This is a genomic window from Ruegeria sp. CDSC081 (assembly GCF_059610485.1).
The window spans coordinates 343,878-532,378 of sequence record NZ_JBXWNS010000002.1; the positions used below are offsets into that span (position 1 = coordinate 343,878).

Below are 188,501 nucleotides of genomic sequence, written 5' to 3' on the forward strand. Positions count from 1 at the left end.
GTCACCAGTTTGCCCGCTTGGACGTGCAGATCGATGCTGTCGACGGCCACCACATCCTTGCCGAACACTTTCGAAACACCGTCGAAACGAACAGGCGCGGCCTTACTTGCTATAGTCGTTTCGGTCATGTCGTTTTCTCTGTCCCGAGTTGTGTACGTCGCCCGATCTGAACACGGCCCACGAGGATTTGTAACATCCCGACTGCCGCCAACATCACGAAGATCAGCGTTGTGGAATATGCGATTGCAAGACCGTAATCGTTGTTTTCGACCCGACCGATAATGTAGCTGGTAGCCATGTCATACTCTGCTGAAACAAGAAATATCACCGCCGAAATCGCCGTCATGGCCCGGACAAAACTGTAAACCAGCGCAGCTAGGATAGCGGGCCGTAAAAGAGGAAGAATTACCCGCCTGAAAGTCTGCCAGGAATTTGCACCGAGCGTCAGCGAAGACTCGTCAAGCGACTTGTCTAATTGTGACATAGACGCAATACCCGCGCGAACCCCAACCGGCATATTGCGGAAGATAAAGCTGACCACAAGGATAACGCCCGTGCCAGTGATCTCGATCGGCGGCACGTTGAATGCCAGGATATAGCTGACGCCAATAACCGTGCCGGGAATAGCGAAAGAGAGCATCGTGCCAAACTCAAACGCATTCTTTCCCGCAAAACTTTGCCGTGTCAGCAGATAGGCAGTGACCAACCCCACGGCGGCCGTCAACGGTGCGGCAATGGCAGCAATGGTGATTGTGGTCCAGAAACTGTCCCAGGCGGCTCCGGTCCAGCGAATACCTTCTTCTTCGAAGCGAACCGAAAAGGCTGTGACGTAGTGCTTGAACGTCAGCGAGTTATCGACGCCCCACAGTTCGACGATACTTCCATAGATGATCATCCCGTAAACCACGGCAGTGAAAACTGCCCAGGCAATTGCGATGCCCAGAACCGGTATGGCAAGGCCGCGCGGCATCAAGGGGTGCACACCCGCGTCGCCCTTGCCGGAAACGGTGGTATAACTCTTTTTCCCCAGCCACGCGCGCTGCGCATAGAAGGCGGAAAGTGTGAAGAACAAGAGCACCATGGCCAGAACAGCAGCACGGCCCTGATCGTACTGCGCTCCGACGATGGCGAAGAAAATCTCGGTCGACAGCACATCGAAATTCCCGCCCAAAACAAGCGGGTTGCCAAAATCGGCCATGGATTCGATGAACCCAAGCAGGAAGGCATTGGCCAGGCCGGGACGCATCAGAGGCAGGGATACGGTTTTGAATGTTTGCCAACGATTTGCCCGCAGAGTTTGGGCAGCCTCTTCCATCGAAGGTGACACCCCTTCGACCACCCCGATCAAAACCAGAAAGGCGATCGGCGTAAATGCCAGAGTCTGAGCGATTAGCACCCCGGGCATGCCATAAAGCCAGCGCGTAGGCTGCACGCCAAAGATCTCGGCAACGAATTTGGTGACCGAACCGGAAAGCCCAAACAGCAAGATCAGTGCAAGACCAATCACGAAGGGCGGTGTGATAATCGGCAAAACTGTCAGCGCGCGCATCCCGCGTTTAAAACGAAAACCTGACCGTGTGACGACAAGCGCGAAACAAAGGCCAAGCGCGGTTGTGATGAAGCCCACAAGAACTGCAAGAAACAGAGAGTTCCACGCGGCCCCACATTTGGCACCGGCAAAACAGCCCAATCCCCAAAGTCGGTCATCAAAGAATTTCGAGGCAAATACCGAAACTGAATAGGCACCATCTTCGGTAACGAAGGCGGCAAACAACATCTTCGCAATTGGAAAGAAAACGAAAATTGTAACAATGGTGATTACGCCGCCAATTGCGCTGACGACGAAAACGTCGCCGTTGATGGCACCGCGCGCCGCAATACCCTGAGTTAAAAGGAACAGGAACGCAGTGGCGCAGATCATCGCGCCGTATCCCATGCCGAACTGGCGGATCTTCGGCTCTCCGAACAGCGCCTTCATCCAGTCGAAATTGAACCCGCGAATGCCAATTGAGAACCCTTGCGCAATCAGCCAGCCAAAACCCAAGGCACCAGCCAAAATCAGGATACGTGCGTATTGTGGATCGGACTTCGGTTTGCCGAGTATCAACAAAGGCAAGGTAAGCGGGACCAAAAGCGGCGTAAGCCACAGCTTTTCGCCCTGTCCGATCAGGAAAGCGGCGGGCGCATAATCTTCATCGAACGGATATCCATCGACCAGCCATACGAATGACCAAATGCCATCCTCCACCATGAACCATGGCAGCAGACAGAAACCGACCCACCCGGCAACAATCCAGAAGATCAGAACCGGGTGGTTCGTTTTTGGTGTGGTGTCAGTCACTTACTGAGGCAGTACTGAGACCTCTTCGTCCCATTTCTGCAAGAGACGCTTGCGTTCGTCAGACGAGCCGTACTTTTTGAAGTCATAGTCAATAAGCTTGATCTGGCTCATGTCAGGTGCGCTTTCAGAGGTCTCCGAATTTTTGTTGGACGGAACCTGGAAGGCGTTAACCTCAAGCGCAAGGTTCTGGGCCTCGGGGCTGAGAGCCCAGTCATAGAACTTTTTGGCTTCTTCTTCATTTCGAGCGCCATCAATGATCGACATCGAGCCGATCTCATAGCCTGTGCCCTCGCATGGGGCCACGACCTTGACCGGAAAACCTGATACGGCCTGCTTGACCGCATCATGCATGAAGACGATACCGATGGTGTTCTCACCCCGACCGGCGGCCTTGATTGGGGCTGAACCCGACTTGGTGTATTGGTTGATATTCGAATGTAGGCCCTTCATGAACTCAAAGCCGTCGTCTTCGCCAAATATCTGAACCATCGAGGCAAGCGTCGTATAAGCGGTGCCCGAGGAATTCGGGTTCGCCATTTGCACGTGCCCTTTATACTCGGGCTTCAGCAAGTCTTTCCAACATGCGGGCTCGGGCAAGCTGTTCGCGGCCAAGAGGTCGGAGTTATAGCCGTAGCCGAGTGCGCCTGAATAAATTCCGATGGTCTTGTTTCCTGCACTTTCAGCCTGCGAGATCGCCCAGTCGTGAAGCTGGTCACGCATCGGCGACACGTACTCCATCGTCAAGCCTTCTTCGGCGGCTTGCAAATGGGGATCACCGGTACCGCCCCACCATACATCGCCTTTAGGGTTAGAACTTTCCGCGCGAATTTGTGCAAACGTCTCGCCCGAGGACTTGCGGGTCATATTGACGTCTATACCGGTGGCATCCTCGAAACTGCGCGCCATGAGTTGACACCAATCTTCCTGTGCCGAGCAGTAAAACGTCAGCTTCTCAGCTTGGGCCGCAGTTAGCGAAGCCGCAAATGCTATCAGCGATCCCGCCAGCGTCGTCGTCAGATTTTTCAATTTCTTTCCTCCCCTATGTGTCGTGCCGAAATTCCCAGCGCGATACTCGTCAATTCGTCGTTAGTGGCGGTCGCTCTAAGTCGCTAGTTGATCTAATTGCGTTGGCCAGATCAACATCCGACCAGCCTCCCAATGACAGAAGCAATCTCAACACTGTACTGTTGGTTCTGCAAGAAAATTCAACGAGCATTGGTTTTCTGCACCGGTGGGTTTTGAACCGCCAAGCCTGTTTACAGCACCAAGTTTGAGTATCGGGAGCGTATTTTGATGCCGCATTGTTTAGGGTCAGGACTCATAACCAATAGATGACGGTTGCTGCGAGAGCGATTGCTGAGAGGAAGACCTTTGGACATCGGTCATAGCGGGTTGCGCCCCGCCGCCAGTCTTTCAATCTGCCGAACATGATCTCGATGCGATTGCGCCGTTTGTACCGGCGCTTGTCATAGCGCACGGCTTTGGCACGCGACTTTCTATCAGGGATACATGGCCGTATACCCTTATTTTGCAGGGCTTTTCCGAACCAATCAGCATCATAGCCGCGATCACCAAGCAGCCATTCGACGCTCGGCAGGCTGCTCAATAGTGCCTTCGCACCAATGTAATCGCTGACCTGTCCAGCCGTTACAAAGAAGCTAATGGGGCGTCCCTGACTGTCGCAGACAGCATGCAGCTTGGTGTTCAAACCGCCTTTGGTCCGTCCAATCAGGCGTCCACGCCCCCCTTTTTGACGCCCATGCTGGTCGCAGTCCGGTGGGCCTTCAAATAGGTGGCGTCGATCATGACAGTCTTTTCTTCGCCGTGCTCGGTGGCCAATCCCATTATGATCCGGGCAAAAATACCTTTCTCACTCCATCGCTTCCAGCGGTTGTACAGCGTCTTATGCGGTCCATACTCTTTGGGTGCATCTCGCCAGCGTAAACCGTTGCGGTTGATGAAGATAATACCACTCAGCACGCGTCGATCATCGACACGTGGCTTGCCATGTGACTTTGGAAAGTAGGGCTCGAAACGTGCCATCTGCACGTCATTTAGCCAATAAAGATCTCTCATGTCACCGCTTGATTTTCCACCCGTGAATCATGCAGAGCGGTGAAAATCAATGGGTCCTGACCCTAAGTCGCCGGTTGCTGCCCAGCAGAATTGCCATGTAGTTGAACGACGAAGCTTGCCTTCGAGAGGCTAGATCAAGTGGCGCCGACACTCGCTTGTCGAAGCAGGAACCTTTGAATTTTGCCGCTGGGTGTCTTTGGCAGTTCTCTAACGAATTCGATAAGCCGAGGATAGGCGTGTGCAGAAAGGCGCTGTTTGACATAATCCTTCAGCACTGCAGCCAACGCCTCATTACCTTCTGTGCCTTCCGCCAGTACGACCACCGCTTTCACTATTTCGGTCCGTTCCTTGTCCGGCACGCCTACAACTGCCGCCTCCGTCACAGAAGGGTGTTCAATCAGAGCGCTTTCAACGTCAAACGGTCCGATGCGATACCCCGAAGAGGTGATGACGTCGTCGTTCCGCCCTACGAAAGTGATACATCCGTGTTCGTCCCGCTCCACCGTGTCCCCGGTAAGATAGTATCCGTTCTCGATCGATTTGTCGCCCTTGTTCAGGTAGCCGCTAAAAAACAAGAGAGGTGAATCCGCGATGTTGACGGCCAATTGACCAGGCTCATTGAAATCGGCGATGCTGCCATCATCGGCCAGAACCTCGACCCTGTATCCCGGCATAACAAAGCCGGCCGATCCCGGACGAACCGGATGTTCGAGCCCGTGATGATTATTCACCAGCATACCCGTTTCGGTCTGCCCATAGTGATCTTTGATCGGCGCATTCAGTTCGGTCTCGAACCAGCGGATGACTTCGGGGTTTAGCGGCTCGCCTGCGCTGCTGATGCACCGGATCTGATCGCGCAGCTGTGCCGCGCGCTCGGTTCCGGCGGCGATGATTAGTCGAAACGCAGTAGGCGCGCCTGCAAAGTTAGTCACATTCAATCTCGAAATCACGTCATATGTACTGTCCACTGTGAATGGTCCCTCGACCAGAGTGGTTGCATGACCCAACAGTAGCGGGCCGATCAACGCATAGTATAGACCATAGGCCCAGCCCGGATCGGCAATGTTCCAGAAAACATCCTCATGCCGCAGACCGATCCCTTCGACCATGTAAGATCTAAAGGCAGGCAGCGCCTTTAGGGGCACGGGAACTCCTTTTGCGGGACCTGTAGTTCCAGATGTCGCCATCATGAACATCAGGTCATCGCCGTTCCGCAATACCGGGACGAACTCAGGCGATTGCGAGGCCATTGCCCGGCGGAAATCAATGTCTCCCCCAACTACCCCTTGTTGCGTATCCACAATCATCGCGACAGGCGGGCAACCTTCCACTCCGCTGAGTTTTTCGCGGTTCGCGGCGTCGGTCACAACCAGCTTCGCCCCGCTCATGGTCAAACGGTCTTGAATGGCCTTGGGCCCAAAGGCTGTAAACAAAGGTTGATAGGCCGCACCGGCCCGGAGGGCGCCTAGAACAACTGTCACAAGATCCGGGGTGCGCGGCAACAGACCCGCCACGATGTCGCCGGGTTGGATGCCTTGTTCCTTAAGCAAATTGGCAAAACGCGCAGCTTCGTCGCGCAACTGCTTAAAGTCGCGGGTCTCATGGTGCCCGTCCAATGCAATCCAGTTCAAAGCCATGGGATTGCCCTGCAAATGGGCGTCACAGCATTCTACACATGCATTGATCCCGCCGCTGAAATTGCCGAGAAAGACAGACTTTGCGAGGTCCAGATCAAAGCCCTCCACCGCTATGGAGTATTCTGAGGAAGTCCCAGAGTCAGAATTCGATTCCATCAAAACGTATTCCTCCAAATGCAGCCCGTAATTACCTTGCACTCAAATAGGTCGAATTTCCACGTTGGAGATTACGCGAACATCAGCGCGCCACGAGTGGTCTATTGGTCCCGAACCAAGGCTCGATTTGGCCCGAGACGGTAGGGCAACGGTCCAATGCGTGGCAGATGAAATGGGAGTGAGCCGACGCTCGTTACAGAGATACCTAAACGCGCCAGGATTCACATTTTCGGGGATACGCGACCAGGCTGTAAATCATGCAGCATTGCTAGTGCAAATGGTCTAGGTCAGGGCAGGCTCGTTCGACCATCGGAACTTTGCCTCTCAGCGAATTTCATCGAACTGGTCATTGAAGGCCGCGCTGGAATGCGAATATTGAGCCGCGCATTTTCTGCGGTTGGTTTGAACAATTAGAATGGCGGTCAATCCTGACGTCAATTTGAGAAAACGCGGGAGCATTCTCGCTACACGGAGCAACGATAAATCAACTACTTGCCTGCGAGTTGGAATTTAAGAGCGCACCATGCAAAACGTGGTAGTTCACGAAGATTCTACCCTCGTAACGGTTTTTCCTGATCTTGCTCAGACGGTACGTGTTGCGATTTTTAAATGATCATTTTAATATACTCCGATGGGTAGACCAAGATCATATTCACGCGAAGCTGTAGTTGAAAAAGCCATGGGTGTTTTTTGGCAAAACGGCTACAAAGCTGCATCGATAAGTGACGTTGTCCGCGAAACCGGGCTGAACACGGCCAGCATGTACAAGGAGTTTGGAGACAAGGAAGGATTGTTCTCAGCAGCTTTGGATCATTACCGCGATCATGTTATCGGACCGCGCTATCGTATTTTGATCGACAACCCTAACTTAGAAGGCGTCGAAATGTTTCTCCGAAACGTTTTTTTGGGGGCCGCCAAGTCGGAATACAAGGGCTGCCTGATGATGAACCACCTTGCACAAAAGCATGTGATAAGTCCTGAAGCCGCAAAGCAAGTGGGCGCGTTCTGCGCAGAAGTCGAGTCATTGGTTGAAACTGCTCTTCGTAATGCCCAGGCGGATGGAGATATCGGGGCGGAGAAGGACACGGCGCAGCTTGCGAGCTTTGTGGTTTTTTGCGTTCACGGGACCGTCTTGTATGGGCGGCACGACGAAAAAAAGCATGCGATACCAAACTTTTACGACTTGATCATGAGGGAAATTCGCGAGTGAATTTCATCCCTTATTTATTTTAAAATTGATTTTTTAAAATAAATGTTCTAAAACTATCCCATCCAGCCGGAATTGAAGGCAACGACGTGCTGGACGTAGTGAAACAGGGATAGGAGAAACACGATGAGTATTTCCGAAACGGCTATGGCCTTCTTTGATGCATGCGAAACAGGCAAAGGCTGGAACGTCTGCAAGTCATACTGTCAGGACGGTGCCGCTTTTACATGTGAAGCCGACGCATTGGCCGATATCTCGACAATCGAAGGTTATACAGCTTGGACCGCCGGAATTTTGACCCCAATCCCAGATGGCAATTACGACATCACCTCATTCTCGACTGATCACGAACGGAACATCGTAACGGCCACAGCAGTATTCAGAGGCAAACAATCCGGTGAAGGTGGACCAGTTCCTGCCACCGGCAAAGAAATCGCAACCAACTATGCCTACGTTATGGAATTTGAAGGTGATAAGATCGCCCGAATGACCAAAATCTGGAATGATGGGCACTCTCTAAAACAACTCGGATGGGCGTAGTGACGTCGCTATAGCGGCGGCGCCATTTAGGGGCTGTTCTGCGAGAACTTGGTAACCACTTCGGGCTCTCACCGGCAACTTTGCGTCTGAGTTCCAGCCTACATACCATGATGACCGTCTATGGCGCATTTGGACCCAAAGTGGTTTTAAACCCTTTGTAGGTCAAAATAACCGCGCCAAACACTCTTTTGGGGAGCGTGCCATGTCAACACAAACTGGATATCTGTTGATCGCCGACATTTCCGGCTACACACAATTTTTGACCACTTCGGAAATGGATCACGCTAATCCGATTTTGCATTCCTTGCTGGGCGTTCTGATCGAACAGGTGGGTGATCCGCTCCATTTCTGGAAAACCGAAGGCGATGCCGTTCTGGCATATTCGACGCGGCAGGATTTCCCCTCCGGCGAGACCTTCCTGACCATCTGCGAGAATCTCTACAACGCATTTGCTCTTCGTCGGCAGGACATAATTGCCAACACAACCTGTACCTGCAACGCGTGTGCCAATGTCGGAGGGCTGGATTTGAAGGTTATCACCCATCATGGCCAGTTCGAAGAAATGCAACTTGGCCCGGTAAAAGACTTTTCCGGCGCCGACGTTGTTCTGGTCCACCGAATGGCCAAGACGAACGTTGTTGAAGCCACCGGTGTACGCAGTTACGCGCTGTTTAGCGAGGCCGCTGCAAACGCCATGGATATCAAAGGCATAGTGGAACCGTTTTCACAGGACATCGAACATTTTGGCGAGGTTTCGATGAAGGTCTACGATTTGGCTAAATCTTGGGAACGTTTGCGTGCCAACCGCGAACGCCATTTCTTGACCAAGGAAGACGGAGTTTGGACGTTCCTCCATCATTTCGATGCCCCAATTGCAGTTGTCTGGGAGGCGTTGGTCGCGCCGGAACTAAAGCTGAAATGGATGAACCGTGTACAGGAAATCACCGTCGACAGCCCACAAGGGCGTCTCGGCAATGGGTCGGGCTATCATTGCTCTCACGAATTGGCGGACTTTTTCTATCGCATCACTGATTGGGAACCGTTCGATTATTTCTCGACCTGCATCCAGGATCCGGCGCGCACTGGAGTAAGCCTGCCCGAGACATATCAGCTGACGCAAACGAACTCTGGCACCGACTTGCGATACACAATGGGTCAAGCGACGGATGCCGAGGGCAATAGGTCGGAAATCTCAGAACAGGAGGTTTCAGCGTTCCTGGCAGAATTCTGGGCCGCATCGTTCTCTGATCTGGACGAACAACTCAAGGCCTCGAAGTAAGAGCGCTTTGTTGGGACGGCTTACATTGCGTCGGCAACCGCGAAATGCTGCTCTCTGTGATGTGTATGATGTCTGACGCCATCGCCTACCGAACATTGGAGCAACAGTAACGTTTTCCCATGGCCTGCTTCCCACGATCAATCCAACGACCCTACCCGTCATAAACTCAGGGACAACATTTCACTCAGGGATTTCCACGGTTCCTACTATGTGGGTTCGCCTCAAAGGTAGTGCTTGGTACATCGACACAATGTCCGTCGTGGCTATGCCCTCGCCAGTCATTCCATCATAGCGCCCGGTTCCGACGATAATTTCCCAAGAGTTAGCCGCGCCTTTTTCACCTGCTTTCCAACGCATCGTGAAAGTGTCTTCGCCCTCACCAAAAATGCATATTCCGGAGATTGAGTTGGTCCCATCTTGGTAACCGAACCCCGATCCAAGGCATCGAGCAAGCCCGCCGTCAACAGGACCTTCGATAACTTCAAATCCTCCTTTGTTGTCGGCGATGTGGAAAATATGATCACCAAGGTCAAAGTTTTCCTGAGAAAGCGGATAGAAATTATTAAGCTCGATGCGTCGCTCCTCGGCACTGGTCGCAGTACTAGTAGCGGCCAAGACCGAGATCAAAATTAGGTTCTTCATTAAGGCCTCCTAAGGCTCCATTCACCTTAAGAGTTTTAGTGACATTAGCAAACGACGGGCATGTAAATTACGGCTATTCATGAGCGCCCGCTCGTCTCGACCCGCCTGTATGTGCGGATTGTCCGGGAATGGGTGAAGCCCATGGACCTTGAGGCGAGCACCAACGGAACGCATTCTAAGAGGTGAACCAAGGTTACTCAGATCTGCGGAAACATTGACAATCTGCGCAATAAGCGACTTCTGCCTGGACATACAAAATTGGATAGGACGGTACGGTATCCTGGCCTAGAGTTGGAGGACACATTGGCCATCGCGGAAGCTTTTGAAATTTAGAGCCACAGGGTCGTTTTCCTAGACGGCCCAAAGCTGCCATTCATCGGGTCAGGCCACGCCGCAACGCAGCTTCATCAAACCGGCCATTCGCTGCGCGGGCGAGATCCGTGCGTTGTGATAGGTAAGCACCGCGGACGAAGGGGGCTTTCGCATTATCTCGGACAACGACGCCAGGCAGCCCTAAAAACAATCAAGGGATCTATCACGACCGGCCGCCAGAGCGGCGGCGACCTTGACCGACGCCTTCCGGCACAGCCGCGCGCCAAGCTGAGGTGCCCTTGCAGCGGGAACAGATGCGCTCGCCAAAACCTTCACTCCAGAAAGAGGATTTGCAGCGCAAGCAGAACCGTTCCTTGGGCGCATCTGCAAGCGCACGCTTTGGCGGTTCCGAGACGATGAATTCCTTCTTCTTTTGCATCAGTTCCTCGCGTATCGTTGATTCAGGCATTCGCTTCTTCAACCTCATTCGGGCATAGGCGAAGTGGACTGTTGGCATGGCATCCCTTCATTTTCGGCGTTCTGAATTTCAGAGCTGTCCTGCGAAAAAACTTGCGGGGTATCGTCTTTGGAACTTTGGTCAACGAGATCGATATTCTCCCGTGTTGTCCGCGATCCCGAGTAAAGATGGCGCAATTGGGCCTCGGATACCCCGTCGGCCTGCATCACAAGCTGCACCATTGGGTCTGCCAGCATTTCTTCCAGAAAAACATCAGACAGCTCTCTTCCTGAAAGCTTGTCCTTCGCGCGGGCATTGTCGAGATCAATCAATGAAACGGTTAGGCTCCGGGTTAATCCCGGATGGGAAAAGCGTGGATGCAGGTGGACAACAACCGAAGCCTTCCAAGCTTCCGGGTTTTGGTGATCCGGAGGCGAGGCGAGTTCGGTCTCGATTTCATACTCGCCGGCGGGGAGCGTTTCTGCGAAACCGGGCACTGTGAATGGCCCGTCGAAAACTGCGATGGTCTTGCTGAATTGGTCATCCATTGCGGTGGTCCTTTCGATTAAGGGCCAGGTAGGGCTCGTCAGCCCGCTCCGGCGCGACTCTCGGGATTTTTCGAGATTGGCTGAACCGGCCTTTGCCGCCCTGATTGTCGGTTTCCTTATTCGACGGTTCAGCAGGACGGCAGACCTAATAGCCAGGTCATTGAAAGACTTGATCCCAATCGATTTCGGATTTTCCACTGAGACCTCGGTGCGTCGGTCAGACCCGAAAATTCGCACGTAGCCTATCAGTATATGGGGTTTGAAGTGCCGATTTACTACGGCGCGTTGCCAAGCAAATCAGCACACGAGGCTCGGTATCGGACCAAGGAGCGCTATTTGAGAAGTTACAACAACTTCAAATTTAGGCAGGCTTCGCTATCCCCGTTAGTTTTGGCAAGTTTTCCTTGCATAATCGAATTCTCGCGACATCCGGCGCGTTTGTTTCCCCAATAAGAGCGCTGTAGTTCATGCCTATTTTCATTTCGGACCTGACGGGCCCGGTTGGTTTGGCTGAGCCGGTGTGATCGCTTGTTGCGCTGCGATAGATTGTACCTGAGGGAAATTTCAGACTGCTTGCATCGGTATCCCGCTTTCTAACATCAAGGGTCGAACAGGTTCCATGGTCACTTTCCAGTTGCAATCTAAGCATCCCACTGACCGTAGCAAACCAGTGTAAATTGATGAGGGCGGCATTAACGCAATCATACTAAGATGCATCAAGGTTCAGTCCTTCAATGCACGCTTTGGCGAGATCGCGGTTCGGGGAATCGGAACCAGGCATGGTCGCCCAACCCGCATCCATCACGGCGTCGCGTCGCTTGTACGACGTGGCAGCCTGGATCGTCGCGAGCTTTGCTAAACGCTGATTATCCGTGCGGGACATGTCGTGGCAAATTGGCACGAGCGCCGCGATCACCTGGTCCCGCGCCATTTCGCTTGCCAACTTGTTCGCGCTTCCGCCGGTCATCCAGCCGCCCCAAGAGAATCCAACGACGCCGACAAACACCGCGCCGAGCAGTGCGCCATACATACCGGGTTTCAGCCATTCAGGATTGGTCATATCAAGTCCTCCAGCGGAGAAAGCGCCGCTTCGCTATGTTGAATTGTTTCACAACGGACCTAGTCGCAGGCAATGGCGTGCTCCAGATCCTTTTGTGTTGTCATGTGCATCGTTGTTTGACCGACATGACTCCCTCGACCCCTGACCATTAAGTAGGTCGCAGTGCGTCGGTAAGCCTCAAAGCTGAGGCCCTGCAGCAACTCCTCCTCGAAGAGAATTTCATACGCGCCAGCCGGAAACACGATGTCGCTGTTTCCCAACCTGAAGGCATTGGTGAACGTCACCTTTGACCTGATCGAACGCGTGAGCATCCCATATCTCCGTTGAATTGATCGCTGGATTTCCGGTACCGACCATGGTCGGCCGCATCAGTCCAGATGCCCCGTCAAGTCACAGCACTTAGGGCTATATTATTCCCAACCCATGGGCTTTATGCTGATCGAAGTTAGCACCCATCAGGTTCTTTACTGTCAGGATGTGAGCAACAGCCTCACCCCCAACAACCGGGGCTTGAAGGTGGCGCATTCAGGTAGATGCAAGTCTGTGCGCCTTGCAGCAATCAAGCAATATTGAATGCGGTATCCAACGCGTTGGTCGGTATCTTTGTCCCAACGATTTTTGTCGAGCGCCGCTCCCCTAGTCCGAAAGGAAAAATCATGTCTGTATCAGATGTTCTTCGCCCGGATGGCTCCGACTACGACCCTTTCCTGCTTGCAGAAGTGGGTGAAGACAAAACCGGTGCAACAGTCACGGTTTTGTCAGCCCTTGCGCGTCTCGGGCTCGAGCCTTGGACCGAGGCTCGTGAGCTTGCACTTCTGGGCCGCGATGCAGCGCATGCCCGGCTGAAAGCACATCTTTCAACAGTCAGGGATGTACCCACGCTTGATCATGCGAGCGGCAGTGTGGCGACAAAGTTGGTGGCCTTGTTACCTAAGCGCGTGTCGCATCGCGTTTCGAAATTGCCTGAGACAATAAAGTATACCGGCCCCCGGATCCCGATCTATTGGATGCTAATTTCACTCATGGGCGCTCTGATACTTGCGCGGATCTTTTATCTGGCTCAAGCGGGCTAACCTGCGTCAGTACGAAGGCGCTCCGAAACCCGTTAGGTAACATGTGTCCGCTGTGTATTTGGTTGGCATTTTTTTTGAGTATCTGAGGGGCGCGGGGAACATGGAGTTCCCCAAAAGAGCTGTATGAGTCTCGTGCTTCTTATTCTCGGACCGTCCAGGAAAGGACATTCCAATGAATGATGAAGACCAGAGTCAGGAAAACCACACCGTCAAACACATGGCCTCCGTCAAGGCCGCCTGGGACCAAGCGCCTGAAGGCCCCAAAAAGGCGACGGCATTGAAACACTATCAGGCCGCTGAAAGTGCCCATGAAGCCGAAAATGACGAAGAGGCTCACAAGAAACTCAAGGAAGCCAGTCGGGCGCTGATGTAACGTCACCCGTTGGAGATGTAAGCAGGATCGTCCAAAACCAGATTGTGGGACCCAATCAGGCCAGAAGTGGCCGCTTCTGATCCAGATACGCTGGATCGAAATCCGCCAGTTTAACCAGACCCTCATAGTTATTGAACGTCACAAACCCATCCCGAAATGTAACCAACTCGTCCTCCCTGAGTTTGCGCAGGACGCGGTTGACGTGAATGGCGCTCAATCCCAGTGCATCGGCAAGATGGTACTGTGTGAGCGGGCAGGCATAACCTTTCTTGCTGCCCATCCCTACAAGCGACAGCCTGACTCCTAGTTCCAGTAGGAAATGTGCCATGCGCGCATCCGCATCACGCCGTCCAAGCCCGACAAGATGTTCGACAACCATCGCTTCGTCGCGTGACACGGCCCATAAAATTGCAGTGGCCAGCCGAGGTGTCTCTGCGAAGGTTTGCAAAAGATCACTCACCAGAACCTCGGCGGCTTCGATATCAACAATCGGCTCAATGCCATGGTCTGACGTGTGCAACAAAACGCTGCGCAGCCCAAGGAAATCCCCTGGAATCTGGAAATCGACGATTTGGCGTGATCCGTCAGGCTGAATCTTATATGAAACAACCCAGCCAGCGGCGAGGATATAGGCAGCCTGTTCCGATTGTCCCTGATGAACAAGATCTCGGCCAGCCTCAAAGGTTCTCCTCCGCTGGTGCAATTGTTCCAAAACGGCCAGTTCCGCCTCTGCCAAGGCAACAAATGCCGAGAGTTTCTGTGTTAGCGGGCTGGTGTTGGTGTTCATCGTTGGATTTCCCCGAGCCTGCAAAGACTCTACGAAGAATTTGGTATTGAGGCTACTTTCGATCAGTCCAAAATACCAAAACTCATGTGACAATAGAAAAACCATCACCACCTCGCCTGGTCACGAATCCAATGACTTTAAAAGGAATGACCCCAATGTCAGACCACCAAGATCCCGCAGGCATGGCTGCACTCTCGATCTGCGAGGCTCTTCTACTTGCCTTGAACGATCTCAATCTTCTTCAGGAACGTGAGATCGTCGGGGTTTTGCGCGATGCTGCCGTGACCCACGAGTGTGCCAATGGTTCGGAATTAGAGCTAGAAACCCATTCGGCAGTCGCCAAATTGATCAACGAGATTATTATCAGCGGTAACTTTTCGCGCCGATCTTAGATCACGCGGCCGGGTACTTGGACGTCCTGTTGTTCGTGTTTCTACCGACGATGCTCCTCGCTGCAATTGCCGGCATGTGGTTCTTTCACATGCAACACCAGTTCGAAAAAACCAGTTGGCAGCGGGAGCATGATTGGAACGTTCAGAATGCGGCGCTTGAAGGTAGTTCAAACTAAGCACTGCCCGGAATGCTGAGCTAGATCACCGGGAAAGTCTGAGTTCACCATGTTCATAATCTGGCCAGCCGTATCCCGTTCTATCGTCTTCTCGAGGTCCTTCGAGGTCATGACGTCCTTGCCAACACCCGGCGCAACACTCTCCGCGATAGCTTGCGCTTCACAAGCCTCGCGCTCTGGGAGGAATCCTAACGCATCGTTATAGTGAGTTATGAATCAATCCGGGTATAGATCAGAAACTTCAGAAACCAAATTGCGAAGCATGCCAAAAGCGGCGCTCCAATGGCCTTCGGACACCATGGGCCGGAGTTGCGGCTATTGCCCATGTCTCCATCCCTTCCTGACGACGGGAATCCTGCACGCACCGCCTTGGTTGCAATCTTCGTCTTGCGACAATGGAAATTACTTTTTCTTACTCCCTATCTTGACCGGCTTCTGACCCTTTGAGAAATCGGCCGTCGCCACGATTTTTTCCTTTGCTTTCTTTGGTTTTTTAACTTCGCGGTTGCCGCGCCTCTTGTCACCTTTTGACATCTGAGTTCCTTTCAGTTTGGATTCTCTCAATACGTTTGCATGTCACAGACCAACCGACTGCATTGTGGTGGTCCCGTAGTTGGGTCAAAAGACCTGCGTCACGCCCTCAAGGATCCCAAATCTGACGCAGTTCCAGACCTGTAGGGTTATTGTGCGACCATCGCCTCGGTTGTGATCAGAAGGCTTGCAATCGACGCCGCATCTTCCAGAGCAACCCGGACAACTTTGGTGGGGTCAATGATCCCCGCTTTCAACATGTCGACATAAGTTTCCGTTTGAGCGTCGAACCCGAAGGATGGGTTTTCGCTTTCGATGATCTTTGCCGCGACGACCGATCCGTCCACGCCGGCATTTTCGACAATCTGGCGCAGCGGTGCCTGGATTGATCGCCGGACGATCCTGATGCCGGCATCCTGGTCGGAGTTGGCACCTTTAAGGGTCGCAAGCGCTTTGTCTGAATGGAGCAGCGCAACACCACCGCCTGGAACAACACCTTCCTGAACCGCTGCGCGAGTGGCGTTCAACGCGTCGTCAACCCGGTCTTTGCGTTCCGTAACCTCAATCTCCGTGGCCCCTCCGACCCGGATGATGGCGACCCCGCCTGCCAGTTTAGCAAGACGATTCTGCAGCTTTTCCCGTTCGTAGTCGGACGTCGTATCTTCGATTTGGGAGCGAATCCGGGCGACCCGTGAAGAGATTGCTGATTTGTCGCCCGCGCCATCAATGACGGTCGTATCGTCCTTGGAGATGACGACTTTTTTTGCGGCACCGAGCATGCCCAGCGTGACGGTTTCAAGCTTGGTCCCCAAATCGGTCGAGATCACTTGGCCACCCGTCAGGATCGCGAGATCCTCCAGCATCTCCCTGCGGCTATCCCCAAACCCAGGCGCCTTCACGGCGGCTACTTTCAATCCGCCTCGAAGCTTGTTGACCACAAGCATGGCCAGCGCATCGCCCTCCACGTCCTCGGCAAGAACCAGAAGCTGCTTTTCGGCTTCCATGACTGCTTCGAGCAACGGCACCATGTCGGCAAGAGACGACAACTTGCTCTCGTGGAACAGGATAACGCAGTCTTCCAGCTCTACGCACATCTTGACCACATTTGTTATGAAATATGGGCTAAGGTAACCGCGATCGAAATTCATACCTTCGACCACTTCGGTTTCGGTCTCCAATCCCTTGCTCTCTTCAACCGTGATTACGCCTTCAATGCCGACCGCAGCCATCGCATGGGCGATCTGACGGCCAATCGCTACATCTCCGTTGGCGGAAATAGCCCCTACCTTCGCAATTTCAGCACTGTCGCCAACCGGTCGGGACAGGTCCTTGATCTTTGCGACGACGACCCGGACGGCTTGTTCAATACCTCGCTTCAGATCCATCGGATTCATGCCAGCGGAAACGGCCTTCATCCCTTCCTTGACGATTGCCTGAGCCAGAACGGTAGCAGTGGTTGTGCCATCGCCAGCCTCTTCGTTGGTGCGGGACGCGACTTCCTTCACCATCTGGGCTCCCATGTTTTCAAAGTGATCCGGAAGCTCGAATTCTTTGGCAACAGTAACGCCATCCTTGGTGATACGCGGGGCACCGTGGGATCTGTCCAAAATGACGTTACGACCTTTGGGACCAAGAGTTATCCTGACGGTGTTCGCCAGCATGTTGATCCCTGTTAGGATTCGGTTGCGCGCATCAGCACTGAATTTGACGTCATTGGCGGACATGTCGGGAACTCCCTGAGACAAGGATTGGATGATGGTCTGCAGCGTCGGAAAAGACCGACTGGTCCATGGTCTTTTCGTCTTCGTCGAAAAGGCGACGTCGAGTGAATGGCCTCGAAGCACTCCTTTTTAAGGTTTGCCGAGCAGAACAGCACTGGACGGAGGCGTGCTGATCGAGTGAGTTTCATTCGGGCGGGAGCGGTGGCGATTTCTTTTTCGGGTCCACTTCAAAGGTCGGGAGCCAAACCACTACCGCGCGGTGTCACAAACATCGAACCGTGTTTTTGGTGACTATGATCGCGTTAATCAAGTCAGCAACGGCCTGATGGCATTTTGTTTCCAATCCTATTGTTGGAGCGTTTTCGTGAGCCGTCGCCGCGGCGCGTAATACCCTCGCGACATGGCGTTCCGGAAGCAATTTTTTGATTATTCAAGGAGAGCGACGGTGCCTCGCTGGTCGAGAGTGCCGCCATTCCTGCAAACTCTGTTGGGTCAGACATCATGGGCGGTTCCTGTTGCGTGAATTCATCAGGATCAGAATTGGGCCCGATGAATTCAAACATCGTTGCAGAATTTTCTGCATGTTGGACTGATTGAAAGCAGCTTCACGGCGAATTTTCTTATGAAATTTTCATCGCACTTAGAGTACTCAATAAAAACAAGCGAAAACAGGCCTCTCATTCGAAAACTATCTGCAATCGTCGCTCTTTCGGGTGCTGAACGGTTGTTTGCAAACTTTTAAAACGGCCAGAGTTAGCGACATGCTGGACACATTTGTCCAGCGATCACAGCAAACAACCGAAAGCCCGAAGTTGTAGCGCTAGAGAACTGCTTCATTCAGATCATATGGACGACTTCGATGCCATCCGGCTTAGCGGGTGCGGATGCGAAGGATCCGAACACACACATGCGCGGAACACACAGATATGTTTAGTCCATGCGGCAGGAATTCAGCGCAGGGCGCTTTTTCGATTATGCTCGCGCGGCGATCATCGGCGAGTATTTGGGAACATACCTAATCAATGTGGCATGATCTACGCGCATGACCGACTGCTCTGCGGGCTAAGCGGACATAATATGCTCCTTCAACTTGTGCCATCGCCATGGAGTGTAGTCTAATCTTGGGAGCATTGGAGGATGTCACATTGTGGGTGTCGTTGCTTGACCGCCTTTTGACCAAGATCATCCAGGAAGGTGAGCTTGCGGTGACTTGGCCGGATGGGCGTTGTAGCACCTATGGCCGCGGAAAAGGACCCAGTTCAGCCATAACCCTCCACGACAAAGCGCTTCCGCGCAAATTGGTAATGAACGGCGATCTCGCCTTGGGCGAAGCCTATATGGATGAGACTCTAACAATTTCGCAAAACGATTTACGCGGCTTTGTTTCGCTAATTGTGCGCAATGCAAACAACTATGGTGGTGGGCGTTACGGCACGTCGGTTACAGGGCTGCGCAAGTCACTTAGACGTATCGCACAGTATAATCCCGTTCATATCGCGCGCAGAAATGTCGAACATCATTATGACCTTTCCGCTGATCTCTATGAACTTTTTCTCGACCAGGACCTTCAATATACCTGCGCCTTTTTCTCAGACCCGGGGCAAAGCATCGAAGAGGCCCAGGTAGCAAAGAAGGTGCACATAGCCAAGAAGCTCTTAATCGAACCAGGAATGACAGTGATGGATATCGGCTGTGGTTGGGGCGGCATGTCAATTACCTTGGCGCGAGACTATGGAGCGAAGGTGGTTGGTGTGACCTTGTCCAAAGTGCAGTTGGAATATGCAAAAAGAAGAGCCGAAGCGGCAGGTGTCGGGAATATGGTCGAATTCCGCCTGATCGACTATCGGGACGTCAACGAAGAATTTGATCGTATCGTTGTGGTCGGAATGATGGAGCACGTTGGTCGGCCCCAATATCCAACTTTCTTTCGCAAGCTGCGTGAGAATCTGAAACCGGATGGCGTCGCATTGGTGCATACAATCGGTCGATCCACCCCACCCGGTCGAACGTCACCATGGATTCACAAATACATTTTTCCCGGCGGATATGCACCATCAATGTCCGAAGCCATGAAGGAGATTGAAAAGCAGGACTTGGTGACCACAGATGTTGAAGTCTGGCGCGGCCACTACGCGCGAACGCTTCAATGTTGGCAGGAAAAGTTCGAGGCCAATCTGGAATCGATCCGCGACCTCTACGATGATCGGTTTCTGCGAATGTGGCGATACTATCTGATCGTATCCGAGATGGCCTTTTCGGAACAGGGCTTGGTTGTATTTCAGTTTCAGTTAAGCCGAGGTCAGATGGTTGTGCCTGTAACCAGGGATTATCTGTGCAAAACGTCTAATCACTCGGGTTGACGGTCGTGGGAGTCAGCTGTTCAAAGATACGGCGAAGGAGCCGGTGCGGGCATCGAGAACAATAGAACTTAACGTGAAAACATCGAGAAAAAAGGGTTCCGCTTTGGGCTTAGATCGGTCATCGACAGGCAGTACAACTTCACCTTTCTCAGACAAAACCTGACTGTCGCGCACCGGCCCACACCGGACCTTCGCCCCTGCCATTAACGCAGCGGTGCGGCATCCACAGAGCGGACCTTCAGTCGTAGCGCAGCATTGTCGGGTCGTTACCTTGTAAGCCAGACCCTATTTGACTCTAACCGGTGCTCTTTATCGTCTACAACAGGTGAGCGGGCGGCCATCGGAACAGGCTTTTTTCATATTCGGTAATTGATTTTGAAAGCCACTGTATGAACAGTTTTGCCACTGGCCGAACCGGACCAGACAGCGTGACAAGGTAATAGCCGATCCGTGGTATTGGATCATCAAACAGCGCCACGAGTTGTCCTGACTTCAACTCGTCAGAGACAAAGGCCGGTACTGTCGCCCCGATACCGTCACCTCGGCGGATGCCATCCAACAGCATGTTGCCCGGCATGCGGATCACTTTCCGTTCCGCTTCGGGCGGGATGCCAGCCTTTTCCAGCCACAGATCAAACTCGACCGACGCCTGTTCCTGAAGAAGTGTGAAATCAAGCAATTCTACAGGGTTTTTGAGCACCCTGTTTCCGATCAGTTCGCGGGACGCGACGACCGTCAGACAACCAGGTAGCAGTATCTGCGAGACAAGCCCTGGCCAGCGACCTGTTCCGTATCGGATCGCCATATCAATTCCGCCCGGCTTGAGATCGACAGCCTGGATCGTTGAATCGATCCTCAATTCGATATTGGGGAATTCATCAATGAACGTCGACAGCCGCGCCATGAGGAACGCGCTTGAAAACATCGGAGTCGCGCTGACCACCAACGGTCGAACCGACTCTGCACTTGTCACCCTCTCGGTCACAGAGGCCATTTCAGCGAAGGCTTCAAGCAAACCAGCCGACAGGAATTCGCCTTGCGATGTCAGAGAAATACCGTGCCGGGTACGAGTGATAAGCCGGGTGCCGAGTTGTTGTTCTAGCCCGCGGATTTGCTGGCTGACTGCGGAATGGGTCACGTTCAGTGCCTCTGCCGCCCGGGTCAGATTTTGAAACTCGGCGGCGGCGGCGAAAGCTCTGAGAGATGTCAACGAGGGAAGCGTGCGCCAATCCATAAGTTAGACCATCTAACAATATAGAAAAATATACAACTATGTCATCTCCCCATGCCGGCGCATGCTGGTGCTGGAACTCATTGGCGGACACAGGAGGCTAAGATCATGAAACTTGCTGTATTGGGACTGGGCAACATGGGGTCAGCGCTGGCGCATTGCCTGCTCAAGTCAGGTCACGATGTCAGCGTTTGGAACCGCACGCCGGAAAAGGCAGAGGTTTTCGCTGAGGTTGGCGCCACCATCTGCTCCTCACCGAATGATGCCATCGCGGCGTCTGATTTTGTCATCATTTGTATCAAGAGCCACACGGAAACAGTTGAACTAGTCAACGGGCTGAGTGTTTCGCTAGAGGGTAAGACTATCTGCGACATGAGCACCGGCGAAACCTTGGATGCCGATAGACTGGTCGCCATCCTGGAGAAACAGGGGGCTGGCTACATGCTTGGCATGATCAATGCCTACCCTTCTGGCATTGGCGGTGACGAAACCACAATCCTGACGGTCGGCAGTGCCGGAACCTGGGACCGTTATGGCAGCGTCATCGGAAACTTGGGTGGAAAGTCCGCCCATGTTGGAGAGAAGCCAGCGGCGCTTGCCGCGCTCTTCGCCGGCCTCTTCACGGTTCGGCAGGGGTTTATGTTCGGAATGATATACGGTGCACTTGTTTGTCAGAAAGCGGGCATCCCGATGCAAGTTTATGCCGACCAACTTCCTGCCACGATCAAATTGGTCAAGGACTACCATGATCTCTTTGCCAGAACCGTTCCGACCGAGGATTACGACAATGCAGAAGCCTCTCTGAAGGTTTACGCGATGGCGCAAGAGGATGCGTTGAAGACCTATCTCTCACTTAATGCTCCCGCTGATTTCATCCGGTTGATGCATGACCGAACCAAGACGGCTTGGGACGATGGCCATGGCGACAGACAGCTGACCTCACTGGTCCAGCATATGACCGATGCCTGATGCAAAAAGGCTCTCCGCCCATTGCAGACGTTCTGCAGCTACCACGATCTACCGAACGGCACTCCGAAAGCGGGCATTCGGCCCTGTGCAGCATTTCAGCGGGTTTCGTTCAGCTAATTATGCATTTTTTGTTTAAAAACTCAGCTCTGTAGCAAAGCGACTTGAATCGTCTCATCCCAGCCAAGATACAACACATCCCGATCGCGTATTACCGGGCGCGCCATCACCTTGGGTTGGGCTGAAATCTGTGCCTCTACTTCCGAATTTTTTAGCCAGTCATTAAGCGCTCGGTAATCGTTCGATTTTCGGTCCACCAGCAAGTCCCCGAATTCTGCAATCAGCTCAGCCAGCTCCGCTTCGGTCAGAGGTTCCGCCCTGACATCGCGGAAAGTAACTTCCTTGCCTTCTGCCTCCAACGCCTTTCGGGCCTTCTGGCAAATCGCGCAGGTGTTCAATCCATAGATCATCATGTCGCGGTCTCTTTTGCGGCCATCTCGCAACCTCACGCATCAACCCCTCCAACGCAACCATTTGATCTGGCATAGCTGCCCACATGTATCCCACGCTACGAACATTGTTCGTCGTTCCTTGAGGTTTCTGGATCAACCCATTCCAGTAAATCGCCTGACAATCGAGATACTGCGTTGCGGCCCTTCGAACCGGGCGTGGCAGTCATAGCCACCAGACTTTGGCCAATTTGCGCATTCCTGTCTTAGGGTTATTCCTCTTGGTGAGCTGAATCGCTACGATTGTAGATGAGGCAACAAGCAGGATAACGCGATGCACAGTGCAATCTTCTTACCCGTAGCGGCAATGTTCCTGGGGGCCACAATATACGCTGCACCAGCAACGGCTGCCTCACTCGGACGATACGAGGTTTTTGGCGTCGAAGACGGTGACATGCTGAAAATGCGTGGTGGACCCGGAACAGGCTACAATGTGATTGTTGGTCTGCCAAATGGAACCGCCTTACGTGTTCACAGTTGCGAGCAAACCGGTGGCACTCGTTGGTGCCGCGTTTCTTTGGTGCGTGCGCGTGGGCTCAAAGGGTATGTCTCCTGGGCATATTTGCGAAAAATTTGATACAATGGAGATCAGCATTGCCATGTTAACAGCGACCATGAAATGTCGATGGAAATTGCCCTTTCTGTTCAATTGGCATCGTTCAACATGGGCTTAGGTTCTGGACCTATTAATTTGGTTGCCGTCATCCCGCCTGCGTGATTCATACCCGTGAGTTTCAGGGGTATAACATGAGCAATCTATTCTGGTTGACTGACGAGCAGATGGCGCGGCTTCAGCCTTACTTTCCAAAGAGCCATGGTAAGCCGAGGGTTGATGATCGGCGCGTTTTGAGTGGAATTATCTTCATCAATCGCAATGGGTTACGCTGGTCCGATGCGCCGCGCGAATATGGGTCGCCAAAGACACTGTACAATCGCTGGAAACGATGGAGCGATATGGGTGTGTTCGCTCGGATCATGAACGGGTTGGCTGCGCAGGGAACCGATCATAAGACCATCAAGATTGACGCAACATACCTCAAAGCGCACCGCACGGCTTCCAGCCTGCGGTTGAAAAAGGGGGGCGTGGCAGGCTGATAGGGCGCACCAAGGGTGGTATGAATACGAAACTGCACGCTGTTACTGACAGTCTGGGACGCCCTATCCGTTTTTTCATATCCGCTGGGCAGGTGAGCGATTACACGGGCGCCAGGGCTCTGGTGAACAGTCTGCCATCGGCTGACTGGCTGCTGGGAGATCGAGGCTATGACGCCGACTGGTTCCGCGAAGCCCTTAATGACAGGGGAATAAAGCCCTGTATCCCAGGTCGAAAGTCACGCGACAAGCCCGTCCGATACGACAAGCGCCGCTACAAACGACGCAACCGCATTGAGATCATGTTCGGACGCCTGAAGGATTGGCGGCGCGTCGCCACCCGATATGACAGATGCCCAAAGGTATTCCTCTCGGCCATCGCTCTCGCTGCTACAGTCCTATTCTGGCTGTAAATCAATGAGTCTGGAGCCTAATCGTACGTTCCCAACCAAGTTTTCTTTTGGCTCGACCACATTTACTTGCTTCGGAACTTAGTCGGTGTCATTCCGGTTTGACCTCGGAAAAAGCGAGTGAAATGGGACTTGTCGGAATAGCCGAGCATCAGACCAATCTCCGCAATTGTCATCTTGTCTTCTTTGAGGTGCTCTTTGGCGACATCGACACGCAGCCGTTTGATTTCACGGGGTAGCGTTGTGCCTTGTTGTTGAAGCGCTTTCAGAAACCGTTCCGGTTGTATTCCCAGCATTCCAGCCACCATCTCAGGTCCCAAATCGGTTTCATCTAGTTTGTCGCGTAAGACAGAGCGCAAAGCTGCCACCACGGTTACTTCTTCCTCTTGTTGAGGTGAAGCTATGGGCTTGGCAGAGCCCTCAGAGACATGGTGCAAAAACAACCATCCCACAGGAAAACTAATTTGCATTCCGGGATCAGTCCCAAGGCCAACCTCGATCCCTTTGTAGTCGATAGGCAGCCCATTGATGTATCTGCTTTCCCATCGCACACGCGAAGAATCCCAAGAATCTCCGACGACGGTCTGCAATAGGCGTACATAGATTGCGGCACCAAAACCGGTCACCTGAATGGGTGGGACAGTTGGTTCCTGTTGCCTCTCGATACGATAAGTCGCCTTGTCTGCTTCAATCACAAGGCTGTGCCGCACAGAATTGGACTCCTGCGGTACGAGCCCAACAAAGCGGGTAAAAAACTCGAATAACGTTTTCGTAGATTGCAAGGCTTGAGAGAAGGGCGGCCATCCTTGTAGGTCAAACGCCTCCCCTACATTCAGTCCTAGATATCGATCCCCTGATACTTCTGAGAAGGCATTCACCAAACCGTAGACCAGCTCTGAGTGAACGAAGACGGATGGGTCCGACAGCAGTTCGGCTTTCAATCCGACTTGGTCCAATGCTGGTTGCGGATTGATCTTGCGTTCGGTGAGATATTGCAAAAACGGAGCGGCTAAGGAGAGGCGAATAAAGCCCTCGCTATGCTCTTGAGAGGTGGAGTTGAAAGGCAAGCTCGTCACCCTTGTGATGATTGGTCGATTTATTCAGTGGCCATTTTTACGATCACATTCGAACATGCCAATTCAAAAGTGGCAACCGAGGCAAAGTTTTCCGGGCTACAGTTGGCAAAACATGAATATGAAGGGAGTACTTATGTCCGGTCTACGAATGTCGCTTTGCTCGACGGTAATTGTCGCTGCAGGTCTTTCTTTTTCAGCGTCCGCGCAGGCTCAAGATCAAGAAGAACCCCAAACGTTGTTTACCAACGTGCACATCTTCGATGGCGTGAATGAACAGCGTATCGAGAATGCCAGCGTATTGGTCGAGGGCAACCTGATTAAGTCCGTATCAACCGATGCGATCGATGCCCCCAATGCTACGGTCATCGACGGAGAAGGGCGGACGCTGACCCCGGGCTTCATTGAAAATCATGCACATCTGATGCTGCCCGGGCCCACATTGCCGGCAATGGAAGCCAACAGCACTTGGGAAGATCTTGCCATTCACGGCACTCAAATGGCTGAGATGTACTTCATGCAAGGTTTTACCACCGTAAGAGATGCGGGTGGCGCTAATGGAGGTCTTCGGCGCGCAATAGACTCCGGTACCATTGCCGGGCCGCGTTTCTATCCCGCGGCTGCCTTCCTAAGTACGCGTGGTGGTCATGCTGATTTCGCCAACTTTACAGCACCTGTTGGCCAGTCTTCAAATTTCAGCCGCCTGAATATGGCCCAAGAAGTCGACAGTGTCTCCGAAATGTACAAGTTTGCTCGTAACAACTTCCGGATGGGAGCAACACAACTGAAGTACATGCAATCAGGCGGTGTAGTTTCAGTGTTTGACCCGTGGCAGTTGTTGGCTGGATCGACGGCAGAGTTAGAAGCGGCCGTGCAGGTTGCCAACGAATACGAAAGCTACGTCATGGCCCATTCCTACCGCAAGGAAACGATCATGGCGGCACTGAATGCTGGTGTGCGATCAATTGAACACGGGTTCATGTTTGATTGTGAAATATCAGCGCTGATGGAAGAGAAAGGAGCCTACATCACAACCAATCTCACGGCATTTGATCCAAATCTCTTCGATATTCCTGCCATTCGAGATGTCCCAGCCAGCTTACGAAAGGCACAGTCCGCTACGCAGGCTTTCGGCGACTACATAAAAAACATGAATGAGTGTCCAGCTAAAAGAGGGTTTCACACGGATTGCGTCGGTTCTGTAGCAGCTTGCAATATTCAAATTGCCTATGAAAAGCATCTCAATAATGAGTTCTTTGGCTCCCACGCCTCTTTGGTCGCAATGACATCTACTGGCGGTGAAATCGCTGCTTTGTCCGGGCCGTTCATGAACCCCTATCCCGAAGGCAAACTGGGTGTGATCGAGGAAGGCGCCTATGCAGACATCCTGCTGATCGATGGTAACCCACTAGAAGACTTCTCGGTTGTTGGCACGGGTGATCAGTGGTTTGGTGCCGATCCGAGGCCGGAAAGCCCTGAAACGATCCGGCTGATCATGAAGGACGGTGTGATATACAAAAATACACTGAATTGACCCCAAAACTCGACCGGAGAGTATTCATGTTCCTTTGGTTTCGTTCCGTCTTGCTCGCGGGTTTGGTCTGTTACGGTCATTCTGCCATGGCAACGCCAGGAGCAGCGCTGGACTGGGCAGACCTCCCGGACCCATCTGTGCAGGTCTTTGAGGATCCCTATCGGGACCTCAGCCCCGAACAGTTCGACGACGTCCTATTCGTTGTGCGGATGCGTGGCAGGCTGCAGCAAGACACTGGCAGCGCGGAAGAAAGATTGAAATGGCAGGAGCTTCTGACCGAGACCGAGGATGCCTTGGCGGGAGTTGGCGTTGATGTCGATTGGCTGCTCGATCAAAGAGAGCTTGTGAAAGAACGGCGAAGAAAGGCAGGAACAAACGGAAATCCGCAATTCGACGGTCAAACAATAACAATCGCGGGCTTTGCCATCCCGGGCCCGAGCGATCCAGACGCGCGATCTGTGGCGTATCTAGTGCCAGAACGAGGAATGTGTAGCCACATGCCCCCGCCCCAACCCAATCAAATGATTCGCGTGCGGTTGAATGGCGACTGGACGCCCAGCTATTTCCACGAACCCGTTCGGCTGACGGGCACGCTGACTATCGATCCCACTGTTCAGAATATGATGGTTGTGGACGGCCTCATACCTATGAGTGCGACATTCCAGTTGGAGACGGAACGTGTCGAAACTCTGGAAACCGAAGCAGACAGGCTGGAATGGAAGCAGCGTGCCGCTGATCGTATCCGAGCGGCGGGCAATCGCAAGACCGGCGGGGCAAAGGCGTCTGAATGATAAGACTTCTCGTTGTCGTACTGAGTATTGTCTCAGCCGGCGCGGCGTCGGCTCAAGGTCTGTCCGGGCCCTCTTCGGTCGAAGCTGATCTTGAGCCCGGAGATGGACTGACCGATCCACAATATCGTTCCGATTTTCCGCGCAATACCGCACCGGGTTGGTTTCAGTGGAAAGACCGACTGGCGGAGAATGGGTTTCGGTTCAACATTGATTACTTGGCATTGGGCCAAACCACGAACGCGGATCTGGGGGAGGGCGAAGCTGCCAGCGGAATTGCGCGGTTCTATGGCAGTTGGCAGGCGACTGAACAGGGGTCTTTGACATTCAAGATCGAAGACCGGCACAACTATACCGATGTTGCCCCACAGTTTCTTGGTCTGGATGGTGGAGCTCTTTCGATCACGGGAACAGCCTTCAACGATAATGGTTTGCTATTGACCAACCTGTTCTGGACCCAAAGGGCCGAGAACGGTTCGTGGACGCTGCAAGTCGGCCAGATTGATGTAACGGACTTTGTGGATATTTATGGGTTGGTAAGCCCATACAGTGGTTTCCAAAACCTGTCTTTCAATACCAACCCGACAATCAACGCACCCAACCAAGGCCTTGGCATTGCAGGCGGGATAAAGCTGAGCAAGAACCTCTACGCTGTCGCGAGCGTCTCAGACGCAAACGCCGACCCGTCTGATCCAAACTTTGATGTGTTTAGCGACGGCAATCTCTTCAAATCACTCGAACTTGGTTACACCTCTGACTTTGATCGCATTTACTTCGACAATATCCATCTGACCCTCTGGCATGCGGATGCGGCTGACGATGGTAGCCGTCCAGAAGATTACGGCGCCGCGTTCTCAGCAGCATGGTTTATTGACAATAAGTGGATGCCGTTCTTCCGGGCAGGGGCCTCAAAAGGGGCAGCAGCACTCTATGATCGGTCCGTTTCTGCGGGTATTGGCTACTACGGTCGCAATACCGATTTGGCCGGGTTGGGTCTGAACTGGGCCGAGGCAAGAGGCATAGATGGCGATCAGTTCACACTCGAAGCATTCTACCGTTTTTCAATCGCACCCGGACTGCAGATCACGCCATCACTGCAGTTCATTTCTGACCCGCTTCTAAATCCCGATCAGGACCGGATTACCCTGTTCGGTCTAAGAACCCGGATCGTTTTCTAATGCGGGGTGAATGCAATAGGTAAGTGGCAGTGCCAAAGGGCGACTAAGGGAGATCAACAGGACTTTGCAAAGCCCGCTTTCTGCGCGTTGCCACCGTTAGCGCGGACTGCAGCACCCGGTAGCTTTGGGCTCTCCCGGCACCTTCGCCGCGAGATCCATGAACGACCGTTTCGCGATGGAGCGCCTTTCGCGGCGCGGCGCACGAACTGGCAAGACGCGGACAAAGCCCGCTTTCGCTGCGGCTGCGCCAATGACGGCTATAGGAACCGGCGTTGGTCAAGAACAATCGCGTTCCCAAGCGACAGTGGCGCATGAATTTCGGCCTGCTGTCATAGTTGAAAGTGAATATGATCGTCGTGCCGTGCCGCTCTGCACCCTTGAAACCTAATACGCGGGTGGGCGACACGCAGCGACTGAACAAGGTGCGGTTCTATGAAGGTTTTTCCGACGCGTTCGTCGTTTGATAGAATTCGCAAGACTGTAGCTGTGCGTGCTCCATCGAGCTCATAATCGCGCCAAAGTGGTTGAATAAGACCAAAGTCCCATCTGAGAGTTGGCCATCTTGGCGTGCAATCGGTCGGGCCGGGTTCGAACGCAAAATACCCTATCGGTGATCGAGTTGCACCGGGCAGATAACCTGTTTCGTCGCGGTAAAATAACGCAAGATCAACCTTGTCGCCATCGTCATGAGATAGATGCGGCAGCAAAGGAAACCCATTGAGAAATGGGAAATTAGCGTCGAGCACCAGCGTTTCTGTGCCGGGATACTGTCGATCCAGTTCTTCGGCGGCCTCAATAAGTACGTCTCTCAGTTCCGGGGCCACGTAGTTACGATTGAGCGCACAATACATCCAGCTTTGCACCTGAAGCGAGCCGTTATCGAAGCAATTCAATGCTACTCGGCCAAAGTTTGGTGCAATCCAGATCGCCGCTGTCGTCAAAGCTGCGTAGGCCAGAAGGAACGAGATTATTCTATTGCGGAAGAGAAGCGCGATTAGCCACGCTAGCCCTCCAATTTGGGTAAAAATGGTGAGAAACAGAACTACACAAAAATTGGCAATGAAACGCAGCATGCGACGAATATGCCACCTCGCTCAAGTCACAACAACCGCATGAAAAACCCGCGACACTAATCCCTTGCCAAGGCCCCTTTTTCTTACTCACGATTTTCGCGCCATTCTGACCGAGCGGACGTTCGTGCGCAACGCAGCATCCGGTACATTGGGCTCTGAGCGGCCATCGGGGCTAGCGCAGCATTTTTTGGGTCCAGCCCCAGATTGCGCCGATGAGGACGGCCCAAACCAGCCGTTCATCGCGAGATAAGTTGCCGCATTGCAGCTTCCCCAAAGCGGAAGTTGATCGATTGCGCAGCATTTCCAACATTAACGTACACTCATCGGACAAAACGAACTCGTGCAAGCGCAGCTTCAACTATTGCCACGCGACCTTACTTGCTCCGGGTTCGGCGCTTTTGCACCTGTTAATCGCCACCACTTCGGCGCTTCGCAACGTCTGACAGACCCCGGGCCAGCAGGTCGAATACGATCCGGATACGACGGCTGGTCTGTAACTCCCGATGGGTGACCAGCCAGATTGGAAACTCAAGCGAAGGGAAATCCGGCAAGACCTTCTCTATGCCAGATTCAGCCTCGCCCAACGTTTCGGGCTGCATAGAGACGCCGTAGCCCGCTTTCACCAATTCCCATGCGACGACACCGCTCTCGCTCGACATCACGAAGCTCTCTGCGCGAACGGGCACGCCCATGTTGTGCAGTGGGGCCATTAGCCTCTCGGGGTCGGCATTGCCGACGAAATCGAGTGCAGCCACATCGCGCGGTGTCCGTGGGCGGCTTGCACGATCGAGATAGTCGGTCGCGGCATAGAGAGTGGCGCGAAAGTCGCCCAAGTGCCGTGCGATCAGGTCCGGCTGATCTGGGCGGACGTGGCGTATCGCGATGTCTGCCTCGCGCTGCGTCAAATTCTGCATCTCACTCGACGCGAGAATGCGGACGCGGATGCCCGGCGCCATCTGTCTCAGCGGCTTGAGCACGCCCGGCAGGATCGCTGCTGACAAGAGGTCCGTTCCCGTGACCGTGACCTCTCCGGTGACATCCTGAGATTTACCGTCGGCCACCATCGAGATGAGCGTCGCAGCCTCGCCCATCGTGCGCATGTGATCAATCAGGTCGCGCCCTGCTTCCGTCAAGGTAAGACCACGGACGCTGCGTTCTACCAACGTGACGCCAAGTGCCTCCTCCAACGCACCGATCTGCCGCCCTATCGTCGGCTGCGTTGTCTTCAGCACGCGCGCCGCGCCGCTGAACGAGCCTTCCTCCGCTGTCGCGAGGAAGGCGCGTACCTGGTTCCAATCGAAGGAAACGGCCTGCCAGTTCATTCATGAGCGTATAGCAGGTGGACGAATTTAAGCAATCGACCTTTTATGAGCGCATGGATGATACCGGATGCGAAACGAGATCGGCCCGGTCTCTGCAATCGAAAGCGACACAATGCATTCCGCAGTTTCTTACGACTGGCGCATCCGCGCCGCTTCAAACCTGAAGTGCAACGCGCAAAGGAAACCGACATGACTGCCCAAGCCTTCTGGGACCGGCATGCGCCCAAGTACGCCAAGAAACCTATTGCCGATGTCACCGCCTACGAAGAAAAGCTGGAATGCGTCACTGCGCTTCTTCGATCGACCGATCGCGTTCTTGAAATCGGCTGCGGCACAGGCGGCACAGCCAGGAAGATCGCGCCTGTCGTCGCTCATGTGACCGCAACCGACCTCTCTGCCGAGATGATCCGGATCGCCCGGTCACGATCAGGTGGCGATGCCGCGGGAACACCAGAATTTCTTCAGGCGGAGGCGGCGCAACACATTCCTAGCCAACCGTTCGACGCCATTTGCGCGTTCAGCTTGCTTCACCTGGTGGACGACATACCCACCGTACTGGATGCAGCATTCCACCAAATGAAACCCGGCGGTCACTTCATATCAAAGACGGTTTGTCTGAAGGACGCGCCGCGCTGGATGCGAGCCATGGTTCGCGTGCTCATGGCCGCGCGGATCGCGCCTAATGTGATCATCTTGAGTCGCGCTGAATTGACCCGACACCTGATCCGCGCCGGGTTCGAAATCGAGCAGACGCGGTACTTCGGAAAGAACCGACTGAGCCCCTTTATCGTCGCGCGCAAGCCCGCCTGAGGCAGACCGACGCCTTATTCTGAGAGACCGAAGCATGCACTTTATCAGCCGTCGCGAATGGGCGTTCCTTGCCCTCGTGTTCCTCTACTCTTTCATTCCGGCAGTCGTAGGGCTGGTCCGGCTTCCGGAACTTCTCGGCGCTCGGGCGATCATCCCGCCGAACCCGCGTGCGGTGTTCGATCCCCTCCCGATCACATTGCATATCCTCGGCAGTTCAGTTTTCTGCCTTGTGGGGGCTGTGCAATTCCTGCCGAGCCTGAGGCGCTACCGCTCGGCCCTGCACAGGACCCTCGGGCGGATTGTGGCGGCAGCGGGATGCATCAGCGCACTAACCGGGCTCTGGATGACCGTGTTCTACGCATTTCCCGATGCCCTGCAGGGACCAGTACTTTACGGGGCAAGGGTCACGCTCGGCCTCGCGATGGTCACCCTCATCGCATGGGCCATCGTCGCGATCCGGTCGCGAAACGTCGCCGCGCACCGCGCCGCGATGCTGCGCGCCTATGCCATCGGCCAAGGGGCCTCAACGCAAACCGCGCTCTTTCTGGTCGCAATGGCCCTCTTTGACACCGAACTGCAGGGGTTTTCGCGAGACCTCCTGATGGTTGGGGCGTGGGCCATCAACCTTGCGATTGCGGAACTCCTTATCCGCCGCGCCTTTGCAACGCGCACATCCGGCGCGGTGATCTGAACCCGGTCGTGCTCTCGACCTGATACCGGCAAACTCCAGAAACACAAAAAGAAGACACCAAAATGAGACGGCTCGATCCCCGTATTCTTCTGTCGGCCCTGTGGCTGTTCATACTGCTCAACATCATCTTTCGCGATATTCACCAGTTTGTCCTCGCGTCCCATATCGAGATGCTGCTGACAGGCCATTACAACGGCATCGAGATCACCGAAGGGCTGATGCTTTTGGGCGGTTTCCTCGTCCAAGTGCCGATTGCGATGGTGCTCTTTTCGCTCCTGCTAACCCGCAGGATTGGTCGCCCTGTCACCTTTCTTGCAGCGATCGTCACAACCGGTACGCTCCTTTCCTCGGCCCCCACCGACATGGATGACACCTTCCACCTCGTCATCGAGATCGTGGCTCTAATCGCAATTCTCTGGACCGCATGGACGTGGCCCGAGAACGAACACACCGCGCCGCAATCCGACGCAAGTTCTCCGTAAAAAACGTGCGCGCACCGCGGACACGATGAATGAATAATAGGACCAAATAGATGTTGGAAGAAACGCCTTTAGACGATGCGTTTGATCTTTATGACAAGCTCGCACCTCGCTACGACAAACTTCATCATCGCTGGCTGCGTCATGCAGGCGGCGAGGCGCAGGCCGCCCTGGAAGGTCTGGTGCGTGCACTTGCGACGCCGAATTCGAGGCTTTTGGATGCTGGCTGCGGCACCGGCAACCTGGCACGTAGACTGATCGCGGAGGGCATGCCGCCGAATTTGATGACCCTTCTCGACCCGTCCGCAGCGATGCTTGCACGCTGCGCCGACATTCCTGTGCCGAAGATACAAGGACGGTTGGAGTTCCTGCCGTTTGAAGATGGCACGTTCGATCTTGTGACGTGTGCTTGGGCTTTGGAAACCGTCCCCGATCCCCACCTGGCTTTGAGTGAGCTTTGCAGGGTTGTTCGAGCCGGCGGCGCGCTTTGTCTCGCGTTTTGCGCGGATGAGCCTGCCCGTGGTCTTGCCGGCAGCCTCATGCGCCAGGCGCTTTTGTTTCGCGGGACCGGCCGATTTATGTCCCGCTCCCGATTGATGCAGGCAATCGAGCGTTTCGAAAATTTTGAAGTGCGGGCAATTCCGAGCCATGGTCCGGCCTCGACCTTACTTGCTAGGCGGTCTGGCGCAGCAACCCAGGGGTCTTTGTAGCCGGGCTTAAAGTTGAAAATGACGACCACAGAATTACGGAGATCAAGCATGATCGGATATGTTACCCTCGGAACCAACAACTTCGAGGCCGCGCTGAAATTCTACGACGCCTTGTTTTCGAGCGTGGGCGCAAACCGTCTTTGGAAACACGGCGATATGGCCGCATGGGGCCGCTCAAGGGCCGAGCCTGCGTTATGCCTTGCTTGTCCATTCAATGGGGCACCGGCAAGCGTTGGAAACGGGGTGATGGTCGCTTTGAAAATGACCAACAGAAAAGCCGCCGATACGCTTCACGCCAAGTGCCTCGAACTTGGCGGAACAGATGAGGGACCCCCCGGCACAAGCGGAGATCATGGTTTCTACGGAGGGTATTTCCGGGATCTGGATGGCAACAAACTGAATGCGTATGTCCCAGCGTGACAGCAGGCAAAGAGTTGGCTGTTGAAATATCGCGTCCAGCGGACAATGAGAGACGAGCACATCGAAAGACGCCGCAATGAGATCTGAAATAAAATTCGTCCGATTGTCGGAAATCGACCCAACCGAAATCTTAGCGCACATGTCCGACCCTCGTGTCGCCGAGCATATGCCGCTTCTGAGATTTACTTGGAATGCCGAGACAGTGGCGCGGTTTGTCGCCAAAAAGGAAGAGTGTTGGCACCGTGACGGACTTGGACATTGGGCATTCTTGTCCGATGACCGATATGTCGGCTGGGGTGGATTTCAAAAAGAAGGAGCCGAGTGGGATTTCGGACTGGTCTTGCGGCCCGACACGTTTGGCCTCGGGCCGCGCATCTCGCGAAAGGCGATCGACTTTGCAATTTCCGATGAACGCATCCCGTATGTGACCTTTCTTTTACCACCGTCACGCACGAACCTGCGGGCACTCGACAGACTTGGTGCTTGGCGGGTTGGCGAAGTCGACTATGACGGGGCGACCTTCCTCAAATTTCAACTTGCGACAGAGTGACAGCATTGTCCGATTTCTGGTACATCGCCAGCTCCAGAGTGTGTTGTAACTCGCGGCCCAAAGCTGACTTTCGCAAGTAGATCCGCCTCTGCATTGTCGTATCCCCAAAGCAGGCGTTGGTCGATGTCGCAACGTCTCGGATACGAAAAATCGTTAAATTGGCAACAACAGCTGCAGTCTTGGTTTAGTGAACAAATCTCAATTGGGAGTTATTTTTCTTTAGCAGCCCAAATGGCACCCCGACGAATAATCTCGGTAACCTGAGGGTGTTTCAAGTCGTCCAATTCATGCCCGATTGAGCAATAAAACACACGGCCGTTATCCCAGCGGCGCTTCCAGACCACCGGTATGACCGTTCCTTCGATCCACCACAGATGGTCACCTGAGAAGGTCGTCGTTGCCAATACCTCGTTGGAAGGATCGACCAGCATATAGTATTGCTCGGTTGTTAGTCGAAAACTCTTGATCCCATTGACGATCGGGTCATCCGGTTTGCAGATAGTAACATCATAATCAATGTAGTCCTCACGCGGCTGCAGGTTGTCTGGCCACCCTGGGGGGTGGGCGACGAACTGGCCGCCGATCAGGAAATGATAGGTCGGGCGGTCGCGGAATGCATCGCCCATATGGCCGTGCCATCCGGCCAGCCCGCACCCATCACCGATCAACTTCAAAAGCCCATCTTCCTGCGGTTTGGTCATGTTCCCGTATTTGTCTTTGTGACCCGACCGGGCCGAAGACCAGATTGGTGTGATCAGATCCAGATCAGCCAGCTCGTCTGGGTTCTCCAGCGGTTCCAGCGTGTCGTAGACATCGACTTCGAACCCGTTTTCCTTCAATAGCGCTTCGTACCAATCGCTGAATTGCGTGGGGGCATGGCCTTCCCATCCACCAACAAATAGTGCGGCTTTCATTCGGGTTTTCCTCGCATGTAGTTGAAGATGGACGCCATGTCGCGGATATCGAAGCCCTGCGCTTCGGCGTCTTTCAAAACCTGAAAGGTGATCTCGGACTGCGGCATCGGTACGCCGACTTGCTCAGCTAGATCCAATGCCAGACCGACATCCTTACGCGCCAGGGCGACCGTAAAGGTCACGTCCTGGTTTGTTTCGTCCAGGTAAATCGGGCGGCGAAATTTCAGCATTGGCGCAGCAGCGGCTGAGTTTTCGATCACGTCGAATGCGCGTTCGGTCGCGATACCTGCATTCTCGGCCAGACAGAGCGCCTCTGAGACTGTCTGATTCATCCCGTGGATCAGCAAATTCACGGCCAGCTTCATGGCGGCACCCGCGCCGACCTGATCCAGCCAAATGGTCTTGCGCCCCATTGCATCAAAGAGCGGAGACAGCAGCGCGCCGGCAGAAGCGTCAGCGCCAGCCATGATCAAAAGTGAGGCCTCTTCGGCGGCGTTGGTGGCCCCGGAAACCGGCGCGTCAATAAAGCGTTTTCCTGCCGCCTCGGCGGCCTCGGCGATCTCTGCGACCAAGGCAGGGCTCATGGTGCCCATCTCGACCAGGACCGGTGCGCCCGAAGCGGTGATCAGCCCGTCATCCCCAAAGTATACGGCCCGGGCGGCTGTATCGTCGGCCAGCATGGATATTACGACCCCAGAAAGGCCCGACAACTCTGCCGGAGTGGCCGCAATGCGACCGCCAACGGTTTGGACAAAGGCTTGTGCTGGACCCTTGCTGCGGTTCCAGACAGTCAGGTCATGACCCGCTTGGGCGCAATTTGCCGCCATCCTCCGCCCCATGCGTCCCAGTCCTGCAAAACCAACCTTCATCACGCGACCTGCGGCGAGCCGGTATCAGCAAGGCCCGAGATCGCGCGCACCAGACTGTCTTCGGTTACTGCCTCAGAAGTGAATTCTTGCGTGATTTGCCCCTGGAACATGGCGTAGATCCGATCCGAAACATGAAGGACTTCCGGCATTTCTGAACTGATCACAATCACCGCATAACCCTGCGCGGCAAGGTCGCGGATCAGGTTGTGAATCTCGGCTTTGCTACCGACGTCAATGCCGCGTGTCGGCTCGTCAACGATTAGGACATTGGGATGCATGGACAGCCATTTGCCAATTACGATCTTTTGCTGATTGCCCCCTGATAAATTGCCTACAAGCTGCTTCCACCCCGGGGTTCTGATATCCAGACGATCACGGTATTGGTCAAATATCGCGATTTCGGCCCCTTCGGCCACAAATGGCCCCGCCTTCAAATCATCCACTTGCGGCAGAGACATGTTATCCCGGCAGTTCATGCCCAGCACCAATCCCTGACCTTTACGATCTTCGGGAACCAGTGAAATGCCCTTCTCAATCGCATCCGAAGGCGTTTGAATGCGTATCTCCTGACCATCAATCAAGATTTGCCCAGCAGACGGATCGCGCAGACCAAACAGGGTTTCGGCGATCTCGGTGCGGCCCGCTCCGACGAGGCCATAAAACCCGACAACTTCCCCGCGTCGGATCTGAAAACTCACGTTTCGATAAAGGTCGCCGCAACTCAGATCGCGCACTTCCAGGGCCACGTCCCCAAGTTCGTGGTGCGAAACGTTGCGGGACAGGTCCAGCTTACGCCCGATCATCATTTGGGTGACGGCTTCTTCATCTGTGTCAGCAGTGATCGCGGTACCGGTATGTTGCCCATCGCGCAGAACGCTGACCCGGTCTGTGATCCGGAAAATTTCCTCCATCCGATGGGAGATATATATGATGCCCACATTCCGTGCTTTGAGGTCCGCGATCACCTCGAACAGCACGTCTTTTTCGGTGTCGGTCAGTGACGCGGTGGGTTCGTCGAATATCACAACCTTTGCATCAACCGTCAGGGCGCGGGCAATTTCGACCATTTGCTTGTTCGCAATCGACAGCTCGCCGACAAGGGTTTTCGGCGTGAACCCGACCTTTAGCCGATCCAGAATTTTCGCGGTATTGGCATAGAGCGCCTCCCAATCGACCCGCCCGTAAGATTTGCGAGGCAGCTCTCCCAGATACACATTCTCGGCCACGGACAGTTCATCTGCGAGGCTGAGTTCTTGATGAATGAATACAACACCCATGGCCTTAGCCTCCAATGGGGACGCCATGATCGTAGGTGTTTCCGCAATCAGGATCTGGCCGTCGTCTGGTTGATAAATGCCCCCCAGAACTTTCATCAGCGTTGACTTTCCAGCGCCGTTTTCACCCATCAGCGCATGGACTTCGCCCGGCATGACCGCAAATGAGACCCCATCAAGCGCACGAACCCCGGGGAAGGTTTTCACGATCCCCTCAAGACGCAGGGCCGGTGTGTGTTCGGTCATATCTTCAACTCCTCGGCACCTTTGCGGTTTAGCTGCTTATCCAGATACAGCACCGCAATCAGGATGAGGCCGATCACCAAATTGACGGTCGACGTATCGGCCCCGATATGGCCAAGTCCTTTGCGCAACAGCTGGATTGCCAACACGCCGCCAAAGGTCGACACAACAGACCCCGCTCCGCCCGTTAGCTTGGTGCCACCCAGGACAACAGCCGTGATGATCCACAGCTCGTACAGCTCGCCGTCATTTGGATTGACCGACCCGCTTTCGGAATAGAACACAACAGCTGACAGGGCCGCCAAAAACCCGATGATCATGAAATTGATCATCATATGGGCTCCGACCCGGATACCCGCATTCACCGCCGCTTCGCGGTTGTCGCCGATGGCATAAGCGTTGCGCCCGTGGATGGTGCGGGTCATGATGAACCAGATCACCAAGGTCACGGCCAGCAGGAACCACGTGGCGGTGTGCAGGCCAAGAAACTGGGCCTCGGCAAAATCGACCAATGTCCAGTTCAGCTGACTTGTCGGTTGCTCGCCGTTGTACATGAAAACCAAGCCGCGATAGCCAAGCATCGAACCCAAGGTCACGATGAATGCATCTACCCCGGTCTTCCAGACGATCACACCGTTGATGGCGCCCAGAACAATCCCGGTAAGCAAGGCTAGACACCACGAGATTGGGATAACCCAATCGCCTAAACCTGCGAATACCGGCCAGGTCAGACTGTCCAGCAGGACGATGGCACATAGTGCAAAGGTTGCCCCGACGCTGAGGTCAATATTGCCGTTAATCATGACGATGGTCATACCCATCGCAATGATCCCAATTGGGGCGGATTGTTTGAACAGCAACAGCATGTTGTCGAGATCCATGAAGGCCTTGTCGCTGAGCGACATGAATTCACCCGCGATGCTGAAAAAGATCAGCTCGAACAGGATAAAACCCCATATGGCGCCGCGCTTCAGGAAAGTGCTCAGAGTACCAGCTTGCATGTATCCGTTTCCCTTACGCGATCGGTGACCAAAGCTTGCCGCGTTTGGCCGCAATATCGAGCCAGACTGCCAGAATGATGATCACCCAGGTCACGACGTATTGGACGTAGAATTGAAGACCGACGAGCAACAGCCCGTTCTGGATAAACCCAAGCATCAGGACTCCGATGACGGTCTTGAAGATTGTTCCGGACCCGCCCAACAAAGATGCCCCGCCAAGGATCACTGCCGCCAGCACCTCAAGCTCTAGCCCTTGCCCCACAGTGTTCTGGCTGCCCATTGAACGGCTTGCCTGAATAAGGCCAGCTGTCGCCACACAAAATGACGAAGCGAGGTAGCAGGCGAACACGACCCGCGCCCGACGGATGCCTGAAAAGGTCGCGGCAACGCCATTGCCGCCCACAGCATAGACCTTGCGGCCAAAGGGCGTTTTGGCCAGGACAATTCCCAAGAAGGAAGCAAGCAATACGAATAGCAGAATTGGCACAGGAATTCCCAGCGCATCGCCTTGACCAAACACGCTGAACCAGGTCCCTTCCTTATCGGCGATATCCATGTTTTTGCCGCCGGAATACGTGAGCGTCAGCCCATGGATGGCGGACAACATACCAAGCGTCACAATCAAAGAATTCAGCTTGAGGTAACCGACAAGAAACCCGATCAGCGCCCCTAGGCACATCGTCATGGCAAACATTGAAGGGATCGCCAGGGCTGGCCCGATCTTGTCGTGAAGATCCAGCACAACAATGGTCGAGAAAGACATCATCGAGCCAACCGACAGATCAAGATTGCCGCTGATCACAACGAAGGTCACACCCAGCGCCATCACGCCCAGAATGGCAGAAGAACGGATGACGCCCATGATGTTGTCTGGGTCCAGAAACCTTGGGTTCGCCAACGTAAATCCGATGATAAACACTGCGAAGGCCACAAGAATGCCCTGCCGGGCCAATATGCCTCCGATGTCGGATTTCCTTAGTTGCACCATCCCGTTCTCCCTGTCTCCGTCATGCCGGAGCGTATTCTTGCGCCTGCAGCGCACGCGGTTGTCAAACCAGCGTCATTCCACCATCGATCATCACGATCTGGCCGGTCATGTAGTCACTGTCTGATGACGCAAGGAAGGTCGTCGTTCCGGTGATATCCTCGGGCTGCGCAACACGTCCGCGCAATATCTCTGCCGAAAACTCTTCCATTGCCTGCCCTGGCCGTTCGGCTGCCCCGATCTCCATCAGGTCGCGATCGACCTCATCCCACATTTCCGTCGCGACCACACCCGGCGCAAATCCCGTCACCGTGATACCATGCTTTGCCAAATCCCGAGCACCAGACTGGGTCAGCGAAACAACAGCCCATTTCGAGGCACAATAGGGTGCCACATTGTCAAACCCTTGCCGACTGGCAATGGAGGCGGTGTTGATGATCTTTCCAGCGGTGCCCTGCGCAATCATTTGCCGCGCGGCCTCTTGTATACCGATCATGCATCCCAACCCGTTTACTCCCATGATGAATTGCCAGTTCTCATCTGTCACATCGAGGAAATTCATCGGCTTGTTGACACCGGCGTTGTTGAATTTCACATCCAGTTTTCCAAACAATCCCACGGTGTGATCAATCATCGCGCGGACCTGCTGGCGGTCGGTCACGTCGACCGCAGCATGAGTGACCTGGCCACCATGACGTTTGGCGCGATGCTGGTTCTCGGCGGCGACCTCGGCCACCTTGTCTGCGTTTATGTCGGCAAAGCAGACATCTGCGCCTTCTTCCAACAGCGCCTCACCGATGGCGCGTCCGATACCTTGAGCTGCCCCTGTGACAATACAGGAACGTCCAGAGACCCGCCCCATGGGTTCCTCCCTATTCTCTTAAAGTGACAAAAATGCGCAGAGCCCACCGGGGCTCCACGCATCTGGGGAGAGACTTTAGAATACGGGCTTGGTATAATCGCCCATGTTGTCCTGAGTGATCTTCGGCGTGTCGAAGTAGTTCAGGAATGGCAATTCCTTGCCATCAAGCGTTTCTATTGCTGTCTTTAACGCGGCCTCGGCATCGTCAACAGGCGACTGGTAGATAGATCCCCAGTATTCGCCACGGCCCATTGCCTCATACCCGACGGCAAAGTTGGTCGCGCCGACAAAGATAATGCCTTCGCGACCTGCCGCATTTGCTGCGTTCAGTGCACCAACACCCATGTTGTCATCACCGGAATAGACGCCATCAATATCATCGTACTTTACAAGGAAGGCTTCCATGACTTTCTGGGATTTCTCACGATTCCAGTCGCCCGGCTGCGTTTCCACCAGCGTTACATTGGGGCAGACTTCCGGCAGGCGGTCATCAAAGCCCTTTTGGCGCTCGATGGCCGTTGTGTATCCGGGCTGACCTGAGATCTGAACGACGCGCGCCTCATTCTCGATGCCCATATCCTTGAACTTGTCGCATATGATTTCTGCGGAACGCGAACCCTGTGTGATGTTGTCAGGCCCCGAGAAGGATGAGACGAACGGAAAGCCAGCTTCGGCGATGTTTGAATTGGTGACGATGACAGGAATACCGGCTTTGTGGGCCTTGCGCACCGCAGGGATCACGGCCTCGCCATTGGTTGGCCAGATAATGATGGCGTCGACTTCCTGTTGGATCAGGTCTTCCATTTGGGCGATCTGACGCGCAACGTCGCCGCCCGCGTCCAAGACAACGACATTAACATCGCTGTTTGCTTCGGCTGCGGCAATAAAGGCTTTTTCGTAAGTGGTCTGGTAGCTGTCGACGCCTACATTGTTCTGCGTAATGCCAATGGTCTTTGTCTCGGCCAGTGCGGCCCCGCCGAAGGCAGTCAGGGTCAGGGCGGTGGTCGCAACAAGAGTTTTGCGGATATTCATTCGGTTTCCTCCCGGGTAACTTCTTTGTCTTGCCAACTCCCGTCTTTCCTCTGCGGGAATCATTATCCTCTGAGCGGATTAGCCCCGACAGGTTGGCGAAATCCGCAAAGCTAACAGCCCTCGAAAATATCCATATTGAGAATCGTGGTATCCAGAACGGATATCTAAGCAATACTGCACCACGATCATTCTGAACATTTTGAGGGGGAGGGCAATATGAGCGAATCGAATTTGTCCAAATCGAACAATCCAGCGTCGAGCCCGGCGCCAACTCCTGAAAAGGGTGCAAAGCGGTACAAACCCATGGACGGCTCAGCTTCGACATTTCAGCAAGGTTTTCATCAGGACAAGACTGAAATGCTTCAGGTTGTCTCGTTCCTTGAGAGTTTTTGCGAAGAGTTGGAAGACGTGATCGAGGCGTTTGCCCCGAACCCGTTCTTCCTGATGTCCCTGTTTCTGATCCGCAACCATTTCGAGGGAAAAACCGTCACGCCGACGTCACTCATCTCGGCCTCTCATATTCCCTATGCCACAGCGTCGCGCAGAGTTAAGGAGATGATCGAGAAGGGTCTGATCGAACAGCGCCCGCGCACCAGCTCGGGCAAAAGCTTCTCTCTTCATCCCAGCGAGCATCTTCTTGATGGATGGATGCAGCTCTCGACGCGCATTCGGCGTCTGGCCGAGCTTGAATTCGGAGCGAGTGAAAAACGCCCCGAATCCACCGACTACTACTTCGGTGGATCCTATATGGCGACCAAGTCGATCCCACCGCTGCAGGTGCTCGGAGAGCCCCTGAAACTTGCCGGTGGCGTTCGTGTTCTTGTCCATGGCGACCCGACTTTCATGGTGATGGAAACGCTTAAGCGTCAGTTTGAACAGGTGATTGGATCACCCATTCAGCAACGTGCGTTTTCGATCGACCGTCTGCGCGAAGAAGCCCTGAAGAACGCAGAACGCCCGACCAGCCGCTATGACATCATCGCCGTTGATCTGCCCTGGATCGGTGAGTTCGTCGAGAAGGGCGTTTTGCTGCCGTTGGAAGAGGTGATGGATCTGGAGGTACTAGATCCGGCCGACTTCCATACTGCTGGCTGGAAAGCGGCGCATTGGGCTGGCAAAGCATATGGTGTCCCCGCCCAGACCACGCCAGAGCTTTTGTTTTATCGACGCGATCAGTTCGCCGAAGCAGGGCTGGAACCCCCTGCGACCACGGATGAACTGCTGACGGCCGCGCAGGCACTGCACGATCCGCAGCATGGGCGATATGGCATCGCCTGGAACGCGGCACGCGGAACTGCTCTTGGGCATACATTCTTAACGACGCTTTCGGATTTCGGGCAACCGATCGTCGATCTGGACGAAATTGCCGGCGGTTTTGACACTGAAAACCTGCATCACGACACCTACAAATTCACCATCGACACAGCTGCCGGTCTGCACGCCGCTGAGTATCTGATGGAGCTTCTGAAATACTCGCCGCCCGATATCCTGTCGATGTCGTGGTATGAACGGATCCGTCCCTATGCGGCGGGCAAGGTGGCGATGGCCTATGGCTACACTCTGCTGGCGCCATATTTTGAAAGCGACCCGTCCTCGCCCGCGTTCGGGCAAACCGGTCTGCTTCCGCATCCCGCCGGTCTTGGCGCCACACAGGTGGCCCCGGTTGGTGGCTATGTGATGGGCATCCCGTCCAACCTACCACCAGAACGCCGCGCGGCGGCAGCAGAAGCGCTGCGGGTCTTCACCTCTCCCGAGGCACAAAAACTCTACGTCCAGAACGGGAGCCGGACCAACCCGCGCTACTCGGTCGGGGCCGACCCCGAGGTGCGGCGATCCTCACCAATCTTTGAGGCGGTGGACGCGATGTCCTGGCGGGATGAACTGCAGTTTTGGCCACGCCCACCAGTGCCCGAGATCAGCGACGTTATCCGCATCTGCGGCGAAGAACTGCACGACATGCTGCGTGGAATGGTCCCCCCGAAAGAGGCCTTGTATCGCGCGCAGACCCGAGCCGACGCAACGCTTGAAAACAAGCGACGAAGTTAGAACTCCAAGGAGAAGATCATGGACCCCAATCGCCTGAAAGGTAAGAATATTCTGATTACTGGTGCCGCCCGCGGCATGGGTCAGGCCAATGCCGAAAGCTTTGCCTCTCAGGGTGCCAATGTCTGTATCGGGGACCTTGACCAGATTGAGGCGGAAAAAGTCGCGGATGGCATCAATGCCAGCGGCAAAGGCAAGGCGATTGCGGTAAAAATGGATGTGACCAAACGCGAGGACAACGCCGCAGCCGTTGCCGCGACAGTCGATGCCTTTGGCAGCATCAATGTGGGTCTGTTTAACGCAGGTCTCAACAAGCCTCGGTTCTTCATGGATATTGATGAAGACAACTGGGACATGATCATGAACGTCAACACCAAGGCGATGTGGCTGGGCATGCAGGAAACTGCGCGCCAAATGATCAAACAAGGCCCGATGGAAGGCCATCCCTACAAGATCATCAACGTGGGGTCGATTGCCTCGCGTAAACCGCTTGTGGATGTGACGGTATATTGCACGTCGAAATACGGCTGCCTGGCCCTGACGCATTGCGGCGCCGTCGCATTGTCCGAGCACAGCATCACCGTCAACGGATATGCGCCAGGGGTGGTCGTTACTCCGCTGTGGGAACAGCTCGACAAGGACCTTGTCGATATCGGGTTCAAGGAACGTGAAGGGCAAGCCTATGAAGACATCGTCCGCGATGCCCTTCAGGTTAAGCGCGTGTCATACCCCGATGACATTGTCGGCACCGCGTCGTTCCTGGCGAGCGATGACAGCGACTATATGACCGGTCAGATGATCCATATCGACGGCGGCTGGTGCATTCAGTAACGCCGCAATTTTGCAGAAAATCCAAATGAAACACAGGTGGCTCGACCGCCTTGAGGAGCCGATATGTCCAGAGCATTAATGCCCAACCTGCTGACCCCGCAGGATCTTGAACCCAACTGGCAATGGGAAGGGCGACTGCCAGCCTGGGGCCATACATCGGTCGATTTTGAGCGCAGGATCGATCATGATCGACTGCGTCGCTATCGCCTGGCTCGTACGCGTGAGGCATTGATCGCTTCGAATGCCGGTACGCTTCTGCTCTTTGATGTGAATAACATCCGCTACGTGTCATCCACCAAGATAGGCGAATGGGAACGCGACAAGATGTGTCGCTTTTGCCTGCTGACCGGTGATGACGCCCCATATGTCTGGGACTTCGGGTCCGCCGCGATGCATCACAAGAAATATTCGGATTGGCTGGTGCCGGATCATTGCCGTGCCGGCGTCGTGGGCATGCGAGGGACCATCCCGCCAGAGTTCGGATTGATGCGCAAATACGCCAAAGAGATCGCGGGTTTGATCCGGGATGCCGGGATGGCCGACATGCCTGTCGGGGTGGACTATGCGGAAACGGCGATGTTCGAGGCGCTCAAGGCTGAAGGCATCAACGTGGTTGACGGCCAACAGATCATGCTGGCCGCTCGTGAGATCAAGAACTGGGATGAAATCCAGCTTTTGACGCAGGCGGCATCGATGGTCGATGGCGTCTATCACATGATCTATGAAGAGCTGAAACCGGGCGTGCGCGAAAACGACATCGTCGCCCTCTCCAACAAGATGCTTTATGAGATGGGCAGCGACGACGTCGAGGCGATCAACGCCATTTCCGGCGAACGCTGCAACCCGCATCCTCATAATTTCACGGACCGGTTGTTCCGCCCCGGCGATCAGGCCTTTTTTGATATTCTGCAATCTTATCAGGGATATCGCACTTGCTATTACCGAACGTTCAACATTGGTCGCTCAACGCCCGCCCAAAACGACGCCTATGTGAAAGCGCGCGAATGGATCGATGCGTCGATTTCGATGATCAAGCCGGGCGTCAGCACTGACAAGGTTGCTGCCGTCTGGCCCAAGGCGGAAGAGTTCGGATTCCCGGATGAAGCGTCTGCGTTTGGCCTGCAATTCGGTCACGGGCTTGGGCTGGCGCTGCATGAGCGGCCCATCATCAGTCGCGCGGTCAGCCTTGATCACCCGATGGAGATCAAGACCGGGATGGTGTTTGCGCTTGAGACCTATTGCCCGGCCGCCGACGGATACTCTGCCGCGCGGATCGAAGAAGAGGTCGTGGTGACAGAAACCGGTTGTGAGGTGATCAGCCTGTTCCCGGCCGAGGAATTGCCAATCGCCAACCGCTACTGACGCGGATCGATACGGCCCCGACAAGGGCCGGTCTTACCCATTAGGAAAGTTCGCTATGAGCGTCGCAAGAACCAACACCCAGGACTATCTGCGCATGTACGCCCAGATGGTTCGCATCCGGACATTCGAAGACAATGCCAACCAACTGTATCTGTCGGCCAAAATGCCGGGGCTAACCCATATGTATTCCGGCGAAGAGGCCGTAGCGGTTGGAATTTGCGAGGCGTTGCGGTTAACCGACAAGATCACCTCGACCCACCGTGGTCATGGCCATTGCGTCGCCAAGGGCGCAAATTTCAAAGAGATGTTCTGCGAGTTGTTGGGCAAAGAGGAAGGCTATTGCCGTGGCAAGGGCGGGTCCATGCATATCGCCGATCAATCCAATGGGAACCTTGGTGCAAACGCGATTGTCGGCGGGTCAATGGGCATCGCTACCGGGGCCGCCTTTTCCGCCAAACTGCTGGACAAGGATGACGTCACCGTCTGTTTCTTTGGCGATGGTGCTACGGCGCAGGGCTTGATGTACGAGGTCATGAATATGGCCGCGCTGTGGAAGTTGCCGGTCATTTATGCCTGCGAAAACAACGGGTATTCAGAATACACACGCACCGAGGAAATCGCTGCAGGCTCGATCACGGCGCGGGCCGAAGCCTTTGGGATCGAGGCCCATCAGGTCGATGGGCAGGATGTCTTGGCGGTGAATGAGCTGACGCAGAAACTGGTAGAGCGCACGCGTCGGGGCGAAGGGCCCTTCTTTATCGAACTGATGACCTATCGGTATCACGGCCACCATGTGGGCGATATCAACCGCGAGTACTACCGTTCCAAAGAAGAAGAAAAGGACTGGAAGGAAAACCGTGATCCGATCACGCGGTTCCGGTCCTGGCTGGTCGCCGAGGGTATCACCTCGGAAGATGAAATTGAGGCGATGAATGCCAAAATTAAATCCGAAGCTGCAGCGGCCGTCGACTATGCATTGAACGCAGACTACCCGGACGTATCCGAGGTCGATATGCATGTCTTTACTGACGTCAAAAACGCCCTAGCCTGAGGAGAAGACTATGCGAGAGATAACCCTGTCTCAGGCCGTAAACGAAGCGTTGGCCGAAGAAATGCGTCGCGACCCCACGACTTTCATAATTGGTGAAGATGTGGCCGAGGCGGGAACACCGTTCAAGATCCTGTCTGGTCTGGTTGAGGAATTTGGAACAGATCGTGTGGTGGACACGCCAATCGCAGAGCCGGGTTTCATGGGGCTGGCTGTCGGTGCCGCAATGACCGGGACCCGCCCCATTGTCGATTTGATGTTCGGCGATTTTCTCTTTCTGGTGATGGATCAGCTGTGTAATCAGGCCGCAAAGACCCACTATATGTCTGGCGGCAAGATGAACGCGCCTTTGGTCCTGCGTACCAATCTGGGGGCGACCCGACGCTCCGCTGCCCAACATTCGCAATCCCTGCACGCCCTTGTGGCCCATATACCGGGCTTGAAAGTGGCTTTACCGTCTTCGGCCTACGAGGCCAAAGGGCTGCTGAAAACCGCCATTCGCGACAACAACCCAGTTGTGATCTTCGAAGACAAGCTGATGTACAACGACAAGGCGCCAGTACCGGAAGAGGAATTCCTTATCCCTTTCGGTGAAGCCAACGTGAAACGTTCGGGCACCGACATAACCCTGATTGGGACGTCTTCGATGGTCCAGGTCTGCGAAAACGCCGCCGACATATTGTCATCCGAAGGGATTTCAGCCGAGGTGATCGACCCGCGCACAATCGTCCCGTTGGATGAAGAAACACTGTTGGCATCTGCTCGCAAGACCAGCCGTGTAATCGTGGTTGATGAGGGGCATCAAAGCTATGGCGTCACGGGCGAAATCGCCAGCCGTATCAACGAAAAAGCATTCTACCACTTGGATGCGCCAGTGCTGAGGATGGGGGCCATGGATGTGCCTGTGCCGTTCTCGCCCGCCTTGGAAGACATAACCGTTCCGACCCCGGAAGGCGTCGCCGAAAGCGCGCGTAAACTCATGTCAGGGGAAATGTTCCATGCCACATGAGGTGATCATGCCAGCCTTAGGCATGGCGCAGGACATCGGTCTTTTGGTGAATTGGCTGAAAGCGCCGGGCGAGGCGGTCAGCGCCGGTGATCCGCTGTTCGAGGTGGAGACTGATAAATCGACCATGGAGGTCGAAGCGCCCGTCGATGGCTATCTGACCAACATTACCGCCGAAGCCGGAGCAGAGGTGCCGGTAGGGCAGGTCATCGCATATATATCGGACACGGCCGAAGGCAGCGGCCCGCCACCAGCGTCCAGCGATCCGGTTGATACCCCCGTGCAGCCTACTGTCGCCAAAGAGACCGTCTCGGCAATTCCTTCACCGTTCGATGACAAGCGATCCGCTGAACCAAATCAAAAGACTATGACAGAGAGCGGGCGCATTCTGGCCTCGCCCAAGGCGCGCCGCGTTGCCTTTGCTGAAGGGTTGGATTTGAACCGGCTGGTATCGGCCGGACATCCGCAACCCTATCATGTTGCCGATATTGAAATCCTTCGAAACCTGCCCGAGAGCAACCGCAATTCGCCGCCCACAAGCCATCTGATGCAGATCACCGCCAGCGTTCCCCGGTCCGGCACGGATGATTTCCTAAGCTGGATGCTGGAAGACGGCAGAATAACCATTGCTCCATCGGCGCTTTGGGTCAGCATTGCCGCCGGGGCACTGCGCTCCGCCTTGCCCGAAAGCTTGGATTTGGCGATTGCCGTTTCGGACCTGATCGGTACCACGACCACTTACAAGAACCCTGACAAAACCCGCCTTCTTCATCAGTTGGAAAGCCCCGACGAGAAGGCGGATTTGGTTTTGAGGGACTTGACTGACAGCCCGATAACCGGGCTGCGGCTTGGCCCGGTTGAGGCTCCAATCCTGAGTATCGCAAGCGACAACGATACCTTGCGCCTCAGCCTTGAATTCACCGCTGACCAGATGGACGACGCCACCGCGATAACCCTTATCTCAGGTTTTTCCGAACGGCTGGCCAATCCTTTGCTCCACCTGCTTTGACCGAAATGGACCCCACATGAAAAACACCGATCTATACATCAACGGCCAATGGCACCCAGGATCCGAGGGTCAGCGATTTGATGTGATCAACCCGGCTACAGAACAGGTCCTGGCCTCGGTCGCCTCCGCCGAAATCGCGGATGCAGACAGAGCGCTGGATGCTGCAGAGACTGCCATGGCCGATTGGTCTGCCCGCACACCCCGGGCGCGGTCCGAGGTCTTGCGCAAAGCCTGGGAGCTGATGTCAGACCGGTTGGAAGAGTTTGCGCATCTGATCACGCTGGAGAATGGCAAAGCCAGGGCAGATGCGATTGGCGAGGCCACCTACGCCGCAGAATTCTTCCGTTGGTTCGCTGAAGAAGCCGTGCGGGCGGATGGTATGATAACTCATGCCCCCAGTTCCGGTGCCCGGATCATAGTGCAACATAAGCCCGCGGGTCTGGCCGTGCTGGTGACCCCTTGGAATTATCCCGCTGCCATGGGCACCCGCAAGATCGCGCCGGCCCTGGCCGCAGGTTGCGCGGTAATCATCAAGCCCGCGTCCGAGACCCCTCTGACCATGCTGGCCTTGATGCCCCTTCTGGAAGAGGCTGGTGTGCCACCGGGATTGGTTAATGTTCTACCATCGCGGCGCACGGGTGCCTTGGTTGATCACATGATGCACGACCCGCGCGTGCGCGTGGTCAGCTTTACCGGATCAACGGGTGTTGGACGGAAACTTCTGAAGGGCGCCGCTGATCAGGTGTTGAAACCAGCGATGGAGCTCGGGGGAAATGCGCCCGTTATTGTTCTGGAAGATGCCAACATGGAAACGGCAATCGAGGGCACCATGCTGGCCAAGATGCGCAATCTGGGCGAAGCCTGTACGGCGGCCAACCGGATATACGTGCATGCAAACCTCGCCGAGGAGTTTACGAGGCGCCTATCGAAAGAAATGTCCGCGTTGAAGGTCGGGGACGGCACCGATCCCTCCGTCGACGTTGGTCCACTGGTCAATGCCGATACCCGCAACAAAGTGGCCGGGTTTGTTGCTGACGCAGTTGCGAAAGGGGCTCGTATCGAGTGCGGGGGTACCACGCCTGATGCGCCTGGATTCTTTTATCCTCCAACCGTTCTTTCTAATGTTCCGGAAAGTGCCAAGTGTGTGAATGATGAGATTTTCGGACCCGTCGCTGCCATTCAGACCTTCACCGACCAAGAAAATGTCCTCCGCCGAGCCAACGCCACCGAATACGGTCTTGTGGCTTACGTCTTCTCAGATGATTTCAAGCGCGCGCTACAGGTTTGCGAGCGATTGGAATACGGCATGGTCGGCCTCAATCGCGGGTTAGTAAGCGACCCGGCGGCGCCATTTGGCGGTGTTAAACAATCCGGCCTAGGGCGAGAGGGCGGCCATGAAGGTATGCTAGAGTTTATGGAAACTCAGTATATCTCGGCCAGCTGGTGATTTTGGTGTTCAAACCGAGTAAAGACCGGAAACTGAGACCACTGATCGGGACTCATCCTTGGAATAATAGACTATGGGGAGATGCAGAGCTCAGACGACTACGGCTATAGAAACATCACATTCGCCTTCGATAAATCAATGTCCGCTCTGACGTGTGCGAAGTTGGTTTGTCGCACCTGCAGCGAATGTCTTCTTCCCGCCCTTATTACCCAAATATACAAGCCGCAACATCGGTCAATACGGGCTTGAATCGAACAACTGCTGCGGCGCGAATGTGAGTCCGGTCCGGATTGGCGAACGGCAAGTGCCGCCCGCTAACGTGGTTCAAATGTCGATCTGCTCGGCGATGCTCAGCGCATCTTCAAGTTCGACACCAAGGTATCTGACAGTGCTGTCTACCATTGTGTGTCCAAGCAGGAGTTGAACTGCTCTGAGATTTCCGGTTTTGCGGTATATCTCCGCTGCTTTGGTCCGGCGCAGCAAATGGGCGCCGTATCCACTGGGCTCCAGCCTGATCGCCGCCACCCAATCTCGCACAAGTCGACCATATTGGCGTGTTGAGATATGCGAGCGGTCGTGAAACCGGCTCTCGGAAGTCAGCCGAGAACACCATTTCTGCCGATGCATTCGGCAGCTACCAGCCCAAAATGATCCATGCCGCGATAGCCAAGAATGTCATCTAAGCGCAGCTATGCCAACTTTGCAAAAAGTGCATACATGGCTCACGATGGACATTCGCCAATTCAAACCGCAAATTCTCCAAAGCTTCTGTTATAAATTTTGAACCCAACAATCGAGGCTATGACTTATCGAGTCATTTTCAGACCAACTTCGGCAGCCACACTCCTACTTGCATCATCGTGACAAAGCCGAGAGCTGAGTATTCCCACAAATTGAAAATTGATGTTATATAGAGAAATAGGAATATTAATTCTTGAGATGTAAGTCACCGGCACCACCGGGCGATCTTGAGTTGGGAGGTCAATATGCTTCGAGCTTTTGTTTATTCTATCTCACTGGGGCTGGCATCATCGACGGTCTTTGCCGACGCTGTTCCTAGCGAAGAAGCGGCGGAAGGCTTGTTCTCAAAGCAGCCTTATTCTCCATATGCGAACCGGACTTTCCCTGAGCGCCCGCTGTGGGGAGACTCGCATCTTCACACCGGACTTTCGCTGGATGCAGGTGCTTTCGGGAACACACTGTTACCTGATGAAGCTTGGCGCTTTGCAAAAGGTGAGCAGGTCATTTCATCCACGGGTCAACCAGTAAGACTGGCCCGGCCTCTCGACTGGATGGTTCTCACGGATCACACTGACCTGATGGGATTTGCCCCGGACCTTCAGGCTGGTAAGCCGGGCGTCCTTGCGGATCCAAAAGGATTGGAATGGTACGAAGGTTACAAGGCAGGTGGCGAAGAGGCCGGCAAAGCGGCGTTCGACATCATCACCAACTTTTCGCAAATGACCCTGCCAGAAGTTCTTCTGGAGTCTTACAGCCCGGGTGCAGACGCTTTTGCTTTTACATGGGAGCAAATCGTTCTGGCTGCGGAAGAACATAACGACCCCGGCAATTTCACAGCGTTCATTGGATTCGAATGGACCTCTGTACCCAAGGGTTTCAATCTGCATCGAAACGTCATGCTGCGTGATGGGCCGATCAGGGCGCTTCAGATGGTGCCGCCGGTCACGCAACCACCCTTTGGTGATACCGACCCAAAGGCGCTATATGCATGGCTGGAAGACTATCAAGAAAAAACGGGCGGTCGGGCGGTAGCTTTCGCCCATAACGGCAACCTTTCGAACGGGTGGATGTTCCCGACCGAAGACACCTATCACGGTGGCAAGGTAGACGAGGAATATGTGGCCGCCCGCGCGAAATGGGAACCCCACTATGAAGTCACGCAGATCAAGGGCGACGGCGAAGCGCACCCCTTCCTGAGCCCCGATGATGAATTCGCGGATTACGAAAACTGGGACGTCGGCAACCTCGACATAACCGAGTTGAAAACCGATGACATGCTGGCTGGCGAATACGCCCGAGAAGCTTTGAAGCGCGGTTTGTTGTTAGAAGAAAAGTTCGGCGTTAACCCATATAAGTTCGGCATGGGCGGCGCAACGGACAGCCATACGTCTCTGGCAACTGCCGAAGAAGACAACTTCTTTGGAAAATCCGTCAGTGTTGAACCTTCGGCCACGAGAATAAAGCATCCTTTCATCGCCAATGACCTTGGTGAAATTCCTGGCGACCTTCTTGTCGCATCGGGATACACGGCAGTTTGGGCGACCGATAATACTCGCGCTGCAATCTTCGATGCGTTCAAGCGACGCGAAACCTATGCAACCACAGGACCTCGGATCGGCCTGCGGTTCTTTGGCGGTTGGGGTTTCAGTGACGCGGATGTTGAAACACGCTTCCTTGCAGATGTGGGCTACACCAAAGGTGTTCCGATGGGCTCGGATCTGCGACCTCGCGAGGGTGAAGGTGCGCCCGCATTCCTGATCGCTGCACTACGCGACCCGGTTGGTGCCAATCTGGATCGCGTGCAGGTGGTAAAGGGTTGGCTGGATTCTGAAGGGGCCTTGCAGGAAAAGGTTTACGATGTGGCGTGGTCGGACAACCGTGTTGCTGACCAAAACGGCAAGATCCCTGCGGTTGGAAACACAGTCGATGTTGAAACCGCCAGTTGGACCAACACGATTGGAACTGCCGAACTTGTAACCGTTTGGTCTGATCCTGAATTCGATCCAAATGCACGCGCATTTTATTACGTACGTGCGATCGAAATTCCAACACCGCGTTGGATTCTTTACGATAAGCTGAGATTTGGCGCCGAATTGCCCGAAGACGCGGTGCTCACACATCAGGAACGCGCTTACTCTTCCCCGATTTGGTATACACCGGCAGAGTAACACTGCCGATCACGGCGTTGGCAACCGAGGTAGAAGCCTTTACCTCGGCCCATTCACCAGACGATTGATTTGTGCGTCGCGTTGATTTTCTTGCAATGCTCAATCGACTGATGTCAGCATCGATACGTAAAACCGGAGCGCGTTTCATGCAGGAGCCTTCATGCGAATATTGAAAGAACCCCTGTTCCATTTCTTCCTGATTGGAGCAGCTATTTTCATTTGGTTCCAATTGGTTGCGCCGGAAAATGAGACTGTCGAAGATTTTGGAACAATAACAATCAACGAAAACGATATCGCGCTTTTGTCTGATCAGTTTGAAGCACGGTGGAAACGGCGCCCAAACGATGCCGAGTTGCAAGCTTTGGCCAATGCAACAATTCGCGAAGAGGTTCTGGTGAGAGAAGCAAGAAAGCTTGGCCTTGATCGCGGAGACTCCGTGATCCGGTCTCGTCTCAGTCAAAAAATGGATTTCCTGACCGAAGCGATCGCCACGTCTGTTGTTCCGGAAGACGAAGATTTAGAGGCCTTTTTGCAAAACAACTCGGAGCGCTATGCGACGCCCAGCAAGCTGGCCTTCATTCAGGTCTTTATTGGTGAGGAGCCAAACAAAGCTGAAGTCGAGGGGGTATTGGCCGCCCTGCGCGCGGGAGATGAGGTTTCCGACCTGGGCGGCTCGACACTGCTGCCCGCATCTATGCCCTTGACTGCGACCAGAGTGATAGACTCGGTCTTTGGATCTGGCTTTTCCAAGGGTCTTACAACATTGGATAAAGGTCAGTGGGCTGGCCCGATCCAGTCGGGTTACGGAGTCCATCTAGTTCAGGTGCAAGACATCGAACCTAGTCAAATACCCCCATTATCAGAAATTCACGATGCCGTGCTGCGGGATTGGCGTCGCGTGATGAGCGAAGATCTGGCGCAAGCGCAATATGAGATTCTTGCTGCCAACTATGAGATCATAGTGCCCGCTCTCTCAGGTCAAACCAAATGAAAGCTGTATTTGGCCTACTGATTGCGTTGCTGATTGCGTGGGTCGCAGGAAATGCCTCGGCGCATGCGCTTGATCCGGGGTACTTGGAAATTCGCCAAATCACATCGGACACCTGGAGCGTTCATTGGCGAAAACCCGATGTGAATGGTCAACCCATGGCAATTGATGTCATGGCGCCGGATGGTTGCACCCCGGCGCGCGGCCCTACCCCAATTTTCGATGGCAGAGCATGGGTTTCTTCCTGGGTTATCGAGTGCCGCGGGGATATTGCGGGCCAACCCATCCAGATAGAAGGTTTGGAGGTTCAAAAGAACGACGTATTGGTCCGTGTGCAGCCCCTGCAGGCTGAGCCCACGACGCTTCGGTTTACATCAGAGATAGCAGCTCAGAACATACCTTCTGAACAGACCACATGGTCTGTTTTCACCGCGTATTTCCAGTTGGGTTTTGAACACATCCTGGAAGGCTGGGATCATCTGCTGTTTGTCTTCGCGCTGTTTATTCTGGTCCGTGATCCGTGGAGACTGGTAGGAGCAGTCACAGCATTCACACTGGCGCATTCAATAACACTGGCACTGGCAACGCTAGGTTTTCTGAATGTCCCTGGTCCGCCGGTCGAGGCCATCATAGCGCTTTCTATTGTTTTTCTGGCGATGGAAATTGTTAAGGGTGGCGACGGGCGTTTCCGACTTTCAAAGCAGAAGCCCTGGATCGTTTGTTTCGGGTTTGGGCTTTTGCATGGCCTTGGTTTTGCAGGCGCTTTGGCCGATATCGGACTACCCTCAAACGATATTCCTGCGGCCTTGCTTGCCTTCAACTTGGGCGTCGAGGCCGGCCAGTTGAGTTTTGTCGGGGCCTTGGCTCTTCTTGTCGCGATCTGGCGGTTGATGGCACGTCCAGTTAGCCAAAGGGCGACTGTGATTACAGCCTATGGCATCGGGTCGGTATCGATGTACTGGCTCATAGAACGCATAAGTGGATTCTGAAGCGCTTTGCCTCGGTGTCGGTTCAGGTGCAACCGCGCAGAATGCGCCTGCGCACAAAAACCCACTTCGTCGCATGCCCAACGTTTGTTTGCTTGGGCAGCCATAGTTGCTTCCTGTCCAATCTGCGGATCGGACATGTCCGCGTTTGGTTGCGAGGGATCATTGAAACCAAACAAGTGAAGGGCAGATTTGTCCGCAACCTGTAAATCTGGGAAGTAAATCTCGCAGCGGCATGCTTGAATGGCCGGTTTTCACACCGCGCAGCGGCGCTGAGAATGATGCGGCCGTGGCGACTTACGTGCTGCGAGCGCACGCAGCGAGAAAACCAAATTCACGCTTTGGGCTCACAACAGACTCCGGTGCCGCTGCAGAAAGGGCCCCCGCCCCACCAATAACTGATCATGCGGGCGGCTCAAATCTGCCGTTCATGGGGACTATCCACGCACGCATGCGGCTCCGTCAAACCAGACATTGGAAAGCGGTCCAAATCAGTCGACACGCCTTTACAAGACTGAACAGATAGTGACGCCAGCTATCTATGCTTTTGGTTGCCGTTGCTTATTCATGAATGTCACGCATCTTGCATCTTTGTCTAAGCCGCACCGGCAAACCGCACTCCAAGATCATGCCAGGTCGTTCAAACCTGTCCGGGAAGCCATAGAACGATAGCAGGGAAGGCAACGAGCATCGCGATCGTCGCTGCATCCGCCAGAAAGAAAGGTGTTACACCTTTAAAAACATCCTGAACGCTTAGGTCATCACGCACGCCAGCCACTACAAAGCAATTCAGTCCGATAGGTGGTGTGATCAAGCAGAATTCGGCCATTTTTACGACCAGAATACCGAACCAGATGGCACACATCGGTCCGGACATACCGAAGGTACTGTCGGCTGCGCTTACGGCCTCGCCACCGTTCAGCGCCATGACTGCGGGATAAACAACCGGCAACGTCAGCAACAACATTCCGATCGCATCCATGAACATGCCCAGAACGGCATAAGCCAGAAGGATGCAGACCAAGATCAGCATTGGCGACATCTCAAGCGAGGTGATCCAGTCGGAGAACGCGATGGGTAGTTCGGCAAAACCCAAGAACCGGACGTAAACTAACACGCCCCAGATGATGGTAAAGATCATGACGCTCAGCTTGGCTGTCTCCAGCAACGCGTCTTTCAGCTCAGACCAGCGCATGCCTTGGTAAAGAGCCATCAGAAAGACAACGAAAGCACCGATTGCGCCACCCTCGGTTGGCGTGCCCCAAGCATCGCCTCCGAATGGGTTGTAGACAAAGAAGATGATGGTAACGACGACAAACAAGATAGGCAGTGCGGGCGGAAGAGACATGAAACGCTCTTTCCATGTAAAGCCTGAGACTGCGGGACCAAAGTCTTTGATCACAACAGCCATGCCAATGATCAGCAAGCCATAGATCAAAGCTGAGAACATGCCCGGAATGAAACCGGCTAACAGCAGTTTGCCCACGTCCTGTTCCACGATAATCGCGTAAATAACCAAAATGGCCGAGGGAGGGATGAGCGACGCCAGCGTGCCGCCTGCAGCGACGACACCTGCAGCAAAGCGCTTGTCGTAGCCGATCTTCAGCATCTCGGGGATGGCGATGCGGGCGAAAACGGCGGATGTGGCAACCGAGGCTCCGGAAACCGCAGCGAACCCGGCGGTCGCGAAAACGGTCGAAACCGCCAGCCCGCCTGGAACCCAGGCGAGCCATCGCTTGGCGGCTTCGAACAGCGCTTTAGTCAGGCCCGCGTAATAGGCGAGGTAGCCAATAAGGATGAAGGTCGGGATAAGGCTCAGCGCTTGGCTTGAAATCTTGGAGTGCGGCACCTGCCCCGCTGTTTTGACGGCCACAGTCACAGCCTTGCCGAACCGCGCCGGGTCGTACCCAAACTTGGCCCAGAAGATCCAGATCAGGCCAACCATTCCGGCCGTTGCGGCAGCAAATGCCACACGCATACCCAGCACCACAAGAACAAGCATTCCGCCCGAGACGATCAGACCAATTTCAATGGGTTCCATCAGAATTTACCTCAGTTGTCGTGGCCCGAGACATGCTCGGCTTCCATTGCAGCCTGGGTGGCGGCATCGGGAATCAACGGGACGGCGATAGGCGGCTGGTCAGGATGGCGAATCGCACGACCGTAGGCACAGAGCTGCAGAAAGAGCCTTAGGCAAAGCACGCTGAAGGCGACGGGTGCCAACAGTTTGGCGGGCCACAGCGGGATACTGATGTCAATGGAACTGTCGCGGCTCCACAGTGGGGCACCATAGTCGAAACTGCGCGCGAAGTGCGCCCAGCTCCCCCAGATCAGCAAGACGATCAGCGCCAGAATGACGGTGGTTGTCACGAATTCAACGATATAGAGCGTTCGGCCTTTAAGTGCACCAACGAACATGTCCATTCGGATGTGGCCGCCATCGCGCTGCGCATAAGATATCCCCATGAAGGCAATCAACGGCATGGCCTGTTCAATCCAGTCGACATACCCGGGAAGCGGCGCATTGGCGATGTTCCGACCACCGACGGAGACAACGGCCATGACCATCAGAGAGAAAACCGCAAGACCGCTGATCAAAGCCAGAAAGCTCTCCAGTTTGTAGAGATGTTGATCGAGAATGCTGAGACGGCTGTCGTCGGACAGCACCAGGGATGACCCGGCCATCGTTGTGCTCCGCTATCAGGGGAATAGGCACCCGACGCCAGCTTGGCCGACGTCGGGTGGTGAGTGGGTTAGCTACCGTTGGCGATCTTGCCGGTCACGAGGTCATAGAGCTCTTGCGCCGGAAGACCGCGTTCGGTGTTTTCCGCAATCCAGGCTTCTGCTGCGGGTGCGGCGGCGGCCTCTTTGAATGCCGCGATTTCTTCATCGCTGAACGTGACCCGTTCGATGCCGCGTTGATCCAGCTCGGGGCCCCAAGCTTCCATCGTTTTGGTTTGGTATTGGGAAACGTAGTGATCCAGCGCTTCGTCTATCGACCCCAGCAGAGCTTTACGATGTTCATCGGACAGATCTTCCAGTGCCAGAGTATTCACGACGACCGGGCAGTTGACTGTTCCGGGGTTCAGGTTCGTCGTCCACCACGTACCGTTCTCAATAGTGCCAAAGGACATATGGGCGTGTGGTGCAAAGCTGACGGCTTTGACGATGCCGCTGTCCATTGCCTGACGTACTTCGGATGCGGACATCGAAGTCGGAACTGCGCCAACCGTCTCCATCGCTTTACCGATACCGCCGGTGGCGCGCACACTCAGACCTTCAAAATCGGCCAGAGATTTCGGCGCGTCACCTACCCCGACAAGGTTGTACTGCGGTAGCGGCGACGGCATCAGCAGAGTCGCGTCCCAGCGTGCCAAATCCTCGACAACGGCTGGATGTTGATAAACGGCCATCGACAAGTCGACTTCCTGTTCAAGGGATGTCACGCCCAGAAACGGCAGTTCCAAGACAGTGATTGAGGGGTTCTTGTCGCGGTGGTAGCCAGCGCAGAACTGGGCCATTTCAAACGCACCAATCGAAATCCCATCGAGGTTTTCTTTGTTCTTCGACAGGCCACCATAACTGATGTTCAGGGTAAACTCACCGTTGGTCTTTTCGTTCACCAGTTCAGCCAGCTTTTCGACATGCTCTGTGAAAGCACGGCGCTTGCCCCACAGGGATACATTCCATTCGACGGCCAGTGCTTCGGATGCAACGGTCAGCGACAAGGCGGCAATGGCCGCCCGGTTAAGGTGTTTGCGCATAGTGGCTCCTCCCAGATCATGCAATTCGTTTGGGCGGAGTATTCAGAATGCGCGACGTCCTGACTATGAAGGAAAATGCGCGCGTTTTCCCGGGCGCCCTGCGGATTTCCGCAGAGCTGTTTTCGCCTACAACAGAGCCTCTTTATCGAGACCAAGTTTGACGATCTTTTCGTTGAGCGTTCGGCGGCCAATCCCAAGCGCTTCGGCGGCGGCATCCATGCGGCCTTTATGCGCCTTGATGGCTTTGCCGATGAGCTCGCGTTCAAAAGCGGCAACGGCATCGCGCAGGGTATCCGGCACTTCGTCGAAGTGCTGATCGCTTTGGATAGCCTGCGCCAACGAACCGCCTCCGCGCCGGGCCGCCAATATGCGCCGTTCGCAGACATGGCGCAATTCACGCACATTGCCGGGCCAGTCATGTGCAAGCAGAGCCGCCAAATCGTCCTGATCAAGTTCTGGTACGTCTATCTCATAAACCTGCGCGTATTCGTTTAAGAAATGCGTTGCCAACAGAACCAGATCATCCCGTCTTTGTCTAAGCGGGGGTAAGGACAGGACGACAGTATTCAATCGAAACAAAAGGTCCTGACGCAGGCGGCCTTGCTCGGCTGCCAGTACAACGTCTTCGTTGGTTGCTGACACGACCCTGAAGCTTACCGGCACCGGCGACACAGCCCCCACAGGCAGCACTTGTTGATCTTCGATGACCCTTAACAGCTTGGCCTGCGCCGCTGGTGGGCACGAGCAGATTTCATCCAGAAACAAGGTCCCACCCGATGCCGCCCCAAGCCTTCCGTCGGATTCACCCGCGACGCCGAACATTTCCGCTTCAAATGTATCGGCCGACAATGCGGCGCAATTCAGCGCCAGAAACGGTGCCTCCGGCGAGCGGCCCAAATCATGTAAAGCATGAGCAACCAGCTCTTTCCCGGTGCCCGTATCTCCCTGCAACAAAACCGCAACCGATGTATCAGCAAGATCAAGTACTTCTTGTCGCAAGTCTGTAATGGCGTCCGTTTGGCCCAGCAGGATGCGGTCAAGGCCTGACAGTTTGAACAGCCGGTCTTTGAGGCGGGCATTACTTCTTCGCATTCGGTATTGTTCGGCCGCGTGCCTCAGCACCGTAAGCAATCGCCGTGGTTCATATGGCTTTTCGATGAACCCATATGCCCCGTCCTGTATGGCCTGAACCGCCATCGGGATATCACCATGTGCCGAAATCAATACCACCGGAGGCGCCACATTCCTGTCCAGGCTGGCCAGCAATTCAAGTCCGGACATGCCGGGCATACGCACATCGGACAAAATGACATCGGGCGAGGCGTTGGCCAGATGTTCCGTCACCTGAGTCGCACGTGGCAAGGCGCTGACAGTCCAGTCGGCGGCTTCGAGCAACTCAACAAGAGACTGTCGCATTGATTTGTCATCATCAACGACCAGAACTTTGAAGGGTTGCTGCAGGTTCATTCGTCCGTTTCTTCAGTATTTGAGGCTATCGGGAAGGTGACACGGAAAATTGTTCCGCCGCCATTTCGATTTCGGGCCGTCATTGTGCCATCGTGATCTTTGACAATGCTGGTGGAAATGGCCAGTCCCAAGCCCATGCCTCTCCCGCTCTCTCTTGTGGTTACAAATGGCTCTTGCAACTCTGCCAGCGTTGCCTCGCCCAACCCGTGACCGTTGTCCTGAATTTCCAACACGACCTCATCATCAGAAGCCATGACAGCGATATGGATTTCAGGCGCATCCGCTTCATCCGTAGCATCTATGGCATTGCGCAAAAGATTTGTGATGACCTGTTCGATCCGCAGGGCACTGCCCCGGATAAACGCCGGACCAGTCGACGCATCAATTGAGATTTTCACCTTGCCCTGTTCGATGTTTGGGGCAACCAGAGCCAACGCGGCATTAACCGAAGTGCGTAAGTCTACGTCGTCGAACGCCTCACTCTCCGACCGTGCAAAAAACCGTAACTGGCGTGTGATCCCTTCCATCCTGTCAACCAGGTTGCCGATTTTTTGTGGCAGTTTGGTTTCACCGGAAGATGAAATCTCTGCAGCCACCAGATGATTGCGCATCGCCGCGATGGGCTGGCCCAGCTCATGCGTCACCGACGCGGATAGTTGCCCCAGAGCGGCCAGTCGGCTTGCGCGCTCCAACTCGCCCTGGGTGCGTCTGAGGCTCCGCTCGGCTGTCTTGCGGTCGTCGATTTCGATGGCAAGCCTTTCATTTGCTTCGCGCAGCATTGCTTCTTCCTCTTCGGACCGCGCTAAAGCAGCGCTTACACGTCTCGCACGTTGTATCTGGAAGAAGATAAATGTGAGCCCCGCCAAGAGGACAAAAACTGCAGTTACAAGCCAACTGCGCGCTACAGCCTGATCGTCACTTGCAAAATAGTGAAGCGACCAGCCATGAGGCAAATCCGTTGCTGCAAGATGCAAGCGCTTCGTCCCCGCAATTCTGGCCTGATCTCCCGGCAACTCAATCCAATCCAACGCATCTAAGGCTTGCCCCGGAAACTGCCGGGCGTTTCGAATTCGCTCTCGCTGTGGTTCTGACAATGGCGTCAACGCGCGATATTGCCAATCCGAGTTCGAAGAAAGCAGAATGACACCGTCTTCATTGGCCAAAAGAACCTGTTCGCCCGAGTTTTTCCAACTATCCTGAAGATTAGAGAAATCGATCTTAATCGCTATGACACCAGTTGAATCACCCTGGTCGTCAAGCACTGCGTTGGCGATGAAGTATCCTGGCAGACCAGTCGTCGCCCCGATGGCATAGAAGCGGCCCTGTTTACCAGAAATGGCACTTTGGAAATATGGGCGGAAAGCGTAGTTCTGGCCAACAAAGCTCCCTGTGTCGCGGTAGTTCGATGCGGAAATCGTGATCCCGTCTTCGTCCATCAGGTAGATAGCATCCAGCTCCGCCCGCTCCGCAAAATCCTCAAGGCGTCGGTTTAAAGCTCCGGTGCCGTCTCCTTCGGCTGTTCCAATTACAAAGGAATCTTGTGACAGCACATATGTGAGGTGGGAAAATCGTTCGAGTTCGCTGTTTACCGAGCTTTGGTAGAGAGAGAGCCGGCCCTGAGCTTTCGAAAGCTCCTCCGAAACGAAGTACTGGTAAGAAACCAAATAAAGGCCAATGCTGGCGGCAATGGCTACCAAAATACCTACAATATACGAAGCTGATCGCATTGAATGCCCATGAACTGCGACAGCATAGGATCACAGTAGGTATTAGCCGTCCATCCCAAGAGTTCTAATCCGATATTTGGATGTTCAGGCCAAACAAGAATGACCGAGTAATTTGAGAACGCGAAGCAATGAACGAACCCGCCGAAACAACTATGTGCATTGCGCAAGCAGACTCGGCCCAAACCGGACATTGGCTACAGCGTGGTGATGCTGCGGTCGTAACCCACTTTCCGGACATTCGCTGCGAGAGCGAAGCCCCTGGCGCGCTGAGCACATACAACACAAGACTTGTCGGACTTTCCCAAAGCCCCTTAACTTAAACGGAAGTTACCTACTGGTTCTTGTTGGTGCTAGTAACCGCACGCCAGCCTTCCTTTGGCGGCCTGTCTAACAGGTCTTGGGCGCGGGTCATCATGGCGACTGAGGCGGGGTCTCCGTTTCGCGCCTGGTCTGCGGCCGAAAAGGCGGCAACGGCCTCTTCAAACCGCCCTGTCCGATAATGTGTAAGGCCCTGTTCATAAGCCTCTATCCAGGCAAATGATCCAACACGCCCATCCGCCATCGCGATCAGTTCGTAGACCACCAGCTCTTCAACACGTCCAAACACGGTAAGCGTGTCCAACTCACGGACCACGATTGCGTCAGCGGCCTGTCGCCTCGTTTCCGGCCCGACCAGGATCAGCGTTCCATAGTCTTTGTTGGCCCCTTCCAACCGACTGGCTACGTTCACGACATCACCAATCGCGGTGTAGTTCAACCGCTGCTCTGATCCGATATTTCCGACCAGAGCCTCGCCGCTGTTCACCCCGATCCTGACGCGTAGGGGGTTGCCGGCCTCATCTTCAATTCCGGACGCGCCCACCGCAGCGACAAGATCCAGCGCTGCGCGGCAAGCATTTTCAGCGTGATCGGCATCTTTACGCGGCGCCCCCCAAAACGCCATCACGGCATCGCCTATGAACTTGTCGATCGTCCCACCGTTTTGAGTAATGGCCGCTGAGGCTGCGCTGAAGAAGGGCTCCATCAGCTGGACAATATTTGGGCCAAGTTTTTCGGACAGCCCTGTGAAACCCGCTACATCGCAAAACAACACAGAGATCTGTTTCATTTCTCCGCCCGGCTGTATCTTGATGCCCTCAGCAACCAGCATACGCACGAGATCGGTGGGCACGTATTTTCGGAAAGCGGACAAACCAGCGGCCATGCTCGCGGTTGCCGCAGAAAGATTGGCAAGCTCAGACAGTCTGGAGGGTCTGCGCTCAATGCGTTCGACGTCAAAGCGTTCGATTTTGCCAAGATCTTCGGCGATGCGTGCCAACGGATTTGCGACAATGCTTCGGATCAGCCAGATCGCCAGCCCGGTTGCGACGACTACCACACCGATCAAAACGTATATCAAGTTTATCAGCGCTTCATCGATGCTCGACAGAAACGCCGCTTCGGGTATGACCGTGGCAACGCGCCAGCCGTAAAACCCCAGTGGCGTCAGCGCCACCGCATAAGGCACGCCGTCGATGACGACACGTTTCGTCAACGTGCCCTGGGCATTCGCTTGGGGATCTGCCAACAACCTTTCGCCTGAGATCATGGCAACTTCATAGAGCTTCCCTTCGCCCATGCGCGCCGGGGTAATCTCATCCGCTTCTGCATCAGGTACTGCAATAACTTTGCCGTCAGCGTTCAGAATAAATGCCGCGCCGAATTCGCCGGGGGCAAGCGTGGCGAGAAAACGTGACAAACGATCCGTTTCGATTGCAACCGCCAGAACACCTTGCCGCGTTCGGTTAACGTCTATCGGACCAGCAAAGGCGTAAACGGTTTTTTTACTATCCGGAAGGTCGCGCGTTTCGATCCACCCCGCAGAGCTGAGACCCATGAAGTTTTCAAACCAGGCATGTTCGCGCGGATCATAGGATGTTTCGGCAAAGGTCCTCTCCTCGAACTGAATGTCACCGGGGATAAAGATGTAGCGATCCTTCCGCAGCATTCGGTCGCGGATCCCCTTGTCGATTTCAATCATCTCAAGCCCGCCGTCACCTAGACGGTGCGACGCGAAAAAATTGCCATCGGGCCAGCCAAAGAACATCCATGAGATATTCGGCTGCGCCTGCAGTTGCGACAGAAAAACAAACTCGCGCTTGTCGGCCTGTCGCGTCGCGATGACGTTCTGGACAAAGATCGTGCGAACGGCTGCCCAGGCGGCTTCGGCCGACCTAAGCGTCACCCCCACCTCGATGCGGACAGTGTTCGCGATCTGGCCGTTGATTTCAGCTGCAAGCATGCGGCTATTGTCGCGCGCAGTCGTCCACCATAGGGAATGGACAATAAAGGTCGACACTCCGATAGACACAGCCACCAGAATTGACACAGCGATGCCCACGCTAAGTCGCACTTAAATCTCCGCCAAATTACTCATATTCTTCAGTATTGAATTGAGATTGCTAGGAGGGCATAACTTTCTTAGACCTATCCCGAAATCTCACGCAACTGTTAGGTAGCAGCAAAGCATTGTGTTGAAGCGGACGCTTGAACATTGACTACTGTAGCTGACCTTTGCGATTTTTCCAGACGCTGTGTGCAAATGAACGGGCGGCCCGAACCTGCCATTGGCAGATTTGTCCCACCACTGCGCTGCAGCTCATCAAAGGAGACATTCGCCGCAGCCACAAAATCGGCAGGTCTACGAACTAACAGCTCGCGAAAGGAATCTGCCGTTCATCTACTCTGCCCTTCCGACCGCATATTGCGGGAAGAGCCACCGTTGGTCCGAATTCGCAAGTTCGGTATGATCTTAGCGGCTTTGTCGCAAAATTCTCTGAAGTGTGAGGGCTGGTTGGAATTTACTAAGTTCAAGCGGTTTGGTTCGCAAACTGCTTGAACGGGCAGATTCCGACTCCGAACTGACCCTTCCTGATCATCTGCGCAACTTCAATCCCATCGAGCGTTGCAGAGGCGGACGCAGTTTCGCTTCTGGCGACGTGCCTTGTCGGCAATCAATGGCGCATATTTGACGATCCAACGGTTCAGCGTCGCGTGATCAACCTTAACTCTGCGCTCAGCCAGGATTTCTTCCAGATCCCGATACGACACTGAGTAGCGCAGATAGAAAAACACCTCGTGCAAGATCACATCTTTTGGGAAATGCGAGCCCTTGAATGAGATCGTCACCGGATGCTCCTGTCAATTTTGGGCTGGTCATAAATGTTGTTTTCTCCAGTGACAGAATAATTAAGTCTATTGAGAACCAGTACCGCCAACTACTAATCCAAGTATATAAGGGCGCCTCTTTATAAACGTGGCCTTTGTGCCGAATGGGCAGAGCATTGGTTTTTCACCCGTCGCGCAAACAAACCGCACCAGGGAATGGCGAACGACATCTAATCTGATCTCTAAACGGCGGCGGCTGCTACCTGAAGGGTGCGTTGTGGGCTAACACTTGCCAGATCTCAGGCGTCAGCCCTGGATGCTAGCATTGGATCGAGTTCCCTTTCAGCACATCGAAGCCAGCTATCTAGCGCGCTCCTGTAGAAAACTTGACAGTTACCGGGTTTGCGCCTTTGACGCGCAGCTCCGCCACATGCTCACCTAGCTTGGGTACATCGATCCAAGCATCCAGATCTTTGGCGACCTTCTTGCCGTCCAGATACCATTCAACAGATTTTGCTTCGGTGCGGCCAGTGAATGTACCCCAGAGATGCAGCGGTCGGTCCGGGCGCACCACTTGCCCCTCAGAGGGGTGAATAATGGCGAGTTCGGGTGGCGCTGGTGGCAGTTTAACTTGCTTGGTGTCTGCCGTTGCGGTGAAGTAACCGTCATGAGCAAGGACCCTAATCCAAACCTTGTCGACCGGAATGGTGTTGGGGTCGATCTCTACGCTGTTACCTCTCGCACCAACCCTGAGCCCGTTCCAGCGTTCACCATCAGAAGACCATTGCAGCCAAATATCGGGATCGTAACTACGCTTGGCCCCGGTCGTTTTCCAGGAAACCTTTAGACCAGACTTGCCAATGCTGGCTTCAGCCGAAGCCAATTTAACCGGCCGTGTCGGTCGCTTGCGCTCCCATATGACTGCGTCCCCCTGGCAGATGCGGATTGCAATTCCAGAGCCGACATCGCCCATTGCCGCAATGAAACTATACGGCGGTTTAGGCGGATCCTTTTTATCGCCTCCGCCGCAACCGCAGCCATCGCCATTGGCGTCGTGATTATCCATTGTGAACACCGGCGCAGATGAGATCACCTCGTCCTTGTCCCCGATCAACTGCAAAACTAGATCGGTACGCGCGCCAGACATCCGCAAGGGCCGGGTTGGAACCCGTACGAGGCTTGCGACCGAGACCTGCATGTCTTTGCCGACCTCACCCACGATCGTCACGAAAGGACGCATCTGGTCTTGCCGATCGACTTCCATGGCGCCTGCCCCCACCGAATTGCCGCCAGACACGCCCGTTGCCAGCACCACCGGGTCAAATTCGGCGCGGTTCAGCATATAGTTATGCGTAAAGATCGAGACCCACCGGGGGCCGCAATAACCCATCAGATCCTCACTGTTGGCCGGCCGGTGTATTGTCCCGTCATTTGTGTCGAGCCCGTATTCGCCGATGCTCGCATCCGAATAGACAGTGTTGCCATTGCTATCGGTCGTTGTCATGCCGGTATCGTAAGGCTCGTAAAGCGGGTAGCTCGCGTTTGGCGTGCCGACCGTGCCACATGGGGCATGTGGTAAACCCGCCTGATGGCCCAACTCATGCGCCAACGTGACCGGGCTACCGGACAAGCCAGCGCCGTTGCCGCCGCTGGCGCATCCTGTGTTGCCATGCGAGCGCGGGATCGCCGCATTGACCAGTCCATAGTAAAGCCAATCGCCCTGATTACCGTCATTCGTGCGCGCGTTAGCCACGAAATTCAGGATCGGCGTCCAGTTGGGATCGCACCCCCCCGCTGGGAAATTGTTGTTTGTCAGACCTTGTGTTGTTGTCTGACTGTCGATGATCCGCACGTTGGGCGTACTGCCTACCGGGAAAACCCGAAGGGCAAAGCTGGTATCAGCGGCAACTTGCGCTGCGTTGGGGGCAGGCAAGGTAATATTGGCGCCGCCGCCCATCGGTGGACCGTTATAGCCAATTGTGACGGCTGCAACGCGCAACTCTTGCTCAAGATCGACATCAACAAGCTGTTGGGCCGTGCCGCTGCCTCCATAGCAATCGTCTGGCGACGAGACAGTGATAGAAAGGCGCAAGAGCCCGGTCATCACGTTGGCAGGGATAATGAAGTTCAGCGTCGCATCAATGTCGCGTCTCTCTGCGTCGTAGCTTGAGAAACTGTCCTGCGCTGTCACCGGGGCATTGGTCGGAACGATATTGGCCACCGTGGACCAGATCCCACCAACCCGGCGTTCCACTTGAAGTGTGCCACTGACATTACCGAGCTGCCCATTATCGAAATTCGGATCCTGTCCACTGCGCAGATATGTCCGCACCCAGGCCGATTTATTGGCAACAAGTTGAAGGGAGTTGTCCGGGCCGCGGTCAGCTGGATCAGTCAGATGCTGGTTGGCTCGGAAATACTGAATCGCCTGCGTTACCTCGACCCCGTCGATGGATAGATCCGGCGGGTTCTGGAAAACGAGGTCTAAGCCCTGACTTACTGTAGGAGGTTTACATTTACCGGTCACGACGATTTCGACCCGCACTCGGGTCGTTTGGTCGAAGTCAGTCTGATCGAAGTCCCAGCGTCCCAGATCGGGGGCCGGTGATATCTGCGCAATGGCAGCGCCGGTGTCTGTATTGACGATGCGCACAGTCACTGAGTCAGCGGCGCAGACCTTCCAGCGGATTTTCAGAACCTCGCCGGGTAACAGGCAGTCGTCGTTCTGATGCCCTTTGACGATAAACTTGAGAATGTCAGCGCTTGTGCCTTCGAACTCAGCCAACATCGTGCCGCTTTTTCGATAGTCCAGGAAACGATCGCAGACGCTGATCGTTTGGGTCGGAGGAATGATCGCCAAACCACATCCCGCACTGGACGGGACGATCACGCAGATGCGTTCGTCTGACCACGAGGTCGGCACAGCGATCGGACCGGGGTTCATCGTGCCATGCTGGGTGAACTGCACTTGCCCCGCAATATCGCCAAACCCGCACCCGCAGATCGCAACCGTGTCACCGGGGCAGGCACGCTCTGGGTTGATCTTGGTCACGGTGTAGCATTCGATACTGCACCAGTTTCTATATGCATCCGTGATGCAATCCAGGATGGGCTGGCGGACACAAGTTTGACAGCAAGGCACTTGTCCACAAGGGGTTTGACCGGTGCAGATGCACATCACATATTCGAGCAGATCCTTAAAATGACGCCCTGCGTGCGGCTTCTTGCAGACCAGGTTGACAGCTGCTTCATGAAGCGCGGTCAACGCCTGGAACCGGCAACGTTGTTCAAGCAGCGCGCCGACGTATTTGATCATTGTTGGTCTGTGACCACAGGATACATGCATGGCCGCAAAGACCATCAAGCTCATGTCTTTGTCAGCGATCAGGGACTTACCGGTCGGGCAGACATGGTCGGAACAGCACACCGGGTTGGGTTTGGATTTGATGGGCTTACAGCTGTCATCATTGCAGTCGTCGGAAAAAATGTCCTGCAAGATACCGCTTGCATCATCCCCGGATGCGCTGCCACAGCCGCAGCCCGTTGGCGACGTGGCACAAAGAGCATTGAGTACATCCACATAGCGCCCCTTGGCAGCGACGTCTCCCTTCAGAACACTCCAGGCGTCACTAAGCGAGTTGTCAAAAATCGCAAGCGTCGGGCGGATGCACTCAAAGAAGTGAGTGCGCTTGCGCAGCAACCGATCAGCATCCGCAAGCTCAAGCGCTTCCTCAATGTCATCGAGAACGCTTTCTGGCAAAAACGGCTTATCCGGTGCAGCCCAGCTTAACGGGCGCCTCAGGTGACACGCCAGCTTCTTTGCCGGGATGGCGACGTCGATTTTAATATCGTCGGTGCAGGAACAATCCTCAATCTTGAGCCGGGCTTTATGGATGCGCACGCCATCGCGGTCGCGCAGCTTTATCCGCAATTCCATCGGACCTGCACATCGACAGTCTTCGGGTATTTTCGACGAATCCACTATGAGCACAAATCGGCCATCGGCGGCCGTCAGGACGCATCCAAGATCGATCTTACAGCCGTCTCGCTTGCGCCAGCCATCCCCAAATACCGCCTGAATCTTGACCAATATACCGTGTACGGGCTGACCGTTTTCCTGTTGGGTGACACGACCGAAAACAGATTGAATAAGACTGGACATAGCTAAAGTAAGCCTCCGTTTTAAAAATGAACTTCTGTCAATTTCTCTTGGGAATTGCGCCAAATAGGACGCTTTACACCAATCTCGACCAAGTGTGATTTGCAAATTTGGAATAGTGTTAATGCTGTTTAAATATGCTTTTATTTTGCGCCAAAATACCCAAAATGTCAATCAGGTGCCACCTAGGGCGTCGCCGCTCGGAGGCATTAACAGCAATGGACACCGCACTCCTTCCGCACGGTGCCAAGTGCAAAATGCCGCACAGCTCTGACGTGAAGAGCGGGTTATTGTGCAATTTTACCGCGCACGCGGCCAAAAAGCACTGAGCGGCCCATAAGAGACATTCGGCACCCTGCTGGGATTCTGCGGTCGCAGCCCGCATTCCGGTCATTCGCTGCAAGTGCAAATTTTGGCGCTACTCGAACTCACACATTGCGGGACGAAGCGATCTTTCGCTTTCTCATTCGGAACGTCCGCTTCCGCCGCTAGATTATCCGCTGATCCAGCTCTTTCGGGTCTTCGACGTCGACATGCCAGAATGCCACGGCCTCCTCGGGGAGTTGCATCAGTACCCTTTCGAAATCCCTGGAGTCAGTGCAACGTCGAATTGCCCAAGCTGTCGCTTCGATTGCGTTGTCTGGCGTTAGGTTGTGGTTCACGCGAACCTGCTTGGCTTCGTCGGTGAGGACCTGTCGCTCCGCAAATTGAACCGGCGGTTCGGAGACAACCCAACCTGCCACAAACACCGCGCGGGGAACAGCCGGAAGGACGCTTGCGAAAGCCAGACCCTGCTGTGCTGTCAGGCGGCGTCTAAAGACCTGCAAAACAGCATCCACAGCGGTGTATGCCATATTGTCGGACTCAAGAGACATACGCTCTTTCACATCATCAAGAAAGGCGCGCCACTCTTTGGAAGCATGGCGGTATGTCCACGGCATCGGCATCTTTGGTTTTACCTCACACACTTTCAGTCATTGCCAAATATAGCCGGTCGCAGGCCGAGTCGTCGAGCCAAACAGATTTGCAAAAACAGACTTTCATGCGTCCCGCAGCATCGGTAAAATGGGCTCAGTGCCGACCTCAGATGCGGCGCGGCATCTGCCAGTTTCGCAGAACTAGCATCGTAGCAGATGGCCCAAAGGAGACATCCATCTTCCTCGACAGCGCCGCTTCACCAGACCGGCCATTCGCTGCGCAAGCAACATCAACGGGCGGATTAAGGATCAAGTCGCGGGACGAAGCGGTAATTCGTCTCGTGGTACATGCTTGACTGAGTTGGGGACAAAGCCTGATATGCAGGTCTTGCATGCGGTATTATCCTAACGTCCCGCGTAAGTTTCCGGCGGTAAGGAAATTGACCATGGTTCTGAGTTGCCTAACGCGGAATTGAAAGTATATTCTATCTGGCTCTTGTAGAGGCAGCCAAAAGGGAAATTCCTTGTCTGACCGTTTTGTTTTGTTGCTCGCATCCGTTGGGTTGTTCCCGATCGCACTGTCTTATGGCGCGATGCCGTCGGCGAGTGTGCCGATGTTGCTGGGATTTCCAGTCGACACGACAGAGCTCACCCACATCTTCCGGGCAATTATGGGGCTGTATCTGGCGATGTTGATGTTTTGGATTGCCGGGGCATTCAAGCCCGCCCTTACAAACGCCGCCCTTTGGAGCCTGTTCCTCTTCATGGCCGGGCTCGCCGCTGGCCGACTGCTGAGCTTTTTGGTCGATGGCTTGCCAAATTTCTTGCTGGTGTTCTACTTTTTGGCAGAAATCCTTTTCGCAGCTTTGGCTCTGCTTCGTTTGCGTCAACAAGGCGCGGTTTGATCAGGAGGGTCAACTTGGGTATCCGAAACACTCTGTTGGCCGCAGCGCTGGCATTAACTCCGATCTCCGCCGATGCAGATGATACACTGCAAGCCGACACCGATATTTTGTTCGAAGCAGTGGCAGAGGCGGTGACAGATGCCAAAATGGCAAGGGTGATCGAGATAGATCATGCCCGTTTGGCGGCTGGCGAAGGCGTGGAGATGCCACCGTCGAGAGTTTTGCTTTTCTCTGATCCCGGCGTGAACGCTGCCATCCTGAGCGAGAACATTCGTGCGGGGTTGGATCTGCCCTTCAGGGTGTTGTCATACGGCGACGAGGCTAAGCCGTCCTTATCTTACACGTCCTCTGCGTTCATCGCCAAACGTCACGGACTTGAGGGGTCAGCGGCCCTTGCTGCCTTTGATGAGCGCCTGCAAGCGGTACTGCGCGCGGTAGATGGCGCAGACCCGAGCCCGATTCCCACCGATGCTGTCGAGCGTGATTTTGGCATTATTGAAATTGCGTCGGCGTATGACGTTGCCGAAACGGTTGCCCGCCTCGAAAAAGCAGTGACCGCGCAAACAGATACAATTTGGTTCGGCGAGATCGATTTTGTGAAAGAAGCTGCCGCGTTTGACGTTGCCCTTCCCGCCGCAAAGCTGCTGCTGTTCGGGGGGCCCGCGCCCGGTGGAGTCGCAATGGCGGATTACCCGGCGATCGGTCTTGATGCCTTTTGCCAGAAACTGCTTGTCTATGAAGGCACAGATGGCAACGCTGTGGTTCTGTTCAACGACATCGCCGCCTTTGCACAGCTCTACTATGGTAGCTCAATCGAGCCACACGCGATGCTCAACAAACGTTTAAGCGCGACATTTTCCGCTGCTGTACAGTAAGTACGCGCTTATAGATTTGGGGCTATGAGGACGACCAGACGACCCCGATACGATGCAAGAAAGGATGATTCATGCAGAAACGCTTATCAATCGCGCGCACTTTCGTCGGAGCGGTCGTCGCTTCGGTTGCTGTCGCCGCAAGCGCAGTTGCTCAAGAGGACAAGCCAAATATTTTGGTGATCATGGCTGACGATGTCGGTTGGGCCAGCTTGGGAAGCTACCACCAAGGCGTCAAAAGCATCAAAACACCGAACCTGGACCAGCTTGCCGAAGCGGGAACGCGGCTGACGGACTATTACGCGGAACCGACCTGTACCGCAGGTCGCGCTGCGTTTTTGACGGGTCAGTTTCCCGTACGTGTCGGGATGCACACTGTTGGTCTTCCCGGTGATCCCGTGGGTCTGAGCAATGAAGACCCCACGCTTGCAAACATGCTAAAGGCCTTGGGGTATACCACCGGTCAATTCGGGAAAAACCACTTGGGCGACCAGAACCAGTTTTTGCCAACAACAAAAGGTTTCGACGAGTACTGGGGCTGGCTCTACCATTTGAATGCGATGGAATATACGTCGGACCCGGACTGGCCAGACGATCCTGAATTTAATGCCCAATTCGGTCCGCGCAATATCATACATGCCTTTGCAACCGAAGAACTGGATGAAACCGCGGATCCGCGTTGGGGCGTGGTCGGCAATCAGCGCATCCTGGACGATGGACCCGCGCCGCCCGAGCGTCAAAAGACGCTCGATGATGAGGTGACCGAAAAGACGATCGACTTTATTGATCGCGCTGTCGAAGCGGACACACCGTTTTTTGTATGGATGGCCCCGGCCAGAGCGCATGTTTGGACGCACCTGAGCCCCAAATACGAAGACATGCTGGGCGATGGGCGTGGGCTGCAGGACGTTGTGATGCAAGAGCTTGACGACAATGTTGGCAAAGTGATCGCGCGGCTTGACGAGCTGGGTGTCACTGACAACACAATTGTGGTTTTCACTGCTGACAATGGCCCTGAAACGATGACCTGGCCGGATGGTGGCACGACACCATTTCACGGGGAAAAAGGAACAACCTGGGAAGGTGGTTTCCGCGTTCCGGCGATTATCAAATGGCCCGGCAATGTTCCTGCTGGACGCGTCGCAAACGGCATTATGTCCGGTATGGACTGGATGCCGACGCTGGTGGCAGCGGCAGGTGGCCCTGACAACCTGCCCGAGGCGCTCTTGTCTGGATATGAAGGCTACACAGCACATTTGGACGGATACAACCAACTGTCGTATTTGACGGGAGGTGCCGAAAGCAACCGCGACGAAATCATCTACTACGAAGGCACGAGCCTTCAGGCCGTCCGCTACAGGGACTGGAAAGCCCATTTCGTAATCCAAGAGCATGGCTGGGCCGGACCAAAAGAAGAATTAAACGCGCCGATGTTGTTTAATCTGCGCCGCGATCCTTATGAAAAGGCCGCCGAAGAATCCGGGATGTATACCAAATGGATGGGGCAGAAGATGTGGGCGTTTGGACCTGCTGCGCGACTGGTGCAGCAACACCTTCAGACATTCCAAGAGTTCCCGCCGCGTGGCTCTGACCTGGCCAATCAAAGCCAAGTTGAGAAACAGGTTTCCAGCGAAGGCGGGATGTCTCAATAACGACTAGAAATACACGATTCAGCACTTCGCCGTGGTGACGGCGGAGTGCTCCTTCCACTATCTCTCAAGATTCTGCTTTGGGCTCGGTATCGCCGTTCGCTGCTATTCACATCAGGGACTGATTGCAGTCCGAAGCGCGCGTTATCACAGCTTCGAATCAAGCCCTTCGAAAAGGGCCTCAAACTGCGATTTGGTCATCGTCATCACCCTGTCACTGACGCGTGGCCATTCAAAACCCTCACCCCCGATCCGCTTATAGATCAGCACAAGACCCGCCCCGTCCCAAACTATGAGCTTCAGCCGGCCCGTGCGTGTCGAACGGAAAACAAATATGGCAACACAGCATGGATCGAGATCGAATTCATTCAGAACGATCGCCTCCAAACCACCCATGCCTTTACGAAAATCGACTGGCTTGGTGGCGGCGTAGAATTTAAAGTTGCCAGCTGGTGAAATCATGAATGGCTATCCATCGCGAGTGCAATTTTGACCAAACAGTTCACCGGATAATTGGCAGGAAAGGCATGGTGCTTTCCCGGCGCGCCAGAAGATTGCGATTGTCAGTTTCTGGATCACGGCCTGGCTGCGTCTCTTCGTTAATTAGAACCTTCGAAAAAATTTGTTCTTCGTTCCGCGCGACGCTATTGACCCGTGAAGATTTCACGCCTGACCTCCATTTGTAGACGAGGGATTGCGAAACGTTGCAATCCTCCAAGATGTCACCAACAGTCAGTTCACCGAGATCAAGTTTGGTTTTGACAAACCGCTTGAAGCCGGGTGGCCAGACACGGCGTCCTCCCGCATGCACCTAAATGGTGAAACCATAGACTTAGAATGATTGTGGAAATTGCCTCATTGCTGCCGCCTCTCGTTTTAGACAATATGCCATGGAAACAAGAGGCAGATCAGGGGCTAATTCGGGGGTCAGTTGCAACGCTAACGCTCAACGGATACATCAACGGATTCTACAATCCGGGCCGCAGACATTCAGCACTGAGCGGGAACATCCGGTCGCATATTGAGGGTTTGGGCATCCGTATTGAGAAAAAACCGGCGCAAGCAGCGCCGGTTTTCATGGTCTCATCCTAAGAGACTGCTAACGGTGTCAGCCGAATACACGCCCCAGTGCGCCATCGACAGCATCGGTGATTTGGTCGATGTCATCCGCGGTGGCAATCAGCGCTGGTGAGAAGCACAGAGTGTTGTTCCGACCGGGGACCGAGCGGTTGGTGACGCCGATGATCACGCCCTGCGCCATACAGTCGGCCACAACGGCCTGCGCCAGTTTTTCATCGACCGGCTCACGGGACGCGCGGTCTGCGACCAGCTCAGCACCCAGGAACAGGCCCTTGCCGCGGACGTCGCCGACGACCTTGTGCTTTTCCATCAGCGCCTGAAGGTTGCCCGTCATCCGGTCACCCATAGCGACACAGTTGGCCAGCAGGTTCTCATCCTCGATGATCCGCATGTTCTCGATCGCGGCCGCTGGACCGGCGGTACAGCCACCAAATGTCGAGATATCGCGGAAGTAGCCCATCGGGTCCGAGGCGTCTTCTTTGAACATGTCAAAGACTTCCTCAGTAGTTACCATGCAGGCGATGGCGGCATAGCCCGAGGCGACACCCTTGGCCATGGTCACAAAATCTGGCTTCACACCATATTGCTGATACCCGAACCATGTGCCGGTGCGGCCCACGCCGCAGACGACCTCGTCGATATGCAGCAGGATATCGTATTTCTTGCAGATTTCCTGTACGCGCTGCCAATACCCTTCGGGCGCTTCGATCACGCCGCCACCGGCTGTCACGGGCTCAAGGCACAGGGCGCCAACCGTATCGGGGCCTTCGCGCAGGATCACCTCTTCGATCTGATCCGCGGCCCATTCGCCGAAATTCTCTTCGGGCGCGCCGTCCAGCTCGTGCTTGCGGTATTCCATGCAATGCGGCACGCGGATGAAACCGGGGGCGAAAGGCCCGTACTGCGCGTTGCGCTCGTCCTGACCACCTGCCGACATCGCTGCCAGGGTCGAGCCGTGATAGTCGCGGTCACGGTACAAAATCTTAGTCTTCTTGCCGCCGTATTTCTTGTGGGCGATCTGGCGAACCATCTTGAACGCCTTCTCATTCGCCTCGCTGCCCGAGTTGGTGTAATACACGCGGCTCATTCCAGGCATTTTCTCGATCAGCTTTTCGGCGAACAAAGCACCAGGGATCGAGCCCGCCGAGTTGGCGAAATAGCACAGCTTCATCAACTGGTCATAGACCGCCTTGCAGATCGATTCGCGGCCATAGCCGACATTCACAGTCCATACGCCGCCCGATACAGCGTCCAGATGCTCTTTGCCTTTTTGATCCCAGACACGCATGCCCTTACCTTCGACAATGATGCGCGGGTCGTTGGTTTCAAAGGGTTTATGCTGGATCAAGTGGTGCCAAATATGGGCGCGGTCGGCTTCGACGACGCGTGAAAGATCGTTTTCGTTGAACGTGCCGTCCATGACATGTCCTTTCAAAATTAGCGTGTGCACATCTTACAGAGGCGGTGTCGCCTCGGCTTGTATATTCGATGGCTCAGATCAGCGTGAATGGCCAGTACAAGATAGGGCCAGATCGGGTAGGTTGGTATCGCCAGTCGGGCGCAGCACAGTAATTTGGCCGCCTCACGCCGTATTTCTACGGGTTTGTCATAGGACTATGTTTGTGTTCAATTCGCGCAACTTACGATTTGGGAGGATCCGCAGATGACAGGGGCCAACATATATGAACGCCACTTGGATCAATGCCAGGCGAATTATACGCCGCTGTCACCGCTAAGCTTTATCGAACGGACGGCGCAGGTCTACCCTGATTACCCGTCAGTTGTTTATGGCGTCCGCCGGTATTCCTGGGCCGAAACCTATACCCGTTGTCGTCGACTGGCGAGCGCTCTGGATAGGCTTGGAATAGGGCGAGGCGATACAGTTTCGATCATCGCAGCAAACATCCCCGAACTGTACGAGGCCCATTTTAGCGTTCCCATGGCCGGCGCCGTGCTGAACGCGATTAACACCCGGCTGGACGCGCCGATCATTGCCTTCATCCTGAACCATGCGGAATCCAAGGTGCTGCTGGTCGATCCGGAATTTTCTGCGGTGGTGCAAGACGCGCTGGAACAGGTTGATCACGATATTCTCGTCATCGATATCGAGGATCCCAGCTTTGATGGTGGCGAGAAAAAGGGCAGTCTGACTTACGATGCACTCTTGGCCGAAGGCGATCCCGAGTTCGCATGGTCCCTGCCAGCGGATGAATGGGATGCGATCACGCTGAACTATACGTCGGGCACCACAGGCAATCCCAAAGGTGTCGTCTATCATCACCGCGGCGCGGCCCTGAATGCGCAATCCGATCTGCTGGACTGGGGCATGCCCCGGCATTCTGTCTATCTGTGGACCTTGCCGATGTTCCACTGCAACGGCTGGTGTTTCCCTTGGGCCATGGCGGCAAATGCAGGGGTCTCGGTTTGCCTGCGGGCGGTTCGGGATGAGCCGATTTATGCCGCCTTCCGGGATGAGAAGGTCACGCATTTCTGCGGTGCGCCGATTGTTCTGAACATGTTGGCCAACGCGCCCGATCACCTTAAGGATTTCGATCACGAGATCAAAGTGATGACCGCAGGCGCTCCACCTCCGGCGGCTGTGGTTAAGAAGATGGAGGATATGGGGATAGAAGTTACCCATGTCTATGGTCTGACCGAGACTTATGGTCCGTCCGTGGTCTGCGCCTGGAAGGATGAATGGAACAGCAAAGAAGGCGAAGAACGCGCCGCTTTGAAGGTTCGTCAGGGTGTGCGGTATTCGGCCCTGTCCGGGCTTATGGTGGCCGACCCGGATACGTTGGAGCCCGTGCCTGCGGATGGCGAGACGCTGGGTGAGATTTTCATGCAGGGCAATGTTGTCATGAAAGGGTATCTCAAAAACTCCGATGCCACGGACAAGGCGTTCCGGGGCGGCTGGTTCGCCTCGGGCGATCTTGGGGTGATGCATGCGGATGGATATGTCGCACTCAAGGACCGGTCCAAAGATATAATCATCTCGGGAGGTGAGAATATCTCATCGGTTGAGGTTGAGGATATCTTGTACAAGCACCCCGCCGTGATGGAGGCCGCCGTGGTCGCCCGCCCCGATGACAAATGGGGCGAAACACCCTGCGCCTTTGTTGAACTCAAACCAGATGGGCAATCGACAGAGGCAGAGATCATCGGGTTCTGCCGGGACAACATGGCCCATTTCAAGGTGCCTAAGACGGTGGTCTTCGGTCCTTTGCCAAAGACCTCGACCGGCAAGATTCAGAAGTTCAAGCTGAGAGATCAGGCGAAGGCGTTGGGTTAAAGCTGGTCGAAGATCGACAGATCCAGATCCAGCATCTCACCCATCCAAATTGCGCGGTCGCGGTGGTCTGCCAGATGCTCGCCGGTTTCGGGATGGGTGAATATCGTCAACCCTTGCCGATTCAGCGTCAGCCAGGGAATGACCTGATCAAATGCGTCGGCTGCAAAGCCCAACTGGCAGCTCCACCTTGGATGTGGGCCTACATTGCGGGCGTGCATCCGCCCCATTGCAACTGGGAACAGGCGCACTGCTTCTTCACAGAGCTGCCGGGCGGTATCCTGCGTTTCTGCATCAAAATAGACATGGGCGTGATAGCCGATGATTTCGGGCATCGGGGCCTCCTGCATTTTGTTTTGAAGAACGTAAGGCAGGGGTCAGGCAATTCCCATTCGCATCGGCACACAGACCCTGTGCAGAGGATCAGGTGGGGGCGTGTTGATCGGGATGGGCTGCGGCAAAGGCTGGGTGTTTGGCGCAGGCGGCCTCTACGCCCAGGATACGGGGCAGGTCGGTCAGATCGACCTGATAGCGGCGGGCATTGTACATTTGTGGGACCAGGCACAGATCAGCCAGCCCTGGCTGCGGCCCAGTGCAATATGGGGTCTGTTGGAAACCGCCCAACTGGGCTTCGAACGCCAGTAGACCCGGTCGTATGAAATGGTTCATCCAACTGCCAGGCATACCTTCTGCATTCCCACTGAGCGCGGTTGCATGGCGTGCGACTGACAAATTGCAGACTGGGTGAAGATCAATGGCTATGGTTTGTGCCAGCGCCAGTGCTTGTGCGCGAATACCGGGTTCCGCAGGAAGCAACCCCAGACCCCGTGTCATGTCCAGATAGTCGATGATTGCCAAAGATTGCGTCAGCCGCAGCCCGTCAATCTCAAGCACAGGAACCAGCCCCTGCGGGTTGCGCCTCAGATGCGCATCAGATTTGTGATCTCCGGCGACAAGATCGACAGACACCGCACGATAGGTGATGCCAGCCAAGTTTAACGCGATCCGCACCCGGTAGCTGGCCGACGAGCGCCAATAATCATACAGAACTACGCCACTCATCGCTGGCCTCCTGTTTACGTCAATTCTCGTTCAGCTTGGCGGCTTTCAGGGCTTCAGACAACACCTCGGCATTTCCGATATGGTTGGCTAGCACCAGTACCAGCCGCGCATTCAGCGCGTCGCTGTCGGATTTATCCAGCCCGTCATGGGCGGCGATCAGTTCAAAATAGAAATCATCTGCATTGTCCAGATTAGGGGTGAGGATCAGTTGGGTCATCTCGCTTACTCCTTACCGGTGGCCCTGCGGATCGCCTGCCGGAATGCGTTTTCTTCGTACGTATCACGGCGGGCGGCCACGTGTTGATCGGGACGGATCAGATAAACCGCGCTGGTGGCATCCCCCAGATAGCGGCGCTTGAGCGCCAGGGTCGGATCGTCCTTAACCGACAACGCCAAGCGGGTTGCCTGAACCCCGTCTTCCTCAAGAGTGTCTGGTGCGTCGGCGTCAATCGTCAAAAGGGTAAACTTGCCCGCGAGTTTCGGCAGCAGGAACGCGGCGCCGAGGGGGGCATCCGGGCACGCAGCGCCGGGACGGGTGATATCTGGCCCGTTCAGCGCATCTGCGGAATTCAACGACGAGCCCGCATAGGTACAAGGTGTGCTCAGACGGCCGGAATTCACCAGAGGGCGCGCGAATTCGTAGTGCTCGCCCAGGTCAAGAACGGCGTCGCGCAACAGGCGGGACATCTGGGATTTCGGCGTGATAAAGTCGGTCGAGCGACTGGAATAGGCAATATTCTCATCAGCGGCCTGCACCCGTTCATGGCTGTAGCTATCCAGCAAATAATCGGGCGCTTTTCCGTCGATAACCAGCTTCAGCTTCCAACACAGGTTGTCCGAATCCTGCACACCCGAATTGGCCCCACGCGCACCAAACGGGCTAACCTGATGGGCGCTGTCGCCGGCAAACAGGACCCGGCCATACCGGAATCGCTCCATCCGGCGACACTGGAAGGTATAGATCGAGACCCATTCCAAATCGAATTCGACATCTTCGCCCAGCATCTCCTTGAGGCGCGGGATCACATTCTCGGGCCGTTTTTCCCGTTCCTTGTCGATATCCCAACCCAGTTGCAGGTCAATGCGCCAGACATTGTCGGGCTGTTTGTGCAGCAGGGCGGATTGCCCCCTGTTGAACGGTGGATCAAACCAGAACCAGCGTTCGGAAGGAAAGTCAGCCTCCATCACGACATCAGCTATCAGGAAGTTATCTTCGAACACGCGCCCGTCGAAATCCAACCCGAGCATCCTGCGGGCCGGAGAGTGTGCGCCGTCACAGGCGATCAACCAGTCGGCTTCTATGTTGTAGGGGCCTTCGGGGGTCTCTACCTCAAGCGTGACATGGTCCTCATGGGTGCCGATCGCCTCGACCCTATTGCGGCCGCGAATATCGATTGGCGCGCCTTCAGCTTGGAGTGCGCGCAAGCGGTCCACAAGGATCTGTTCTAGGTGATATTGCTGCAGATTGATAAATGCCGGATTGGCATAGCCTTGTTCTGGCTGCAAATTGAACTCATAGATCTGTCTTGTGTCGAAAAAGACCTTGCCGGTATCCCAAAGAACACCTTTCCGGACCAAGGGCTCTGCGCATCCAAGCCTGTCGGCTATGTCCAGCGTGCGCTGTGAAAAACAGATGGCCCGGCTGCCAAAGCTGACCTTGTCATTTTCGTCCAGAACGACAACCTCAACGCCCTGTTGTGCCAGATCAATAGCTGTGGCCAAGCCGATTGGCCCGGCGCCGATGACGATCACCTTGTGGCGTATTGGGGCTACGGCGTCCTGATCGGGATTTCGGGCGTAGGCGTAAAGCGGTATTTCGAAGATCTTGTTCATGGGGCTCTCCCATTGCGCTGCGCTGAGGGTCCTTTCCACCAGCCGTTCAGGCTCAGTGGTCCCGATCCCAGGGTCTCACCAATCCGTCCTGCGAAAAACGATCTGGATCAAATGCGACCGTATGTCCTTAACTCTGCAAGGCTTCCCACATCTCCAGATCTCGTTGGGCGGTCCAGATGCGCGGGGTGTCGATCCCGCGCGCCTCGTCATAGGCACGGGCGACGTTGAAGGGCAGGCAGTGTTCATAGATCGCGTAATCGGCGAATTTCGGGTCGCATTCGGCGCGCACCGCGTCCCATGCTTCTTTCAGGCTTCCTCCGCGCGTCGCAACTTTGGCTGCTGGACGATAGGTGCTGTCGACAAAATCGCGGGTGTTTTCGATGGCTGCATTGACCATGTCCTTGCCGACCAGGGCATCGCCACGGCCTGGCGCAATGGCGTCGACATCAAACCACTTGATCTCATCCAGTGTATCGCCCCAGTCGCCGAAATGCCCATCGCCGCAGTAGCAGGCCGAGTGATACTCGACGATGTCACCGGTAAACATCACATTCTGATCGGGTACATGGATCACGATATCGCCTGCTGTATGTGCGCGGCCCAGATGCATCAGGTCAATCCGACGTTTGCCCAGATACACCGTCATGGTGTCGCTGAACGTGGTCGTGGGCCAGGTCAGACCGGGAATGCTTTCGTGCCCTTCGAACAGGCGCGGGAAACGCTGGAACTCACTGTCCCAATCTTCCTGTCCCCGTTCCACCACCATCGCGCGGGCCATGTCTGACATCAGGATCTGCTGCGCCCCAAAGGCGCTGGCACCCAGAACACGGACGGCGTGATAATGGGTCAGCGCCACATGCGTGATCGGCTTGTCGGTGACCGAGCGCACGCATTCGATTACCTTGTTGGCCAAACGGGGCGTCGCCTGTGCCTCGACAATCATGACACTGTCATCACCGATGATGACGCCCGAATTCGGATCCCCTTCGGCGGTAAAGGCATAAAGCCCGTCTCCTACCTCGGTGAACGAGATTTTCTTTTCCGACATGTCCCCTTGGGACGCAAATGCCTTGGCCATTTCTGGTTCCTTATCGCGAATATGGGTTTTTAAGCGCGGGCAGCACGGTTCCGGCACATTCGCCAAATCCGATCGTGTACCCTTTCCCCTTGGCCGCCCCTGTCAGGGTCAGCGTGTCGCCATCCTCGATAAAGCTGCGGCTTTCGCCGGTCTCCAGCGTTAGCGGCTCTTTCCCGCCCCAGCTGAGCTCCAGCATCGAACCGCGCTCGGGCTTTGTCGGGCCAGAGATGGTGCCGGACCCCAGCAGATCGCCGGTGTTCATCGGGCAGCCCGAGGTCGTATGATGGGCCAGTTGCTGCGCGGCGGAGTAATACATCTGACTATAGTTTGTCCGCGCAATGGTCGTCGGGGCCTTGCCGTCCGGAGCCATCGTGATCGACAGATCAATGTCATACAGCATCGGGCCGTTCTCTTTGAGGTGATCCAGCAACTCAAAATCCCGCTCGGGCGTGTCACAGCGGAAAGGTTCCAGCGCCGCCTTGGTCACGATCCATGGGCTGATCGACGTGGCGGTGGCCTTGGCCTGAAACGGCCCAAGCGGCTGATACTCCCACGCCTGAATATCGCGGGCGGACCAGTCATTCAGAAGGACATAGCCAAAGATATTGTCGTCTGCCTCTTGTACGGAAATTGGTCCGTCAGAGGGCGTGCCCACGATGGCGCCCATCTCAAGCTCGATGTCGAAACGACGGCTGGGAAGGAAGGCCGGAAGGTCCTGATCGGGGGATTTCAACTGACCCCAGGGGCGGCGGATATCTGTTCCCGACACCACGACCGAAGACGCCCGGCCATTATACCCGATGGGAATATGCAGCCAGTTAGGGGGCAATGCATTCTCTGGTCCACGGAACATGGTGCCGACATTTTGGGCGTGGTGCCGACCGGCGTAGAAATCGGTATATTCGCTGACGGCAAAAGGCATGTGCAGCTCGGCATCTGCCTGCGCCACAAGCAAAGGTGCGACGTCCTCTTGTGCCGCGCTGCCTTCGGCCAGCAAATCCATCAGACGGTTGCGCAGGGCGGCCCAAACGGCGGGGCCTTGCTCCATCAGCGGGTTCCAGAAAGGCAGGTCGAACAGCGGTTCGTCGTCCAGAACGACCAGTCCCTCGGCCTCGGCAGCTGTGACATCAAGGATCATGTCGCCGATTGCAACACCACAATGCGGGTCTTCGCCGCCTGTCGAAAACACGCCATAAGGCAGGTTGTTCAAAGGAAAAGGGTGATCGGCGGAATTGGCCGAGCTCACCCAGGATTTCTTCAATGGCATTTTGTCTCCAAACCTCTGTCAGGGGCCAAGATTTTTCGTCGAAAAATCTGCGACCTCAATCGGAATTATTTCTTGCCTGGTGTACCGTCGAACTTTTTCTCAAGCGACGTCCAGCAGTCAATGTAATCATCCTGCAGCGGGGCCTCGGTCGCTGCAAATGATGTCAGATGCTGCGGGAACCGGGTTTCGATCATGAAGGACATCGTATTATCCAACTTATCCGGTCCAAGGTTCGAATTCGACGCGTTGTCAAAGGCATCCTGGTCAGGTCCGTGCGGCAACATCATGTTGTGCAGACTCATGCCGCCGGGAACAAAGCCCTGTGGTTTGGCGTCATACTGGCCGTAGATGTTCCCCATCAGCTCGGACATGATGTTCTTGTGGTACCACGGAGGACGGAACGTATCTTCGGCCACCATCCAGCGTTCGCGGAACAGGACAAAGTCGATATTGGCTGTGCCCGGCTGTCCGGACGGCGCGGTGAGTACGGTGAAGATCGACGGGTCAGGGTGGTCAAACAGGATCGCCCCCACCGGGCAATATGTGCGCAGGTCGTATTTGTACGGGGCATAATTGCCGTGCCAGGCGACTACATCCAGCGGGCTTTGCCCAATCTTTGTGGTGTGGAACTGCCCGCACCATTTGACAGTGACGGTCGATGGTACCTCACGGTCTTCATAGGCCGCGATAGGTGCCTTGAAATCGCGTGGGTTGGCCATGCAGTTGGCGCCGATAGGGCCGCGTCCGGGCAGTTCGAATTTTTGCCCGTAATTCTCGCAGACAAAGCCGCGGGCAGGGCCCTCAAGAACCTCAACCCGATAGACCAACCCGCGCGGCAGAATGGCGATTTCCTTGGGTTCAAGGTCGATGATCCCCAACTCGGTCGCAAAGCGCAGGCGGCCTTCTTGCGGCACCACCAGCAATTCGGAATCGGCCGAGAAGAAATAGTCATTCACCATCGATTCGGTGACCAGATAGATGTGGCTGGCCATCCCGACCTGCGTATTCACATCCCCTGCTGTGGTCATCGTGCGCATGCCTGTCAGCCATGTCAGCCGATCTTGGGTATGAGCGACGGGGTCCCAGCGATACTGGCCCAGGCTGGTAACATCTGGGTCAACACAAGGTGCCGATTTCCAATAGGGCAGGTCGATCTTATCGTAGCGATGCGAATGCTTCACCGAAGGGCGGATACGATAGCACCAGGTGCGCTCGGGTGGGTTGGCGGTAAAGGCAGTGCCGCTCAGTTGTTCGCCGTATAGCCCATAGTTGCAGCGTTGCGGGCTGTTCATGCCCTGCGGCAGCGCACCGGGTAGGACCTCGGTTTCGAAATCATTGCCAAAGCCGGGCATATAGCCCGGATGGGTGCCAGCGGGCGTACTGGCCTGGATCATTTTATGCGGGTCTGTCGGATGGTTCATCCTTGGCTCCTGCTGTTTTCTGCTTGTGAGATAATAGTTGATTTTGTAACTAACAAGCATGACAAAGACAGAAAGTACCGAAAGAGACGGGTTTGATCTGCTGGATTTCCTGCCCTATCTGCTGAACCGGGCAGCCGAGGAAAGCGCACTGGAATTTCAGCGTGTATACAAAGACCGCTATGGGATGCTGCGCACGGAATGGAGAGTGTTGTTTCATCTGGGCAATTACGGAGAATTGAGCGCGAAAGAAATCGGTCAACGCGCCCGGATTCACAAAACCAAGATAAGCCGCGCGGTCAGCAGGCTTGAGCAGCGCCGATTTCTTGTCAGGACCGTCAGCCAGACAGATCGCCGCGTTGAACATCTTGCATTGACCACGGCCGGACGGTCGGTTTATCGCGAATTGCGCGGTATTGCGCAGCAATATGATGCTCAGCTTGCCGCAATGTTCACAGAAAACGAGGCTACCTTGTTGCGCAAAATGTTGCGAAAGCTGGCTGATATGAATTGACCTCTGGTAATTCGAACCTTTCGCTCCCAGATGGAAGCCAGAGCGGACACAGGAATGTGAAATGACAGCCCCGAACCAAAACGCGGCAAAATCAAATGATCTGATCAACTGGCTGGTGACGCGGGGCCTTGAAGGTGCCGAAAAAGAAGAATTGCTGGATGGCTATTGCACCCGTCTGATTGAACTTGGTGTGCCCCTGATGCGATTTCACGCGGCGCAATCGGCGCTGCACCCGGTATATGGCGGCACCGGATACAGCTGGTATCAAGACACCGGCGGTGACTATCAGAAATTCGAGTATTCAGAAGAGACCAGAGAAGACTGGATGAGCAGTCCTCTATATGCGATTTTACATCACGATCTTGACGGCGTCCATGAACGCATGGTCGATCAGAACGAGCCCAGCCGCTATCCATTGATCAATGAATTACGCGAAGCTGGTGCGACCGAGTATTACGCTAAAGGTGTGAATTTCGATCCGCGGTCGCAGACCTCAAAAAAAGCCGTAGATGGAGTCCTGTTGTCGTGGGCCTCGAACGCGCCGGATGGGTTTCGGGAACAGGATCTTGACCTTATCAATACGGCCCTGCCCCATTTGGGCCTGGCACTAAAGTCAGCCTCGAACGCGCGGATATCCAAAGATCTGATGCGCGTCTACTTAGGTCGGGATGCTGGACGGCGTGTTTTGTCGGGTGAAATTCGTCGCGGATCCTTACAGCAGATCGACGCCGTGATATGGAATTTCGACCTTGAAGGCTTTACCAGCCTGTCCGAGAATCTGCCCGGGATCGAGATCATCGATATGTTGAACGACTACCTGGCGGTTGCCGTTGGCGTCGTGCACGATAATGGCGGCAATATCCTGAAGTTCATGGGCGATGGACTGATGGCTATGTTCAATGTCGGCGAGATTGAAGAGGACGTGCAGGCGGCCCTGCAGGCGGTTCCCATGTTGCAGGACCGGATCGCCGAACTGAATGCGCAGCGCGAATCCGCTGGACTGCCGGTGGCCAACTTCACACTGGCCTTGCATGCGGGCGAAATTCTGTATGGCAATATCGGTTCTGAGACACGTTTGGATTTCACAGTGATCGGCCCAGCGGTGAATCAGGCCGCGCGTATCGCTGGGATGCATCGGTCCTTGGGGCAACGGATACTGATCTCGGATGACGTAGCCCGCGCGGCGCAGCCCTGCGATCAGGATCTGATCTCGGTCGGGCGCTATATGCTGCGCGGTGTGGCCGAGCCGAAAGAGCTGTTTACGGTTTATAATGTTGCCGGAACGCAATCAGGCGTTTGAGCGTCCGGTTTGAGCCCATATTAGCGGTTTTCTGCAACGCGGCGAAAGTCAGCTTCCGCAAAACCGGATGCAGTCTAACCGCTTGACGACAGAAAAATTTCAGATTAGCCAACGTACAGGCTGTGGACGCCTGCCTCCCGCTGACTTTTGTCTTGGTTAAGTTCTGCGACGTAATTCTCTATCTACCTCTTTCCGCATATCGCGCGGATGGTAATGCGGGTCCCATCTCAAATTGCGCGATCAGGCAAGAGAGATATGACCGATAGCCCCACTAATACATTCACCGATGGGCCGCTTGGCACCATCTATTTTAGGACCGCACTCCCGATAATTTTCGTGATGGGAATGAATGGGCTTCTGTCTGTTGCAGATGCGCTGTTGCTGGGCATTTATGTAGGCCCTGATGCGCTGGCTGCGGTCACGTTGATGTTCCCGATCTACATGCTGATTGTGGCGCTTTCCACGCTTGTGGCGAACGGCATGTCGAGCCTTCTGGCGCGATCCCTTGGCGCGGGTGACGTGAACGGCGCGCGTGCCACGTTTACAGGCGCACACGGGCTGGCAATTGGATTGGGCGCAGTTCTGATAGTGTTGTTCCTTCTATTGGGCCAGCCAGTTGCATTGCTGGCCGCTGGTGGGTCAGAGACTTTGGCGCAAATGGGGTTGGTCTACCTGCGGATTACGGTGTTCTTCTCACCGCTTTTGTTCGTGTTGTCGGTAAATTCTGATGCGCTGCGCAACGAAGGGCGCGTGGGCTTTATGGCCGCGATGAGCCTGCTGGTTTCGATTGCAAACATCGGGTTCAACTACGTACTCATCGCCGTTCTGGACATGGGCGTAGCTGGGTCAGCCTATGGCACAGCGGCGGCACAAGCGCTCGCGTTTGCGATCATATTTGCGTTCCGATTGTTTGGGGAAACATCGCTGCGTCCTGCGACCTTGCTGTCCCATTCCGTATGCGGAAAATGGGGGCGGATCCTCGCACTGGGTGCACCACAAAGCCTCAATTTCATTGGACTAGCTCTCGGGTCGGCCGCGATTATCTCAGCCCTCCAATGGATTGGCCGCCCGGGTTACGCCGACACAATTACTGCTTACGGGATCATCACGCGGGTCATCACCTTTGCTTTCCTGCCACTTCTGGGCTTGTCGTTTGCAATGCAGACGATCACGGGCAACAACTATGGTGCTGAACTTTGGCAAAGGTCAGATGCAAGCCTGCGCATAGCACTTTGGGTCGCGTTTGTTTATTGCGCAATCGTGCAGGTCGTTGTGATTAGCATGCCTAGCCGGATCGCCAGCGCGTTTGTAGACGACACGTCGGTCATTGCAGAGGTTGCGCGCATCTTGCCGGTCATGACATGTTTCTTTTTCCTGTTGGGCCCGTTGATGATGATTTCGACCTATTTTCAGGCGATTGGATCTGCAGGAAAGGCGGCCCTTCTAGGGCTGACAAAACCTTATGCCTTTGCGATCCCGTTGACGTTCCTGTTGCCCCTCTGGTTTGGCGAAGTTGGCATATGGTATGCGGGCCCGCTGGCCGAAGTGATGATGTTGGGTCTCACTATTGTAGTGCTGTGGCTCTCCGCCCAAGACCCAGAGTTAAAATGGGGTATTTTCCACACCAAAGAAGGAGCGGCGTCATGAACACGCAATTTCCGTCAGCTACGCAAGCCAAGGATCAAGCTAAGCGTTTGCGCACAAAATTGACCGAGGAAGGGGCATCGATCGGCCATGCCAAGTCCCTCGAGTTGGTCGCCCACCAACACGGGTTCCGCGATTGGAACACGATGTTTGCAGCCATCGGAAACGGACCAACCAAGGGATGGGCCATCGGGGACAAGGTCAGCGGAACGTATCTATCGCAACCGTTCACGGGGCATGTGATCTCTATTTCGATCATGAAAACAGGATGGTTCCGGTTAGAGCTGCACTTGGATGAAGCCGTAGACGTTGTCACATCCGAAGGCTTCTCAAATTTCCGCTCGCGCATTCGTGGTGTGATTGGTCCCAAAGGACATTCTGTTGAACGGACAAGTGACGGGCAGGCACACCTTCAAATCAATTTATGCTGACAGGGAAATCCGGTTCTTAAATTCGTCAGCTGCTGTTGGCGCGATTGAAGCCGATGGCCGTCTTGTCTAGCAACCTGCGAATATGTCGTATTAAAAATTCTGCGCAATCGACGAATGGCAGATTTTGCCGCTGCCCTGCGGCAGCGGAACCTGACCTCTTACGGCGATTTTCGTGCTGCGAGCACGCGCAGCAAAAATACCGAAGGTACAGATTGGGCTCAAAGCCGTCATCTGACAGTTTTTGTATGGTTCAAACGATCAGAAGTGGTGGTCGATGTCTGTTGTGCGGACTTTCCCGACATTCACCTGATTAGGTCGATAGCCGCTAAGGGCCCCATTGCTGACCTTGGTGCGGGGTTGCGATGAAGGTTCGGTCTGATGGCAGGATTGATTGGAAATGCACTTCCACGCATTATCGGTTTCACGGTGTTGACCCATTTTAGTCACGGCCCTTTAAAGTTTTGAATGATAGACACAATTGTGTGAGCTGTTTGATTCTGTACCTGCTATCGATAGATGCTGAATTTGTGTCTCGTCTGTCGTACGGTGCAGCTGAAAGAAAATTACGATTGACCAGGTAGGCAAACAGGAATTCACAATGGAGAATTTTGCTACTCATCAGATTTTTCGCACCGTTTTTCTTGGCTGCGTTCTTTCCCTCGCCCATCAAGCCATGTCCCAGGAATTGGGTGATCTGGGGTCTCAGCCGACTGAGAATATCGAGTACTCACCTTACATAAATGACGATTATCCAAATCAGGTTTTTTTTGGTGATACACATTTACATACAGCTTACTCGGCCGATGCCGGTCTGGTCGGGGCAATTCTGACCCCAGATGACGCCTACAGGTTTGCCAAGGGTGAAGAGATCACCTCGTCCAATGGAATTCCTGCGCGTTTGCAGCAGCCATTGGATTGGTTGGTGGTGACGGATCATGCAGAAAACCTCGGCCTACCAATCGCTCTGGAAGAAGATAGCCCCGCTCTTCAGGAGAATGAGTGGGGGCGCAAGATCAGCGAAATTTACGCACCACGTACAGATGAATCCAGGGCCTTGTCATATGATACTTGGATGCAAGACGCGCTTAACATTGTCACCGACCCGCTTGCTGGAACTGGTTTCAGCGAGGCCATGTGGCCGCGCGTAACGGCTGCTGCCGAACAACACAATCAGCCGGGCGCATTTACTGCGTTGATCGGCTATGAATGGACGTCTGGACCAAACGGCAACAACTTGCATCGGAACGTTATTTTCCGGGATGGTAAAGCACTGGCAGATCAAATTATTCCGTTTAGCGCCTATGATTCCGAAGACCCTGAGGAGCTTTGGGACTGGCTTGAAAACTACGAAAGTTTGACCGGTGGGCAAGTGCTGGCAATCCCGCACAATGGTAACCTGTCAAACGGATTGATGTTTGATGACACGACCCTTTCCGGCGAGCCGATTGATCGCAACTATGCGTTGCGCCGTCAACGGTGGGAACCGGTCTATGAGATTACCCAGATCAAAGGTGATGGTGAGGCACATCCCTTGTTGTCACCACAGGATGATTTCGCGGATTATGGAACCTGGGACAAAGGCAGCTTTGGACCAGAGCCCAAGACAAACGATATGTTGCCTAAAGAATATGCCCGCAGCGCATGGAAGCGCGGCATGGCCTATGAAGATGATATTGGGGTGAACCCGTTCAAATTTGGCGTGGTTGGCTCAACGGATTCTCATACTGGCCTGTCCACAGCGCAGGAAAGTAATTTCTTCGGCAAGGTGTCGCTTGTTGAACCTTCGGCCAATCCTCATCGCTTTGAAGAGCGTATCACAGGGCGTTTTACTCCGGATGACCCATCTGATGACTTGACCCATGCAGACGGGCTTGCTGCAGGGCTTGCGGCAGTATGGGCGCGTGAAAACACACGCGAGGGGATTTGGGATGCGCTAAAGCGCAAGGAAGTCTTTGCAACAACTGGCACACGTATGCGCGTACGCGTTTTCGCGGGGTTCGGTTTTACTGAAGATGATCTTACCCGTTCCGACTTTGCCAAATTTGGCTATGCAAACGGAGTGCCGATGGGCGGTGATTTAATCGCTGACGACCAAGCGCCCCCGCCCAAACTTCTGGTTCGAGCGCTGCGTGACCCGAATGGAGCCAATCTTGATCGTGTTCAAATTGTTAAGGGGTGGCTCACAAAGTCTGGCGATCTGAACGAAAAGGTTTTCGACGTCGCATGGTCAGATGATCGTGTCGTCGGAGATGACAATAAACTGCTGCTGGTTGGCAATACCGTCGATGTCGAAACCGCAACTTACCGCAATTCAATTGGGTCCCCATTTCTCGAGGCATTTTGGGAAGATCTCGATTTTGATCCAAGCCAACGCGCATTTTACTATGTCCGTGTTCTGGAAATCCCGACGCCGCGTTGGACCACATTTGATGCTCTGATGTTTGGCGTGGATCGACCTATTCACCTTAAGCCGTGGCAACAAGAAAGAGCCTATTCATCGCCGATTTGGGTCACACCAGAGTAACACTCCAAATGACGCGCTAACACCTTTGCTCCTGTTTGTTGAGAGGGGCTGAAAACCCGCATTGCATACCTTCGTGCATCCCGCAGAAAATGGCTGCTTTCCGCCCATCAGATCACCTTCGCTGATGCAGCGCCGATTGAGCGCTTGCAGCGAACGGCGGGTAGGTTCGCATCAACGAAACTGCAAATTCCTGTCTTGAAGGTCCGCTTTGGGCTGTTAGCGGCCTATGGTGTTTGCTGCGGAGAATGGCAACACTGAACCCAAGGTGTTCATGTTGCAATAGGAATGAGCGGCAGCGACAAATCAGGGTACAGACATCAACGTTGTGAGCAGCGGTTCGTTTTGACCATGCGACGTGCTGATGTCACGCAGCGAACGTAGCCCCACCGCGATCTTGGAGATCGTTAGGCTTCTTGGTCGCTTTGTCTGCAAATTCAGGCGATGTTCAATGTCCCGAATTGGTTTTCGCTATATTGCAAAGCAGATCAACATGTTGATCCAACCAATCTTCGTCCAGTGCCTCGTGACGTATGAGTTTGCGGAAATAAGGTGCTGCGACTGCTAGTTCTATGAGTTGGTCAACCGGGACGTCAGCGGTGATCTCACCGCGGCCTATTGCGGCTGCAAATACTGCTTCAACACTTGCGAACCTGTCTTTCATAAATTCAGTGATCACCAACCTCGCTTCTGCATCGTTGGACGCAGCAGCGACCACCTGAGGCGCAATTTGGCCCCATGGTGTGTCATTCAAGGCTCCCATCAGTACACCGAGTAGCCAGCGCAGGTCAGATCGTAGCGGGCCATCGGTTTTGGGCGGTATGTTCGGCGGTGTTGCGATGCGCCTGAACGCTGCATCACGCAGACTACGCGCATCTGGCCAGTGTCTGTAAAGTGTGCTGCGCGAAATGCCCGTTGCCTTCGATACTGAGCCATGAGTTACGTGCAGCACGCCCTCATCCATTAGTATCTCTTGCGCAGCATCAAGCGCGGTCAGTCGTGTGGCGATCAGCCTAGGATCTTCTTTCAATCACCCCTCCTATAGAACAATTTGTTGCATAGTAGAACACTTTGTCCTAAAAGTATGGTCGACCAACACCTAAATCCCAATACTCAATTCCACAAACACGTTTTGTCAAAATGGGAGCGTATCAATGTTCAAAGTGGCAGCAACCCCGCTGGCGGTACTCTTATCGATGGGCGCGACAACCGCATTGTCCGAGAGTGGCACCTACGAGCTGGATCCTGGACACAGCCAGGTATTGTTCAGCTACAACCACATCGGGTTCTCAGAAACATTTGGAATGTTCTCAGGTTTTAGCGGTGAGATAGAGTTCAACGAAGATGATCCGTCGGCCTCATCTGTCACAGTGTCTATGCCTGTAAAATCCATGATCACGGGCTGGGATGCCCGTTTGCAACACTTCATGTCCGATGACTTTTTTAGCGCGAGTGACGGTGACGTGGTCACATTCGCCTCAACCAGCATTGAAGTGACCGGGGACAACACCGCGAATATTTCTGGCGACCTGACCATGAATGGCGTCACCAAACCTGTTGTTCTGGAAACAACGCTTAACAAGTCAGCGCCATACCCGTTTGGCCCAAAAGAGGGCACGCCAACCTTGGGGCTGGCTGCCACGGCGACTATCGTGCGGTCTGAATTCGGACTTGGGGCATTTGCGCCAGCAGTGAGCGACGAAATAGAGCTCTTGATCAATATCGAAGCGTTAAAGGCTGAATGATGTGTGCAAGGGCGCCGATACTGCGCTCAACACTCAATCTTTTTGATTGGCAGATGGTCAACACGATGAATGTGCACCTGAGAACATTGGCGGTTGCTGTGACGGTAGTGGTATTGATGTGCTCAATGGCGTCCGCGCAAGAGCGCTCCTTGCCGGATCGCACCTCGCCCCGTCCCGAAACGACAAGCGGCGTACCGCATACTCAGATCGGTGTCGAAATTGATGCCGATTTAGCCCGGCTATTGCTGGAGCGAGTTGCGCAATTCCCAGGGGTCACACTTGGCCCCACACGCATATCACTACCTGGCGCGATTGGCTTTCAGCTTGATCCCGACATGTTGTTGTCTCGACCGAGCTCTATTGTCGGTGGGTTTGAGTTTGCGCATTTGCATCCTGACGGCAGTTTGCACGCTTCGCTCGACCCAGCATTGGCGCGAAAAGCTATTGAGGCTGGCTGGGCCGTAGCTCACCCTTGGGCCGATCAACGCCCCGGATGGAGCGGCTTTGTCATGATATACACACCGACCACACCAGAAGAGCTGGATGTCGTCATCGATCTGGTCGAAAGTTCGTACACCTTCATCACCGGCAACACCTTGGGTTAAACCTGTTTTGCCCGAAAGTGTGCGGTGGCGCCTGCTTCCTTAAAGAGTGCTGTTTCAGCCGCCTTGCTTTTCACGGTCAATTTCTTTCTTACATTCTTGCCGTGGCGAAGCGCTCGGAGCGCGCGTTCAAACCTTCAGCACCAATAGTAACTCCCGTCCCGCGCAGTTGAATTTGCAAAGCTCAGTAGCAAATGCCCGCTTTGGGCTGCGACCAACTAATTGAACTGATCGCAGAGAATGGCATATCTGCGCCCAAAGCGACCATTCCGGTATCTAATTACAAAGTGGTTGTTCATGTCTTTGGCCTCACTCCACGGGTTTTTCGGTGAACCGGCGAACTGCGAGGACCGAAGCAGCATAATCCCCCAATGAAATCCCTCTGAAAGCAAAAGCCGCCGGTTTATTGCGTGCTCGGACATCGACTTTGCCAGCGACCAATTCCGTCAAGTCGCCAGCAATTTGCTCGTATGGCAACATCGGCTTGTCGCTTTCCAGCTCCTGCAAACGGTCGTCGACAATTACCGTTTTGAAACCAATCATGTGCGCCGGCACCCACGGGATGCACGCATCAGTTATGGTGGCGAAGGCAGTCGGCTTCAGCCATCGGGCATCCAAGAAGGGTTCAATGGAGTAGTCCAACGTTATCGATGTCACTATCAGATCGGCATCACTCAAAGCGTCCTTGGCATCGGCGCATGTTTCAGCTTCGAGACCCATGCCCCTAGCATAACGACAAAGCTTGTCGGCATTCTCTTTACCTCGCCCGAACACGCGGATTCGTTTCAAGGGAAACAGTTCTGAAAACGCAGCTAGATGGGAGTGAGCCTGCACGCCCGCGCCCACAAAAGCCACTGTCTCGGCATGAGGGTCAGCAAGCCGACGCGCTGCCACCACTGACAGAGCCGCAGTTCTGTTTGCCGTAATCCAATTCGCTCCCAAGACCGCGCGAAGCAGTCCGGTTTGCGCATCCATAACCATGATGGCACCGTTTATCGCGGGATAACCCCTCGCCGGATTTTCCGGACACACTGTAACCTGCTTGGTCACGATGAATCCATCATCTCCCATTGCCAATGTAGACATTGCGTAGCGCCCATCGCCGAGCAAAATGACTGTCTTGGGAGAAGTGTGAAGCTTTCCGTCTGCCTTGGCTATTAAAGCAGCCTCGATGGCATCGGCAACTTCCGAAGGTTGGATGCCTAAACCCCCGAGGTCGTCGTCAGACAGATAAATTAAGGCGTTCTCAGAAGTCACAGAGTCCCTCACTTAAGCAATTTGGCTTTTTGACTGAGTACATTGTCTTCGGCAGTTCTTCCTATCGGTTTACCTTCACAGAAGTATTTTGGCTGTAACTTTTGATCGCCCGATCCAATGCGCAGAAAAAAAGCGCCTTCATTTTTCTGAAAATGTGAACCCAGTCGAACGCCTGCTTCGTCCATTAGGCCGACTTTGTGCGGTCTGAACCAACCCGATGACCTACTGAGATCGTCAGACGACAGGTTCGGGCCCATTGGTAGTTAAAGTTTCGAATTGTTCAAACGACACTTTGCAGATCAGATTCCGGGCGACTTCAGGTCGGGATCACTATCCGACACACCAACCCACCCAGCGATTCAGAGCGGTCCAGATCTAGTCTGGCATCGTAGGCTTTCAGTAAGTCGACCGCGATCGCCAGCCCAAGCCCGCTACCAACGACCGAGGTGTCCAGTCGTCCGCCGGATCGCAAGGCTTCGCGGTGGGCGTCTTCAGGAATTCCCGGACCGTCATCCTCGATACTGATTTCGATACATTTCTGCTTACGTTTCGCGGTCAGCCGTACCGTGCTTCGACACCATTTGACCGCATTGTCCAGAAGGTTGCCCAAAATCTCTTCTATGTCCTGCGTATCCATGCGCACCCAAAGACCCGGATCGCCATCAATCTGCAGCGATTTGCCTTCGCGGTCCGCCATGGCCGAGAACAGCCGCGCCAGGCGCTTGATGGAGTTAGACAGATCGGTCCGCGAATGGGTCAGGTCAGCAGCGTTCAAAGCCCGCAGCCTGGCCAGAGATCGACCAAGTTGAGCATCGATCCTGTCCAGCGCCTCTTGTGCGGTATCTGTCACCGCTCCGGCGTTGGACAATGTCACAAGTTCATTGCGCAATATGGCTGTAGGAGTTTTCAATGCGTGTGCCAGATCTGCGGCCTGGCGGCGCGAACCCGAGACGATCTCGCGGTTCCGACGCAACAGCTGGTTCAGGTCCTCGACCAATGGCGAGACCTCTTCGGGGTAATCTGTTGGCCTAAGGTCTTCGTCTTGATCCCAGCGATGGGCCACATCCGTACGCAGCTTTCGCAATGGTCCCAGAACAACTGAAATCAGAAACAACGAGCCGGCTAAACCGATCAGGCCAACTAGGCCAAACACCGGCAGCAGGCTTTTCTGCGCCGCGCGCCGCTCGGCCACGAGTTGAGCCTGACTTTCGGCGACGCTGACGCCCCATACCGTGCCATCTTCATAAGTGATCTTCTGAAAAGCGCTGCGCAGCACTTCATTCTCCGGGCCGCTTGTGTCCCAGAGTGTGGGGATATCGGGAATGCCGGGGGGTTCCGCGATGACCTCATCAAACAGCGAGCGAGAGGTGAAGACCACACCGTCGGCGCTGCTGACCTGCCAGTACCGTCCGGAATAGGGGGTGCCATAAGCCGGGTCAAATATCAGATCCCGTAGGGCATCCGGGTTTTCGGTTGTGACATTCAGCCCGACAACCAGCTGTGTGTGACGATCCAGCAGCGCAGAGTCGAACCGGTTGGACACCCGTGCATCAATGTATGAGAAAACCGCCAGTGTGCCTACGCCCACAGACACTGCCCCAGATGCAATTCCCCCCAGCAATGCCCGTTGTCGCAGCGATAACATCAGGCCGAATCGATCATATATCCACGACCCCGAACCGTTGTGATCAGGTCAGTGCCAAGCTTCTTGCGCAGACGGGTAACAAATACGGCGATAGTGTTCGAATCCCGGTCTCCATCGTATTCATAGATATGCTCTGAAAGTTCTGATCGTGAAATCATCCGACCAGAATTATGCGCCAGATAAGTCAGCACCGCGATTTCTTGAGCAGTCAGGTCAACCGGCACGCCATCGGCTGTCACCCGGCCGTTACGGGTATCCAGAATGACGTTTCCCATTTCAATCACGGGATTCAGCTGTCCACTTTGCCGTCGCAGGATGGCGCGAACACGCGCGGCCAGTTCGGGCATGTGGAACGGTTTGGTCATATAGTCATCTGCGCCCGCATCCAGGCCGTCGACCCTTTCGCTCCAGCCATCGCGGGCAGTCAGGATCAGCACCGGTGTTTTGACACCCTCGTTGCGCCATTCGCGCAGAATCGAAATGCCATCGCGCTCTGGAAGGCCGAGGTCAAGGATGATCATGTCATATGGTTCGGTCGCACCCAGATGCAGGGCGTCGAGCCCACTATTGGCGACATCCACAACGCGGCCTTCTGCGTTCAGGAGTTTTTTGATCTGTTCGCAGAGGTGCGGTTCGTCTTCTGCCAGCAATACTCTCATACTAAGGGACTATAGGCGAGCAAATCGAAGTATAACCATTACTTTTTGCCCCCGCCGTTACCTCCGCCATTACCTCCGCCATTACCACCGGAGTTACCGCCGCCGTTACCACCGGAGTTACTGCCGCCGTTACCACCGGAATTACCGCCACCGTTACCACCGGAATTACCACCACCATTGCCACCGGAGTTACCGCCGCTGTTGCCTTTGTTTGCAGATTTTCCCTGCGAAGCGCCCTTGCTGGATTTACCCGGCGCAGCGCGGGCAGCTTCAGAAATCTGGCGGCCAACAACGGATCGGTTGGAGACAACAACACCCGTCTGAGCGTTGACGATGACACTGACGATTATACCATCCGGTTTCTTGACGAGAATACGGTAATATAGCCTGTCAGCCTGAAAGGCGCGCGCGTCAACTGGCGTTCCACCAAAAGCCTTTTCAACGCCTTTGATTACTTTTTTCAAACGAATGGCACTGCCTGAGGTTGTCGCCTTGCGCAACTCGGATTGCGTCAACTCACGTGCAGCAGCCTGTCCCTCTCCGGGGTGGAGAAAGGCAAGTAGACAGGCAATGGCAATAAGCTTTTTCATCCTTGTCACTCATTACTGCGAAAACGCCGGCTCAATCTACCGATTTCTATGTGAACCTACGGTGAACAGCCAGTTACGCGTGGGTTCAACGATGATGGGTTTAGATCAGGGGTGTCGGATTCTGTTTTCGGCACCCAGTTTTTGCGTCTGCTCGCCGCTGATTACCGTGACAGACGAGAATCGCACCTGACGAACGAGGACCATTATGAACACCAAACCGATCAACCTGCTAAAAGCCTCTGCTATTGCCATCGCCCTGCTGGGCTCGACCGCGATTGTCGGAGCTGTCGCGTTTCCTGATGCTGCTTATGCCAAAGGAGGCAACGGCGGCGGTAACGGAAACGGCGGCGGCAATGGCAATGGCAATGGCGGTGGAAACGGCAATGGTGGTGGAAACGGTAATGGTGGTGGAAACGGTAATGGCGGATCTGGTGCGTCCATTAGCGATAGTGATAAAGCGGCCGGAAAATCTAACCGGAAATCTTCCAACGCTGGTAAGTCAAAGTCATCGGGAAAAAACAAGTTTTCTTTGAAAGACCTGTTTGGGGGTAAAAAGACCAAAGCCAAAACCACAGCCGTAAAGACCGTTCGCAAAAGTCAACCAGTGGATCAGGTGACCAAAGCAATTCGCCCCGCCCCGAAACCAAAAGGGTACAAGATGGCGGATCTGCTGGGCGTGCACCCATCTGAACTAGGCGCACTGAACGCCGCCAACGCTAATGAGAATGCTCTCAAGAACGCCTCTCCTAATTCCCGTGTGGGCCGCATCGCCGCATTTCGTGACGCAGTTCTGGCCGGAGATGAATTGCGCGAGGAGCTTGCGGAAACACAGGCATTGCTGGATGGCATGACCCCGCCGGACCGCCCGGTCTCTGAGATCGAAGAGGACCTTGATGCGGCTCTGTCAGATGTTCAGGACAAACAGGATCGCGTGAACGAGCTTGAGGACGCTCTTGCCGATGCCGGGGGCACAGATCCTGATATTGAAGCAGAGCTTAAGGACGCCAATGACGAACTTCAGGGAGCCCTCGATACGGCCGAAGACCTAGGCGCCGAACGGCAGGCTGCGGTCGACTACAACGATACGGTGGCAGAAGTCGATGCGCTGACTGAGGCTGTAGAGAATCAACCGCAGACCGAGCGTGAAGCGTTGGAGGCTGCCGCCAACAAGCCTGTGACGGATGAGGTCGAGGCTGCCGTAAAAACTCTGCTTGGTCTTGAAAGCTGATTGCTGATTGTCCAATCAATCACCAGGTCAAATAGACCCGAGCCAGCAGGCATAACAACATCACAAATAAAAAAACCCGCTCCGATCCGGAGCGGGTTTCACTACATCCCAGACAACACCACGTGACTTGGGATATACGCAGACGTTCTGTTGAGAGATCAGACGCCTCGTTTCGCCTCTTTTAGCCGCTCATTGTTGAATAGTTCAGACAGTGCATTTTCGATAGGAGGGAAGCGACCGTTGCTCGAATTCGTGATGCTTGACAATTCACCGCCTGAGACGGTGCGCGAGGATTGCATTGCTGTAGGAATGCTAGGCGCACCCTCATTGGCAGTATTGATCATGCTGTTCCCCTTCAGTGCATCCGGGCACGCATTGATCGGCCCTGAGTAAGGAAGTATGAACGATAACGGTTGAACACTCTGAGAATACATTGTTCACGTTCGGTTAATGTTGTTGCGTATGAGTGGACAAACTGGGGGGGGGCATTGACCGCCGTATAAGGAAATGCTTCGATTTTGATTCTATTTTCCGATGGCAGCTTTGTCCGTATGGCCACTGTCCAAAGCTCCACAACACTGCATCTTGGATTAAGGGTCTGCTTCAAGTGCATTGCCGCGTTTGTAGGGCTTGTTGATGCAAGCGCGGCGAAGATCTGCCGTGTGGCCTTCCTGCCAAGCAGCCTGTGGCACGGCGATTAGAGGCCATCGGTCTGGATGCACGTTGTCAACAAGATTGGGCGGCAACTTTATTGGGATTCACGCGGCAATTCACTGGGAATACGCAGAGCAGGCAGAAAAAGCCCTGAAAAGGGCGTTGGATCGTGAAGAACACCACAAACGGAAGCAAAATCGCGAGTATCAATCTCATCTTAAATGACCTTCTGATAGTTGGACCGCTATGTTCTCACGAACATGGGCGTTGTTGCATATCTCTCGCAGCGAGGGATTCACAACGCGAATCCATAAGGTTAAACGGTGTGGATGAGTAAGCCATCTTCCGCCCGTTAACGCGTCACGAATTGGTCCGACTACAATGCTGCGCTTAAGGAGCGCGGCTCACTTCTTGTCTGGCTGGACAAGGACATGACCTGGCTCGCGGCGCACGAAGGTCGGCCTTGTCACAGCCGGTCTTTTCGAATGCGGCGATCCAATTCTGCCTGTCGACCAAGGTGCTATTCAAGCTGCCACTGAGACAGACAGCGGGGGTGACCGCTGGCGTTGATCAGCTTCGTTTCGTAGCCGACTTCTCTGACCACATCGTTGATAAATGCGCAATCTTAGCCGTTTGGCCTTCTAGGGTACCGTAGGCAATCAGCACAGTCATTCCGATCCTCCTGCAAATCGGTTCGAAAAACGCACCAACTATGTCGAAACAGCTCGTTTCGGCCCTTGATCCCAATCAAAAGTGCCTGTCTTGCCAAGTTATTTGGGCGCGGGTGAGGCACCCATTGGCTGGCTTATGCGGTTTTGGAAAGCGCGAAAGCTACAGTTAACCAGAATGCACTGCGTATGGTCATTGCGCCGACCGTTCGCCATTCAAACGGCGTTCCACTAAGTGCCACTAGTATCAGAACAACGAACACCAATAGTGTAGATAAGCCAAGCAACCAGGCAATTCGTTGTGCCCAGATTGTGGATTTATAGAGCGCGAAAGCGCCTAACAAATAGATAAATCCAGCCAGAAAATTGAACCAAAGCACGAATGGAACTGCATCTCCGACTGCAGCACTGGCAGCAGCGCCCCCGAACAGGGCTGTTCCTCCTGAGAAAATTGTAAGGAGACCAAAGAGTGCTGCGGCTATCGTAACTGGGCGAACCCAAGGCGGAGAGGAAGGCATCGTTGTTTTCCTAAGGGATAAGATTGAATCTCGTGTCGTGGGCAATCTGCCAACCTTGCCAAATGAACTGAAACGCACGCCCCTAATAGCAATTCTTCTCGCCATTTCCCTTGATCTTTATCATTGGGCTTAACTTGATACCCTTTGAAAAAATGCAGCGTCTGCGCAAGGTTTTTCGAAACAATTATGCGCTGTTGCCCCTCTGGGATGACCCGTTTGCAACTCCTAACATTTTTCAAAATTGGTTCAGTTACCGTATTTCTTCTGGAAATAGACGGACGACTACGCTCGAACCTGCAGTGAAAAGTGTTGATTTGAGTCAAGGTTAACTACTTCAAGCTCGCCCATACTAACCCCTCACTAAGGAGGGAGTGCAACATGTTCAAAAAGATCGTAGTTGGCTTGGATGGATCTGAGGCGTCAGAAGCAGCTCTGCGCGTTGCCTGTGATATTTCAAGCAAATATGGCTCCCAAATTCACCTTGTTCATACACCTCAGCCCCAAACCGTGGCGTTCGCAATGGGCGCATTGGCTGGCTATCACGCCGTCACGACAATGCCTTCAGACGAAGAGGTGCAGCAGGCAGCAAACAAGATTATTTCCGCTGGTAGAGAGATCGCCGAAGAGTACAATCAGACGGTTTCGCAAACGTATACCCAACGCGGTGATCCCGTCGAACAGATCATCGCATGTGCCGAGCAATGCAAAGCTGACCTGATTGTGACGGGCCGCCGTGGATTGGGAAGCATTAGTAGCCTAATTCAAGGGAGCACCTCTCTAGGCATCAGTCGGAATGCCACTTGTGCTGTTTTAACCGTTGCCTGAATTTCAAACTTGGCCCCAATCGGCGCTAAACGATGAGGATCGAAAAGTTCTGCGTTGAGATCTCGCGAAAGCGGAAGCTGAAGTAGACCTCATGGGTACCTATGGCCATGACCGCGCGCCAAACTGTGTTAGGTGGAACTATCCGAACTCAGAGGGAACAGATAGGCTTCCGGTTTTATTTGCGCGTTAGTTCAAGGTCAGAAGACAGGCTTAAACTACCTGCTACGTAAACTCGTGCCAACTCTGGAGCGCCACATGAACCCCCCGGCCCTGTTCGATGCTCATAAACCCGCTGAAATTGCAACGTTAGTTGAGACTGCCGGGGTCGCAAAGGCAAAGCTGCCACTAGCACCCATGTTCGTTCTTGCGATGCTGGCTGGAGCATTCATAGGGTTTGGCGCAGCGGCCTATACGATGGCGGTCACGGGGGCAGACAGCGCTTCGGGGCCGATCCGCGTTCTGGGAGGAGCAGTGTTTTCTCTGGGCCTTATCCTGGTGATCGCAGGTGGTGCAGAACTGTTCACCGGCAATGTTCTGATGGTGATAGCAGCGGTCGATCGCAAGATACCGCTGCGGCTGCTGTTCCGAAGCTGGGGCATCGTCTACGTTGGTAACTTCGTGGGTGCCGTTGGGCTTGCATTGGCCTTCGCCCTGACCGGCTTGCTCGAGGGGCCGATGGGTAGCACTGCTATATGGGTAGCCAATGCCAAAGCGGGGTTGGAACCGATGGAGGCTTTCGCCCGCGGCGCATTGTGCAACGGGCTGGTCTGCCTTGCCGTATGGCTGTCCTTCGCCGCCCGGAGCGTCGCCGGAAAAATTTTAGCGGTCTTGTGGCCCGTCTCTGCATTTGTGCTGCTGGGGCTCGAGCATTCGATTGCGAACATGTATTTCTTCCCGCAGGGCTGGGCAGCGGGAGCAACAGTGCCGGTTTTCGCAGCGGCGGCCAATCTGCTATGGGTCACTCTGGGTAACATTGTCGGCGGGGCGGGAGGAGTTGCCTTGGCCTATTGGTTTGCTTATCTTGGCGGATCCAAACGGTAAGATCTGCTTCTTCGATTTAAGCACCCACCGGAGCGGAATGAACGGAAACAGATGGTTCTGAAGGCGTTGTCTAATAGCGCACTGGCTGAAGACGGCGCCGGGAATTGGACCGCTCATTTCCACTGTGCAAGTCGTCCTCTCGATCCTGATCTGAATCCTTCGCGAACATCTAATTTTATTGATCCCTGTCAAGATTGGCAAAGGTAAGATGTGATACAGTTGAGGCTGAAATTGGGGGGCTATTATGGAAGAATTAGTCGAGATTGGACGAACATTCGTTCAGGCAATGCGTGATCGCAGAGGTCTTGCAAACGTTGGTGAAATGTATGCAGAAAACGCTCAATCTATTGAGGCGGTTGTGCCTCCGGTTCGACAGTTTCGCATCACCAAGGGCCGGGATGCTATCAAAGGAAAAAGAGAGGATTGGCTGGCAGCTCATGAAATCGTCGAATTCGACGTGGATGGCCCCTATGTTCATCCCCCAAACCGCTTCGGTGTACGATATAAGGTCAACGTAACGCAGAAGGCTACAGGGCAACACATGACCTTGAGCGAGATCGCAGTTTATTCGGTAGCAGATGGGAAAATTGTACTTGAAGAGTTCTTCATGTTGCCGAAGTAGGAACGACAGCCAGCAACGCTGACGCAGTGTTGGTTTTATCTGCACGTTGGAAGCGTGACTCGTAAGAGCTTTGACACGACAGATGGACAACTGGGCATTTATTTCGACTACGGGATGCTTGCCCTTGCGCATCATTGCGACCAATTCGGCGCAGCCGTCATAGAGAGTTACACTCCGAAAGCCTCATTGGGCTGTGGATGTGGGCCAACAACCAGACCTGTGCCTCAATTTCGTACCCGATGAGCACTTGGACAATCATCAGATAGAACCTGTTTGATCCAACTCAAGGCATCAATTCGAGAGCGAGCTAAATTAAAATAGAAAATTAACTAATGTGCGCGGGGCCATGAAAAAGAACGTACGCGCAATTCTGATCGCCATAGCGCTCCTACTTGCAGGTGCAGCTGTCTACTTTTTCGTCGCAGAAGACAGTGATGAATTGCCAGCTGGGTTTGTACAGGGCAATGGGCGGATCGAGGCTGAACAAGTAGAAATCGCTCCAACCTTTGCCGGGCGCGTTGCTCGGGTCATGGCAGCAGAGGGCAGCCTGGTTGCTTCGGGTGAACTGCTGGTTGAAATGGATACAGATGAATTATCTGCAGCCCTTGACCGTGCCAGTGCCCAGGTTGCGCTGGCGCGCCAAACCAAGGCCGAAGCCGAAGCCGTGGTCATCCAGCGAGAAAGCCAGCAGCGTCGCGCTTCGCAGGAGCTTGACCGGGCCAAGGCGTTGCTGGCCGGTCAGAATATCTCGATGACTGTCTTTGAGGATCGTGAAACCGCGTTTCAGGTTGCGGATGCCGTGCTGGGCGCGGCCAAGGCCCGGGTTGCAACGGCGGATAGCCAGATTGCCGCCGCAGAGGCCGAGGTGCGCCGGATTGCGGCACAAATAGAGGATGGTTCCCTCATCGCTCCCATGCCGGGGCGTATTCTGTATCGACTGGCCGAGCCCGGCGAGGTCGTTGGAGCGGGCGAACCGATCTTGACGTTACTCAGTTTGGAAAACGTCTATATGGAGGTCTTCCTGCCTGCACGCGAAGCGGGGCTTTTGCCCATCGGTGCCGAGGCGCGCATCGTGCTTGATGCGTTGCCGGAATTTGCCATCCCGGCAACCGTAACCTTCGTCTCTCCCGAAGCTCAATTCACTCCCAAGCAGGTAGAAACTTTGAGCGAACGGGAGCAGCTGGTGTTTCGCGTTCGGGTTCGTATTCCCAGGGATTTGGTTACGGCGCGGATTGAGCATGTGAAGACCGGCCTTCGCGGTATTGCAGTGATCCGACTTACTTCCGATGGCGCGTGGCCAGACGATCTGGATAGACGAATTCCACCCGAGCTGTTCGAATGAGTGCCGAGGGGGGCTCATCGGGTTTCTGCATCAACGGTGTCACACACACGTACCGACAGAATGTTGCGTTGGATAACCTTTCGCTGGTTCTGCCAACTGGTCAGCTTATCGGATTGATCGGGCCGGACGGGGTTGGCAAGTCTACGCTGCTGGGATTGATTACCGGCGCAAAGCAACTTCAGTCCGGGGAAATTGATGTTCTCGGGGGATCGATAGGTGACCGCGCGCACCGTCACCGCGTGTGCCCGGCGATCGCATTTATGCCGCAGGGATTGGGCCGCAACTTATACGCGGAACTGTCTGTGCGTGAGAATCTCGAGTTCTTTTCACGTCTTTTCGGACAAGGGCAACAGGAACGTGAAATCAGGATCGCGGCCTTGCTGTCAGCGACCGGACTTGCGCCCTTTTCGGACCGGCTTATGGGCAAACTTTCGGGCGGAATGAAGCAGAAACTTGGACTGTGTTGTGCGCTGATCCACGACCCTAAGTTTCTGGTACTGGACGAACCGACGACCGGAATTGATCCCCTGTCGCGGCGCCAATTCTGGGCGCTGATAGACGCGGTCCGAGAAGAAACGCCCGGTCTCTCCATACTGGTTTCAACAGCCTATATGGAGGAAGCCGAACAATTCGATTTTATCGTAGCGATGGATGCCGGTCGGGCGATATTTCACGGCCCCCCTGCCAAGCTGAAGGGTAAAGCCCGGGATCTTGAAACATCTTACAGGCAGCTACAGGCGCGAGGAGAACCCCGGTTTGTGCCGAACAAGGTACCCATGCATCATCAAGGTGCAGACCCGGTGATCACGGCGCGTGGGTTGACCCGGCGCTTTGGCGATTTTACTGCCGTCGACAACGTCGAATTCTCGATCCACCGAGGCGAAATCTTTGGCTTCCTCGGATCAAACGGCTGCGGCAAGTCAACCACCATGAAAATGCTGACAGGTCTTCTGCCAGCAAGTGAGGGAGAGGCGCTGCTGTTCGGCAGACCGGTGGATGCGCGCGATCTAAGGATGCGCCGCGAGATCGGGTATATGAGCCAGGCATTCTCGCTTTATGGCGAGCTGACCGTTCAACAAAACCTCCAGTTGCACGCCCGCATCTTTGCGATCAAGGATCGTGTGGAACGCATTGATGAATTGGCCGAACGTTTCGGCCTGAAGGCACATATGGGCACGCTGGCGTCGGCGCTTCCGCTGGGTATCAAGCAGCGTCTTTCCCTTGCCGTCGCCGTGATCCACGGGCCTCGGGTGTTGATCCTGGATGAGCCAACCTCGGGCGTGGACCCCGAGGCGCGCGACTCCTTTTGGGCGCTGTTAATCGAGCTGTCGCGAGACGATGATGTAACGATTTTCGTCTCGACACATTTCATGACCGAAGCGGAGCGCTGTGATCGCGTTTCTTTCATGCATGCAGGCCGGGTATTAGCTGAAGGTACACCAGATGAGTTGATCGCAACGGCGCAGTCGGACAGTCTGGAAGGTGCGTTCATCGCTGTCCTGGAGGCCGTCGAGCCGCCCGCGCCGGTAGCAGCACCCAATGTTTCGGTTGATGCTGTCAACCCGGGCGCTGTCGGAAGTATCGGGCGCATACTGGCCTATGCACGGCGCGAAACAACCGAGGTTCTGCGCGATCGCGTCCGTTTGGCTTTTGCTTTCCTTGGCTCGGTGATCCTGATGTTGGTCTTTTGCTATGGGATCACTCTGGACATAGAAGACCTGGATTTCGCGGTGCTCGACCTGTCTCAATCGCCTGAGAGCCGTACCTATATCGCCGAGATTTCTGGTTCGCGCTATTTCAACCCCACGGTGCCACTGGCCAGTTTTGAAGACGGCCGCGAGCGGTTGGCCAAAGGAGACATCTCGCTGGTTGTCGAACTCCCACCCGATTTTGGTCGCAAGCTGCGCGCCGGCGAGCCAACTGAAGTCTTGGCAATTGTGGACGGTGCGATACCGTTCAAGGGTGAGACAATAGAGGGCTATGTGGCCGGGCTTCACAGTACGTTTCTGGAAGTACTGGCCCGCCAAAGTGGTGAGCAGTCGGTCGAAATCGCCCGCATCGAACCGCGCTTCCGATATAATCAAAGCTTTGAAAGTATCGCTGCAATGGCCCCTGCCATGCCTGCGATCCTGTTGATAATGCTGCCGGCCGTTTTGATGGCTGTTAGTGTCGCGCGGGAGAAAGAGTTGGGCACGATCACCAATTTCTACGCAACGCCAACGACGCGGCTCGAATTTCTGGTTGGCAAACAGATCCCCTACATTGTGATAGCGTTCGTCAATTTCCTACTTTTGGCGGCGATGACGATCTTCATTTTTGGCGTGCCCCTAAAAGGAAACCCGGTGCCCCTTGCAATTGGTGCTTTCCTATATGTTTGGGCAACCACATCTTATGGATTGCTTATTGCGACCATAACGTCGAGCCAGGTGGCCGCAACTTTTGCCACCGCTATCGCGTCGGTGGTGCCGACCATTCAATTCTCCGGGCTGCTACAACCGATCTCGACGTTGGAAGGCGGCGCCCAGACGATTGGATCGCTTTGGCCTTCATCCTATTTCCTGCATCTAAACGTCGGCGCGTTCACCAAAGGTCTTAGCTGGGATGCACTTGCCCCCGACCTTTTAGCCCTTGCCTGTTTCGGGCCCGCGCTAACCTTGATCGCTGCACTGTTACTCCGAGCGCAGGAGAAGTGAATGCAACGATTGTCCCGCATATTCTGGCTTGGTTTGAAAGAAATGATGAGCCTTCGGCGCGACTGGGTGATGATGGCGCTGCTTGTCTGGTCATTCACGCTGGCGCCCGTAATGGAGGCAACGGGCGTTTCAAACTCGGTCAACAATGCATCCATTGCATTTGCCGGCGAGGATGGCTCGCCTCTTTCACGCTCGCTTGCCTCAGCGTTTTTTCCGCCTGAATTCCAACCCGTTGTCCAGATCGCACCGGGCACCGGGGCCGAAAAGATGGATGCAGGGCATTTCCTGTTCGTAGTCGCAGTGCCACCAGGGTTCGAGAAAGATGTTCGAGCCAGGCGCGCGCCAGAAATTCAGGTTTTGATCGATGCGACAGCGATGGAGCAGGCCGGAATTGGAGCGAACTACATCATCAATATCTTGAGCGCCGAGATCCAGCGCTTTGCCATAGGTGCAGAATTGTTAGACCCGCCGCCCATTGATATCATTGTGCGCAGCGCATTTAATCCAAACCGCGACACTGTTCGTTTCGCCGGTATCGTCGCGTTGATCGGCCAGATCATGTGGCTGACCACAATCCTTACCGGTGCTGCCATGATCCGTGAGCGCGAGCATGGAACAATCGAACACCTGCTCGCGATGCCGCTTACCCCATTTGACATTGCGGTCGCCAAGATCTGGGCAAACGCTGCGGTGGTTCTGGTAGCGACCGCCCTATCGCTGACCTTTGTTATGCAAGACTTCCTGGGGATCAGCATCGCGGGATCGAAGGTGTTGTTTTTAATTGGCACAGCTCTCTTTCTCTTCACGGCGACGGCGCTTGGGGTGTTTCTTGCGACGATTGCGCGCTCAATGGCTCAATTCGCACTTTTGGTTATGCTGACGGTGCTTCCAATGTTGATGCTGTCAGGAGGAGAGACGCCAATCGAAGGGCAGCCCGGCTGGCTTCAGATCGGAACATCTATCCTCCCATCCCGCCACTACATGTCAGCCAGTCAGTCCATCATTTTCAAAGGTGCCGGGATCGAGACGGTCTGGGCAGAGTTCGTATGGATGGCGTGCTTGGGCGCGATCCTTCTGGCAACAAGTCTGCTGCTTTTTAGACGCTCGGTTGCGCAAGAGACCTAAATAAGTTTTTGCACCTGAGCAAAACTAGGCGGCTGACAGAACACCCGCTTGCGTAAGATCAATGGCCGCGCCCGTATTTTGGCATAATACTGCCTCGCCGGTATAGCACTAAAGGAGGAGGTTCAGATGCTTGAAGGCAAACAGACCCAGCAAAACATCCAAATCAAGGACCATCAATTGACACTACGTGGCCAGAAGAAGATCACGCACGTTCACCATGATCGGGTCAACATGTATAGAAGGCCGGTCGGTCATTGGACCTCTCCTGATAGCATCACCTATTTGCAATTAACTCGACGGTAACAATTAACCGCCGGAGAACCGCGCCCGGGCATACTCTGATTGTGTGCTTTATTGCCAAACGTGGAAGTTTCGAGGTTGCCCATGATAGAGTGGGTATAGCGCTATTAAACAGAGATGGGCCATGCGGACACCGGACCAAGGCGACACAGGAGTTGATACAGGTAATGTCCGTGCATTCCTGGAGAGCTTGACCGGCCCGTCTCGTGGGACTGTAGTCTGGCTTGCCGACAACGCTGTGTCGGCCTCGGTCAGTCCGGACCGTACCTTGAGGCTGAGACCGAAAGAAGATGTGCCAGCTTATGACGAAGACATTGCGACTCTTCAGTGGTCAAATGACGGTTACACGTTAAACGCGTTGTCTGATCGGAATATCTGGGTCAACGGTCACAAGGTCGCTTCGGCTGACCTCAGGCACGGCGACATGATCGAATTCGGCGAAAAAGGCCCGATGTCCCGCTACAGGGTGTGCGACCACTCATTCCCTGCACATCGCACGGTCGAGGATATCCTAAGCGACGCGTACGCATATGCGAGAACAAGCCGTCGACCCTTTCCAAGAAAAATTTCCGGTGCACTGCGCGAAAGTGGGCGTCGGCTAACATCACAAACCACAATTCTCTTCAGGATCACCGTTATTGGCGCAATCCTTCTGATCGCCGTATTTGGGTATTTACTGTTTCAGAACGACAGGAAGCTGGCGGACAGCCTGGAACGAGAATCCCGTAAGATCGAAGCAGTTGCCGTTATGCTGGCACAGACCCGGGAAGACTCGTTGACGCCAGAGGATTTGGGTGCACTCAAAGACGCTTTCGAGAGTCAGGTGCTGTCCACTGAGCAGCGTCTTGGCACGCTGGAGGAACGCGCAGGCGCATCAACGCGGATTATCACAGCCTCTACGCGTTCCGTCGCGTTCGTCCAGGGCGCCTATGGATTGCGGCAGATCAAAAGCGGGAAATTGCTGAGGCATGTGGTTGGCCCCGATGGAGAGAATCTGCAAACGCCATTTGGACAACCGTGGCTCGAACCAGATGCGATGGGCGAGCCTGCTGAGTTTCAGTTTACCGGAACCGGGTTTCTTCTACAGGACCCGCCTCTGTTGGTGACCAACCGTCATGTTGCCTTGCCCTGGACCACTGGCGACCGTGCACAAGCCCTTCAGGCCGCAGCGCTGGAGGCCGAGATGCTGAGTTTGCTGGTCTATTTGCCTGATCAAACTGTGCCAATTAAGGCTGTCTTGCATAAAGCAAGCGAAACCGCAGATCTGGCGCTTCTCTCTATCGACGCCACACGCGTTCGGGGTCTTGGGCTGTTACTTGCAGATGAGCCACCGCGAGCGGGAGAGGAAGTTTTCCTGCTTGGATATCCAACCGGCCTGAAGGCTCTTATCGCGCAGGCCGGTCCGGGCTTTCTGAAAACGCTAGAGAATAAAGGCGCCGTGGGTTTCTGGACAATTGCGACCCATCTTTCGGAACAAAATAAAATCCGGCCCCTGGCCAGCCGGGGAATCGTAGCCCAGACCAGTCCCGGCGCCATTGTTTATGATGCAGAGACCACAACTGGAGGAAGCGGGGGACCTGCGTTGAACCGAAACGGTAAGGTGGTTGCGATCAACGCCGCGATCTTACCCGAGTTTGGTGGTTCAAATATTGGCGTTCCGGTGTCGCACCTCAAGACACTTCTCAATGAAAGCGATTGATCCGCGTATTCATTCGCCTGTCCGATATGGTGAATTTTGCACAAGAAAAACCATAATCAGTGGGACTATGACAGAGATCAGGCCCACGGTAATCAGCAAATTCCCCAAGTGGCTATAGTCAGCGATGGATGCAACTGAACCCGTTCTGGGTTCGGTCACGACACGAGTCACGACAAATACCTGGTTTAGGTATTTCGTGCCCAAGCTACTTGCCGACAATGCCATGTTGGTGAAAGACGCCATGACAGCAAAAAAGGTCGCCTTGAGATGTGTCGGGGCGTTGCGTGCGATCCAGGCCAGCATCGGGACCATCGCGATCTGACCCAGCGGTGACTCGACGGCTGTGTCGAGTATGGCGATGAACCTTGCATCCACAACCCCGCCTGTGTGCGCGGCCGTCCATTCATGCACTCCGTAGTACAAAGCAAGGTTAGGCAGGGCCAGCACTCCGGCGGCAATGGTGAGCAGTACCACCACCTGCGCGATGGAACGACTGGCCATAAACGGCCTGAGGATGATCAGGCCAAGCAGCGCTAGTAGTGAGGTCAGGAGCGCCAGAATTGCCAGAAACTGTTCGTCGAACCCAAGCTCGTCGATTTCGAACCAGGTCAATCCCGGACCAGGCAACGGGACCGCGCGAAAAACGAAAATGATTGTCGCCGTCCCGATCAGAACCTTGGCCTGTTTCGACTCCAGTTCCCTTAGCAGCCGTGACATGAGATAGAGAATGACCGTGAGCGAAACCGCAAAAACAGTTTCTTGCGCAAAGGCGAAATTTGCGGTTCCCAACACAACGCTGAGTACAACAAACGCGAGACCTCCCAGCAGTATTGGCCACCTTACTTCGGTGGCTTGATCCGGTTTGTGTGGAAGGTGCCCAAGACTAACGAGGCGACGCTGTATCAGAGCATGAAGCACCACTCCGCTGATCGACAGAAAGGGGACAACCAGAGCGACGAGATAGACCTGACCATAAAGAACCAAACGATCGCTTTTATCCAGATCCTCCGCGCCCGAAAAAATCCAGATGTTAACCGCTGCGACTCCCGCAAACCCGGATATGATCGCAATCCTGCCCAGGGTCTGCATGGTAGTGTGGCGGGCACGAACTTCTTCATGCGTAAACGCGTACCCGTCTTGGTTGGTTTGTGGTACCGCTTCGACCGTCATGGCATCTGCCACGACGTCCTGAATGGCATAACCAGAAGGTGCCAGGATCAAGGCAACGACATACCAATGCTCAGGCAGCATGGCCCCGGCCATCTGGGCAGGCGCGGTCACAAGTCCATACATGATAAGCAACGAGGCCGTGATAAGAGACGCGCCAACCAATATCAGCAGCGATTTCCAACGCCAGAACAGATCCACCAGATGCCCAAGCGGCATTTTCAAAATCCAGGGCAGCCCGGCCCAAAATGCCAACCCCGCCACGAAAGCAGCAGATAGATTCAGATAGTCCTTGAGGAAAAACGCGCCAACGACGGATGTCAGTCCCGAAACTCCGGCCGCGAAGTACACCATCAACGGTGGCATGTAGGACCACTGTAGTTGCGCGACCAGATCAACGAATGTCCGGTGCCACCATTCAGATAGCCGCCTTCCAAGTGTAGGTCGATCAGTGTTCATACGTCATTCGGATCCCGTTCTGGCGACCTAACGCCGTCGGATTTCCTCTCAAAGAAACCCGGCGCCGAAAAGCAGGGTGCTGGTCAGCACACCAAGGATTGGCACGACAAGAGGTACGTGGAAATGTTGTCGGGTTGAATCCGGTTTCAACTTCAAAAAGATCAGCGAGAAATTGACTAGCACAAACACCCCCAAGACGATCTGAGATGTGCGTTCTGCTAGGGTGCCGATCGGCAGTGTTTGGGTCAGTAGAAGGATTAGCGCCACAACCAGCAGGGTTGCGACGACTGGTGTCTGGGTTACCTGCGGGACACTCGCCAGTATTTTTGGCAGATGATCCCGGTCGGCAAGGCCGTAGATTACCCGCGACGCCATGATCATCTGGATCAGGACGCCATTGACTGTTGCAACGACTGCGACTGCGGCAAACCCCTGTTTGATTACTTCGGGTGCATTTGAAAAAACCAAAGCAAGCGGGGCAGTCGAAGTCGACAAGGTATCGATAGGAACAACAAGCAGGACCGTAATTGAGGTCGCCAGATACAGACCCGTCGCCAGAACGAGCGTCAGCAGAATTGCCTTAGGAATTGTGCGAACTGGGTCTTTTACTTCTTCGGCGACGTTTGCCATGTCCTCGAATCCAACAAAGGCAAAGAAAGCCAGAAGCGACGCCGCGAAAATGCCCCGCCAAGCGTTGATCTCAAAGCCTGGAATCGTCTCGCTGAACGCATAGCCTTGCGGATCCTGCACGGACATGCCCCAGCCAATCACAAACAGAAGCCCCGAAATCTCGATGATCGTGATCACTGCCGCCACAAATACTGATTGCGCAATGCCCCAGAGTGCAATCAGTCCCATAACCGACACGATGCCGATCGTAAGCAACGTGGTGCCAAGGTTGGTCAGGGTGTGAAGATAAGAGGCCGCTCCGATCGCAACAGCCGAAGCCGATATCACTCCCGAAGCAGCGACGGCGAGACCCACCAACACGGCAATCCAGTTTCTTTGAAACCCCGCTTCGACGTATGCCGCTTCTCCCGCGCTTACGGGATAACGTGTCGCGAGTTCGGCGTACGACAAAGCCGTCAACGAAACGACGAGCGCTGCAATGAGAAACGAAACAGCGGCGTAAGGACCAGCGACCTCGGCGGTAGCACCGACAAGCACATAGATTCCCGCACCAACGGTGACACCGAGCCCGTAAAGCGTAAGCAACGGGGCAGTAAGCGCGCGTCGGAGTTTAGGTGTCGGTGGATCAGCCGTATGCATTGGCTTCACTCCTCAATGAACAAACGCCTGTGTACCGAAGCTACAGCGCGGTTAAGTACACCAGTCACTAACGAGGGGCTCGCCACCATTCATTCCGAGCCCTTGCGGTGGATTTTCCACGCTTTTGCAATTCCGCTTATCACCATGTTTGATTTGGATGCAGGCGATGAACGGCAATCCCGCTGAAACATTCATGCTTTACTATGTAATGTACCTTTTTGAATTGATCTATGTCATTGGTCGCCAAGAACCGACCAGCCAAGCGGAACCGACTGCAGTGTACTTACTTTCGTCGCAGTTTTTCCCAGCTGGTACTCAAAGGCTGAATATGAGCGAGATCAATGAAGCGTTCGCTCAATACCGCGTAGTCTAAACGCGAAATGCTGACGTTCGAGGAGGAACAGATGCCAGTTTATCGCGGACTTCTTTTGTCAATATTTGCTGCAAGTGCTGCACTGGCGCAGGATATTGACCTTCAAAACGGAAACAATCTCTACAGAACCTATTGCTGGCAGTGCCATGGATTTGAGGCCACTGGGGATGGTCCAATGGCGGAGATGCTGGCAATAAGGACACCTGATCTGACCAGGCTTGCGGCCCAAAACGACGGCGTTTTTCCGATTGAGGCGGTGGCGCGTCAAATTGATGGTCGCGCACCATTGCTCGCGCATGGCGGAGAAATGCCCATTTTTGGACCAGCTTTGGATTCGGACCAAAAAGTTGCGCTGACCATGCCTGACGGCCAGCCGATGTTCGCAGGTGTGCCGTTGGCAAATGTGATCTATTATCTGGAGTCTATTCAAATCGAGTAGGTTGGTACAAATGCTGCCATTAGATTGTAGAGCACCACTGCCCACGTTTGTTGACGCCGGTTGATCTACATTAAGGTTATTTTCTACGGGATTTGGTAACATTCAGCATTGGGAAGATGAGGAGGAATCTCCGATGCCTGAAGAGAAGCCAAAATCAAGTTACTCCAACCCACTTGTTGATGTTTTCAAGCAGATGCAGCCGACTACTACGGCCAATCCGTTTTTAGGCGCTCAGATTGAGCAATTCTGGGACACGCAGGAGAAATCACTGAAAGAGGCAGAGGCCTTTGCTCAACATTGGTTTGAGAGGCGTCACGAGGCTGTTCGAACCGCGCTAGAAGCTGCGCGCTCGGCGTCTGCTGTAGACCCGACTGATCCGGCGAAAGCACTGCAATCCATAGCAGAGTGGCAGAAGCATTCAGCCGAACGCCTCGTGGCTGACGCTCAGGAATGGTTCGAAACAGTTGCCCGATGTGCAGCATTTGCAGCGGAAACCGAAGCCGAAGCTGTGGAAAAAACAATAGATGATGTTGCAAGCACAGCAAAGAAAGCGGGTAGGTCTTCGAAATCCGAACCGGTTTAGAGTGCTGTATCACCGCGGAAGCCGGAATGATCGTAGCTGGAGCAATCGAAGGTGACTAACATGTATAAGAACATTCTGATTCCAGTCGCGCTGGACAACGATCACGATACACAGGCCTCATTTGAAGCTGCTCGTTTGCTGGCGAGTGCCGATGCGGAATTCACAGTGCTTCATGTGCAGGAGCCGATCCCTGCATATGTGGCATCCCAGATACCCGAGGAAGTTCTGGCCAACACGCGACAAGAGCTTCAGGAAGGCTTACATCGGAACGCTGCAGAGCTACCGGGGGCGAAACTGCGGCTTATCTCGGGGAGCGCTGGCCGAGCGATCGTTGATTTCGCAAATGAAAATGGCATCGATTGCATCGTGCTGGCCTCACACAAGCCGGGGATCGAGAACATTTTTATTGGGTCGACTGCGAACCGGGTCGTTCACCACGCCAATTGTTCTGTCCACGTGATCCGCTGAGTCGTTTTGTGGCAGGTGCTCCAAGTCGAATGCTGGATGCCCAGCATGGGACACAAAGACGACGGAATGAAATTGGCGTTGCGAGCACGCGCAGCATGAAAATCGTATTCACGCTATGGGCTCTTTCAAGACCTTGGGTGCAGCGCAGCATTTCGGTTCAAGAACCACTCGCCATCAATTTGAACGGCCCATAGCCGACATCCATCAGCCCTTTGAAATACTGCGTTAGCAGCCCGCATTTCAGACATTCGCTGCGATTGCGAAAGCTAGTCTAGGTGAATTCTCACTCCGCGGTCGACAGTGGAATCGCTACCTCAGACTTGTCTCATTCATTGCTAGATTTCTATGGCTACAACAAACTCCAGCCAGCTATCGATGCCGGGGGTCAAGATCTGGGGCCAGGCACGAAAACAAATCTGAGGGCACATGCGAATTTGATTCTCTAAACCTTTTTACAATTGAATCGCGCCAATCAAACGACGTTCGTAACATCACAACCTTGTCTCGGGTTCGCCAACAAAGAATTTTAGAACCGATAAGTCGCGCCTAGCACAGGCCCCGACTGATCAAATGTAAAATCGTTGCCGTTGATTTCATGATCGAATGAGATATAGCGATAGCCACCGCGGATCAGCCACCTGTCGTTGATTGCGTAATCTGCCGTCAGCAGAATCTGCCAGGTTTCACTGTCGCTGCGGAAGCCTCCGTAGTCGACAAAACCGGAGCCCGACCACTTATCCGAGAACTGTACCCGTGCTCTGGCGCCGATGACAGGGTCGGTCCAGCTATCATCTGCCGTTGTTGTGCGCCCCGGTGCCGCGCCGGGTAGAAGGGTAAATTCCGTTTCAGTGCTGAACCACCGGAAACCCCCGGCGACGTCAACGGTGATAGTTGGCGCTTCATACACTCTGTAGCCAACATAGCCACTTAGGTATTGTGTGGTAAATGATGTCTCCAGACCCGAGCCGACAGGTCCAGGAGCGCTGTTACTGAAAGATAAGTCTGTGTAGTTGTAATCTGCAAGTATCAGCCAACGTCCGTTGGTGGCCGAGAACGCACTCATAAAGGCAAAATCGAGGTTTTCCAACGCATCCGAAAAGCTGAGCGTACCGTCCAGAGTGCCCAAAGGTGTGTCCAATGTAGTCTCTGTTTCCGGCATGAACAGGTAGATTGTGGCCTCATATGACCAATCGGATTGTTGAGCCGAAGCCACTGTGGCCAAAGATGCAAAAAAAGCTACTCCGCAAGCGCAGCTTTTCACCCAAATTGACGAAGTCATTCTGTCCCTCCCGTCAAACAATCAAGTTTGAATAAATGGTCTTTGGTTTGTGGTTGTTTAGCCATGGGCCTCATTCTACAGCTCCTTCGGTTGCCATCGAACCGCTGCCGACACGATTAATATCAGTGTTCGGGAAGAACTCGGACCAGACATGCCAGAATGCGCCTGCGCGCAGGGTTTCGACACGTTTTAGCTGACCCTGATCTGAATGGCCCCAAAAATCGCAATGGCTCACAGGTTGACCAAAGTCGTTGTACCAAACGCCTAGGCTTTCATACTTTGGATCCAAGCTGACCACGACATCTCGTCCGCCGACATTGGAATTCACGATCCACTCGTTCTCGACGATGAAATCATCAGTCCAGCAAACCGCATCCTTACCGATCGTAATTCCCCAAACGTAGGTTTTATTTGGTAACCGATCGTCCGAACGATCCATGTTGTCCATCACGGGCGCGTCTTCCTGATGCTGGCGTCCGATGCCCCAGCCAAACGTGATCTCGGTCATCATATCCAGCAGGCGCAAAAATGGGTTCGGGGATGGCTTGTTCAGAAATACCTCACCGTCAGGATAGGCCTTCTGAAACCCGCGGAACGTCATTCGAAAGGTTGGCCAGGGCTCCATTTGCGCTTCGGGTCGAAGGGGGCAGGCAGGACCGTCGGAGTTAGGGTCGCGGTCCGCCTCGCGGAAACCATAGATGTGCTGGATCGGCTCGCCCATGTCGTTATCGCGCAGGATTAGGTTATTGCCATGCTGGGCCAATACCTCGAGATTCAACCGTCGTCCTTCTATTCGCGGAATGTAACCCTGACCCAGATTGGCCATAGCGCAATAGGTCATGACCACGTCTTCGCCACCCAAGCCATCTACATTCCCGGCCAGATGAGGGCGCATAATCTGCGCATCCGGGTGCGCGCGGGCTTGGCCGTTGTTTTCGATGACTACGACGGGCGCAGTTGGTCCGACATATTTGCGGGCTTCTTCAATTGGAAAGTACTGGGCGTCATTGAGCTGGTTCCTTAGACCCAAATGCACCCAAACGTAGGGAAACCCATAAAGAAGAAGAGTAAGCACAGCCGCTATGAGCCAAAGCCAGAAAGGGCCAGCGCCCAAAAGGAAATGCGCAAGTGTTGCCGCTGCAAATCCGCCAAGTCCGATACCGATCAGGCGATATTCATTGCGGATAAAGCGCACCATATTCTCGCGCTTTACCTTCAGCAGCATTTGAGAGACGTCGCCAAGGTCTCTGAAATAGACAAAGCCGATCCCAAGGGATGTGATCAAACCCAGTGCAAAGAAAAGTAGTCCAATCATGTGATGATCCTAAAGGCTTTGGTGCGTCGCTGCCGTTATCGGTGTTATTGCTGCGGGGCTTGGCGTTTGATCAGGAACGCCTCAACCGCTTGTCGCGATTCTGGGCGCGTGTTTTCAATCCCTTCATAGGGCACGCCATAGGCCGGCGGACTATCTGGATATTTCTCTTTACGGGCCATGTGTCGGCCCAGAATTCGCACAAACTCCTGTCCACCCCAGGCGCCAACCTCGGTTGAGACTGAAAATTCCTCACGAGTGTCGCGATATAGGTCAAAGAATTCGGCGGCGATGGGGTTTTTGCCAGGTGGCGGCAAGATGAGTTTGAGTTGATCTTTGACGACGGCTTCGGGTTTTTTGTCTGAATAGATGATCACGTGGTCGCGGCGCGATTTTGCTTCGTCGTCGAAAAGCAATGCAGCAGATTGATCCACGCCGTCAATCAAGCGATCGCGTGGGACAAACTGATCGGCACCGGCGAAGCGAGCCATCGTTGTATAGAGATCGGAGATGTGGATGATGCTGTTGAGAAGGCCATCTGCTGTGATCATGCCGGGCCACCGGATAAATGCATCAACCCGTACACCGCCCTCGGTGGTATCGGCTTTACCGCCACGAAAGATCATCGGAGTGAACCCTGATTGCGGTGAGTACTTGGTGAAATGACCGTTGTCGCCCATTACTATAACGATTGTATTCTCAGCTAAGCCGAGCTCGTCAATTCTGGTGAACAGATCACCAAGCCATTGATCCAGCAACTGCATCTTGTCGACATAAAGTCCGCCGTTAGCGCTTTTGGGGCCCGTTCTGCCGGTTCGTGTGTTGTCCAGCGGGATCATGGGCCAGTATTGCAGGAAGAATGGTTCTTCATCGCCAGCCAAACGCTCCAATTCGTCCATGGTCTTGTCCTGGAAGGCTTGGTTCATCTCGTCATACTTTGCGGCGTTCCAGCGCTCGCCAGGTTCCATTCGGATTTCGCGGATCGGGCCGCCAGCTTCGCCTTCAATAACGGTCATCATGGCCGAGGCATCAGGACGGAACCACTGGTCGATGGTGTACTTATCATCGTAGTCCCGAATAGCCACCGAAACCTGTTCCTTGATCGCGTCATCATGGAAGATCGTTAGTTGCCCCTGTTGGTGGATTGCATGCTGGGCATAATCGAACCCCTGTTTCATCGCCCAGCTTTCTGAAATATCCCCCATGTGCCATTTGCCAACGTGGCTGGTAGAGTATCCAGCCTGTTTTAGTACTTCCGCCAGTGTAACCTCTTCCCCTGGAAGACCTTCCCCGGCGATATCAACCTGTGTGTTGCCCATTCCCATACGGACGGGTAGCCGCCCGGTCATTTGGGCAACGCGGGTCGGGGTGCAGGACGGTTCGGTATACATCCGAACCATACGCATCGCTTCATCAGAGAAATCATTGATGTTGGGCGTCTCATAGCCCCGGACGGCATTCAACTCGGGTATTCCCATATCTCCGAAGCCAAGATCATCGATCAAGACACTGACTATGTTTGGGGGTTGCCCCTTGTTCCTATCTCGAAAAGCCGCCAGAGCCTCATCAACAGCGATGTCATCTTGCACCCATTTATCCGCGTGTTGTGCCTGCAAAACATAAAACTCAGCATCGTGTTGGATTGGGCCTTCCTGCGCTTGCAAGGGTGGTGCCGTAACGCCTGCACAAAAAACCAGAAGCCATTGTAGTTTCATTCCGTCTCCCCCAGGTTTGAAGCCGAGCTTCGGTGTTTGATCTTAGATGCGTTAACCATTTGTAACATCGTTATATTCAAATATTTACTTAAATTTGCGACGTCACTGCCAGCTCATGAATACATCACGGGTCAGTTCAGTTTCCGGACGCAGGTTTTCGATGCCCTCATAAGGGGTACCTTTGCCGATCTCTGAATGTGGATATTTGGCGATCATTTTCTGGTGGCGCTTTATCATATCCTGAAAAGATGCACCGGCCCAAAGCGAGTAGCCAACCAACGGGTGTTCCTCACGAGGGTCCCGATAGATGTTATAGGTTGGAGCAGCCGCGCCGGGTTGACCAGGGGCAGGAAGGTGCATCTTGAATTCTTGTTTAACGACCGAGCGCAAGACAGGACCTTCGTAGACATAGACATAGTCGCGCCGACCGTTCCCCTCGCCGTTCAACAGTAACGCCGTCTGGTCAATGCCGTCTATCACACGGTCCCTTGGGATAAAGGCGGTGGCTCCGGCAATTCGCGCCATTGTGGTGAAGATATCTGAAACATGAACGATGTCGCCAGCTGCAGTGTTGGGTTCGATCACACCGGGCCAGCGAATGAACGCATCGGTTCTTACTCCGCCTTCAAGATGCTGAGTTTTGCCTCCGCGATAGATTAGTTGGTTCAGGCCGGATGAGCCTTCATAGTGATACATCAGACCATTATCTGCCATCAGAACAACAATTGTGTTGTCCGCCGTGCCGGTTTCTTCAAGCTTGGCCAAGAGATCTCCGATCCATCCATCAAGCAGTTGCAGCTTGTCCGCATGAAACCCGCCATTTCGTGAAATTGCCTGATCCGGATAGACGAAGTTCAACGGGTACAGCGGCCAGTATTGCAAGAAGAACGGCGCATCCTCGGAGGCTACACGTTCGAGTTGCTCCAGCGCCTGCCGTTGATATCGTTCGTTCATCTCTTCATATTTGGCCTGCGTCCAAACCTCACCGGCTGACATGTCTACTTCCAGGGCGGGCCCACCGGCTTCGGCCTCGACACCGGTGACAAGACCATATGGCTTGAAGCGCTCATCCAGCAGGAACTGATTGTTCTGCCCCTCGGGCACGTAGCCGAGCATGGCGTTGGACCTCATTGCCTCGGGGATCATGAGGCTCAGCTGCACTTGCTGGTGTAGTGGAAATGCGGCCCAGTCGAATCCCTGATTGTGTGGGTACGATTGCTCAATGTCACCTTGGTGCCATTTGCCGATATGCGCCGTATTGTAGCCGACTTGTTTCAGTATCTCCGGCAATGTCACTTCGCTGGTCGGAAGACCTTCTCCGACCAAAGCCACTTTGACCTCTTCGACACCGGCGCGTATTGGGTGGCGCCCTGTCAGCATGGCGGTACGTGTGGGAGTACAAGAGGGTTCGGTATACATGCGCATCAGCGACATGCCTTCGGTAGCCAACTGATTGATGCTGGGTGTCTCGATCCCCATGACGTAATTCATCTTGCGGTCACCCATCTGACCAAAGCTTACATCATCGATCAAGATGTAGAGGAAATTAGGAGGCTTGCCGCCATTGGCCGCACGAATTTCGGTCAGCTTGGCGTCGACTTCAACGTCTTGCGCATCCCATGCCTCACCAAACTGCGCGCGAAGGAATTCGAACTCGCCGTCATGAACAATCGGAGTTTCCTGAGCAAGCGCGGAGCCGGCACCAATCAACAACGCAGGCAAAATGTATCTAAGTCTCATGTCAAACCTCCAAATCTTTGTTCCGTACCGATTCCGAATCAAGGCCATGCGCCTGCAGCCGTCCGTCAATACTGCTGCGCAGGTCCGAAAGGCTTTCTGCCAGATCGGCGAGATAGCGCATCTGAAGAACAGACTGCGACCTTGGCGGCACCGCCAGTTCGGCGAAGACCTCTTTGTAGTCGCGGCAAATTCGATCAAACTCTTGGTCTTTTGCCCGCAGGTCCTGCAGCAGGCGACCCGCTTCGGGAAATTGGGATTCAAAGAACTCATCTTCCGTCATTGGCAGCGCCCTTCAGGCATTCGTTTGCCAAGCATGCATCCAACAGAATATGTATTGAACGTATAAAGCCGCATGCTACCGTAGCACCATGGCGACAAACCCTTATTGCGAAAGGATAGTTCTTTGACCGTCAGCATGGACGATCAGGAACAGAATGACACTCAACAGTTCTCGGCCGAGCAGGTGCGCGATGCGTTGGATAGGGTTCAGAAGTCAGATGAATTCAAAGGGTCCGCCCGCATGCGGTCTTTTCTGTCTTATGTTGTGATGGAATCGCTCGAGGGTCGTTCCAACGAGATACGCGCCAAAACCATTGCGATGGATGTTTATGGATACGACGCGGATGAGCTATTGAAACGCGAAGGCGTCGTACGCGTGGATGCGGGACGTGTTCGGCGAAAACTCCAAGCTTATTATGAAAGTAATGGGATCGCTGACGAATTGGTAATCTCATTGCCTGTCGGAAGTTACGCACCCGAGTTTTTGCCGGGCTCCAATCGAAGCAGACAACCATTACGCGGAAGGCGACAGGCTTACGCAGTCGTTATCTCGCTTTCACTTCTAGTAGCCGGTATTCTAGTCGGTGTTCTGATCGGCCGCGGTTCGAAATCTGTTGCTCCAATAACTGGCAAAACTGCGATCTACGACGTGTCGCCAGCCCGCGTCGAAGCAATGAACCTAAGCAACGCTGGCCGGGATCTGATTTTTCCGGTTACAGATTTGGCACGCCTTCAACCTGCGTTGTTGATATTCCAAACAGCAATTGAACGAGATCCGTTTTATTACGGGGGGTATGCTGGCGCATCTCAGGTCGAAACCATGTTCGCCATCATGAAATCTGGCGATCCCGGTTCTGATGAGTTTTTGCACGCGGCCGACAAGAATAGTGCTTATGCTTTGGAATTGGCTCCGGATGCAGCATGGCCGCTTTCAGCGCGAGCCTGGTTTGAATTTGGGGTGGGCAATTACGATAGCGCAGTTCGATTATCCCAACGGGCCGTAGGTTTGGCACCCGATGATTCACATGTTGCTGAATTCGACGCCTTGATTTCCCTTTATACATCTGATTTTGAACGAGTTTTGTCTCAATCAGCGCGATATAGAGTCCTGGCCCCACAAGGAGGGGGACTTGTATTTGACAATGCATTGGGTGCGGCTCAGTTCCATACGGGAGACTATGCTGCCGCAATCAGGACGTTTGATGAAACAATATCGCGTGGTGGGCCGTTCGGACCAATTTCCGCAGCTTACCTTATGGCAGCCCACTGGAGGAACGGAGAACAAGCAGAGGCACAGCGGCTTGCAAAAGTATTTTCGGACACTTGGCCAAGCTTCCCTCTCGAAGCACTGAAGGCTCGAGTGTTTGTAGACCCACAGCCAGTTCAAGAGCTGATCAGTGCAATGAAGGCTGCGGGTTGGTCAGGAACCGTCAGGCCCTGATTCTCAAGCAGTAGGATGTGTCACAATCAATTTGCTCAGATTGGAATGACATAAAGACCAGCGTAAAAATGCCAGCGCCATGCCGCGAAGTGGAGTTTGTTTGCGCCGCCCTCGGACAGCGCAGGTGTATCGGTAATAGTCATTTAGTGGCCTCCAAGCACAATCGCGCCGCATCCAGCGGGATACGGGCATCTTTGATTTCAATAAAAGGTAATGAAATCAAGCGTGAGGCAGGGCGCGGGTCAAACGCGCGGGATCGAGATCATTGCGCTCGGCAACGCGTTTGGCGATAAATTCGAAAGTTCGCGTTGCTGTGGTCTGCACGAAGCGTGGACAACTGTCTTGAAGCAGAACGGACGTGTTGCTGATGCGGCAAGCTTCGCAATCAACGGTCACTGGTGCGCTATCGCCATCTATATTTCCGCAAATGCCGCTCAACTGCCCGCCTGCTGCGAGATAGGCGGTGAGTTCCGGCGTCGTAGACGTATGCGCAAAGCTCAGCATTCGTGACTTTGGGCTCAGAGCCGACCTCAGATGCGGAGCGGCATCTGCCAGTTTCGCAGAACTAGCCTCGTGGCAGAACGGCCCATAAGAGACATTCTACACCCGAGCGGATTACTGGAATACAGCGTTGCAAACGGGCCTTTTTTGCCCGTGCATACTCACTCTCAGAAAAATCTAGACTATCCGGGAAAGACCGGTATTGGTCACGACAGCGGTCGTTCTAACATTTTGGCTGCAGACAAGCTGTCAGGCGGTACAAAAATCTCGCAGTATCGAATTAAAGAGCCCCGGCTTCTCTAAATGCGTCGCGTGAGCACATCCAGGTATCACGGCGAGGTTGGCGTCGGGAATTGATTGCCACAATTGTTCGGTTTGGCTCCATGGATAGGTCCGATCCCGGTCACCCCAAATCACCAACGTACGGGTCATGATATCCGCCAAATGTTTGGCGCCGCTCCAACTTTCCATTGCGTCGAGCCCAATTAGCATGGTTTGCAGGCTGCATTGTTCTGCAATCATAGCACAGTCCTCATAGGCCACAGCTTTTCCCCGATCAAGAAACCAGGTTGCCGCAATACGTCTGGCCGTGGCTCTTGGTCCTTCTGTATTGGCCCGGCGCTTTGAAGTGTCGATCGTCTCAAACCGGCCGGGTAAAATGCCAATCGTTCCGGTGCCGTAAAGCACCAACCGGTCGATACGTTCGGGTGCACGGGTAACCATTTCCTGAACGATCATCCCACCCATTGAATGGCCGATCAGGATAAATCGCTCAATTCCCCGCCCGGTTAATTCGCACAGCGCCCACTCGGCAAAGCCAGCAATACTGGTGGGGGCCTCGAGATGCGCATTCTCACCAAATCCCGGTAAGTCCAGGGCTACGACGTTGAAACCGGCCAGGGCTTCGACTTGCCCTAACCATTGTCGACTGCCGCCCAAAAATCCATGGACGAATACGACAGGTGTCATTTGCGCCCACCCTGTACAATGCGATCAAGGATCATGGCGCAGAAAAGGATCGCAAACCCGGCGAGGATGCCTTGGCCCACATTGGCATATTGCAACGCTTCCAGCACGTCCTCACCCAGCCCTTTGGCGCCAATCAGCGAGGCCACGACGACCATCGCCAGCGACAACATAATCGTCTGGTTGATCCCCGCGCGGATCGATGGGCTTGCTAATGGAAGATCTACTTTAGTGAGCAAGTACCACTTATTGGCACCGAAACTAATAGCTGCTTCGCGCACGCTTTCTGGCACACCACGCAGACCAAGAACGGTCAATCGTACCACCGGTGTGCCGCCAAAAATCATCGTGACCACAACCGCCGCTGGCTTTCCAACGCCGAAGAACGCAATCACAGGCACCATGAACACGAAGGCTGGCATGGTTTGCATGAAATCCATGATCGGCTGGATAAACGCATAGAACCGTGGGCGACGGGCAGCAAACATGCCGAGCGGAATTCCGATAACAATCGACAGGCACGCCGCTGTCCCCAACAAGGCCAGCGTCGTCATGGCACCTTCCCAGAAACCCAGCAGGCCCATATAGGCCAGAAATGCGCCCGAATAGATCGCCGTGCTGATGCCCGCTGTCAGCCAGGTCAGCAAAATAATCAAGCTCGCAATCACGATCCATGGCGTCTGAACCAGTATGACCTCTAGCGCATCCAACAGAGTGCGGATGCCGAATGTCAGCCCATCAAAGAAGGTCTCGCTGTTGCGTACGCACCAGGCGATGAAATCTTCTACCCAAGTGATACTGGTCAGGCGGATGTTTGGGTCTGTCGGAAAATGGCTAAGCAGTGAAAAGCGCCCTGGGAAGCTGTAATGCAACATTGCCGCGGCGACGATCAACGCCATGAAGATTGCGCTGAACACGATCTGCGACACCGGCATGGCCGAACGGATCGAACGATCCGATAGCCACTCCGAGAAACGCGCCTCAAGCGCCCAGTTCGCCACCTGTGACTGTATGAATTTGATGATGATCAGTATGATCAGGCCGGTTAGAATGATGTAAGGACCTTCAGCTGCCATCGCCTCGGCCTCGGCACGGATACCCCCTATGTTTTCTTCAAGCGAGTCCACCGTTCGCTGATAGACATCGATCTTGTCCGAATTGTTTTCGATAGCCGCCGCCAATTGCTGACGGCGCAGTTCAAGCGTCCCTTCAATCGATGCAATACGCTCCATTGCCTCGGCTGCCAGATCGCCGAACAACCCTCGCGCAATCTGCACAAAGGCTATTGTTTCCAGGATCAGAAATGGTAACGCCCATGACCACAGACCTCGCGCACCGAACCAGACCGGACCAAACAATCCGGCCATCAGATTGAAAGTTGGTGTAAAGCGGGACGATGCACCAATCTTGTCGAAATTACGGATGTAGTAGTCAGGGCTGGTGCGCACAAATGTGCGAATGCTTTCACGCCGCTCTTCGGCATAGGCAAGGGCCGCTTCGCTTTCGGTATCTTCCAGCGGGTTCACATCAGAAATGCTCATGACACTTCGGTCCCTTCGATCACGGTGCGCAACAGATCGGCACGGGTTATGACGCCAACATCCACGCCGCCGTCCTCCACAAGGATTGCGCTACTGTTGTCGATCGCCAGATTGATCAGCGTGCTCAGATTTTCGTCTTCATTCACGCGCGGGGCATCCGCCGATAGCGGCCCATGGGCCGCAATATGTTCTGGAATTGGCCGCATGACCGCATGGGCGCGCACAACTTTGAGGCGTGAAATACCCGCAACGAAATCAGCCACATAGTCATCAGCGGGGTTCATCACGATGTCTTCGGCTGTCCCGATCTGCACCACCTTGCCGTCCCGCATGATGGCGATCCGATTGCCGATGCGGACGGCTTCATCAAGGTCATGGGTAATGAAGATCGTAGTCTTCTTGAGAATCTTGCTCAGCCGGATGAATTCATCCTGCAATTGTCGCCGGATCAGCGGATCAAGGGCCGAAAACGGTTCATCCATCAAAAGCACGTCGGGGTTGGCGGCCAAGGCGCGGGCCAGACCCACACGTTGTTGCATGCCACCGGACAGCTCGTGTGCGAACTTTGACCCCCAGGCGCCCAGTTCGACAATATCGAGAATAGCAGCAGCCTGACGCATGCGTTCATTCTTGCTGACCTGTCGGATTTCCAGTGGCATTGCCACGTTATCCAACACCGACCGATGCGGCATCAGCGCAAAGTTCTGAAACACCATACCGATTTTGTTGTTGCGAAACTGCTGAAGCTCTTTTGGCCCCAAGGCCATGACATCAGTGCCTTCGATTTCGATCTTACCAGCTGTCGGCTCCAGCAATCGGTTGAAATGGCGAACCAGGGTGGATTTACCGCTGCCTGACAGACCCATGATGCAAAAAATCTCACCCCGGTTTACCGACAGGCTGACATCAGCGACGCCGACAACACAGTTGTATTCGGCCAGCACTTGGGACTTGTCCAACCCACGGTCGCGGATCGCCCGCAGCGCCACTTCGGGCCTGCCTCCGAAAATTTTCCAGACATTCGAAATTTCGATAACGGTGTCGTCGCTCATAGGTCCTCCAGAGATCTGCTTTTGGGTGGCGCCAGCAGATGCCGCCACCCTGTTTCTGGAAGTGGGATCAGAGACCCAGCCAAGCGTCGACGCGATCCGGGTTCGCTTCGACCCATTCGCGGGCAACCTCTGCCGGATCGCGACCTTTGCCGCTGATCTCATAGGCGAAACCGCTGACATCATCTGCAGTCAATGCGAAATTCGCGAAGAAATCAGCAATCGCAGGTGAGCGGTCTGGCAACGTATTGGACCATGCGATCTGGACGTTCTTCAGGGCGTCTTTGGTGGCAACACTGGATTTGCTATACCAATCCGGATCGTCCGATGGCTGCACCATCACGTATTTTGCCGGGTCGAACGTCGGCTCGCTCAGCATTTGAACGTCGAACATGTACCAGACCGCGTGTGGCTTGTAGCAATAGAAGGCATAGCCCTCGCCTTTGGCGATGCTGTCTTTGATACGCGCGGTCTTCACGCTTTCTTCTGCACGCACGGGCTCGATGAAATCAAGCAGACCGTAGTCGCGCGTTTTCACCTCGTTCACATTGGCCGAAGCCCAGCCGGGGGCGCCAATCCACATCTCACCCTTGCCGTTGCCATCGCTGTCCATCAGGGCGGCGACATCAGGGCGGCCCAGATCAGCTATGTCGGTGATATTGTTAGCCTCACCAAAGTCCTTGCTGACGCAAAAACCCTGATTGCCTTCGTAGGGGTTCGAGGACAAAGTTACCGTACCGGCCTCGTCGACATATTTCTTGGTAAAGCTCTCCTGATTGGGCAGCCACACATCTGGATGCACGTCGATGTCACCTTTGCCCTGATCCATGGCTTGAAAGATGGTTGCATTGTTACCGGGCACATATTCAACCGTCCCGCCGATGCGCGTTTCAACAACGGCACCCAGAAGATGAGCGATTGCCTGCGCCCCGGTCCAAGACGGCACACCGATTTTAACCTCTTCCGCCGCGAATGCGGGCATCGCATAGATACCTACCGCCGCTGCCATACCAAATGCCTTTAGCTTGTTTCTCATGATAGTCTCCTCTGTTGAATTGCGCCGTATTTTGGCGTCGTTTTTTTAGTCAATCTCATTCCCATCGCTCGGGGGTGTCGTACAAAGTCGTCTCGGGCTGCGACTTCGGACAGAAGGGGAAAAGGGGGACAAACCGCCAGGCCCTAGCTTAAAATCTAGAGCATGAGGTTTTCTGAGGGCCAATTCGAACATTTCATCAAACTATTCCCGCAATGCATAGTTTTGAGTATGCTCGACCAATGCTTCCTTGGAAATGCAGGTACACACATTGGATTTGAACTGGCTGCGCGACTTTGAATGCCTCGCCCGGACACTGAACTTCACCCGAGCCTCCGATGAACGCAACATCACACAATCCGCATTCAGTCGTAGAATCAAAGCGTTGGAGAGCTGGGTCGGGCTGCCTCTGGTCAATCGCGCCACCTATCCTGTTCAATTGACAGAAGCAGGTCAACAATTCTTGCCGGTCGCTTTAGCGGCGATCTCACAACTGTCAGAATCCCGTCAATCGCTGCGGGATGCCGATCGTGGGGATAGCCGTTTCATCCGGTTTTCGGTCCTCCACACGATCGCGGTTAATTTTTTGGCAAGTCGCATCGAAGAGTTGCAGATGCAAATTCCCGATCTGCGCACTCGAGTATTGTCCGATTCCCTAAGCACCTGCTGTGACCTGTTGGTCGAGGGCGCAGTGGACATTCTCTTGTGTTACAATCACCACTCGGTTTCACCGATGATTGATGAAACCGCATTTGAGCGAAAAGACCTGTTAAAGGATCGTCTGGTGCCAGTGGCTACAGCTAATTCAGCGCGTGCCATGGGTTGGAGTCTCGCAGAGCAGGATGGCCCACCCATCCCCTATCTGGCATATGATCGTTCTTCGTTTTTAGGCATGGTTGTAGAAAATACCATAGACCGCAAACCCCTGAACGCCGAGACGATTTATGTTGATAGTCTGGTTGAGACAATCAAGAGACGCCTGATTACCGGAAGCGGCTTTGCCTGGATGCCCGAAACCGCGATTTCGCCAGAGCTGGACGCAGGATTGCTGGTGCCAATCGGCGATGACGCGTGGTGTGCCACCTTGACGATTTCCGCATTTGCCAATCCGGCGACCTTTGATCAGACAGCGCAACAGCTTTGGGACCAATTATGAACAAAGGTATCTGTTGACTTGCAGATTGCCTCCGAACGCTGTGGCGCACTTATTCAATCGCCTAAACTTGCCCTGCGTGGGAAAATTCGACAATCGTCTGGACAAGCAGGTCAATCGTATCAATGGCATTGACCTCGGCCGCAACACTATCAGCGATGAGCGAGAATTCTGAGCAAGCCACAAGCTGCAGGTCGGCCCCTGCGGCAACAAGTTCTTTCGAGGCAACTCTTAGTGTTTCGCGCGCCTCTTCGCACAGACCGTCCGTCTTAATTTTCCGGATCGCTGCAAGCATCTTTTCATCACCTGCGGACCAAACCACCGACAGCCCGCGCCTGTGCAACGCTGTCTCGAATAGCTGCGTATGTCGTACGGCGGGCGAGGCAAGCATCCCGACACATCCCCCTGATCCGAGCGTCCCAGCCGCATGATCAGCCGTCAGTTCGACCACGTTCAGCAAGGGTATTTCCACGGAGTCCGTAATCGCCTTGGCATAGTGATGGGCGGTGTTGCACGGCATCGCCAGCGCTAAGGCTCCAGCATCTTCTAGCCGACGCGCCATAGCGGCAAGCGTCGGCCCCGGATCCTCGCCGACGCCCTCGAGCAGATGACGAACCCGCGACGGCACCTGCGGGTTCATGTCGATCAACAAAGGTATGTGGTCTTGGTCATCAGTTGCGGGTACGGCCGCCACCAGCTTGCGCTGGAGGAGGATCGTCGCTTCGGGGCCCATACCGCCAAGAATTCCAACCGGGCGCAATGTCATGGTTCAGACAGTCACCCAGCGGTTTTGATGATCAAAGGCAAAATCATACCCCCCAAGGGCTGCGGCACCCCCGGTGTGCAGGAACACAATCCGTTCGCCGTTGAACTCACCCTTGCGGGCAAGATCAATCAGACCGGCCGCGCCCTTGGCGGAATAGCACGGATCGAGAAGGATGCCTTCGAGCTCTGCAAACATCTGGATCGCCTCTATGCCGCTTTTCGTTGGCAGGCCATAGCCCTCGCCGACATAGTCAGTATTGGCCTTCACGTCTTCGCGCTTGACCACGCCTGCGCAGCCCAGTTTTTCAGCGGTTTTGCAGGCGAGGTCAAAAACCATCTGTTCTTGCTTGGGCTGAGGCGCCCTTGTGCCGATGCCCAGCACGGGCACCTGCGCATTCATGGCACACATGCCAGTCACCAACCCGGCCTGCGTTCCTGAAGAACCGGTTGCATGCACCAATCTGTCAATTTGCAAACCACTGTTATTTGCTTGTGCCAACAGTTCAAAGGCCGCGTTAACATAGCCAAGTGCGCCGGTCGGGTTCGATCCGCCGCCAGGGATGACATAGACATTGTGCCCTTCCGCGCGCTTCTTTTCGGCTGCTTTTTCCATCTCACCCGGCATGTCATGGCCGCCGGGAAACTTCTCGGTGGTTGCGCCATGCAAATGGTCTAGCAGGACGTTACCGTTCGTATTGTAGTTTCCATTTTGGTAACCGGTGCGATCCTCCAAAAGGATGTGACAGGCAAGCCCCAGCTTGGCGGCAAATGCAGCCGTCTGCCGACCGTGGTTGGTTTGCGTGGCCCCTTGGGTCATCACCATGTCGGCACCCTGCGCCTCGGCCTCAGCCATTAGAAATTCAAGCTTGCGGGTCTTGTTGCCACCGGTCGACATACCGGTGCAATCATCGCGTTTGATCCATATTTCGACCCCCAGCTCCTTTGACAATCGAGTCATGGGTTCAAGCGGTGTTGGAAGATGGGCAAGATGCAGGCGGGGAAAACGGGCAAGGTGCATGTCGTGGTTCCTAATATTTGCTTTTGTCAACTTACTGCGCGCTGAAGCACATTCCTAATTCGAACTTCGGTACATAAATTGCAGGAATTGCATGTTGTCACGAACTGCACTATCGATCCGCCATGCGTCTTGAGTGGATCGATGATATATTGGCCGTGCTTGATAGCGGCTCTCTCGCCCGCGCCGCTGAAAAGCGATTGCTGACGCAATCCGCCTTTACTCGGCGGGTGCGGCTTATCGAAGACAACATCGGCACAACCCTGTTTGATCGCCGCCGCAAGCCAGTCTCTTTGATGCCTGGTGTGCGGGATCTGGAATTTGAATTACGTGAGCTCAGCACCCGGCTGCATAGGCTTCGACACACCTTAAAGACAGCGAGTGATCAGACAGGCAAATCGCTGTCTTTTGTTTGCCAACACGCGCTCACCACGACAATTTCGCCCGAAATTGTTCGTGTTTTAACTGAAGGTGGCGAAATCTCGGTTCGCGTGCGTTCAGGAAATCAAGACGAGTGCCTGATGCATCTGATTTCAAAAGAAGTTGATTTTTCCATCATGTATGCGGTGCCCGATGACAGTATTCAAGAACCCGCTAACGCGTTTGAAACCAAAACGCTCGGGATGGATACTTTGATTCCGGTCTGTGCGCCCACTGTGCGCACGCAAGTGACGGAAGACGTAATTCCTACAATCAGCTACCCGCCCGAAGTCTTTCTCGGGCAGGTCTATTCCAGGATGATTGCGCCGCGATTACCTGAAGGTAAAACCGCAGTACCCAGGGCTGAAACCGCACTTACGTTGGCCATACTACAATACGCCTTGAATGAAATCGGCATCGCGTGGTTGCCCCGCTCTCTAGTGGCGACCCACCTTTCTGAGGGCGCGCTTGTGTGCATTGACGATGTGCTGCCCACACAGCTTCTGGCAATCAGGGTAGTCCGCTTGGCAGAATCTCAGCCAGATCATGCAGAGCAAATATGGAAACAACTTGAAGACATTTTCAGTTTCTAGTTTTCCCGCAGCACCCTCTATCCCAAATGGTATGCCGCCCCTGATCAGAAGGGCTTGGTTTCCCTTACACACCCTTCGCCAGACCGAAAAAAACGAAGCCCACACGCAAAACGCTTCGTTATCGCAAATACTGCTACATCCTAAGCACCTGATCCTGGCAGCAGTCGTCTCTCGAACATGCCCAGCTGCCAAAGAAGCGATACAAGCGAGTGGCCACTTTGACTGTTGTGGGTTTTGAAATTCGAATACGCGGCGAACGTCTGTTTCCCGCCCTGGCAGCTAGGTTTGCTGACTCTCCGTCGCTTGTGGCTGGATGAACAAAGTACGATTGCTTGCACTCAATTTCATGTGCGGCTCAGAGGAATTTGCCTCAATAACAGCACGCCTTAGTAGATCCGACACCTTTTAGAACCAATATCCATCCAAAGATCATCGAAACGGAATCCTTGCTTCTCCGATTGTCTCGATAAGCGGTGCTAAGTGAGATTCGTAGTTTCGCCATTTCTCCTTTGACGAGCTGTATAATGGCTGGCGCACTTGCTGAACACTTGCAGTGCGGACACGTCGTGCCCCTTTGTAAAACTCGAGACAACGATTATCCCACTCGAGGCCACAATATGCTATCAAGCGTCGCGCTTCGAACTCGATATCATCGATAAGGCTCTCATAGTGAATGGTGTGAAAGCTGCCGGCGGGGAGAACTTCCTTCCAATGCTGCATAACGCGCACATAGGCATTGAAGTATCGACCCAATTCGATCTGGTCGTAGCTGTGGAGCTGACTGCGCTGAAACACTCGGGTGAAGCAGGACAGACACGTATCTAGCGGATTGCGCGCGACATGCACGATCCGCGCATTGGGCATGATCGCATGAATCAGGCCAACCATCAGAAAGTTCGCAGGCATCTTATCAACGATATAAGGTTTACCAGGAGCGTGCGCATCGAGCCGCTGGACATATCGTTGGGCGCGTTTTGAAAGCTCCTGATCCGAGAGAGCCGCAATCAGACTTCCAGTTTTCTTGTTTCCACCGCGCAGTTGATCGGTGAAAAGTTTGTGCAAATAGTTAAGCTCTCCGGCTCCGAATACGTCTGAATGGCTGGCGAGGATCGACTCCGTCAGCGTCGTTCCAGACCGCGGCATGCCAACAACAAAAATTGGCTGGCTGCTGTCCACCGAGCTCTGGTGAAGTTTTTCGAGCAGTTCTGGTGTAAAGGCCGTGATCAGGTCGTCTGCCGTTTCCTCGATTTGGTCGGCATCAAAATCGATAATGCTGCGCTTTATTGCAGCCCCTTTTGCAAAATGCTCAAAAGCGCTGTCGTAGCGCTTGAGGTCCTCATAACATTTTCCCAATGCGTAGTGATACGATACCGATTGTTCAGGAAGCATCTTGTCGGCTTCAGGCAAAGCAGCCACAAGACCCTGAAAATCAAGGTTGTCTTCGGTAACTTTATCCAACTTAACCAACGCGATCTGCGCATTCAAACGCGCCTTGTCCCTTTCTGCGGCCTTGTTGAACCAGCCGCGGGCAGCGTCAAAATTGCCCTGCTCCATCTCCAGATGGCCCAATGCGATCATTGTGGCCGAGAAATCCGGCTTTAGCTCAAGGGTCTTCTCGTAGTTGGCAAAACCGGCCTCGAGGTCGCCAAGGTGCGATTTGCAAACGGCGATATAGTGATATGCAGGCGCGTGGCCGGGGTCTAAGTGCTGCGCTTTTTCTGCCTCGACAAGGGCAAGTTCATGCAGGTTTTTCTCGATCAGGACCTGCGCAAGCCCGACATAAGCTTCGGGCTTTTTTTCATCTAGCGAAATCGCATTCCGAAAACAGCGTTCGGCTTCGTCCCATTCGCTCTGCAAAACGTGTAACCGTCCCCGATTGCGGTGCAACTCTGCGGAAATATACCCCTTGCCAAGACAGTCATCTGCAAAATCTCTAGCTTCTTCTAGCTCCTCAGCTTCTATCATTACAGAAATGAGATTGTTGACACTCTCGAGATAGTCCGGGCGCAAATCTAGCACCCTACGATAGAACGAGATTGCCCCTTCACTGTCCTCGTTGTCGCGCGCGATTGATCCCAGATTATTCAGCGCAGCAATCAGATCTGGATTAAGGGCCAGCGCTCTCTTCTGAGATGCCTCGGCTTCGGATAAATCACCTATATCGTAATAGGCAAGCCCAAGGTTTGAATGCGCATTTGCAACCCCCGGGGCAAGCTGGACTGCACGTTTGCCAACCCTGATCGCTTCTTCAGGTTTTCCGTTCGTGCGTAACACCTCGGTGAAATTCGACAGGAACCCAGCATTGTCCGGCTGTAATCGGATCGCTTCGCGCATAGCATTTTCAGCTGGCCCACTCTGACCGGTTTGAAACGCAATTACGCCAAGCAATTGATGCGCTGGCGCGTATTCGGGCGCAGCCTTGAGCACTTGGTTCAGAACATTGACAGCTTTATTCAAATGCCCTGTATCGTAGGCCTGAACTCCTTGGTTGTAGGCCTCACCGATGGATAATGTCTGGTTTTTAGGCATTCAAGTAGCTCCGGGCTGGCGCATGACGACAGCCTGATCTCAAGCGCCGTCAAGTCGCCACATTGTGTTGCAGTTTTCCTACGGATTTCCAACAGCAATAGGTCATCCTATGCAATGGAAAATTGGTAGATTGCATACATGTTAACGATTTATTAACGGTTCGTAAGCGGAGCCGATTGCAAAAACGCGACGAGTTCCGAGAAAAAAACAAGATAATCTAACGGGATAGTAAATGTCTAATAATGGGTCGAGGGCGAACGCCCCCAAGCTCCGTGGGGGGCGTATTTTCAAGTGGAAAGGCCAAATTGTCAGCGCGGCTCCAGCTGCGTTGCTGGCACAAGTATCAATGGTTGCCCTGATGGCCGGGGACGTACATGCGGATACGATCTCGAATGTGGTGACGACACCTCAGATTTTCTCGACCGATGCGGATCACAAAGTAACGGCAAGCGGCGCGATCGAGATAACTTCTTCCACCGCTGCAGCTTTGACGATCACGACCGATTACTCAAGCACGTTCACGAATAACGGGACAATCTCGGTCACGGCAACGGATACCGATACTGCGACGGCACTTTTGCTGGACGGAAATTTGCAACAATCCGGTGCTTTGGTGAACAATGGCACCATTTCTGTAGATGTCACCGGGTCTGATCCTCAGGATATCTATGGCTTGCTGGTGAACGGTGACGCCGACGGGGTAATCCAAAACACCGGAACGATTGATGTCGACGTGTTGTCCACGGATGGCGATATCGAGGCCTGGGGTATCTACGTTGACGGTGACGTTTCTGAAACAGGTAAGATCGTCAACACCGGGACGATCAAGGTTGATGGGCTGATCACCGACGGAAGCACCGCATCAATCTACGGTATTGCGGTCGACCGCGACGTCGCGGGTGTGATCAGAAACAGCGGCACGATTGATGTCCGCGCCAGATCATTCGCCGATGATTATGCCTATGCCTGGGGCATTTACGTGCAAAGTGACCTGGAAGAAACCGGTCAGATCGTGAACTCGGGAACAATCAAATCGGTTGCCATATCGACCAGTGACAGTACCGCGTCTGCCTTTGGGATCGAAGTCAATGGCAATGCGGACGGTGTGATCCGCAATACCGGCACATTGGAGGTTCTGGCCTCTGCCCCGTCGACCTATGAGGCGATTGCCTATGGAATTTTGGTCGATCGTGACCTGTCCGGTCAGATCGATAACAGCGGTACCATCGAGGTAACCGCAATCGGTGTTGAATCCGACGCTTCTGCTTTCGGCATTTACGTCGATGATGACGTATTGTCTGGCGCGTCCGTACATAACAGCGGTACAATCGAGGCCTTTGCCAGCGCGGATACCGATGACGTAGCATATGCGGGCGGGCTTTACCTTGAGGACCTTGTTGACGGGATCGTGGTAAACTCGGGCACGATTACGGCCACTGCTTTGTCTCTCAACACCGCGGACGAGGCGACCGCGACGGGCATTTATGCCGGGGATGACGTTTCCGGTGCAATTCGTAACTCGGGCACTATGACGCTTTTCGCAGAAGCTGCCGAAGATTCTGCAGAAGCCTCGGGGATTTACCTGACCGATAACCTAAGCGGCTCTCTGGCAAACTCGGGTGAGATTACAGCGACTGCGATTTCGCATGACACCTCTGCCGAGGCCTATGGGATTTATGTTGATGAAATCGTAACCGGTGACATCAAGAACACCGGAAGCATCACCGTCACCGCCAATGGTGCGCAACAGAATGGTGGGCCACCGCCAAACGCATCCGAGGCATTCGGCGTGTACGCCGGCGACATGCAGGGAACGTTCTCGAACACGGGCCCGATTACCGTGCACGCCACCGGCAGTTCCGGCACCCGTGCAGCCGGTATTCAGTTCGACAATTTCGACGGAACGATTCATGATCTGGGGACCATCAGGGTTTCGGGGAATGATGAGGTCTACGCCGTCTACCTTGGAACCGGCACGGGGACGCTGAATGTCGATACAATGGACGACGTTGAGGGTCTGATCCGCGTTCAGGACCATGACGTGAACCTAGAAGCCAAAGGCGGCAGTGGCGTGTTTGCGTTCGAAGATGCCGCGCCGGGTACGGGTACCTTCAAGACCACCGTGTCTGACGGGCAATCCGCTTGGTTCGTGCAGGACAAGGGCGGCGCGGCCCCGATCTATTCTGTGGTCGACGGCAATGACATTGCACCATCGGGCGATGTCGCGGCCTTCTACGGCAGCATTGTCGGCGGCAGTGGCAATGCGCTCAGCTATGGTCAGGGGCCGCAGGTCGCGCAGGGCGCAACTTTCGCTGGTTTCCGGCCCTTCGCAATGGTCGACGCCCAGTATCGAGAGTTCGAGAGCGGCTCGAACGATGACACGGACGTGACGATGTTCAGCGGAAGCGCCGGGTATACGGGGCAGATGGACAACGGAGTGTCTCTGGCTGTTGCCATGGGCGTGTTCACTTCGGATGGTGACAACAGCACCACTGATTTTGACACGAATGGCTTCTATCTTGATGCCGCAGTAGGCCGTCAGTTTGGTGCCTACACGCTGGATGCCGGATTCGGCATTGGTTGGCTCACGACTGATCGTAGCCGGTCGATCTCGGGCAGCTCTGACGCCAAGGCCGACTATAACAGCAGGCTGTTGACCGCGAACATCGGGGTCGAGCGTGCATTCGACGTCAGTGACGATTTCGGTTTGCTTGGTTTTGCCAGCGCCCGTTACACCAACCAAAAGGATGACGGCTATACCGAGACGGGGTCATCTGCGAATGCCACCGTCGGCGATATCACCACCGAAGTTGTCGAGGCCCGTTTGGGGGTTGAGGCATCAAAGGACCTTGAAAACGGCGGTGTTCTCAGCGGTCAGCTTGGCGGCGTGTTGCGGCGCGACCTAGGCAGTTCCGAGGGCGACGTAACCGTCTTCTCTCAGACTGAGTCTCTGGCCTTTGCGTCCACCGACTTTACCGGCGCCAGCGTCGTGGTCGGCTATGAGAAAGATCTCGTTCAGGACATGCGCCTTGAACTGACGGCTGAACAGGAAATCGGCAGCGACGCTCAGGGGCCATTCCTGCGCGCCGGACTTCGCTGGTCGTTCTAGATCTAAAGAGCACTGCGGCACCCAGAGCGGTGCCGCAGAAATCAGCTCCACGCTGAACTATGTCGGGCTATTTGGTGTATAGTGTTGACCCTTTCAAAAGCCTATTTGAGCTTTTCAAGTGGTCGACAATTATCCGAACATTTTTGCGGTTGCCTGAAACCTATTGTGTAACTGTTTCTTGAGCTTGTGTACCCGCCAATGCCTCAAGGAGGGCTGCGCCACAGCGAACGGCCGGAATCCGCCCGATTCATTAGAGTAACAACGCGTTCCGGCGCAAAAAGTAACGGCGCAGCCAGCTCCGCCGCACTTGTTTTAGGGCCAGCGGGATTTGGGCAAGCCAAACGCCTCTGGCCATTAGGGGTAAGACGCTGCATTCCCCCTCGGGCAACCCTATTAGACAAAACCGTGTCCTCGGCTGCGCCTGCGGGCCGCACCACCCCTGTCGAATAGCATTGCCTCGCCCCCATCCGCGTTCGCCACGTGGCAGATCAGCAGGAACAGGCGGCTTCGGCGTCTGATCCGCAAATCAGCCCTGATTTTCCCAAAAGGAAGTCAGATCAAACCAAACTGTCTGCGGGAGTCTGAGATGGAGGCGGCGTGTTAGTTGATGACGCAAAGATCAAATTCAACTGATGTCCAACTTTGGGGGCGCCTTCTGATGTCGAACATTCACTGCTTTTCTGGTCCAACTGTGACGGTTGGGTCAGGTTCGTGTGACGTTCAACAGGAAACCAGTGGCGGACCGAGGAGGATTCGAACCCCCGACCCCTTGATTCGTAGTCAAGTACTCTATCCAGCTGAGCTATCGGTCCGCGTTGGTGAGGCGCTATGTAGACCCGGCATTCGGGACGTGCAAGTCGATTCTGTAAAAATAATTCAAAAAGCCCCATCGCCCCGCGGGAGGCGAATTTCAAAGGTGGTACCTGTTGACCCTGTCTCGGTCAGAACAAGGTCACCCCCATGGCCCCGCAACAGTTCCTGTGAGATCGCCAAGCCCAGACCCGACCCGCCTTTGCGGACGCCACCCTGAAAGGGTGTGAACAGATTTTCACGCGCTTTGGCCGGCAGGCCCGGCCCTGTGTCGCTGACCTGAATACACCAGTTGGCGTCCTGCTCTTGCCCGGACAGGGTGATCCGACCGGGCTTTCCTGATGCAACCAGCGCCTGACGGGCATTTCGAACGAGGTTCATCATGACACGGAAAATCTGTTCAGGATCAGCTCGTACGACCAACTCTTCCGACACATCATTGATGATCTCGACACAGGCATCGGCAACGGCAAGTTTCTCGCTAGCAACCACATCCTCGGCCACAGTGCGGAGCGGAACCAGTGTAAGCGACGGTGCAGGTTCTTCAGCGCGGCCAAATGCCAATGTGCTTTCGCACAGGGTTACCGCTCGGGTGATCGAGTTCACCAGCTTAGGGGCCATGCGACGCACCAACGGGTCTTCGCTGGATTCGATCCGGTCGGTAAACAGCTGGGCCGAGGTCAGGATGTTGCGCAGATCGTGGCTCACCTTGGCCACAGCCCCGCCCAGCTGCGCCAGACGCTCGCGCTGTTTCAGGGCCTGGGTCAGTTCGGTTTGCAACTGTTTCAGCGCCTCTTCGGCCTCGCGCAGCTCGGTCACTTTGGAATCCGGTGAGATGATTCCACGGGCATCTTCGGGGGCGCTGGCATAGCGCTGCATATATCCGACAACGCTTTTGATGGGCTTTACCAGAACCACCCGAACCGCAAGAAACAGGAAAAAAGCCGTGATGATCGAAATCACAAATGAAAGGCCCAGAATGCGTAACCCATAATCCGTCATCGCCATACGCAAAGGCATGCTGTCAGTCGTCACCTCAATCAGCAGACCTGCGCCTTTCACAGGCTCGCCAATAACACGGATGACTTCATTTTCCGGCGTGAACAACCGCACGACAGCATCCCGGATCAAAACCCATGGTCGCGCGTCACGCAGGTCATAGGTCTTGCTGATCTGCCCTGGAATAGGAGAGGACAGCATCAACTGGCGCATCTCGTCTCGCCGCAGAACCACGTTATAGACGCCCGCATTGGCCAGCAGTTCAGCCTCAAGGTCCTCGGCCAGCATATCATCGGCCAACAAAGCGAGCGAGGCGATCTGAGCGCGCTCCAGCCGGTTCAGCAGGAAATCTTCGCGGAATCGCGCAATCGAAGGGACAAAAATCAGAACCTCGGCCAACATCACGAAGACCGTCGTCAGGATCAGAAATCGGCCTGACAGCGAGTTCACATTGCTCTCCCTTCCAGGTCAGGGCATCCAGCGCTGGACGAACCTGACCACACGTTTAACCGTTTGATTCTCAAACAGCCTTGGTGAGAAATAAGCGCCCGCCACCCGTTTGTTAAGCTCTCCAATCGTCGGATAGGGCGAAACCATGGCGGCAACCTGCCCCATCTTCAGATTATTGGCCAGCGCCAGCGACCACAAGCTGATCAGCTCACCCGCCTGATGGCCAACAATTGTGGCACCTACAGGTCGGCCTTTGACGACCATGACCTTGATGAAACCATTCGTTTTACGCTCGGAAATGGCGCGGTCGTTGTGGTGATAGTCAAACCGAGCAATTTCCATCTTATCGCCATGCTCGGCGCGCGCCTGCACCTCGGTCAGGCCAACCTGCGCCAGCTCGGGGTCGGTGTAGGTCGCCCAGGGGATATGTGCGGTTTTCGCCTTGGAGGGCAGCCCAAACAGCGCCGAACGAATGATAATCCCCGCGTGATAGCCCGCCACATGAGTGAATTGCAGCCCACCCGCGACATCTCCGATCGCATAGACCCTGCGGTTTGTAGTACGCAGAGAGGCATCCACCTTGATGCCGGATCGCGTTGGCTCAATTCCGGCGGCGGCAAGATCAAGACGTTCGATATTGGCTTTCCGCCCCGCACCCAGCAGCAGGTGCGTGCCCGAGAAGATTTCCCCATTCTCTGTCACGACCTCAACCGCGCCATTTGTACTGCGAATCTGTGCCGCCATCGCCCGTTCATGGATCTCGACGCCTTCAGCGCGCAGGCTGTCCAGCACGACCTCTGCCGCCTCGGGATCATCCTTGCCCAACGCCTTCTGCCCTTCGATGACTGTGACCTTGCAACCGAGCCGAATATGCGCCTGCGCCATCTCCATACCGATGGGGCCGCCGCCGATGATCAGCAGATGATCGGGCTTGTCGCGCAAGTCGAAGACGGTCTCGTTGGTATAATACGGCACCTTGTCCAAACCGGGTATCGGCGGGACCAAGGGGGATGAACCTGTTGCAATCACAACCCGCCGCGCGGTGATCAGGTGATCCCCCGCCTGAACCTGTGTCGGAGAGACGAAGCTGCCAAATTCCCGGATTACCTTGACACCAAAGCTTTCGAACCGCTCTTGGCTGTCCATCGGCTCGATCTGCGCAATCACATCATGCACGTGGTCCTTGGCGGCGGCGTAATCCACCTGTGGCACCACATCCGCCACACCCAGCGCCGAGGCATGCGCCTGCCCATAGGCGGCCTTTCCGCTGGCAATCAGGGCCTTGGACGGGACGCAGCCGAAATTCAGACAATCCCCGCCCATCTTGTGACCTTCCAGCAGGATCACATCCGCACCCATCTGGCTCGCCCCCGCGGCGACCGACAGCCCACCTGACCCGGCCCCGATCACCAGGATATCGGATTTCAGTTCTTGCATGATCAGCTGTCCTTTTGGCCGCGCAGCGTTTTGATCAGAATGGGCAGAGCCGCCAGCACGCACAAGCCAACAATCGGGCCGATAACGAAGGGCTCCCACAGCAGTGAGACGTCCGGCGTCTCACCCCGGTCGAACACTCCGCCCAGCCCGACGCCAATCCAAGTATAGACGATACCGCCGGGAATGATGCCCAGCGCCGTGGTGAACAGAAAGTTGCGGAACTTCACCCCCACCAGCGCCGGCACCAGATTGGCCACAAAGAACGGAACCACCGGGACAAGGCGCAGCAGGAACAGGACCGAGATCTCATTCTCGCGCAGGCCGTCCTTCAGCTTTTTGATCGTGCCTTCCGAGGCCTCAAGACGCGCCGTCAAGGACGCCCCCAACCCCCAGCGCGCCGCCAGAAAGATCACCGAGGCGCCGATAGTTGCTGCAAAAATGTTGAAGACCGTGCCTGCGAAAAGGCCAAACAGGAACCCTCCGGTCATCGAGGCCACCGCAGCACCGGGCAGCGAGAACGCAACGATGGCAATGTAAATCGCTATGAACGCACCTGCCATTGCCCAGTAATTGGCATCACGCCAACCCAAAAGGGCCTCTCGATTGTCGCGCAGGGTCTCAAAAGTCAGGTAATCACCCAGAGTAAAGAACCCCACAGCGGCGACGGAAAGAATCACCAGCAAAGGAATATGTTGCGCAAGCCCGCTGCGCGGGGCCTGAGTTGTATCGCTCATGGGGTTGTCCGGTTTTATACGTTTCATTCTGGCCCCAACATGCGACGTCGCGCCTCTGTGCAACAGGGGGTCTCACGTTGCCTTGATCTTCTCGACAGTGAATGTGAGGGTTTCGTGCCGCAAATCCGCGTTTTTGAAATCTTTCGCCCCGCCGGATTACAGAATTGTTGCAAAAGGCGGCAAAACCCCCACCAAGGGGTTTGACTTACCCCCCGCTTGGCAGTAGAGGACGGGCTTCGAACACCACGGGCAGGCGAATCCGCGCTGCACCCGACCGAATAGATTGGAGACGGAGCGATGAAACGCACCTATCAGCCTTCGAACCTGGTTCGCAAACGCCGCCACGGTTTCCGCGCGCGCATGGCCACCAAGGCCGGCCGCAAGATCCTGAACTCGCGCCGCGCACGTGGCCGCAAGTCGCTGAGCGCATAAACCGCTCACCGATCAGGTTATGAACATGACGCCGCCGGAGGCCCCTGAGGATGGTAAGAACCAACCTGGGGATACGCCCCCGGCGGCGTCCGTTTGCGCATCCGAAACTTTGACCATTCTCAGGAAACGATCCGAATTCCTGAACGCTGCGCGTGCGCGTCGGCAGGGCACATCATCAATGATGGTGCAGGCGCGCAAACGCGCCGAGGGCGAGGCGGACGGGATTCGCGTCGGTTTCACCTGTTCCAAAAAGGTCGGCAATGCCGTGGCTCGCAACCGGGCCAAGCGACGCCTGCGCGAAGCTGCGCGCGCGGTACTGCCTGAGAAGGGGCAGGACGGCTGGGATTACGTGCTGATCGGTCGCGCCGATGTCACAGCCGGACGCCCCTATGCGGCGCTGCTGGATGATTTGCGCTATGCTCTGCGTAAAGTCCATGCTGCGCGGAAATGACATTGCTCTCGCATATCCTTGCCTTACCCATTCGGGCGTACCGGTTGCTGTTCAGCCCTTGGGTCGGGTTCAACTGCCGCTATCAGCCTACATGCTCGGCCTATGCGTTGGAGGCGCTGGAAAAACACGGTGCCATCAAAGGCACATGGCTGGCCGCGCGACGGATTGGGCGCTGCCACCCTTTGGGTGGTGACGGGTATGATCCGGTTCCGGACCGTGAAGATCCCTCCTGACCCGTCGTCGGACTTGACCGGAGCGCACCTTCGCTGAACAGTTGTGCTGTTCAATTCGAGGGCCAGATGACATCTGACGCGCGCCATTCCCTACCCACGCATGACGTTCTGAACCAGCCGCCTGTGCGCGGAGATTTAGACCTTTGGGCCTCTGACCCAGTACTGCAAAATGTGGCAGGCGCGCGAAGCTCTATTCTTCCCAACTATGGTGCAGACCTTGGGCGTGCTGCAGTGAGAGACATGGCGCGCGAGGCCAATTTCCACTCCCCAGAACTTGTTCTGTTTGACCAAGGTGGACGCCGCCTGGATGAAGTGCGTTTCACTCATTCATACCATCACCTGATGCAACTCAGTCAATCATCCGGATACGCAGCCGTTGCCTGGTCTGACCTACCGAATGGTCACGCCACCCACGCCGCCATGGTCTACCTTGCCAGTCAGGTCGAACCCGGACATTGCTGCCCGCTGACCATGACTTACGCAGCCGTTCCAGCACTTGCGGCGAATGAAGAGATTGCCTCGATCTGGGTTCCCCGATTGACGGAATGGAACCACGATTCCTCTATCGCTCCTATCGCCTCCAAAAAAAGCGCCACGCTGGGCATGGCGATGACTGAGAAACAGGGCGGCTCGGACATTCGCGCCACTACAACGACGGCCACACGCGACGGAGATCACTGGCGGTTGCGTGGGCATAAATGGTTCTGCTCGGCCCCGATGTCCGACGGTTTCCTGACACTTGCCCAGACCCCCGGCGGTCTGACCTGTTTCCTTGTGCCCCGCTGGCTGGGCGGCGAACGCAACGCAATCCACCTGATTCGGCTGAAGAACAAGCTGGGCAATCGGTCCAACGCTTCGGCCGAGATTGAATACCATGATGCGCTGGCCTATCAGCTTGGCGATGAGGGCGCGGGTGTGCGCACGATCCTGGAGATGGTGCATCACACACGGCTCGACACTGCGATGGCCCCGGCAGGTCTGATGCGGGCGGCCCTCAGCGAAGCGCATCACTGGGTCAGCCATCGCAGCGCCTTTCAGCGCCGGTTGATTGACCAACCCCTGATGCGCATCGTTCTGGCCGATCTCGTGCTGGACTGGGAGGGGGCGCTGACACTGGGAATGCGTGTGGCGCAGGCTTTTGACGGTCATACACCCGAGGATAAAGCCTTTTCCCGCATCGCTGTTGCACTCGCCAAATTCCTCAACAACAAACGCTGTCCAGCCGTCGTGGTCGAAGCCATGGAGGTGTTGGGCGGCATGGGCTATGTCGAGGACACCCCCCTGCCCCTGCTCTACCGTGAAGCCCCTTTGAACGGCATCTGGGAAGGTTCGGGCAATGTGATCTGTCTGGATATCCTGCGCACCCTGACCCGCGACCCCTTGGCCGCCCAGGTCCTGCAGGCCGAGCTTGAGGCGGCAACCGGAGTGAACCGCCACTATGATGCGGCGCTGAGGGACCACCGCGCCCGCTGGACCAATATCCCACCCGAAGCCGAGGCGCGCTGGTTTGCGGAGCGCACTGCTTTGCTGCTGACGGCCTCTCAACTGATACGCCAAGCGCCCGGGCCGGTCGCTGATGGATTTGTGGCGTCTCGGTTGACAGGTAACAATGGCCGCATCCCCGGTTCGGTGTCCGGGCTGGACACTGGTGCCCTGCTTGCGCGGTTGGGCTGACCCGCACACTTGCCCGGATACGCCATCTGCTGTAGGGGCAGCGCATGTTTGACGAAGCTGACGATATCCATCCGCTGTTTGCCGGCGCGCCTTCGACCACCGAGTTCAAGAAGCTGCGCAAACGCATCGTTCGCCACACCCGCGAAGCCATCGAACACTATGGCATGGTGGACCCGTCCGCGCATGAGAAAGACGGCAAGCCACCCCGCTGGTTGGTCTGCCTGTCAGGCGGTAAGGACAGCTATACCTTGCTAGCGGTTCTGTACGAGCTGAAATGGCGCGGCCTACTACCGGTCGATCTGCTGGCTTGCAATCTGGATCAGGGCCAGCCGGGTTTTCCCGCTACCGTCCTACCCGAGTTTCTGGAACGCATGGGTGTACCGCACCGCATCGAATATCAGGACACTTACTCGGTCGTCATGGACAAGGTTCCCCAAGGCCGCACCTTTTGCGCGCTATGTTCGCGCCTGCGCCGGGGCAACCTGTACCGCATCGCGCGGGAAGAGGGCTGCTCGGCCGTGGTGCTGGGTCATCACCGTGACGACATCCTTGAGACGTTTTTCATGAACCTGTTCCACGGCGGCCGTCTAGCAACGATGCCGCCAAAGCTGGTGAACGAAGAAGGCGACCTGTTCGTCTTTCGCCCCCTTGCCCATGTCGCCGAGGCGGATTGCGAGAAATTCGCCAATGCGATGAACTACCCAATCATCCCTTGTGACTTGTGCGGCAGCCAGGACGGGTTACAACGCCAGCAGGTCAAACAGATTCTCGATCAGTGGGAAAAAAACAGCCCCGGACGGCGGCAAGTGATGTTTCGCGCCTTAACCAATACGCGCCCTTCGCACCTTTTGGACCCGAAATTGTTTGATTTCGTTAATCTTTCCATCAATTCGAGCGAAAAAACTGAAAAAACGGATGATATTCCACAGCTGCGTTAACGAGTGACTCAGACTGATTTTCTACGGTTTGACCTGAGCGCAAGATGCTCAGGGTAAAGGCGAAGACGAACCGATGAGGAAATCTGTTTCCGTTGATCAATTTCTCGATACTCTCACCACGTATCTGAGTGGCCCGCCGGTGCTGGCCTTTGCTCCCGCCATTTCGCTTGCGGCTTTCTGGATCGGTGGAGAACGTGCGCTTGTCGTTGTGGCACTGAGCCTACCGTTGCTGATCGTCGCCTTCGCCTCAGTCAGACGCACGCAAACTGCACGCATCTCTCCACTGCACCAACACGGAAGACTCACGCCAACGGATAAGTTTGCCGCCGAACTTGAAAATTTCTTTGACCGTACCGATCACAATAACATGGGATCGGCTTGTATGATTATAGCCTTAGACGGGTTCACTGAATTTGTTGACCTGCACGGAAATGCGGCCGCGACCCATCTGTCCAGCCAATTTTGTGACCGCATCTTCTCGGTCATTCGAACCGGCGATATTGCGACACGATTAGACGAGTGCAAAATAGCCATCGGCCTGCGCCCGTCACAGCATCTCGATCTCGAAGCCTGTATTCAAATGTCGGGCCGCATCCAATCCGCCGTTGAAGAGCCGATCACCCTAAACGGCACCACTGCCTATGTCTCGTGTTCAATCGGTTTTTGCCTGCAATCCGCAATTCGCGGATCCGGGTTTGAAAATTGGATTGATGCCGCATCTGCTGCGCTATGCGAAGCTCAGCGTAATGGGCCCTCAACGATCCGCGCCTTTTCAAACGAAACCCGCCGTAGATCCAATATCAGGGCCAACCTTCGCAAAGAGTTCGAGGCTGCGCTGGACAACGGACAAATCCGCCCCTGGTTTCAGCCTCAGGTTTCCACAGATACAGGGCGGGTTACGGGGTTTGAAGCCCTGGCCCGCTGGGAGCACCCGCAAAAAGGCATCTTGAACCCACAGATATTTCTGCCTTTTGCCGAACAGGCCGAGCTGATGGAGAGGCTTGGCCAGACGATGCGGCATCATGCATTCTCCGCGATGTGCGACTGGGGCCGGAACGGGATTCACGTCCCACGAATCGGAATCAACTTTTCTTCGGACGAGCTACGAGACCCCGCTCTGCTGGACCGATTGAAATGGGAAATGGACCAAAACGACCTGACGCCCGACCGACTGGCTGTCGAAATTCTGGAAACCGTGTTTTCGCGACGTCCGGACGATGTGATTACCCGCAACGTGACCAGCCTTGCAGCACTTGGCTGTTGTATCGATCTGGATGATTTCGGCACTGGACATGCCTCGATCGCCTCGATCAAACGGTTTGATGTGACGCGGATCAAGATAGACCGAACTTTTGTGGCCAAGGCGGACAGTGATGCATCGCAACAACAATTGGTCAGTGCAATTCTGACTATGGCCGAAAGGTTGAATGTGGAAACACTCGCCGAGGGTGTTGAAACCACCGGTGAGCACGCGTTGATGGCACAGCTTGGTTGTGACCACGTTCAAGGCTTTGGCATTGGCAAGCCCATGCCGTTCGAAAAGACCATGGATTGGATCTCGGCCCACCAGAACAAAGTCAAAGGCATTCCCAAGATTGGACGGCAAGCGGGTTCCTGATCGCAGGTTTTCACCACAAAAGCCCAATCTGGAACCATAAGGCGGGCGAATCCGCTTGACCTTTGGGGCTGCACTCTGTTGAACCCACCGGGTGTGTTTCACTGCTTAAGGTGGCTGTCCCAGATGGACGATCAGAACAAGAATCTCATCCTCGCAACCGCGCTCAGCTTTGTCGTGATCCTGGTTTGGTTCGTGCTGTTTCCACCGCCCGAGCAAACCACCATTACTGATCAGGCTGAAATCAGCGCCATCGAAAGCGATGAGGTTCAGACCCCCAGCGCCTCCAGTGCGGGCACCGTAGGCGAAGCCACGGCGAGCGCAGAAGAAACGCTGCCCGGGTCCGAGGCCGCGCGGATCAAGATCGACACGCCCCGCCTCGAGGGCAGCCTGTCGTTGTCCGGTGGCCGCATCGATGAATTGTACCTGAAGGATTATAAAGTCTCGATCCAGGACGACGCACCGATTGTCGAACTGTTCTCTCCGGTTGGATCTGAGTCTGCATATTATGCGCTCTACGGATGGGCGCCTGGCGCTGGTGTCACCGGTACGGACGTACCCGGGCCGAACACGGTCTGGATCGTCGAAAATGGTGAAACACTTAGGGTGAACGCTCCAGTTACGTTGAAGTGGGAGAATGGCAACGGCTTGACCTTCCGCCGTACCATCTCGGTGGACGAGAACTATATGTTCGAAGTCACTCAAGCCGTCGAAAACAACACACAGACCGAGGTCGGCATGGCGCCCTATGGCATCCTTGCCCGCCATGGCATCGGCGAAGATGGCGACCTGCCCGGACTGAAGAATTTCTTCATCCTGCATGAAGGCGTGATGGTCATGGCCGACGGTGTTCTGGATGAAATCGACTACGGCGATGTGCGCGACTTTGACATTGATCCGAACGAACGGGCGCAAGCCGAGGTCTTTCAGGTCAAAGACGGTGGCTGGGTCGGCTTTACTGATCACTATTGGATGACCACCCTGATCCCGGCTGAGGGCACGACCTTCAAGGCAGCAGCCAAATACGATGCCCGTCGCAAGATCTATCAGACGGAAACTGTACTGCCGACATTGCTTGTCGCACCTGGGGCTATTGAAGAGGTAACAACCCAGCTGTTTGCCGGTGCCAAGGAATGGGAAACCATTCGCGAATATCAGGCCGAAGGCGTTCAAAAGTTCATCGACAGCATCGACTGGGGCTGGTTCTATTTCCTGACCAAGCCGATCTTCTGGCTGCTGCACAATATTAACGCCCAGATCGGCAACATGGGCTGGTCGATCATCGGCCTGACCCTGATCATCAAGGCGATCTTGTTCCCGCTCGCGTTCAAGTCCTATGTCTCGATGGCGAAGATGAAGGAACTGCAGCCGCAGATGGAGGCGCTGAAAGAGGCCGCTGGTGACGATCGTCAGAAAATGCAGCAAGGTATGATGGAACTGTACAAGAAGGAAAAGGTTAACCCCGCCGCGGGCTGTTTGCCGATCCTGATGCAGATCCCGATCTTCTTCTCGCTGTATAAGGTGATCTTTGTCACCATCGAACTGCGTCAAGCACCGTGGTTTGGCCCGTTTCAGGACCTCAGCGCACCGGATCCCACGTCAATCATGAACTTCTTCGGCTGGCTGCCTTGGGCCGGGCCGCAACCTGACACCCTTATGGCGCTGATCTTCATCGGCATCCTGCCACTGTTGCTGGGGATTTCGATGTGGCTGCAGCAAAAGCTGAACCCGGCACCAACAGACGCGACACAGGCAATGATCTTTGCTTGGATGCCCTGGGTCTTCATGTTCATGCTCGGTGGGTTTGCCAGCGGCCTTGTGGTGTACTGGATCGCGAACAACACGATCACCTTTACCCAACAGTATCTGATCATGCGCAGCCAGGGTTATAAACCGGATGTATTTGGCAACATCAAATCCGGTTTCAAGCGCGCCGCTAAGACGGATGACAAATGACGGCTGAAGTCACCCATATTTGGCGGCATCCTATGAAAAGCCACGGCCACGAAGCCGTGCAGACCGTGACAGTGACCCCCGGGCAGACAATGCCCGGGGATCGCGTTTGGGCAGTTGCGCACGAAGCGTCAAAAGCCGATGGCACGAAATGGGTACCCTGCGTCAATTTCAGCCGAGGGTCAAAAGCCCCAAACCTGATGGCCATTTCCGCCAATCTGGACGCGAATTTGCTGACCCTGACCCATCCCGATCGCCCCGATCTAACCTTTGACCCGGATCGGGAACAGGACGTTTTTCTGGATTGGGTGCGCCCACTGATGCCCTCGGACAGGGCGGCATCTGCCCGGATCGTTCGGATACCAGGGCGTGGGATGACAGACAGCGATTTCCCGTCAATCAGTCTGTGCAACATGGCCTCTCACCGGGCGGTTGAACAAAAACTGGGGCAAGACCTGTCAATCAAACGCTGGCGTGGTAACATCTGGTTCGATGGCCTGCCCCTGTGGGAAGAATTCGACTGGCTCGACCGCGAGTTGCAAATCGGTGAGGCCGTATTCCGCGTCCGCGAGCGGATTGTGCGCTGTTTGGCGACCACTGCGAACCCCGATACCGGCGACCGCGATGCCGACACTTTGGGCGCGCTGAACAGCTGGGGCCATCAGGATTTCGGCATCTATACCGAAGTGGTTCGCGGCGGGGTAATCTCGGTCGGTGACAAGGTGATACCGTTATGAGCACCCTACCCTTCCCTCTGGCCCAAGATCCCGATGAATTCTCGTTGGAGCGCGGACGCAAGCTGTTTGCGGGGCCTTCCGAGTTCGTCAAAGGCGTTGTCGCCATGAGCGGGCTGCCCGACCCCGACCGTCTTGAGGTCTGTTTCGCAGGCCGTTCAAATGTTGGCAAGTCCAGTTTGATCAATGCGCTGACCGGAACCAAGGGGCTGGCGCGCGCGTCGAACACGCCGGGTCGGACGCAGGAAATCAACTTTTTCACCCAGGGCCCAGAGCTATATCTGGTCGACCTTCCCGGCTATGGCTATGCCAATGCGCCGGTTAAGGTGGTGGAAAAGTGGCAGCGGTTGCTGAAACAATATCTCAGTGGCCGACAGACCCTGCGCCGGGCCTTTGTCCTGGTTGACGCGCGCCATGGGGTAAAGCCTGTTGATGCCGAGATTATGAAGCTGCTGGACACCAGTGCCGTAACCTTTCAATGCGTGCTGACCAAGGCAGACAAGGTCAAGGCCAATGAACGCGAAAAGGTTCTGAATCAGGTGCGCTCGGCCCTGTCAAAACACCCCGCCGCTTTCCCCGAAATCGTGCTGACGTCGTCCGAAAAAGGGGATGGTATCCCAACGTTGCGCTCGATCATCACGCATCTGGAATAGCTTGGCCCTTGGCAGCACCTTTCAAAGGCCCTAACACGGTGGGCCAGAGGGACCTTAGCCATGAAGACAAGAGATATGAACCGGGATTGGATCGCCACCGCCGCCACATTGAACAGCGCACTGCCCTATCTGCAGCGCTATGACGGGGCCATTGTCGTCATCAAGCTGGGCGGACACGCCATGGGCAGCGATGAAGCGATGGAAAGCTTTGCCCGTGACGTGGTTCTGATGCGCCAGGTGGGCATCAACCCGGTTGTAGTACATGGCGGCGGTCCCATGATCAACGCGATGTTGGACAAGCTCGATATCCAATCCGATTTCGTGAACGGTAAGCGTGTGACGGACAAGGCAACTGTCGAAGTGGTCGAGATGGTCCTGTCCGGCCTCGTGAACAAACGCATTGTTCAGGCCATCAACGGACAGGGAGGGACTGCGGTTGGCCTGTCGGGCAAGGACGCCAACCTGATGATCTGTGATCAAACCGATGCCTCGCTGGGGTTTGTTGGCTCTCCTTCCGAGATGAAACCCGAAATCCTGCACGATCTGTTTACGCATGACGTGATCCCGGTAATTGCGCCTCTGGGCGCCGGGCGCGAGGGTGAGACGTTCAACGTCAACGGTGACACCGCCGCCGGTGCCATCGCCTCGGCCTTGAAGGCAGACCGTCTGCTGTTGCTGACCGACGTATCAGGCGTCAAGAACGCTGCCGGAGAGGTCGTGACCGAGCTAAAAGCCGGTCAGATCCGCGAGATGACCCTGGACGGGACCATCGCAGGCGGAATGATCCCCAAGACCGAAACGGCGCTGGACGCACTACATAGTGGGGTGCGGGCCGTAGTCATTCTGGATGGGCGCGCGCCCAATGCGGTGCTACTGGAACTGTTCACCGAACACGGGGCTGGGTCGCTGATCCGACCCGATTGATCGACCGTGACGGAGGTGACATGACAGAACAAACCGCACCTTCTCCGAACATTTATCAACGTGTCGACAGCGCGGCAGCTGAGGTTGGGCTTATCGTGATGGGTGCGTTGCATCCTGGGCGCGCTAATGCCAAGCAATTGGACAGCGGCACCCTGATCCTGCTAGGTGCAGGGCCCACGTTCTGGCCTGTTTTGAAATCAGCCCTTGAATGGCAAGGTCCCGACCCTGTTGACCGGTGGTCGTACCGCGTCGTCAATCAGATGGCGCAGGATTTGGGGGCGCAAGCCTATTTCCCATTCGGTGGCCCACCCTATGTGCCGTTTGTCGACTGGGCGCTGAAATCGGGGCGTACATTCAGCAGCCCGGTTGGCGCCTTGGTGCATGACACGGTCGGTATGATGATCTCGTATCGCGGCGCGCTGCATTTTGATCAGGAATTCGAGATTGCCGGTGCCCATAATTCATCGCCCTGTGTTACATGCGATGCCCCTTGCGCTCAGACCTGCCCAGTCGGGGCCCTGAACACCCACAGCTTCTATGACGTTGAGGCCTGCCACGGGCATCTGAGCACAGAGCAGGGCCAAACCTGCATGACCGGTGGCTGCCTTGCGCGCCTGGCCTGCCCTCTCAGCCCCGGGGCCGGGCGGGACCCAGAACAATCCGCCCACCACATGAGGTCTTTTCACCCGTCATGACTCGCACCCTGATCCTGACCCGCCATGCCAAATCCAGTTGGGATGAGCCGACGCTCAGCGATCATGATCGGCCACTGAACAAACGTGGACGCTGCTCCGCACCTGCTGTGTCCGGCTGGCTACTCAGGAATGGCTGGCTACCGAATGAGGTGCTCAGCTCTACCGCCCTCAGAACCCGCGAGACGTGGGATCGAATGGGGCTGCAGGCTGATCTGATCCAGTTCGAACGCTCGCTGTATCTGGCCGGTCCCGATCTCATGATGCGGGCCCTATCACAGGCTTCTGGCCAAACCGTGCTGATGCTGGGCCACAACCCCGGGATCGCTGAATTCGCCAGACAGCTTGTGCGGCAGGCGCCAGATCACGGCCGTTTCGATGACTACCCGACCTGCGCAACAACAGTCATACAGTTCGAGATCAACTCCTGGGCCGCGCTTCGGTGGCACAGTGGGGATGTCTTGGGGTTCGTCATTCCACGCGAGTTGCCGGAATAAAAAAGGCGGGGCAAAAACCCCGCCTTTCATGGTTCTTCCGATCGGGATCAGTGACCCAAAATCTGGCTCAGGAACAGCTTGGTCCGCTCGCTTTGTGGGTTGTTGAAGAACTCTTCTGGTTCGTTCTGTTCCACAATCTGACCGGCATCCATAAAGATCACGCGGTTGGCGACCTGACGGGCAAAACCCATCTCGTGGGTCACACAAAGCATGGTCATGCCTTCTTCGGCCAGCTCGATCATAGTGTCGAGCACCTCTTTGATCATCTCAGGGTCCAGCGCCGATGTAGGTTCATCGAACAACATGATCCGCGGCATCATGCAGAGCGAACGGGCAATCGCAACACGCTGCTGCTGACCACCCGAAAGCTGGCCAGGATACTTGTCGGCCTGTTCTGGGATTTTCACCTTCTCTAGGAAGTGCATCGCACGCTCTTCAGCCTCTTTCCTGGGCGTCTTGCGCACCCAGATCGGGGCCAGCGTACAGTTTTCCAGAATGGTCAGATGCGGGAACAGGTTGAAGTGCTGGAACACCATCCCGACCTCGGACCGGATCTTATCGATGTTTTTCAGGTCATTCGACAGTTCCGTCCCATCCACCATGATCGTGCCTTGCTGGTGTTCCTCCAGCGCGTTCAGACAGCGGATCAGGGTGGACTTACCCGACCCTGACGGCCCCGCGATAACAATCCTCTCGCCCTGATTGACGGTCAAATTGATGTCGCGCAGCACATGGAAAGACCCATACCACTTGTTCATGTTGTTGATTTCGATGGCGACCTCGTCGCTCACCTGCATCTTGGATCGGTCGATTTCGCGGTCTATTGCAAGTTCAGACATGTGTTGAACTCCTTAACGATGGCCAGTCTGAAGCTTGCGCTCCAGATACATGGAATAACGGGACATGGAGAAGCAGACGACGAAGAACAGCGCGCCGATAAAAGCGAACAGTTCCCAGTAGATGCCGTTCCAAGCGGTATCAGCGCGGATCGCGTTGGCAAGGCCAAGCACGTCGAACAGTCCGATGATCGACACCAGAACCGTATCCTTGAAGATCCCGATGAATGTGCTCACGATGCCCGGAATTGAGATTTTCAGGGCTTGCGGCATGATGATCAAACGCTGTGCCTGCCAGTAGTTCAGGCCCAAACTGTCGGCGCCCTCGTACTGACCGCGTGGCAATGCAGCCAGGCCACCCCGGATCACTTCGGCCATATAGGCGGCTGAGAACAGGGTCATCATGATCATCACCCGCAGGATGATGTCAAAATTGGTGCCTGGTGGCAGGAACAGGTTCAACAGCAGCGAGGCCACGAACAGTAGCGTGATCAGCGGTACGCCGCGAATGAACTCGATAAAGCCCACACACATGTATTTGACGATAAGAAGGTCCGACTGACGGCCCAGCGCCAACACGATACCAATCGGCAGCGAGACACCGATGGCCACAACACCCAGCAGGATCGCCAGCATGAAACCACCGAACTGACGACTTTGCACGGCTTCGATACCGATCGGCAGGATCGAATCCATGGCACCAACGAAGTAGCTCGATAGAAACAGCCACCAGATCAACGCAGCCACTGCACCACCGATCATCCCGAGCAATTCGCTTTGTTGCTTGCTGACGACGGTGTAGACGGCCCAGCCGGCAACAAATCCAAGTGCCGCCGACAATGGCCCCCAGATGGTACCACCCCACATCAACCAAGGCATCAGGAAGGGGTAGATCGCGCTAAAGATCAGCAACTTGCTCGGAACACGGTCCGAATACAGCACTGGCGCCAGCGCAACCAGCAACAGAACAAGCGCCAGAATCGGCCGCCAGTACAGATGGCTCGGGTAGAATCCGAACAACAGCTGCAGCCAGCGATCATTGATGACAGCCCAGCAAGCATGACCATGGGTGTCTCCCCAGGTTGCCATCATGATCTCACGGCACTCAGTCAGTGAATTGGCATTCCAGACGGATTGGAACGTCCATGGCAGAACGCCCGACAACACATAGTAGATCGCATAGAGCGAAACCAAAGTCAGGATCGAATTGAACCAACCAGAAAACAGATTGTGCTTAACCCAACCTACTATTCCCACTTCGGACGCTGGTGGCGCTTTCTCCGGCAACATTTCCGCGCGGACAAATGAAACATCACTCATATTACCGCTCCACCAATTTGACACTATTGTTGTACCAGTTCATCACTGCCGAGATGCTCAGCGAGATGCACAGATAAACCAGCATCAGCAGTAGAACGCATTCCAGCTCGCGGCCGGTTTGGTTCATGGTGATGCCACCCAAGGTACCTGTGATATCCATATATCCCACCGCAATCGCCAGAGACGAGTTCTTGGTCAGGTTCAGGTAGTTCGAGATCATTGGCGGGATGATCACGCGCAACGCTTGCGGCAGGATCACCAGACGCATAATCCGGCTCGGGCGTATACCCAGCGCGGCGGCGGCCTCGGTCTGCCCCTTGGAAATGGCGAGAATTCCGGCCCGCACGATCTCAGCGATGAAAGCTGCAGTGTAAAGGGACAGGGCCAACCACAATGCGATAAGCGAGTTCCGCAAATGGGTGCCGCCTTTGAAGTTGAACCCTTTCAGTTCCGGGTATCCCAAATGGAATCCCAACGCAGTCAGCAGGATCAACATCGGCACAAACAGTATACCCAACTGAATGTGCCAGATGGTTGGGCGATCACCAGTTGCTTCCTGTTTTGCAGCGGCATTAGCGGATACTTTGCGCATTACAAAAATGCTGCCCGCCAAAACGACCAGAAAGGCAACCAGATCCAATGAAATATCGAAGCGTAAGCTGGACGCACCAAACAAGTGGATATCGCCAAGACTGCGTGAAAACAGGAGCTCTGGGATATAGACACCGCGATTGGTGACGGCGACAGAGTTGAAAAAATCCATCGTGGCCGTCGGGGTCTCGCCTCGGAATGCATTGGGTGCCGGTAAACCTTCGATCAGAATGGCCATAGCCAGAACGATCCAAAGCAGCACAGGCACGTTACGGAACATCTCGACATAAACAGTCATAATCCGCGCGATCAACCAGTTGTTTGAAAGCCGTAATACACCAACGAAAACACCGATAATCGTCGCCGTGATACAGCCGAGAACTGCAACAACAAGTGTGTTTAGCAATCCGATAAGCCCAGCACGCAAGTGGCTGTCTCGAGAATCGTATTCCAGCAGGCGTTGGTTGATATCGTAACTTGCAGGTTCGCCGAAGAACCCGAATTCTACGGGTTTACCAAGTGCTTCGAGGTTCTGAATGGTGTTGGAAATGATCCAGGCTGCCAAAAGCATGAAACCGATCATTGCAATGACCTGGATGGTCGCAGATCGGTACCGCGTATCGTAAAGGAGCATGGACAGCCGGAACTGCTCCTTTGGCGGGTCAGTGAGAGTCGACATGACCTATGTATATCCCCGTGTCATCCCGTTATTCGCAGACAGAGTTGATCTCTGTTCAATCTAACCGGGACTGTTTCTTATGGATTGAAAAAGGGCGCAGGATGAACTGCGCCCTCTTCAATGGATATTAGCGGAACGGCGGCGAGTACAGCAGGCCGCCATCGGTCCACTGACCGTTCAGGCCGCGTGCCAGACCGATTGGGGTTTCTTCACCGATGTTCTTGGCAAAGACCTCACCATAGTTACCACCCGCCTTGATGGCGCGCATTGCCCACTGTGCGTCCAGACCCAGCATCTCACCCAGAGTGCCTTCGCTGCCCAGCAGACGGTTCACTTCGGGGTTGTCGGTGCCAGCAGACATCTCGTCGATGTTCGCCGAGGTCACACCCAGCTCTTCAGCCGAAACCAGTGCGTTCAGTGTCCAGCGAACAACGTCGCCCCACTCGTGGTCGCCATGACGGACCAGCGGGCCCAGCGGCTCTTTCGAGATGATTTCGGGCAGCAGGATGTGATCACCGGGGTTTTCGAACGTGGCGCGAGTTGCGGCCAGGCCAGATGCGTCGGTGGTATAGACGTCACATGCGCCAGCCAGATACTGCTGCTGCGCTTCTGCGTTGGTTTCGATCGGAACCGGCTCGTAGCTGATGTTGTTCGAGCGGAAGAAATCCGCCAGGTTCAGCTCGGTGGTGGTGCCGGTCTGGATGCAGACAGTCGCGCCGTCCAGTTCCTTGGCCGAGCTTACGCCCAGCGCTTTGGGAACCATAAAGCCCTGACCGTCGTAATAGTTTACACCGACGAATTCGAACTTCAGGTCTACGTCGCGGCTGAAGGTCCAGGTGGTGTTCCGGGCCAGCATGTCGATTTCGCCCGAAGCCAGTGCGGTAAAGCGTGTCTTACCTGTGGTCGGAACGAATTCAACGGCGCTTGCGTCACCCAGAACCGCAGCGGCAACGGCGCGGCACAACGAAACGTCAAAGCCCTGCCATTCACCATTTGCGTCGGGCGCGGCAAAGCCGACCAGACCGGTGGTCACACCGCAGTTCAGCTTACCGCGCGCCTTGACGTCGTCCACGGTTCCCGCCATGGCTGCGCCTGCGGCCAGACCGGCAACTGTGGCCGCGCCCAAGATTACGGATTTTTTCATTTTTACCTCTTCCTGATTGTCCATCCCGTTCAGGGACGGTTCTATCCGGCACCTCAGGTACCAGAAAGGTTTCCCCAAAGGTGTCTCCCCTTTAGTGCGCACGAGTTTGGTCGCATTCATAAACAAACGTCAAGGGTCGGATCAGGGAAAACGATGGATCAACTCACAGATGTCCATCAGAGCGGTAAAAATTCAGAAATCTAAGATCAATCAGAGACGTCGTAGAAGCGTTTAGCGTGTAAAAAGGCAGAACGTTTGACTTCGGCTGCTTCATGCGCCTCGTCGTCATGGCCCCATTGCTCGATTTGCCACAGCTCGTCCAACCGCGAAATCCGCCAGATCTCTTGCGCATCACACCAATCGGAAGTGGCCGCAAACCCAAGGATCAACGAGCCCGAAAGGCTGACCAGATCGTGGAAGGCAGCCAGTTGGAAGTTGTTGAAATCATGCACTCGCCGGCGCAACTGATCCAGCGCCGCCACGTCTTGCGGCTGATGCAGGATACCTGTGACGGGCTGCAGGCGAACCGACATGGCTTCCGCGGCCCAGTCCAACACCGGGTCCCACTGCTCAGCTTGCCGCTGCTGCAACTCTTGCGGGTGGGCGGCGCGATAGCACAGCAAATCCGAATCGCCATAATCGGCCAGCATGTCTGCAACTTCGGCGTGCTGAATCTGTACCTTGTCGATGGCTGCATTGGCCGAACGCGTGTAGGGCATCGTCCCTGGGTCAACCTGTTCTTCCTGCGCGTCCCATTCGGCCGCAACGGCCTGAGCCATCGGCAAGGTCGGCAGGATCAGTCCGGCCCGCGCAGGTGTTTTGACCCGACGACCGTCCAGTTCGACCGTAAATCCGCCATCGGCCTCGACCACCTGACATGCAGTCCAAAATCGTTTCGGTTTCCAGTCACTCATGTCTTCAGGTCCAGATATCGTCCAGTGCGCCCGGCAACTGGTCAAACGTTTCGATAATACGAGAGGCAGCGGCCAGGGCAGGCCGTTCGTGATACCCCCAGGTGACGCCAATTCCCGTGACACCGGCGGCGGCGGCCATATCCATGTCGAATCGGGTATCCCCGATCATGACAGTATCAACCGCATCGACGCCGGTTTCGGCCCGTGCCGTGTCGATCATCGAAGGATGCGGTTTTGACGGGTGGTGATCTGCGACCTGCCGGGTCACGAAATAGCCTTGCAGACCGTGACCTTCGATCAAAGCATCCAGACCACGTTGCGATTTGCCTGTCGCCACGCCCAGCAACATCTCGGGGATTGCATGCAGTGCCTCGATAACCTCACGGGCTCCGGGGTAGAGCGGCGAACTGGCCATTCCCTGTTCCAGCCGATGTGCGTGATAGGCCTGTTTATAGCCCTCTACCAACCGCGCCTGATCCACAGCAGAACACTCGGGCACCAACTGCGCCATGGCTTGTGGCAGAGATAATCCGACTATGGACAAGATCCCCGCCCTATCCGGTACCGGAAGAGACAAGGCATCAAAGCTGGCGGTCATGGCCGCGATAATGCTGCCTTGGCTATCGACCAGGGTACCGTCCACATCAAATAGAACCAGACGCAAGGGTCTGCTCATTGCAGAGACTCGAACGGATCATCCGCGGCCAGGTCTTCGGCCCATCCGAATGTGTCCCAGCTGTGTTTCATGTGATCAGGCAAGGGTGCGGTAACAGTGATCTTCTTACGCGTCACCGGGTGCTGAAACGAAGCCTGCCGTGCATGCAGGTGCAGCTTTTTGCTGATCACACCGCCCAACTGCGCACCCCAGCCATCGCCAAGGTTCTCTTGACCCGAACCGCCGTATTTTCCATCCCCGATGATTGGGTGCCCAATCGCTGCCATATGCGCACGCAACTGATGGGTGCGGCCGGTGATCGGCTCCATCGCGACCCAGGCGGCGCGTCCGGCCACGCGGTATAGCGTAGCGTAAAGTGTATGGGCCCGCTTCGCTCCTGGCGTGTCGTTGATTTCGTTCAGATGAACGGGGATCATCTTTTCGCCCTCGCCCTGGCTGCCATGGCCCGGGGCCTTGACCAAACCGGTCTTGATCTCGCCCAGATAAGGGGTCGGCACCCCAGCGACTAGAGCCCAATATATCTTGCGCGTGTCCCGGTGACGGAAAGCGGCGGTCAGTGCTTTGGCGGCCTCGCGTGTGCGGGCCAGCAACAGCACGCCCGAGGTATCCTTGTCCAGTCGGTGCACCAGTCGCGGGTTTTCGTCATATCCAAAGCGCAGCGCCTCGGACAGGCCGTCCACATGGCGGGTCTGGCCGCTGCCGCCTTGCACCGGCAAGCCTTGCGGTTTGTTCAGCGCGATCACGTGATCATCGCGATAAATCACGCAAGCCTGCATCATCTTGGCATCCGCATCTGTGATCCGCGGTTTCACCTCGACCGGTTTGTGGTCCGCATCCGGCAGAGGTGGCACGCGTACGACCTGGCCGACCTCAAGCCGGGTCGAGGCCTTGGCCCGTCCGCCATCCACACGCAGTTCGCCCTTGCGGCACATTTTCTCGATGCGCCCCTGGCTGACATGCGGAAACAGACGCCGCAGCCAGCGGTCCACCCGCTGATCGCCATCCCCATCCGCAACCGTTATCATCTGCACGCCACTCATGCCATTGCCCCTTGCGCCGCGCGGCAGACCCGCCCGGACCACGCTGTAAACATTGTCCCAGAAAACATGCGCGTCTGTCGCGCGCATCGGCCAAAGAGTCAAGCCGGGCTAGTCTGGTTTCCGTTGCGAACGCAGCTTGGCAAAGTAGTCCAACCGTTTCTTCAGCTCACGTTCAAACCCACGCTCGACAGGTTGATAGAGAACAGGGCGCGATATGGACTCGGGAAAGTAGTTCTGCCCAGAAAACCCATCCTCGGCATCGTGATCATAAGCATAGCCTGCACCATAGCCCTGATCTTTCATCAAAGAGGTCGGCGCATTCAGAATATGTTTGGGCGGCGGCTCACTACCTGATTGCTTGGCCAGACGCATCGCTGCCTTGTAGCCCACATAGGCTCCGTTCGATTTCGGAGCCAGAGCCAGATAGACCAGCGCCTGCGCCAAAGCCAACTCGCCTTCGGGACTGCCCAGCCGCTCATAGGTTTCCCATGACTGCAGACAGATCGCCTGAGCCTGCGGATCAGCCAGACCAATGTCCTCGACCGCCATTCGCGTGATCCGGCGTGCCAGATACCTTGGGTCCTCGCCTCCCGTCAGCATTCGCGCGAACCAGTACAGGGCGGCATCGGGGTCGGATCCTCGCACCGATTTGTGCAAGGCCGAGATCAGGTTGTAATGCTCATCTCCAGATTTGTCGTATTTCGCGGCACGGCGCATGAGCCGGGTCGACAGGGCTTCAAGGTCCAGCGGGCCCTCAACTTTCCACGCGGCCACCTGTTCGATCAGGTTCAACAGCGCGCGCCCGTCGCCATCGGCCATTTCTTGCAGCGCACCACGGGCCGCAGAGTCCAGTGGCAACCCACGGTCCAGTTCCTGCTCAGCGCGTTGCGTCAGGCGTTCTAGATCGGCAGGGTCGAGCCTTTCCAACACCAACACCTGCGCCCGGCTGAGCACAGCGGCGTTCAGCTCGAACGATGGATTTTCCGTGGTCGCCCCGACCAGGAGGATCGTACCATCCTCCATATGCGGCAGAAACCCGTCCTGCTGCGCCTTGTTGAAGCGATGGATTTCGTCAACGAACAGCAACGTCCCCTGCCCGTTCTGACGCCGGATCTTCGCAGCTTCGAACACTTTCTTCAGGTCGGGTACACCAGTAAAGATGGCACTGATCTGCACAAAATGCAGGTCCGTCTCTTGCGCCAAAAGCCGCGCGATCGTGGTCTTGCCGACACCGGGCGGCCCCCAGAATATCAGGCTCGACAGACTGCCCGAGGCCAGCATCACGCCCAAAGGCGCATCCGGGCCCAACACCTGTTCCTGTCCGATCACCTCGGCCAGCGTTTGCGGCCGCAATCTGTCGGCCAGCGGGCGATGTACAGGCGGCGCAGGATCAGGTGACCCGGTATCGAAAAGGTCACTCATCCGGTCACAGCCTGAACCGCAGGGAAACCGGCCGCCCGCCCCTGAGGATATCCAGATTGATCCGACGCCCTGGATCGGTCAGCGCCTTCACGACATCAGCAGGTCGCTCGACCCGCGCGCCGTTTATCCCATCGACCACATCGCCCGGACGCAGCCCGGACCGACCACCATAGCGGCCCGCGTCGACCACAACCACCCCCGTCTGCGACAGCAAAAGCCCCAGCCGCGCGATAACAGCAGGGTTGATCCGCGACACGGTCAGGCCTGGCATCACGGTTTCATCGTTCAGCGTCGTCACTTCCGCTGCCGGAACCTCGGGCGCTTTGACCAAAGCGACCTCAAGTTCAGCTCGGTCCTCGCCGCGCAGTCGCGTCACCACCGACGTGCCGCCCACACCGGCCACTGACATGCGGAATTTCATCTCTGCCGGCGAGTTCACCTCATCCCCGTCGACATGGGTCACGACGTCCCCAACCTGCAACCCTGCCTCGGCCAACGGGCTGAGCGCATGGAGATCCGAAATCACCACACCCTGCGGGATGACCAAGCCCAGAGACTCAGCGATATCCGCACTCATGTGCTGCCCGGCCATTCCGGCCCAGGGGCTGACAAAACTGTCATTGCCGGCCTGCGCTTGCCGCAGGAATTCGGCAACCAGATTGGCAGGGATGGCAAAACCGATCCCGTTCGATCCGCCAGAACGTGTCAGGATCGAGGTGTTGATGCCAATCAGATCACCGTTTACATCGATCAGCGCCCCGCCCGAATTGCCGGGATTGATCGCCGCGTCCGTCTGAATGAAATAGCCCCGCGCATTGCCCGTGGCCGTACCGGTCCGCGCCAGCCCCGAGATAATGCCCAATGATACCGTCTGCCCGACGCCGAACGGGTTGCCGATGGCCAGAGCCAATTCACCCACCTCAACCAAATCGGAATCCCGCATGTCGATCGAAGGCAACGCCTCGGCATCTTTCAGACGTAGAATGGCGATGTCGCTTTCCTGATCGCCCAGAACCACCTCGGCCGAAAACTCGCGCCGGTCCGTCGTGACGACCCGTATTTCTGTCGCTGAACCAACAACATGATAGTTAGAGACCACATAACCGTCATCCGTCAGGATCACACCCGACCCCAGCGAATTCTGAACGCGCGGTCGCGGTTCGCCAAAGCCGCCGCCAAAGAAATCCTGAAAGAACGGATCAGAGAACAATGAGTTCGAGCGCCCTTCGCGCACGATCTTGGCGTAGATATTCACCACAGCCGGCGCGGCCTGTTTCACCACCGGCGCAAACCCTAGGCTGATTTCGGCCTGAGAACGTGGCACCCTGGTTTCCGCCGCGGCAGAGGCAGACAAAAGCGATAAAGCGAAGGCCGTGGCGCGAAGCATCATAGTTCCCGAAAATTTTTGGACTGTTTTGGATATGCGGCGCGATGTCTGTGTTTGCAAGCGCGGTATTGGAGTTTCTGCCAGACTTCAGTCATCACCACCCTGACAAGATTAAGCCAGTCCCGCCACATTTGACATGTCCGACCGCCTGACTACGACGTTCATAGTCAGACGGTTAGGTATTAGCTGAGCTGTCTCGGTTTCAAGCGAACCGATCGGTATGCCAAAACGACAAGCGTAAGTATGGCCCCCTGCCCTACGAGTACTGCGGGCCAGATCAGGGGAAACTGCGCGTCTGTGTACTTTTGCGGTCCGAAGGAAACCGAAGCAAGAAGTGCTGCTAAAAGTGTCAGGCATATACCGGCCTTTGTTTCCGTGGCGCCAAGGAGGATCGCAGCGCAGGCTGCGCTGAGTGCGGCTCCAATAAAAGGCGCGATCCCAAACAGTGGTGTAGCTGTGGGCGGATGTGGCGGTACTCCGGCATAGAGAGCGCTCAGCATAACGATCTGCAAAACGATAAGTGTCAACAAAGCAGCATTGGCCGCCCGATCTTTCTCATAAATCAAATTCGCCTCCTTTTTCCGTAACAAAGTGTACGGTTGCGTTAAGCCGTAACCCAATGTACGGCTTAGTGTCAACACCATTCAGGAGGCCAGATTGAAAGATCACCTACGCACTGCCCGGCAGGAACAGATCGAAACAGCGGCTTATGAACTGCTCGCAGAAAAAGGTTTCGCGGGAACTTCGATGCTGAGCATCGCCAAACGTGCCCGCTGCTCAAACGAAACGCTCTACAACTGGTATGGCGATAAGCTTGGCTTGTTCCGCACCATGGTGTCACGAAACGCTGCGGAAGCAAAAACGTTGCTTGAAAACGCGCTTGCACAGCGTGAAGCCTCGATCGAAACACTCGACGCCTTTGGGCCGGTATTGCTGGATATCATATTGGGCGAGAAGGCAGTTTCTCTGAATCGCGCGGCCGCAGCTGACGCAACCGGCCAACTAGGTAAAGCCTTGTCAGAGGCGGGTCGGGAAACGATTTCCCCTCTCCTGGCACAGCTGTTTGAAGCTGCCAGAACCAATGGAGAGCTAATCAGCAGCGACGATATTTCGGACGTGGTTGATTTGTATTTGGGATTGTTGATTGGTGATCTTCAGATCCAGCGCGCGATCGGGCGCACAGAAAAGCCCGATCCGGGAACATTGGCAAGGCGCGCCGAAGCAGCAACCAGACATTTGCAAACGCTTCTCGGGCCCTGACTAAAGCTGACACATACCATGAGCAGAGCGGACTTGCGACTGGCTCCATAAGAAAAACCCCCGCGTCCGAGACACGGGGGTTTTCACATGAAAGCCAGGCTTTCTTATTCTTCGTCTGCGGCCTCTTCGGCGGCGGTACGCGCTTTGTCTGCAGCGCCTTTGGCGTCCAGATCGCGGTCAACGAATTCGATTATCGCCATCGGGGCCATGTCGCCATAGCGGAAGCCTGCTTTCAGGATCCGGACATAACCGCCCTGACGCTCGGCGTAACGGGGGCCCAGGATTTCAAACAGCTTTGCGACGTCTTTGTCTTCTTTCAGCTGCGATGCGGCCTGACGACGGGCGTGCAGGTCGCCGCGCTTGCCCAGAGTGATCAGTTTTTCAACGATCGGGCGCAGTTCTTTTGCCTTGGGCAGAGTTGTTTTGATCTGCTCATGTTCGATGAGCGAGCCAGCCATGTTCGCAAACAGAGCCTTGCGGTGCTCATGAGTACGGTTCAGGCGGCGGTAACCACGTGCGTGACGCATTTTCTAGTTCCTTCTTTTGCGTTTTGCTTTGTCTGGCCGGCGATGCGTGTCACCGACTCTCCTTGGGGCAAGATCGCCCTTGATTCCCCGGCAGCCCGGGCATTGGGGAAGACGCGCTTAAAACGCGTCTTCGAATTTCTTCGCCAGATCTTCGATGTTGTCGGGCGGCCAATCCTCGACATCCATGCCAAGGTGCAGACCCATGCCGGACAGCACTTCTTTGATCTCGTTCAGCGACTTGCGGCCAAAGTTCGGGGTGCGCAGCATCTCGGCTTCGGTCTTCTGGATCAGGTCGCCAATGTAGACGATGTTGTCGTTCTTCAGACAGTTTGCCGAACGGACCGACAGTTCCAACTCATCTACCTTCTTCAGCAGCAGCGGGTTGAACTCCAGACCATCATCCTCGTCCTGACGACCAGCCGCTTCCGGCTCATCGAAGTTGACGAAGATCGACAGCTGATCCTGCAGGATGCGTGCGGCATAGGCCAACGCGTCCTCGGGGGTGATCGAACCGTCAGTCTCAATCTTCAGGGTCAGCTTGTCATAGTCTAGAACCTGACCTTCACGCGTCGGCTGAACATCATAGGCGACCTTTTTAACCGGCGAATAGATCGCGTCGATCGGGATCAGGCCGATAGGTGCATCTTCTGGCTTGTTCTTTTCAGCCGAGACATAGCCCTTACCGGTGTTGACGGTCAGTTCCATGAACAGGTCGGCACCATCATCCAGGTGACAGATGACGTGATCGCGGTTCAGAACCTCGATGCCAGCGCTTTCGCTGATGTCCCCTGCGGTGACGATTGCCGGACCTTTTGCATTGATCGACAGACGCTTGGGGCCTTCGACCTCCATGCGCAGAGCGACCTGCTTGAGGTTCAGGATGATGTCGGTGACGTCTTCACGCACGCCCGCGACCGAGCTGAACTCGTGCAGGACGTTGTCGATCTGAACGCTGGTGATGGCCGCACCTTGCAGCGAGCTCATCAGAACGCGGCGCAGCGCGTTGCCCAGTGTCAGACCAAAGCCACGCTCCAGCGGTTCTGCAACCAGCGTTGCCTGGCGCGCAGGGTCGTTGCCCGGCTTGCTTTCCAGCTGGGTCGGCTTGATCAATTCTGCCCAATTCTTGTGGATCATGTAATCCCTCCATTCCTGTCCGCGCCCCATGACCAACAAGGTGCAGACGCCCGAGGTTCAAAATGACGTGCTGGGGCCGTGCGAAAATGCGGGCCCCAGCTCAATTCTAATTCGCTTAGACGCGGCGGCGTTTCGGCGGGCGACAGCCATTGTGAGCGATCGGCGTCACGTCGCGGATCGACGTGATGTTGAAGCCCACTGCAGCCAGTGCGCGCAGAGCCGATTCACGACCCGAACCGGGGCCCTGAACTTCGACTTCCAGCGTCTTGACGCCGTGATCCTGCGCCTTTTTACCTGCGTCTTCCGCAGCCATCTGAGCAGCATACGGTGTAGATTTACGCGACCCTTTGAACCCCATGGTCCCGGCCGACGACCATGCAATGGCGTTGCCTTGCACGTCCGAGATCAGGATCTTGGTATTGTTGAAGGTCGAATTCACATGGGCCACGCCCGATGCGATATTCTTGCGCTCTTTTTTCTTGGTACGAGTCTTTTCGCGTGCCATCGGTCAGACCCTCCTTATTTCTTCTTGCCAGCAATGGCCTTTGCGGGGCCTTTGCGGGTACGAGCGTTGGTATGGGTACGCTGACCGCGAACGGGCAGGTTACGACGATGACGCAGACCGCGGTAGCAACCCAAATCCATCAGGCGCTTGACGTTCATCTGAACTTCGCGACGCAGGTCACCTTCGACGGTGAAGTTTGCGTCGATATGTTCGCGGATGGCCAGAACTTCGGAATCCGACAGCTCATTGACGCGACGGTGCGCTTCAATGCCTACGGCTTCGCAGATGGCCTGCGCCGAGGTGTTGCCGATACCGGTGATATATGTGAGGGCGATAGGTACCCGCTTTGCAGTCGGGATGTTTACGCCGGCAATACGTGCCACGTGTCACTTTCCTTTTTGTTGCGGTTCCGTAGCTCCGGAACCTTTTTTCACAACACTTGACCGTGGCAGTGACGCCAGAGGGCCCAGTATTATTCGAGGTGGTCGGGGCAGTTAGGACGAATCCCGCCTGCGATTTTGATTCCCTTTAGGGATGGGGGTCGATATGGGCTTTTGCGCTTGGCGTCAAGGCCATATTGGAGCTAGCCGAGTACGGCCTCGATCGACGCAGTCACTTCCTTGATATCGGCCAACCCATTGACCGGGCGAAGATCGCCTTTGGCGTAGTAATAACCAATCAGCGGCGACGTCTTTTTGTAGTACTCCATCAACCGCGTGCGCAGGCTGTCTTCGTTGTCGTCGGCGCGACGCGTGAACTCTTTTTGCTCACCACAGTTGGTGCAGCGACCATCTGCCGGAATCGGCTTGGTCTTGTCATTGTAGACCTCGCCACAGCCCGAACAGGTCGAACGTGCGGTGATCCGATCTACTAGGGCATCGTCATCAACCCGCATCTCGATCACAGTGTGCAGTGACTGGCCCAACTTGGTCAGCAAAGCCGCCAATGCGTCGGCTTGTGCCAATGTGCGGGGAAAACCGTCAAAGATGAAACCGGCACCGGTTTCGGTGGTCAGCTTCTCTTCGATCAGGCCGATGACAATCTCATCGGTGACCAGCTTGCCGGCATCCATGATGGCTGCAACCTTCAGGCCCATCTCGGTGCCCGAGGTTTTGGCTTCGCGCAGCATGTCTCCGGTGCTCAGCTGCACCATGCCGCGTGTTTCAACAAGATGACGCGCTTGCGTTCCTTTACCCGCCCCCGGGGGGCCCAGAAGAATGATGTTCATCGACGAGCGGGTCCCTTCCTGCCGCGTTTCTTACCCTTCCCGCGCAGTTGGGACTTTTCGATAAGCCCTTCGTATTGGTGCGCCAGCAGGTGGCTCTGAACCTGTTGGATCGTATCCATGGTCACAGAGACGATAATCAGAACCGAAGTACCACCGAAATAGAACGGAATAGCAAACTGGCCCCGCAGGATTTCAGGCAGCAAACAAACCGCCGCCAGATAAGCCGAACCCAGAACCAGAACGCGGTTGACCACGTATTCCAGATACTCGGCGGTTTTCTTACCCGGACGGATACCCGGCACAAAACCGTTCTGCTTTTTCAGGTTATCCGCCACGTCATCCGGTTTGAACGACACGTTGAACGTGTAGAAATAGGCAAAGAACACGATCATCGACGCAAAGAACAGCAGGTACAAAGGCTGACCGGGTCCAAAATTGGCCAGCAGCCAGGACATGATCGGCCCGTTGGTCGCACCCGATGAGAAGGTCGAGATCGTCACCGGCAGCAACAGCAAAGAGCTGGCGAAGATCGCCGGGATAACGCCAGCCGGGTTCACTTTGACCGGCAAGTGGCTCGAGCCGCCTTCATAGATCTTCATACCGGCCTGACGGCGCGGGTATTGAATATGGATCTTGCGCAAAGCGCGCTCCATGAACACCACAAAGGTGATCACGGCGATGACCATGACGATCACTCCGATGATCACTGCGGGGCTGATTGCGCCACTGCGGCCACTTGCGAAGAACTGAGCCAACGCTGCCGGAACCTCGGCGATGATGCCGACGAAAATAATCAGAGAGATACCGTTGCCGATGCCGCGCGCGGTGATCTGCTCACCCAGCCACATCAGGAACATGGTGCCGCCAACCAGTGTAATCATAGTCGACAGACGGAAATAAAGGCCCGGATCGGTCGCCAAATCGCCAGACTCCAGCGAAACGGCCAAGCCATAGGCCTGAACCGTGGCCAGCGCCACGGTGCCGAAACGGGTATATTGGTTGATCTTCTTACGACCCTGCTCGCCTTCTTTCTTGAGCTGTTCGAGCGCGGGAACCATCGAGGTCAGCAGCTGAATGATGATCGAGGCCGAGATGTAAGGCATGATGCCGAGGGCAAAGATACCCATCCGCCCAAGCGCCCCGCCGGTGAACATCGAAACCATACCGCCGATGCCCTGCCCCGCTTGCTCCATGAACTCACGTAGGGCCTGTCCGTCGATCCCCGGCACCGGTATAAAAGTGCCCAGGCGATAGACGATCAACAAACCCAGTGTGAACAGGATGCGGTTGCGCAGATCGGTGGCTTTGCCCAAAGCAGCCCAGCTAGTGTTGGCTGCCATTTGTTCTGCTGCTGATACCATAAATCGGTCTCTCTTATGAAAACACCGCCCGGAACCGTTTTCCGGCTCGGGCGGCGTCTTGGAAAACTCTGAGGTCTATGTAAGCGGGTCTTGGCCCGCTCACAAGCGCTTACTCTGCCGCAGCGGCTTTTGTGACCGTCAGTGAACCGCCTGCTTTTTCGACTGCCTCAACGGCAGCTTTCGAAGCACCAGTTACTTCCAGGGTCACCTTGGCGCTGATTTCGCCTTTGGCCAGAACGCGGATACCGTCCAGTTTACGGCGAACCAGACCGGATGCAACCAGTGCGTCCTCGGTGATCGCGGCTTTGGCGTCCAGCTTACCGGCGTCGACGAATTTCTGGATCAGGCCCAGGTTGATAACGGCAAACGCCTTGCGGTTCGGCTTGTTAAAGCCACGCTTGGGCAGGCGCTGGTACAGCGGCATCTGGCCACCTTCGTAGCCATTGATCGCCACACCCGAACGGGATTTCTGACCTTTGATACCACGGCCACCCATTTTACCTTTACCGGAACCGGGACCACGGCCGACGCGGGTCCGTTTCGGTGTGGCGCCTGGGTTGTCGCGCAATTCATTCAGTTTCATTTCGCTTCTCCTTCGCCGGAAATGACCCCGAAGCGTGATGGGTCAAACACGGCATTTCTTGGTTTTGATTCTTGCGGCGCAGTACGCCACCGGAGCCCGATACAGCTTTGTGGCTGAGGATGCAAGTTTTGAAGTGAACAACACCCAAACTGTCTAGCCTTCAGCATTTTGGATTGGCGCGTCCAGTGGATTAATCCGGTGTTTGGCCAGCCATGGAGGAATCCGATATGGGTCCGTTGTATATTCGATGAGCAGATCCAGCGCCGGGCAGTCTGACGGAATACCCAATATGCCGATCTGGTAGTCTCGCACTGTGTCAGCCTCGTGACCGCGTTATTGGGACGTAGCCCCCTCTAATAATTCTCATGGAAAATTTCCAAACGATCCACAATGCAGAGCGACCAATTTCACCGTGCCCGTGCCTTTCAAGCACGCAGAATCAAAAGAGGCGCCAAATGGCGCCTCGGTGTTGTTCATCCTGCCAGGTTCTCAGCAGTAGACGTGCTTATGCGCAATATCACTTATATCGCACCGGCGGATACCAATATCGTTCAGTTCACGATCAGTCAGGTTCTGAAGCTCTGAATAGGTGCGGCCGAATTCGTCGCGCAGGGCATAGGCCTCTTTCACGCGGGCGATCAGAGTTGCGATGCGGGCGGTCAGACCAAAGCCTTCGCGGGAAAAAGTTGCTGTGTTTGCCATTTCTATATTCCTTTCTAAACCGGAGCGTATTCTCCAGATTTCGTTTGCGTTCCTATTTGGGACAAAGCTCAAATAAGAACGCCAGATAACGCTAACAACAGAAGATTCGGTCTGGCCGGTATGCATTGGGGGAATGGCAGTGAAAACACTGTTTAGACATCCCACTACAGGCTTTCGTTGAAATAGACCTGTGGATTTCTCGGCTAAAGATAAGGTCTATCAAATTTATATATTTTAATATCTTTTTTCTTTTACGGACCCATATTTTCACTATTCTATCACATATCCGTGAACTATCGGGCTATTTCGGCCTGTTTTACCATTTTCGCCTCGCACGTTTAGGGCGTCCTCGACTTCATGAATGAGGATACTCCATGCCTTTGGTTTCAAGCGTTATTAGAAGGTTGCGCTGGATTCAGCGCCGTCCTTCCTTGAAGCAATCGGCAAACCTGTTGCGCAACGTTCGGGGCTATCTTCTTCACTCTCAACAAGCCGCCCCGCTGCCGTCTCTGGTGAAAATTGATATTTCGCCGCTGTGCTCACTAGCCTGTCCACATTGCGTCCATGCGAACCCGTCCCGACGCAACCGGCCATTACTCAGCGATCAGAATTTCGGAAAGCAGGACAAACTCAGCCTTCAGCAGTACCGGCATATCATTGGCCAGATCAAAGATCGCGCGCTTGGTGTAAGCCTGTTCTACTATGGCGATCCTCTGGCACACCCGGACCTCAACGACATGATCCGGGCCACGACCGCAGCCGGTTTGGAAAGCCATATCACCACCCATTTCAGCTATCGGCTAAAAGCCGAGAGGATTCATGACCTGGTCGATGCCGGGCTTAGCCATATCACAATCTCAGTTGATGGCGCGACGCAGGAAAGCTTTCAGGTTACCCGTGTTCGCGGACGCCTGGATTTCGTTCTGAACAACCTGCGACTACTGGCTGGCTATAAAAAGAGGAAGGGTCTGAAATCTCCGTTCGTAGAAATACAGCATATCTCTTTCCCCCATCACGCCGAGGATGAACTGGATCAGGTGAAGGCCATCGTAGACGAGATTGGTATCGACGCCTTTACCACGTTTGAAGGGCTACGGTTCGATGCAAATGGAGATCTGTACAACGTCGTAGACGACGATCCCGATCGGATTGAAAATGGCCCGCCCCTGTCATCATCCCTCACCCCAAGGTGCCATTGGCCCCACAGCAGCACGGTCATTCGCTTTGATGGCGATGTGATTCCCTGCTGTCTCTGGCGATCCGGCCGCCAATATGTTTCCGACAAGAACCGTGATCCGCATGTGTTGGGAAATGTTTTCGACCAACCACTTGAAACCATCTGGAACAACGAAAAATACAAAGCTCTGCGCCGGCAGGTCTGGAACCCGCGTGCTCATTCCAAACGCGAAGCAGCAGCCAGTTTTTGCGATGGATGCCCCAGGCTGTACGAAAAACCAGGCAGAGAACCCCCGTTGCGCCATGAAGTCGACATTGAGTTTGCAGAATAAAAGACGCTCGGGTCATAGCCGAGTTTGCGCCGAGGCACTGAACAACACCATATGATGAGCCGGAAAAAAGACGACCGGCCAAACAAGAAAACGCCCCCGATCAGATCGGAGGCGTTTTTAAGTCTTCAAAGAACTCGCGATTAGCCGCGTTCTTCGATGATCTCTACCAGATGCGGGATCTTGTTGACCATGCCGCGGACCGAAGGAGTATCCTCCAGCTCACGGGTTTTGTGCATCTTGTTCAAGCCCAGACCGATCAGGGTCGCGCGCTGTTCGGCGGGGCGGCGGATCGGGGAACCGATCTGCTTGACGACGATGGTTTTTGCCATGGGTCGCTCTCCTTATGCTTCTGCTTCAGCAGCAACAGGCGCTTCGTCCCGCTTGGGCAGGATGTCAGCAACTTTCTTGCCGCGACGCTGTGCAACCGAACGCGGGCTCTGCTCTTTTTGCAGGCCGTTGATGGTGGCGCGGATCATGTTGTACGGGTTCTGCGAGCCCAACGACTTGGACACAACGTCCTTGACGCCCAGCATTTCGAACACAGCACGCATCGGACCACCGGCGATGATACCAGTACCTTCAGGTGCCGAGCGCATAACCACTTTACCGGCGCCGTGACGGCCTTCGATATCGTGGTGCAGGGTCCGACCTTCGCGGAGCTGCACGCGGATCATCTGACGCTTGGCTTGTTCAGTTGCCTTACGGATGGCCTCGGGTACTTCTTTTGCTTTACCCTTGCCAAAGCCGACGCGGCCTTTCTGATCGCCGACAACCACCAGAGCGGCGAAGCCAAAGCGCTTACCACCTTTTACGGTTTTCGACACGCGGTTGATCGCGACCAGACGGTCTGCGAATTCCGGAGTTTCGTCGCGGTCGCGGCCACGGCCCCGACGGTTTTCACGTTCTGCCATTTGGCATCCCTTTTCTCATGTGGCGCATTGCGGCGCCGTTGTTTCAATCCAAGTGAGCCTCGACTATTGCCGAGGCCCCCGGATCATCGGGGCAGCTGAGGCGCTGCCCGCAAGTCTTAGATCTTCAGACCACCTTCACGCGCAGCGTCGGCGACAGCCTTCACTTTGCCGTGGAACAGGAAGCCGCCACGATCGAAATAAGCCTCTTCGACGCCTGCCTTCTTGGCACGCTCGGCGATGGCTGCGCCCACTTTCGTAGCCGCTTCGACGTTGTTTGTGCCAACTACACCCAGATCTTTTTCCAGGGTCGAGGCCGAGGCCAGGGTCACACCACGAACGTCGTCGATCAGCTGAGCGCTGATGTTCTTGTTCGAACGGTGAACCGACAGGCGTACACGACCTGCATTGACCTTGCGAAGTTTGTTCCGAACGCGCAGGCGGCGCTTCAGAAACAGGGTTCTTTTGCTGTTTGCCATTGTTTGCGTCCTTACTTCTTCTTGCCTTCTTTGCGGAAGATGAATTCGCCCTTATAGCGGATACCCTTGCCTTTATACGGCTCGGGACGGCGCCATTCGCGGATTTTCGCCGCGACTTCGCCCACCTGCTGTTGGTCGTTACCTTCCACAATGATCACGGTCTGCTTCGGTGCGGTGATGGTGACACCTTCCGGAGCAACGAAATCAACGTCGTGGCTGTAGCCCAGGTTCAGCTTCAGGGTGTTACCCTGCATCTGAGCCCGGTAACCAACACCCTGAATCTCCAGCTCTTTTTTGAAGCCTTCGGTCACACCGGTTACCAGATTGGCAACCATGGTGCGGCTCATGCCCCATTGCTGACGGGCACGCTTGGACATGCCACGCGGGTTGATTTGAACCACATTGTCTTCGACCGACAGCGTAACGTCATCAGTCGCGGTGAAGCTGCGGGCACCTTTCGGGCCTTTGACTTCGATGGTCTGGCCGGAAACCGAGGCGGTTACACCGCTGGGCAGTTCGACCGGACGTTTACCAATACGAGACATTGACAGACCTCCTTAGAAGACGGTGCAGAGCACTTCGCCGCCAACATTGTTGGAGCGTGCATTCTGGTCCGACATCACACCTTTCGGAGTGCTGACAATCGACACACCCAGACCCTGACGGACCTGCGGGATGTCATTGACGCCCATGTATACGCGACGACCGGGCTTGGAGACCCGCTTGAGTTCGCGAATGACAGGGGTGCCTTCGTAGTATTTCAGGCTGATTTCGATGGCCGGATGACCGTTTTCACCAGTCATCTTTTCGTAGCCACGGATGTAACCTTCGTCCGCCAGCACGTCCAGAACCCAGGCGCGCAGTTTCGACGCCGGAGTGTTTACAGTGGACTTGCCGCGCATTTGCGCGTTGCGGATACGGGTGAGCATATCGCCGATAGGATCGTTCATATCTATGTCTCCCTTACCAGCTCGATTTCACCATGCCGGGGATCTGACCTGCAGAACCCAGCTCGCGCAGCATGATACGGCTGACCTTCAGCTTACGATAGTAAGCATGAGGACGACCTGTCAGCTGACAGCGGTTGTGAAGACGAGTTGCCGAGCTGTTGCGCGGCAGTTTCGCCAGTTTCAGACGCGCTTTGAAACGCTCTTCCATCGGCTTGCTCTCGTCATTCGCGATTTCTTTCAGCTCGGCACGCTTTGCGGCATATTTGGCCACCAGGCGTTCGCGCTTCTTCTCGCGTTCGATCATTGCTTTTTTAGCCATGTCTCAATCCTCCCGGCGCTTAAGCGTTGAACGGCATGTTGAACGCTTTCAACAGGCTTTTCGCTTCAGCGTCGGTTTTCGCTGTGGTGGCAATTACGATATCCAGGCCCCAGACCTCGTCGACCTTGTCGAAGTCGATTTCCGGGAACACGATGTGCTCTTTCATGCCCATGGCAAAGTTGCCACGACCATCGAAAGAAGGCTTAACACCGCGGAAGTCACGAACGCGCGGCAGCGCGATGGTGATCAGACGATCCAGGAATTCATACATCCGGTCACCGCGCAGGGTAACTTTCGCACCCAGCGGCATGTCTTCACGGACGCGGAAACCCGCGATCGACTTCTTCGCCAGTGTTGCAACAGCCTTTTGGCCTGCAATCGCGGTCAGATCTTCAACAGCGGCTTTCGCCTTCTTCGAGTCTCTGACGGCCTCTGCACCACAACCGATGTTCAGAACGATCTTTTCCAGCTTGGGCAGCTGCATATCGCTCTTGTAACCGAACTCTTCTTTCAGAGCGGCACGGATGGTTTCAGCGTACTGAGCTTTCAGACGCGGGGTGTAGGTTGCGGTATCAAGCATCGATCACGTCCCCCGTGGTCTTGGCAAAACGAACCTTCTTGTCACCTTCCATGCGGAAGCCAACGCGGGTTGCTTTACCGTTTTTGTCCAGCAGAGCCAGGTTCGACAGCTCAATCGGGTTTGCCTGAGGCAGGCGACCACCTTGCGAGGTCTGCGACTGGCGGGTGTGGCGAATGGCGATGTTCACGCCATCAACAACGGCTTTACCGGCTTTCGGGTCGACCGAGGTGATAGTTCCCTCTTTGCCCTTGTCCTTGCCAGCCAGCACGACGACCTTGTCGCCTTTGCGGAGTTTAGCAGCCATGATTACAGCACCTCCGGAGCAAGCGAGATGATTTTCATGAAGTTCTTCGCGCGCAGTTCACGAACAACAGGGCCAAAGATACGAGTACCTACAGGCTCGTTGTTGTTGTTCAGAATGACGGCGGCGTTGCGATCGAAACGGATCGCGGTGCCGTCTTCACGACGGACTTCTTTGGCGGTGCGTACGACGACGGCCTTACGGACGTCACCTTTCTTTACGCGGCCGCGTGGGATGGCTTCCTTCACCGAGACGACAATGATGTCGCCTACAGAGGCGTATTTACGCTTGGAACCACCCAGGACCTTGATGCACTGAACTCGGCGTGCGCCGGAGTTGTCAGCGACATCCAGATTGGTCTGCATCTGGATCATGTGGTTTCTCCCGACCTGTGGGGGCTGGTCTTGTTAGATCCCCCAGGGTTTCGACAAATGGGAAAATCCCAGAGGCTTACGCTTCCAGAACTTCCCAACGTTTCGTCTTCGATTTCGGCGCGCATTCGATGATGCGAACTGTATCGCCGACCTTGAAGGCGTTCTTTTCATCGTGAGCCCGGTATTTCTTGGACTTACGGATGGTTTTCTTCAGAACCGGATGCGTAAAGCGGCGCTCGACGGATACGGTTACAGTCTGTGCGTTGGCATCGCTCGTTACGGTGCCGGAAAGGATACGCTTAGGCATAGGATTACTCCTCCGATGCCGCAGCAGCGGCCTTTTCGTTCAGGATGGTTTTAACGCGGGCGGCGTTGCGGCGGGCCGCTTTGATGCCAGCGGTGCTTTCCATCTGACCGGTTGCCTGTTGAAAGCGCAGGTTAAAGCTTTCTTTCTTCAGGTTGGCCAGTTCCTCGCGGAGCTGGTCAGGGGTCTTGTCACGCAGTTCTTGGGCGTTCATCGCCTTTTCCTTTGCTCAAAACACCAGAAGGCCCCTATGCAGGGTCACCTTTGACCTGGTGGATGAATGATAGACATACGAATCCCCCGACTCGGCCGGGGGAACGCAAGATGCCGCTCTATAGGGGGTTCTGGGGTGGGTGGCAAGGGAAAGTATGGAGGATTGATCGAGAGGCCGTTTTTAGCGCTCTGCTCACTTGAGCAACCAGCGACGGGCACGAGATGTTTGAACCGAATTTGGAAGCCTATTCGCTCTTGGAGCGAATTCCATCGAAACCTCTTCCCCAAACCAATCCAGAGTTCGGCAGCATATGCGCCTGCTTCAAAACTATCTTTAGCTCTGGAGAATACAGCACCTTTACCGTTCGTTCGTCATCCCCTGATACATGCTCACGCACCAGAACTTCCCAAACTTTGTATTTACACGTTCCAACCCGTTCAATTCGATTTTTCTGGAACTCAACCGTTACAGTGCCGAGTAAGGCTTCTTTATCGCCATCTTGTATCGTGAAGCCTGACTGCCACTCTTTTTGCTGCTCTAGGTCATCTAAGGAACTAACTGATTGCTCGTATGAACGCTTTGAGGCGGTGAACTTCATAAAGGTCTCGCCGAACAGCAAAGGATGCGCGTAGTGGCTAGCGAAACCTATGCGCCTAGAGTCTTCGGTTCTCAACTCAACGACAAACCCCGTCTCAACAACGGTTTGAACTCGTAAAAGCCATGTTCCGCCATAGTCCAACCAGACGCCTTTACCGACATCTACACGGGTTGGGCACGTCGCAAGTGCAGGTGCGACGGCCAACGCCAAAAAAAGTGAAACCGCTAGTACAACCTTTGCTGGTTTTGGCGCGCCCATGGTTTACTCCCACAAAATAGAAAAGCTGGCATTAATCCCGCCACCCTAGGCCTCGTTGACAGGTGCGTTGAATGCACCAGCCATTACAGCATGTAGACATCCCACTCACAAACGCAAAACGCGGCCTCGTTTGCACGAGACCGCGTCTTCAACTGTCTAAGTCTGAGTGACTTACGCCAGAGCGATGTTCACAGCCGACTCACGACCGTCACGGCCGGGTTCGATGTCGAACGTTACTTTCTGGTCGTCGGCCAGGCCGGTCAGACCCGAGCGCTCGACAGCAGAGATGTGTACAAACACGTCTTTGCCACCGGTCTCCGGTGCGATGAAGCCAAAACCTTTAGTTGTGTTGAACCATTTTACGGTGCCGTTGGCCATATCCGTAGTCTCCTAGTAAATTGCTGTCCGCGGAATTGCGACAGCGCGGCGTTGTCGGTCTGGATCGAAAGACTGAACGCCGATATTCGGGAGACAGTGGTCGAAAAAGAAAAACGTAAGCGCCCTCCACATCGTTTATCTGACGACACAATGCAAGAACTTTTCACACATTCCTTTGAATCAGAGTCCCTTAAACGACCGTGCTAGTCCCATTTATAGTTAAAGCTGACGGAAATCCGCTCATCCTCGGCCATGTTCATCGGCACCTCGTGGCGCAACCAGCTCTCCCATAGCAAAACATCTCCAACCAGAGGCTTCACATAAATGAAAGGCTGCAGGTCCCGACGGCCCCCTTTCATACGCGTGGGCGCTGCCATCATCCGGCCCGAGCGCGGGTCTTCAAGCTTCAGCGCGCTAGCACCTTCGGGCATCGAAACATAAGTCGTGCCCGAGATCACGCTATGTGGGTGCAGGTGGCTGGAGTGCATTCCGCCCTCGGGCAAAATGTTGATCCAAAGGTCTTCAAGCTTTAGTTCACCCTCACCCAGATCAAACTCCAGATCCTTAGCAAAAGCTGCAACGTGCTGGTCCAGCACCTTAACCAGATCGGCAAAGATCGGGAACCGCCAGGGCAGATCGGTCAGCGAGGCATAGCTGGTGTAGCCGGGATAGCCGTTTTCTTCGCACCATTCCTGCCCGGCCTCATCATCCTCGGCGATGACAAGACAGGAGCTTTCCAGCTCCTCCGGGTCGATCTTGGGATCAAACTCGGACAAAGCTGCGCGATAAAGACGGGTGACAAAAAGTGATTCAATCTGTGCCATGGGCCTGTCTTAAACCAGCCTCTCGATGAAGGCGATGGGTGTTTTGCGAGGCTGTGGCGGAGCAACGCCCTCAAACCAAAAACCCCCGCCGGTTTCCCGACGGGGGTCAATCTTGTCACGAGCGGGGTCGCCCCCGGGTCGCTTACCAGTCTTCGCGAACCACGACGCGAGTCTTGATCGGCAGCTTCATCGCAGCCAGGCGCAGGGCCTCGCGGGCGATGTCGTCATTGACGCCGTCGATTTCGAACATCACGCGGCCAGGCTTGACTTTGCATGCCCAGCGGTCGACCGAACCTTTACCTTTACCCATACGAACTTCGATCGGCTTAGCCGTAACCGGAGTGTCGGGGAAGATGCGGATCCAGACACGGCCCTGACGCTTCATGTGACGCGTCATGGCACGACGTGCAGCTTCGATCTGGCGTGCAGTTACACGCTCAGGCTCAAGAGCTTTCAGTCCATAGGTGCCAAAGTTTAGATCAGAGCCGCCCTTGGCTTCACCCTTGATCCGGCCTTTGTGCATCTTGCGGAATTTAGTACGCTTTGGTTGAAGCATATCTTTCCCTCCTTAGCGACGACCGCCACCAGCACCACGAGGTGCAGGGCCGTCCTGGAGTTCCTGTGCTTTACGGTCACGTGCCTGCGGATCGTGCTCCATGATCTCACCTTTGAAGATCCAGACCTTGATCCCGATGATCCCATAAGGAGTCATCGCTTCGGCTTGTGCGTAATCGATGTCGGCGCGCAGCGTGTGCAGAGGCACACGGCCTTCGCGGTACCACTCGGTCCGTGCGATTTCGGCGCCACCCAGACGGCCAGCGACGTTCACCCGGATACCCAGAGAGCCCATACGCATGGCGTTCTGAACAGACCGCTTCATCGCGCGACGGAACGAAACCCGGCGCTCCAGCTGCTGAGCGATAGACTCGGCAACCAGCTGTGCGTCAAGCTCGGGCTTGCGCACTTCGACGATGTTCAGGTGCAATTCGCTGTCTGTCATCAGGGCGATTTTCTTGCGCAGAACTTCAATGTCCGCGCCTTTCTTGCCGATGATGACACCCGGACGTGCAGTGTGGATCGTAACGCGGCACTTCTTGTGCGGACGTTCGATGATCACACGGGCGATGCCGGCTTGCTTGCACTCTTTGTTGATGAACTCACGGATCTTCAGATCTTCCAGCAGAAGATCACCGTAGTCCTTGGTGTCGGCGTACCAGCGGCTGTCCCAGGTGCGGTTCACCTGAAGGCGCATGCCGATCGGATTTACTTTATGACCCATTAGGCTTGCTCCTCAACTTGACGCACCTTGATGGTGATCTCCGAGAACGGCTTCATGATCTTGCCGAAACGGCCACGGGCCCGGGGGCGACCGCGTTTCATGACCAGGTTCTTACCAACCCATGCTTCGGCAACGATCAGCTCGTCGACGTCCAGGTTGTGGTTGTTCTCAGCGTTGGCGATTGCGGACTGCAGGCACTTTTTGACGTCCTGCGCGACACGCTTGTTCGAGAAAGTCAGGTCGGTCAGAGCCTTCTCAACTTTCTTGCCGCGGATCATCTGCGCAACCAGGTTCAGTTTCTGCGGGCTGGTACGGAGCATGCGCGTTTTCGCCATTGCTTCGTTTTCAGCCACGCGGCGGGGGTTCTTTTCCTTGCCCATGACTTACTTCCGCTTCGCTTTTTTGTCAGCGGCGTGACCGTAATAGGTACGAGTTGGCGAATACTCACCAAACTTCTGACCGATCATGTCTTCCGAGACGTTGACGGGGATATGCTTCTGGCCGTTGTACACACCAAAGGTCAGACCCACGAACTGGGGCAGAATGGTGGAACGACGCGACCAGATCTTGATGACTTCGTTGCGGCCCGACTCGCGCGCTGCTTCGGCTTTTTTCAGCACGTAAGCATCGACGAAAGGACCCTTCCAAACAGAGCGAGACATGGATTAACGTCCCTTCTTCTTGGCGTGCCGCGAGCGGATGATCAGCTTCTGGGACGCTTTGTTTTTGTTGCGAGTACGCTTACCCTTGGTGTCCTTACCCCAAGGCGTAACCGGTGTACGGCCACCCGAGGTACGGCCTTCACCACCACCGTGCGGGTGATCGATCGGGTTCATTGCGACACCACGAACCGACGGACGCACGCCTTTGTGGCGCATACGACCGGCTTTACCGAGGTTCTGGTTGCTGTTGTCGGGGTTGGACACGGCACCAACGGTGGCCATGCATTCCTGACGGACCATGCGCAGCTCGCCCGAGCTCAGACGGATCTGAGCATAACCGCCATCGCGGCCTACGAATTGCGCGTAAGTACCGGCCGCACGTGCGATCTGACCGCCTTTACCAGGCTTCATCTCGATATTGTGGACGATGGTACCAATAGGCATACCCGAGAACGGCATTGCGTTGCCCGGCTTGATGTCGGCCTTGGCCGAAGCCACAACCTTGTCACCAACAGCCAGACGCTGCGGAGCCAGGATATATGCCTGCTCGCCGTCTTCGTATTTTACCAGTGCGATAAACGCGGTCCGGTTCGGGTCATATTCGATCCGCTCGACGGTTGCCGCGACATCAAATTTATTCCGTTTGAAGTCAACGATCCGGTAGAGACGCTTTGCGCCACCGCCGCGGCGGCGTGAAGTGATCCGTCCGGTGTTGTTCCGGCCGCCCGATTTGGTCAAACCCTCAGTGAGAGACTTGACCGGACGTCCTTTCCAAAGCTCCGAACGGTCGATCAGCACCAGCCCGCGCTGGCCCGGCGTCGTCGGCTTGTACGACTTGAGTGCCATGCTTTCTGTCTTCCGTTTAGCAAGTGCGAGGCAGTGCCTCGCTATGTGATAGGCCCCCGTAGGTGCCAAGGGTATAGGGCCCCGAAGGTCCCCGGTTTCAAATATCATAGGCCCCGGAACGAATCCGAGGCCGCAAGATTGGGTGCATATAGCCGTGTTGGGGGTGGGTGTCTATAGGGCAGTCTAAATTCGTTTCATCCAAAACTCCTGACCAAGAATAAGCTTCAAGGTATCAATCAGGTTTCTACATCTAGCGGTACTCTTTTACGTATTTGTTTCGCTTTTCCGGATAACCGCCGGGTGAGCTTGTGGAAGCGCACGCAATAGGTCACGCGCATTCCCATGCTGCCCCAAGGCTCTTCGCAACGCGTTCGGGCTATGTAAGCGAAACTCTTCCAAAGATAACATCACTCTCCAAACCTCCCTAGGTATTTTGAAACTTATAGTTCCATTGCGATTAGGAACGACGAGCGAAGGTCGATTAATTAAACCCTTGCCTAGCAAGCTGATGGCAATTTCTGAGTCGGGTTTGATATTTACTGCCCTGTCTTCCTTTGCACGAGCTGCGCTAAGTTTCTCCACCTCACTTAGCTCTAGATCCAACAGCTTTTTTTTGATCATTTGCCTTCGAAATGGAGCAGCAACAAATGTTGAGGCATTTCGGAGAGACTTGAAGGTCCAACCACCAAACAAGAGCAGGCCTTTAACTACAGAGGTCAAAGCCAGACACCCAAAGGAAATGAATATCAACCACCCCAGCGGCAGTGCCCACGGCGGGAGCCCAGCAAATCGCTCAGGCCAATAATAATCAACTAGGAGTATTGCGCAGCTAACAGCTAGTACAGTCCATACGACCTTCCCTGGCGCCTCAACTACTGCTTTTACCTGTTCAAAGTAGTTCAAATTAAGCGCCTCTGAATTCTTCGCAATTTATTAAATACGTAACATCGGTCTAAACGAGATAAACTAAAGTCACTTACAGGCACAACCGCACTGCCCATCTCGCCTCAACATCAGGGATGCTTCCAATTTCGCAACACGAATCCAGCGCGGAATCAAGGCCGAAGGCCGCCGCGCCAGCGACTGCCCGTCCCGGCGGGCTGGCGCTTGGGGACGTTTTCGCCTCGCTCTGAGGTTGGATGTATTTGGCACTATAAAGCGCGCAGATCAGTCGCTGCGGCGCCATCCCACAGGCAGTCACTGGCGCGGCTTGCGGATAGAGACAACAAAAAACCCGCTTTCGCGGGGGCCCAATATCTCTCTCCAAAGACGAGGCCGACCAGAGGCTGGCGAACACGTCAATGGATGCCATTTTCCAGTGTTACACCAGAAGCCTCAACGCTCACCCATAGCCCCGCACGATCACTTCTTGTCGCGCGCGGCTTTCTCTTCTTTGGTCAGCTTGGCGTTCCAAACATTCTTGCTCAAACCCAGCTCAGCGGGCGCGGGTTTGGTTTTGCCGATGCTGACTTTGCCTCCTTTATCCAGGAACTCCTGAATAAGGGCCTCATCTGTTGTTTCTTTGGGGACATGTTTCATAAGAGCGACCGTATCCGCATCACACGCCGGGGGCAACGACCGGATTTCCGGCTATCGTTCACACCCTCTGACCGATCCCGTCACCCATACAGCGCGCGCGCTTCGGCAAAGGACAGCAGGCGGCGGTTCTTTTCATCCCACAGGTGCAGCCGCGCGTTGGCGAGGCTCTCGCGGATGGTCATCCGGTTGCTGTTGGCCAATTCGTCATGATCCCGCAGCACTTCGGTCAGGCGATAGAACGGGATGCGACTGTACAGATGGTGTACGTGGTGGATGCCGATATTGGCCGTGAACCACTGCAATACGGATGGCAGGATGTAATGCGAACTTCCGTGCAGGGCGGCCTCGTGCAGTTGCCAGTCCTGATCAGGGTCCCATTGCGTCTCTTCGAATTGGTGTTGGACATAGAACAACCAGACGCCAGCGGTCGCGGCGATCAGCGTCGAGGGCAGGAAAATCAGCAGCACCGGCATCAGGCCACCAAAATAGTAGATGGCCCCCAGCGCGGCCAGAATGGCCAGGTTCGTCGCCATCGCGCTGACCCAGAATTTCGGAATACCGGTCAAGCCAAGCGGGAGGCGGTTTTGAAACAGGAACAGATAGCCGGGCCCAAAGCCAAACAGGGTGATCGGGTGGCGATAGAGCCGGTAAAACAACCGGTTCAAGGGCGTCAGCGCCCGGTATTCGGCCACAGTCAGCGTATGGATGTCTCCCATCCCGCGCTTATCCAAATTGCCAGATGAGTTGTGATGCGAGGAATGTGTGCGCCGCCAAACATCGTAAGGCGTCAACGTCAGCACCCCGAGCCCCCGACCGACCCAGTCACTGACCGTCCGGTTCGTAAAAAATGCCCCGTGACCGCAATCATGCTGAATGGCAAACAGGCGCAGCAGAAAGGCCGCGTTCAGAACCGAGATCGCAAGCGCTAGCCAATAGCTGACCGACAAAGACATCCAGGCCAAGGCCCAAAGCGCTATGAAGGGAACACAGGTAACCCCCAGCTCGAACCAGCTACGCGGTTGGCTTGGCTCTCGATATTTGGCCAGCGTCGACACCCAGTCCCGCGCGACAGTCACATCCGGGTTGTCCCGGGTCGAGAGAGTGGATTGGGTCATGCGCCTGCCATATCGTTTGTTTGTTCCATACCGGATAGACGACCCCACCGGCATAGCAATCATTTTCTGTTCGAGACGCTGGGAATGGCGCTCAACTTTTGGTGTCACTACCTAAAGAAAAACCCCCGCTTTCGCGGGGGTCTTAATGGTTTGTCCAAAGACAGGCCCGATCAAAGACCGGTGGAAATGTCGATGGTGTTACCCTCTTCAAGGGTCACATATGCTTTTTTGACGTCTTTCCGCTTGCCCAACTGGCCGCGGAACCGCTTGACCTTACCTTTGGTCACAGAGGTGTTCACCGCTTTGACCTTCACACCAAACAGTGCCTCAACGGCCTCTTTGATCTGTGGCTTGTTGCTGTCAATCGCAACCTCAAAGACAACCGCGCCATTTTCGGACGCCATGGTCGACTTTTCGGTGATGATCGGCTTGCGGATCACGTCGTAGTGTTCTGCCTTCGCGCTCATTTCAGTCGAGCCTCCAGTGCTTCGACAGCCGCTTTGGTGAGCACCAGAGTGTCACGCTTGAGGATGTCATAAACGTTTGCACCCATCGACGGCAGGATATCCAGACCTTCGATGTTGCGCGACGCCTTCAGGAACCCTTCGTTCACGGTCGCCCCGTCGATGACCAGAGCGCGTTTCCAACCCAGGTTTGCAACCTGCTTGGCCAGAGCGGCGGTCTTGCCTTCGGCTTCAGCGTTCTCGATCACGACCAGTTCACCAGCTGCCATTTTGGCAGACAGCGCGTGGCGCAGACCAAGTTTACGGAACTTTTTCGGCAGGTCATGACCATGCGAACGCACGACCGGACCTTTGTAAACGCCACCACCCCGGAAGATCGGTGCCGAACGGGCGCCGTGGCGTGCGCCACCGGTGCCTTTTTGGCGATAGATCTTCTTGGTTGAGTAGGACACTTCCGAGCGGGTCTTGACCTTGTGGGTGCCAGCCTGCGCGTTGTTACGCTGCCAACGGACCACACGGTGCAGGATGTCCGCGCGCGGCTCCAGGCCGAACAGGTCTGCATCCAGCTCGATGTTGCCGGCTTTGCCGCCGTCCAGTTTGATTACATCAAGTTTCATGCTTCACCACCTTCCGCGGGAGCTTCTTCCGCAGGTGCTTCGGTTGCAGCCGATTTCACAGCAGCCGGGAAAGGCAGGCCTTCCGGTGCTTTCTTCTTGACGGCGTCCTTGACGGTAACCCAACCGGATTTCGGTCCGGGAACGGCGCCTTTGATGAAGACCAGACCACGGTCGGCGTCGGTTTTGACGACTTCCAGGTTCTGGGTTGTTACACGGGCAGCACCCATGTGACCGGCCATCTTTTTGCCTTTGAAAACCTTGCCCGGATCCTGACACTGGCCAGTTGAACCGTGCGAACGGTGGCTGATCGAAACACCGTGCGAGGCGCGAAGACCACCGAAGTTCCAGCGCTTCATTGCACCGGCAAAGCCTTTACCGATCGAAGTACCCGAAACGTCAACTTTCTGACCTTCCAGGAAATGTTCTGCCGAAATCTCGGCGCCAACTTCAATCAAGCCATCTTCAGAGACGCGGAACTCGACCAGCTTACGCTTGGGTTCAACCTTGGCAGCGGCATAGTGACCGCGCATGGCTTTCGAGGTGCGTTTTGCCTTGGCAGCACCGGCACCCAGCTGAACAGCAGTATAGCCGTCCTTCTCGTCCGTGCGCTGTGCAACAACCTGCAGGTTGTCCAGGTGAAGAACGGTCACAGGGATCTGCTTGCCGTCTTCCATGAACAGGCGGGTCATGCCGACTTTTTTTGCGATAATACCAGAGCGCATAATCTATACCCTCCGATCTTACGACTGCAGCTTGATCTCGACGTCCACACCAGCAGCGAGGTCGAGCTTCATCAGCGCGTCAACGGTCTGGGGGGTCGGATCAACGATGTCGAGCAGACGCTTGTGCGTACGGATCTCGAACTGGTCGCGGGATTTCTTGTCGACGTGAGGACCACGGAGAACCGTGAACTTCTCGATCTTGTTCGGCAGCGGGATCGGGCCGCGCACGTTCGCGCCGGTCCGCTTGGCAGTGTTGACGATCTCTTGCGTGCTGGCATCCAGAACGCGATAGTCAAATGCCTTCAGCCGAATACGGATATTTTGGCTTTGCATAATAACAGCCTTTTATCAGGCGTTGAGGTTGAGAGGAGGACAAGCGCGCATCGCCAACCCTCATCGAACCCAAAAGGCGGGAATCACCCCGCCTTGATGTTCTTACAGAGAACTCGCGCGACCTACAGGGGTTGGTGGGGTTTGGCAAGGGGGTTTAATGTATTTCGACACGTGTAATCGATGCCGCTCCAGCTACTCACACCATTTTATCAGATTGGTATCAATTGAATGCTCAAAACACTCAGTATACGGGAGCCAAAGAAAAGCATTGCCGTCCACAATGTAAAGGCCAGTAGGTTTGTCATCAACGACAACTCCAAACCTTAGAGAGGCGGCTTCCAATTCCATCTCGCAAATGGACTTCGGCTCTAGGACAACTGAACCCGGGCCATTATACGAAGGGTACTCGACTTTGCTGGCGTCAACGCGCGAATTGATCTCAGCGTTTTCGCATTTCCGATAGAACTCTTCAGTCGCAGCGGCAATTTCTGCATACATGCTTTTTCCTATGTGTTCTTTCAGCGGAAATCCACCGTTCGCAAGAACAAACTTTTCATTGGCTTCAATCAATAGCGAACAGTTCTCTTCACTATCGAATACTGCAAGCGCTTTACCGTCAGGTTTAAGCGCTCCCTGATACCGGTTTCTAATGAAATCAACTTCGAAAACGCCAGGCAAACTGATACGTTTGAAGCTCGGATCTGAAAAGCCTGCGCCGCAATGCCAATCGGCATCCAAAGCAACGTCCCCCAGGATGGTCAGCTTTTTTCTTGAAGAAACTTGTGTCGTTTCAAGCGTGGTGCAAGCGCACAATACGAGGCAAGAGAGGATCAAAAACGTTGTTTTGTTCAAAATTTTCTCGTCAGTGTTTGTTCGTATATACGGTCCAAAAGCAGAATGCTGAGTGAGCTTAAGTCAAAACGCCAACTAAATATCAAGTTGAAAACGGAAACAGGAAAGGGCGCCCCGAGGGACGCCCATTCCGTTTGATCATTCGCTTGCGCGACTTACTCAACAATCTTCGACACAACACCGGCGCCGACGGTGCGGCCGCCTTCGTGGATCGCAATGCGCAGGCCATCTTCCATCGCGATTGGCTCAACGCCTTCGCGGACAACACAACTCGCGTTGCATGCGGAAAGATGCCCTTAGACTATGTCTTGGCTACGCGTGCCGCCATACGTGACAGTCTGGTATCCTGATAGTCGAACACTGAGCTTTCGAAAGGGGCAAAGATGGCATCGCAATCGGTCGCTTCCGCAGACGGTGGCCTGACGAATTCGTGCAGCTCAAACCCGTGATCTGCCATCGCGGCGACAAAATCGCTGAACCTATAACCGCCATGATACCGACGCCGTACAGAGACTTCAGCCAATACAAAGGTGCATTTTTTTAGCATCTCCGATGCACCTTTAATAACCTCGATTTCAAAACCTTCCGTGTCGATTTTCAATCCGAAAGGTTCCTTGTAGGAAGACGCAATCTCATCCAGTGTTTTTACCGGGACTTGTCGCTCTTCAACTTGCGAGGTGTGCTGGATTGCCGCTTCGTCAAACTCCTGCATCGTTGCCCGTGTGCCGAGCCAACGATCGCCGACTGTTGGAATTCGAAGAGTCGTCTGTCCGCTTTCGGCACCAACTCCGCAAGCATGGAAATCAAAATCGATCTTGTCGCCCCAGTTTTTCCGTACCTTGGTTTCGTAATCCGAAATGGGCTCAACCAACACAAACTTGGCTGCAGGGAAAGCTTCGTACAAATGCTCGGTTCCCGAGGCCACCCCGACATCGAATACTGTCTCGACCTCAAAACCCAGATTACCGATATAGGCACCCGTCTCCTTCATTGGCGAAACCTGATATCCTCGCCGCTTCAGGCGTTTGGACAGTCGTTCTACGGTTTCGTCCATGTCGAAGTATCCTTCTTGCGGTTTCGCCCGATGCATCCCACTGAAACCAACTAGAGAGCACTTCAACGGCAAAAGCGCAATCTGGTATACTGTGTCGCTGGCAAGCTAGCCTAGGCGCGGCAAAATGCTATCGACCCGCCCCGTCCCCGACCAGTTCAACTTTTCTGAAAGTTACTCAAGCGGTTTCCGTTTGCCATGCGGGGCATCTTATGACCATGAACGCGTGCATCAAACAGGAAACAGCGAGATCACTCCAATGATAGAACGCATCGAAACCGGCGAGAGATCGTCCAAAATCGTTAAACATAATGGTGTGGCCTATTTGACCGGGCAAGTCGCCGAAGGTGATACCATTCAGGAACAGGTGCGTATTTGCCTTGGGAAAATTGACGACCTGCTAGAGCGCGCAGGTTCATCACGGGAAAAAATGCTGCGTGTGACCATCTGGCTAGCCGATATGAAGGACTTTGCTGGTTTGAACGAGGTCTGGAATGCTTGGGTTCCTGCAGGATACGCACCTGCGAGGGCGTGTGGCGAAGCAAAATTGGCGCGGCCCGAACTTAAGGTGGAATTCATAGTGGACGCTGCATACGACTAAAGCATGCTGCTTCTTTAGGAATTCCCCGTCTTGAATTACCAAATTCAAACAGAAAAAGCCCGCCCCGGTTTGGGGCGGGCTTTTTTTGTTTCGACGGTTAGGTCTGAGACTATTCGGCGAAC

Annotated in this window: 188 protein-coding genes, 1 tRNA gene and 4 pseudogenes (1 of these 193 only partly in view); 75 read left to right on the top strand and 118 right to left on the bottom strand. The window is 55.0% G+C overall.

All coding sequences use genetic code 11. The annotated features are described in order from the left end of the window. The 5 genes from AC2FH9_RS04675 to AC2FH9_RS04695 form a co-directional block, all read right to left on the bottom strand. Positions 1-128, bottom strand: partial view of an ABC transporter ATP-binding protein gene (locus tag AC2FH9_RS04675; protein WP_496870971.1) — the start only. The gene continues 946 nt to the left of window position 1, outside the view; only the first 128 of its 1,074 coding nucleotides appear in the window; it begins with the start codon at positions 126-128; its stop codon lies beyond the left edge, outside the window. Continuing rightward, positions 125-2,341: an ABC transporter permease gene (locus tag AC2FH9_RS04680; protein ID WP_496692016.1), complete on the bottom strand. Its 2,217-nt coding sequence runs from the start codon at positions 2,339-2,341 to the stop codon at positions 125-127. Before AC2FH9_RS04680 ends, AC2FH9_RS04675 begins: the two co-directional genes overlap by 4 nt. Then, entirely contained in the window at positions 2,342-3,367 is a 1,026-nt protein-coding gene (locus tag AC2FH9_RS04685; protein ID WP_142637631.1) for an ABC transporter substrate-binding protein, read from the bottom strand. A 292-nt stretch (positions 3,368-3,659) separates the two neighbouring features. Continuing rightward, a protein-coding gene (locus tag AC2FH9_RS04690) for an IS5 family transposase (RefSeq protein WP_496870972.1) occupies positions 3,660-4,417 on the bottom strand; the annotation gives its coding sequence in 2 pieces (ribosomal slippage) (positions 3,660-4,096 and positions 4,096-4,417; 759 coding nt in all). Between the two features lie 134 nt (positions 4,418-4,551). Beyond that, entirely contained in the window at positions 4,552-6,210 is a 1,659-nt protein-coding gene (locus AC2FH9_RS04695) for an AMP-binding protein (protein ID WP_496870973.1), read from the bottom strand. Between the two features lie 631 nt (positions 6,211-6,841). On the opposite strand from AC2FH9_RS04695, the gene AC2FH9_RS04700 reads away from it, so the two are divergent. From AC2FH9_RS04700 to AC2FH9_RS04710, 3 genes are all read left to right on the top strand, one after another. Continuing rightward, complete coding sequence (locus AC2FH9_RS04700) at positions 6,842-7,420, top strand: TetR/AcrR family transcriptional regulator (protein WP_496870974.1); 579 nt, start codon at positions 6,842-6,844, stop codon at positions 7,418-7,420. A 123-nt stretch (positions 7,421-7,543) separates the two neighbouring features. Then, positions 7,544-7,957, top strand: coding sequence for an ester cyclase (locus AC2FH9_RS04705; RefSeq protein ID WP_496870975.1), 414 nt, complete (start codon positions 7,544-7,546; stop codon positions 7,955-7,957). 202 nt (positions 7,958-8,159) lie between these two features. Further along, the gene (locus AC2FH9_RS04710; RefSeq protein ID WP_496870976.1) at positions 8,160-9,236 is read left to right on the top strand and encodes a DUF2652 domain-containing protein; all 1,077 of its coding nucleotides are present in this window, start codon (positions 8,160-8,162) and stop codon (positions 9,234-9,236) included. A 180-nt stretch (positions 9,237-9,416) separates the two neighbouring features. Here AC2FH9_RS04710 and AC2FH9_RS04715 read toward each other — a convergent pair whose 3' ends face one another. The 5 genes from AC2FH9_RS04715 to AC2FH9_RS04735 form a co-directional block, all read right to left on the bottom strand. After that, positions 9,417-9,878, bottom strand: coding sequence for a hypothetical protein (locus AC2FH9_RS04715; protein ID WP_496749353.1), 462 nt, complete (start codon positions 9,876-9,878; stop codon positions 9,417-9,419). A 535-nt stretch (positions 9,879-10,413) separates the two neighbouring features. Continuing rightward, on the bottom strand, positions 10,414-10,659 hold the full coding sequence (locus AC2FH9_RS04720; protein ID WP_496690100.1) for a hypothetical protein: 246 nt from the start codon (positions 10,657-10,659) through the stop codon (positions 10,414-10,416). A 14-nt stretch (positions 10,660-10,673) separates the two neighbouring features. Beyond that, on the bottom strand, positions 10,674-11,195 hold the full coding sequence (locus tag AC2FH9_RS04725; protein ID WP_496870977.1) for a hypothetical protein: 522 nt from the start codon (positions 11,193-11,195) through the stop codon (positions 10,674-10,676). A gap of 706 nt (positions 11,196-11,901) precedes the next feature. Next, positions 11,902-12,255: a hypothetical protein gene (locus tag AC2FH9_RS04730; RefSeq protein ID WP_176865328.1), complete on the bottom strand. Its 354-nt coding sequence runs from the start codon at positions 12,253-12,255 to the stop codon at positions 11,902-11,904. A gap of 59 nt (positions 12,256-12,314) precedes the next feature. Further along, entirely contained in the window at positions 12,315-12,566 is a 252-nt protein-coding gene (locus tag AC2FH9_RS04735) for a hypothetical protein (RefSeq protein ID WP_496690098.1), read from the bottom strand. Between the two features lie 345 nt (positions 12,567-12,911). On the opposite strand from AC2FH9_RS04735, the gene AC2FH9_RS04740 reads away from it, so the two are divergent. Together AC2FH9_RS04740 and AC2FH9_RS04745 are read left to right on the top strand one after the other, a co-directional pair. Continuing rightward, complete coding sequence (locus AC2FH9_RS04740; RefSeq protein ID WP_496690097.1) at positions 12,912-13,328, top strand: hypothetical protein; 417 nt, start codon at positions 12,912-12,914, stop codon at positions 13,326-13,328. 172 nt (positions 13,329-13,500) lie between these two features. Next, a complete protein-coding gene (locus AC2FH9_RS04745) occupies positions 13,501-13,701 on the top strand; it encodes a hypothetical protein (protein WP_496690096.1) in 201 nt (66 codons plus the stop codon). A 55-nt stretch (positions 13,702-13,756) separates the two neighbouring features. On the opposite strand, the gene AC2FH9_RS04750 is transcribed toward AC2FH9_RS04745, so the two are convergent. Further along, positions 13,757-14,488 (bottom strand): Crp/Fnr family transcriptional regulator, encoded by a 732-nt coding sequence (locus tag AC2FH9_RS04750; protein WP_496690095.1) that lies wholly within the window; start codon positions 14,486-14,488, stop codon positions 13,757-13,759. A 155-nt stretch (positions 14,489-14,643) separates the two neighbouring features. Here AC2FH9_RS04750 and AC2FH9_RS04755 point away from each other — a divergent pair, with 155 nt between their 5' ends. Continuing rightward, entirely contained in the window at positions 14,644-14,880 is a 237-nt protein-coding gene (locus AC2FH9_RS04755) for a hypothetical protein (protein WP_496690094.1), read from the top strand. Between the two features lie 578 nt (positions 14,881-15,458). On the opposite strand, the gene AC2FH9_RS04760 is transcribed toward AC2FH9_RS04755, so the two are convergent. The 3 genes from AC2FH9_RS04760 to AC2FH9_RS04770 all read right to left on the bottom strand — a co-directional run bounded on the left by AC2FH9_RS04760 (position 15,459) and on the right by AC2FH9_RS04770 (position 17,871). After that, the gene (locus AC2FH9_RS04760) at positions 15,459-15,590 is read right to left on the bottom strand and encodes a hypothetical protein (protein WP_268952749.1); all 132 of its coding nucleotides are present in this window, start codon (positions 15,588-15,590) and stop codon (positions 15,459-15,461) included. A gap of 146 nt (positions 15,591-15,736) precedes the next feature. After that, entirely contained in the window at positions 15,737-17,311 is a 1,575-nt protein-coding gene (gene groL / locus AC2FH9_RS04765; RefSeq protein ID WP_496870978.1) for a chaperonin GroEL, read from the bottom strand. A gap of 308 nt (positions 17,312-17,619) precedes the next feature. Then, on the bottom strand, positions 17,620-17,871 hold the full coding sequence (locus AC2FH9_RS04770) for a hypothetical protein (protein ID WP_496690092.1): 252 nt from the start codon (positions 17,869-17,871) through the stop codon (positions 17,620-17,622). A 609-nt stretch (positions 17,872-18,480) separates the two neighbouring features. Here AC2FH9_RS04770 and AC2FH9_RS04775 point away from each other — a divergent pair. Further along, complete coding sequence (locus AC2FH9_RS04775) at positions 18,481-19,668, top strand: class I SAM-dependent methyltransferase (protein ID WP_496870979.1); 1,188 nt, start codon at positions 18,481-18,483, stop codon at positions 19,666-19,668. A gap of 316 nt (positions 19,669-19,984) precedes the next feature. Here the strand turns inward: AC2FH9_RS04775 and AC2FH9_RS04780 are convergent, their stop codons facing one another. Next, positions 19,985-20,902 carry a LysR substrate-binding domain-containing protein gene (locus AC2FH9_RS04780; RefSeq protein WP_496870980.1) on the bottom strand — a complete coding sequence of 306 codons (918 nt, stop codon included), beginning with the start codon at positions 20,900-20,902 and terminating at the stop codon, positions 19,985-19,987. Positions 20,903-20,953: 51 nt separating this feature from the next. On the opposite strand from AC2FH9_RS04780, the gene AC2FH9_RS04785 reads away from it, so the two are divergent. After that, complete coding sequence (locus AC2FH9_RS04785; RefSeq protein ID WP_496870981.1) at positions 20,954-21,868, top strand: NAD(P)-dependent oxidoreductase; 915 nt, start codon at positions 20,954-20,956, stop codon at positions 21,866-21,868. 140 nt (positions 21,869-22,008) lie between these two features. On the opposite strand, the gene AC2FH9_RS04790 is transcribed toward AC2FH9_RS04785, so the two are convergent. Beyond that, a complete protein-coding gene (locus AC2FH9_RS04790) occupies positions 22,009-22,338 on the bottom strand; it encodes an arsenate reductase family protein (protein WP_281973422.1) in 330 nt (109 codons plus the stop codon). Between the two features lie 310 nt (positions 22,339-22,648). Between AC2FH9_RS04790 and AC2FH9_RS04795 the strand changes: the two genes are divergently transcribed. Then, positions 22,649-22,951: an SH3 domain-containing protein gene (locus AC2FH9_RS04795; protein WP_496870982.1), complete on the top strand. Its 303-nt coding sequence runs from the start codon at positions 22,649-22,651 to the stop codon at positions 22,949-22,951. Between the two features lie 170 nt (positions 22,952-23,121). Next, a protein-coding gene (locus AC2FH9_RS04800; protein ID WP_496870983.1) for an IS5 family transposase occupies positions 23,122-23,879 on the top strand; the annotation gives its coding sequence in 2 pieces (ribosomal slippage) (positions 23,122-23,443 and positions 23,443-23,879; 759 coding nt in all). Positions 23,880-23,941: 62 nt separating this feature from the next. Here the strand turns inward: AC2FH9_RS04800 and AC2FH9_RS04805 are convergent. Continuing rightward, entirely contained in the window at positions 23,942-24,943 is a 1,002-nt protein-coding gene (locus tag AC2FH9_RS04805; RefSeq protein WP_496870984.1) for an AraC family transcriptional regulator, read from the bottom strand. Between AC2FH9_RS04805 and AC2FH9_RS04810 the strand changes: the two genes are divergently transcribed. From AC2FH9_RS04810 to AC2FH9_RS04820, 3 genes are all read left to right on the top strand, one after another. Beyond that, positions 24,933-26,483 carry a metal-dependent hydrolase family protein gene (locus AC2FH9_RS04810; RefSeq protein ID WP_496870985.1) on the top strand — a complete coding sequence of 517 codons (1,551 nt, stop codon included), beginning with the start codon at positions 24,933-24,935 and terminating at the stop codon, positions 26,481-26,483. The two genes, AC2FH9_RS04805 and AC2FH9_RS04810, sit on opposite strands and share 11 nt — an antisense overlap. 86 nt (positions 26,484-26,569) lie before the next feature. After that, positions 26,570-27,274 (top strand): DUF3299 domain-containing protein, encoded by a 705-nt coding sequence (locus AC2FH9_RS04815; RefSeq protein WP_496870986.1) that lies wholly within the window; start codon positions 26,570-26,572, stop codon positions 27,272-27,274. After that, the gene (locus AC2FH9_RS04820; RefSeq protein WP_496870987.1) at positions 27,271-28,449 is read left to right on the top strand and encodes a carbohydrate porin; all 1,179 of its coding nucleotides are present in this window, start codon (positions 27,271-27,273) and stop codon (positions 28,447-28,449) included. Before AC2FH9_RS04815 ends, AC2FH9_RS04820 begins: the two co-directional genes overlap by 4 nt. A gap of 329 nt (positions 28,450-28,778) precedes the next feature. Here AC2FH9_RS04820 and AC2FH9_RS04825 read toward each other — a convergent pair whose 3' ends face one another. The 3 genes from AC2FH9_RS04825 to AC2FH9_RS04835 all read right to left on the bottom strand — a co-directional run bounded on the left by AC2FH9_RS04825 (position 28,779) and on the right by AC2FH9_RS04835 (position 30,844). Next, on the bottom strand, positions 28,779-29,522 hold the full coding sequence (locus tag AC2FH9_RS04825; protein WP_496774785.1) for a hypothetical protein: 744 nt from the start codon (positions 29,520-29,522) through the stop codon (positions 28,779-28,781). 172 nt (positions 29,523-29,694) lie between these two features. Continuing rightward, positions 29,695-29,832: a hypothetical protein gene (locus tag AC2FH9_RS04830; protein WP_496870988.1), complete on the bottom strand. Its 138-nt coding sequence runs from the start codon at positions 29,830-29,832 to the stop codon at positions 29,695-29,697. 97 nt (positions 29,833-29,929) lie between these two features. Further along, a complete protein-coding gene (locus tag AC2FH9_RS04835; protein ID WP_171329874.1) occupies positions 29,930-30,844 on the bottom strand; it encodes a LysR family transcriptional regulator in 915 nt (304 codons plus the stop codon). A gap of 189 nt (positions 30,845-31,033) precedes the next feature. Between AC2FH9_RS04835 and AC2FH9_RS04840 the strand changes: the two genes are divergently transcribed. The 6 genes from AC2FH9_RS04840 (at position 31,034) to AC2FH9_RS04865 (ending at position 34,504) form a co-directional block, all read left to right on the top strand. Next, positions 31,034-31,654, top strand: coding sequence for a class I SAM-dependent DNA methyltransferase (locus AC2FH9_RS04840; RefSeq protein WP_496698892.1), 621 nt, complete (start codon positions 31,034-31,036; stop codon positions 31,652-31,654). Between the two features lie 34 nt (positions 31,655-31,688). Then, positions 31,689-32,345: a DUF2306 domain-containing protein gene (locus tag AC2FH9_RS04845; RefSeq protein WP_010443832.1), complete on the top strand. Its 657-nt coding sequence runs from the start codon at positions 31,689-31,691 to the stop codon at positions 32,343-32,345. Positions 32,346-32,407: 62 nt separating this feature from the next. Next, entirely contained in the window at positions 32,408-32,827 is a 420-nt protein-coding gene (locus AC2FH9_RS04850) for a DUF6326 family protein (protein WP_010443833.1), read from the top strand. Positions 32,828-32,877: 50 nt separating this feature from the next. Then, a complete protein-coding gene (locus tag AC2FH9_RS04855) occupies positions 32,878-33,534 on the top strand; it encodes a methyltransferase domain-containing protein (RefSeq protein WP_496870989.1) in 657 nt (218 codons plus the stop codon). Positions 33,535-33,582: 48 nt separating this feature from the next. Beyond that, the gene (locus AC2FH9_RS04860; RefSeq protein WP_496870990.1) at positions 33,583-33,954 is read left to right on the top strand and encodes a VOC family protein; all 372 of its coding nucleotides are present in this window, start codon (positions 33,583-33,585) and stop codon (positions 33,952-33,954) included. A gap of 76 nt (positions 33,955-34,030) precedes the next feature. Next, complete coding sequence (locus AC2FH9_RS04865; protein WP_010443838.1) at positions 34,031-34,504, top strand: GNAT family N-acetyltransferase; 474 nt, start codon at positions 34,031-34,033, stop codon at positions 34,502-34,504. Positions 34,505-34,713: 209 nt separating this feature from the next. Here AC2FH9_RS04865 and AC2FH9_RS04870 read toward each other — a convergent pair whose 3' ends face one another. The 7 genes from AC2FH9_RS04870 to AC2FH9_RS04900 form a co-directional block, all read right to left on the bottom strand. Next, on the bottom strand, positions 34,714-35,418 hold the full coding sequence (locus AC2FH9_RS04870; protein WP_496698179.1) for a ThuA domain-containing protein: 705 nt from the start codon (positions 35,416-35,418) through the stop codon (positions 34,714-34,716). After that, complete coding sequence (locus AC2FH9_RS04875) at positions 35,415-36,287, bottom strand: NAD(P)-dependent oxidoreductase (protein ID WP_496698177.1); 873 nt, start codon at positions 36,285-36,287, stop codon at positions 35,415-35,417. The genes AC2FH9_RS04870 and AC2FH9_RS04875 overlap by 4 nt, the downstream gene beginning before the upstream one ends. Beyond that, on the bottom strand, positions 36,287-37,807 hold the full coding sequence (locus tag AC2FH9_RS04880; RefSeq protein ID WP_496698175.1) for a sugar ABC transporter ATP-binding protein: 1,521 nt from the start codon (positions 37,805-37,807) through the stop codon (positions 36,287-36,289). The genes AC2FH9_RS04875 and AC2FH9_RS04880 overlap by 1 nt, the downstream gene beginning before the upstream one ends. Next, a complete protein-coding gene (locus AC2FH9_RS04885) occupies positions 37,804-38,805 on the bottom strand; it encodes an ABC transporter permease (RefSeq protein ID WP_377191439.1) in 1,002 nt (333 codons plus the stop codon). Before AC2FH9_RS04885 ends, AC2FH9_RS04880 begins: the two co-directional genes overlap by 4 nt. Before the next feature lie 13 nt (positions 38,806-38,818). Further along, positions 38,819-39,793, bottom strand: coding sequence for an ABC transporter permease (locus AC2FH9_RS04890; protein WP_496698173.1), 975 nt, complete (start codon positions 39,791-39,793; stop codon positions 38,819-38,821). Positions 39,794-39,854: 61 nt separating this feature from the next. Further along, a complete protein-coding gene (locus AC2FH9_RS04895) occupies positions 39,855-40,652 on the bottom strand; it encodes an SDR family NAD(P)-dependent oxidoreductase (RefSeq protein ID WP_496870991.1) in 798 nt (265 codons plus the stop codon). Between the two features lie 75 nt (positions 40,653-40,727). Further along, a complete protein-coding gene (locus AC2FH9_RS04900) occupies positions 40,728-41,684 on the bottom strand; it encodes a sugar ABC transporter substrate-binding protein (RefSeq protein WP_496698169.1) in 957 nt (318 codons plus the stop codon). A gap of 303 nt (positions 41,685-41,987) precedes the next feature. Here AC2FH9_RS04900 and AC2FH9_RS04905 point away from each other — a divergent pair, with 303 nt between their 5' ends. The 7 genes from AC2FH9_RS04905 to AC2FH9_RS04935 all read left to right on the top strand — a co-directional run bounded on the left by AC2FH9_RS04905 (position 41,988) and on the right by AC2FH9_RS04935 (position 50,430). Then, complete coding sequence (locus tag AC2FH9_RS04905; protein WP_496871035.1) at positions 41,988-43,730, top strand: extracellular solute-binding protein; 1,743 nt, start codon at positions 41,988-41,990, stop codon at positions 43,728-43,730. 18 nt (positions 43,731-43,748) lie between these two features. Next, positions 43,749-44,558 carry an SDR family NAD(P)-dependent oxidoreductase gene (locus AC2FH9_RS04910; RefSeq protein WP_496870992.1) on the top strand — a complete coding sequence of 270 codons (810 nt, stop codon included), beginning with the start codon at positions 43,749-43,751 and terminating at the stop codon, positions 44,556-44,558. A 63-nt stretch (positions 44,559-44,621) separates the two neighbouring features. After that, positions 44,622-45,920, top strand: a complete 1,299-nt coding sequence (locus AC2FH9_RS04915; RefSeq protein WP_377191444.1) for a M24 family metallopeptidase — start codon at positions 44,622-44,624, stop codon at positions 45,918-45,920. Positions 45,921-45,975: 55 nt separating this feature from the next. Further along, complete coding sequence (locus tag AC2FH9_RS04920) at positions 45,976-46,971, top strand: thiamine pyrophosphate-dependent dehydrogenase E1 component subunit alpha (RefSeq protein WP_496870993.1); 996 nt, start codon at positions 45,976-45,978, stop codon at positions 46,969-46,971. Positions 46,972-46,981: 10 nt separating this feature from the next. Then, on the top strand, positions 46,982-47,977 hold the full coding sequence (locus tag AC2FH9_RS04925; protein WP_496698163.1) for an alpha-ketoacid dehydrogenase subunit beta: 996 nt from the start codon (positions 46,982-46,984) through the stop codon (positions 47,975-47,977). Beyond that, entirely contained in the window at positions 47,967-48,983 is a 1,017-nt protein-coding gene (locus AC2FH9_RS04930) for a biotin/lipoyl-containing protein (protein WP_496870994.1), read from the top strand. Before AC2FH9_RS04925 ends, AC2FH9_RS04930 begins: the two co-directional genes overlap by 11 nt. A 16-nt stretch (positions 48,984-48,999) precedes the next feature. Further along, positions 49,000-50,430, top strand: a complete 1,431-nt coding sequence (locus AC2FH9_RS04935) for an NAD-dependent succinate-semialdehyde dehydrogenase (protein ID WP_496870995.1) — start codon at positions 49,000-49,002, stop codon at positions 50,428-50,430. A 324-nt stretch (positions 50,431-50,754) separates the two neighbouring features. Here AC2FH9_RS04935 and AC2FH9_RS04940 read toward each other — a convergent pair. Further along, positions 50,755-51,018, bottom strand: a pseudogene (locus tag AC2FH9_RS04940) (tyrosine-type recombinase/integrase); the annotation flags it as partial. A gap of 398 nt (positions 51,019-51,416) precedes the next feature. On the opposite strand from AC2FH9_RS04940, the gene AC2FH9_RS04945 reads away from it, so the two are divergent. The 3 genes from AC2FH9_RS04945 (at position 51,417) to AC2FH9_RS04955 (ending at position 55,316) form a co-directional block, all read left to right on the top strand. Beyond that, positions 51,417-53,339: a DUF3604 domain-containing protein gene (locus tag AC2FH9_RS04945; protein WP_142640387.1), complete on the top strand. Its 1,923-nt coding sequence runs from the start codon at positions 51,417-51,419 to the stop codon at positions 53,337-53,339. Positions 53,340-53,499: 160 nt separating this feature from the next. Beyond that, on the top strand, positions 53,500-54,330 hold the full coding sequence (locus tag AC2FH9_RS04950) for a peptidyl-prolyl cis-trans isomerase (RefSeq protein WP_496870996.1): 831 nt from the start codon (positions 53,500-53,502) through the stop codon (positions 54,328-54,330). Continuing rightward, the gene (locus AC2FH9_RS04955) at positions 54,327-55,316 is read left to right on the top strand and encodes a HupE/UreJ family protein (RefSeq protein WP_496870997.1); all 990 of its coding nucleotides are present in this window, start codon (positions 54,327-54,329) and stop codon (positions 55,314-55,316) included. The genes AC2FH9_RS04950 and AC2FH9_RS04955 overlap by 4 nt, the downstream gene beginning before the upstream one ends. A 637-nt stretch (positions 55,317-55,953) precedes the next feature. On the opposite strand, the gene AC2FH9_RS04960 is transcribed toward AC2FH9_RS04955, so the two are convergent. The 9 genes and pseudogenes from AC2FH9_RS04960 to AC2FH9_RS05000 form a co-directional block, all read right to left on the bottom strand. After that, a complete protein-coding gene (locus tag AC2FH9_RS04960) occupies positions 55,954-57,354 on the bottom strand; it encodes a TRAP transporter large permease (protein ID WP_496691967.1) in 1,401 nt (466 codons plus the stop codon). Between the two features lie 11 nt (positions 57,355-57,365). Then, the gene (locus AC2FH9_RS04965; RefSeq protein ID WP_496870998.1) at positions 57,366-57,998 is read right to left on the bottom strand and encodes a TRAP transporter small permease subunit; all 633 of its coding nucleotides are present in this window, start codon (positions 57,996-57,998) and stop codon (positions 57,366-57,368) included. A 68-nt stretch (positions 57,999-58,066) separates the two neighbouring features. Then, positions 58,067-59,077: a TRAP transporter substrate-binding protein DctP gene (dctP, locus tag AC2FH9_RS04970; protein WP_281995470.1), complete on the bottom strand. Its 1,011-nt coding sequence runs from the start codon at positions 59,075-59,077 to the stop codon at positions 58,067-58,069. A gap of 126 nt (positions 59,078-59,203) precedes the next feature. Next, a complete protein-coding gene (locus tag AC2FH9_RS04975; RefSeq protein WP_496870999.1) occupies positions 59,204-60,544 on the bottom strand; it encodes a sigma-54-dependent transcriptional regulator in 1,341 nt (446 codons plus the stop codon). After that, entirely contained in the window at positions 60,541-62,271 is a 1,731-nt protein-coding gene (locus AC2FH9_RS04980; protein ID WP_496871000.1) for a sensor histidine kinase, read from the bottom strand. The genes AC2FH9_RS04975 and AC2FH9_RS04980 overlap by 4 nt, the downstream gene beginning before the upstream one ends. A gap of 331 nt (positions 62,272-62,602) precedes the next feature. After that, the gene (locus AC2FH9_RS04985; protein WP_496749369.1) at positions 62,603-64,663 is read right to left on the bottom strand and encodes an adenylate/guanylate cyclase domain-containing protein; all 2,061 of its coding nucleotides are present in this window, start codon (positions 64,661-64,663) and stop codon (positions 62,603-62,605) included. Positions 64,664-65,235: 572 nt separating this feature from the next. Beyond that, positions 65,236-65,439, bottom strand: a pseudogene (locus AC2FH9_RS04990) (IS6 family transposase); the annotation flags it as partial. Positions 65,440-65,782: 343 nt separating this feature from the next. After that, entirely contained in the window at positions 65,783-69,580 is a 3,798-nt protein-coding gene (locus AC2FH9_RS04995) for a hypothetical protein (protein WP_496871001.1), read from the bottom strand. Between the two features lie 485 nt (positions 69,581-70,065). After that, on the bottom strand, positions 70,066-70,518 hold the full coding sequence (locus AC2FH9_RS05000) for a DUF2267 domain-containing protein (protein ID WP_496749371.1): 453 nt from the start codon (positions 70,516-70,518) through the stop codon (positions 70,066-70,068). Between the two features lie 500 nt (positions 70,519-71,018). On the opposite strand from AC2FH9_RS05000, the gene AC2FH9_RS05005 reads away from it, so the two are divergent. The 3 genes from AC2FH9_RS05005 to AC2FH9_RS05015 all read left to right on the top strand — a co-directional run bounded on the left by AC2FH9_RS05005 (position 71,019) and on the right by AC2FH9_RS05015 (position 73,923). Then, entirely contained in the window at positions 71,019-71,399 is a 381-nt protein-coding gene (locus tag AC2FH9_RS05005) for a DUF4345 domain-containing protein (protein WP_496702829.1), read from the top strand. A gap of 14 nt (positions 71,400-71,413) precedes the next feature. After that, a complete protein-coding gene (locus tag AC2FH9_RS05010; protein ID WP_496871002.1) occupies positions 71,414-72,274 on the top strand; it encodes a DUF302 domain-containing protein in 861 nt (286 codons plus the stop codon). A 71-nt stretch (positions 72,275-72,345) separates the two neighbouring features. After that, on the top strand, positions 72,346-73,923 hold the full coding sequence (locus AC2FH9_RS05015; protein WP_496871003.1) for an arylsulfatase: 1,578 nt from the start codon (positions 72,346-72,348) through the stop codon (positions 73,921-73,923). Positions 73,924-74,067: 144 nt separating this feature from the next. Here the strand turns inward: AC2FH9_RS05015 and tnpB are convergent, their stop codons facing one another. After that, complete coding sequence (tnpB, locus tag AC2FH9_RS05020; protein WP_496749374.1) at positions 74,068-74,382, bottom strand: IS66 family insertion sequence element accessory protein TnpB; 315 nt, start codon at positions 74,380-74,382, stop codon at positions 74,068-74,070. 423 nt (positions 74,383-74,805) lie between these two features. Here tnpB and AC2FH9_RS05025 point away from each other — a divergent pair, with 423 nt between their 5' ends. Further along, positions 74,806-75,012: a hypothetical protein gene (locus AC2FH9_RS05025; RefSeq protein ID WP_496749375.1), complete on the top strand. Its 207-nt coding sequence runs from the start codon at positions 74,806-74,808 to the stop codon at positions 75,010-75,012. A gap of 16 nt (positions 75,013-75,028) precedes the next feature. Here AC2FH9_RS05025 and AC2FH9_RS05030 read toward each other — a convergent pair whose 3' ends face one another. Beyond that, positions 75,029-76,420 carry an aminotransferase family protein gene (locus AC2FH9_RS05030; RefSeq protein WP_142639090.1) on the bottom strand — a complete coding sequence of 464 codons (1,392 nt, stop codon included), beginning with the start codon at positions 76,418-76,420 and terminating at the stop codon, positions 75,029-75,031. Positions 76,421-76,663: 243 nt separating this feature from the next. On the opposite strand from AC2FH9_RS05030, the gene AC2FH9_RS05035 reads away from it, so the two are divergent. After that, entirely contained in the window at positions 76,664-78,292 is a 1,629-nt protein-coding gene (locus AC2FH9_RS05035) for an acyl-CoA synthetase (protein ID WP_496871004.1), read from the top strand. On the opposite strand, the gene AC2FH9_RS05040 is transcribed toward AC2FH9_RS05035, so the two are convergent. The 7 genes from AC2FH9_RS05040 to hmgA all read right to left on the bottom strand — a co-directional run bounded on the left by AC2FH9_RS05040 (position 78,289) and on the right by hmgA (position 84,950). Then, positions 78,289-78,624: a DOPA 4,5-dioxygenase family protein gene (locus AC2FH9_RS05040; RefSeq protein WP_142639094.1), complete on the bottom strand. Its 336-nt coding sequence runs from the start codon at positions 78,622-78,624 to the stop codon at positions 78,289-78,291. The genes AC2FH9_RS05035 and AC2FH9_RS05040 overlap by 4 nt on opposite strands. Positions 78,625-78,712: 88 nt before the next feature. After that, positions 78,713-79,351 (bottom strand): maleylacetoacetate isomerase, encoded by a 639-nt coding sequence (maiA, locus tag AC2FH9_RS05045; RefSeq protein WP_496871005.1) that lies wholly within the window; start codon positions 79,349-79,351, stop codon positions 78,713-78,715. 19 nt (positions 79,352-79,370) lie between these two features. After that, on the bottom strand, positions 79,371-79,568 hold the full coding sequence (locus tag AC2FH9_RS05050; RefSeq protein WP_271951493.1) for a DUF2783 domain-containing protein: 198 nt from the start codon (positions 79,566-79,568) through the stop codon (positions 79,371-79,373). A gap of 5 nt (positions 79,569-79,573) precedes the next feature. Continuing rightward, positions 79,574-81,184 (bottom strand): FAD-dependent oxidoreductase, encoded by a 1,611-nt coding sequence (locus AC2FH9_RS05055; protein ID WP_496692093.1) that lies wholly within the window; start codon positions 81,182-81,184, stop codon positions 79,574-79,576. A gap of 127 nt (positions 81,185-81,311) precedes the next feature. Beyond that, positions 81,312-82,262, bottom strand: a complete 951-nt coding sequence (locus AC2FH9_RS05060) for an MBL fold metallo-hydrolase (RefSeq protein WP_496871006.1) — start codon at positions 82,260-82,262, stop codon at positions 81,312-81,314. Between the two features lie 10 nt (positions 82,263-82,272). Continuing rightward, the gene (gene fahA / locus AC2FH9_RS05065; RefSeq protein WP_496871007.1) at positions 82,273-83,529 is read right to left on the bottom strand and encodes a fumarylacetoacetase; all 1,257 of its coding nucleotides are present in this window, start codon (positions 83,527-83,529) and stop codon (positions 82,273-82,275) included. A gap of 65 nt (positions 83,530-83,594) precedes the next feature. Further along, the gene (gene hmgA / locus AC2FH9_RS05070; RefSeq protein ID WP_496871008.1) at positions 83,595-84,950 is read right to left on the bottom strand and encodes a homogentisate 1,2-dioxygenase; all 1,356 of its coding nucleotides are present in this window, start codon (positions 84,948-84,950) and stop codon (positions 83,595-83,597) included. A gap of 58 nt (positions 84,951-85,008) precedes the next feature. Between hmgA and AC2FH9_RS05075 the strand changes: the two genes are divergently transcribed. The 5 genes from AC2FH9_RS05075 to AC2FH9_RS05095 all read left to right on the top strand — a co-directional run bounded on the left by AC2FH9_RS05075 (position 85,009) and on the right by AC2FH9_RS05095 (position 91,360). Next, positions 85,009-85,461 carry a MarR family winged helix-turn-helix transcriptional regulator gene (locus AC2FH9_RS05075; protein WP_142639108.1) on the top strand — a complete coding sequence of 151 codons (453 nt, stop codon included), beginning with the start codon at positions 85,009-85,011 and terminating at the stop codon, positions 85,459-85,461. Positions 85,462-85,522: 61 nt separating this feature from the next. Continuing rightward, entirely contained in the window at positions 85,523-86,761 is a 1,239-nt protein-coding gene (locus AC2FH9_RS05080) for an adenylate/guanylate cyclase domain-containing protein (protein WP_282022217.1), read from the top strand. A gap of 255 nt (positions 86,762-87,016) precedes the next feature. After that, positions 87,017-88,408 (top strand): MATE family efflux transporter, encoded by a 1,392-nt coding sequence (locus AC2FH9_RS05085; RefSeq protein WP_496871009.1) that lies wholly within the window; start codon positions 87,017-87,019, stop codon positions 88,406-88,408. Continuing rightward, entirely contained in the window at positions 88,405-88,836 is a 432-nt protein-coding gene (locus AC2FH9_RS05090; RefSeq protein WP_496871010.1) for a glyoxalase superfamily protein, read from the top strand. The genes AC2FH9_RS05085 and AC2FH9_RS05090 overlap by 4 nt, the downstream gene beginning before the upstream one ends. Before the next feature lie 673 nt (positions 88,837-89,509). Further along, positions 89,510-91,360 (top strand): DUF3604 domain-containing protein, encoded by a 1,851-nt coding sequence (locus AC2FH9_RS05095; protein WP_496749385.1) that lies wholly within the window; start codon positions 89,510-89,512, stop codon positions 91,358-91,360. 445 nt (positions 91,361-91,805) lie between these two features. Here AC2FH9_RS05095 and AC2FH9_RS05100 read toward each other — a convergent pair whose 3' ends face one another. Continuing rightward, complete coding sequence (locus AC2FH9_RS05100) at positions 91,806-92,387, bottom strand: TetR/AcrR family transcriptional regulator (protein ID WP_496871011.1); 582 nt, start codon at positions 92,385-92,387, stop codon at positions 91,806-91,808. Positions 92,388-92,511: 124 nt separating this feature from the next. Between AC2FH9_RS05100 and AC2FH9_RS05105 the strand changes: the two genes are divergently transcribed. Further along, on the top strand, positions 92,512-93,102 hold the full coding sequence (locus AC2FH9_RS05105) for a YceI family protein (RefSeq protein ID WP_496871012.1): 591 nt from the start codon (positions 92,512-92,514) through the stop codon (positions 93,100-93,102). Between the two features lie 53 nt (positions 93,103-93,155). Next, positions 93,156-93,707, top strand: a complete 552-nt coding sequence (locus AC2FH9_RS05110; protein WP_496871013.1) for a luciferase domain-containing protein — start codon at positions 93,156-93,158, stop codon at positions 93,705-93,707. 306 nt (positions 93,708-94,013) lie between these two features. On the opposite strand, the gene AC2FH9_RS05115 is transcribed toward AC2FH9_RS05110, so the two are convergent. From AC2FH9_RS05115 to AC2FH9_RS05135, 5 genes are all read right to left on the bottom strand, one after another. After that, complete coding sequence (locus AC2FH9_RS05115; RefSeq protein ID WP_496871014.1) at positions 94,014-94,961, bottom strand: ornithine cyclodeaminase family protein; 948 nt, start codon at positions 94,959-94,961, stop codon at positions 94,014-94,016. Positions 94,962-94,969: 8 nt separating this feature from the next. Further along, complete coding sequence (locus AC2FH9_RS05120; protein WP_496705695.1) at positions 94,970-95,146, bottom strand: hypothetical protein; 177 nt, start codon at positions 95,144-95,146, stop codon at positions 94,970-94,972. Between the two features lie 131 nt (positions 95,147-95,277). Continuing rightward, positions 95,278-96,549 (bottom strand): sensor histidine kinase, encoded by a 1,272-nt coding sequence (locus AC2FH9_RS05125; protein WP_496691979.1) that lies wholly within the window; start codon positions 96,547-96,549, stop codon positions 95,278-95,280. Between the two features lie 56 nt (positions 96,550-96,605). Next, entirely contained in the window at positions 96,606-97,265 is a 660-nt protein-coding gene (locus AC2FH9_RS05130) for a response regulator transcription factor (RefSeq protein ID WP_142636050.1), read from the bottom strand. Positions 97,266-97,303: 38 nt separating this feature from the next. Beyond that, on the bottom strand, positions 97,304-97,855 hold the full coding sequence (locus AC2FH9_RS05135; protein ID WP_496749388.1) for a PepSY domain-containing protein: 552 nt from the start codon (positions 97,853-97,855) through the stop codon (positions 97,304-97,306). A gap of 205 nt (positions 97,856-98,060) precedes the next feature. Here AC2FH9_RS05135 and AC2FH9_RS05140 point away from each other — a divergent pair, with 205 nt between their 5' ends. From AC2FH9_RS05140 to AC2FH9_RS05150, 3 genes and pseudogenes are all read left to right on the top strand, one after another. Beyond that, a complete protein-coding gene (locus AC2FH9_RS05140) occupies positions 98,061-99,083 on the top strand; it encodes a hypothetical protein (protein ID WP_496871015.1) in 1,023 nt (340 codons plus the stop codon). Positions 99,084-99,338: 255 nt separating this feature from the next. After that, a complete protein-coding gene (locus tag AC2FH9_RS05145) occupies positions 99,339-99,476 on the top strand; it encodes a hypothetical protein (RefSeq protein ID WP_496691982.1) in 138 nt (45 codons plus the stop codon). A gap of 590 nt (positions 99,477-100,066) precedes the next feature. Continuing rightward, positions 100,067-100,305: pseudogene (locus AC2FH9_RS05150) on the top strand (transposase); the annotation flags it as partial. A gap of 237 nt (positions 100,306-100,542) precedes the next feature. Here AC2FH9_RS05150 and AC2FH9_RS05155 read toward each other — a convergent pair. Beyond that, positions 100,543-100,923: a hypothetical protein gene (locus AC2FH9_RS05155; protein WP_496705689.1), complete on the bottom strand. Its 381-nt coding sequence runs from the start codon at positions 100,921-100,923 to the stop codon at positions 100,543-100,545. 378 nt (positions 100,924-101,301) lie between these two features. Here AC2FH9_RS05155 and AC2FH9_RS05160 point away from each other — a divergent pair, with 378 nt between their 5' ends. From AC2FH9_RS05160 to AC2FH9_RS05190, 7 genes are all read left to right on the top strand, one after another. Continuing rightward, a complete protein-coding gene (locus AC2FH9_RS05160) occupies positions 101,302-101,748 on the top strand; it encodes a universal stress protein (protein ID WP_496871016.1) in 447 nt (148 codons plus the stop codon). A 255-nt stretch (positions 101,749-102,003) separates the two neighbouring features. After that, a complete protein-coding gene (locus AC2FH9_RS05165; RefSeq protein WP_496787332.1) occupies positions 102,004-102,789 on the top strand; it encodes a formate/nitrite transporter family protein in 786 nt (261 codons plus the stop codon). A 244-nt stretch (positions 102,790-103,033) separates the two neighbouring features. Beyond that, complete coding sequence (locus AC2FH9_RS05170; protein WP_142636034.1) at positions 103,034-103,411, top strand: nuclear transport factor 2 family protein; 378 nt, start codon at positions 103,034-103,036, stop codon at positions 103,409-103,411. A gap of 346 nt (positions 103,412-103,757) precedes the next feature. Continuing rightward, positions 103,758-104,753 carry an HlyD family secretion protein gene (locus tag AC2FH9_RS05175; RefSeq protein WP_496714446.1) on the top strand — a complete coding sequence of 332 codons (996 nt, stop codon included), beginning with the start codon at positions 103,758-103,760 and terminating at the stop codon, positions 104,751-104,753. Then, positions 104,750-107,446: a ribosome-associated ATPase/putative transporter RbbA gene (gene rbbA, locus AC2FH9_RS05180; protein WP_496749391.1), complete on the top strand. Its 2,697-nt coding sequence runs from the start codon at positions 104,750-104,752 to the stop codon at positions 107,444-107,446. The genes AC2FH9_RS05175 and rbbA overlap by 4 nt, the downstream gene beginning before the upstream one ends. Beyond that, a complete protein-coding gene (locus tag AC2FH9_RS05185) occupies positions 107,447-108,571 on the top strand; it encodes an ABC transporter permease (RefSeq protein ID WP_496871017.1) in 1,125 nt (374 codons plus the stop codon). Between the two features lie 424 nt (positions 108,572-108,995). Then, a complete protein-coding gene (locus tag AC2FH9_RS05190) occupies positions 108,996-110,570 on the top strand; it encodes a trypsin-like peptidase domain-containing protein (protein WP_496871018.1) in 1,575 nt (524 codons plus the stop codon). Between the two features lie 9 nt (positions 110,571-110,579). On the opposite strand, the gene AC2FH9_RS05195 is transcribed toward AC2FH9_RS05190, so the two are convergent. Next, on the bottom strand, positions 110,580-112,196 hold the full coding sequence (locus AC2FH9_RS05195) for an MFS transporter (protein ID WP_496749394.1): 1,617 nt from the start codon (positions 112,194-112,196) through the stop codon (positions 110,580-110,582). A 48-nt stretch (positions 112,197-112,244) separates the two neighbouring features. Next, complete coding sequence (locus AC2FH9_RS05200; RefSeq protein ID WP_281973017.1) at positions 112,245-113,465, bottom strand: APC family permease; 1,221 nt, start codon at positions 113,463-113,465, stop codon at positions 112,245-112,247. A gap of 157 nt (positions 113,466-113,622) precedes the next feature. Here AC2FH9_RS05200 and AC2FH9_RS05205 point away from each other — a divergent pair, with 157 nt between their 5' ends. From AC2FH9_RS05205 to AC2FH9_RS05220, 4 genes are all read left to right on the top strand, one after another. Further along, positions 113,623-113,838, top strand: coding sequence for a hypothetical protein (locus tag AC2FH9_RS05205; protein WP_142636020.1), 216 nt, complete (start codon positions 113,623-113,625; stop codon positions 113,836-113,838). 31 nt (positions 113,839-113,869) lie between these two features. Further along, the gene (locus AC2FH9_RS05210; protein ID WP_282021708.1) at positions 113,870-114,277 is read left to right on the top strand and encodes a c-type cytochrome; all 408 of its coding nucleotides are present in this window, start codon (positions 113,870-113,872) and stop codon (positions 114,275-114,277) included. A 133-nt stretch (positions 114,278-114,410) separates the two neighbouring features. Beyond that, on the top strand, positions 114,411-114,860 hold the full coding sequence (locus tag AC2FH9_RS05215; RefSeq protein ID WP_496871019.1) for a phasin family protein: 450 nt from the start codon (positions 114,411-114,413) through the stop codon (positions 114,858-114,860). 60 nt (positions 114,861-114,920) lie between these two features. Continuing rightward, positions 114,921-115,328, top strand: coding sequence for a universal stress protein (locus tag AC2FH9_RS05220; RefSeq protein ID WP_496842239.1), 408 nt, complete (start codon positions 114,921-114,923; stop codon positions 115,326-115,328). Positions 115,329-115,854: 526 nt separating this feature from the next. Here the strand turns inward: AC2FH9_RS05220 and AC2FH9_RS05225 are convergent. The 5 genes from AC2FH9_RS05225 to AC2FH9_RS05245 form a co-directional block, all read right to left on the bottom strand. After that, the gene (locus tag AC2FH9_RS05225; protein WP_496690405.1) at positions 115,855-116,607 is read right to left on the bottom strand and encodes an outer membrane protein; all 753 of its coding nucleotides are present in this window, start codon (positions 116,605-116,607) and stop codon (positions 115,855-115,857) included. A gap of 70 nt (positions 116,608-116,677) precedes the next feature. After that, positions 116,678-117,922, bottom strand: a complete 1,245-nt coding sequence (locus tag AC2FH9_RS05230) for a DUF3179 domain-containing (seleno)protein (protein ID WP_282022306.1) — start codon at positions 117,920-117,922, stop codon at positions 116,678-116,680. 44 nt (positions 117,923-117,966) lie between these two features. Continuing rightward, positions 117,967-119,634 carry a sulfatase-like hydrolase/transferase gene (locus AC2FH9_RS05235; protein ID WP_496871020.1) on the bottom strand — a complete coding sequence of 556 codons (1,668 nt, stop codon included), beginning with the start codon at positions 119,632-119,634 and terminating at the stop codon, positions 117,967-117,969. A 102-nt stretch (positions 119,635-119,736) separates the two neighbouring features. Continuing rightward, the gene (locus AC2FH9_RS05240) at positions 119,737-121,374 is read right to left on the bottom strand and encodes a sulfatase-like hydrolase/transferase (protein WP_142639693.1); all 1,638 of its coding nucleotides are present in this window, start codon (positions 121,372-121,374) and stop codon (positions 119,737-119,739) included. 1 nt (position 121,375) lies between these two features. Continuing rightward, the gene (locus tag AC2FH9_RS05245; RefSeq protein ID WP_496749399.1) at positions 121,376-121,654 is read right to left on the bottom strand and encodes a hypothetical protein; all 279 of its coding nucleotides are present in this window, start codon (positions 121,652-121,654) and stop codon (positions 121,376-121,378) included. Positions 121,655-121,789: 135 nt separating this feature from the next. On the opposite strand from AC2FH9_RS05245, the gene AC2FH9_RS05250 reads away from it, so the two are divergent. Together AC2FH9_RS05250 and AC2FH9_RS05255 are read left to right on the top strand one after the other, a co-directional pair. Next, positions 121,790-123,094 (top strand): tetratricopeptide repeat protein, encoded by a 1,305-nt coding sequence (locus AC2FH9_RS05250; protein ID WP_496708315.1) that lies wholly within the window; start codon positions 121,790-121,792, stop codon positions 123,092-123,094. Positions 123,095-123,307: 213 nt separating this feature from the next. Continuing rightward, positions 123,308-123,604 carry a hypothetical protein gene (locus AC2FH9_RS05255; protein ID WP_496749400.1) on the top strand — a complete coding sequence of 99 codons (297 nt, stop codon included), beginning with the start codon at positions 123,308-123,310 and terminating at the stop codon, positions 123,602-123,604. A gap of 240 nt (positions 123,605-123,844) precedes the next feature. On the opposite strand, the gene AC2FH9_RS05260 is transcribed toward AC2FH9_RS05255, so the two are convergent. From AC2FH9_RS05260 to AC2FH9_RS05275, 4 genes are all read right to left on the bottom strand, one after another. Further along, the gene (locus AC2FH9_RS05260) at positions 123,845-124,564 is read right to left on the bottom strand and encodes an alpha/beta fold hydrolase (protein WP_496749401.1); all 720 of its coding nucleotides are present in this window, start codon (positions 124,562-124,564) and stop codon (positions 123,845-123,847) included. After that, complete coding sequence (locus AC2FH9_RS05265; RefSeq protein ID WP_271952028.1) at positions 124,561-126,102, bottom strand: ABC transporter permease; 1,542 nt, start codon at positions 126,100-126,102, stop codon at positions 124,561-124,563. Before AC2FH9_RS05265 ends, AC2FH9_RS05260 begins: the two co-directional genes overlap by 4 nt. Continuing rightward, entirely contained in the window at positions 126,099-127,154 is a 1,056-nt protein-coding gene (locus AC2FH9_RS05270; protein WP_496871021.1) for a quaternary amine ABC transporter ATP-binding protein, read from the bottom strand. Before AC2FH9_RS05270 ends, AC2FH9_RS05265 begins: the two co-directional genes overlap by 4 nt. 67 nt (positions 127,155-127,221) lie before the next feature. Further along, positions 127,222-128,187 (bottom strand): ABC transporter substrate-binding protein, encoded by a 966-nt coding sequence (locus tag AC2FH9_RS05275; protein WP_142639707.1) that lies wholly within the window; start codon positions 128,185-128,187, stop codon positions 127,222-127,224. A gap of 274 nt (positions 128,188-128,461) precedes the next feature. Between AC2FH9_RS05275 and AC2FH9_RS05280 the strand changes: the two genes are divergently transcribed. After that, positions 128,462-129,340, top strand: a complete 879-nt coding sequence (locus AC2FH9_RS05280) for a LysR family transcriptional regulator (RefSeq protein ID WP_496871022.1) — start codon at positions 128,462-128,464, stop codon at positions 129,338-129,340. Between the two features lie 61 nt (positions 129,341-129,401). Here AC2FH9_RS05280 and cuyB read toward each other — a convergent pair whose 3' ends face one another. Continuing rightward, entirely contained in the window at positions 129,402-130,103 is a 702-nt protein-coding gene (gene cuyB, locus AC2FH9_RS05285) for a cysteate racemase (protein WP_496871023.1), read from the bottom strand. A gap of 3 nt (positions 130,104-130,106) precedes the next feature. Beyond that, entirely contained in the window at positions 130,107-131,120 is a 1,014-nt protein-coding gene (gene cuyA / locus AC2FH9_RS05290) for a D-cysteate sulfo-lyase (RefSeq protein ID WP_496749406.1), read from the bottom strand. A gap of 122 nt (positions 131,121-131,242) precedes the next feature. On the opposite strand from cuyA, the gene AC2FH9_RS05295 reads away from it, so the two are divergent. After that, positions 131,243-132,130: a LysR family transcriptional regulator gene (locus AC2FH9_RS05295; RefSeq protein WP_496749407.1), complete on the top strand. Its 888-nt coding sequence runs from the start codon at positions 131,243-131,245 to the stop codon at positions 132,128-132,130. A 429-nt stretch (positions 132,131-132,559) separates the two neighbouring features. On the opposite strand, the gene AC2FH9_RS05300 is transcribed toward AC2FH9_RS05295, so the two are convergent. Beyond that, positions 132,560-134,659, bottom strand: a complete 2,100-nt coding sequence (locus AC2FH9_RS05300; protein WP_496871024.1) for a tetratricopeptide repeat-containing sulfotransferase family protein — start codon at positions 134,657-134,659, stop codon at positions 132,560-132,562. Positions 134,660-135,005: 346 nt separating this feature from the next. On the opposite strand from AC2FH9_RS05300, the gene AC2FH9_RS05305 reads away from it, so the two are divergent. Continuing rightward, complete coding sequence (locus tag AC2FH9_RS05305) at positions 135,006-137,768, top strand: autotransporter family protein (protein WP_496871025.1); 2,763 nt, start codon at positions 135,006-135,008, stop codon at positions 137,766-137,768. A 735-nt stretch (positions 137,769-138,503) separates the two neighbouring features. On the opposite strand, the gene AC2FH9_RS05310 is transcribed toward AC2FH9_RS05305, so the two are convergent. From AC2FH9_RS05310 to AC2FH9_RS05325, 4 genes are all read right to left on the bottom strand, one after another. Further along, a tRNA-Arg gene (locus AC2FH9_RS05310) sits at positions 138,504-138,580 on the bottom strand. Between the two features lie 64 nt (positions 138,581-138,644). Then, positions 138,645-140,027: an ATP-binding protein gene (locus AC2FH9_RS05315; RefSeq protein ID WP_496749410.1), complete on the bottom strand. Its 1,383-nt coding sequence runs from the start codon at positions 140,025-140,027 to the stop codon at positions 138,645-138,647. An 18-nt stretch (positions 140,028-140,045) separates the two neighbouring features. After that, on the bottom strand, positions 140,046-141,464 hold the full coding sequence (locus tag AC2FH9_RS05320) for a dihydrolipoyl dehydrogenase family protein (protein ID WP_496699225.1): 1,419 nt from the start codon (positions 141,462-141,464) through the stop codon (positions 140,046-140,048). A 2-nt stretch (positions 141,465-141,466) separates the two neighbouring features. Continuing rightward, positions 141,467-142,198, bottom strand: coding sequence for a TVP38/TMEM64 family protein (locus AC2FH9_RS05325; protein ID WP_496749425.1), 732 nt, complete (start codon positions 142,196-142,198; stop codon positions 141,467-141,469). A gap of 297 nt (positions 142,199-142,495) precedes the next feature. Here AC2FH9_RS05325 and rpmH point away from each other — a divergent pair, with 297 nt between their 5' ends. From rpmH to AC2FH9_RS05385, 12 genes are all read left to right on the top strand, one after another. Further along, entirely contained in the window at positions 142,496-142,630 is a 135-nt protein-coding gene (rpmH, locus tag AC2FH9_RS05330) for a 50S ribosomal protein L34 (protein ID WP_005632162.1), read from the top strand. Positions 142,631-142,655: 25 nt separating this feature from the next. Next, entirely contained in the window at positions 142,656-143,081 is a 426-nt protein-coding gene (gene rnpA, locus AC2FH9_RS05335; RefSeq protein WP_142639721.1) for a ribonuclease P protein component, read from the top strand. Further along, positions 143,078-143,314: a membrane protein insertion efficiency factor YidD gene (gene yidD, locus AC2FH9_RS05340; protein WP_281973741.1), complete on the top strand. Its 237-nt coding sequence runs from the start codon at positions 143,078-143,080 to the stop codon at positions 143,312-143,314. The genes rnpA and yidD overlap by 4 nt, the downstream gene beginning before the upstream one ends. A gap of 66 nt (positions 143,315-143,380) precedes the next feature. Further along, the gene (locus tag AC2FH9_RS05345) at positions 143,381-144,988 is read left to right on the top strand and encodes an acyl-CoA dehydrogenase family protein (protein WP_496749411.1); all 1,608 of its coding nucleotides are present in this window, start codon (positions 143,381-143,383) and stop codon (positions 144,986-144,988) included. Positions 144,989-145,032: 44 nt separating this feature from the next. Continuing rightward, positions 145,033-145,926 carry a tRNA 2-thiocytidine(32) synthetase TtcA gene (gene ttcA, locus AC2FH9_RS05350; RefSeq protein WP_496871026.1) on the top strand — a complete coding sequence of 298 codons (894 nt, stop codon included), beginning with the start codon at positions 145,033-145,035 and terminating at the stop codon, positions 145,924-145,926. A gap of 73 nt (positions 145,927-145,999) precedes the next feature. Beyond that, positions 146,000-147,544 carry a putative bifunctional diguanylate cyclase/phosphodiesterase gene (locus AC2FH9_RS05355; protein ID WP_496871027.1) on the top strand — a complete coding sequence of 515 codons (1,545 nt, stop codon included), beginning with the start codon at positions 146,000-146,002 and terminating at the stop codon, positions 147,542-147,544. 123 nt (positions 147,545-147,667) lie between these two features. Then, positions 147,668-149,497: a membrane protein insertase YidC gene (gene yidC, locus AC2FH9_RS05360; RefSeq protein WP_496871028.1), complete on the top strand. Its 1,830-nt coding sequence runs from the start codon at positions 147,668-147,670 to the stop codon at positions 149,495-149,497. Continuing rightward, the gene (locus AC2FH9_RS05365; RefSeq protein WP_496871029.1) at positions 149,494-150,231 is read left to right on the top strand and encodes an MOSC domain-containing protein; all 738 of its coding nucleotides are present in this window, start codon (positions 149,494-149,496) and stop codon (positions 150,229-150,231) included. The genes yidC and AC2FH9_RS05365 overlap by 4 nt, the downstream gene beginning before the upstream one ends. Continuing rightward, entirely contained in the window at positions 150,228-150,881 is a 654-nt protein-coding gene (gene yihA / locus AC2FH9_RS05370; RefSeq protein ID WP_142639735.1) for a ribosome biogenesis GTP-binding protein YihA/YsxC, read from the top strand. The genes AC2FH9_RS05365 and yihA overlap by 4 nt, the downstream gene beginning before the upstream one ends. Before the next feature lie 60 nt (positions 150,882-150,941). Further along, positions 150,942-151,805 (top strand): acetylglutamate kinase, encoded by an 864-nt coding sequence (gene argB / locus AC2FH9_RS05375; RefSeq protein ID WP_142639737.1) that lies wholly within the window; start codon positions 150,942-150,944, stop codon positions 151,803-151,805. 20 nt (positions 151,806-151,825) lie between these two features. Beyond that, a complete protein-coding gene (locus AC2FH9_RS05380; RefSeq protein ID WP_496749415.1) occupies positions 151,826-152,500 on the top strand; it encodes a ferredoxin in 675 nt (224 codons plus the stop codon). Further along, positions 152,497-152,994 carry a SixA phosphatase family protein gene (locus tag AC2FH9_RS05385; protein ID WP_271951999.1) on the top strand — a complete coding sequence of 166 codons (498 nt, stop codon included), beginning with the start codon at positions 152,497-152,499 and terminating at the stop codon, positions 152,992-152,994. Before AC2FH9_RS05380 ends, AC2FH9_RS05385 begins: the two co-directional genes overlap by 4 nt. 47 nt (positions 152,995-153,041) lie before the next feature. Here the strand turns inward: AC2FH9_RS05385 and AC2FH9_RS05390 are convergent, their stop codons facing one another. The 10 genes from AC2FH9_RS05390 to AC2FH9_RS05435 all read right to left on the bottom strand — a co-directional run bounded on the left by AC2FH9_RS05390 (position 153,042) and on the right by AC2FH9_RS05435 (position 163,569). After that, positions 153,042-153,833: an amino acid ABC transporter ATP-binding protein gene (locus tag AC2FH9_RS05390; protein ID WP_142639743.1), complete on the bottom strand. Its 792-nt coding sequence runs from the start codon at positions 153,831-153,833 to the stop codon at positions 153,042-153,044. Between the two features lie 12 nt (positions 153,834-153,845). After that, positions 153,846-155,150 (bottom strand): amino acid ABC transporter permease, encoded by a 1,305-nt coding sequence (locus AC2FH9_RS05395; protein ID WP_142639745.1) that lies wholly within the window; start codon positions 155,148-155,150, stop codon positions 153,846-153,848. Between the two features lies 1 nt (position 155,151). Further along, positions 155,152-156,420 carry an amino acid ABC transporter permease gene (locus AC2FH9_RS05400; RefSeq protein ID WP_496691910.1) on the bottom strand — a complete coding sequence of 423 codons (1,269 nt, stop codon included), beginning with the start codon at positions 156,418-156,420 and terminating at the stop codon, positions 155,152-155,154. A 127-nt stretch (positions 156,421-156,547) separates the two neighbouring features. Further along, positions 156,548-157,564 carry an amino acid ABC transporter substrate-binding protein gene (locus AC2FH9_RS05405; protein WP_142639749.1) on the bottom strand — a complete coding sequence of 339 codons (1,017 nt, stop codon included), beginning with the start codon at positions 157,562-157,564 and terminating at the stop codon, positions 156,548-156,550. A gap of 206 nt (positions 157,565-157,770) precedes the next feature. Further along, positions 157,771-158,478: an ATP12 family chaperone protein gene (locus AC2FH9_RS05410; protein ID WP_496699201.1), complete on the bottom strand. Its 708-nt coding sequence runs from the start codon at positions 158,476-158,478 to the stop codon at positions 157,771-157,773. A 4-nt stretch (positions 158,479-158,482) separates the two neighbouring features. Continuing rightward, positions 158,483-159,154, bottom strand: a complete 672-nt coding sequence (locus tag AC2FH9_RS05415; RefSeq protein WP_496749418.1) for an HAD-IA family hydrolase — start codon at positions 159,152-159,154, stop codon at positions 158,483-158,485. Further along, a complete protein-coding gene (locus tag AC2FH9_RS05420; protein WP_142639807.1) occupies positions 159,151-160,194 on the bottom strand; it encodes an RluA family pseudouridine synthase in 1,044 nt (347 codons plus the stop codon). Before AC2FH9_RS05420 ends, AC2FH9_RS05415 begins: the two co-directional genes overlap by 4 nt. A 108-nt stretch (positions 160,195-160,302) precedes the next feature. Next, positions 160,303-161,616 carry a replication-associated recombination protein A gene (locus AC2FH9_RS05425; RefSeq protein ID WP_496871030.1) on the bottom strand — a complete coding sequence of 438 codons (1,314 nt, stop codon included), beginning with the start codon at positions 161,614-161,616 and terminating at the stop codon, positions 160,303-160,305. A 4-nt stretch (positions 161,617-161,620) separates the two neighbouring features. Next, a complete protein-coding gene (locus tag AC2FH9_RS05430) occupies positions 161,621-163,003 on the bottom strand; it encodes a trypsin-like peptidase domain-containing protein (RefSeq protein WP_496871031.1) in 1,383 nt (460 codons plus the stop codon). A 182-nt stretch (positions 163,004-163,185) separates the two neighbouring features. Next, positions 163,186-163,569, bottom strand: a complete 384-nt coding sequence (locus AC2FH9_RS05435; protein WP_496691905.1) for a hypothetical protein — start codon at positions 163,567-163,569, stop codon at positions 163,186-163,188. A 91-nt stretch (positions 163,570-163,660) separates the two neighbouring features. On the opposite strand from AC2FH9_RS05435, the gene AC2FH9_RS05440 reads away from it, so the two are divergent. Next, on the top strand, positions 163,661-164,263 hold the full coding sequence (locus tag AC2FH9_RS05440) for a TetR/AcrR family transcriptional regulator (RefSeq protein ID WP_496694392.1): 603 nt from the start codon (positions 163,661-163,663) through the stop codon (positions 164,261-164,263). 104 nt (positions 164,264-164,367) lie between these two features. Here the strand turns inward: AC2FH9_RS05440 and rplQ are convergent, their stop codons facing one another. The 8 genes from rplQ to AC2FH9_RS05480 form a co-directional block, all read right to left on the bottom strand. Continuing rightward, a complete protein-coding gene (gene rplQ, locus AC2FH9_RS05445) occupies positions 164,368-164,790 on the bottom strand; it encodes a 50S ribosomal protein L17 (RefSeq protein WP_142639761.1) in 423 nt (140 codons plus the stop codon). A 117-nt stretch (positions 164,791-164,907) separates the two neighbouring features. Beyond that, entirely contained in the window at positions 164,908-165,924 is a 1,017-nt protein-coding gene (locus AC2FH9_RS05450) for a DNA-directed RNA polymerase subunit alpha (RefSeq protein WP_281995981.1), read from the bottom strand. 115 nt (positions 165,925-166,039) lie between these two features. Next, positions 166,040-166,429 carry a 30S ribosomal protein S11 gene (gene rpsK, locus AC2FH9_RS05455; protein ID WP_037311698.1) on the bottom strand — a complete coding sequence of 130 codons (390 nt, stop codon included), beginning with the start codon at positions 166,427-166,429 and terminating at the stop codon, positions 166,040-166,042. A 14-nt stretch (positions 166,430-166,443) separates the two neighbouring features. Further along, positions 166,444-166,812 (bottom strand): 30S ribosomal protein S13, encoded by a 369-nt coding sequence (gene rpsM / locus AC2FH9_RS05460; RefSeq protein WP_142639766.1) that lies wholly within the window; start codon positions 166,810-166,812, stop codon positions 166,444-166,446. Positions 166,813-167,012: 200 nt separating this feature from the next. Next, the gene (locus tag AC2FH9_RS05465) at positions 167,013-167,657 is read right to left on the bottom strand and encodes an adenylate kinase (RefSeq protein WP_142639768.1); all 645 of its coding nucleotides are present in this window, start codon (positions 167,655-167,657) and stop codon (positions 167,013-167,015) included. Continuing rightward, complete coding sequence (secY, locus tag AC2FH9_RS05470; protein ID WP_271951986.1) at positions 167,654-169,018, bottom strand: preprotein translocase subunit SecY; 1,365 nt, start codon at positions 169,016-169,018, stop codon at positions 167,654-167,656. Before secY ends, AC2FH9_RS05465 begins: the two co-directional genes overlap by 4 nt. Positions 169,019-169,127: 109 nt before the next feature. Further along, entirely contained in the window at positions 169,128-169,601 is a 474-nt protein-coding gene (gene rplO / locus AC2FH9_RS05475) for a 50S ribosomal protein L15 (protein ID WP_142639772.1), read from the bottom strand. A 489-nt stretch (positions 169,602-170,090) separates the two neighbouring features. Continuing rightward, entirely contained in the window at positions 170,091-170,303 is a 213-nt protein-coding gene (locus AC2FH9_RS05480) for a DUF1127 domain-containing protein (RefSeq protein ID WP_496871032.1), read from the bottom strand. A 512-nt stretch (positions 170,304-170,815) separates the two neighbouring features. Here AC2FH9_RS05480 and AC2FH9_RS05485 point away from each other — a divergent pair. After that, complete coding sequence (locus AC2FH9_RS05485; protein ID WP_496749421.1) at positions 170,816-171,811, top strand: radical SAM/SPASM domain-containing protein; 996 nt, start codon at positions 170,816-170,818, stop codon at positions 171,809-171,811. Positions 171,812-171,951: 140 nt separating this feature from the next. Here AC2FH9_RS05485 and rpmD read toward each other — a convergent pair whose 3' ends face one another. The 29 genes and pseudogenes from rpmD to AC2FH9_RS05630 form a co-directional block, all read right to left on the bottom strand. Continuing rightward, on the bottom strand, positions 171,952-172,140 hold the full coding sequence (gene rpmD / locus AC2FH9_RS05490) for a 50S ribosomal protein L30 (protein ID WP_008757946.1): 189 nt from the start codon (positions 172,138-172,140) through the stop codon (positions 171,952-171,954). Positions 172,141-172,152: 12 nt separating this feature from the next. Further along, positions 172,153-172,722: a 30S ribosomal protein S5 gene (rpsE, locus tag AC2FH9_RS05495; protein WP_142639778.1), complete on the bottom strand. Its 570-nt coding sequence runs from the start codon at positions 172,720-172,722 to the stop codon at positions 172,153-172,155. A 116-nt stretch (positions 172,723-172,838) separates the two neighbouring features. Next, positions 172,839-173,198 carry a 50S ribosomal protein L18 gene (gene rplR / locus AC2FH9_RS05500; RefSeq protein ID WP_142639780.1) on the bottom strand — a complete coding sequence of 120 codons (360 nt, stop codon included), beginning with the start codon at positions 173,196-173,198 and terminating at the stop codon, positions 172,839-172,841. An 11-nt stretch (positions 173,199-173,209) separates the two neighbouring features. Then, on the bottom strand, positions 173,210-173,743 hold the full coding sequence (gene rplF / locus AC2FH9_RS05505; RefSeq protein WP_058272374.1) for a 50S ribosomal protein L6: 534 nt from the start codon (positions 173,741-173,743) through the stop codon (positions 173,210-173,212). Between the two features lie 12 nt (positions 173,744-173,755). Continuing rightward, positions 173,756-174,148 (bottom strand): 30S ribosomal protein S8, encoded by a 393-nt coding sequence (rpsH, locus tag AC2FH9_RS05510; protein WP_142639782.1) that lies wholly within the window; start codon positions 174,146-174,148, stop codon positions 173,756-173,758. A gap of 13 nt (positions 174,149-174,161) precedes the next feature. Continuing rightward, positions 174,162-174,467 (bottom strand): 30S ribosomal protein S14, encoded by a 306-nt coding sequence (rpsN, locus tag AC2FH9_RS05515; protein ID WP_142639784.1) that lies wholly within the window; start codon positions 174,465-174,467, stop codon positions 174,162-174,164. A gap of 19 nt (positions 174,468-174,486) precedes the next feature. After that, positions 174,487-175,047 carry a 50S ribosomal protein L5 gene (rplE, locus tag AC2FH9_RS05520; protein ID WP_142639786.1) on the bottom strand — a complete coding sequence of 187 codons (561 nt, stop codon included), beginning with the start codon at positions 175,045-175,047 and terminating at the stop codon, positions 174,487-174,489. Next, a complete protein-coding gene (rplX, locus tag AC2FH9_RS05525) occupies positions 175,040-175,351 on the bottom strand; it encodes a 50S ribosomal protein L24 (protein ID WP_142639787.1) in 312 nt (103 codons plus the stop codon). Before rplX ends, rplE begins: the two co-directional genes overlap by 8 nt. A gap of 2 nt (positions 175,352-175,353) precedes the next feature. Continuing rightward, a complete protein-coding gene (rplN, locus tag AC2FH9_RS05530) occupies positions 175,354-175,722 on the bottom strand; it encodes a 50S ribosomal protein L14 (protein ID WP_005621870.1) in 369 nt (122 codons plus the stop codon). Between the two features lie 76 nt (positions 175,723-175,798). Further along, the gene (gene rpsQ / locus AC2FH9_RS05535; RefSeq protein WP_037311742.1) at positions 175,799-176,029 is read right to left on the bottom strand and encodes a 30S ribosomal protein S17; all 231 of its coding nucleotides are present in this window, start codon (positions 176,027-176,029) and stop codon (positions 175,799-175,801) included. Positions 176,030-176,033: 4 nt separating this feature from the next. After that, positions 176,034-176,240, bottom strand: coding sequence for a 50S ribosomal protein L29 (gene rpmC / locus AC2FH9_RS05540; protein WP_074736205.1), 207 nt, complete (start codon positions 176,238-176,240; stop codon positions 176,034-176,036). A 244-nt stretch (positions 176,241-176,484) separates the two neighbouring features. After that, positions 176,485-177,096, bottom strand: a complete 612-nt coding sequence (locus tag AC2FH9_RS05545) for a hypothetical protein (RefSeq protein ID WP_142639789.1) — start codon at positions 177,094-177,096, stop codon at positions 176,485-176,487. 171 nt (positions 177,097-177,267) lie between these two features. Beyond that, on the bottom strand, positions 177,268-177,474 hold the full coding sequence (locus AC2FH9_RS05550; RefSeq protein ID WP_010437077.1) for a cold-shock protein: 207 nt from the start codon (positions 177,472-177,474) through the stop codon (positions 177,268-177,270). 203 nt (positions 177,475-177,677) lie between these two features. After that, positions 177,678-178,298 (bottom strand): 2OG-Fe(II) oxygenase family protein, encoded by a 621-nt coding sequence (locus tag AC2FH9_RS05555; protein ID WP_496749422.1) that lies wholly within the window; start codon positions 178,296-178,298, stop codon positions 177,678-177,680. Between the two features lie 142 nt (positions 178,299-178,440). Beyond that, a complete protein-coding gene (gene rplP, locus AC2FH9_RS05560) occupies positions 178,441-178,854 on the bottom strand; it encodes a 50S ribosomal protein L16 (RefSeq protein WP_085823145.1) in 414 nt (137 codons plus the stop codon). Between the two features lie 12 nt (positions 178,855-178,866). Continuing rightward, positions 178,867-179,577 (bottom strand): 30S ribosomal protein S3, encoded by a 711-nt coding sequence (gene rpsC / locus AC2FH9_RS05565; RefSeq protein WP_037311761.1) that lies wholly within the window; start codon positions 179,575-179,577, stop codon positions 178,867-178,869. Next, on the bottom strand, positions 179,577-179,957 hold the full coding sequence (gene rplV, locus AC2FH9_RS05570; RefSeq protein ID WP_039538267.1) for a 50S ribosomal protein L22: 381 nt from the start codon (positions 179,955-179,957) through the stop codon (positions 179,577-179,579). Before rplV ends, rpsC begins: the two co-directional genes overlap by 1 nt. Positions 179,958-179,960: 3 nt before the next feature. Next, the gene (rpsS, locus tag AC2FH9_RS05575) at positions 179,961-180,239 is read right to left on the bottom strand and encodes a 30S ribosomal protein S19 (RefSeq protein WP_005980699.1); all 279 of its coding nucleotides are present in this window, start codon (positions 180,237-180,239) and stop codon (positions 179,961-179,963) included. 3 nt (positions 180,240-180,242) lie between these two features. Next, positions 180,243-181,085 carry a 50S ribosomal protein L2 gene (gene rplB, locus AC2FH9_RS05580; protein WP_008757664.1) on the bottom strand — a complete coding sequence of 281 codons (843 nt, stop codon included), beginning with the start codon at positions 181,083-181,085 and terminating at the stop codon, positions 180,243-180,245. 264 nt (positions 181,086-181,349) lie between these two features. Next, complete coding sequence (locus tag AC2FH9_RS05585) at positions 181,350-181,988, bottom strand: hypothetical protein (protein ID WP_496871033.1); 639 nt, start codon at positions 181,986-181,988, stop codon at positions 181,350-181,352. Positions 181,989-182,447: 459 nt separating this feature from the next. Then, positions 182,448-182,624: a hypothetical protein gene (locus tag AC2FH9_RS05590; protein ID WP_176797675.1), complete on the bottom strand. Its 177-nt coding sequence runs from the start codon at positions 182,622-182,624 to the stop codon at positions 182,448-182,450. Between the two features lie 80 nt (positions 182,625-182,704). Continuing rightward, positions 182,705-183,739 carry a fatty acid desaturase gene (locus tag AC2FH9_RS05595; RefSeq protein WP_496691897.1) on the bottom strand — a complete coding sequence of 345 codons (1,035 nt, stop codon included), beginning with the start codon at positions 183,737-183,739 and terminating at the stop codon, positions 182,705-182,707. A gap of 170 nt (positions 183,740-183,909) precedes the next feature. Further along, on the bottom strand, positions 183,910-184,206 hold the full coding sequence (locus tag AC2FH9_RS05600) for a 50S ribosomal protein L23 (protein WP_142639794.1): 297 nt from the start codon (positions 184,204-184,206) through the stop codon (positions 183,910-183,912). Beyond that, on the bottom strand, positions 184,203-184,820 hold the full coding sequence (gene rplD, locus AC2FH9_RS05605; RefSeq protein WP_050605826.1) for a 50S ribosomal protein L4: 618 nt from the start codon (positions 184,818-184,820) through the stop codon (positions 184,203-184,205). Before rplD ends, AC2FH9_RS05600 begins: the two co-directional genes overlap by 4 nt. Continuing rightward, a complete protein-coding gene (gene rplC / locus AC2FH9_RS05610) occupies positions 184,817-185,542 on the bottom strand; it encodes a 50S ribosomal protein L3 (RefSeq protein ID WP_142639796.1) in 726 nt (241 codons plus the stop codon). Before rplC ends, rplD begins: the two co-directional genes overlap by 4 nt. 18 nt (positions 185,543-185,560) lie before the next feature. Further along, entirely contained in the window at positions 185,561-185,875 is a 315-nt protein-coding gene (rpsJ, locus tag AC2FH9_RS05615) for a 30S ribosomal protein S10 (RefSeq protein ID WP_008756422.1), read from the bottom strand. A gap of 192 nt (positions 185,876-186,067) precedes the next feature. After that, complete coding sequence (locus AC2FH9_RS05620; RefSeq protein ID WP_142639798.1) at positions 186,068-186,727, bottom strand: hypothetical protein; 660 nt, start codon at positions 186,725-186,727, stop codon at positions 186,068-186,070. Positions 186,728-186,882: 155 nt separating this feature from the next. Then, positions 186,883-186,984 (bottom strand): annotated as a pseudogene (locus AC2FH9_RS05625) (EF-Tu C-terminal domain-related protein); the annotation flags it as partial. Between the two features lie 44 nt (positions 186,985-187,028). Further along, on the bottom strand, positions 187,029-187,781 hold the full coding sequence (locus tag AC2FH9_RS05630; protein ID WP_271951961.1) for an FkbM family methyltransferase: 753 nt from the start codon (positions 187,779-187,781) through the stop codon (positions 187,029-187,031). Between the two features lie 256 nt (positions 187,782-188,037). Here AC2FH9_RS05630 and AC2FH9_RS05635 point away from each other — a divergent pair, with 256 nt between their 5' ends. Next, on the top strand, positions 188,038-188,379 hold the full coding sequence (locus AC2FH9_RS05635) for a RidA family protein (RefSeq protein WP_142639802.1): 342 nt from the start codon (positions 188,038-188,040) through the stop codon (positions 188,377-188,379). The last annotated feature ends 122 nt before the right edge of the window (positions 188,380-188,501 follow it).

Bases quoted from the DNA above. Each gene is read 5' to 3' on its own strand.
- rplX (WP_142639787.1), bottom strand. From the start codon at position 175,351: ATGGCTGCTAAACTCCGCAAAGGCGACAAGGTCGTCGTGCTGGCTGGC.
- fahA (WP_496871007.1), bottom strand. From the start codon at position 83,529: ATGCCATTGAAGAAATCCTGGGTGAGCTCGGCCAATTCCGCCGATCAC.
- AC2FH9_RS05385 (WP_271951999.1), top strand. From the start codon at position 152,497: ATGACTCGCACCCTGATCCTGACCCGCCATGCCAAATCCAGTTGGGAT.
- AC2FH9_RS04695 (WP_496870973.1), bottom strand. From the start codon at position 6,210: ATGGAATCGAATTCTGACTCTGGGACTTCCTCAGAATACTCCATAGCG.
- AC2FH9_RS05210 (WP_282021708.1), top strand. From the start codon at position 113,870: ATGCCAGTTTATCGCGGACTTCTTTTGTCAATATTTGCTGCAAGTGCT.
- AC2FH9_RS04730 (WP_176865328.1), bottom strand. From the start codon at position 12,255: ATGACCAATCCTGAATGGCTGAAACCCGGTATGTATGGCGCACTGCTC.
- AC2FH9_RS04885 (WP_377191439.1), bottom strand. From the start codon at position 38,805: ATGCAAGCTGGTACTCTGAGCACTTTCCTGAAGCGCGGCGCCATATGG.
- dctP (WP_281995470.1), bottom strand. From the start codon at position 59,077: ATGCGCAAACACCTTAACCGGGCGGCCATTGCCGCCTTGTCGCTGACC.
- AC2FH9_RS05260 (WP_496749401.1), bottom strand. From the start codon at position 124,564: ATGACACCTGTCGTATTCGTCCATGGATTTTTGGGCGGCAGTCGACAA.
- AC2FH9_RS05555 (WP_496749422.1), bottom strand. From the start codon at position 178,298: ATGGCACAGATTGAATCACTTTTTGTCACCCGTCTTTATCGCGCAGCT.
- rpsE (WP_142639778.1), bottom strand. From the start codon at position 172,722: ATGGCAGAACGTGAAAACCGTCGGGGCCGTGGCCGCGACCGCGACGAA.
- AC2FH9_RS04895 (WP_496870991.1), bottom strand. From the start codon at position 40,652: ATGGGGCGGGTCTCTGGACGTTCCTGTATTGTCACAGGGGCAGCTCAA.
- rpsJ (WP_008756422.1), bottom strand. From the start codon at position 185,875: ATGCAAAGCCAAAATATCCGTATTCGGCTGAAGGCATTTGACTATCGC.
- AC2FH9_RS05215 (WP_496871019.1), top strand. From the start codon at position 114,411: ATGCCTGAAGAGAAGCCAAAATCAAGTTACTCCAACCCACTTGTTGAT.
- maiA (WP_496871005.1), bottom strand. From the start codon at position 79,351: ATGAGTGGCGTAGTTCTGTATGATTATTGGCGCTCGTCGGCCAGCTAC.
- AC2FH9_RS05450 (WP_281995981.1), bottom strand. From the start codon at position 165,924: ATGATCCACAAGAATTGGGCAGAATTGATCAAGCCGACCCAGCTGGAA.
- AC2FH9_RS05185 (WP_496871017.1), top strand. From the start codon at position 107,447: ATGCAACGATTGTCCCGCATATTCTGGCTTGGTTTGAAAGAAATGATG.
- AC2FH9_RS05095 (WP_496749385.1), top strand. From the start codon at position 89,510: ATGTCCCAGGAATTGGGTGATCTGGGGTCTCAGCCGACTGAGAATATC.
- AC2FH9_RS05295 (WP_496749407.1), top strand. From the start codon at position 131,243: ATGCGTCTTGAGTGGATCGATGATATATTGGCCGTGCTTGATAGCGGC.
- AC2FH9_RS05635 (WP_142639802.1), top strand. From the start codon at position 188,038: ATGATAGAACGCATCGAAACCGGCGAGAGATCGTCCAAAATCGTTAAA.
- AC2FH9_RS05430 (WP_496871031.1), bottom strand. From the start codon at position 163,003: ATGCTTCGCGCCACGGCCTTCGCTTTATCGCTTTTGTCTGCCTCTGCC.
- rplQ (WP_142639761.1), bottom strand. From the start codon at position 164,790: ATGCGTCACGCACGTGGTTACCGCCGCCTGAACCGTACTCATGAGCAC.
- AC2FH9_RS05105 (WP_496871012.1), top strand. From the start codon at position 92,512: ATGTTCAAAGTGGCAGCAACCCCGCTGGCGGTACTCTTATCGATGGGC.
- rplN (WP_005621870.1), bottom strand. From the start codon at position 175,722: ATGATCCAGATGCAGACCAATCTGGATGTCGCTGACAACTCCGGCGCA.
- AC2FH9_RS04710 (WP_496870976.1), top strand. From the start codon at position 8,160: ATGTCAACACAAACTGGATATCTGTTGATCGCCGACATTTCCGGCTAC.
- AC2FH9_RS05300 (WP_496871024.1), bottom strand. From the start codon at position 134,659: ATGCCTAAAAACCAGACATTATCCATCGGTGAGGCCTACAACCAAGGA.
- ttcA (WP_496871026.1), top strand. From the start codon at position 145,033: ATGTTTGACGAAGCTGACGATATCCATCCGCTGTTTGCCGGCGCGCCT.
- AC2FH9_RS04845 (WP_010443832.1), top strand. From the start codon at position 31,689: ATGCACTTTATCAGCCGTCGCGAATGGGCGTTCCTTGCCCTCGTGTTC.
- groL (WP_496870978.1), bottom strand. From the start codon at position 17,311: ATGTCCGCCAATGACGTCAAATTCAGTGCTGATGCGCGCAACCGAATC.
- rpsC (WP_037311761.1), bottom strand. From the start codon at position 179,577: ATGGGTCATAAAGTAAATCCGATCGGCATGCGCCTTCAGGTGAACCGC.
- AC2FH9_RS04860 (WP_496870990.1), top strand. From the start codon at position 33,583: ATGATCGGATATGTTACCCTCGGAACCAACAACTTCGAGGCCGCGCTG.
- AC2FH9_RS05000 (WP_496749371.1), bottom strand. From the start codon at position 70,518: ATGCCGTGGACATACCGCCATGCTTCCAAAGAGTGGCGCGCCTTTCTT.
- AC2FH9_RS05545 (WP_142639789.1), bottom strand. From the start codon at position 177,096: ATGGGCGCGCCAAAACCAGCAAAGGTTGTACTAGCGGTTTCACTTTTT.
- AC2FH9_RS04900 (WP_496698169.1), bottom strand. From the start codon at position 41,684: ATGAATATCCGCAAAACTCTTGTTGCGACCACCGCCCTGACCCTGACT.
- AC2FH9_RS05165 (WP_496787332.1), top strand. From the start codon at position 102,004: ATGAACCCCCCGGCCCTGTTCGATGCTCATAAACCCGCTGAAATTGCA.
- AC2FH9_RS05250 (WP_496708315.1), top strand. From the start codon at position 121,790: ATGGACGATCAGGAACAGAATGACACTCAACAGTTCTCGGCCGAGCAG.
- AC2FH9_RS04755 (WP_496690094.1), top strand. From the start codon at position 14,644: ATGTCAGACCACCAAGATCCCGCAGGCATGGCTGCACTCTCGATCTGC.
- AC2FH9_RS04750 (WP_496690095.1), bottom strand. From the start codon at position 14,488: ATGAACACCAACACCAGCCCGCTAACACAGAAACTCTCGGCATTTGTT.
- AC2FH9_RS04890 (WP_496698173.1), bottom strand. From the start codon at position 39,793: ATGGTGCAACTAAGGAAATCCGACATCGGAGGCATATTGGCCCGGCAG.
- rplC (WP_142639796.1), bottom strand. From the start codon at position 185,542: ATGCGCTCTGGTATTATCGCAAAAAAAGTCGGCATGACCCGCCTGTTC.
- yidD (WP_281973741.1), top strand. From the start codon at position 143,078: ATGACATTGCTCTCGCATATCCTTGCCTTACCCATTCGGGCGTACCGG.
- rpsK (WP_037311698.1), bottom strand. From the start codon at position 166,429: ATGGCACGCGAAAAGACTCGTACCAAGAAAAAAGAGCGCAAGAATATC.
- AC2FH9_RS05600 (WP_142639794.1), bottom strand. From the start codon at position 184,206: ATGAGCGCGAAGGCAGAACACTACGACGTGATCCGCAAGCCGATCATC.
- cuyA (WP_496749406.1), bottom strand. From the start codon at position 131,120: ATGCACCTTGCCCGTTTTCCCCGCCTGCATCTTGCCCATCTTCCAACA.
- AC2FH9_RS04715 (WP_496749353.1), bottom strand. From the start codon at position 9,878: ATGAAGAACCTAATTTTGATCTCGGTCTTGGCCGCTACTAGTACTGCG.
- AC2FH9_RS05410 (WP_496699201.1), bottom strand. From the start codon at position 158,478: ATGAGTGACTGGAAACCGAAACGATTTTGGACTGCATGTCAGGTGGTC.
- AC2FH9_RS04905 (WP_496871035.1), top strand. From the start codon at position 41,988: ATGGACGGCTCAGCTTCGACATTTCAGCAAGGTTTTCATCAGGACAAG.
- AC2FH9_RS04780 (WP_496870980.1), bottom strand. From the start codon at position 20,902: ATGGATTGGCGCACGCTTCCCTCGTTGACATCTCTCAGAGCTTTCGCC.
- AC2FH9_RS04960 (WP_496691967.1), bottom strand. From the start codon at position 57,354: ATGGAACCCATTGAAATTGGTCTGATCGTCTCGGGCGGAATGCTTGTT.
- cuyB (WP_496871023.1), bottom strand. From the start codon at position 130,103: ATGACATTGCGCCCGGTTGGAATTCTTGGCGGTATGGGCCCCGAAGCG.
- AC2FH9_RS05170 (WP_142636034.1), top strand. From the start codon at position 103,034: ATGGAAGAATTAGTCGAGATTGGACGAACATTCGTTCAGGCAATGCGT.
- rpmC (WP_074736205.1), bottom strand. From the start codon at position 176,240: ATGAACGCCCAAGAACTGCGTGACAAGACCCCTGACCAGCTCCGCGAG.
- tnpB (WP_496749374.1), bottom strand. From the start codon at position 74,382: ATGATTTCACCAGCTGGCAACTTTAAATTCTACGCCGCCACCAAGCCA.
- AC2FH9_RS04700 (WP_496870974.1), top strand. From the start codon at position 6,842: ATGGGTAGACCAAGATCATATTCACGCGAAGCTGTAGTTGAAAAAGCC.
- AC2FH9_RS04815 (WP_496870986.1), top strand. From the start codon at position 26,570: ATGGCAACGCCAGGAGCAGCGCTGGACTGGGCAGACCTCCCGGACCCA.
- secY (WP_271951986.1), bottom strand. From the start codon at position 169,018: ATGGTATCAGCAGCAGAACAAATGGCAGCCAACACTAGCTGGGCTGCT.
- AC2FH9_RS05630 (WP_271951961.1), bottom strand. From the start codon at position 187,781: ATGGACGAAACCGTAGAACGACTGTCCAAACGCCTGAAGCGGCGAGGA.
- AC2FH9_RS04980 (WP_496871000.1), bottom strand. From the start codon at position 62,271: ATGCGATCAGCTTCGTATATTGTAGGTATTTTGGTAGCCATTGCCGCC.
- AC2FH9_RS05390 (WP_142639743.1), bottom strand. From the start codon at position 153,833: ATGTCTGAACTTGCAATAGACCGCGAAATCGACCGATCCAAGATGCAG.
- AC2FH9_RS04920 (WP_496870993.1), top strand. From the start codon at position 45,976: ATGAGCGTCGCAAGAACCAACACCCAGGACTATCTGCGCATGTACGCC.
- AC2FH9_RS04745 (WP_496690096.1), top strand. From the start codon at position 13,501: ATGAATGATGAAGACCAGAGTCAGGAAAACCACACCGTCAAACACATG.
- AC2FH9_RS04790 (WP_281973422.1), bottom strand. From the start codon at position 22,338: ATGATGATCTATGGATTGAACACCTGCGCGATTTGCCAGAAGGCCCGA.
- AC2FH9_RS05120 (WP_496705695.1), bottom strand. From the start codon at position 95,146: ATGGACGAAGCAGGCGTTCGACTGGGTTCACATTTTCAGAAAAATGAA.
- AC2FH9_RS05090 (WP_496871010.1), top strand. From the start codon at position 88,405: ATGAACACGCAATTTCCGTCAGCTACGCAAGCCAAGGATCAAGCTAAG.
- AC2FH9_RS04880 (WP_496698175.1), bottom strand. From the start codon at position 37,807: ATGACCGAACACACACCGGCCCTGCGTCTTGAGGGGATCGTGAAAACC.
- AC2FH9_RS05255 (WP_496749400.1), top strand. From the start codon at position 123,308: ATGAAATCAAGCGTGAGGCAGGGCGCGGGTCAAACGCGCGGGATCGAG.
- AC2FH9_RS04770 (WP_496690092.1), bottom strand. From the start codon at position 17,871: ATGTTTGAATTCATCGGGCCCAATTCTGATCCTGATGAATTCACGCAA.
- AC2FH9_RS04915 (WP_377191444.1), top strand. From the start codon at position 44,622: ATGTCCAGAGCATTAATGCCCAACCTGCTGACCCCGCAGGATCTTGAA.
- AC2FH9_RS04955 (WP_496870997.1), top strand. From the start codon at position 54,327: ATGAAAGCTGTATTTGGCCTACTGATTGCGTTGCTGATTGCGTGGGTC.
- AC2FH9_RS05590 (WP_176797675.1), bottom strand. From the start codon at position 182,624: ATGAAACATGTCCCCAAAGAAACAACAGATGAGGCCCTTATTCAGGAG.
- AC2FH9_RS05155 (WP_496705689.1), bottom strand. From the start codon at position 100,923: ATGCCTTCCTCTCCGCCTTGGGTTCGCCCAGTTACGATAGCCGCAGCA.
- AC2FH9_RS05420 (WP_142639807.1), bottom strand. From the start codon at position 160,194: ATGAGTGGCGTGCAGATGATAACGGTTGCGGATGGGGATGGCGATCAG.
- AC2FH9_RS05235 (WP_496871020.1), bottom strand. From the start codon at position 119,634: ATGAAACTACAATGGCTTCTGGTTTTTTGTGCAGGCGTTACGGCACCA.
- AC2FH9_RS04835 (WP_171329874.1), bottom strand. From the start codon at position 30,844: ATGAACTGGCAGGCCGTTTCCTTCGATTGGAACCAGGTACGCGCCTTC.
- AC2FH9_RS05130 (WP_142636050.1), bottom strand. From the start codon at position 97,265: ATGAGAGTATTGCTGGCAGAAGACGAACCGCACCTCTGCGAACAGATC.
- AC2FH9_RS05225 (WP_496690405.1), bottom strand. From the start codon at position 116,607: ATGACTTCGTCAATTTGGGTGAAAAGCTGCGCTTGCGGAGTAGCTTTT.
- AC2FH9_RS05355 (WP_496871027.1), top strand. From the start codon at position 146,000: ATGAGGAAATCTGTTTCCGTTGATCAATTTCTCGATACTCTCACCACG.
- AC2FH9_RS05050 (WP_271951493.1), bottom strand. From the start codon at position 79,568: ATGACCCAACTGATCCTCACCCCTAATCTGGACAATGCAGATGATTTC.
- rplB (WP_008757664.1), bottom strand. From the start codon at position 181,085: ATGGCACTCAAGTCGTACAAGCCGACGACGCCGGGCCAGCGCGGGCTG.
- AC2FH9_RS04795 (WP_496870982.1), top strand. From the start codon at position 22,649: ATGCACAGTGCAATCTTCTTACCCGTAGCGGCAATGTTCCTGGGGGCC.
- AC2FH9_RS04840 (WP_496698892.1), top strand. From the start codon at position 31,034: ATGACTGCCCAAGCCTTCTGGGACCGGCATGCGCCCAAGTACGCCAAG.
- AC2FH9_RS04820 (WP_496870987.1), top strand. From the start codon at position 27,271: ATGATAAGACTTCTCGTTGTCGTACTGAGTATTGTCTCAGCCGGCGCG.
- rpmH (WP_005632162.1), top strand. From the start codon at position 142,496: ATGAAACGCACCTATCAGCCTTCGAACCTGGTTCGCAAACGCCGCCAC.
- AC2FH9_RS04740 (WP_496690097.1), top strand. From the start codon at position 12,912: ATGTCTGTATCAGATGTTCTTCGCCCGGATGGCTCCGACTACGACCCT.
- rplE (WP_142639786.1), bottom strand. From the start codon at position 175,047: ATGCTTGATACCGCAACCTACACCCCGCGTCTGAAAGCTCAGTACGCT.
- argB (WP_142639737.1), top strand. From the start codon at position 150,942: ATGAAGACAAGAGATATGAACCGGGATTGGATCGCCACCGCCGCCACA.
- AC2FH9_RS05145 (WP_496691982.1), top strand. From the start codon at position 99,339: ATGCTTGACAATTCACCGCCTGAGACGGTGCGCGAGGATTGCATTGCT.
- rplF (WP_058272374.1), bottom strand. From the start codon at position 173,743: ATGTCTCGTATTGGTAAACGTCCGGTCGAACTGCCCAGCGGTGTAACC.
- AC2FH9_RS04850 (WP_010443833.1), top strand. From the start codon at position 32,408: ATGAGACGGCTCGATCCCCGTATTCTTCTGTCGGCCCTGTGGCTGTTC.
- AC2FH9_RS05245 (WP_496749399.1), bottom strand. From the start codon at position 121,654: ATGACGGAAGATGAGTTCTTTGAATCCCAATTTCCCGAAGCGGGTCGC.
- AC2FH9_RS05035 (WP_496871004.1), top strand. From the start codon at position 76,664: ATGACAGGGGCCAACATATATGAACGCCACTTGGATCAATGCCAGGCG.
- AC2FH9_RS05405 (WP_142639749.1), bottom strand. From the start codon at position 157,564: ATGAAAAAATCCGTAATCTTGGGCGCGGCCACAGTTGCCGGTCTGGCC.
- AC2FH9_RS05110 (WP_496871013.1), top strand. From the start codon at position 93,156: ATGGTCAACACGATGAATGTGCACCTGAGAACATTGGCGGTTGCTGTG.
- AC2FH9_RS05195 (WP_496749394.1), bottom strand. From the start codon at position 112,196: ATGAACACTGATCGACCTACACTTGGAAGGCGGCTATCTGAATGGTGG.
- rplD (WP_050605826.1), bottom strand. From the start codon at position 184,820: ATGAAACTTGATGTAATCAAACTGGACGGCGGCAAAGCCGGCAACATC.
- AC2FH9_RS05025 (WP_496749375.1), top strand. From the start codon at position 74,806: ATGCCATGGAAACAAGAGGCAGATCAGGGGCTAATTCGGGGGTCAGTT.
- rplP (WP_085823145.1), bottom strand. From the start codon at position 178,854: ATGCTTCAACCAAAGCGTACTAAATTCCGCAAGATGCACAAAGGCCGG.
- AC2FH9_RS05270 (WP_496871021.1), bottom strand. From the start codon at position 127,154: ATGAGCGACGACACCGTTATCGAAATTTCGAATGTCTGGAAAATTTTC.
- AC2FH9_RS05465 (WP_142639768.1), bottom strand. From the start codon at position 167,657: ATGAACATCATTCTTCTGGGCCCCCCGGGGGCGGGTAAAGGAACGCAA.
- AC2FH9_RS05160 (WP_496871016.1), top strand. From the start codon at position 101,302: ATGTTCAAAAAGATCGTAGTTGGCTTGGATGGATCTGAGGCGTCAGAA.
- AC2FH9_RS04935 (WP_496870995.1), top strand. From the start codon at position 49,000: ATGAAAAACACCGATCTATACATCAACGGCCAATGGCACCCAGGATCC.
- AC2FH9_RS05265 (WP_271952028.1), bottom strand. From the start codon at position 126,102: ATGAGCATTTCTGATGTGAACCCGCTGGAAGATACCGAAAGCGAAGCG.
- AC2FH9_RS05275 (WP_142639707.1), bottom strand. From the start codon at position 128,187: ATGAGAAACAAGCTAAAGGCATTTGGTATGGCAGCGGCGGTAGGTATC.
- AC2FH9_RS04875 (WP_496698177.1), bottom strand. From the start codon at position 36,287: ATGAAGGTTGGTTTTGCAGGACTGGGACGCATGGGGCGGAGGATGGCG.
- AC2FH9_RS04945 (WP_142640387.1), top strand. From the start codon at position 51,417: ATGCTTCGAGCTTTTGTTTATTCTATCTCACTGGGGCTGGCATCATCG.
- AC2FH9_RS04930 (WP_496870994.1), top strand. From the start codon at position 47,967: ATGCCACATGAGGTGATCATGCCAGCCTTAGGCATGGCGCAGGACATC.
- AC2FH9_RS05200 (WP_281973017.1), bottom strand. From the start codon at position 113,465: ATGCATACGGCTGATCCACCGACACCTAAACTCCGACGCGCGCTTACT.
- AC2FH9_RS05055 (WP_496692093.1), bottom strand. From the start codon at position 81,184: ATGAACAAGATCTTCGAAATACCGCTTTACGCCTACGCCCGAAATCCC.
- AC2FH9_RS05085 (WP_496871009.1), top strand. From the start codon at position 87,017: ATGACCGATAGCCCCACTAATACATTCACCGATGGGCCGCTTGGCACC.
- AC2FH9_RS05030 (WP_142639090.1), bottom strand. From the start codon at position 76,420: ATGGACGGCACGTTCAACGAAAACGATCTTTCACGCGTCGTCGAAGCC.
- AC2FH9_RS04950 (WP_496870996.1), top strand. From the start codon at position 53,500: ATGCGAATATTGAAAGAACCCCTGTTCCATTTCTTCCTGATTGGAGCA.
- AC2FH9_RS05400 (WP_496691910.1), bottom strand. From the start codon at position 156,420: ATGTCGACTCTCACTGACCCGCCAAAGGAGCAGTTCCGGCTGTCCATG.
- hmgA (WP_496871008.1), bottom strand. From the start codon at position 84,950: ATGAACCATCCGACAGACCCGCATAAAATGATCCAGGCCAGTACGCCC.
- AC2FH9_RS05550 (WP_010437077.1), bottom strand. From the start codon at position 177,474: ATGGCCAACGGCACCGTAAAATGGTTCAACACAACTAAAGGTTTTGGC.
- rpsH (WP_142639782.1), bottom strand. From the start codon at position 174,148: ATGAACGATCCTATCGGCGATATGCTCACCCGTATCCGCAACGCGCAA.
- yidC (WP_496871028.1), top strand. From the start codon at position 147,668: ATGGACGATCAGAACAAGAATCTCATCCTCGCAACCGCGCTCAGCTTT.
- rnpA (WP_142639721.1), top strand. From the start codon at position 142,656: ATGACGCCGCCGGAGGCCCCTGAGGATGGTAAGAACCAACCTGGGGAT.
- AC2FH9_RS05345 (WP_496749411.1), top strand. From the start codon at position 143,381: ATGACATCTGACGCGCGCCATTCCCTACCCACGCATGACGTTCTGAAC.
- AC2FH9_RS04725 (WP_496870977.1), bottom strand. From the start codon at position 11,195: ATGGATGACCAATTCAGCAAGACCATCGCAGTTTTCGACGGGCCATTC.
- AC2FH9_RS05305 (WP_496871025.1), top strand. From the start codon at position 135,006: ATGGTTGCCCTGATGGCCGGGGACGTACATGCGGATACGATCTCGAAT.
- rplV (WP_039538267.1), bottom strand. From the start codon at position 179,957: ATGGGCAAGGAAAAGAACCCCCGCCGCGTGGCTGAAAACGAAGCAATG.
- rpmD (WP_008757946.1), bottom strand. From the start codon at position 172,140: ATGGCAAAAACCATCGTCGTCAAGCAGATCGGTTCCCCGATCCGCCGC.
- AC2FH9_RS05175 (WP_496714446.1), top strand. From the start codon at position 103,758: ATGAAAAAGAACGTACGCGCAATTCTGATCGCCATAGCGCTCCTACTT.
- AC2FH9_RS05480 (WP_496871032.1), bottom strand. From the start codon at position 170,303: ATGGCAAACACAGCAACTTTTTCCCGCGAAGGCTTTGGTCTGACCGCC.
- AC2FH9_RS04735 (WP_496690098.1), bottom strand. From the start codon at position 12,566: ATGCTCACGCGTTCGATCAGGTCAAAGGTGACGTTCACCAATGCCTTC.
- AC2FH9_RS04855 (WP_496870989.1), top strand. From the start codon at position 32,878: ATGTTGGAAGAAACGCCTTTAGACGATGCGTTTGATCTTTATGACAAG.
- AC2FH9_RS05135 (WP_496749388.1), bottom strand. From the start codon at position 97,855: ATGAAAAAGCTTATTGCCATTGCCTGTCTACTTGCCTTTCTCCACCCC.
- AC2FH9_RS04760 (WP_268952749.1), bottom strand. From the start codon at position 15,590: ATGTCAAAAGGTGACAAGAGGCGCGGCAACCGCGAAGTTAAAAAACCA.
- AC2FH9_RS04830 (WP_496870988.1), bottom strand. From the start codon at position 29,832: ATGTTGGAAATGCTGCGCAATCGATCAACTTCCGCTTTGGGGAAGCTG.
- AC2FH9_RS05140 (WP_496871015.1), top strand. From the start codon at position 98,061: ATGAACACCAAACCGATCAACCTGCTAAAAGCCTCTGCTATTGCCATC.
- rpsN (WP_142639784.1), bottom strand. From the start codon at position 174,467: ATGGCTAAAAAAGCAATGATCGAACGCGAGAAGAAGCGCGAACGCCTG.
- AC2FH9_RS04720 (WP_496690100.1), bottom strand. From the start codon at position 10,659: ATGCCTGAATCAACGATACGCGAGGAACTGATGCAAAAGAAGAAGGAA.
- AC2FH9_RS05230 (WP_282022306.1), bottom strand. From the start codon at position 117,922: ATGATTGGACTACTTTTCTTTGCACTGGGTTTGATCACATCCCTTGGG.
- AC2FH9_RS05325 (WP_496749425.1), bottom strand. From the start codon at position 142,198: ATGAGCGATACAACTCAGGCCCCGCGCAGCGGGCTTGCGCAACATATT.
- rpsS (WP_005980699.1), bottom strand. From the start codon at position 180,239: ATGTCTCGCTCTGTTTGGAAGGGTCCTTTCGTCGATGCTTACGTGCTG.
- AC2FH9_RS05080 (WP_282022217.1), top strand. From the start codon at position 85,523: ATGACAGCCCCGAACCAAAACGCGGCAAAATCAAATGATCTGATCAAC.
- AC2FH9_RS05205 (WP_142636020.1), top strand. From the start codon at position 113,623: ATGCAGGCGATGAACGGCAATCCCGCTGAAACATTCATGCTTTACTAT.
- AC2FH9_RS04785 (WP_496870981.1), top strand. From the start codon at position 20,954: ATGCCGGCGCATGCTGGTGCTGGAACTCATTGGCGGACACAGGAGGCT.
- AC2FH9_RS04705 (WP_496870975.1), top strand. From the start codon at position 7,544: ATGAGTATTTCCGAAACGGCTATGGCCTTCTTTGATGCATGCGAAACA.
- rplO (WP_142639772.1), bottom strand. From the start codon at position 169,601: ATGAAACTGAATGAATTGCGCGACAACCCAGGCGCCACACCGAAACGG.
- AC2FH9_RS05075 (WP_142639108.1), top strand. From the start codon at position 85,009: ATGACAAAGACAGAAAGTACCGAAAGAGACGGGTTTGATCTGCTGGAT.
- AC2FH9_RS05190 (WP_496871018.1), top strand. From the start codon at position 108,996: ATGCGGACACCGGACCAAGGCGACACAGGAGTTGATACAGGTAATGTC.
- AC2FH9_RS05595 (WP_496691897.1), bottom strand. From the start codon at position 183,739: ATGACCCAATCCACTCTCTCGACCCGGGACAACCCGGATGTGACTGTC.
- AC2FH9_RS05015 (WP_496871003.1), top strand. From the start codon at position 72,346: ATGCAGAAACGCTTATCAATCGCGCGCACTTTCGTCGGAGCGGTCGTC.
- AC2FH9_RS05425 (WP_496871030.1), bottom strand. From the start codon at position 161,616: ATGAGTGACCTTTTCGATACCGGGTCACCTGATCCTGCGCCGCCTGTA.
- AC2FH9_RS04965 (WP_496870998.1), bottom strand. From the start codon at position 57,998: ATGGCCGGGTCATCCCTGGTGCTGTCCGACGACAGCCGTCTCAGCATT.
- AC2FH9_RS04865 (WP_010443838.1), top strand. From the start codon at position 34,031: ATGAGATCTGAAATAAAATTCGTCCGATTGTCGGAAATCGACCCAACC.
- AC2FH9_RS05415 (WP_496749418.1), bottom strand. From the start codon at position 159,154: ATGAGCAGACCCTTGCGTCTGGTTCTATTTGATGTGGACGGTACCCTG.
- AC2FH9_RS05365 (WP_496871029.1), top strand. From the start codon at position 149,494: ATGACGGCTGAAGTCACCCATATTTGGCGGCATCCTATGAAAAGCCAC.
- rpsQ (WP_037311742.1), bottom strand. From the start codon at position 176,029: ATGCCTAAGCGTATCCTTTCCGGCACCGTAACGAGCGATGCCAACGCA.
- AC2FH9_RS04825 (WP_496774785.1), bottom strand. From the start codon at position 29,522: ATGCTGCGTTTCATTGCCAATTTTTGTGTAGTTCTGTTTCTCACCATT.
- AC2FH9_RS05395 (WP_142639745.1), bottom strand. From the start codon at position 155,150: ATGAGTGATGTTTCATTTGTCCGCGCGGAAATGTTGCCGGAGAAAGCG.
- AC2FH9_RS04910 (WP_496870992.1), top strand. From the start codon at position 43,749: ATGGACCCCAATCGCCTGAAAGGTAAGAATATTCTGATTACTGGTGCC.
- AC2FH9_RS05320 (WP_496699225.1), bottom strand. From the start codon at position 141,464: ATGCAAGAACTGAAATCCGATATCCTGGTGATCGGGGCCGGGTCAGGT.
- AC2FH9_RS04995 (WP_496871001.1), bottom strand. From the start codon at position 69,580: ATGTCCAGTCTTATTCAATCTGTTTTCGGTCGTGTCACCCAACAGGAA.
- AC2FH9_RS04925 (WP_496698163.1), top strand. From the start codon at position 46,982: ATGCGAGAGATAACCCTGTCTCAGGCCGTAAACGAAGCGTTGGCCGAA.
- AC2FH9_RS05220 (WP_496842239.1), top strand. From the start codon at position 114,921: ATGTATAAGAACATTCTGATTCCAGTCGCGCTGGACAACGATCACGAT.
- yihA (WP_142639735.1), top strand. From the start codon at position 150,228: ATGAGCACCCTACCCTTCCCTCTGGCCCAAGATCCCGATGAATTCTCG.
- rbbA (WP_496749391.1), top strand. From the start codon at position 104,750: ATGAGTGCCGAGGGGGGCTCATCGGGTTTCTGCATCAACGGTGTCACA.
- AC2FH9_RS04870 (WP_496698179.1), bottom strand. From the start codon at position 35,418: ATGAAAGCCGCACTATTTGTTGGTGGATGGGAAGGCCATGCCCCCACG.
- AC2FH9_RS05240 (WP_142639693.1), bottom strand. From the start codon at position 121,374: ATGAGACTTAGATACATTTTGCCTGCGTTGTTGATTGGTGCCGGCTCC.
- AC2FH9_RS04975 (WP_496870999.1), bottom strand. From the start codon at position 60,544: ATGAACCTGCAGCAACCCTTCAAAGTTCTGGTCGTTGATGATGACAAA.
- AC2FH9_RS05040 (WP_142639094.1), bottom strand. From the start codon at position 78,624: ATGCCCGAAATCATCGGCTATCACGCCCATGTCTATTTTGATGCAGAA.
- AC2FH9_RS05380 (WP_496749415.1), top strand. From the start codon at position 151,826: ATGACAGAACAAACCGCACCTTCTCCGAACATTTATCAACGTGTCGAC.
- AC2FH9_RS05060 (WP_496871006.1), bottom strand. From the start codon at position 82,262: ATGGCCAAGGCATTTGCGTCCCAAGGGGACATGTCGGAAAAGAAAATC.
- rplR (WP_142639780.1), bottom strand. From the start codon at position 173,198: ATGGCAAACAGCAAAAGAACCCTGTTTCTGAAGCGCCGCCTGCGCGTT.